Source organism: Bradyrhizobium sp. BWA-3-5 (assembly GCF_032917985.1).
In the GTDB taxonomy this organism is placed as follows: domain Bacteria; phylum Pseudomonadota; class Alphaproteobacteria; order Rhizobiales; family Xanthobacteraceae; genus Bradyrhizobium.
The window spans coordinates 3,835,205-4,063,605 of the sequence record NZ_CP136626.1 but is presented as its reverse complement, the minus strand read 5'-3'; the positions used below and the strand labels follow the sequence as shown (position 1 = coordinate 4,063,605).

210 protein-coding genes, 5 tRNA genes and 7 pseudogenes (2 of these 222 running past the window's edge) are annotated in these 228,401 nt (G+C 63.0%); 119 read left to right on the top strand and 103 right to left on the bottom strand.

The features are described 5' to 3' along the window. The 4 genes in view from RX331_RS19600 to RX331_RS19585 are tightly spaced (at most 24 nt apart) and all read left to right on the top strand, a layout consistent with a single transcriptional unit that may run on beyond the window. Positions 1-147, top strand: partial view of an amino acid ABC transporter substrate-binding protein gene (locus RX331_RS19600; RefSeq protein WP_317251560.1) — the final stretch only. 870 nt of this gene lie to the left of the window's left edge; 147 of the gene's 1,017 nt are visible here — the last part of the coding sequence; its start codon lies off the left edge, out of view; it ends in the stop codon at positions 145-147. Positions 148-171: 24 nt separating this feature from the next. Beyond that, positions 172-1,377: an amino acid ABC transporter permease gene (locus tag RX331_RS19595; protein ID WP_317251559.1), complete on the top strand. Its 1,206-nt coding sequence runs from the start codon at positions 172-174 to the stop codon at positions 1,375-1,377. Then, positions 1,374-2,885: an amino acid ABC transporter permease gene (locus tag RX331_RS19590; protein WP_317251558.1), complete on the top strand. Its 1,512-nt coding sequence runs from the start codon at positions 1,374-1,376 to the stop codon at positions 2,883-2,885. Before RX331_RS19595 ends, RX331_RS19590 begins: the two co-directional genes overlap by 4 nt. A gap of 9 nt (positions 2,886-2,894) precedes the next feature. Next, positions 2,895-3,638 (top strand): amino acid ABC transporter ATP-binding protein, encoded by a 744-nt coding sequence (locus tag RX331_RS19585; RefSeq protein WP_057838241.1) that lies wholly within the window; start codon positions 2,895-2,897, stop codon positions 3,636-3,638. Between the two features lie 103 nt (positions 3,639-3,741). On the opposite strand, the gene RX331_RS19580 is transcribed toward RX331_RS19585, so the two are convergent. From RX331_RS19580 to RX331_RS38840, 4 genes and pseudogenes are all read right to left on the bottom strand, one after another. After that, entirely contained in the window at positions 3,742-4,782 is a 1,041-nt protein-coding gene (locus RX331_RS19580) for a cysteine synthase A (protein ID WP_317251557.1), read from the bottom strand. Between the two features lie 92 nt (positions 4,783-4,874). Then, complete coding sequence (locus RX331_RS19575) at positions 4,875-6,104, bottom strand: cyclopropane-fatty-acyl-phospholipid synthase family protein (RefSeq protein ID WP_317251556.1); 1,230 nt, start codon at positions 6,102-6,104, stop codon at positions 4,875-4,877. A gap of 106 nt (positions 6,105-6,210) precedes the next feature. After that, a pseudogene (locus RX331_RS19570) lies at positions 6,211-6,949 on the bottom strand (DUF1365 domain-containing protein). A gap of 242 nt (positions 6,950-7,191) precedes the next feature. Then, positions 7,192-7,584, bottom strand: a pseudogene (locus RX331_RS38840) (NAD(P)-binding protein); the annotation flags it as partial. Positions 7,585-8,044: 460 nt separating this feature from the next. Between RX331_RS38840 and RX331_RS19560 the strand changes: the two are divergent. The 9 genes from RX331_RS19560 to RX331_RS19520 all read left to right on the top strand — a co-directional run bounded on the left by RX331_RS19560 (position 8,045) and on the right by RX331_RS19520 (position 21,070). Then, complete coding sequence (locus RX331_RS19560; protein ID WP_317251554.1) at positions 8,045-9,484, top strand: efflux transporter outer membrane subunit; 1,440 nt, start codon at positions 8,045-8,047, stop codon at positions 9,482-9,484. Beyond that, complete coding sequence (locus RX331_RS19555) at positions 9,474-10,895, top strand: efflux RND transporter periplasmic adaptor subunit (protein WP_317251553.1); 1,422 nt, start codon at positions 9,474-9,476, stop codon at positions 10,893-10,895. Before RX331_RS19560 ends, RX331_RS19555 begins: the two co-directional genes overlap by 11 nt. A 47-nt stretch (positions 10,896-10,942) precedes the next feature. Then, complete coding sequence (locus RX331_RS19550) at positions 10,943-14,092, top strand: efflux RND transporter permease subunit (protein ID WP_317251552.1); 3,150 nt, start codon at positions 10,943-10,945, stop codon at positions 14,090-14,092. Then, positions 14,093-17,197, top strand: a complete 3,105-nt coding sequence (locus tag RX331_RS19545; RefSeq protein WP_317251551.1) for an efflux RND transporter permease subunit — start codon at positions 14,093-14,095, stop codon at positions 17,195-17,197. It abuts the gene before it with no gap. A 35-nt stretch (positions 17,198-17,232) separates the two neighbouring features. Further along, on the top strand, positions 17,233-17,964 hold the full coding sequence (locus tag RX331_RS19540) for a tRNA-uridine aminocarboxypropyltransferase (protein WP_317251550.1): 732 nt from the start codon (positions 17,233-17,235) through the stop codon (positions 17,962-17,964). Between the two features lie 203 nt (positions 17,965-18,167). Then, the gene (locus RX331_RS19535; protein ID WP_317251549.1) at positions 18,168-18,644 is read left to right on the top strand and encodes a hypothetical protein; all 477 of its coding nucleotides are present in this window, start codon (positions 18,168-18,170) and stop codon (positions 18,642-18,644) included. A 363-nt stretch (positions 18,645-19,007) separates the two neighbouring features. Further along, a complete protein-coding gene (locus tag RX331_RS19530; protein ID WP_317251548.1) occupies positions 19,008-19,868 on the top strand; it encodes a hypothetical protein in 861 nt (286 codons plus the stop codon). A gap of 72 nt (positions 19,869-19,940) precedes the next feature. Continuing rightward, the gene (locus RX331_RS19525) at positions 19,941-20,612 is read left to right on the top strand and encodes a hypothetical protein (protein ID WP_317251547.1); all 672 of its coding nucleotides are present in this window, start codon (positions 19,941-19,943) and stop codon (positions 20,610-20,612) included. Between the two features lie 384 nt (positions 20,613-20,996). Beyond that, a tRNA-Cys gene (locus RX331_RS19520) sits at positions 20,997-21,070 on the top strand. Positions 21,071-21,129: 59 nt separating this feature from the next. Here the strand turns inward: RX331_RS19520 and RX331_RS19515 are convergent. After that, positions 21,130-21,309: a hypothetical protein gene (locus RX331_RS19515; RefSeq protein ID WP_317251546.1), complete on the bottom strand. Its 180-nt coding sequence runs from the start codon at positions 21,307-21,309 to the stop codon at positions 21,130-21,132. Between the two features lie 252 nt (positions 21,310-21,561). Between RX331_RS19515 and RX331_RS19510 the strand changes: the two genes are divergently transcribed. Then, positions 21,562-21,819: a hypothetical protein gene (locus tag RX331_RS19510; protein WP_317251545.1), complete on the top strand. Its 258-nt coding sequence runs from the start codon at positions 21,562-21,564 to the stop codon at positions 21,817-21,819. A gap of 7 nt (positions 21,820-21,826) precedes the next feature. Here the strand turns inward: RX331_RS19510 and RX331_RS19505 are convergent, their stop codons facing one another. Continuing rightward, entirely contained in the window at positions 21,827-22,480 is a 654-nt protein-coding gene (locus RX331_RS19505) for a TetR/AcrR family transcriptional regulator (protein ID WP_317251544.1), read from the bottom strand. 99 nt (positions 22,481-22,579) lie between these two features. On the opposite strand from RX331_RS19505, the gene RX331_RS19500 reads away from it, so the two are divergent. Next, positions 22,580-22,744, top strand: a complete 165-nt coding sequence (locus RX331_RS19500) for a hypothetical protein (RefSeq protein WP_317251543.1) — start codon at positions 22,580-22,582, stop codon at positions 22,742-22,744. A 2-nt stretch (positions 22,745-22,746) separates the two neighbouring features. Further along, a complete protein-coding gene (locus RX331_RS19495; protein WP_317251542.1) occupies positions 22,747-23,232 on the top strand; it encodes a DUF1772 domain-containing protein in 486 nt (161 codons plus the stop codon). 149 nt (positions 23,233-23,381) lie between these two features. Here the strand turns inward: RX331_RS19495 and RX331_RS19490 are convergent. Continuing rightward, positions 23,382-23,456: transfer RNA gene (locus RX331_RS19490), tRNA-Asn, on the bottom strand. Positions 23,457-23,742: 286 nt separating this feature from the next. Here RX331_RS19490 and RX331_RS19485 point away from each other — a divergent pair. The 6 genes from RX331_RS19485 to RX331_RS19460 all read left to right on the top strand — a co-directional run bounded on the left by RX331_RS19485 (position 23,743) and on the right by RX331_RS19460 (position 31,100). After that, positions 23,743-23,946 (top strand): hypothetical protein, encoded by a 204-nt coding sequence (locus tag RX331_RS19485; RefSeq protein WP_317251541.1) that lies wholly within the window; start codon positions 23,743-23,745, stop codon positions 23,944-23,946. A gap of 133 nt (positions 23,947-24,079) precedes the next feature. Further along, the gene (locus tag RX331_RS19480; protein ID WP_317251540.1) at positions 24,080-24,745 is read left to right on the top strand and encodes a protein-L-isoaspartate O-methyltransferase; all 666 of its coding nucleotides are present in this window, start codon (positions 24,080-24,082) and stop codon (positions 24,743-24,745) included. A 249-nt stretch (positions 24,746-24,994) separates the two neighbouring features. Then, complete coding sequence (locus tag RX331_RS19475; RefSeq protein ID WP_317251539.1) at positions 24,995-26,401, top strand: TolC family outer membrane protein; 1,407 nt, start codon at positions 24,995-24,997, stop codon at positions 26,399-26,401. Positions 26,402-26,710: 309 nt separating this feature from the next. Further along, positions 26,711-27,418, top strand: a complete 708-nt coding sequence (locus RX331_RS19470; protein WP_317251538.1) for a DUF2497 domain-containing protein — start codon at positions 26,711-26,713, stop codon at positions 27,416-27,418. A 245-nt stretch (positions 27,419-27,663) separates the two neighbouring features. Next, a complete protein-coding gene (locus tag RX331_RS19465) occupies positions 27,664-30,531 on the top strand; it encodes a valine--tRNA ligase (protein ID WP_317258186.1) in 2,868 nt (955 codons plus the stop codon). Positions 30,532-30,713: 182 nt separating this feature from the next. Then, positions 30,714-31,100 carry a VOC family protein gene (locus tag RX331_RS19460; protein ID WP_317251537.1) on the top strand — a complete coding sequence of 129 codons (387 nt, stop codon included), beginning with the start codon at positions 30,714-30,716 and terminating at the stop codon, positions 31,098-31,100. 765 nt (positions 31,101-31,865) lie between these two features. On the opposite strand, the gene RX331_RS19455 is transcribed toward RX331_RS19460, so the two are convergent. Then, a complete protein-coding gene (locus RX331_RS19455) occupies positions 31,866-32,483 on the bottom strand; it encodes a DNA-3-methyladenine glycosylase (RefSeq protein ID WP_317251536.1) in 618 nt (205 codons plus the stop codon). Between the two features lie 156 nt (positions 32,484-32,639). Between RX331_RS19455 and lipA the strand changes: the two genes are divergently transcribed. Genes lipA through RX331_RS19440 form a run of 3 tightly spaced genes read left to right on the top strand, consistent with a single transcriptional unit; the run spans position 32,640 to position 34,619 of the window. Further along, complete coding sequence (gene lipA, locus RX331_RS19450) at positions 32,640-33,599, top strand: lipoyl synthase (protein WP_317251535.1); 960 nt, start codon at positions 32,640-32,642, stop codon at positions 33,597-33,599. A 16-nt stretch (positions 33,600-33,615) separates the two neighbouring features. After that, entirely contained in the window at positions 33,616-34,152 is a 537-nt protein-coding gene (locus RX331_RS19445; RefSeq protein WP_317251534.1) for a DNA topology modulation protein, read from the top strand. Continuing rightward, the gene (locus RX331_RS19440) at positions 34,152-34,619 is read left to right on the top strand and encodes a type II toxin-antitoxin system RatA family toxin (RefSeq protein WP_317251533.1); all 468 of its coding nucleotides are present in this window, start codon (positions 34,152-34,154) and stop codon (positions 34,617-34,619) included. The genes RX331_RS19445 and RX331_RS19440 overlap by 1 nt, the downstream gene beginning before the upstream one ends. Here the strand turns inward: RX331_RS19440 and RX331_RS19435 are convergent. After that, positions 34,616-35,347 carry a FadR/GntR family transcriptional regulator gene (locus RX331_RS19435; protein WP_317251532.1) on the bottom strand — a complete coding sequence of 244 codons (732 nt, stop codon included), beginning with the start codon at positions 35,345-35,347 and terminating at the stop codon, positions 34,616-34,618. The two genes, RX331_RS19440 and RX331_RS19435, sit on opposite strands and share 4 nt — an antisense overlap. A gap of 226 nt (positions 35,348-35,573) precedes the next feature. On the opposite strand from RX331_RS19435, the gene RX331_RS19430 reads away from it, so the two are divergent. Both RX331_RS19430 and RX331_RS19425 read left to right on the top strand, forming a co-directional pair. Further along, the gene (locus tag RX331_RS19430) at positions 35,574-36,494 is read left to right on the top strand and encodes an NAD(P)-dependent oxidoreductase (protein ID WP_317251531.1); all 921 of its coding nucleotides are present in this window, start codon (positions 35,574-35,576) and stop codon (positions 36,492-36,494) included. Positions 36,495-36,596: 102 nt separating this feature from the next. Then, positions 36,597-38,276: a thiamine pyrophosphate-binding protein gene (locus tag RX331_RS19425; RefSeq protein WP_317251530.1), complete on the top strand. Its 1,680-nt coding sequence runs from the start codon at positions 36,597-36,599 to the stop codon at positions 38,274-38,276. Between the two features lie 3 nt (positions 38,277-38,279). On the opposite strand, the gene RX331_RS19420 is transcribed toward RX331_RS19425, so the two are convergent. Beyond that, on the bottom strand, positions 38,280-38,879 hold the full coding sequence (locus RX331_RS19420; RefSeq protein ID WP_317251529.1) for a CinA family protein: 600 nt from the start codon (positions 38,877-38,879) through the stop codon (positions 38,280-38,282). Position 38,880: 1 nt separating this feature from the next. Continuing rightward, positions 38,881-40,077 (bottom strand): bifunctional 2-C-methyl-D-erythritol 4-phosphate cytidylyltransferase/2-C-methyl-D-erythritol 2,4-cyclodiphosphate synthase, encoded by a 1,197-nt coding sequence (locus RX331_RS19415; RefSeq protein WP_317251528.1) that lies wholly within the window; start codon positions 40,075-40,077, stop codon positions 38,881-38,883. Positions 40,078-40,363: 286 nt separating this feature from the next. Here RX331_RS19415 and dusB point away from each other — a divergent pair, with 286 nt between their 5' ends. Genes dusB through ntrC form a run of 3 tightly spaced genes read left to right on the top strand, consistent with a single transcriptional unit; the run spans position 40,364 to position 43,989 of the window. Next, complete coding sequence (gene dusB, locus RX331_RS19410; protein ID WP_317258185.1) at positions 40,364-41,365, top strand: tRNA dihydrouridine synthase DusB; 1,002 nt, start codon at positions 40,364-40,366, stop codon at positions 41,363-41,365. Next, complete coding sequence (locus tag RX331_RS19405) at positions 41,362-42,537, top strand: nitrogen regulation protein NR(II) (protein ID WP_317251527.1); 1,176 nt, start codon at positions 41,362-41,364, stop codon at positions 42,535-42,537. The genes dusB and RX331_RS19405 overlap by 4 nt, the downstream gene beginning before the upstream one ends. Positions 42,538-42,546: 9 nt before the next feature. Continuing rightward, positions 42,547-43,989, top strand: coding sequence for a nitrogen regulation protein NR(I) (gene ntrC / locus RX331_RS19400; RefSeq protein ID WP_283027732.1), 1,443 nt, complete (start codon positions 42,547-42,549; stop codon positions 43,987-43,989). Positions 43,990-43,992: 3 nt separating this feature from the next. Here ntrC and RX331_RS19395 read toward each other — a convergent pair whose 3' ends face one another. The 6 genes and pseudogenes from RX331_RS19395 to RX331_RS19370 form a co-directional block, all read right to left on the bottom strand. Further along, positions 43,993-45,606 carry a DHA2 family efflux MFS transporter permease subunit gene (locus RX331_RS19395; RefSeq protein WP_410707873.1) on the bottom strand — a complete coding sequence of 538 codons (1,614 nt, stop codon included), beginning with the start codon at positions 45,604-45,606 and terminating at the stop codon, positions 43,993-43,995. Continuing rightward, on the bottom strand, positions 45,603-46,631 hold the full coding sequence (locus RX331_RS19390) for an HlyD family secretion protein (protein WP_317251526.1): 1,029 nt from the start codon (positions 46,629-46,631) through the stop codon (positions 45,603-45,605). Before RX331_RS19390 ends, RX331_RS19395 begins: the two co-directional genes overlap by 4 nt. Before the next feature lie 108 nt (positions 46,632-46,739). Beyond that, on the bottom strand, positions 46,740-47,693 hold the full coding sequence (locus RX331_RS19385) for an MBL fold metallo-hydrolase (RefSeq protein ID WP_317251525.1): 954 nt from the start codon (positions 47,691-47,693) through the stop codon (positions 46,740-46,742). 220 nt (positions 47,694-47,913) lie between these two features. Then, positions 47,914-48,194 (bottom strand): annotated as a pseudogene (locus RX331_RS19380) (MBL fold metallo-hydrolase); the annotation flags it as partial. A gap of 73 nt (positions 48,195-48,267) precedes the next feature. Then, on the bottom strand, positions 48,268-49,485 hold the full coding sequence (locus tag RX331_RS19375; protein ID WP_317251524.1) for an NAD(P)/FAD-dependent oxidoreductase: 1,218 nt from the start codon (positions 49,483-49,485) through the stop codon (positions 48,268-48,270). Positions 49,486-50,011: 526 nt separating this feature from the next. Then, complete coding sequence (locus RX331_RS19370) at positions 50,012-50,956, bottom strand: AraC family transcriptional regulator (RefSeq protein WP_317251523.1); 945 nt, start codon at positions 50,954-50,956, stop codon at positions 50,012-50,014. A 479-nt stretch (positions 50,957-51,435) separates the two neighbouring features. Between RX331_RS19370 and RX331_RS19365 the strand changes: the two genes are divergently transcribed. Continuing rightward, positions 51,436-52,368, top strand: coding sequence for an AraC family transcriptional regulator (locus RX331_RS19365; RefSeq protein ID WP_317251522.1), 933 nt, complete (start codon positions 51,436-51,438; stop codon positions 52,366-52,368). A gap of 24 nt (positions 52,369-52,392) precedes the next feature. Here the strand turns inward: RX331_RS19365 and RX331_RS19360 are convergent, their stop codons facing one another. Next, positions 52,393-53,229, bottom strand: coding sequence for a catalase (locus tag RX331_RS19360; protein WP_317251521.1), 837 nt, complete (start codon positions 53,227-53,229; stop codon positions 52,393-52,395). A 381-nt stretch (positions 53,230-53,610) separates the two neighbouring features. Here RX331_RS19360 and RX331_RS19355 point away from each other — a divergent pair, with 381 nt between their 5' ends. From RX331_RS19355 to hflX, 4 genes are all read left to right on the top strand, one after another. Then, complete coding sequence (locus RX331_RS19355) at positions 53,611-55,947, top strand: PAS domain-containing sensor histidine kinase (protein ID WP_317251520.1); 2,337 nt, start codon at positions 53,611-53,613, stop codon at positions 55,945-55,947. 17 nt (positions 55,948-55,964) lie between these two features. After that, positions 55,965-57,335 carry a sigma-54-dependent transcriptional regulator gene (locus tag RX331_RS19350; RefSeq protein ID WP_283027730.1) on the top strand — a complete coding sequence of 457 codons (1,371 nt, stop codon included), beginning with the start codon at positions 55,965-55,967 and terminating at the stop codon, positions 57,333-57,335. A 305-nt stretch (positions 57,336-57,640) separates the two neighbouring features. After that, a complete protein-coding gene (gene hfq / locus RX331_RS19345; protein ID WP_006020546.1) occupies positions 57,641-57,889 on the top strand; it encodes an RNA chaperone Hfq in 249 nt (82 codons plus the stop codon). Positions 57,890-57,900: 11 nt separating this feature from the next. Next, the gene (hflX, locus tag RX331_RS19340) at positions 57,901-59,277 is read left to right on the top strand and encodes a GTPase HflX (RefSeq protein ID WP_317251519.1); all 1,377 of its coding nucleotides are present in this window, start codon (positions 57,901-57,903) and stop codon (positions 59,275-59,277) included. Between the two features lie 10 nt (positions 59,278-59,287). Here the strand turns inward: hflX and mazG are convergent, their stop codons facing one another. Further along, positions 59,288-60,103 (bottom strand): nucleoside triphosphate pyrophosphohydrolase, encoded by an 816-nt coding sequence (gene mazG, locus RX331_RS19335; protein WP_317251518.1) that lies wholly within the window; start codon positions 60,101-60,103, stop codon positions 59,288-59,290. Between the two features lie 131 nt (positions 60,104-60,234). Between mazG and queC the strand changes: the two genes are divergently transcribed. Together queC and RX331_RS19325 are read left to right on the top strand one after the other, a co-directional pair. After that, entirely contained in the window at positions 60,235-60,945 is a 711-nt protein-coding gene (gene queC / locus RX331_RS19330; RefSeq protein ID WP_317251517.1) for a 7-cyano-7-deazaguanine synthase QueC, read from the top strand. Positions 60,946-61,104: 159 nt separating this feature from the next. Next, entirely contained in the window at positions 61,105-61,599 is a 495-nt protein-coding gene (locus RX331_RS19325) for a hypothetical protein (RefSeq protein WP_317251516.1), read from the top strand. Positions 61,600-61,607: 8 nt separating this feature from the next. On the opposite strand, the gene RX331_RS19320 is transcribed toward RX331_RS19325, so the two are convergent. Genes RX331_RS19320 through nthA form a run of 3 tightly spaced genes read right to left on the bottom strand, consistent with a single transcriptional unit; the run spans position 61,608 to position 63,294 of the window. Further along, positions 61,608-61,970, bottom strand: a complete 363-nt coding sequence (locus tag RX331_RS19320) for a nitrile hydratase accessory protein (RefSeq protein ID WP_317258183.1) — start codon at positions 61,968-61,970, stop codon at positions 61,608-61,610. A 23-nt stretch (positions 61,971-61,993) separates the two neighbouring features. Next, the gene (gene nthB / locus RX331_RS19315) at positions 61,994-62,653 is read right to left on the bottom strand and encodes a nitrile hydratase subunit beta (RefSeq protein WP_317251515.1); all 660 of its coding nucleotides are present in this window, start codon (positions 62,651-62,653) and stop codon (positions 61,994-61,996) included. Continuing rightward, the gene (gene nthA / locus RX331_RS19310) at positions 62,653-63,294 is read right to left on the bottom strand and encodes a nitrile hydratase subunit alpha (protein WP_317251514.1); all 642 of its coding nucleotides are present in this window, start codon (positions 63,292-63,294) and stop codon (positions 62,653-62,655) included. The genes nthB and nthA overlap by 1 nt, the downstream gene beginning before the upstream one ends. Positions 63,295-63,357: 63 nt before the next feature. On the opposite strand from nthA, the gene RX331_RS19305 reads away from it, so the two are divergent. From RX331_RS19305 to RX331_RS19285, 5 genes are all read left to right on the top strand, one after another. Then, positions 63,358-64,119 (top strand): hypothetical protein, encoded by a 762-nt coding sequence (locus tag RX331_RS19305; protein WP_317251513.1) that lies wholly within the window; start codon positions 63,358-63,360, stop codon positions 64,117-64,119. A gap of 72 nt (positions 64,120-64,191) precedes the next feature. Next, positions 64,192-64,998 (top strand): enoyl-CoA hydratase/isomerase family protein, encoded by an 807-nt coding sequence (locus RX331_RS19300; RefSeq protein ID WP_317251512.1) that lies wholly within the window; start codon positions 64,192-64,194, stop codon positions 64,996-64,998. A gap of 333 nt (positions 64,999-65,331) precedes the next feature. Then, positions 65,332-66,351: a TRAP transporter substrate-binding protein gene (locus RX331_RS19295; RefSeq protein WP_317251511.1), complete on the top strand. Its 1,020-nt coding sequence runs from the start codon at positions 65,332-65,334 to the stop codon at positions 66,349-66,351. An 88-nt stretch (positions 66,352-66,439) separates the two neighbouring features. After that, positions 66,440-68,335 carry a TRAP transporter large permease subunit gene (locus RX331_RS19290; RefSeq protein ID WP_317251510.1) on the top strand — a complete coding sequence of 632 codons (1,896 nt, stop codon included), beginning with the start codon at positions 66,440-66,442 and terminating at the stop codon, positions 68,333-68,335. Positions 68,336-68,363: 28 nt separating this feature from the next. After that, on the top strand, positions 68,364-70,013 hold the full coding sequence (locus RX331_RS19285) for an acyl-CoA synthetase (protein WP_317251509.1): 1,650 nt from the start codon (positions 68,364-68,366) through the stop codon (positions 70,011-70,013). A 162-nt stretch (positions 70,014-70,175) separates the two neighbouring features. Here the strand turns inward: RX331_RS19285 and RX331_RS19280 are convergent, their stop codons facing one another. The 4 genes from RX331_RS19280 to metG all read right to left on the bottom strand — a co-directional run bounded on the left by RX331_RS19280 (position 70,176) and on the right by metG (position 74,243). Further along, positions 70,176-70,808 carry an antibiotic biosynthesis monooxygenase family protein gene (locus RX331_RS19280; protein ID WP_317251508.1) on the bottom strand — a complete coding sequence of 211 codons (633 nt, stop codon included), beginning with the start codon at positions 70,806-70,808 and terminating at the stop codon, positions 70,176-70,178. A gap of 197 nt (positions 70,809-71,005) precedes the next feature. Continuing rightward, on the bottom strand, positions 71,006-71,803 hold the full coding sequence (locus RX331_RS19275; protein ID WP_317251507.1) for an MBL fold metallo-hydrolase: 798 nt from the start codon (positions 71,801-71,803) through the stop codon (positions 71,006-71,008). After that, positions 71,800-72,591, bottom strand: coding sequence for a TatD family hydrolase (locus RX331_RS19270; protein WP_317258182.1), 792 nt, complete (start codon positions 72,589-72,591; stop codon positions 71,800-71,802). The genes RX331_RS19275 and RX331_RS19270 overlap by 4 nt, the downstream gene beginning before the upstream one ends. A gap of 14 nt (positions 72,592-72,605) precedes the next feature. After that, positions 72,606-74,243: a methionine--tRNA ligase gene (metG, locus tag RX331_RS19265; RefSeq protein ID WP_410707867.1), complete on the bottom strand. Its 1,638-nt coding sequence runs from the start codon at positions 74,241-74,243 to the stop codon at positions 72,606-72,608. 10 nt (positions 74,244-74,253) lie between these two features. Between metG and RX331_RS19260 the strand changes: the two genes are divergently transcribed. Next, on the top strand, positions 74,254-74,553 hold the full coding sequence (locus RX331_RS19260; RefSeq protein WP_317258372.1) for a hypothetical protein: 300 nt from the start codon (positions 74,254-74,256) through the stop codon (positions 74,551-74,553). Positions 74,554-74,557: 4 nt separating this feature from the next. Here RX331_RS19260 and RX331_RS19255 read toward each other — a convergent pair whose 3' ends face one another. The 3 genes from RX331_RS19255 to RX331_RS19245 are packed head-to-tail and all read right to left on the bottom strand — an operon-like array spanning position 74,558 to position 77,543. Beyond that, positions 74,558-75,598, bottom strand: a complete 1,041-nt coding sequence (locus RX331_RS19255) for a DNA polymerase III subunit delta' (RefSeq protein ID WP_317251506.1) — start codon at positions 75,596-75,598, stop codon at positions 74,558-74,560. Next, a complete protein-coding gene (tmk, locus tag RX331_RS19250) occupies positions 75,595-76,278 on the bottom strand; it encodes a dTMP kinase (protein WP_317251505.1) in 684 nt (227 codons plus the stop codon). Before tmk ends, RX331_RS19255 begins: the two co-directional genes overlap by 4 nt. A gap of 2 nt (positions 76,279-76,280) precedes the next feature. Beyond that, positions 76,281-77,543, bottom strand: a complete 1,263-nt coding sequence (locus RX331_RS19245; RefSeq protein WP_317251504.1) for a D-alanyl-D-alanine carboxypeptidase family protein — start codon at positions 77,541-77,543, stop codon at positions 76,281-76,283. A gap of 164 nt (positions 77,544-77,707) precedes the next feature. Here RX331_RS19245 and RX331_RS19240 point away from each other — a divergent pair. Further along, positions 77,708-78,647 (top strand): annotated as a pseudogene (locus tag RX331_RS19240) (alpha/beta fold hydrolase). On the opposite strand, the gene RX331_RS19235 reads toward RX331_RS19240, so the two are convergent. Beyond that, a complete protein-coding gene (locus tag RX331_RS19235; RefSeq protein ID WP_317251503.1) occupies positions 78,644-79,567 on the bottom strand; it encodes a septal ring lytic transglycosylase RlpA family protein in 924 nt (307 codons plus the stop codon). The pseudogene RX331_RS19240 and the gene RX331_RS19235 overlap by 4 nt on opposite strands. A gap of 942 nt (positions 79,568-80,509) precedes the next feature. On the opposite strand from RX331_RS19235, the gene RX331_RS19230 reads away from it, so the two are divergent. The 9 genes from RX331_RS19230 (at position 80,510) to RX331_RS19190 (ending at position 89,038) form a co-directional block, all read left to right on the top strand. Next, positions 80,510-80,599, top strand: a tRNA-Ser gene (locus tag RX331_RS19230). 412 nt (positions 80,600-81,011) lie between these two features. Further along, positions 81,012-81,260 (top strand): phage integrase central domain-containing protein, encoded by a 249-nt coding sequence (locus tag RX331_RS19225; protein WP_317251502.1) that lies wholly within the window; start codon positions 81,012-81,014, stop codon positions 81,258-81,260. Beyond that, on the top strand, positions 81,257-81,589 hold the full coding sequence (locus RX331_RS19220) for a hypothetical protein (protein WP_317251501.1): 333 nt from the start codon (positions 81,257-81,259) through the stop codon (positions 81,587-81,589). The genes RX331_RS19225 and RX331_RS19220 overlap by 4 nt, the downstream gene beginning before the upstream one ends. Next, a complete protein-coding gene (locus tag RX331_RS19215; RefSeq protein ID WP_317251500.1) occupies positions 81,568-81,957 on the top strand; it encodes a hypothetical protein in 390 nt (129 codons plus the stop codon). The genes RX331_RS19220 and RX331_RS19215 overlap by 22 nt, the downstream gene beginning before the upstream one ends. Before the next feature lie 430 nt (positions 81,958-82,387). Continuing rightward, complete coding sequence (locus tag RX331_RS19210; RefSeq protein WP_317251499.1) at positions 82,388-82,843, top strand: hypothetical protein; 456 nt, start codon at positions 82,388-82,390, stop codon at positions 82,841-82,843. Between the two features lie 21 nt (positions 82,844-82,864). Next, positions 82,865-83,167 (top strand): hypothetical protein, encoded by a 303-nt coding sequence (locus tag RX331_RS19205; protein WP_317251498.1) that lies wholly within the window; start codon positions 82,865-82,867, stop codon positions 83,165-83,167. Between the two features lie 40 nt (positions 83,168-83,207). After that, positions 83,208-83,741: a hypothetical protein gene (locus tag RX331_RS19200; protein ID WP_317251497.1), complete on the top strand. Its 534-nt coding sequence runs from the start codon at positions 83,208-83,210 to the stop codon at positions 83,739-83,741. A 1,061-nt stretch (positions 83,742-84,802) separates the two neighbouring features. Next, on the top strand, positions 84,803-85,642 hold the full coding sequence (locus RX331_RS19195; RefSeq protein WP_317251496.1) for a class I SAM-dependent methyltransferase: 840 nt from the start codon (positions 84,803-84,805) through the stop codon (positions 85,640-85,642). 132 nt (positions 85,643-85,774) lie between these two features. Then, entirely contained in the window at positions 85,775-89,038 is a 3,264-nt protein-coding gene (locus RX331_RS19190) for an AMP-binding protein (RefSeq protein WP_317251495.1), read from the top strand. 669 nt (positions 89,039-89,707) lie between these two features. Here RX331_RS19190 and RX331_RS19185 read toward each other — a convergent pair. Beyond that, on the bottom strand, positions 89,708-93,175 hold the full coding sequence (locus tag RX331_RS19185) for a hypothetical protein (protein ID WP_317251494.1): 3,468 nt from the start codon (positions 93,173-93,175) through the stop codon (positions 89,708-89,710). Between the two features lie 585 nt (positions 93,176-93,760). Beyond that, positions 93,761-94,705 (bottom strand): tripartite tricarboxylate transporter substrate binding protein, encoded by a 945-nt coding sequence (locus tag RX331_RS19180; RefSeq protein WP_317251493.1) that lies wholly within the window; start codon positions 94,703-94,705, stop codon positions 93,761-93,763. 363 nt (positions 94,706-95,068) lie between these two features. On the opposite strand from RX331_RS19180, the gene RX331_RS19175 reads away from it, so the two are divergent. From RX331_RS19175 to RX331_RS19170, 3 genes are all read left to right on the top strand, one after another. After that, positions 95,069-96,829 (top strand): adenylate/guanylate cyclase domain-containing protein, encoded by a 1,761-nt coding sequence (locus RX331_RS19175; protein ID WP_317251492.1) that lies wholly within the window; start codon positions 95,069-95,071, stop codon positions 96,827-96,829. A 606-nt stretch (positions 96,830-97,435) separates the two neighbouring features. After that, complete coding sequence (locus tag RX331_RS38835) at positions 97,436-97,636, top strand: PilZ domain-containing protein (RefSeq protein WP_410707861.1); 201 nt, start codon at positions 97,436-97,438, stop codon at positions 97,634-97,636. Between the two features lie 148 nt (positions 97,637-97,784). Next, the gene (locus RX331_RS19170; protein WP_317251491.1) at positions 97,785-98,078 is read left to right on the top strand and encodes a hypothetical protein; all 294 of its coding nucleotides are present in this window, start codon (positions 97,785-97,787) and stop codon (positions 98,076-98,078) included. A 97-nt stretch (positions 98,079-98,175) separates the two neighbouring features. Here the strand turns inward: RX331_RS19170 and ccoS are convergent, their stop codons facing one another. The 10 genes from ccoS to RX331_RS19120 all read right to left on the bottom strand — a co-directional run bounded on the left by ccoS (position 98,176) and on the right by RX331_RS19120 (position 107,688). Further along, complete coding sequence (gene ccoS / locus RX331_RS19165; RefSeq protein WP_317251490.1) at positions 98,176-98,376, bottom strand: cbb3-type cytochrome oxidase assembly protein CcoS; 201 nt, start codon at positions 98,374-98,376, stop codon at positions 98,176-98,178. After that, positions 98,376-100,568, bottom strand: coding sequence for a heavy metal translocating P-type ATPase (locus tag RX331_RS19160; RefSeq protein ID WP_317251489.1), 2,193 nt, complete (start codon positions 100,566-100,568; stop codon positions 98,376-98,378). Before RX331_RS19160 ends, ccoS begins: the two co-directional genes overlap by 1 nt. 65 nt (positions 100,569-100,633) lie before the next feature. Beyond that, positions 100,634-101,080 (bottom strand): FixH family protein, encoded by a 447-nt coding sequence (locus tag RX331_RS19155; RefSeq protein WP_317258179.1) that lies wholly within the window; start codon positions 101,078-101,080, stop codon positions 100,634-100,636. 83 nt (positions 101,081-101,163) lie between these two features. Beyond that, a complete protein-coding gene (gene ccoG / locus RX331_RS19150; protein ID WP_317251488.1) occupies positions 101,164-102,627 on the bottom strand; it encodes a cytochrome c oxidase accessory protein CcoG in 1,464 nt (487 codons plus the stop codon). A 97-nt stretch (positions 102,628-102,724) separates the two neighbouring features. Next, complete coding sequence (gene ccoP, locus RX331_RS19145) at positions 102,725-103,597, bottom strand: cytochrome-c oxidase, cbb3-type subunit III (protein WP_317251487.1); 873 nt, start codon at positions 103,595-103,597, stop codon at positions 102,725-102,727. A gap of 7 nt (positions 103,598-103,604) precedes the next feature. Further along, complete coding sequence (locus RX331_RS19140) at positions 103,605-103,769, bottom strand: cbb3-type cytochrome c oxidase subunit 3 (protein WP_317251485.1); 165 nt, start codon at positions 103,767-103,769, stop codon at positions 103,605-103,607. A 9-nt stretch (positions 103,770-103,778) separates the two neighbouring features. Beyond that, a complete protein-coding gene (gene ccoO, locus RX331_RS19135) occupies positions 103,779-104,513 on the bottom strand; it encodes a cytochrome-c oxidase, cbb3-type subunit II (RefSeq protein ID WP_317251483.1) in 735 nt (244 codons plus the stop codon). Between the two features lie 12 nt (positions 104,514-104,525). Continuing rightward, a complete protein-coding gene (ccoN, locus tag RX331_RS19130; protein ID WP_317258178.1) occupies positions 104,526-106,148 on the bottom strand; it encodes a cytochrome-c oxidase, cbb3-type subunit I in 1,623 nt (540 codons plus the stop codon). A 589-nt stretch (positions 106,149-106,737) separates the two neighbouring features. Further along, positions 106,738-106,878, bottom strand: coding sequence for a hypothetical protein (locus tag RX331_RS19125; RefSeq protein ID WP_317251482.1), 141 nt, complete (start codon positions 106,876-106,878; stop codon positions 106,738-106,740). Positions 106,879-106,974: 96 nt separating this feature from the next. After that, positions 106,975-107,688 (bottom strand): Crp/Fnr family transcriptional regulator, encoded by a 714-nt coding sequence (locus tag RX331_RS19120; RefSeq protein ID WP_317258177.1) that lies wholly within the window; start codon positions 107,686-107,688, stop codon positions 106,975-106,977. A gap of 194 nt (positions 107,689-107,882) precedes the next feature. On the opposite strand from RX331_RS19120, the gene RX331_RS19115 reads away from it, so the two are divergent. Then, a complete protein-coding gene (locus RX331_RS19115) occupies positions 107,883-108,200 on the top strand; it encodes a c-type cytochrome (RefSeq protein ID WP_410707859.1) in 318 nt (105 codons plus the stop codon). Positions 108,201-108,262: 62 nt separating this feature from the next. On the opposite strand, the gene RX331_RS19110 is transcribed toward RX331_RS19115, so the two are convergent. Genes RX331_RS19110 through RX331_RS19100 form a run of 3 tightly spaced genes read right to left on the bottom strand, consistent with a single transcriptional unit; the run spans position 108,263 to position 111,282 of the window. Next, complete coding sequence (locus RX331_RS19110) at positions 108,263-109,366, bottom strand: ABC-type transport auxiliary lipoprotein family protein (protein WP_317251481.1); 1,104 nt, start codon at positions 109,364-109,366, stop codon at positions 108,263-108,265. A 3-nt stretch (positions 109,367-109,369) separates the two neighbouring features. Then, complete coding sequence (locus tag RX331_RS19105) at positions 109,370-110,143, bottom strand: ABC transporter ATP-binding protein (protein WP_317251480.1); 774 nt, start codon at positions 110,141-110,143, stop codon at positions 109,370-109,372. A 2-nt stretch (positions 110,144-110,145) separates the two neighbouring features. After that, positions 110,146-111,282 carry an MlaE family lipid ABC transporter permease subunit gene (locus tag RX331_RS19100; RefSeq protein WP_317251479.1) on the bottom strand — a complete coding sequence of 379 codons (1,137 nt, stop codon included), beginning with the start codon at positions 111,280-111,282 and terminating at the stop codon, positions 110,146-110,148. Between the two features lie 175 nt (positions 111,283-111,457). Here RX331_RS19100 and RX331_RS19095 point away from each other — a divergent pair, with 175 nt between their 5' ends. The 5 genes from RX331_RS19095 to RX331_RS19075 are packed head-to-tail and all read left to right on the top strand — an operon-like array spanning position 111,458 to position 116,166. After that, a complete protein-coding gene (locus tag RX331_RS19095) occupies positions 111,458-111,733 on the top strand; it encodes a hypothetical protein (RefSeq protein ID WP_317251478.1) in 276 nt (91 codons plus the stop codon). 1 nt (position 111,734) lies between these two features. Next, positions 111,735-112,226 (top strand): phage holin family protein, encoded by a 492-nt coding sequence (locus tag RX331_RS19090; RefSeq protein WP_317251477.1) that lies wholly within the window; start codon positions 111,735-111,737, stop codon positions 112,224-112,226. Positions 112,227-112,274: 48 nt separating this feature from the next. Then, the gene (locus RX331_RS19085; RefSeq protein ID WP_317251476.1) at positions 112,275-112,700 is read left to right on the top strand and encodes a hypothetical protein; all 426 of its coding nucleotides are present in this window, start codon (positions 112,275-112,277) and stop codon (positions 112,698-112,700) included. Positions 112,701-112,703: 3 nt separating this feature from the next. Beyond that, complete coding sequence (locus RX331_RS19080; RefSeq protein WP_317257983.1) at positions 112,704-115,298, top strand: cation-translocating P-type ATPase; 2,595 nt, start codon at positions 112,704-112,706, stop codon at positions 115,296-115,298. 28 nt (positions 115,299-115,326) lie between these two features. Beyond that, positions 115,327-116,166 carry a universal stress protein gene (locus RX331_RS19075; RefSeq protein ID WP_317257982.1) on the top strand — a complete coding sequence of 280 codons (840 nt, stop codon included), beginning with the start codon at positions 115,327-115,329 and terminating at the stop codon, positions 116,164-116,166. 51 nt (positions 116,167-116,217) lie between these two features. On the opposite strand, the gene RX331_RS19070 is transcribed toward RX331_RS19075, so the two are convergent. The 7 genes from RX331_RS19070 to RX331_RS19040 all read right to left on the bottom strand — a co-directional run bounded on the left by RX331_RS19070 (position 116,218) and on the right by RX331_RS19040 (position 125,815). Then, the gene (locus RX331_RS19070; RefSeq protein WP_317257981.1) at positions 116,218-118,911 is read right to left on the bottom strand and encodes a bifunctional acetate--CoA ligase family protein/GNAT family N-acetyltransferase; all 2,694 of its coding nucleotides are present in this window, start codon (positions 118,909-118,911) and stop codon (positions 116,218-116,220) included. A gap of 129 nt (positions 118,912-119,040) precedes the next feature. Next, on the bottom strand, positions 119,041-120,867 hold the full coding sequence (locus RX331_RS19065; protein WP_317257980.1) for a PHA/PHB synthase family protein: 1,827 nt from the start codon (positions 120,865-120,867) through the stop codon (positions 119,041-119,043). Positions 120,868-120,892: 25 nt separating this feature from the next. Then, entirely contained in the window at positions 120,893-121,261 is a 369-nt protein-coding gene (locus tag RX331_RS19060) for a hypothetical protein (RefSeq protein WP_317257979.1), read from the bottom strand. A gap of 157 nt (positions 121,262-121,418) precedes the next feature. Next, positions 121,419-122,252 (bottom strand): universal stress protein, encoded by an 834-nt coding sequence (locus RX331_RS19055; protein ID WP_317257978.1) that lies wholly within the window; start codon positions 122,250-122,252, stop codon positions 121,419-121,421. A 112-nt stretch (positions 122,253-122,364) separates the two neighbouring features. Further along, entirely contained in the window at positions 122,365-123,276 is a 912-nt protein-coding gene (locus RX331_RS19050; protein ID WP_317257977.1) for a CHAD domain-containing protein, read from the bottom strand. A 2-nt stretch (positions 123,277-123,278) separates the two neighbouring features. Then, positions 123,279-124,835, bottom strand: a complete 1,557-nt coding sequence (locus tag RX331_RS19045) for an AAA family ATPase (RefSeq protein WP_317257976.1) — start codon at positions 124,833-124,835, stop codon at positions 123,279-123,281. Next, on the bottom strand, positions 124,832-125,815 hold the full coding sequence (locus tag RX331_RS19040) for a zinc-dependent alcohol dehydrogenase family protein (protein ID WP_317257975.1): 984 nt from the start codon (positions 125,813-125,815) through the stop codon (positions 124,832-124,834). The genes RX331_RS19045 and RX331_RS19040 overlap by 4 nt, the downstream gene beginning before the upstream one ends. Before the next feature lie 172 nt (positions 125,816-125,987). Between RX331_RS19040 and RX331_RS19035 the strand changes: the two genes are divergently transcribed. Continuing rightward, the gene (locus RX331_RS19035) at positions 125,988-126,710 is read left to right on the top strand and encodes a CBS domain-containing protein (protein WP_317257974.1); all 723 of its coding nucleotides are present in this window, start codon (positions 125,988-125,990) and stop codon (positions 126,708-126,710) included. A 12-nt stretch (positions 126,711-126,722) separates the two neighbouring features. On the opposite strand, the gene RX331_RS19030 is transcribed toward RX331_RS19035, so the two are convergent. Both RX331_RS19030 and RX331_RS19025 read right to left on the bottom strand, forming a co-directional pair. Continuing rightward, positions 126,723-127,148: an HPP family protein gene (locus RX331_RS19030; protein WP_317257973.1), complete on the bottom strand. Its 426-nt coding sequence runs from the start codon at positions 127,146-127,148 to the stop codon at positions 126,723-126,725. 25 nt (positions 127,149-127,173) lie between these two features. After that, a complete protein-coding gene (locus RX331_RS19025) occupies positions 127,174-128,001 on the bottom strand; it encodes a universal stress protein (RefSeq protein ID WP_317257972.1) in 828 nt (275 codons plus the stop codon). A 277-nt stretch (positions 128,002-128,278) separates the two neighbouring features. Here RX331_RS19025 and fixL point away from each other — a divergent pair, with 277 nt between their 5' ends. The 5 genes from fixL (at position 128,279) to RX331_RS19000 (ending at position 132,037) form a co-directional block, all read left to right on the top strand. After that, a complete protein-coding gene (gene fixL, locus RX331_RS19020) occupies positions 128,279-129,817 on the top strand; it encodes a sensor protein FixL (protein ID WP_317257971.1) in 1,539 nt (512 codons plus the stop codon). Beyond that, positions 129,804-130,418 (top strand): response regulator FixJ, encoded by a 615-nt coding sequence (gene fixJ / locus RX331_RS19015; protein ID WP_317257970.1) that lies wholly within the window; start codon positions 129,804-129,806, stop codon positions 130,416-130,418. Before fixL ends, fixJ begins: the two co-directional genes overlap by 14 nt. Before the next feature lie 106 nt (positions 130,419-130,524). Beyond that, a complete protein-coding gene (locus RX331_RS19010; protein WP_317257969.1) occupies positions 130,525-130,899 on the top strand; it encodes a response regulator in 375 nt (124 codons plus the stop codon). Between the two features lie 123 nt (positions 130,900-131,022). Then, on the top strand, positions 131,023-131,727 hold the full coding sequence (locus RX331_RS19005; RefSeq protein WP_317257968.1) for a helix-turn-helix domain-containing protein: 705 nt from the start codon (positions 131,023-131,025) through the stop codon (positions 131,725-131,727). Between the two features lie 43 nt (positions 131,728-131,770). Next, positions 131,771-132,037, top strand: a complete 267-nt coding sequence (locus RX331_RS19000; protein WP_317257967.1) for a hypothetical protein — start codon at positions 131,771-131,773, stop codon at positions 132,035-132,037. A 142-nt stretch (positions 132,038-132,179) separates the two neighbouring features. Here the strand turns inward: RX331_RS19000 and RX331_RS18995 are convergent, their stop codons facing one another. Beyond that, positions 132,180-132,341, bottom strand: a complete 162-nt coding sequence (locus RX331_RS18995) for a hypothetical protein (RefSeq protein WP_317257966.1) — start codon at positions 132,339-132,341, stop codon at positions 132,180-132,182. Between the two features lie 283 nt (positions 132,342-132,624). Here RX331_RS18995 and RX331_RS18990 point away from each other — a divergent pair, with 283 nt between their 5' ends. Further along, positions 132,625-133,134, top strand: a complete 510-nt coding sequence (locus RX331_RS18990; protein WP_317257965.1) for a DsbA family protein — start codon at positions 132,625-132,627, stop codon at positions 133,132-133,134. An 80-nt stretch (positions 133,135-133,214) separates the two neighbouring features. Next, on the top strand, positions 133,215-134,180 hold the full coding sequence (locus RX331_RS18985; protein WP_317257964.1) for a tripartite tricarboxylate transporter substrate binding protein: 966 nt from the start codon (positions 133,215-133,217) through the stop codon (positions 134,178-134,180). Positions 134,181-134,183: 3 nt separating this feature from the next. On the opposite strand, the gene RX331_RS18980 is transcribed toward RX331_RS18985, so the two are convergent. Beyond that, positions 134,184-134,585 (bottom strand): PilZ domain-containing protein, encoded by a 402-nt coding sequence (locus tag RX331_RS18980; RefSeq protein WP_317257963.1) that lies wholly within the window; start codon positions 134,583-134,585, stop codon positions 134,184-134,186. A gap of 101 nt (positions 134,586-134,686) precedes the next feature. On the opposite strand from RX331_RS18980, the gene RX331_RS18975 reads away from it, so the two are divergent. Continuing rightward, positions 134,687-135,889 carry an acyl-CoA dehydrogenase family protein gene (locus tag RX331_RS18975; protein WP_317257962.1) on the top strand — a complete coding sequence of 401 codons (1,203 nt, stop codon included), beginning with the start codon at positions 134,687-134,689 and terminating at the stop codon, positions 135,887-135,889. Between the two features lie 382 nt (positions 135,890-136,271). Here RX331_RS18975 and RX331_RS18970 read toward each other — a convergent pair whose 3' ends face one another. After that, entirely contained in the window at positions 136,272-137,066 is a 795-nt protein-coding gene (locus RX331_RS18970) for a Spy/CpxP family protein refolding chaperone (RefSeq protein WP_317257961.1), read from the bottom strand. Between the two features lie 512 nt (positions 137,067-137,578). On the opposite strand from RX331_RS18970, the gene RX331_RS18965 reads away from it, so the two are divergent. From RX331_RS18965 to RX331_RS18935, 7 genes are all read left to right on the top strand, one after another. Then, positions 137,579-138,919, top strand: coding sequence for an ABC transporter substrate-binding protein (locus RX331_RS18965; protein ID WP_317257960.1), 1,341 nt, complete (start codon positions 137,579-137,581; stop codon positions 138,917-138,919). A gap of 141 nt (positions 138,920-139,060) precedes the next feature. After that, positions 139,061-139,999, top strand: coding sequence for a sugar ABC transporter permease (locus RX331_RS18960; RefSeq protein ID WP_317257959.1), 939 nt, complete (start codon positions 139,061-139,063; stop codon positions 139,997-139,999). Next, a complete protein-coding gene (locus tag RX331_RS18955; protein ID WP_317257958.1) occupies positions 139,999-140,910 on the top strand; it encodes a carbohydrate ABC transporter permease in 912 nt (303 codons plus the stop codon). Before RX331_RS18960 ends, RX331_RS18955 begins: the two co-directional genes overlap by 1 nt. 4 nt (positions 140,911-140,914) lie before the next feature. Continuing rightward, a complete protein-coding gene (locus tag RX331_RS18950; RefSeq protein ID WP_317257957.1) occupies positions 140,915-142,015 on the top strand; it encodes a sn-glycerol-3-phosphate ABC transporter ATP-binding protein UgpC in 1,101 nt (366 codons plus the stop codon). 28 nt (positions 142,016-142,043) lie between these two features. Beyond that, a complete protein-coding gene (locus RX331_RS18945; protein ID WP_317257956.1) occupies positions 142,044-143,033 on the top strand; it encodes a hydroxyacid dehydrogenase in 990 nt (329 codons plus the stop codon). Between the two features lie 61 nt (positions 143,034-143,094). After that, the gene (locus RX331_RS18940; protein ID WP_317257955.1) at positions 143,095-144,519 is read left to right on the top strand and encodes an amidase; all 1,425 of its coding nucleotides are present in this window, start codon (positions 143,095-143,097) and stop codon (positions 144,517-144,519) included. Between the two features lie 120 nt (positions 144,520-144,639). Further along, positions 144,640-145,047, top strand: coding sequence for a hypothetical protein (locus tag RX331_RS18935; RefSeq protein WP_317257954.1), 408 nt, complete (start codon positions 144,640-144,642; stop codon positions 145,045-145,047). Between the two features lie 17 nt (positions 145,048-145,064). Here the strand turns inward: RX331_RS18935 and RX331_RS18930 are convergent, their stop codons facing one another. Beyond that, positions 145,065-145,577: a DUF1993 domain-containing protein gene (locus RX331_RS18930; RefSeq protein WP_317257953.1), complete on the bottom strand. Its 513-nt coding sequence runs from the start codon at positions 145,575-145,577 to the stop codon at positions 145,065-145,067. A 111-nt stretch (positions 145,578-145,688) separates the two neighbouring features. On the opposite strand from RX331_RS18930, the gene RX331_RS18925 reads away from it, so the two are divergent. From RX331_RS18925 to RX331_RS18915, 3 genes are all read left to right on the top strand, one after another. Beyond that, a complete protein-coding gene (locus RX331_RS18925; RefSeq protein ID WP_317257952.1) occupies positions 145,689-146,465 on the top strand; it encodes a transporter substrate-binding domain-containing protein in 777 nt (258 codons plus the stop codon). A 187-nt stretch (positions 146,466-146,652) separates the two neighbouring features. After that, positions 146,653-147,501, top strand: a complete 849-nt coding sequence (locus RX331_RS18920) for a DUF2147 domain-containing protein (protein ID WP_317257951.1) — start codon at positions 146,653-146,655, stop codon at positions 147,499-147,501. Between the two features lie 104 nt (positions 147,502-147,605). Beyond that, positions 147,606-147,983, top strand: coding sequence for a hypothetical protein (locus RX331_RS18915; protein ID WP_317257950.1), 378 nt, complete (start codon positions 147,606-147,608; stop codon positions 147,981-147,983). Positions 147,984-147,994: 11 nt separating this feature from the next. On the opposite strand, the gene RX331_RS18910 is transcribed toward RX331_RS18915, so the two are convergent. Together RX331_RS18910 and RX331_RS18905 are read right to left on the bottom strand one after the other, a co-directional pair. Next, on the bottom strand, positions 147,995-148,399 hold the full coding sequence (locus RX331_RS18910) for a cupin domain-containing protein (protein WP_317257949.1): 405 nt from the start codon (positions 148,397-148,399) through the stop codon (positions 147,995-147,997). A 23-nt stretch (positions 148,400-148,422) separates the two neighbouring features. Further along, positions 148,423-149,121, bottom strand: a complete 699-nt coding sequence (locus RX331_RS18905; protein WP_317257948.1) for a ribonuclease activity regulator RraA — start codon at positions 149,119-149,121, stop codon at positions 148,423-148,425. Positions 149,122-149,348: 227 nt separating this feature from the next. Here RX331_RS18905 and pxpB point away from each other — a divergent pair, with 227 nt between their 5' ends. The 3 genes from pxpB to RX331_RS18890 are packed head-to-tail and all read left to right on the top strand — an operon-like array spanning position 149,349 to position 151,932. Next, positions 149,349-150,080, top strand: coding sequence for a 5-oxoprolinase subunit PxpB (gene pxpB, locus RX331_RS18900; protein WP_317257947.1), 732 nt, complete (start codon positions 149,349-149,351; stop codon positions 150,078-150,080). Next, positions 150,077-151,126 (top strand): biotin-dependent carboxyltransferase family protein, encoded by a 1,050-nt coding sequence (locus RX331_RS18895; protein ID WP_317257946.1) that lies wholly within the window; start codon positions 150,077-150,079, stop codon positions 151,124-151,126. The genes pxpB and RX331_RS18895 overlap by 4 nt, the downstream gene beginning before the upstream one ends. Before the next feature lie 29 nt (positions 151,127-151,155). Further along, positions 151,156-151,932: a 5-oxoprolinase subunit PxpA gene (locus tag RX331_RS18890; RefSeq protein ID WP_317257945.1), complete on the top strand. Its 777-nt coding sequence runs from the start codon at positions 151,156-151,158 to the stop codon at positions 151,930-151,932. On the opposite strand, the gene RX331_RS18885 is transcribed toward RX331_RS18890, so the two are convergent. From RX331_RS18885 to RX331_RS18865, 5 genes are all read right to left on the bottom strand, one after another. Continuing rightward, on the bottom strand, positions 151,929-152,081 hold the full coding sequence (locus RX331_RS18885) for a hypothetical protein (protein ID WP_176721835.1): 153 nt from the start codon (positions 152,079-152,081) through the stop codon (positions 151,929-151,931). The two genes, RX331_RS18890 and RX331_RS18885, sit on opposite strands and share 4 nt — an antisense overlap. A gap of 179 nt (positions 152,082-152,260) precedes the next feature. Then, complete coding sequence (locus RX331_RS18880) at positions 152,261-153,847, bottom strand: sulfite reductase subunit alpha (RefSeq protein WP_317257944.1); 1,587 nt, start codon at positions 153,845-153,847, stop codon at positions 152,261-152,263. Continuing rightward, positions 153,844-155,628, bottom strand: a complete 1,785-nt coding sequence (locus tag RX331_RS18875) for a NirA family protein (protein WP_317257943.1) — start codon at positions 155,626-155,628, stop codon at positions 153,844-153,846. Before RX331_RS18875 ends, RX331_RS18880 begins: the two co-directional genes overlap by 4 nt. 347 nt (positions 155,629-155,975) lie before the next feature. Beyond that, positions 155,976-157,142, bottom strand: coding sequence for a CmpA/NrtA family ABC transporter substrate-binding protein (locus RX331_RS18870; RefSeq protein WP_317257942.1), 1,167 nt, complete (start codon positions 157,140-157,142; stop codon positions 155,976-155,978). Continuing rightward, positions 157,139-157,729 carry an ANTAR domain-containing response regulator gene (locus RX331_RS18865; RefSeq protein ID WP_317257941.1) on the bottom strand — a complete coding sequence of 197 codons (591 nt, stop codon included), beginning with the start codon at positions 157,727-157,729 and terminating at the stop codon, positions 157,139-157,141. Before RX331_RS18865 ends, RX331_RS18870 begins: the two co-directional genes overlap by 4 nt. 113 nt (positions 157,730-157,842) lie before the next feature. Here RX331_RS18865 and rimO point away from each other — a divergent pair, with 113 nt between their 5' ends. From rimO to RX331_RS18845, 4 genes are all read left to right on the top strand, one after another. Further along, a complete protein-coding gene (gene rimO, locus RX331_RS18860; protein ID WP_317257940.1) occupies positions 157,843-159,168 on the top strand; it encodes a 30S ribosomal protein S12 methylthiotransferase RimO in 1,326 nt (441 codons plus the stop codon). A 287-nt stretch (positions 159,169-159,455) separates the two neighbouring features. After that, complete coding sequence (locus RX331_RS18855; protein ID WP_317257939.1) at positions 159,456-160,652, top strand: acetylornithine transaminase; 1,197 nt, start codon at positions 159,456-159,458, stop codon at positions 160,650-160,652. A 156-nt stretch (positions 160,653-160,808) separates the two neighbouring features. Next, a tRNA-Arg gene (locus RX331_RS18850) sits at positions 160,809-160,884 on the top strand. 333 nt (positions 160,885-161,217) lie between these two features. Beyond that, a complete protein-coding gene (locus RX331_RS18845; protein WP_317257938.1) occupies positions 161,218-162,717 on the top strand; it encodes a GH1 family beta-glucosidase in 1,500 nt (499 codons plus the stop codon). 130 nt (positions 162,718-162,847) lie between these two features. On the opposite strand, the gene RX331_RS18840 is transcribed toward RX331_RS18845, so the two are convergent. The 3 genes from RX331_RS18840 to pcsA all read right to left on the bottom strand — a co-directional run bounded on the left by RX331_RS18840 (position 162,848) and on the right by pcsA (position 165,319). Further along, positions 162,848-163,822 carry a quinone oxidoreductase gene (locus tag RX331_RS18840; RefSeq protein WP_317257937.1) on the bottom strand — a complete coding sequence of 325 codons (975 nt, stop codon included), beginning with the start codon at positions 163,820-163,822 and terminating at the stop codon, positions 162,848-162,850. Positions 163,823-163,895: 73 nt separating this feature from the next. Next, positions 163,896-164,633, bottom strand: coding sequence for a TerC family protein (locus tag RX331_RS18835; protein WP_317257936.1), 738 nt, complete (start codon positions 164,631-164,633; stop codon positions 163,896-163,898). After that, positions 164,630-165,319, bottom strand: a complete 690-nt coding sequence (gene pcsA / locus RX331_RS18830) for a phosphatidylcholine synthase (protein WP_410708242.1) — start codon at positions 165,317-165,319, stop codon at positions 164,630-164,632. Before pcsA ends, RX331_RS18835 begins: the two co-directional genes overlap by 4 nt. Positions 165,320-165,498: 179 nt before the next feature. On the opposite strand from pcsA, the gene RX331_RS18825 reads away from it, so the two are divergent. Then, positions 165,499-166,689 (top strand): UbiH/UbiF family hydroxylase, encoded by a 1,191-nt coding sequence (locus RX331_RS18825; protein WP_317257934.1) that lies wholly within the window; start codon positions 165,499-165,501, stop codon positions 166,687-166,689. Between the two features lie 56 nt (positions 166,690-166,745). Here RX331_RS18825 and RX331_RS18820 read toward each other — a convergent pair whose 3' ends face one another. Next, positions 166,746-167,699, bottom strand: a complete 954-nt coding sequence (locus tag RX331_RS18820; protein WP_317257933.1) for an AEC family transporter — start codon at positions 167,697-167,699, stop codon at positions 166,746-166,748. 123 nt (positions 167,700-167,822) lie between these two features. Here RX331_RS18820 and hspQ point away from each other — a divergent pair, with 123 nt between their 5' ends. Continuing rightward, the gene (gene hspQ / locus RX331_RS18815; RefSeq protein ID WP_317257932.1) at positions 167,823-168,155 is read left to right on the top strand and encodes a heat shock protein HspQ; all 333 of its coding nucleotides are present in this window, start codon (positions 167,823-167,825) and stop codon (positions 168,153-168,155) included. A 73-nt stretch (positions 168,156-168,228) separates the two neighbouring features. Here the strand turns inward: hspQ and RX331_RS18810 are convergent, their stop codons facing one another. Beyond that, on the bottom strand, positions 168,229-169,005 hold the full coding sequence (locus tag RX331_RS18810; RefSeq protein WP_317257931.1) for an invasion associated locus B family protein: 777 nt from the start codon (positions 169,003-169,005) through the stop codon (positions 168,229-168,231). Between the two features lie 262 nt (positions 169,006-169,267). Between RX331_RS18810 and RX331_RS18805 the strand changes: the two genes are divergently transcribed. The 3 genes from RX331_RS18805 to RX331_RS18795 all read left to right on the top strand — a co-directional run bounded on the left by RX331_RS18805 (position 169,268) and on the right by RX331_RS18795 (position 173,979). Continuing rightward, on the top strand, positions 169,268-171,094 hold the full coding sequence (locus RX331_RS18805; RefSeq protein ID WP_317257930.1) for an extracellular solute-binding protein: 1,827 nt from the start codon (positions 169,268-169,270) through the stop codon (positions 171,092-171,094). Between the two features lie 42 nt (positions 171,095-171,136). After that, positions 171,137-172,642 (top strand): AMP-binding protein, encoded by a 1,506-nt coding sequence (locus RX331_RS18800; protein WP_317257929.1) that lies wholly within the window; start codon positions 171,137-171,139, stop codon positions 172,640-172,642. Positions 172,643-172,734: 92 nt separating this feature from the next. Beyond that, positions 172,735-173,979, top strand: a complete 1,245-nt coding sequence (locus RX331_RS18795) for a GGDEF domain-containing protein (RefSeq protein ID WP_317257928.1) — start codon at positions 172,735-172,737, stop codon at positions 173,977-173,979. A 145-nt stretch (positions 173,980-174,124) separates the two neighbouring features. Here RX331_RS18795 and mfd read toward each other — a convergent pair whose 3' ends face one another. Both mfd and RX331_RS18785 read right to left on the bottom strand, forming a co-directional pair. Then, on the bottom strand, positions 174,125-177,643 hold the full coding sequence (gene mfd / locus RX331_RS18790) for a transcription-repair coupling factor (RefSeq protein WP_317257927.1): 3,519 nt from the start codon (positions 177,641-177,643) through the stop codon (positions 174,125-174,127). Further along, the gene (locus RX331_RS18785) at positions 177,640-177,930 is read right to left on the bottom strand and encodes a succinate dehydrogenase assembly factor 2 (protein WP_317257926.1); all 291 of its coding nucleotides are present in this window, start codon (positions 177,928-177,930) and stop codon (positions 177,640-177,642) included. The genes mfd and RX331_RS18785 overlap by 4 nt, the downstream gene beginning before the upstream one ends. 159 nt (positions 177,931-178,089) lie before the next feature. On the opposite strand from RX331_RS18785, the gene recG reads away from it, so the two are divergent. After that, a complete protein-coding gene (gene recG / locus RX331_RS18780; protein WP_317257925.1) occupies positions 178,090-180,198 on the top strand; it encodes an ATP-dependent DNA helicase RecG in 2,109 nt (702 codons plus the stop codon). On the opposite strand, the gene RX331_RS18775 is transcribed toward recG, so the two are convergent. The 5 genes from RX331_RS18775 to glmU all read right to left on the bottom strand — a co-directional run bounded on the left by RX331_RS18775 (position 180,150) and on the right by glmU (position 186,790). Beyond that, positions 180,150-181,136, bottom strand: coding sequence for a dihydrodipicolinate synthase family protein (locus RX331_RS18775; protein ID WP_317257924.1), 987 nt, complete (start codon positions 181,134-181,136; stop codon positions 180,150-180,152). The genes recG and RX331_RS18775 overlap by 49 nt on opposite strands. A 117-nt stretch (positions 181,137-181,253) precedes the next feature. Next, positions 181,254-182,042 carry a DUF502 domain-containing protein gene (locus RX331_RS18770; protein WP_317257923.1) on the bottom strand — a complete coding sequence of 263 codons (789 nt, stop codon included), beginning with the start codon at positions 182,040-182,042 and terminating at the stop codon, positions 181,254-181,256. A gap of 90 nt (positions 182,043-182,132) precedes the next feature. Further along, positions 182,133-183,959, bottom strand: a complete 1,827-nt coding sequence (gene glmS, locus RX331_RS18765; RefSeq protein WP_317257922.1) for a glutamine--fructose-6-phosphate transaminase (isomerizing) — start codon at positions 183,957-183,959, stop codon at positions 182,133-182,135. 285 nt (positions 183,960-184,244) lie between these two features. Further along, complete coding sequence (locus RX331_RS18760; RefSeq protein ID WP_317257921.1) at positions 184,245-184,802, bottom strand: hypothetical protein; 558 nt, start codon at positions 184,800-184,802, stop codon at positions 184,245-184,247. A 629-nt stretch (positions 184,803-185,431) separates the two neighbouring features. Beyond that, positions 185,432-186,790 carry a bifunctional UDP-N-acetylglucosamine diphosphorylase/glucosamine-1-phosphate N-acetyltransferase GlmU gene (glmU, locus tag RX331_RS18755; RefSeq protein WP_317257920.1) on the bottom strand — a complete coding sequence of 453 codons (1,359 nt, stop codon included), beginning with the start codon at positions 186,788-186,790 and terminating at the stop codon, positions 185,432-185,434. Positions 186,791-186,962: 172 nt separating this feature from the next. On the opposite strand from glmU, the gene RX331_RS18750 reads away from it, so the two are divergent. Then, entirely contained in the window at positions 186,963-188,360 is a 1,398-nt protein-coding gene (locus RX331_RS18750; protein WP_317257919.1) for a hypothetical protein, read from the top strand. A 108-nt stretch (positions 188,361-188,468) separates the two neighbouring features. Further along, positions 188,469-188,849, top strand: coding sequence for a hypothetical protein (locus RX331_RS18745; protein ID WP_317257918.1), 381 nt, complete (start codon positions 188,469-188,471; stop codon positions 188,847-188,849). Here the strand turns inward: RX331_RS18745 and RX331_RS18740 are convergent. Continuing rightward, positions 188,809-190,434 carry a beta-(1-6) glucans synthase gene (locus RX331_RS18740; RefSeq protein ID WP_317257917.1) on the bottom strand — a complete coding sequence of 542 codons (1,626 nt, stop codon included), beginning with the start codon at positions 190,432-190,434 and terminating at the stop codon, positions 188,809-188,811. The genes RX331_RS18745 and RX331_RS18740 overlap by 41 nt on opposite strands. A gap of 253 nt (positions 190,435-190,687) precedes the next feature. Between RX331_RS18740 and RX331_RS18735 the strand changes: the two genes are divergently transcribed. The 3 genes from RX331_RS18735 to RX331_RS18725 all read left to right on the top strand — a co-directional run bounded on the left by RX331_RS18735 (position 190,688) and on the right by RX331_RS18725 (position 194,411). Further along, a complete protein-coding gene (locus RX331_RS18735; protein WP_317257916.1) occupies positions 190,688-191,260 on the top strand; it encodes a beta-1-3, beta-1-6-glucan biosynthesis protein in 573 nt (190 codons plus the stop codon). A 231-nt stretch (positions 191,261-191,491) separates the two neighbouring features. Then, positions 191,492-194,170, top strand: a complete 2,679-nt coding sequence (locus RX331_RS18730; protein ID WP_317257915.1) for a glycosyltransferase — start codon at positions 191,492-191,494, stop codon at positions 194,168-194,170. Positions 194,171-194,335: 165 nt separating this feature from the next. After that, positions 194,336-194,411, top strand: a tRNA-Lys gene (locus tag RX331_RS18725). A gap of 275 nt (positions 194,412-194,686) precedes the next feature. Here the strand turns inward: RX331_RS18725 and RX331_RS18720 are convergent. Together RX331_RS18720 and RX331_RS18715 are read right to left on the bottom strand one after the other, a co-directional pair. Next, on the bottom strand, positions 194,687-194,830 hold the full coding sequence (locus RX331_RS18720; protein WP_317257914.1) for a hypothetical protein: 144 nt from the start codon (positions 194,828-194,830) through the stop codon (positions 194,687-194,689). Between the two features lie 79 nt (positions 194,831-194,909). Further along, positions 194,910-194,999 carry a DUF2934 domain-containing protein gene (locus tag RX331_RS18715; RefSeq protein ID WP_317258175.1) on the bottom strand — a complete coding sequence of 30 codons (90 nt, stop codon included), beginning with the start codon at positions 194,997-194,999 and terminating at the stop codon, positions 194,910-194,912. A 503-nt stretch (positions 195,000-195,502) separates the two neighbouring features. Here RX331_RS18715 and RX331_RS38830 point away from each other — a divergent pair. The 3 genes from RX331_RS38830 to RX331_RS18705 all read left to right on the top strand — a co-directional run bounded on the left by RX331_RS38830 (position 195,503) and on the right by RX331_RS18705 (position 197,856). Further along, positions 195,503-195,658 carry a hypothetical protein gene (locus tag RX331_RS38830; RefSeq protein ID WP_410708290.1) on the top strand — a complete coding sequence of 52 codons (156 nt, stop codon included), beginning with the start codon at positions 195,503-195,505 and terminating at the stop codon, positions 195,656-195,658. A 321-nt stretch (positions 195,659-195,979) separates the two neighbouring features. Next, a complete protein-coding gene (locus RX331_RS18710) occupies positions 195,980-196,309 on the top strand; it encodes a hypothetical protein (protein ID WP_317257913.1) in 330 nt (109 codons plus the stop codon). A gap of 1,178 nt (positions 196,310-197,487) precedes the next feature. Beyond that, complete coding sequence (locus tag RX331_RS18705) at positions 197,488-197,856, top strand: hypothetical protein (protein WP_317257912.1); 369 nt, start codon at positions 197,488-197,490, stop codon at positions 197,854-197,856. Positions 197,857-198,047: 191 nt separating this feature from the next. Here RX331_RS18705 and RX331_RS18700 read toward each other — a convergent pair whose 3' ends face one another. The 5 genes from RX331_RS18700 to RX331_RS18680 all read right to left on the bottom strand — a co-directional run bounded on the left by RX331_RS18700 (position 198,048) and on the right by RX331_RS18680 (position 201,557). Then, entirely contained in the window at positions 198,048-198,347 is a 300-nt protein-coding gene (locus tag RX331_RS18700; RefSeq protein WP_317257911.1) for a hypothetical protein, read from the bottom strand. Then, entirely contained in the window at positions 198,347-198,961 is a 615-nt protein-coding gene (locus RX331_RS18695; protein WP_317257910.1) for an Arm DNA-binding domain-containing protein, read from the bottom strand. The genes RX331_RS18700 and RX331_RS18695 overlap by 1 nt, the downstream gene beginning before the upstream one ends. Positions 198,962-199,472: 511 nt before the next feature. After that, positions 199,473-199,688 carry a hypothetical protein gene (locus tag RX331_RS18690; RefSeq protein WP_317257909.1) on the bottom strand — a complete coding sequence of 72 codons (216 nt, stop codon included), beginning with the start codon at positions 199,686-199,688 and terminating at the stop codon, positions 199,473-199,475. A gap of 680 nt (positions 199,689-200,368) precedes the next feature. Then, positions 200,369-200,572: a hypothetical protein gene (locus RX331_RS18685; RefSeq protein ID WP_317257908.1), complete on the bottom strand. Its 204-nt coding sequence runs from the start codon at positions 200,570-200,572 to the stop codon at positions 200,369-200,371. Between the two features lie 697 nt (positions 200,573-201,269). Next, on the bottom strand, positions 201,270-201,557 hold the full coding sequence (locus RX331_RS18680; protein WP_317257907.1) for a hypothetical protein: 288 nt from the start codon (positions 201,555-201,557) through the stop codon (positions 201,270-201,272). A 2,474-nt stretch (positions 201,558-204,031) separates the two neighbouring features. Here RX331_RS18680 and RX331_RS18675 point away from each other — a divergent pair. The 4 genes from RX331_RS18675 (at position 204,032) to RX331_RS18660 (ending at position 206,114) form a co-directional block, all read left to right on the top strand. Next, a complete protein-coding gene (locus tag RX331_RS18675; protein ID WP_317257906.1) occupies positions 204,032-204,298 on the top strand; it encodes a hypothetical protein in 267 nt (88 codons plus the stop codon). A 366-nt stretch (positions 204,299-204,664) separates the two neighbouring features. Then, positions 204,665-205,009, top strand: a complete 345-nt coding sequence (locus RX331_RS18670; RefSeq protein WP_317257905.1) for a hypothetical protein — start codon at positions 204,665-204,667, stop codon at positions 205,007-205,009. A 201-nt stretch (positions 205,010-205,210) separates the two neighbouring features. Then, positions 205,211-205,336 carry a hypothetical protein gene (locus tag RX331_RS18665; protein WP_317257904.1) on the top strand — a complete coding sequence of 42 codons (126 nt, stop codon included), beginning with the start codon at positions 205,211-205,213 and terminating at the stop codon, positions 205,334-205,336. A 523-nt stretch (positions 205,337-205,859) separates the two neighbouring features. Next, a complete protein-coding gene (locus RX331_RS18660) occupies positions 205,860-206,114 on the top strand; it encodes a hypothetical protein (protein WP_317257903.1) in 255 nt (84 codons plus the stop codon). Positions 206,115-206,659: 545 nt separating this feature from the next. Here the strand turns inward: RX331_RS18660 and RX331_RS18655 are convergent. The 6 genes and pseudogenes from RX331_RS18655 to RX331_RS18640 all read right to left on the bottom strand — a co-directional run bounded on the left by RX331_RS18655 (position 206,660) and on the right by RX331_RS18640 (position 210,354). Next, on the bottom strand, positions 206,660-206,899 hold the full coding sequence (locus RX331_RS18655; RefSeq protein WP_317257902.1) for a hypothetical protein: 240 nt from the start codon (positions 206,897-206,899) through the stop codon (positions 206,660-206,662). Between the two features lie 87 nt (positions 206,900-206,986). Continuing rightward, positions 206,987-207,466 carry a response regulator gene (locus RX331_RS18650; protein ID WP_317257901.1) on the bottom strand — a complete coding sequence of 160 codons (480 nt, stop codon included), beginning with the start codon at positions 207,464-207,466 and terminating at the stop codon, positions 206,987-206,989. Positions 207,467-207,477: 11 nt separating this feature from the next. Next, a pseudogene (locus RX331_RS38825) lies at positions 207,478-207,780 on the bottom strand (ATP-binding protein); the annotation flags it as partial. Between the two features lie 105 nt (positions 207,781-207,885). Beyond that, a pseudogene (locus RX331_RS38820) lies at positions 207,886-208,815 on the bottom strand (PAS domain S-box protein); the annotation flags it as partial. Positions 208,816-208,881: 66 nt separating this feature from the next. After that, positions 208,882-209,739 (bottom strand): annotated as a pseudogene (locus RX331_RS38815) (PAS domain S-box protein); the annotation flags it as partial. A 207-nt stretch (positions 209,740-209,946) separates the two neighbouring features. Then, entirely contained in the window at positions 209,947-210,354 is a 408-nt protein-coding gene (locus tag RX331_RS18640; RefSeq protein ID WP_317257899.1) for a hypothetical protein, read from the bottom strand. A 152-nt stretch (positions 210,355-210,506) separates the two neighbouring features. Between RX331_RS18640 and RX331_RS18635 the strand changes: the two genes are divergently transcribed. From RX331_RS18635 to RX331_RS18620, 4 genes are all read left to right on the top strand, one after another. Then, a complete protein-coding gene (locus tag RX331_RS18635) occupies positions 210,507-210,752 on the top strand; it encodes a hypothetical protein (RefSeq protein ID WP_317257898.1) in 246 nt (81 codons plus the stop codon). Between the two features lie 145 nt (positions 210,753-210,897). Beyond that, complete coding sequence (locus tag RX331_RS18630) at positions 210,898-211,497, top strand: formyltransferase family protein (RefSeq protein WP_317257897.1); 600 nt, start codon at positions 210,898-210,900, stop codon at positions 211,495-211,497. A 202-nt stretch (positions 211,498-211,699) separates the two neighbouring features. After that, complete coding sequence (locus tag RX331_RS18625) at positions 211,700-212,053, top strand: hypothetical protein (RefSeq protein WP_317257896.1); 354 nt, start codon at positions 211,700-211,702, stop codon at positions 212,051-212,053. Then, on the top strand, positions 211,998-212,552 hold the full coding sequence (locus RX331_RS18620) for a hypothetical protein (protein ID WP_410708239.1): 555 nt from the start codon (positions 211,998-212,000) through the stop codon (positions 212,550-212,552). Before RX331_RS18625 ends, RX331_RS18620 begins: the two co-directional genes overlap by 56 nt. Before the next feature lie 64 nt (positions 212,553-212,616). Here the strand turns inward: RX331_RS18620 and RX331_RS18615 are convergent, their stop codons facing one another. Next, entirely contained in the window at positions 212,617-212,820 is a 204-nt protein-coding gene (locus tag RX331_RS18615; protein ID WP_283027599.1) for a hypothetical protein, read from the bottom strand. A 42-nt stretch (positions 212,821-212,862) separates the two neighbouring features. Further along, positions 212,863-213,261, bottom strand: a complete 399-nt coding sequence (locus RX331_RS18610) for a RidA family protein (RefSeq protein WP_317257895.1) — start codon at positions 213,259-213,261, stop codon at positions 212,863-212,865. 246 nt (positions 213,262-213,507) lie between these two features. Between RX331_RS18610 and RX331_RS18605 the strand changes: the two genes are divergently transcribed. Continuing rightward, a complete protein-coding gene (locus RX331_RS18605) occupies positions 213,508-214,383 on the top strand; it encodes a DMT family transporter (protein WP_317257894.1) in 876 nt (291 codons plus the stop codon). A 194-nt stretch (positions 214,384-214,577) separates the two neighbouring features. Further along, a complete protein-coding gene (locus RX331_RS18600) occupies positions 214,578-216,005 on the top strand; it encodes a caspase family protein (protein WP_317257893.1) in 1,428 nt (475 codons plus the stop codon). Between the two features lie 82 nt (positions 216,006-216,087). On the opposite strand, the gene RX331_RS18595 is transcribed toward RX331_RS18600, so the two are convergent. After that, complete coding sequence (locus tag RX331_RS18595; RefSeq protein ID WP_317257892.1) at positions 216,088-216,330, bottom strand: BrnA antitoxin family protein; 243 nt, start codon at positions 216,328-216,330, stop codon at positions 216,088-216,090. A 2-nt stretch (positions 216,331-216,332) separates the two neighbouring features. Next, on the bottom strand, positions 216,333-217,310 hold the full coding sequence (gene cysK / locus RX331_RS18590; RefSeq protein WP_317257891.1) for a cysteine synthase A: 978 nt from the start codon (positions 217,308-217,310) through the stop codon (positions 216,333-216,335). 235 nt (positions 217,311-217,545) lie between these two features. Between cysK and RX331_RS18585 the strand changes: the two genes are divergently transcribed. Beyond that, positions 217,546-217,761 (top strand): hypothetical protein, encoded by a 216-nt coding sequence (locus RX331_RS18585; RefSeq protein ID WP_317257890.1) that lies wholly within the window; start codon positions 217,546-217,548, stop codon positions 217,759-217,761. 338 nt (positions 217,762-218,099) lie between these two features. On the opposite strand, the gene RX331_RS18580 is transcribed toward RX331_RS18585, so the two are convergent. After that, complete coding sequence (locus RX331_RS18580; RefSeq protein ID WP_317257889.1) at positions 218,100-218,333, bottom strand: hypothetical protein; 234 nt, start codon at positions 218,331-218,333, stop codon at positions 218,100-218,102. Between RX331_RS18580 and RX331_RS18575 the strand changes: the two genes are divergently transcribed. After that, positions 218,315-218,548 carry a hypothetical protein gene (locus tag RX331_RS18575; RefSeq protein ID WP_317257888.1) on the top strand — a complete coding sequence of 78 codons (234 nt, stop codon included), beginning with the start codon at positions 218,315-218,317 and terminating at the stop codon, positions 218,546-218,548. The two genes, RX331_RS18580 and RX331_RS18575, sit on opposite strands and share 19 nt — an antisense overlap. Before the next feature lie 22 nt (positions 218,549-218,570). Here RX331_RS18575 and tgt read toward each other — a convergent pair whose 3' ends face one another. Beyond that, a complete protein-coding gene (gene tgt / locus RX331_RS18570; protein WP_317257887.1) occupies positions 218,571-219,707 on the bottom strand; it encodes a tRNA guanosine(34) transglycosylase Tgt in 1,137 nt (378 codons plus the stop codon). A 199-nt stretch (positions 219,708-219,906) separates the two neighbouring features. Between tgt and RX331_RS18565 the strand changes: the two genes are divergently transcribed. The 3 genes from RX331_RS18565 to RX331_RS18555 all read left to right on the top strand — a co-directional run bounded on the left by RX331_RS18565 (position 219,907) and on the right by RX331_RS18555 (position 222,791). Then, positions 219,907-220,650 carry a TetR/AcrR family transcriptional regulator gene (locus RX331_RS18565; protein WP_317257886.1) on the top strand — a complete coding sequence of 248 codons (744 nt, stop codon included), beginning with the start codon at positions 219,907-219,909 and terminating at the stop codon, positions 220,648-220,650. Positions 220,651-220,941: 291 nt separating this feature from the next. Next, the gene (locus tag RX331_RS18560) at positions 220,942-221,520 is read left to right on the top strand and encodes a PepSY domain-containing protein (RefSeq protein ID WP_317257885.1); all 579 of its coding nucleotides are present in this window, start codon (positions 220,942-220,944) and stop codon (positions 221,518-221,520) included. Between the two features lie 245 nt (positions 221,521-221,765). Continuing rightward, the gene (locus RX331_RS18555; RefSeq protein ID WP_317257884.1) at positions 221,766-222,791 is read left to right on the top strand and encodes an aspartate-semialdehyde dehydrogenase; all 1,026 of its coding nucleotides are present in this window, start codon (positions 221,766-221,768) and stop codon (positions 222,789-222,791) included. A gap of 100 nt (positions 222,792-222,891) precedes the next feature. Here the strand turns inward: RX331_RS18555 and RX331_RS18550 are convergent, their stop codons facing one another. From RX331_RS18550 to coaD, 6 genes are all read right to left on the bottom strand, one after another. Next, positions 222,892-224,193: a sorbosone dehydrogenase family protein gene (locus tag RX331_RS18550; protein WP_317257883.1), complete on the bottom strand. Its 1,302-nt coding sequence runs from the start codon at positions 224,191-224,193 to the stop codon at positions 222,892-222,894. Positions 224,194-224,383: 190 nt separating this feature from the next. Beyond that, entirely contained in the window at positions 224,384-225,460 is a 1,077-nt protein-coding gene (gene queA / locus RX331_RS18545; RefSeq protein ID WP_317257882.1) for a tRNA preQ1(34) S-adenosylmethionine ribosyltransferase-isomerase QueA, read from the bottom strand. A gap of 147 nt (positions 225,461-225,607) precedes the next feature. Continuing rightward, positions 225,608-226,072 carry a peptidylprolyl isomerase gene (locus tag RX331_RS18540; RefSeq protein WP_317257881.1) on the bottom strand — a complete coding sequence of 155 codons (465 nt, stop codon included), beginning with the start codon at positions 226,070-226,072 and terminating at the stop codon, positions 225,608-225,610. Then, entirely contained in the window at positions 226,048-226,488 is a 441-nt protein-coding gene (locus RX331_RS18535) for a hypothetical protein (protein WP_317257880.1), read from the bottom strand. The genes RX331_RS18540 and RX331_RS18535 overlap by 25 nt, the downstream gene beginning before the upstream one ends. Positions 226,489-226,492: 4 nt before the next feature. Then, positions 226,493-227,035 carry a peptidylprolyl isomerase gene (locus RX331_RS18530; protein WP_317257879.1) on the bottom strand — a complete coding sequence of 181 codons (543 nt, stop codon included), beginning with the start codon at positions 227,033-227,035 and terminating at the stop codon, positions 226,493-226,495. 59 nt (positions 227,036-227,094) lie between these two features. Further along, entirely contained in the window at positions 227,095-227,592 is a 498-nt protein-coding gene (gene coaD, locus RX331_RS18525; protein WP_317257878.1) for a pantetheine-phosphate adenylyltransferase, read from the bottom strand. A gap of 268 nt (positions 227,593-227,860) precedes the next feature. On the opposite strand from coaD, the gene RX331_RS18520 reads away from it, so the two are divergent. Next, a complete protein-coding gene (locus tag RX331_RS18520) occupies positions 227,861-228,118 on the top strand; it encodes a hypothetical protein (RefSeq protein WP_317257877.1) in 258 nt (85 codons plus the stop codon). A 215-nt stretch (positions 228,119-228,333) separates the two neighbouring features. After that, on the top strand, positions 228,334-228,401 hold the start of the coding sequence (pcaB, locus tag RX331_RS18515; RefSeq protein WP_317257876.1) for a 3-carboxy-cis,cis-muconate cycloisomerase. 1,291 nt of this gene lie beyond the right edge of the window; only the first 68 of its 1,359 coding nucleotides appear in the window; it begins with the start codon at positions 228,334-228,336; its stop codon lies beyond the right edge, outside the window.

The window sequence follows — 228,401 nt, the reverse complement described above, 5'->3', positions numbered from 1 at the left end:
TGGCTGGTGCGGATCGTGAAGGCGACCGGCAATTACGGCGAGTCGTTCGAGCGCAACGTCGGTTCCGGCTCCAAGCTCGGCATTGCCCGGGGCCTCAACAACCTCTGGAGCAAGGGCGGCATCCAGTACGCCCCGCCGATCCGCTAAGCGCCGAAGAGAGGGGCTGCGGCGATGGCCATCGACCCCCGAAAACCACCGTCGCAGCTGCTTCCGAGGCTGCAGAAGGCCCTCGGCGGGCGGGCGGGCTGGAGCGGCTTCGTGCTCCAGCTCCTGTTCGTTGCCGCGCTCGCCTGGATCTCGTATGAGATCGTCGCCAATGCCCGCGCCAATTTGCAGGCACAGCGCATCACCGCGGGCTTCGGCTTCCTTGCCAACAATGCCGGCTTTGACGTCAGCCAGAGCCTGATCTCCTATTCAGGCTCCGACCCCTACACCCGCGTCTTTGTAGTCGGCCTGCTCAACACGCTATTGGTCTCGGTGATCGGCATCTTCTTCGCCACCATCATCGGATTTCTCGTTGCGCTCGGCCGGTTGTCGCCGAACTGGCTGCTGGCGCGGATCTCGGGCGGCTATGTCGAGCTGATCCGCAACCTGCCGGTGCTGTTCCAGATCCTGTTCTGGTACCTGGCGGTGCTCGCCGCGCTGCCCAACCCGCGGCAGAGCGTTTCGATCTTCGACAGCATCTTTCTAAGCAATCGCGGCTTGATCGTACCGAGGCCGGTCGGCGAGCCCGGCTTCGAGCCGTTCGTCGTCGCTTTGCTGGTGGCGATCGTCGCCACGATCGCGCTGTGGCGATATGCGCGCCGCCAGCTCTTCCAAAGCGGCAGGGTGATCAAGGTCTGGCCCTATGCGCTTGGCATGATCATGGGCTTGCCGCTGCTCAGCGTGCTGATCTTCGGCAAGCCGGTCACGTTCGAGGTGCCGGTGCTCCGGGGCTTCAACTTCGCCGGCGGCTCGCGCCTCATTCCCGAATTCGTCGCGCTGACGGTCGCGCTTTCGACCTACACCGCGGCCTTCATCGCCGAGATCGTGCGCGCCGGCATTCTCTCCGTGCACAAGGGCCAGATGGAAGCCGGCTCCTCGCTTGGGCTGCAGCGCGGCTCGGTGCTGCGGCTGATCGTGATCCCGCAGGCGATGCGCGTGATCCTGCCGCCGCTCACCAACCAGTACCTCAACCTGACCAAGAACTCCTCGCTGGCGGTCGCGATCGGCTATCCCGACCTGGTCTCGGTGTTCGCCGGCACGACGCTGAGCCAGACCGGGCAGGCCATTGAAATCATCGGCATCACCATGGGCGTCTATCTCCTGATCTCGCTGGTGACCAGCGCGATCATGAGTTTCTATGGATGGCGCATCAGCCGGAGCATGGGCGGATGAGCGACACGACCGCATCCAATTTCGTCCGCCAGGAGCTGGTGCCGGAGCGGGCGGCGCCGGTGAAGACCACGGGCTTCGTCGGCTTCCTGCGCACCCGCCTGTTCAATTCACCCACCAACATCCTGATCACGATCGTCAGCCTGTTGCTGCTGTGGGTGATCGTCTTTCCGGCCGTGAAATTCGCGTTCATCGACGCGGTCTGGATCGGCAAGGACCGCACTGCGTGCCTGCCGAAAAATCCAAACGACGTGGTCGGCGCCTGCTGGCCCTTCATTCAGGCCAAGTTCTCGCAGTTCATCTACGGCTTCTATCCGGAGCCGGAACGCTGGCGCGTCAATCTCACTTTCGCTCTTGCGGCGATCCTCTTGATTCCGCTGCTGATTCCGCGGCTGCCGGCTAAGGGCCTGAACGCCTTATTGTTCTTCGTGGCGTTGCCGGTCGTTGCGTTCTTTCTGCTGCGCGGCGGCGGGCTCGGCGGCTTCGGCGTGAGCTGGACGGCCGGGCTACTTTCGGGCTTCAACGACAGCATCGGCGAGGGCGGCAGAAAGCTGGTCGTCTCCGGCGAGACGACGGCCGTCATCGGCCCGCTGCTGTGGGTGATCGGCAAGCTGCTGGTCCTGCTCAGTACGCTGGTGAGCTGGATACTTCTGCCGTTGACCTGGCTGCGTGACCAGATCCAGGGCTCCCGCGGTCCGGTCTGGCTCGACCTTGCGGCGACCGCTGTGATCGTGTCGGCGCTGCTGTTCTGGCTGACCGGCAGCATCCGCTCCGTCGCCACCAATCTCGCGGTTTTCGTCGGGATCGCCGGCGTCATCCAGATCATGGGTCTGGACCGAGGTGGTCTCCCCGAGGTCGATACGCGGCTGTGGGGCGGGCTTTTGGTGACGCTGGTGGTGTCGGTCGTCGGCATCGTCGCCTCGATGCCGGTCGGCATCGCGCTGGCGCTGGGCCGCCGTTCGACCATCCCGCTGATCCGGATTTTCTCGATTGCCTTCATCGAGTTCTGGCGCGGCGTTCCCTTGATCACCGTGCTGTTCTTCGCGACCTACATGCTGCCGCTGTTCGTGCCGACCGGCTTCACCATCGACGGGTTGATGCGCGCGTTGATCGGCATCGCGCTATTCGCCGGCGCCTATCAGGCCGAAGTCATCCGCGGCGGCCTGGCGGCGATCCCGCGCGGGCAGGCGGAGGCGGCGAGCGCGCTCGGTCTTTCCTGGGCTAAGACGACGGCGCTCATCGTGATGCCGCAGGCGCTCCGCCACGTCATTCCCGGTCTCGTCAACAGCTTCATCGCGCTGTTCAAGGACACCTCGCTGGTCTCGATCGTCGCGCTGTTCGATTTGCTCGGACAGCTCCGGGCGTCGTTCAGCGACCCGAACTGGGCAACGCCGACGACGCTGTTTACCGGCTTTGCATTCGTCGGCATAATTTACTTCGCCTTCTGCTTTGGCATGTCGCGTTACTCGCTGTTCGTCGAGAACCGGCTGAACGCCCATCGTCGCAACTGAGTACATCACATGACCGCAAATTCGATCGTCGGCATCAACGCGCTCAACAAGTGGTACGGCGACTTTCACGTGCTGCGTGACATCAACCTCGATGTCGCCAAGGGCGAGCGCATCGTGATCTGCGGCCCCTCGGGCTCGGGCAAGTCGACGCTGATCCGCTGCATCAACGCGCTGGAGGAATTCCAGGAAGGCCAGATCGTGGTCGAGGGCATCGAGCTCGGCCCGAACCTGAAACGGGTCGACGAGGTACGCCGCGAGGTCGGCATGGTGTTCCAGAGTTTCAATCTGTTCCCGCATCTGACCGTGCTGGAGAACTGCACGCTGGCGCCGATCTGGGTTCGCAACATCCCCAAGAAGGATGCTGAGGCGACCGCGATGAAATTCCTGGAGCGGGTCAAGATCCCGCATCAGGCCAACAAATATCCGGGCCAGATGTCGGGCGGTCAGCAGCAGCGCGTCGCCATCGCCCGCGCCCTGACCATGAACCCGAAGGTGATGCTGTTCGACGAGCCGACCTCGGCGCTCGATCCCGAAATGGTCAAGGAGGTGCTCGACACCATGGTCGACCTCGCCAAGGAAGGCATGACCATGCTGGTCGTCACCCACGAAATGGGATTTGCCCGCGAAGTCGCCAACCGCGTCGTATTCATGGATGCCGGTCAGGTGATCGAGTCGAACACGCCGCACGAGTTCTTCGCCAATCCCCAGCACGCGCGGACGAAGCTGTTCCTGAGCCAGATTTTGCGGCATTGATGGCGCGATAGGGTGGGCAAAGCACGTGCCCACCAGCAGTGCCGATAGGGAGAAAATGGTGGGCACGGCGCAAGAGCGCTTTGCCCACCCTACGAAATCCGCCTCACACCTTCTCGAACGGCACCTCGATCCGGGGGCGCTTCTCCAGCCATGTCGGCACCGGCAGGTTCTTGGAGCGCATGAACGCCGGATTGAACAGCTTTGATTGATAGCGGCCACCGGAATCGGCGAGGATCGTGACAATGGTCTTGCCGGGCCCGAGCTGTTTGGCGAGCCGGATCGCACCCGCTATGTTGACCCCGGTCGAGCCGCCGAGGCACAGGCCCTCGTGCTCGACCAACTCGTAGATCACGTTCACGGCTTCCTCGTCCGAAATCAGAAAAGCGTCGTCGACCTTTGCGGTCTCGACGACGGGCGTGACGCGGCCGAGCCCGATGCCCTCGGTGATGGAGTCGCCCGGGGTCGATTTGGCCTTGCCGTGCTTGAATAGCTCGTACATGGCAAACCCGTGCGGATCGGCGCATGCGTTGATAATGCCGGGGTGCTTTTCCTTCAGATAGCGGCTGGTGCCGGCGAGCGTTCCGCCGGTGCCGACCGAGCAGATGAAGCCGTCGATCTTGCCGCCGGTCTGCTCCCAGATCTCCGGTCCCGTGGACTCGTAATGCGCCTTCGCATTGTCGAGATTGTTCCACTGGTCGGCAAACAAGACGCCGTTCGGCTCGGTCTTGCGAAGCTGGGCGGCCAGCCGCCGCCCGACATGCTGGTAGTTGTTGGGATTGGCGTAGGGCAGCGCCGGCACCTCGACAAGCTCGGCCCCGCACAGCCGCAGCATGTCTTTCTTTTCCTGGCTCTGTGTTTCTGGAATCAGGATCAAGGTCCGGTAGCCGCGGGCACTGGCGACGACGGCGAGCCCAATGCCGGTATTGCCGGCGGTCGATTCCACCACCAGCCCGCCCGGCTTGAGCTCGCCGCGCTTCTCGGCCTCGAGGATCATCCATTTGCCGGCGCGGTCCTTGACCGACTGGCCGGGATTCATGAATTCGGCTTTGCCAAGAATGGTGCAACCCGTCAGTTCAGATGCACGCTTGAGCTTGATGAGGGGCGTGTTGCCGATCGCTTCGATGACGTCTTTGTTGAAGGCCATATTGTTGAAATTGCCGGTTTGTTTTGCCTAATCCCTGGGCGAACCCTAAAGGACCGGGGCTAGCCGCACAAGTAAGCGTTCGGGCCGGGCGGTCAGGCCGGTTTAGCAAACACCACCTGGCGGACATCGATATTTCCCGACAGGAATCCGGCCTCGCAATAGGCCAGATAGTATTCCCACAGCCGCCGGAAGCGATCGTCGAAGCCCGACGGGATCAGGTTGGGCCAGGCCGCGCGGAAATTGCTTCGCCAGATCGCAAGCGTCTTGGCATAATCTTGCCCAAAGATGCGTTCGCGGATGACGGGAACACCGAAGCGTTCGCCAAGTGCTTTCAGGATCTCGGGCGACGGCAGCATGCCGCCGGGAAATACATAGCGCTGGATGAAATCGACATCGCGGCGATAGGTCTGGAACAGGCTGTCCTGGATGGTGATGGCCTGGATCCCGGCAAGTCCTCCCGGCAGCAGGCGGTCGCGCAACTGTGAAAAGTACTTCGGCCAGAACTGCTCGCCGACCGCCTCGATCATCTCAATCGACGCGATCCGGTCGTAGCGGTCGCGCTCGTCGCGATAGTCTTGCAGCTTGATCTCGACCTTGTCGCTGAGCCCGGCGCTGAAGATGCGCGCCTGTGCGAAATCGCGCTGTTCCTTGCTGATGGTGAGCCCGACGACCTTGGCACCAAACGTCCTGGCGGCGTATTCGGCAAAGCCGCCCCAACCGCAGCCGATTTCCAGCAGCTTCTGACCCGGCCGCAGATCGATGGCTTCGGCGAGGCGCCGATACTTGTTGTGCTGGGCTGCGGTGAGGTCCGCCGTGCCTTCTTCGAACAAGGCCGACGAATAAGTCATGCTGGGATCGAGCCACGCCGAATAGAACGCGTTGCCGATATCATAATGCGCATAGATGTTGCGCCGTGCTTGCCGCCGCGTGTTGCGGTTGAGCCAGTGCCTGACGATCTGCAGCGTCCGCGTCAGCGGTGTACCGATCAGCATCTTCTGCATCCAGTCCTGATTGACGCAGAACAGATAGAGGAACTGGGTCAGGTCGGGCGTGTCCCATTCGCCTCGCAGATAGGCCTCCGCAATGCCGATGTCGCCGCCGCGCAGGAGGCGCGAGGCAAAACCGTAGTCATAGATCTTCATCGCCGCCGCGGGACCCGGTCCGTTGCCGCCGAGCCGGACCGTGCGGCCGTCGGACAGCGTTACGTCGAGCGAGCCATGTTGCAGCTTTGAACCGAAGCCCAGCGCCAGCCGGACCAGGCGGGGCAATTCCGGAAACGTCGTGTCTACGGTTTCCGATGTGACCGAAATCAATTCGGACATGTGCGATCCATCGAACGTCGGTTTTACCCGGACTTCGCACGGCCGATCGGCCCTGCTTCAGTCTTCGGCATGGGCGGACAACGTCGGCGAAGTATAATCGTTGCCATCAGCGGTTCTCAAGGTGGTATCGAGCGCGGCGCGCTAACGCGGCACCCAGCCGGATGCCCTTGAGCCACAACTGCAGCGCCTCCCAGTGGATCGCGGCCATGACCTTCATCGTGACTAGTGGCAGCACAAAAACGCGTGCAACAACTCCTTGGTACTGAGCGCGCGGCGATTGCCATTGAAGGTTGCAGCCAGCAGGGGGCCGCTGCGGTCGGTCTCCAGAATTCGCAGTTGCACGCGGTCGCCCGGCGGCCGTATCCGGAAATGGTAGCCCATCGCCATCTCGACGAAGGGCGAGACCTAGAACAGCTTGTCCTGCCGTTGCCGCAGACCGGCGGCGCTGATCTCACCTAGCGTTACTGGCAACACATAGGAATGGGTCTCGCCGAAGGTGTTGCGCACTTCATAGATTAGCAATGCCAGCTCACCCCCAGCGCGATAACACAAGTAAATCGAGAGCGGATTGAAGAAGTAGCCGAGCAGGCGGAGAAAGCTGAGTAGCAGCACCCGCCCGCCCGCGAGGTCGATGCCGCGATCAGCGGCGCAACGCTGCGCAAGGGCACGTAGAGACGATCCGCAGCGCTCGCCATGGTCTGCCTCGTGAAACTGTAGAGCGCGGCGCGGTTGACGCCGAATAGCATCGACTGCCGGTCTGCTTCTGCCAGCCGGTCGAGGTCGATCAAGAGGCTCATCACGCGATAGCGGAAGCGATGGCCGACCGGCTTCAGCCGGGCATGCATGACGTCGCCGACGTAGAGCGATGCGGCCGCGGAAGGTGCGTCAGACGGCTCCGAGAGGAGCGATGGCGCGCGCATGCTACTCTGCGGCCACCGCGAGTTCGGGCGGCACGTCGCGCCACGGTGCCACCGCACCGAGCGCCTCGGCGACGGCCAAGCCGGATCGCAAGCCGTCCTCGTGAAATCCGTAGCCGGTCCATGCGCCGCAGAACCAAGTATGTCGCCGGCCCTGAATTTCGGGCAGGGGTGAGGATGTCGCGGAGCATCCAGAGATGGGAGGGCGACAACAGATTGCTCGGCTGCGCGAACAGGCCGCATGCGGTCTCGAACCAGTTATTGCCGCCGCCCTTCCATTCGAATCCGAGGGTATCGGCCGTCACCGCAAAGCTCATGCAGCTTTCGGCGGTCTCGACGCCGAGATGGGCGAACAGCGCGGTGAGGTCGGGATAGTTCAGCTCGTTGTAGACGATGAAGCCGATATCGACCGCAAGCCTGCTGCAGTCATAGTCGATGCGCACAGTATGGCTGTGGCCACCGGGCCTGAGCTCGCGGTCGTAGACGGTGACCGGAGAATGTTTCGACAAGGTCCAGGCGGTGGCATTGCCGCTGATTCCCGTCCCGACCACCGCGACCCGCATTTTTCGCCCTCCATTGCACGTGGCGAAATACGGGGGGCTGTTCCCGGAGTTTCAAATCGGCCACAGGTGTCGATTCGACTTGAGCTGGAGGCGGATTCGGGCGTCAGAACAGGAGAAAACTCTAGGAAAACCCGAGAAAAACCCCATGAAATCTTCGTAAGATTTCGGTTGCCCCACGGCGTGCCGACATCGCGCAAACCCTATAAAACAAGAGGAGGCTAGCGCTTTGCCGGCCATTTTGCACATTCAGGCAGATCGTCGCCGATAGCCCGCGCGGGGCTGTCCGCGCCCTCTTCGCAAGGCTATTATCGGGCAGGATTCAGCGGAAGCATCACCCCGTGATCGTAGTGCAGACCAACAGGAGACGCGCTCGTAATGCGCCGGGCCGGGATTTGCCCGGTGGAGAACGGGTGTGAGCCAGAGAACTGCAACTGCGGCAATCGGAGATTGGCCTGCGCTCATGGCCGCCGGCAAGCGGCTGGTTCGATCGCTTGCGGTGCTTGGCTGCGTCGCCAGCTCGGCGGGCTGCATCCTGACCAAGGACCTGCCCGACCCCGCGCTCGATATTCCCGAAGGCTACAAGGCGGCGAGGCTCTCGAAGGCCGCCGCTGCTCCGCCGACGCTCGACTGGTGGCGCGGCTTCAGGTCGCGGGAGCTGACGGGCCTGATGGAGGAGGCGCAGACCGTCAATCTGGATATCGCGGCGGCCACCGCCCGTTTCAAGCAGGCCGATGCACAGGCGCGCATCACGGGTGCGGCATTATTGCCGGCCCTCAACGCCAACGGGTCGGAGACTTATTCGCGAACTTCAGGATCGAGCTCCAGCGGACTCACCAATGGCGGACGCGAGGTCGTCAACTATTCGGCGTCTTTCAGCGCCAGCTACGAGCTGGACTTCTGGGGCAAGAACCGCGACGCCGCGCAGGCCGCCGAAGAGACCGCGAGCGCTAACCGCTTCGACCGCGATGTCGTTGCGCTGACCACGCTGACGACGGTCGCCAACGCCTATTTCCAGGTGCTGGCCGCGCAGGACCGGATTCGCACTGCGCAGCGCAACATTGCCAGCGCCGAACGTATCCTCAACGCCATTCGCGACCGCTTCAAGGCCGGCACCGGCACCGATCTCGACGTCGCCCAGCAGGAAAGCGTGCTCGCCAACCAGCGCGCGCTAGTGCCGCCGCTGCGGCAGACGCTCGACCAGAATCTCAACGCGCTGGCGACGCTGGTGTCGCGGCCGCCGGAATCCGTGCGTGTTACCGGCGGCACGCTGAACCAGATCGCCATACCGCGCGTAACGCCCGGCCTGCCGTCGGAACTGCTGACGCAGCGTCCTGACATCCGTCGCCAGGAAGCCCAACTCGCCTCCGCGACCGCCAATGTCGGCAATGCCCGCGCCCAGTTCTTTCCCAGCATTCAACTGACCGGGCAGGGCGGCTACCAGAGTTCGGCGCTATCCTCGCTGTTTCAGCCGCACGCCGCCTTCTTCAGCATGGTCGGCAGCCTGACCCAGCCGATCTTCGACGGCGGCAGGATCCTCGGCAATTTCGAACTGACCAAGGCGCGGCAGGAGGAGCTGCTTCAGACCTACCGCAAGACGGTGGTGCAGGCCTTTGCCGATGTCGACAACGCCCTGTTCTCGATCCGCCAGACCACGGAGAAGCTGCGGTTGCAGCGCGAGGTGGTGGCTGCGTCGCGGCGGGCGTTCGAATTGTCCGAGCAGCAGCTACGGGCCGGAACCGCCGATATCGTAACTGTGCTAAATACGCAGCTGACATTGTTCCAGGCCGAGGATGCGCTGTCGCAGGCCCAACTGGCGCGGCTGCTCGCGATCGTCAGTCTCTATCAGGCGCTGGGGGGCGGCTGGGAGCCCAGGATGGAAAGGCCGGTCGATGCTCTTTAAGCCGGAAGCAAAGGACGACGCGAAGACGGCGGGCAAGCGCGTCGCGCGCGGCATTGGCCGGCGGATGGTGTCGCTGACGATCATGCTGCTGATCCTGGGCGGGCTCGGCTATCTCGGCTGGAACGCGTTTCAGCAGAAGCAGACCGGCCGCGGCGGTCCCGGCGCGCGCCCCGATCTGCCGGTGCCGGTGCTGGCGGCGATGCCGCGCATTCAGGACGTCCCGGTCTATCTCGATGCAGTCGGCTCGGTCCGCGCGCTCAACACGGTAACCGTGCGCTCGCAGGTTGACGGCAAGCTGATCAAGGTGAATTTCGTCGAGGGCCAGGACGTCAAGCAGGGCGATGTGCTGGCCGAGATCGACCCGGTGATCTACCAGGCGCAGTACGATCAGGCGGTGGCCAAGAAGGCGCAGGATGAAGCCCTGCTGGCCAACCAGAAGCTCGACCTCGCGCGCTATCAGCAGCTTGCCACGTCGAACGCCGGCTCCAAGCAGCAGGCCGATACGCAGCGCGCGGTGGTGGCCCAGCAGGAAGCACTGATTCAGGCTGACCAGGCCGCGATCGACAATGCCAAGGCGATGCTCGGCTACACCAAGATCATCGCGCCGCTGACGGGACGCGCCGGCCTGCGCCAGGTGGATCAGGGCAACATCATTCGCGCGGCCGATGCGACCGGCCTCGTCATACTGACGCAGCTGCAGCCGATCGCGGTGCAGTTCAGCCTGCCGCAGCAGCAGATCGTGCGGGTCAACGCCGCCGCCGCCAAGGGTTCGCTTGCGGTCGACGTGTTCGGCAATGACGGCGTGACCGTGATCGACACCGGCATGCTCAAGGGCATCGACAACCAGGTCGATCCGACCACCGGCACGCTGAGGTTGAAGGCCGAATTTCCCAACGCCAAATTCCAGCTCTGGCCGGGGCAGTTCGTCAATGTACGGCTAAAAGTCGAAACGCTGGAGAAGGCGATTGTCGTGCCGTCCTCCGCCGTGCAGCGCGGTCCCGTCGGCACGTTCAGCTATGTGATCGGCCCGGACAATGTCGCGACCGCCAAGCCGGTCGTAGTGACGCAGCAGAACGAGAACGACGCCGTGATCGCTAGCGGCCTTTCAACCTCCGACCGCGTCGTGACCACGGGCTTTGCCAACTTGTCCGACGGCGCCAAGGTGCTGATCGGGACCGACGACCGCGCGCCGACCCCTGATCTGGCGCCGCGCAAGCGCAGCCGCAGCCCGGATGCGAAAGGCGGTCAAGGCAAGGACGGCCAGGCCCAGCAGAGCAAGGATGGTCAGCCCAAGGACGGGCAGGGCGGCGATCACCGCGGCCGGCGCGAGCGCGGCGAGGGTGACCAGAAGGGACAAACCGGTCCGGCTCCGGCCGAGCCGTCGGGCGGCGCTGCGAAATCGCGGCCATGATCGACGCGCCGCAGGCCTGACAATGAATCGCAAGTGAGGGCGCAGCCATGAGCGTCTCCGAACCGTTCATCCGCCGGCCAATCGCGACCTCGCTGCTCGGGATCGCGCTGATGATCGGCGGTGCGCTCGGTTACTGGGCGCTGCCGGTCTCGGCGCTGCCTCAGGTCGATTTCCCGACCGTGCAGGTGACGACGCAGCTGCCGGGCGCCAGCCCCGACGTGATCGCGTCCCTGATTACAGCGCCGCTGGAGCGCCAACTCGGGCAGATTCCGTCGCTGTCGTCGATGCAGTCGACCTCTTCATTCGGCGTCAGCCAGATCTCGCTGCAGTTCGACCTCAACCGCGACATCGACGGCGCCACCCAGGACGTGCAGGCCGCAATCAACGCCGCCGCCGGTATCCTGCCGAAAAACCTGCCGTATCCGCCGACCTACGCCAAGGTCAATCCGGCGGACGCGCCAGTCCTGACACTGGCCCTGACTTCGGACACGATCTCGCTACGTGCGATGAGCGACATCGCCGATACCATCCTGGGACAGCGGCTCAGCCAGATTTCCGGCGTCGGCCGTGTCGCCATATTGGGTGGCCTGAAGCCGGCGGTGCGGGTGCAGGCCGATCTCGCCCGGCTCGCGGCCTACGGCATTTCGATGGAGGATCTGCGTAACGCCATTGCGGGCGCCAACGTGTCAGGGCCGAAGGGCTCGCTTGACGGCGCGCAACAGGCCTACACCATCGCCGCCAACGACCAGATCGCGGCGGCGGAGGCCTACAAGCCGATCATCATCGCCTATCGCAACGGCTCGCCCGTCACCATCGGCGACGTTGCCATCATCGTCGACGGGCTAGAGAACGACCGGACCGGCGGCTGGTATCAGGGCACGCCGGCCGTGATCATCGACATCCAGCGGCAGCCCGGCGCTAACGTCATCGAGGTCGTCCGGCAGATCCGCGCGGAAATCCCCAAGGTGCAGCGCACGATTCCGGCCGGCGTCAACCTGACCGTGGTCTCCGACCGCACCGTCACCATCCGCGCCTCGGTGCGCGACGTGCAGTTCACGCTAATCCTTTCGGTGGTGCTGGTGACGCTGGTGGTGCTGTTGTTCCTGCGCTCGCTGCGCGCCACTCTGATCGCCGGCGTGGCGCTGCCGCTGTCGCTGATCACGAGCTTCGGCATCATGTATTTTTGCGGCTTCAGTCTCGACAATCTGTCGCTGATGGCGCTGACGATCGGCACCGGCTTCGTGGTCGACGACGCCATTGTGATGATCGAGAACATCGTCCGTCATATGGAGAACGGCGAATCCGTGATGGAGGCGTCATTGAAGGGGGCCAGCGAAATCGGCTTCACCGTTATCTCGCTGACGGTGTCGCTGATCGCGGTCTTCATCCCGCTTCTGTTCATGTCCGGACTCGTGGGGCGCATGTTCCGCGAGTTTGCGCTGACGCTGACGATCGCGGTCGTGACCTCGGCGATCGTGTCGCTGACACTGACGCCGATGATGTGCTCGCGGCTACTCAAGCATGTCGGCGAGGAGATGACGGTTCCGGGGCTGGCCGCCGTCAGCCGCTTCATCGACCGCATGGTCGACTTCTACCACCGCACGCTCTTATGGGTGCTGCAGCGCCAGCGGGCGACGCTCATAGTGACGTTCGCGACCGTCGCTGCGACACTGCTGATGTACATCATCGCGCCAAAGGGCTTCTTGCCGCTGCAGGACACCGCCTCGATCACGGCTGTGACCGAGGCCGGTCCCGACGTTTCCTTTGCCGAGATGCAAAGCCGGCAGGCGGAAGCGGCGGCGGCGATCCAGGCCGATCCTGACGTGGTCGGCGTGGTCTCCGTAATCGGCGCCGGCTCGGTCAATCCGACCACCAATGTCGGGCGCCTGGTGATGACGCTGCGGCCGCGCGGCGAGCGACATGATGATATTTCCGTCGTGGTCGACCGGCTGAAGCAGCGCACGGCAAAGATTCCCGGCATGACCATCTATTTCCAGCCGGTGCAGGACGTGCAGATTTCGACCCAGTCGAGCCGCTCGCAATACCAGTATACGCTGACCGGCACCGACGCGGCACAGGTCTCGCTGTGGGCGCAGAAGCTGGTTGCCGAAATGCGCCGCGATCCCCTGTTCCGCGACGTCTCCTCGGAAGCGCAGGAGGGCGGGCTGCGCGCCGCGCTCAACATCGATCGCCAGCGCGCGGGCCAGCTTGGCGTCAGCCTGCAGGCCGTCAACGACACCCTTAACGACGCTTTCGCCCAGCGGCAGATTTCGACCATCTACGGCCAGGCCAACCAGTACCGCGTGGTGCTGGAGGCGATGCCGATGTACCAGCGCGATCCCTCGATCCTGTCAAAACTTTATCTGCCGGGTGGAGCAAGCGCCACCGCCGGTACACCGAACGCGCAGGTGCCGCTCTCGGCGGTGGCGACGCTGGCGCGCACCACCGCGCCGCTGGCGATCTCGCATCTGGCGCAGTTCCCGGCGGTCTCGCTCAGCTTCAACCTCGCGCCCGGGGAGGCGCTCGGCGATGCCGTGGAGGCGGTCAAGAAGATTGAGACCCGGATCGGCATGCCCGGAAGCATCGTCGGCGTCTATGCGGGCGACGCGGCCGAGTTCGCCAAATCGCTGGCTGGCCAACCATGGCTCATCCTGGCGGCGATCGTCACGATCTATATCGTGCTCGGCGTGCTCTACGAGAGCTACATCCATCCGATCACGATCCTCTCGACGCTGCCGTCAGCGGGTGTCGGCGCCATTCTGGCGCTGATGCTGTTCGGGCAGGATCTGTCGGTGATCGGCTTGATCGGCATCATCCTGTTGATGGGCATCGTCAAGAAGAACGCGATCATGATGATCGACTTCGCGCTGGAGGCGGAGCGGCATCAGGGCATGTCGCCGTCAGAAGCGATCGTGCAGGCGTGCTTGCTGCGCTTTCGCCCGATCATGATGACGACGCTGGCCGCGCTGTTCGGCGCGCTGCCGCTGGCGGTCGAGAGCGGTACCGGCGCCGAGCTGCGTTTCCCGCTCGGCATCTCCATCATCGGCGGCCTGCTGTTGAGCCAGCTCTTGACGCTCTATACGACGCCGGTGATCTACCTGGCGCTCGACCGGATCAATCGCAAAATCGAGAAGGCCGTGCCGGATCCGGGGCCGCCCGGGCCGACGGTCGCGGGAGCTACCGAGGGGATGCAATAGATGGCATCGATCTCGGAGCCCTTCATTCGGAGGCCAGTTGGCACCACCCTGCTGGCGATCGGGCTCTTCCTGGTCGGCATCGTTGCCTACGTCTTTCTGCCGGTCTCCTCCGTGCCCAATGTCGACTTCCCGATGATCCGGGTTTCGGCGACGCGGCCGGGCGCGGACCCTTCGGTGATGGCATCGACCGTCGCCGCGCCGCTGGAGCGACGGCTCGGCCAGATCGCGGGGCTCGACCAGATCACCTCGACCAGTTCGCTCGGCACCACCAGCATTCAGTTACAATTCTCGATCGGCCGCGACATCGACCGCGCGGCGCGCGACGTTCAGGCGGCGATCAATGCCTCGCTGGCCGATCTGCCGAGCGACCTGCCGTCGCTGCCGCGCTTCCGCAAGGCCAATCCGGCCGCCGCGCCGGTCTTCGTGCTGGCGCTGACGTCGAAGACGCTGACGACCAGCGCAATGTACGACGTTGCCGATACCGTGATCGCGCAGCGTATCTCGCAGGTGCCAGGCGTCGGCGAAGTCAACGTCACCGGCGCCGACCAGCCGGCGGTGCGGATCGCGCTCAATCCGGTGGCGCTGTCGAACGCGGGGATTGCGACCGACGATGTGCGGCTTGCGATCATCAACGCCAATCCGCTCGGGCCCGTCGGCATCTTCAACGGCGGGCGCCAGAGCGAAACGATTTCGACCAACAAGCAGATGCGCACCGCGGCCGAATTCCGCGACATCATCGTCAAGAGCGCCTCCGGCAACTTCGTCCGCCTCGCCGACGTCGCCGACATCGAGGATTCCGTCCGCAACAGCCGCTCGATTGCCTGGTTCAACAAGCAGCCGGCGGTCCTGATCCAGATCACTAAGCAGGGCGACGCCAATGTGATCGACACCGTCGACCGGGTGAGGGCGCTGCTTCCCGAGCTGAAGCAGTGGCTGCCCGGCGGGGTGGAAATCTCGACCCTGGTCGACCGCACCGGCACGATCCGCGCCAGCGTGCTCGATATGCAGTATACGCTGCTGGCGACCGCCTTCCTGGTGATGGTGGTCGTCTTCGCCTTCCTGCGGCGCGTGACGCCGACGATTGCGGCCGGCGTCTCGGTGCCGCTGGCGCTGGCCGGCACCTGCGCCGGCATGTGGCTCGCCGGCTTCTCGATCGACAATCTGTCGCTGATGGCGCTCGCGATCTCGGTCGGCTTCGTGGTCGACGACGCCATCGTCATGATCGAGAACATGTACCGCAATCTCGAGCACGGCATGGCGCCCTATCCGGCGGCGCTGGAGGGCGCCAAGCAGATCGGCTTCACCGTGCTCTCGATCAGCCTGTCGCTGATCGCGGCCTTCACGCCGCTGATCTTCATGGACGGCATCGTCGGCCGGCTGCTCCGCGAATTCTCGCTGACGCTGACTTTCGCCATCGTGGTCTCGACCGTGGTGTCGCTGACGATTACCCCGATGATCTGCGCGCACTACATCAAGGAGGCGACGTCGGACCGTGCGACCTGGTTCGACCGGCTGGTCGAGGGCACGCTGTCGCGCATCGTCGCCTTCTACGCCTGGACGCTCCGCGCGGTGCTGGGTTTTCCGTTCCTGACCCTGATCGTGTTCTTTGCCACCATCGCGCTGACCGTGGTGCTCTACGTCAAGACGCCGAAGGGCTATTTCCCGACCGACGATTCCGGGTTCGTGATCGGCGCGACGCGCGCCTCGGCTGACACTTCGTTCCAGGCCATGCTCGGACTGCAGCAGCAATTGGCCGATATCGTCATGGCCGATCCGGCAGTCGCCGGCGTCGGCTCCTCGCTCGGCGGCACGGCCGGGCCGGGCGGCGGCGGTTCCAACCGCGGCACCATGTTCATCAGCCTGAAGCCGCCCGAGGAGCGGGGAGGGATGTCGACGGCGCAGGTGATCGATCGCCTACGGCGCAATCTCTACCGCGTGGCGGGCATTCGCCTGTTCATGTTCGCGGCACAGGACATCCGGACCGGCGGCCGGCAGAGCGATTCCGACTACCAGTACACGCTATCCAGCACTAACCTCGATCTTCTGCAGAAATGGGCGCCGCTGGTCGCCAAGCGCATGGAGACGGTGGAGGGGATCACCGACATCTCTAGCGACCGCGATCCCGGCGGCCTGCAATTGTCGCTGGTGATCGACCGCAAAACCGCATCCAGCCTCGGCGTGCGTGTCCAGGACATCGACAACGCGCTCAACAACGCCTTCGCGCAGCGGCAGATCTCGATCATCTATACCCAGCGCAACCAGTACATGATCGTGCTCGAGATTGATCCGAAGTTCCAGAACGATCCGTCCAACCTCGATCGCATCTATGTGGCCGGCGCCAACGACGCGCAGATACCGCTATCGGCCGTGGTGCGCTACCAGCGCGGGCTGTCGCCGCTTGCGGTCTATCACTCGCAATCCTTCCCCTCGACGACGGTCTCCTTCAACCTTCTGCCCGACGTGCCGCTGGAGGTCGCGACCTCGAACATCCAGCGCGCGGTCGAGGAACTGCACATGCCGGAGGGCATCCGCGGCAGCTTCGACGGCAATGCCGGCGACTTCAACAAGACCAGCGGTCGGCAGCCGCTGTTGATCCTCGGCGCGCTGGTCGCGATGTATATCGTGCTCGGCGTGCTCTATGAGAGTCTGGCCCATCCGATCACGATCATCTCGACATTGCCGTCGGCGGGGTTAGGCGCGCTGCTCGCGCTGCAGGTGACGAACACGCCGCTGACCGTGATCGCCTTCGTCGGCATTATTCTTCTGATCGGCATCGTCAAGAAGAACGGCATCATGATGGTCGATTTCGCGCTCGACGCCGAGCGCAATCGCGGCCTGTCGTCGGCGGACGCGATCTTCGAGGCGTGCCGTGCCCGTTTCCGCCCGATTCTGATGACGACGATGGCGGCGCTGTTTGCCGGCATTCCGCTGGTCATCGCCACCGGCCCCGGCACCGAGCTGCGCCGGCCGCTCGGCATCACCATCATCGGCGGCCTGTTCGTGTCGCAGATCCTGACCCTTTACACGACGCCGGTGATCTATCTTCTGATCGACCGGCTGCGGCAGCGGTCCCGGCCGGCGGCTGTGGTGGCGCCCGCCGAATAGTTGGAATTGCCGGCGACTAAGCGTATAGCGGGCAAATGTCAGAACCATCCCATCCGCGGACCGTAGCCGACGTGGAGGCCATTGCGGACTGCCCGCATTGCGGCAAGCCGCTGCCGCTCTGCATCTGCGACAGTGTCACCCCGATCGAAAGCAGGATCTCGCTGCTGATCCTGGTGCACCCACAGGAGCAGGATAAGGCACTAGGCACGGCACGGCTGACGGCGATGCACTTCAAGAACGCCGTCGTCAAAATCGGCCTGTCCTGGCCGAGCCTCTCCAAGGCGCTGGGACGCAGGGTCGATGATCCTTCGCGCTGGGCGGTGCTCTATCTCGGTTCGGCCAAAGCAAGTGATCTCGATACCGATGCCGAGATCGTCGCGATCGACCGCAAGGGCGAGGTCGAGCCGCACCAGCGCGCCATCCTCGAGGACATTGAAGGGGTCGTTCTGCTCGACGGCACCTGGAGCCAGGCCAAGGCGCTTTGGTGGCGCAACGCATGGATGCTGAAGTGCCAGCGCGTGATCCTCGGCCCGAAGCGCCCGTCGCGCTACGGCCAGTTGCGCCGCGAGCCGCGCCGCGACGGCCTTTCCACCATCGAGGCCGCCGGCCTGCTGCTCGCCGGCCTCGAAAAGCGCCCCAAGATCGCAGAGACGCTCAACGCCAGCTTCGAGCGCATGCTGGCGCGCTATCGGCAGGTGCAGGTGGAAATGCCGGCGCTGGCACCCAAGCCGAAGAAGCGTGATTGGCGCCGGCGCAAGCGCGGCTAAATTAGCATTCTACCCAACAATGTCTTTTGTAAATTGCTATATCTGTGCGTGTGCAGCGGTCCTGCCGCCACCTGTTATGTTCTGAGACACCTGCCTGCGGTTCCAATGTCGGCATTAGTGCATATGGCGCTGTGGACAATGATGACATCACTCTTGACGATGATAAGTTCTCCGATTGTGGCGTAACATTTTGGAGCAGGTAAATGAGTTTAACTGCGGAAGTTCTCACAAATTCTCCATTGCTTGACGCTGATGATATCGAAGGGGAAATCGGAAACCTCATCTACAACGCTCGGCGAGGATCTCTCGGCCGTCTGCCTCAGCGGGACGAGCAGCAGTTCGCAAATGGTCCGATGCCGGATTACGTCGAGCACAAGGAAGGCGTCAATCAGGTCGGCAAACTCTCTGCTGAAGCTGTCGTCCGCGAATATGATGCGGCGGTGAAAGAAATCGAAGCGCTCGGCGCGGAATTGTCGGACGCCGCCAAAAAGTGTGAGGCGATGGTTGCCGGCGTTCATGCCATGGTCGGCGAAATCAGGGAATTGGCGGCAAACTATCGCGAGGAAGGCAAGCGCTACTTCCTGCAGATCGAGGATTGCTCGCTGATGACATCCGAAGTGCGCAGTGTTTGCGAGACCCTGAAAAAGAAGATCGCAGGAGGCGGTGGTCTCGCAGCGTAATATTCCGGCTTGGCCGGTCCTGCTGATAGCTGCGCCTTCTCTGTCGCCGCCATCAGTCGGTTGTTTTAGCGGCGCGCTGGGCGTTCAGGCGAAGCACAATTACGCGTCGACGCCATAGCTTGCCTGGACGCTGAGCGATGTGTCGATCAAATGCGCGTGAGTCCGGGCGTGACGTCTGGGGCGCGCGACGCGCCCTCTATGCATTGTGGCGATATGTCGCCAGCGCCGCCATCCCGAATGGGGAGCCATTTCCAAGCTCGGCGATTATCTGCGGTAAATGCATCTGGAGCCGAGCGACCGGGCGCGGCTCATCTCCGACACCTTCATCGCTCTGCGCTCCCTCAGGGAAAGGATATTGGTGCTTTGCCGCCTTCGATCACCTCGCATCTGCCATTCGGTGGCGCCGAACTCAGCCTCCGGAAGAAATTCCGCCTGTTCTTCACGGTCGGGATCATCGTTCTGCTGCTCGGCGGCGCCAAGGCCATCGTTCACACGCTCGAATTGGAGTTCCTCGACCTGAATGGTCTCGTGACATCGGGCATCGGCGGCGCCATCTTCATCATCGGCTTCCTGCTCTCGAGCATTCTCAAGGACTACAAGGAAGCCGAGCAAATTCCGACGGCTCTACGTACCGCGATCGAAGCCATCGACGGCGATCTGGAGTGTTTCGCGCGCACCAACGAGCGCTTCAACCTGAGGGAGACGCGGCTGATCCTGATCGCCGTCGTCGCAAAGCTGCGCGAAGGTCTCGGCCGAGCCTATCACCACAAGAACATTTCGCCCGTACTCGACGAACTCGGCAAGCTGACGCCGATCCTCGGCAGGCTGGAGGGCCTGGGCATGGCCGCGAATTTTGTCGTGCGCCTGCGCACCAGCCAGGATGCGATCCGACGGGCGCTGCTTCGCATCTACACCATCCAGCGCGTCGAATTCGTCCCGTCCGTGCATGTGCTCGTGCAAACGCTGGTCTTCTCGATCATCCTCCTGCTGCTGCTGCTGAAGACGGAGGGCGATCCGGCCGCAGCGCTGTTGTTCGGATTCATCACCTACATGTTCGTCTATGTCCTTTATTTGATCCGGCTGCTCGAGCAGCCGTTTGCCAAGGGACACGGTTCTGTCGATGACGTCAGCTTCTTCCTGCTCGATGAGCTGGAAGCGCAATTGCGGCGCTCGCTAGAGCCCGCCGCTGAACGGCCGCGGCTTCAGGCAATCGAGCGGAGCTAGCAGCCGCGCCACACGTTGCTCCATTCGCTCTCTCGCACTATGACTGACGCGAACGGAGCGACGGCAATGGAATTGGCTCTGCGCCTGTCGAAACAGGCCTGGATCGACCTCGCCTTTTTCGGCGGTGTCCCGATCGTGCTCGCCATACTGTCGGCCGTTCTCGGCCCCTATGTGGCGGTCATGGGCGGCGCAGGAGCGGCCGTCTACGTGGTCGCGCTCGCCCTGGTGCCCTGGTGGCTGACCGGTCTCGCTACGCATCTGGTGAGCGCCGGGGTCGATCGCCGCAGGCTGCCGCTCTGGTTGATCGCGGCCGTCGGAGCCGTGGCCGCCGGTCCCGTCGTGTCGCTCTATGTCTATGCCGTCAATACGGTCGTTGCAGACGTCTGGCCGGCGCTGGATGTCCTGCGCCCGCCGACATTCAGCGCGGCCCATCTCAAATCCGCCGCGCTGTCCGAGGGGCGGGCGATCGTGCTCTGGATTGCCTTCGTAGTCATTTTCCGGGAGACGCTGGGCTGGACTAGGTTTGCCCCGCTCGCCGAGGAAACAGTTCGCGACGAACGTTTTCAACTCAGCGGCGCCGAATGGACGGCGGAAGACGACGCGCTGCTGCGGGTCCTGATCGGCAGCGGCAAGCCGCCGCGGGCCATTGCGCAGGAAATGAAGCGGACCGTCGGCGGCATCCGCGCCAGGACGGCGAAGCTCGGGCTACGGAACAACCGGAATGGCGGCGCGTCCGCGAGTTGAGCGATCTCTCTAGGTCCTAACCGTTCGTCGACATTGTCAGACTGCATCGCCTGATGGTGAGCAGCCTGTCACCTGCATCGGTAAAGTTGTCGCAAATTCAACGCAGCTGCGCTGTGCGGCGTCGCTACGCTTTGGTCCAATCCATCACCGACGCGAGGCCAGGTCATGTTCGATCGTGCGGCGGATGAATTCGTGCGGAGGACGCGATCAGCGGCAAAGCGCAATCCCGGAGCCGAGTGAGCTAGAACTCTACCAAGTTCAACTTAGGACGACACGAACGGGACACGGAACGAGAGCATTTGGCACATATGCCAGGAGAACTTTCGCTTCCGCAACCGTTACACTTGCGACAAGCGACGGAAATGTCTAAGGCATTCGGCGTGGGGCCACGTGGCGGAGTGGTTACGCAACGGTCTGCAAAACCGTGTACACCAGTTCAATTCTGGTCGTGGCCTCCATCCATATAATCAATGACTTAGACCGATTACACGAGAGCCCGTGGCGGGCCGGCGTCAGGTCAACAGACGGCGTACCAGCCGTCGGGAAACGGGACCAGCGGCCAGGACGCCGTGTTGTCGTTGGCTGCGCGCGGCGACGGATAAGAGCGCTGGGTCTGGACCACGAAATCATCCTCCGGTGCTGGCGCAATGGCCGTCTGAACGGCTTCCAGCAGCAAATCGTACTCAACTTCGCTCATCGCGCTCTCCGGGGTTCCGGAGGCGAGGTTGGCAAATCAGTTTTGTTTCCAGATTAGGCGGATCGTTCGAATTTTAACGATTCGGCGACCGGAGCAAGCCTAGTTAATAAAGCGTTCAAGTTCCCCGCAGAACGGTACGCGCGCGGTTGCGGGACACCGTGTGAGACAGATCACATTTTGCAAAATTTACTTCGCGTATCCGGCTGAATGACGGCCGCCTTGTCAAGCGGCGCCATGCTCGGAGACGCGGCGATGAAGGCTAGGTTGGTGCGACGTGCGGAGCTTTCCTATCGCTTCCGCCGGGCTCTGGCGCTCGGATTTCTGTTTGCTGTGATGGAGGGCGGTTCGGTGCATGCCCAGCAAGGCACCCCCGAACAGCGCAAGGCCTGCACGCCCGACGTCTATCGGCTATGTGCCGGCGAGATCCCGAACGTCCGGGCGATCACCGCTTGCCTGCGCCGGCAGAAGGGCAGCCTGAGCCCGGCCTGCGCCGCGGTATTCGAGCGGTAAGCCTCGCTCAAATCTCCAGCGCCGCCAGATTCCTTGGCAGCATCCGCTTGAACAGGTTCAGGATGCGCGCGGCTTCCTTGGCATCCTGCGTGATGGCGTGGCGGACGGTGGCGGCGATCAGCGTCATGATCAATTGTGAAAACGAGGCGAGGGCGGTTGCCTGCGCATTGGGCGCGATCCGCCGCAGCGCGTCGGCGAGCAACCCGGCGAGATAGGCACCATCCTCTTCGTCGAGCCTCTGCAAGGCGCGGTCGGCCTGCGTCGCCTGCCAGATGTCTCGCATAACGGGCACCTCCGCGAACATCCGGTAGTAGCTGTCGGTGATGCGGCACAGCGCCGGATGCAGATCGCGGATACTCTTCACCGTCGCAAGGTCGCGGCGGACGCAGTCGCGGCCGACCGCGTTGTAGCGCTCCGCCAGCGTGCCGATGATCGCCGTCTTGTCGGGAAAATATTGGTAGAGCGAACCGAACGGCACGCCGCTGCGTTCGACGACGTCGCTCATGCGGAAGGCCTCGCTGCCTTTCTCGGCCATCAGCGCCGCCGCGCATTCCAGAATCTTTTCAAACCGCTCGCGGCTGCGCTGCTGGGCCGGGACCAGTCGCGCCAATGCAGGCGCAGCAGGTTCGGCCAGTCTCGGTCCGATCTTTGCCTTCGCCATGGGCTCCTCACAGAAACGCGACTTGACGTTACTAATACGAGAATTTATCGCGTTTAGCAAATACGAGATATTCTCGTATTGCTCTCGAAAGGAATTCCCATGGCAGAACTTCCGATCCTGATCATCGGCGGCGGGGGCAAGACGGATGCGCGCGTGCCCGCGCTCTTGCAGGCGCGTGGCGTCGAGGCGGCGCGGGACCGTCCCGCGCGGATCTTTGCCGATTACGCCCGCCGATCCGCGGCGACCGGTATCTGGAGGGCATGATCATGCTGCAGATACTGCTCACGGGCTTGCTGTGGTTTGCCGCAATCGGCTGCGGCCTGCTCGCCGGGCTTTACTTCGCCTTCTCGACTTTCATCATGACGGCGCTCGGCCGGATCGGGCAGGCGGCCGGCATGGCGGCGATGAATGCGATCAATGTCGCGATCGTACAGTCGCTGTTCCTGCCGATCTTCCTGGCAACGACGGCGGCAGGCGCCGCGCTCGCGGTGACAGGGCTGTTTCGCTTCGGCGAGCCGGGCGCGATGGCGATGATCGCCGGCGGCGTGCTCTATGGGCTCGGCATGTTCGTCGTCACGATGATCTTCAACGTGCCGCTGAACAACGCGCTTGCTGCGACTGATCCCGTGAGCCATGAGGCCGCCGCGCTATGGGCGCGCTACCTGGCGGATTGGACGGCCTGGAATCACGTGCGGACGATCACGTCCACCGCAGCCTGCGCGCTGTTCATCGCCGCAATCGCCGCGCGCTAGGCTGCGACCGCGCCCATAGAAAAAGCCGGCCGGCTCGGGGGCCCTTGTGCGTTACTTCGGCTGAGGCGACCAGGCCGCGGTCAGCGCACTGCCGCTGCGTTTGCGGCGATAGGCCACGACGCCGACAGCGCCGGCGCAACAAAAGGCGCTGGCTCCCCGGGCTGGATTCGAACCAGCGACCATTCGATTAACAGTCGAATGCTCTACCGCTGAGCTACCGAGGAATAGGCGAACAAGAGGTTCGCGATGCGGGGAGCGTATAACAAAGCCTTTCGGGCTTGCAAAGGACCAAATCGCCGTTTGTGCTACGGCCAGAAGCGGCAGCGGAAAATCCCAGCGTCACAACGATTTGTCGTCGTTTCACCCCTGAGCCGAGGGGATCGACGGGAACCGGATGCGCCCGATTTCGTCATCCACAGGGGCCTCGGCCGCGATGTCGGGCGGGCCGCCAATTCGACTCAATCAGGCCAAAAGGCTCGGTCGTGCCGGGCCTCACGGGGAGCTGATTCGATGCCAGCCATTGTGACCGACCAGATCCGCGCGGTGCCCTCGATCGTTCCGGGCGATGTTCCCGCTGTGAGCGATCATGAGATTGACGCCATGAGCGATGACGAATGCCTGCTTCGGCTCGCGCAAGCCGTTGAAGCGCATGATGCCGAACATCTCGATGAGGTGGCGCGGTTGATGGCGCGGCTCGCTGTCACGATCGAGTAGGCGGCGCGCCGCAGCCGGCGGTTATCAGCGCGGGACGGGGGCGCTTGTTGCGTTTTGTGCCCGCTTGTACCAAAGATGACCCAACTTTCAGCTGTTTCGGCGGCCATGCCGCATGCTTTCGGGGTCTTAGCCTATGTCCGGTTTTGCGACCGCGCGCCAGAATATGGTCGATGGTCAGGTGCGTCCTAGCGACGTGACCGATATCCGCATTCTTGATGCCATGCTGGCGGTGCCGCGCGAGGCCTTCGTCCCCGAAAACAGGCAGGCACTGGCCTACCTGGACCTCGATCTCGACGTCAGCGAAGGGGGGGCGGCCAAGCGCTATCTGATCAAGCCGGCGGTGCTGGCGAAGATGCTGCAGGCGGCCGAGATCAAGGCGAGCGACCGCGTCCTGGTGGTCGGCTGCGCCACCGGCTATGCCGCCGCGATCGTCGCGCGGCTTGCCGCGGAGGTGACGGCGACGGAGAGCGATTCGACGCTGGCGACGAAGGCGCAGGCGATTCTGGCCCAGAACGGCTGTGAAAATGTCGCGGTCCGAACCGCAGCGCCGGCCGACGGCCATTCGGCCAAGGCGCCCTATGATGTCATCGTGCTGAACGGCGCCACCGGCATCGTGCCGGAGCAACTCTACGCCCAGTTGCGCAATGGCGGCCGATTGGTCGGCGTTTTTGCAACATCACGGCCGGCGCGGGCGGGCATCGTGACCGCTTCGCACGGCGATTACGGTCATCGTGCGCTATTCGATGCCGCTGCCCCGCTGCTGCCCGGCATGGAACTCGTTCCGGCCTTCGTTTTCTAGCGTTTCAGCCCCTTCCTCGCCCAATATTTGCCCTCCACTGCCGGCTAAATCCCCTTCGAAATCAGAAGTGTGGCCCGTTTGCCCCACGTGAAGAGTTTCGACGGAGTTCGCTTGCTGGGTGGTTCCGTCCGGCTTACGTGCGGACTAAGGTGAGCCGGGACTCACTTCGAGTGAAGCGACGTTCGGTTAACAATCATGTGCGAGCATGGTCATGGGCCGGCGATCAAAATAACGATTGGATTGCTTGGGATGCGTGGGGTGAAGGCATTTACCGGGGCGGCGGCCTCGGCCCTTCTATTATCTTGTATGGGCCCGATGCCCGCCTTGGCCGATACGATCGAGGCGGCGCTGGTGCGCGCCTATCAAGGCAATCCGCAGCTCAATGCGCAGCGCGCCCAGGTGCGCGTGACCGACGAAGCTGTGCCGCAGGCGTTGTCGGGCTACCGCCCGAAGGTCGCGGTCACGGCGAGCGCGGGCTACCAATATACGGATACGTTGAGCACGCAGGGCGGCACCCCGACCAATCTCGTGAAAACCAACATTCACGGCGCCAATCCGCCGCGGAGCGTCGGTGCGACGGTCACGCAGACGCTGTTCAACGGCCAGCAGACCGCCAACCGCACCAGGGCCGCCGAAGGCCAGGTTTCGGGCGCGCGCGAGGCTCTGCGGGCAATCGAATCGACCGTGCTGCTCAGCGCCGCCACGACCTACATGGACTATCTGCGCGATTCGGCGATCGTCGAGGTGCAGAAGAGCAACGTGCGCGTGCTCGAGCAGACGCTGAAGCAGACGCGCGACCGCTTCAATGTCGGCGAAGTCACCCGCACGGACGTTGCGCAGTCGGAAGCGCAACTCGCCGCCGGCAAGACGCAGCTCCTGACGGCTGAAGCCAATCTGACGACGACGCGCTCGAATTTCCGCCGCATCATCGGCAACGAGCCGGAAAATCTGGCGCCGGGCTCGCCGGTCGACCGTTTCCTGCCCGCGACGCTGCCGGCGGCCGTCGAGCTCGGCCTGATACAGAATCCGAACGTCACCGCGGCGATGTTCGGCATCGACGTCAGCTACCTGCAGGTCAAGGTGGCGGAGGGCGCGCTACTCCCCACCGTCACGCTTCAAGCAGCGGTGCAGCAGTCCTACGAGCAGAGCCTGATCCAGTACCGCTCGTTCGGCGCGTCCGTGACCACGCAGCTCAACGTGCCGATCTATCAGGGCGGCAGCGAATATTCGCTGATCCGCCAGTCCAAGGAAACGGCGGCGCAGCAGCGTCTCGTGCTCGATCAGACCCGCGACCAGACCCGCGCCAACGTCGTCACGGCATGGGGCCAGCTCGTCGCCGGCAAGGCGCAGGTCGCCTCCGCCCAGTCGCAGGTGCAGGCCTCTGAAATCGCCCTGAACGGCGTGCGCGAGGAAGCCAAGGCCGGACAGCGCACCACGCTCGACGTGTTGAACGCGCAGCAGGCGCTGGTCAACGCACGCGTCGCGCTGGTCACCGCGCAGCACGATCGCGTGGTGGCGTCCTATTCCGTGCTCGACAAGGTGGGCCGGCTGTCGCCGCAGGTGCTCAACCTGCCGACCACGATCTACGATCCGAGCGTGCATTATCATCAGGTGCGCGACAGCTGGGCCGGCGTTCGTACGCCCGACGGCCGCTGATATCGTCGCCTTCAGGCGCAACACAGGAGCAATATCGTCGCCCGGCGCCTGAAGCGCCGGGCGCTTTGCTTGCAATCATTTACAGCCATGACGTACCGTTTCCGGGGCGAGCTGGGCGATTCGCGCCGCGTCCTCGTATCCGGGGGGCGCGGGTCGTCTTGAGGGGAATAGGGCTCCCGCACGGTTGCTGCGGGTAGGTCTGATCTGGGGAGAAGTCAGGCTTGTGCGGTGAAAATCCCGGCCTGCATATCCGGAACCGGCAATTCCTTCGTGGCTTTGGTGTAAAATGGTTTCGATGTGGAGTCGGAGATGACGCAACCTGCGAAGGTCCAAGAACCCTCGATGGAGGAGATTTTGGCGTCGATCCGTCGTATCATCGCCGACGACGAGGCGAAGCCAGCGGCTGCCAAGCCGGAAGCCGCCGCCGCGCCGCCCCCAAAGCCCGTGATGAAGGACATTCCGCCGTCGGCAATCGCCCCGCCGCCGAAGCCGGCGGCTGCGCCCAAGCCTGCTCCAGCACCGCCGCCGCCTGCGCCGGCCCCAGCAGCGGCCGTCAGCAACAGCCAGGACGACATCGACGCCATGCTGGCGAGCCTCGATGCGGCGGCGCCGGAGCCCGAGGTCCGGCCGGCGCCGCCGCCCGAGCCCGACGTGTTCGAACTTACCGACGAGATGGCGCTGCCTGATCCGGCACCGCCGCCACCTTCGTCGTTCAGCAAGATCGAACCCGCCGACGACATTGAATTCAGCGAATCCAGAAACCGGCAACCGGCCCACGAACCTTCCTACGACAGCACGCCCCAGCAACCGATCTTGTCGCGTACAACGGTATCCGCCGTGGAATCAGCCTTCAATTCGCTGGCCAATACCGTCCTCAGCAACAATGCGCGGACGCTTGAGGATCTGGTCAAGGAAATGCTGCGGCCGATGCTCAAGTCCTGGCTGGACGACAATTTGCCGGGGCTGGTCGAGCGGATCGTCAAGGCCGAAATCGAGCGGGTCTCGCGCGGGCGCTAGTTCCCGCGTCCCAACGAGACGGCTCCAATGCTGCTTTCGGCCGCTCAACTGGCCGTCATCATGGCTTCCTGCCGTCTTCGAAGTTGACTTGTCAGGTTGACTTGAAGCGCTGCGGCGGCTTTCTAGGGGCCGTCCGGCGCCGATCTCGCTAGAACCTGGCGCTACCACGTTGTTTTGAATGCGTATTCCTTGGGCGCGCCGGCGACGGATTGCTCGAGAACGCCCAACACCCCAACTGCACCGTCATGATCGAGAAAAACTACCAGCCCGCCGATATCGAAAGCCGCATGTCCCTGATCTGGGAGGAGAGCGGCGCGTTCAAGGCCGGCCGTCCCGAGCGCAAAGATGCTGCGCCGTTCACCATCGTGATCCCGCCGCCGAACGTGACGGGCTCGCTGCATATGGGCCACGCGCTCAACAACACGTTGCAGGACGTGCTGTGTCGCTTCGAGCGCATGCGCGGCCGCGACGTGCTGTGGCAGCCGGGTACCGACCATGCGGGCATCGCTACCCAGATGGTGGTCGAGCGGCAGTTGATGGAGCGGCAGGAGCCGGGCCGCCGCGATATCGGCCGCGCCAAATTTCTCGAGCGCGTCTGGCAGTGGAAGGCGGAGAGCGGCGGGGCCATCGTCAATCAGTTGAAGCGCCTCGGCGCTTCCTGCGACTGGTCGCGCGAGCGCTTCACGATGGACGAGGGGCTGTCGCGCGCGGTCGTGAAAGTGTTCGTCGAACTGCACCGCGAGGGGCTGATCTACAAGGACAAGCGGCTGGTGAACTGGGACACCAAGCTGCTCACCGCGATCTCCGATCTCGAAGTGCAACAGGTCGAGGTCAAAGGCAGCCTATGGTATCTGCGCTATCCGATCGAGGGCCAGAATTTCAGCCCCGACGATCCCACGACGTTCGTCGTCGTGGCGACCACGCGGCCCGAGACGATGCTCGGCGATACCGCCGTTGCGATCCATCCGGAGAACGAGCGGATCGGGCATCTGATCGGCCAGCACGTCATCCTGCCGCTGGTTGGCCGCCGCATTCCCATCATCGGTGACGACTACGCCGATCCCGAGAAGGGCTCGGGCGCGGTCAAGATCACGCCGGCGCACGACTTCAACGACTTCGAGGTCGGCAAGCGCCATAACCTGCCGCAGATCAACGTGTTCGATCGCGAGGGCTCGATGGCGCTCGTCGACAATGAAGATTATCTGCGCGGATTGCCGGAAGGCGCGCTGACGTTGGCGCAAGAGCTGCACAATGTCGATCGCTTCGCCGCGCGCAAGAAGATCGTGGCGCGGCTGGAGGATTTTGGGTTTCTGGAGAAGATCGAGCCGAACACGCACATGGTGCCGCACGGCGACCGCTCCAACACGGTGATCGAGCCGTATCTGACCGACCAGTGGTATGTCGATGCGCACACCATGGCGCAGCCGGCGATCGCGGCGGTGCGCTCGGGCGCGACGACCTTCGTGCCGAAGAACTGGGAAAAAACCTACTTCGAGTGGATGGAGAACATCCAGCCCTGGTGCATCTCGCGCCAGCTCTGGTGGGGCCACCAGATCCCGGCCTGGTACGGTCCGGACGGCAAGGTGTTCGTCGCCGAGACCGAGGAGGAAGCCGTTGGCAACGCGCTCGGCTACTACGTCGAGCAGGAGGTCATCAGCGAAGAGCAGGGCCGCGAGATGGCGGGAAACCCCGCCAAGCGCGAGGGCTTCATCACCCGCGACGAGGACGTGCTCGACACCTGGTTCTCGTCCGCGCTCTGGCCGTTCTCGACGCTCGGCTGGCCCGACGAGACGCCGGAAGTGAAGCGTTATTATCCGACCAACGTCCTCGTCACCGGCTGGGACATCATCTTCTTCTGGGTCGCCCGCATGATGATGATGGGCCTGCACTTCATGAAAGATGCGCCATTCTCGACCGTCTACATCCACCGCCTGGTTCGCGACGAGAAGGGCGCCAAGATGTCGAAGTCGAAAGGCAACGTCATCGATCCGCTCGGTGTGATCGACGAATATGGCGCGGACGCGCTGCGCTTTGCGCTGGCGCGTGGCGCGGCCCATAGCCACGACATCAAACTGTCGCCGCAGCTCGTCGAGACCAACCGCAACTTTGCGACCAAACTCTGGAACGCCTGCCGTTTCGCCGAGATGAACGGTTGCACGCAGCCGGCCGGCTTCGATCCGGCGGCGGCCAAGGAGACGCTTAACCGCTGGATCGCGCATGAGACGTCGCGCGCCACGCGCGAAGTCACCGAGGCACTCGAGGGCTATCGCTTCAACGATGCGGCGAACGCGATCTATCGCTTCGTCTGGAACGTCTATTGCGACTGGTATGTCGAGCTCGCCAAACCCGTGCTGATGGGCGAGGAGGGTGCGGCCAAGACCGAGACCCGCGCCATGATCGCCTGGGCGCGCGACGAGATCCTCAAATTGCTGCATCCGTTCATGCCGTTCATCACCGAGGAGCTCTGGGCGGTGACGGCCGCGCGCGAGGGCTTGCTCGTGCTCGCCGAATGGCCGCGCAAGGCGAACGCAGTCACGGCCGAGCAGATCGCGTCGATGGCAACCGCAGGCCCCGGCGATGCCCTGATCGCGCCGGCGATGGCCGCGCTCGATGACCGCGATTTCAGCGATCCCGCCGCCGAAGCCGAAATCGGCTGGGTGGTCGATCTCGTCACCGCCATCCGCTCGGTGCGATCGGAAATGAACATCCCGCCGGCGACATTGATCCCGGTGGTGCTGTCAGGTGCATCGGCGGAGACGCAGGAACGCGCCCAGCGCTGGAACGACATCGTCAAGCGTCTGGCGCGGCTCGCCGCCATCGACTTTTCCGACGGCCTGCCGGAAGGCGCGGTGCAGCTTCTCGTGCGCGGCGAAGTCGTCGCGCTGCCGCTCAAGGGCGTGATTGACCTGGCCGCGGAAAAAACCCGGCTCGACAAGGAAATCGTCAAGGCCGATGCCGACATCAAGCGCGTCGACGCCAAGCTCGGCAACGAAAAATTCGTCGCCAACGCGCCCGAAGAGATCGTCGAGGAAGAAAAGGAAAAGCGCGAGGCCGCGGTCGCGCGCAAGGCCAAGCTGCAGGAAGCATTGGAGCGGCTGAAGATGGCGTCCTGACCAACGCGAGGAGCGCTGAACCATCTCCCTTATTGGCAAGGAGCGAAACGACGACTTGTCCGCCGTAGCTCGTAGAGCGAAGGCGGAAGCAATCCATCTATTCGTTCTGCCGTACGATGGATTTGCTTCGCTCGGCTCGCAATGACGGCTGAGAAATGAATCGTCATCGAGGACCTGACCCGATGCTGGACCACGTCTCGATCACCGTCTCCGACTTCGGTGCCGCCGAACGCTTCTACGACGCGATCATGGCCGCGCTCGGCGTCGTCAAGGTTGGACGCAGCGACCGCTGGCTCGGCTATGGCGAGCGGGCGGACGCGCAGTATCCAGATCGAGTCTATATCGCAATCTACCGTGGCCCGGAGCCGGACGAGGCCGTCAGCCGCCACTGGTGCTTCAAGGCGAAGTCACGCGAGGAGGTCGACGCCTTCTGGCGCGCCGGAATCGCCGCCGGCGGCACCGACGATGGCCCGCCGGGCCTGCGTCACTATCACTCGGCCTATTACGGCGCCTTCCTGCGCGATCCCGACGGCAACAAGGTCGAGGCGGTGTGTCATCGGGCGATGTGAGTTGCCGACCTATCGAAAACGGTAATGGCGTAACCCGCGCGAGCGGCGCCCATCAACCTTCGTCGAGGTCACTTCGCGCGATGCACTTGCATTGATCGCAGCGAAAGATCGAGGCCGCCTTGAAGCGAGCAGTCTCGGGCAAATCAGCCACATGCTGCATTTGGTTGCCACACTGACGGCATACGCAATTGCAGGCCCCAACTATCTCAGGATCAACTACGGCGATCGAAGTCTTCATCTTTCGTACCGACGTGTTTTCATGCTGCCCGTAAGGCAGGCAGCAGTTTAATTCATTCAAGCTAGAAAATGGCACGGCGTTCCGCCCGTAGGAATACGGTGCGGAGACGGCCGCCGTGTCCCGGACATTGCATTCAGCCAGTGGCGTCGGCGCGGACGCCGGCGTTGACGCCTACGATTCGCGCGGTCATCCTCTTGGTGAGTTCACCGGGGAGTGGCAGCCATGGGGCAGAACCTCGTAGCCGGATTGGTCGTGGTAGCTTTGATCGTCATGGGCTTGCTTGCCTACGCCCAGAAACATGAGGGGTGCTTGCGCGGTCGCTCGCTCCAAACCTTCAAGCCCTGCGGATCGGTCAGCGTTGACATGTAGCGCCGCTTGCAGGGCTGCGGCGCTTGGCGCCATTGGTGACTACTCACGTCATTGCGATGAGTGAATAGAACAAACAATCCATCTGTCCTCACATGCGGCGAAATGGATTGCTTCGTTTTGCTCGCAATGACGGCTCCAGCATGAGGTAGCGTGAGTGGTCAAAACGGCTTGCTCCAGAACTTCGACCCCTTCAGCCCGTAGCGCCATGGCAGATCGACCGCCTTGGTAATTCCGATCCGCACGCCGGCAACCGTCTCCGCCCTGCCCATGCGCGCATGCAGCGCGAACGGTGGCTGATCGAGCGGCAGTTCATTGTGCTTGATCGTGATGCCGAGCGCCTCGCAGAGCTTGCCCGGGCCCGAGCACAAAGCGCGGGCTTCCTCAAGGCCGCGGCGGCGGCGCATGGCGGGCAGGCCATGGGTCGGCTCGAGCGCGCGGATCAGGACGGCGCTGGCGGAGCCTTCCGCCTCGCAGACGAAGTTCACGCACCAGTGGATGCCGTAGGAACGGTAGACATAGGCAAAGCCGGGCGGGCCGAACATCACGCGGTTGCGCGGCGTCGGCCCATTGAAGGAATGCGCGGCCGGGTCGGTATGGTGATAGGCCTCGACCTCGGTGATGATGCCGCCAACGCCGTCGACCAGCAGCGTTGCCCCGATCAGGTCGGGCGCGACCTCATGCACGCTGCGGCCGAAAAACGAGCGCTTTAGCGGCTTGCCGAGCCGGGGAGCGGTGGACGCGGCAGGCTTCGCGGCATCCTTGGGGTTTCGAGCCATTTCAGGTGAGAATCGTTCGCGGGACGGATGAAATTCGTCATTATGTTGCACGTTTCCACCGCCTTTCGCGAGACGGATTGCAGGCCCGTGCGCAACCGGGTTGCAGCCCCGACCGACACGGATTAGCTAGGTATTCTCGCCATTTCCGGACTTAATATGGTCGTCCTCGTCGATACCGTCTCCTTGAACCAGGTCCGTCCGCGTCACCCAGAAAAGGTGAACCGGCCCGACGCGCTGTCGCCGCCCAAGCCGGACTGGATAAGGGTGCGGGCGCCGAACACGCGCGGCTATGCGGACACGCGCAAGATCGTCAAGGAGAACGGCCTCGTCACGGTGTGCGAGGAGGCCGGCTGCCCGAATATCGGCGAGTGCTGGGACAAAAAGCACGCCACCTTCATGATCATGGGGGACACCTGCACGCGGGCCTGTGCGTTCTGCAACGTCAAGACCGGCATGCCCGGTGCGCTGGATAGCAACGAGCCCGAATATGTCGCGGAGGCGACCTTCAAGCTCGGACTGACCCACGTGGTCGTGACCTCGGTCGATCGCGACGATCTCGCCGACGGCGGCGCCGAGCATTTTGCCCGAACCATCCGCGCCATCCGCGCGCGCTGTCCGACCACGACCATCGAGATCCTGACGCCGGACTTCCTGCGCAAGGAAGGCGCGCTGGAGGTGGTGGCGGCGGCCAAGCCCGACGTGTTCAACCACAATCTGGAAACCGTGCCGGCGCGTTATCTCACCGTGCGCCCGGGCGCGCGCTACTTCCACTCGATCCGGCTTTTGCAGCGGGTCAAGGAGATCGATCCGACCATCTTTACCAAGTCGGGCATCATGGTTGGCCTCGGCGAGGAGCGCCACGAGGTGTTGCAGGTGATGGACGATCTGCGCTCTGCGGATGTCGATTTCCTGACCATCGGGCAGTATCTGCAGCCGACCCGCAAGCACCATGCGGTGATGCGCTACGTCACGCCCGATGAGTTCGCCGGCTACGAGAAGGTCGCCTACACCAAGGGGTTTTTGATGGTGTCGGCGAGCCCGCTGACCCGCTCGTCGCATCATGCGGGCGAAGATTTCGCCAAGCTGCAGGCAGCGCGCATTGCGCGTGGCCGCTAGCCGTCGGATTGAGCCAATGCAACGCGTTCTCGTCATGGGATCGTCGGGGTCCGGCAAGTCGACGTTTGCCATGCGGTTGTCCGAGATTACAGGCATTCCTTTCGTGTCGCTGGACGCGCTGTTCTGGAAACCCGGCTGGGTGGAATCGGACAGGGCGGAGTTCAGGGAGCGCGTGACCGAGGCGGCACGGCAGCCGCGTTGGATCATGGATGGGAACTTCACCTCGCATCTCGTCCAACTGCGCCGCGACGCCAGCGACACCGTGATCTGGTTCGACTTGCCGCGCAGGACCTGCATGTCCGGTATAGTGAAACGAGTCGCTCGCAGCTATGGCCGCGTTCGCCCGGAGATGGGCGAGGGCTGCCCGGAGAGAATCGACTTCAAATTTCTTCGCTATGTCTGGACATTTCGAGAAAAGCAGAGGCCGAAGCTCCTCGCGTATTTCGAGGGATTGCGTCCCGACCAGACGTTCATCACTTTTACCGACCGCATGCAGGCGGACCACTATCTCCGCGAACTTGCAATGATTCCGAACCGGGCGAGTATGCACTGATGCCGCGCTTTTCAAGCAAGCGGCGGGTTCATCATACGGCGTCGCAAATGTTCGACCTGGTCGCCGATGTCGAGCGCTATCCGGAATTCGTGCCGCTGTGCCAGTCGCTGAAAATCCGTCAGCGGACGTCGAAGGCCGACGGCACCGAAGTCGTCGTTGCCGACATGACGGTATCGTTCAAGCTGGTTCGGGAATCTTTCACCAGCCGCGTGACGCTGGATCGGCCGAACCTGAAAATCATGGTCGAATATCTGCGCGGCCCGTTCAGCAATCTGGAAAACCGCTGGACGTTCGAAGCGAAATCGGAAACCGACTGCGACGTCGGGTTCTTCCTGTCCTACGAGTTCAAGAGCCGGATGCTGGCGATGCTAATGGGAACGATGTTCGACACCGCGTTCCAACGCTTCGCCGCCGCGTTCGAGAAGCGGGCGGATGTGATCTACGGCAAGGCGGGGCGGCCTGGCTAGACGTCGGCAAGATCAGCGCGATCGGCCAAGCGCTGCGCAGCGTTATCATAGTGCTTGCGAGCCTTATCCCGCGCCGCGACGGGATCGCCACGTTTAATCGCCTCGACGAGATCCGCCTGTTCTTCGATCGCGACCGCGGCTAGCTCGGTCGCCTTGGTGTTCTTGACGGCGACGGAACGAAGCTTTTCGGCAATCTGGCCGTCAATCATCACGATGAAGTTGAGCGCGTGCTCGTTGTCCGCCACCTTTGCGATGACATGGATGAGCTGACGTTCGGCCTCAAAATGGCGCTCGGCGCCATGTTCGCGATCTCCAATGGCTTGCCGCATCTCCCCCAGAATGGCTTCCATGCGAGCGATGTCGCGCTTGGAGCGCGCCTGTGCGGCGTCCGCCGCGACCTCGATGACGACGCCGTTGCGCAGGCGCAGCAACTTCAACAACTCCTTGCGCTTCTGGAAACACGCGGGGCTGATGCGAAATGCCGTCCGTTCTTGCGGCGGCGCGATGAACGCGCCGACGCCGACGCGGCTCTGGACGATGCCGTCGTATTTGAGCTGCGAGATGGCCTCTCTCACGACCGTCCGTGCAACGCCGAACTCGGTCGCCAAGGCTTGTTCGGAGGGCAGGCGATCGCCCGGCCGAAGTTCGCCTGCGTGCAGGGCGCTGGTCAGGCTGGCGACAATCTCCTCCGGCAATGAGGGGCCGCGCTCAAGGGATTTGAATTTCACCAGATTGTCCTGCCCAAATGGTGCCGCTAGCGGGGACGCCACGACTGTGATCCCCGCCTGCGCGCAGCCATATCGAAATAAGTCAAGGAATGCAATGAATTAATCGAGTTGTCAGACAGCCTGTGAGCGTGATAGCCGAGAAGAGAAAGGCAGTGAGAGCAAATGCTAGCGCTTTGCGAACGCTAGATGTTCCCAAGGGTACGTCAAACCAAGACAAGGGCCGGAGATGACGAAATTTGAACGCGTTGGCTTTATCGGCCTTGGAGGAATGGGGCGCGGGTTGGTGAAGAACCTCGTCGCAAAGGGCGTGGCAGTCACCGCCTACGACCTTAACCCCGCCGCCGTCGCAGTCGCCAAGTCGCTTGGCGCGAACGCTGCGAAAACCATTCAGGAAATCCGCGACACCTGCCGCATCATCATGACCTGCGTCAATGAAGCGGAGGATGTCGAGGCGCTGATGATCTGCCGCGACGGGCTGCTCGCCGGTCCCGCCCCGGGATTCCTCATCGTCGATCACACCACGGGCAGTCCGCAGATGGTCGCCAAGCTCGATCGCATGGTGCGCGCGGCCGGCGGCCGGTACGCCGAGGCACCGATGACGCGGACCCCAAAGCACGCCGATATCGGCAAGGTCAACGTGCTGTTCGGCGGCGAGCGCGATCTACTTGATGACCTCAGACCCTATTTTGAGCTCTATGCCGAAAATATCTTCCATATCGGCCCGCTCGGCCACGCCATCCGCCTCAAGCTCATTCACAATTACATCGCCTTCGCCAATGTGGCGGCGTGGTGCGAGGGATTTGCGCTCGCAGCCAAGGACGGACTCGATCTTTCCCAGCTGATCCGCATCATCTCGGCGGCCGGCGGCAAGAGCGGCATGCTCGATCTCTATGGCCAAGCGACGCTTGATGGCGACTTCACCCCGCTGATGTCGCTGGCGAATGCCCGCAAGGACGTGCGCTATTACGCGCGCTGGCTGGAGGAGGCGGGCCTGCCTGGATTCATGGCCGAGGCTGTGCACCAGACCTACCGGCAGGCGGCGCTGCTGGGGCATGACGGCGAGTCCTGCACCGCCGTGATCAAGGCCTATGAGGCGGTGACCGGCGTTGAGGCACGGGTAGGTCCGAAAGAGCATCAAGGAATATGACCGGCGGCATATCTGGTTTCCCACGAAACTGGTTGCTGGTGCCGGCGCCATTCTTTAAGCCGGTCCCAAATCCGTAATCCCGCAAGCGGAGGGAACGAGGCGATGGACGCAAAAATTCGGACCGGTGGGCATATTCTCATCGAACAATTGGCCCTGCACGGCGCCGACACCGTGTTCGGCGTTCCCGGTGAAAGCTTCCTGGCGGCTCTTGACGGCATGTATCAGAGCCAGCGCGTGCGGTTCATCAATGCCCGGCAGGAGGGCGGCGCCGCCATGATGGCGGAGGCCTATGGCAAGCTGACGGGAAAGCCCGGCATCGTGTTTGCCACCCGCGGCCCGGGCGCCACCAACGCATCTTCCGGCATCCATGTTGCGTTCCAGGATTCGACGCCGCTGATCCTGCTGCTCGGGCAGGTCGGCCGCGACATGATGGAGCGCGAAGCGTTCCAGGAAATCGACTATCGCCAGATGTTTGGCCCGATGGCGAAATGGGTCGCCCAGATCGATGATGCGCGGCGGATTCCGGAGTTGATCTCGCGCGCTTTCTTCACCGCGACCTCGGGCCGTCCCGGCCCGGTCGTGCTGGCGCTGCCCGAGGATATGCTCACCGACACCGCCGACGTGCCAGATGCGCCGCCTTTTAACCCGCTTCCGATCGCGCCCGACGATGGCGGTTTGCGGCAGTTCCATGCGCTGCTGTCGGCAGCGAAGAAGCCGTTCCTGATCGTCGGTGGCGGCGGCTGGAGTGAGCAGGCCCGCCGAGATCTCGAAGCATTTGCCGCAGCGCATGAAGTGCCGGTCGGCGTCTCGTTCCGCTGTCAGGACTATTTCGACAATCTGCATCCCTGCTACGGCGGTCATGTTGGCATCGGCCTCGATGCCAAGATCGCCGAGCGTATCAGGAGCAGCGACCTGGTGATCGCGCTTGGCGCACGGCTCGGCGAGGCCACCACCTCCGGCTACACGATGTTCGATATTCCGAAGCCGAAGCAACCGCTGGTTCATGTCTATCCCGATCCGGAAGAGATCGGCCGCGTCTATTCGCCGACGCTCGGCGTGGTCGCGAGCAGCGCGGCCTTTGCGGCGGCGATCAAGGGGCTGGCGCCGAAGCATCAATCGCGCGCCGACTACGTCAGGAACGCGCACGCCGACTACCTCGCTTTTGCCGAGCCGACCAAGTCGCCCGGCGATGTGCAGCTATCGCAGGTCGTGCGCGGCTTGAGCGACCGCTTGCCCCACGACACCATCATCTGCAACGGTGCCGGCAATTATGCGGTCTGGGTGCACCGCTTCTGGCGCTATCGGCAGTACCGCACCGAGCTCGCGCCGACGTCGGGCTCCATGGGCTATGGCCTGCCGGCCGCGGTTGCCGCCAAGCTGCAGCATCCGGAACGTATGGTCATCTGCTTTGCCGGCGACGGCTGTTTCCAGATGACCGGGTTGGAGTTCATGACAGCGGTCGAAAATCGGCTGCCTCTGATCGTGATCGTATGCAACAACGGCATGTACGGTACGATCCGGATGCATCAGGAGCGGAGTTATCCGGGCCGCGTTTCCGGGACCGATCTCGCCAACCCTGACTTTGCAGCGCTCGCCCGCGCCTGCGGCGGTTTCGGCGCCCGTGTCGACCGGACGGAAGATTTTGCGCGTGCTTTCGACGAAGCCGTCGCCAGCGGCCTGCCGGCCATCATCGAGCTTACAATCAGCCCGGAAGCATTGACACCGATGGCTTCACTCAGCGAAACGCGCGCCAAGGCGCTGGCCGCGCAGGGCCGGGACTGACTCTTAACTCCGCGTTGGCCGGCGTCGCTTGACGGCGCTGCGCCTCGGCGTCCGCGCCACCCGCGGTCGCAGCCGGCTCATCGTCTGGCGCGGTTTGATCGGCGGCTGCGGTCCGCGCGCCAGCTCCATCAACATCCGCAGCGCTTCCACCACGGAGCGCTGCCGCACCGTGGTGCGGCCGATGGCGCCGAAGCGGAACTCGCGGTGCACGATCTTTCCGTCGCGCGAGGCGACCGCGAAATGGACGAGGCCGACAGGCTTGCCGGGCGTGGCGCCGCCCGGGCCTGCGATGCCCGTAATGGATACCGCAAGATCAACGCCGGCCTTTTCCAGCGCGCCGACCGCCATCGCCGTCGCGGTTTCCTTGCTCACGGCGCCGAAGGTTGTAAGTGTCGAAAGCTTGACGCCAAGCATCGCGCGCTTGGCCTCGTTGGAATAGGTGACGAAGCCGCGATCGATCACGTCGGACGATCCGGGGATGTCGGTGAGCGCGCCGGCGACCAGGCCTCCCGTACAGGATTCCGCCGTCGCGATCGTCAGCTTGCGCATCCGGCACAGATCGAGCAGCGAGCGGGAAAGGGCGCGCGCGTCGCTGCCGCTCATTTTACTCGCCCCAACCTTTATCGTTCCAAGGCAGGCGGATGGTGGCGCTCGCGGTGGCGGCGATGCCTTCCTCGCGGCCGGTGAAGCCGAGCCGTTCGCTGGTCGTCGCCTTTACCGCGACGCGGGAGATATTGACCCCGGTAATGTCCGCAATCCGCGCGCGCATGACATCGCGCAGCGGCCCGATCTTGGGACGCTCGCAGATCATCGTGACTTCGAGATTCGCTATTCGGCCGCCGCGCGCCGTGACGCGATCGACAGCGTATTTCAGGAATTTGTCGGAGGCCGCGCCCTTCCACTGCGGATCGCTCGGCGGAAAGTGCGAGCCGATATCGCCGTCCGCCAGCGCGCCGAGGATGGCGTCGACCAGGGCGTGAAGGCCGACATCGCCGTCGGAATGAGCGAGGAAGCCGCGGGTGTGCGGCACCCGTACGCCGCAGAGCATCAGATGATCGCCATCGCCGAAGGCGTGCACGTCGTAACCGGTACCGGTCCTGATGTCGCCGAGCTGAGCGGCGAGGCGAGCTTCCTCGCGGACGAAATCTTCTGGCGTTGTCAGTTTCATGTTTGCAGGATCGCCTTCAAAGGTCGCTACCGTCAATCCCGCCCACTCCGCGAGTGCCGCATCATCTGTGAAATCATTGCGGCCCTCGCGCGCGGCGCGCCGGTGGGCATCGAGGATGACATCGAAGCGAAACGCCTGCGGCGTTTGCGCGATCCGCAGCTTTGTACGGTCCGGAGTCGCCTCGACGTTGCCGGCATCACAGACCCGCTTGACCGTGTCGGTGACCGGAATGGTCGGAACGGCAGCGCCGGTCCGGCCGACAGCGTCGATCGCGCGCGAAATGACGTCGGGTGTAACGAAAGGACGCGCCGCATCGTGGATCAGAACGATGTCCGGCTTCTCCACCGCCAGCGCCTCGAGCCCGGCATGCACCGATGCCTGGCGCGTAGCGCCACCATTGGTTGGCGGCTGATGGCGCAGCCCCGCGACGGCTTCACCGAAGATCGCGGCATCATCGGGATTGACCACCGGTTGCACGGCGAACACGTCCGGATGCCGGCAGAACGCCTGCATGGCCCGGAAGATCACGGTCTGCCCGCCGATCTCGCGATATTGCTTCGGCCCGCCGGCTCCGGCGCGTAGCCCGCGTCCGGCTGCGACGAGGATGGCTGCGGTGCGCTCAGGTTTGGGCATCTGGACTCAATTGCGGAATGAATTGGGGTTGAGGAGGGGTATCGGCCGCGCCGGCGCACAGCCCTTACCATGACGAATACGGAAAACAGAGTGATTCCCATCACCTGTGGGAAAAGCAGTTTTTGTTGCAGTGCACTTGCACAAATGATAGTTCTGTCTAAAGTGTAGGCAAGAAGCTTGACTGCCCAAGATTTGTGCTCAAAATAGGCGTCGACGGTTGCAATGATGCCGCCGCCCCAACCATGAGAACGCCGTGACCGGCCCGGAAAGTTCGCGCTCTAAGCCGTTGAAAATAGGCGAAATTGCTGTCGCCAACCGGGTTCTCCTGGCGCCGATGTCCGGCGTCACCGATGCCCCTTTCAGGCGCCTGGCTGCCCGCCTCGGCGCCGGACTGGTCGTCTCCGAGATGACCGCCAGCGATGAACTTGTGCACGGCCGGCCGATGTCGGTTCTGCGCTGCGAGAGAGCGGGGATCGGACCGCATGTTGTTCAGCTGGCGGGCTGCGAGGCGCACTGGATGGCGGAGGGCGCCCGCGTTGCGGAAGCCGGCGGAGCCGACATCATCGATATCAACATGGGCTGCCCGGCGCGTCACGTCACCGGCGGGCAGTCCGGCTCGGCGCTGATGCGCGATCTCGATCATGCGCTCAAGCTGATCGAAGCCACGATTGCGGCAGTGAATGTGCCGGTGACGTTGAAGATGCGGCTCGGCTGGGACGATCGCTCGCTCAACGCGCCTGAACTGGCTCGCCGCGCGGAGGCCGCTGGCGTGCAGATGATCACCGTGCACGGCCGCACGCGTTGCCAGTTCTATAAAGGCGAGGCGAATTGGAGGGCCGTGCGCGCGGTGAGCGACGCGGTCTCCGTGCCGCTCGTCGTCAATGGCGATATCACCTCATTCGATAAGGCCGTACAGGCGCTGGAGGCTTCAGGGGCGGACGCCGTGATGATCGGGCGCGGCGCACAGGGCCAGCCCTGGTTGCCGGGACAGATCGGACGACGGCTCGAAACCGGTAAGGCCGAGACCGCGCCGGCGCTCAGCGAACAGCTTGCCCATGTGCGCGCCCTCTACGATGAGGTCTGCAGCCATTACGGGCTGCGCATCGGGCTCAAGCATGCCCGCAAGCATCTCGGCTGGGCGCTGGAGATTGCAGCCCAGTATAGCCGCACACCAGCGGAGACATTGAAGGGGTGGCGGCAGAAGATCCTGACGTCAGAGGACCCGCGCCGCGTGCACCGGTCGCTGCAGGATGCTTTCGACGATTTCGCATGGAGTGCTGCAGCATGAGTTCAGCCGCAGAGCATCGCCGCGCCGTGCCCACTGACAGCGAGGCCATCCTCAACGCGTTGCCCAATCCGGTGTTGCTGGTGGCGCCCGATGGCCGCATCGTCGATGCCAATATCGCCGCCGAATCCTTCTTCGAAATCTCGACGCAGTTTTTGCGCCGTCAGTCCCTGAAAGAGCTGGTGCCGTTCGGCAGTCCGCTGTTGGCGCTGATCGACCAGGTGCGCGCGAGCGGCTCGCCGGTCAACGAATACAAGGTCGATCTCGGCACGCCCCGCATCGGCGGCGACCGCCAGGTCGACCTTCACGTTGCGCCGCTCACCGAACGGCCCGGCCATATCGTCGTGATGCTGCAGGAGCGCACCATCGCCGACAAGATGGACCGGCAGCTCACGCACCGGAGCGCGGCGCGCTCGGTGATCGCGCTTGCCGCGATGCTGGCGCACGAGATCAAGAATCCCTTGTCCGGGATTCGCGGGGCGGCGCAATTGCTGGAGCAGGCGGCTTCCTCCGAAGACCGCATGCTGACTCGGCTGATCTGCGACGAGGCCGACCGCATCGTCACCCTGGTCGACCGCATGGAAGTGTTCGGCGACGACCGCCCGGTGGCGCGCGGGCCGGTCAACATCCATTCCGTGCTCGACCACGTCAAACGGCTGGCGCAGTCGGGCTTTGCCCGCAACATCCGCTTCATCGAGGAATACGATCCGTCCCTGCCGCCGGTGCTGGCCAATCAGGATCAGCTCATTCAGGTGTTCCTCAACCTCGTGAAAAACGCCGCGGAAGCCGTTGCCGATCTCGGCAGCGACGCGGAGATTCAACTCACCACCGCATTCCGCCCCGGCGTCCGCCTGTCGGTGCCGGGCAAGAAATCGCGGGTGTCGCTGCCGCTCGAGTTCTGCGTCAAGGACAACGGCTCCGGCGTGCCGGAGGACCTGCTGCCGAACCTGTTCGATCCCTTCGTGACGACGAAGCAGACCGGGAGCGGCCTCGGCCTCGCGCTGGTCGCCAAGATCGTCGGGGATCACGGTGGCATCATCGAATGTGAATCCCAGCCGCGGAAGACGACGTTCCGCGTGCTGATGCCGATGTTCAATCCAGCCAAACAGTTCGACCAAAGCAACCGCGACGGCGTTCCGGGTACGCTGCCGCCTGCCTCACAGGACGCAAGATGAGGAACAATGATGCCCGCAGGTAGCATACTCGTTGCCGATGACGACACCGCCATCCGCACGGTTTTGAACCAGGCTCTTTCGCGCGCCGGATACGAAGTGCGCCTGACCGGAAACGCCGCGACGCTGTGGCGCTGGGTAAGCCAGGGCGAGGGCGATCTGGTCATCACCGACGTGGTGATGCCCGACGAGAACGCGTTCGATCTCTTGCCGCGCATCAAGAAGATGCGGCCGAACCTTCCCGTCATCGTCATGAGCGCGCAGAACACCTTCATGACGGCGATCCGCGCCTCGGAGCGCGGCGCTTACGAATACCTGCCGAAACCGTTCGACCTTAAGGAACTCATCACCATCGTCGGCCGGGCGCTGGCCGAGCCGAAGGAGCGGGTGACGAGTGCGGCCGACGATTCCGAATTCGACTCGATCCCGCTGGTCGGCCGCTCGCCGGCGATGCAGGAGATCTACCGGGTGCTGGCGCGGCTGATGCAGACCGACCTCACCGTGATGATCTCCGGCGAGTCCGGCACCGGCAAGGAACTGGTCGCCCGTGCGCTGCATGACTACGGCAAGCGCCGCAATGGCCCGTTTGTCGCCGTCAACATGGCGGCGATCCCGCGCGACCTCATCGAATCCGAATTGTTCGGCCATGAGCGCGGCGCGTTCACCGGCGCCAATACCCGCGCTTCCGGCCGATTTGAACAGGCCGAAGGCGGCACGCTGTTTCTCGACGAAATCGGCGACATGCCGATGGAGGCGCAGACGCGGCTGCTACGCGTGCTGCAGCAGGGCGAATACACCACTGTCGGTGGCCGCACCCCGATCAAGACCGACGTCCGGATCGTGGCGGCCAGCAACAAGGATCTGCGCATCCTGATCCAGCAGGGGCTGTTCCGGGAGGACCTGTTCTTCCGCCTCAACGTGGTGCCGCTGCGGCTGCCGCCACTTCGCGAGCGGATCGAGGATCTGCCCGATCTGATCAGGCATTTCTTCTCGCTCGCCGAAAAGGATGGCCTGCCGCCGAAAAAGCTCGACGCGCTGGCGCTGGAGCGGCTCAAGCAGCACCGCTGGCCCGGTAACGTCCGCGAGCTCGAAAACCTCGCACGCCGCCTCGCTGCGCTTTACCCGCAGGACGTCATTACGGCCTCGGTGATCGATGGCGAACTGGCTCCGCCGGCCGTCACCTCGGGCGGCAATGCGCCGATCGGCGTGGAGAATCTCGGGGGCGCGGTCGAAGCCTACCTATCCTCGCACTTCTCCGGCTTCCCGAACGGCGTGCCGCCGCCGGGCCTCTACCACCGCATCCTCAAGGAGATCGAGGTCCCGCTGCTCACCGCGGCGCTGGCGGCGACGCGCGGCAACCAGATTCGCGCCGCCGACCTGCTCGGCCTCAACCGCAATACGCTGCGGAAGAAGATCAGGGACCTCGATATCCAGGTCTACAGGAGCGGCGGCTAGGGATTATAGGGCGGAAATCGGTGCTTCATCCGAGGTCCCCAGACGCATTTTCGCGCGCAAAGTGAACGCGATCTTGATGGTGACCAGCACGGGTGCAGCAACGAGAAAGAGAAGGGCGATCGCGACAAACCCGGTATCGAAGGCAATCACGGTGGACTGGCCAATAACGGTCCGGCCGAGCAAGCCCATCGCAGCCCGGCCAGCGGTCATACCATCCATCCCCCGTGCCACGAGCATGGCGCTGGTTGCTGCCAGCCGTTCGTCGACGGCGGAGACGCCTGAGGCAATGCTGGCGGCAAGCACGGTCGCATTGGCGGTGAGATTATTGTCGATGATGGTCTGCAGCGCGGCTACTCCGATCAAGCCGCCGAGCTGACGGCCCGCATTGAAGAGGCCGATGCCGAAGGCGAGGCTGCGGTCGTCAAGATCGCTGAATGCGATCAGCGTAACCGACAGAAAGAGGAATCCGAGCCCAAAGCCGCGCAGCAGGATTGGCACCATCATGTCGTCGGCGCCGCTCTCGCTGGTCGAGCCGGACAGCATCCACATCGCCATCATGATCATCAGGATGCCGAACGGCACTGTGACGATTGGCGAAGCGCCGCGAACCTGCATAAGGAAGGCGGCCACCAGGAGCGCGCCTGCGAAAAATGCGCCGCTTGGCAACAGAAGCTGTCCGGCATCGGTAGGCGTGAATGCGAGGACGGACACGGCGAAGGATGGGATCAGGAACGCGCTGCCGAATAAGGCAGCGCCGGCGACGAAACAGACGATGAAGGCGAAGGAGAAGTCGCCCGACCGGAACACGCTGAAATCAAGCACACCTCGCGCTTTGGACGCCGCCTGCTGACCGAGAAACGCCAGCAAGGCCGTGACGCCAATCAAGATCAGCCAGACAATGCGGGACTCCTCGAACCAGCGCCACCGGCTGCCCTGATTGAAGACATAGGTGAGGCAGAAGAACGCAACCGATATCAGCGCGAGACCGATCCAATCGAGTGGATAACGCTCGTTCGCAAATTGCACCGCGTCGTCCGCGATCAACAGCAGCCCGATCGCGGCGAGGGCCACCGGAACAACGCCGAAGAATATCCACGCCCATGATTGGCTGTCGATGAGCCACCCCTGGAGAGCCGGGGCGATGGTGGCGGGAGCGACGACAGACCCCATTGCAAATAGGGCTTGCAGGATCGGCTGCCGCGAGCGCGGATAGGCAAGGAAGATGATCGACTGCCCGGCGACGAGCAAGGTGGCGCCGCTGAAGCCCTGTATTGCCCGGAGCGCTATCAGCAAGTCCAGCCGATCGGTGATGGCGGCTATTCCGCACGCTGCGCCCATGAGCAACGTCGAACAGATGACCAGGCGACGGAGATCGAAGCGGGCCATGAGCCAGGCAGCGATCATGAACCCGATAAACTTCGTGGTCGTGTATCCGACATCCAGCCAGGCGAACTCGTCAGGAGTTGCATGGGTGTCGCCGATGATGTCGTTGCGGCCGAGCGACAGCGCGGTGCTCGCGATTGCCTCGGTCAGGATAGCGAGCACAATGCCCGCGACAAGGGCGGCTCCTGCGGCGCGCCCGTCAAGACGTCGTATGGTGTTGGCAATCATGGTCATGTGCCGCTGCCACGATCAATCTCGACGCGGGCCGAGAGGCCGGGCACCACGCGGCCGGGCAATGGATTGCTGCTGAAGCGAATTTTCACTGGCACGCGCTGCACGACACGAATGAAGTTTCCGGTGGCATTGTCAGTAGGGAGCAGGGTGAATGCGGACCCGCTGCCGGGTGCAAAGCTGTCCACAAACCCTTCAATCGTCCGGTGTGGATAGCCGTCCACCGTGATGCGAGCCCGCTGACCGGGTCGGATATGTTCGATCTGGGTTTCCTTGAAATTCGCGACGACCCAGACGTCTTTGACGGGGACGATGTCCAGCAGGGACGTGCCGGGCGCAACCAGTCGGCCGAGACGAACCTGGCGGTTACCCACCACACCGTCGATCGGCGCACGCACCACGGTGTTATCGAGATCGATCTGCGCGAGATCGCGCGCGGCCTCCGCCTGAGCCACGGCAGCGACAGCAGCTTCCTGCTGACTGGCAAGGACGACGATGCGTTGTCGCTGGGCCTCCACCGTTGCGGATGCCGCGGATACTCCTGCCTCGGTTCTCGAGAGCGCAGCATCACTCTCATCGACCTGGGCCTGGCTTACGGTGTTGGTGCGGATCAGCTCTCGACGTCGATCGGATGCCTTGTGGGCCAGATTCATCTCAGCCACGCTTGCAAGTCTTTGGGCCTCGGCCTGCCGTATCAGCGCGTGCTGGAGTTTGGTTTCCGCCTCGACGTTGGTAAGCCGGGCTCGAGCGGCTTCAACATTGGCCACGGCTTGCGCAAGGCGCGCCCGATAGTCCCGGTCATCGATGCGGAACAAGACGTCACCGGCGCGAATGGTCTGGTTGTCTTGAATCTCAACGGCCGTGACGTAGCCCGCAACCTTTGGGGCGAGCGAGGTCATCTCGCCTCTGACGTAGGCGTTGTCGGTGAATGTGCGGGTCGAACGGGCATAGGTCCAGCCCCCAGCCAGCACGACGACTGCGCTGAGGCAAAGTGATAGGCCGACTATCTTCTTGTTGGGACGTGTCACGACAGTCTCCTGCAGCTAAAGCCAGGCATGTTCACCCGCGGTAGAGCATAGGCAACAGTGCCGCCGAGTGGAGCAGGGCGGCGCCTGCGGCCCTGCCCCAACAAGTGGTCAGTAGTCCCACCAGGCCGGTACCCAGCGAAAGCCGTCGCCTGCGACCGCCACCCGGCCGACGGATGGGAACGGCATGTGCGTGGCCACCAGCCATGTGCCGGTTTCCGCCAGCTCCCGGAAGAGCCCGAGCCGGACGCGAGTCGCTTCCTCAGGGTCGTGTTCGAAGCCGTTGTGCCAGTCGGGGTGGTCGAACGAGACCGGGAATATGGCGTCGCCGGCAAACATCAGCCGGTCGCCGCCGGACGCCAGACGCACCACGCTGTGCCCGGGAGTGTGGCCGCCGGTGCGATGGACGACGACTCCGGGCGCAACCGCATACTCCTCCTCGAACGGCTGCAACTGTCTATGGTATTCTTCCAGGAATTGCTTGGATGCCCGTTCAGCCAAGTCCGCGAGCGCCGGTGGCATGGCCGTGCGGGAGAAGTCGGGCGACGCCCAGAACTTGACCTCGGCGGCAGCCACGTGAATCCGCAAGTCCGGGCGCAGTCGCTCCTTCACACGCTCAACGAGCAGTCCGCCAACATGATCAAAGTGCATGTGGGTCAACACCACGTCAGTCACCGACCCCAGATCGATGCCGGCGGCTTCGAGCCGCTGGCCCCATTGGCCTGCCCGCGGAAAGTCGGGGTATTCCATCCCGAGCCCACTATCGATGAGTATGGTCTGGCCCCCACTGCGCACCACGACCTCGTTCAGCGCCCAATCGAACGAGTCCCGCGACAGGAACATGTCGTCCAGCCAGGCCGACCGCATGGCCGGATCGGCGTTGGTAGCCATAGATTCGGATGGCGGCGTTAGCACCCCATCGCTGATCACCAGCACGTCAATCTCACCGACCCGCAGCGCGTAGCGCGACGGAACCAACTCGTCGGGCGCCGCTCTGCCGGAATGCGAGGTGTTGTCGAGGGCCTTGATTGTCTTCTGCCTGATGTTGCGGATCATCTCATTCATTTTGAAATTCCTCTGCTCGATGTTTGCGTCGCTCTGCGGTGCTCATCCCGGATGGGCCGTGCTTCCCGCGTGGAAAGCGCGATCAATGCTGTGAAGTGCTCGGAGATCGGTGACTCCGGGTCGGCTCTGATCCGACCCGCGGTCAGTAGTCCCAGATGGCCGGCACCCAACGAAGGCGTCGCCGTCGACCGCCACATGGCCGACCGATGGGAACGGCAGGTATGGTCTGGCTGCCGCTACGCACCACGACCACGTTCAGCGCCCAATCGAACGCATCCGGCGGCAGGAACACGTCGTCCAGCCAGGCCGCCCGGATGGACGGGTCGACTTGTGGGCCAGCATCGCGGTTGGGAGCGGAAGCACGCCATCGCTGATCACCAGCACGTCAATGTCGCCGATCTGCAGGGCGTAGCGCGACGGAACCAACTCGTTGGGACTCTGTGCGCCGGAGTTCGAGGTGTGTGAAGCGTAATCCAGGCTCATGTATTTCTCCTGTTTCATGGGGAGGCTCTTTGGTCTTGGTTGAGAAGGCCGCGCAGCCAGTGCGGAGCGCGGTCCGTATCGCGCGACGGATCTAGAGAAAGCCAGCCACGTCGGTGACACGCTCCGGATCTGCCGACGCCAGCGCGGCGGCACGCTGGGCCTGGGGCGGATAGATCCAGACGGTGTTGATCTCCTGCTTGGTCTTCTTGGCGACGCCGCCAACCATCGCCACCTTGCGCTCCCAGCCGGTCGTGAACAGCGCGCCGGCTTCGCCGAGGTCCAGACAGGTGACGTAACCCTTCTGGTGGTAGGGTTTGGTCGGAACGCCCAGAAGCTCGGCGGCGGCGTTGTTGCCGGCGAAAGCGCCCATCCGCGTGGCATGCTGGCACGACATCAGCGCGTAATTGCCGACGTCGTCGCAGGCGGCGCGCGCGGCGTCTCCGGTGGCGAAGACGCCGGAGACGCCTGGCACGTGCAAATCGCGGTCGACAAGCAGCCGGCCGAAATTGTCGCGTTCGGCGGGGATCTGTGCCGTCAACGGGGCGGCACGAATCCCCGCGGCCCAGATCACGGTCTCGGCTTCGATGCGCTCGCCGCTCGACAAGGTGACGCCGGACTCGTCGAGCGAGGCGACGCCGGCACCGACGCGTGTCTCCACGCCGACTTTGCGCAGTGCCTCTTCGATGACGGGACGGGGGCCTTCGCCCATATCGGGAGCGATGGCCGGATTGCGCTCGACGATGACGACACGGGGCTTGGCATCCTTGCCGAGGATAGCGCGAAGCCGCGCCGGCATCTCAGTGGCCGCCTCGATGCCGGTGAACCCGCCGCCGGCGACGACGACCGTGTCGCGTCCGTTAACGGCCGGCCGGTCGGCAAGACCGTGCAGATGCTTGTCGAGGGCAATTGCATCATCGAGCGAGTCGACACTGAAGCCGTGCTCGGCAAGGCCCGGAATGTTGGGACGGAACAGGCGGCTTCCGGTGGCAACGACCAGGCGATCGTAGGAAAGCGTCCTCCGCGCACCCTTGGCCGTCGTGATCCGCACAATGCGCGAGCTGGTGTCGACCGTCTCGGCGCTGCCCTGCACATAGGCAACGTCGATGGCCTTCAGCACATCGAGCAACGGTGCGGTGAGGGTCTCTGGTTTCGGCTCGTAGAGCCGTGGCCGGACCACCAGCGTCGGCTCCGGCGCAACCAGCGCGATCTCGAGCTCCTCGGGTGAAACGCCCTGGATGTCGCGCAGGCGGGCGGCAGAAAGGGCGGCGTACATGCCGGCAAAGCCGGCGCCGATAATGACTAGTCGCATCTGATTTCTCCTTGGTTGACTTCCAGACAGGCGCATGCTGCCGCCGCACGTGGTGACGACGTTCTCGCGACAACGGCGCGAAGAGGTGAAACGAGGCCGCCGCTAAGGAGCGGGGCAGGCCGACATCAGCGGCGAAGGCAGGGGGCCGTCGCATGCCGCGCTGCATGCTTGAGAGCCCAGCGCCCGGCTGCGGAAGGCAGTCGATTGAACGGGCCGTGGCCAGTCCCTGTAGAAGGTGCGGCCGCCGTCATTGATCATGATGGAAGTGATGGGGTAGGCGCCTCGGGGGGCGGGCGGAGCCACTTCCGTCTCTTCGCCCGCGGCAGAGGTGAAGCGGACGGCCAGTGAAAGCCCGTACACGAGCGCGGTGGTTACGACTTTCCTGCGCGGTCTGATTGCAAGGGGGACGAAGGCTTTCCAGCTCATCGTTTGTCTCCGTCGATTGTTGGCTGAGCACGGTAACGTTCTAGCGAACGAAAACTGCGGCTGCCCCAGAGCGATTGCCGTAGCTGTAGAGCGATTGCGGCTAGCGCATGCGCCGGCGCCAATCGCTCGGTGTTTCACCCGTCAGCTTTCTAAACGCTGCGGCAAAAGCCGTCTGCGAGGAGTAGCCAAGCGCGGCCGCGATCGACACGATCGAATCGTCGGTGTCGCGCAGCATCTTCATGGCCTGCTCGAGTTGGTGCTGGCGGAGCCAGGCATGCGGCGAAAGCCCCGTACTTTCCTTGAACGCACGGCAGAAATGGAAGCGTGACAAGCCAGCATCGGAAGCGAGCGCCGCGAGCGAGACATCCGCATCGGCATCTGAACGCAGGCGCTCGATGGCACGGCCGAGCACTTTCGGCGACAACCCGCCCATCACCGGCTGGATGGTGGTTGGCGAGCCGGTATGCGCAGCCAGCAAACGCGTGGCCAGGAGGTCCGTCAGCTGCTGTCTGAACAGCGCATCCAGCGCCTCATTGCCATCCAGGACATCCGAGGCGCTCAGGAGCAATCGCGATGTGATGGGGTCGGGATGCGCCGTTCGCTCCAGGAGATTGGTCGATGTGGCGGTGCCAGCTTCATCGGCAACCCGCTTGAGGGTTGTGTGAGGAAGATAGAGCTGAACGACATCGACCGGTTTCGGAATATCCCATCGCGAGCTTGATCCTTCCGGAATGATGATCAAAACCCCGGGACGAAACGTTCCAATGGCGACCGATCTTCCCGACCGCCGCTCCATGCGCTGAACCGAGCCGTTGTAGGCCATGATGACGTGGTGGGTCATGGGCTCGACGACGTCGTGCAATGGGTCATGCTGCCAGTGAGCGATCCCGGCGCCGGACGCGTCCAGAGCCATGCGGAGTGGTTGGGTGTGAAGCACGCGTGCCATCTCCGCCTCGGCAGCACGGGACTCGATTGGCGAAGGCTCCGCGTCCGACGCGGTGTGGGAATTCGCTTGCGAAGAATTGCGCAGGATTGGCTTGCTCATGGCGATTGCTCGCTTGGAGGGGGCTGTTCGCTCGCGCCGCCGACATGACTTGCGGTGCTGACGCGAAGCTGTTGCTTCCCGTCTCGCCGTACTGATGCCGCCAAGCGTCGAGAGCTTCCGGCGCGCGTTCTAGGCGCGGAGAACTACGGGGTCTTTCCCAAAGCGGCGGTGCTTTGCCTGATCTTGCTGCAAGCGCACATCAAGGGTTAGTGACCAAAGCCGCGCAATGATTGAGCAAGGGTCGCCTCTGCCGTCGAATGAGGCAAGAAGCTGCTACCAATGCGTGCATTTGTGTTACAAACTGACAGCAACGTTGCCCTTCCAAAGCAAGCGCCTACGCGTGTCGTGTCACAAAGCCCGATGCATTGCGGACTCGGGCCAAACGCCGTAGACGACCGCGCCGTGAAAGCAGATAATAAGCATGCATTTCGCTGGCGGCGCGACGACCGTCCTTCCAATTTCAGAGTGAGATAACGCATATGGCGCAGGCGGGTGCCTTTGGCGCGAGGCTCGGGCAATTCCTGCACCTGAAGGATGCGCCGCCGTCGCTGGTCACGCGGTCACTGCGCGGCGTCGAGCTTGCGGTCACTGAAACACGGGATGACAACCCGCTACCCGGCCTTTCCGGCTCGCTGGCAGCGGAGGATGCCTTTTTGGTCAGCCTGAAACTTCACGATTATCCGGACTGCGAGCTGTGGGAGCGCGGCAAGTGTCTCATGAAGAGGGATGTCAAAGCGGGCGCAACCTATCTATACGATCTCAAGCGCGATCCGCGCTATGTGATCGACAAGCCGTTTCATTCCCTGTTTTTCCATCTTCCGCGCTCAGCGCTCGACGGCATCGCTGAACAGTCCGGCGCGCCGCGCATCGGTGATCTCGCGTGTGAGCTCGGCGTCGGCCACGACGACACGGTCGTCAATCATATCGGTGGCGCGTTCCTGCAGGGATTGCGGCGGCCGTCCGAGGCCAACCAGCTTTTCATCGATCACATGATGCTCGCGCTCACTGCGCACGTTGCCCAGACCTATGGCGGACTGCGGCGCAATACCGAGCTAGCCCGTGGCGGCCTTGCGCCGTGGCAGGTCAAGCGCGCGTGTGAAAGGCTGGAGGCTGACCTCGGCGGGACACTTTCGTTGCAACAGATCGCGGCAGAGTTCGATCTCTCGGTCAGCCACTTCTCGCGCGCCTTTCGCATCTCCACCGGTCTGCCGCCGCACCAGTGGCTGCTCCGCCAGCGTGTGAAAACTGCCAAGCAGCTTATGACGGTGCGCGGCCTGCCGCTGTCCGAGATTGCGGTGTCGGCAGGGTTCGCGAATCAGAGCCACTTTACGCGGGTATTTACTTCCGTGATCGGCGTCAGCCCGGGAGTGTGGCGTCGCGAAAGGCTCGGCGCACCGCCAAACGAGACGTGATCGGAACCGCGCAGCCCCATCCGCTCAGCGACGCCTTGCCTGTGAGATAGCGTAGGCGGCGCGGCGGGCCGCAAACATCTCGTCAGGCGGATAACTGATGCCTTCGGCCAGAGTTGCGGGATTGAAGAACGTATCGTTTGCTGCGACGCCGGTGATCACGATTGTTCCCAACCGCACCGCTTCGCGTCCGTTCTCGTCGGGCCATCGCATGGTCACGTCCATGACGGGGTCACCGGGATGATCCAGCAGCGCCATCACGCTGAACCTGATATCGCGAGCTGCGATCCGGGATTCGAGATCATCGTGCAGCAGCTCGGCAGACTTTATCCTGAGCTTGACCTCCGTCGTCTGTTCGCCAACCGGCGTGACCTTGAACTTGATGAACCTTGTCTCGCCCTTTGAATTCGTCGCGGGAAATGCGTGCACGCCCCAATAGGTTGTGCAGGCCAAGCTTGCGGGCGGCGGATGCGCGGCGATGTAGCTCGCCTGATGCAGCGTCTCGGGATTGGCGGCTGAAAATGCCTCGATCTTTGCCAGGTCCGGCTGGCCGTCGGGACCGGGAATGCGCGCCCGGATGAAAGCCAACATCTGCTCAAGCGTTCTCGCGAAATGAACCGGGGCGCTCTGCGTCAATATTTCCGATCGCTGGCCATCGCTGCCGAGGCGGAAGCTGAAGCCGCGCAGCAACGTGTCGTTGGTGCGGAGGCTTCCTTCCACCGAGAAGCGCGCCAGCACGCGCGATGGCTTGGTGAAGCTGCAGGATTTCGTGATCTCCTTGGCCCGATCTGACGGGGCATAGGTGCCGCGAACGCATCGCCCCCTAGCAAAGCTGGCACGCGCTTTTGGCGGAAGACCAGCCATCGCCTTCATGGCCGTGACGATGGCTGTGGGGCTGGCAGGGCCGCGCGGGAACTTGGGCAGGATGAGACCTCGGGTTCGAAACGTTGCGGCACGTTTCTGGCGCAGGGCACCCCGAGCGTCTTTCCCGAATCCCCCATACCTTGTCCGATTATGCGACAAAGCTTGCCGATGGCGGCTTCACCGATAGGTCGCCGACCCCCTGCGGATGATGGCCACCGTCGATTCGGCGGTTTTGGTAATTTTATCACTCGCCTGAAAAGAATGTCCGTAAGCTATTGAGAATGCGAGCATCTTACTGATGCCGCATTTCGGCAACATTGTGATATGAATGCATCAGTCCGCGAATAGGCGGCCTGTCCTTTCAGCTCACCGATTTCCGGAATGACCACCGAAGCGACGACCTCGGCACCATCATTAAACACGTCGCTTGCCGAATCCGGAGGAGGAATCCTGCGGAAGTGGGTGGCGCCGTTTGCGGTCGCGATCGCGCTGCTGTCGGCATTTCTGACCTTCATGGTGCTGGCCGGCCTGACGCCGATCGAGCCGACCCGTCACGTTGTCTATTCGTTCCTGCTGATCAATGCGGCGACTGTGCTGCTGCTGGTCGTTATCATCATCCGCGAAGTCTGGCTGGTGATCCAGGCGCGGCGGCGCGGCCGGGCGGCGGCACGGCTGCACGTCCAGATCGTCGGCCTGTTCTCCGTCATCGCCGTGCTTCCAGCGGTCGTGGTTGCCGTTGTCGCCAATGTCACCCTTGATCGCGGCCTCGACCGGCTGTTTTCCGGACCGACGCGCGCCGCGATCGAGAATTCGCTGAACATTGCCCGGGCCTACGTCAATGAGCATGCCTATCTGATCAACAGCGACATCCTGGGGATGGCCAACGAGCTCTCGAATGCGCGGCCGCTTTACGACCAGGACCGGCAGTCATTTTTGGAGTTGCTGACCAACAACGCGGCGTCACGCAATCTGCCGGGCGCGATGCTGATCGACAAGGATCGCAACGTTCTGGTGACGGCCCAAACCGGCATCAAGCAGCAATTTGCGACGCCGCCCCAGGAGTTCCTCAACGACGTCAGCGAAACCAAGCCGGAGATCGGGGTATTCCCGGAGGAAAACTATGTCGCAGCGGTCATTCGCCTGCGCGGCTTTACCGACACGTTCCTTTATGTTGCCCGGCTGCTCGAGCCGCGGGTGGTCAGCCAGCTGAAGCAGACACAGGCCAGCGTTGCCGAATATGCCCAGATCGAAGCTCGCCGGCTTGGCATCCAGGTTACCTTCGCGCTGATGTTTGCGGTGATCGCGCTGACGATCCTCATGGCGTCGGTGCTGATCGGATTGAATTTCGCCAACTGGCTGGTAGCGCCGATCCGCAACCTGATGAGCGCGGCCAACATCGTCTCGACCGGCGATCTGCATGTCCAGGTGCCGGTCCACAAATCCGAGGGCGACCTCGCGCAGCTCGGTGAGACTTTCAACAAGATGACGGCCGAACTGCGCAGCCAGCGCGACGAGCTGGTCAGCGCCTCCGACCTGATCGACAGCCGCCGCCGCTTCATCGAGGCGGTACTGTCCTCGGCCAGCGCCGGCATCATCGGCGTCGATGCGTCGGGCAGCGTCGGCATTCTGAACCGCTCAGCCGAGAAGCTGATCGGCCACGCCGAATCCGAGACGCTCGACCATCCGCTGTCAGACGTGCTGCCCGAGCTCGACGACATGATGAAGACCGCGCGCGAGGGCACGCAGCGTCTGGTGCAGGGCCAGATCACGATCATGCGCGACGGCCATGAGCGAAACCTGTCGGTTCGCGTCAGCGCCGAGCAGACCAGCGGCTCGCGCGACAGCTACATCATCACGCTCGACGACATCACCGAGCTGGTCTCCGCGCAGCGAACCTCGGCGTGGGGCGACGTGGCGCGCCGCATCGCCCATGAAATCAAGAACCCGCTGACGCCGATCCAGCTCTCAGCCGAGCGAATCCGCCGCAAATTCGGCAAGGTCATCACCGAAGACAAGAACATCTTCGAACAATGTACCGAAACCATCGTGCGACAGGTCGACGACATCAGGCGGATGGTCGATGAATTCTCCCGCTTCGCGCGGATGCCAAAGCCGGTCATGGAAGGCGAGGACGTCGCCGATACTGTGCGGCAGGCGGTGTTCCTCATGAAGGTCGGACATCCCGATCTCGATATCGAGGCGGATATCAAGCAGGACCCGATGCGCGCGCAGTTCGACCGCCGGCTGATCTCTCAGGCGCTGACCAACATCATCAAGAACGCGACCGAGGCGATCGAGCAGGTGCCGCCTGAGGAACTCGGCAAGGGGCGCATCGACGTCGTTGCCGCGCGCGAAAACGACGACATCGTGATCGACGTCGTCGACAATGGCATCGGGTTGCCCAAGGTGAGCCGGGCGCGGCTGCTGGAGCCCTATGTGACGACGCGCGCGAAGGGCACTGGGCTCGGGCTTGCGATCGTCGGCCGCGTATTGGAAGACCATGGCGGCCGCATCGAACTCAAGGACGCCTCCGATTTCCGCCCCGGACAGCGCGGCGCCTGGATGCGGCTTCGCTTTGCCGTCTCCGGTCACGCGAAGCAGCCGTCCGCGGAAGCAAGTCGGCAGGGCAGTGAAACAAAAGGGTCGTCGAGCGAAACCAATGCGGCGGCATCAGCGACCAATGATCAAGCAAAAACCGAAGCCGCGACAGGCAACTGACAAGACAGGTGTAACCCATGGCCAGTGACATTCTGATTGTCGATGATGAAGCCGATATTCGCGACCTCGTTGCGGGCATCCTGGAGGACGAAGGCTTCAATACCCGCACCGCCCGCGACAGCGATTCGGCGCTGGCGGAGATTTCCAGCCGCCGGCCGCACCTGGTGTTTCTCGATATCTGGCTGCAAGGCTCCAAGCTCGACGGGCTGCAATTGCTCGAGCAGGTCAAGAAGGAGCATGCCGACGTCCCCGTCGTGATGATCTCCGGGCACGGCAACATCGAGACCGCAGTCGCTGCGATCAAGCGCGGCGCCTACGACTTCATCGAAAAGCCGTTCAAGTCCGACCGGCTGATCCTGGTGGCGACGCGGGCGCTGGAGAACTCGCGGCTCAAGCGCGAAGTGAAGGAGCTCAAGCAACTGGCGCCCACCGCGAGCGTTCTCACCGGACGCTCCGCCTGCATGAACCAGTTGCGCCAAACCATCGACCGCGCAGCGAAAGCCAACAGCCGCATCCTGATCGTCGGCCCGTCCGGCTCGGGCAAGGAGCTGGTGGCGCGCACGCTGCACAATGCATCGAGCCGTGCGGAAGGACCGTTCGTCGTCATCAATGCCGCGGCGATCACGCCGGAGCGGATGGAAGTCGAATTGTTCGGCATCGAGCAGACCAATGGCGAGCACCCGCGCAAGCCGGGGGCGCTGGAAGAGGCCCATGGCGGCACGCTGTTCATCGACGAGATTGCCGACATGCCGCGCGAGACCCAGAACAAGATCCTGCGCGTCCTGGTCGACCAGACCTTCCAGCGTTCGGGCGGCACCGCCAAGATCCATGTCGATGTCCGCATCATCTCCTCGACGGCGCGCAACTTGGAGGAAGAGATCGCCGAAGGGCGCTTCCGCGAGGATCTCTACCATCGGCTGTCGGTGGTGCCGATCCGCGTGCCGCCGCTGTCGGAGCGCCGCGAGGACATTCCCGAACTGATCGACTATTTCATGGACCAGATATCGGCGGCGACCGGCCTGCCGAAGCGGCAGATCGGCCAGGACGCGATGGCGGTGCTGCAATCGCACGTCTGGCCCGGCAACGTCCGCCAGCTCCGCAACAATGTCGAACGGGTCATGATTCTGGCCGGTGGCGGCCCGGAGGCGATCATCACCGCCGACATGCTGCCGCAGGATGTCGGCTCCATGGTACCGGCGATGCCGACCAGCAACAATGGCGAGCACATCATGGGACTGCCGCTGCGCGAGGCGCGGGAAGTGTTCGAACGTGACTACCTGATCGCGCAGATCAGCCGGTTTTCCGGCAACATCTCGCGTACGGCCGAATTCGTCGGCATGGAGCGTTCGGCGCTGCATCGCAAGTTGAAGGCGCTTGGAGTGGGTTGAGGCCCTCAGTGAATCGCTTGTTCTTGAGGTGCCCTCAATCCGCGACTCAAATCGCGTCATTTGCACCGATCCATGCACTTGCTTTGGAATATTTATCTCTTTCCGCAGTTTTAGGGAGAATGGCCACTGGGTTCCGGGCAGGCGGGGCCCGAACCGGCTTGCCTTAAAACCGCGCGTACCTTCTAATCAAACCGCCGAGCCGACCGGAGGGGGATCTCAGGGGAAGCCGGCGAGTCGGGGCAGGCTCCGTGAGAGAGCAACAACCGGCTTAACAACAAGAAACACGAGACGGCGGGACAAAAACAATGGCGGCAGACCGCGCACAAAACCTACAAGACACCTTCCTGAATCACGTTCGAAAAACAAAAACGCCACTGACGATCTTCCTGGTCAACGGAGTAAAGCTGCAAGGAATTGTTACCTGGTTCGACAACTTCTGCTTGCTGCTTCGGCGCGACGGTCATTCGCAGCTCGTCTACAAGCATGCGATTTCGACCATCATGCCGGGAGCTCCGATCCAGTTGTTCGAAGGCGGCGAGGACGCTCCGGCTTGAGAGTGAACTGATTGGAACCCCTCGACCGTAAAGGGAGCGCCGACCGTCCGCGGTCGGCAGAGGGTCAACAAAGCGGGCGGGTGATCGTCATCGGCCCTTATTTGCGAATGCGCCGCGGCGATGCCGATGCGCAGGCGAACGATTCCGTGCGCGATTTCGAAGCCCGGCTCGATGAGGCGGCAGGCCTGGCCAGGGCCATCGACCTCACGATCGCCGATGCCGTGATCGCACCGGTCGGGCAGATCCGGCCGGCGACCTATCTCGGCAAGGGCAAGGTCGAGGAGATCACCGGCCTGATCGCCGGCCACGACATCGAGCTGGTGGTGATGGACTGCGCACTGTCGCCGATCCAGCAGCGCAATCTCGAGAAGGCCTGGAGCACCAAGGTGCTCGACCGCACCGGTCTGATCCTGGAAATCTTCGGCCGCCGCGCCAAGACCAAGGAAGGCGCGCTGCAGGTCGAGCTGGCGCATCTGAATTATCAGCGCAGCCGCCTGGTGCGGTCCTGGACCCATCTGGAGCGCCAGCGCGGTGGCTTCGGCTTCATGGGCGGCCCCGGTGAGACCCAGATCGAAGCCGACCGCCGCCTGATCGGCGACCGCATCACGCGGCTGGAAAACGAACTGAAGAAGGTGCAGGCGACGCGGCGGCTGCATCGCGCCGGCCGGCAGCGTGTGCCGTACCGCGTGGTGGCGCTAGTCGGCTACACCAATGCTGGCAAGTCGACGCTGTTCAACCGCCTGACGCGCGCCGACGTGCAGGCGGTGGACATGCTGTTTGCGACGCTGGATCCGACCTTGCGCGCGCTGAGCTTGCCGCATGGCGGCAAGGCGATGCTGTCGGATACCGTCGGCTTCATTTCCAACCTGCCGACACAGCTTGTCGCCGCGTTCCGCGCCACGCTGGAAGAGGTGCTGGAGGCCGACATCATTCTTCACGTTCGCGACATCTCGCATGAGGACGCCGAGGCGCAGGAGCGTGACGTCGATGCCGTGCTGCGCCAGCTCGGAATCGATCCTGACGCCGGCGGACGCATCCTCGAAGTCTGGAACAAGATCGACCGCTTCGATTCCGACGAGCGCGAGAACCTGCGCAATATCGCGTCCCGCCGTCCGCCGGAGCGGCCGTGTTTCCTGGTCTCCGCCGCGACCGGGGAGGGGATCAACGAGCTACTCTCTGCGATCGAAGAGCGGCTGGCCGCCACGCGCACCACGCTTGATCTGTCAATCGATGCCGCCGACGGTGCCGGGATCAGCTGGCTTCATCGTAACGCCGAAGTGTTAGCCAAGGAGCTTCACGACGGCCGCTTCGATATGACGGTGCGCGTCGACGAGACCAAGCGCGACATCGTGGTCAATCGTTTCGCGGCCGTGCCGCGCGTGGCGTAAACTCGAAGATTCAACGCGCGCCCTTCGCCTCGTTCCACAGCGCGTCCATCTCTTCCAGCGTTGCATCTTCCAGCGAGCGTCCCTTTGCTGCGAGCGCACGCTCGATATAGGCAAAGCGGCGTTCGAATTTGGCGTTGGTGCCGCGCAATGCGGCGTCGGGATCGGCGCCGACATGGCGGGCCAGATTGACCAGCGCGAACAAGAGGTCGCCGGTTTCTTCCACCAGTTCCTTCTTGTCGTTGCGATCGAGCGCGGCCTCGATCTCGTCGGCCTCCTCGCGGATCTTGCTCAGCACCGCGCGGGGATTGTTCCAATCGAAGCCGACCGTCGACGCCTTGCGCTGCAATTCCATGGCCCGTGTGAGCGCCGGCAGCCCTGCCTTGACGCTTGAAAGCAGCGACTGGTGCAAAGTTTCTTCCGGCGGCCGGCGGGCGGCGCGCTCGGCTTTTTCCTCGGCCTTGATACGCTCCCAGGCGCTCTTGACGCCGGCAGGCGCGATAGTGCCGTCCTTGTCGGCGAACACATGCGGATGGCGGCGGATCAGCTTGCGCGTGATCGCTTCGACCACGTCGCCGAAGACAAAGGCGTTCTGCTCTTCCGCCATGCGGGCGTGATAGACGACCTGCAGCAGCAGATCGCCGAGCTCCTCGCGCAGGTCGTCGAGGTCGCCCCGCGTGATGGCATCGGCGACCTCATAGGCCTCCTCGATGGTGTAGGGCGCAATCGTCGCAAAGTCCTGCTCGAGGTCCCATGGGCAACCGGTCACGGGCGTGCGCAGCGCCGCCATGATTTCGATGAGCCGTGAAATGTCGCGGGATGGGGTCATGGGACGTCCGTCGTCGAAGAAGGTCGCCCGCTTTATGCCGCAAGCGGGACGCCGATCCCAGCGGAACGCACTAAAATCAAGGCAATTTCCACGGATTGGCCTCAAGGCCCGGGAATGCTATTGGGCCCTTTATGACCGACCCATCCTCCTCCGAAACCGCGCTGGTGCTGTTCTCCGGTGGGCAGGATTCCACCACCTGCCTGGCCTGGGCACTGCAGCGCTTTGCCAGTGTCGAAATGCTTGGCTTCGCTTACGGCCAGCGTCATGCAATCGAACTCGACTGCCGCGAACGCCTGCTGTCCGGCATCACATCGCTGCGGCCGGATTGGGCGGCAAAAATCGGCGAGAGCCATACGCTGGAGATTCCGACGCTGGCCGAAATTTCCGACACCGCGCTGACGCGCGATGTCGAGATCAGGATGGGCGCGGACGGCCTGCCCAACACGTTCGTCCCCGGCCGCAACCTGGTGTTCCTAACCTTCGCGGCGGCGCTGGCCTATCGGCGCGGCATCCGCCACATCGTCGGCGGCATGTGCGAGACGGACTATTCCGGCTATCCGGATTGCCGCGACGAGACGATCAAGGCACTGCAGTCCGCGCTCAACCTCGGCATGGCGAAGAACTTTGAACTGCATACGCCGCTGATGTGGCTCGACAAGGCAGCCACCTGGCAGCTGGCGCATGACCTCGGCGGGGCAGGGCTGGTCGATCTGATCCGCGAGCACTCCCACACCTGCTATCTTGGCGAGCGCGGCGCACAGCACGACTGGGGCTATGGCTGCGGCGAATGCCCGGCCTGCGCGTTGCGAGCCAAGGGCTGGCGCGAATATGCGGGAAAGTGAGGACGTAGACAATTTTATCGGCTAGTCGCCGGGTTTCTGCTGTTCCAGGCCGGGTTGTGAACCAAATCGATAGGGTTTGAACTAAGTGGTTAAGACGGGGAAAATACGGGTTTCGTATAGATTGGCGGAAAGTCGATCGACGCGAATGTGACAAGGATGATGATAGATCGGCCCGCCCGCGACCAGCTTTCCCGAAACATCAGGCTTCTCGTTTCAGGAAAGATCAGCAGCGACCAGTTCGAGGATAGCATCCCCGAGACCAGCGACGCCGCGATCATGGCGTTCGCCGGTATGACTTGGCTGCTCTACAGCGACACCTGCGGGCATCGGCTGGTCGGACGTTACGCGGAGTCGCGCACGCGCCGGGAAGTGCTGCGCTGGGTCCTGTTCCTCGACAGCGACTTTCAGTATAGCTGGCCAAAGATGTACCTGCCCGGGCTCCAGCCATTGCGGCGGGTTCGGCCGGCGCTATTGCGGTGGCTGAGCTGGCCCAATGCAATATCTCCTGAACATGCCGCCGAGTTTCTCACGGCCGGAGATCGCCTCGCATGGCCGTTCATTTCCCGGTCGGAATTCAAGCACGCCTTGAGGGATCCCAGGCGGCTGGCCGGAAACACAAATCGACGACCATCGGAGGCCGGTGCATCGTCGTGACGACTGCGCTATTCCCCAAAATCCTTCGCCGTCAGCTCGATCGGCGCGCCGTGCGGCGTGCGGTCGGCAGCGTGATCCCAGGCATCGCGGTAGCGATGCAGTAGATCCGACGTCGCAACGCCCTTTGCGGCGACCAGCGTTTCCAGCGTCGCCAGCCAATGCTGATAATAGGTCTCGCCCGTATCAGGGTCGCCGGCGGCCTGCGCGCGCTTGATCTGCGCGCCCAGCGTCTCCGCCCATTCCTTCCAGGTGAACACGCCGGCCTCATGCAGCGCCAGTGCCATCGCGAAAGCGCGCGCTTCCCACGGCTCGCGAAACACTGGGCCGTCCTGGTCGCGGGGCACGCCGGGGACGGCGACCGCCGCCCGCATCGCCTGTTGTGGGGTAAGGTTAGTCACACGCGCTCCAGATAGGATTCCCAGGCGTCGACCGAAACGCTGAGCGTCGGGTCGGTGTCTTTGCCCCACAATTCAGGCCCGTCGAACCGCACGGTGTAGAGCCATTGCGGGTCTTCGCCCTTGCCGAGCGAGTTGGTGTCGGGAAAGACGTGGCAGCCGTGATTGTGCTCGATGGTGCCGAGATGGCCGCGCACATATTGTGGCAGCCGCGTATGCGTTACGGGGTGGATATCCTTCATCCGCACGGTCTCACCGACCGCAAATAGTGCAGGGGCGTTCGGTTCCCGCTCGGTCGGGCCGCCGCGCCGGATCGCCGGCGTAACTTCCTCCGGCGCGATCGGCTTGATGCCAGGCTTGGGAGGGGAGAGCACCTTGCCGGCCTCGATCTCCTTGCGCGTGACCAGCCCGCGCTCGATCATCAACGTTTCGAGCCCGGCCAACCAGATCTGGAAATAGCTCTTGCTGAGGTAATCCTCAGGCGGGCGGTTCTCGCGGGCAAACCGCGACATGTCGATGTTCCAGCCGCCCGGGCGTGCCATTGCAACCGTCAGCGCGAAGGCACGGCGCTCCCAATCGCCATGAAACACCGGTTCGTTCGGCTCGGGTACGACCGGGCCAAAGCCCTTGGCGCCGCCCATGTCATGCGCGCCGTCCATCAGGCGACCTCGCCAGGCTGTTTTGGCAGGCCGGTGCCGATCATGCTGTCGCGGGTGACGAGCTCGGCGAGCTGCTCTTCGCTCCAGCCCTCGGTCCCCTCGGGTCGCATCGGCAGCACGAGGTAGCGGATTTCGGCGGTGGAATCCCAGACCCGAATTTTCGTCGCGTCCGGCAGTGTTACGCCAAAGTCCTTCAGCACGCCGCGCGGATCGGAGACCGCACGGGAGCGATAGGGGGCGGATTTGTACCAGACCGGCGGCAGCCCCAGCACGGGATGCGGGTAGCAGGAGCACAGCGTGCACACCACCATGTTGTGCTGCTCGGGGGTATTCTCCACGACCACCATATGCTCGCCCTGGCGGCCGGAATAGTCGAGCTCGGCGATCGCGGCGGTCGCGTCCTTCATCAGCCGCGCGTGATAGGCCGGATCGCTCCATGCCTTGGCCACGACGCGGATGCCGTTCCGGGGGCCGATTTTCTTCTCATAGAGATCGATCAGCAGGTCGAGCGCGGCGGGATCGACATAGCCCTTCTCGGTCAGGATCGACTCCAGCGCGCGCACGCGCAGCTCGGTCTCCGACAATTCGGAATGGTCGTGGTCGTGATGGTGGCCGTGGTGATCGTGTTCATGGTCGCTCATGGGGGTGAGGATAGGCGTAGAATCCGGGCTATGTCGAGGCGGGGACTCTGCTAGCATTTGCATATGGGGATCAAGGCAGGGCATATCGCGGCATTGGTTGCGGCGGGCATTTTGGCCTGGTTTCCGGCGAGAGAGGCGTGGGCCGCGAATGGCGCCTACGCCGTCGACGCGGCCGACATCGGCGAAGCCGGTTCGTGCAAGATCGAGAGCTGGCTATCGGCGGCGTCCAATACCGATTTTTCGGCGGTCGCCAATCCGTCCTGCGTGGTCAACCCGTTCAAGCCGGTTGAGCTGAGCATGCTTACCAATCGCGCGCGCAGCGAGGGCGAATGGAGCATGACGTTCCAACCCAAGGCGAAGATGAACATCGCGCCGACCGGCGTCGGCAGGCTCGGCTATTCCTTTTACGCCGGCGGCTCATTCGATGCGCTCACCGGCGACAATCTCACCGCCTTTGCCGTGGTGCCGGCGACGTTCCGCCTCAGCGAAAACACGCGCCTCAATTTCAACGGCGGCTGGCTGTGGGATCGCAGCATCGACCGTCATTACCTGCTTTACGGGATCGGGTTCGATTGGAAGTTCACGGACACCCTGCAATGGACCATCGAGGCGTTCGGGCAGGCGGGCCGATCCGATACGCCAAGCGTGGTGCAACCCCGGTTCCAGACCGGCATGCGCTACCGCCCCAACGAGATTTTTTCGGTCGATCTGATCTACGGCCGCAACATCGCGGGCGAGAACGCAAACTGGATCACGCTCGGCACCACGATCCGTTTTCCGGTGCCCGGCGGCAAGCCCGATCACCACCGCACGGGCCACCTTTAGCCGGCGTGCTGCACCCCAATCAACGCCTGGTGCGTTAAGATTTCCGGACATAACGGGCAGGGAGGCACTGCGTTGACCGAACATGTGAAGATCGAAAAAGGCCTGGGGCCGGATGGCCGTGTCGCCGTTGTGCGCTTCGATCGCGGCGACGGCATCAACGCACTATCGCCGGACGCAATGCGCCAGCTCACGGACGCCGCGCGCAGCTTTGAGGACGATAGCGCAACCTCGGTCGTCGTGCTGACCGGCGGCGCCAAATCGTTCAGCGCCGGTTTCGACCTGAAAGACCCGGAAGGCCGTTCCCGCGCGTCCATGGATCTCGGCGCGCTGCGCCGCCACCTCAAGCTCGGACCGCGGCTGACGCGGGCCTGGCAGGATATGGAGCAGGTCACCATCGGCGCCATCGAGGGCTTTTGCGTCGGAGGCGGCGTGGCACTGGCGGTCGCGCTCGACTTCCGTGTCATGGCCCGCGATGCCCATATGCGCGTGCCCGAGATCGGGCTCGGCATGAACATGAGCTGGCAGAGCGTACCGCGTATGCTGCATCTCATGGGACCCGCGCGCACCAAGCAGGCGGTGATCCTGGCTGATCAACGCATCTCGGCCACGGAAGCCTATGAATGGCGTCTGGTGGAAGAGGTGGCCGATCCCGGCAAGGCATTTGACGCCGCGATGGCGCTCGCAGGCAAGGTCGCGGCCCAGCCGCCGCTGTCGGTCGCCATGACCAAGCTGACGGTCAACCGCCTCGCGCACGCGCTCGACGACCTCGCCAGCCATATGGACCTCGACCAGTTCGCGCTGGCGAGCATGACCGAGGATCACAAGGAAGGCGTGGCGGCGTTCCTGGAGCGCCGCAAGCCACGGTTCCGGGGAAGGTAGCTCAAGGTCAGGAGTTCAGGCACGGTCTGCCAAGCACCGCGGGCAAACACCGTCGGCAGCCTCGGCGAGCTGGCGCGCGATTGGGAAATATTCGTTATTCGCATAAGGTATATTATGGAATATTTATATGTACAATTAAATCAGATATTTAGCTGGATCTTCTTGCGCACCAAGGCAGCTTTGCAGCTCTCCAGGCGGTCATGCGAGGCCCAGCAATCCTGATCCGCCAAAGCCTGTGTTGCCGTCGCCTGCGGACGCTGCAATAAGCGCGACATCGCTGACGACTCGCATTGGGTCGTCTCAAGAACAAGAACCCTCAAGGGAGGATCTGGAATGAGTTTTTCACGACGCACGCTTCTCAAGGCTTCCGCTGCGTCAGCGGTTTTGGGCGGCATTGGCGCGCCATTGGTGGCGCGGGCCCAGACTGCCGAATTTACCTACAAGTACGCCAATAACCTGCCTGACGGCCACCCGATGAACGCCCGCGCCAAGGAAATGGCTGCGGCCATCAAGGCCGAGACCAACGGTCGGTTCGACCTGCAGATATTTCCGAACAACCAGCTTGGTTCCGATACGGACATGCTGAGCCAGATCAGGTCCGGCGGCGTCGAGTTTTTCACGCTCTCAGGCCTCATCCTGGCGACGCTGGTGCCGGCGGCGTCCATCAGCGGCATCGGCTTTGCGTTCCCGGACTACGACACGGTCTGGAAGGCCATGGACGGGGGTCTGGGTGCCCATATCCGGGGCGAAATCACCAAGGCAAATCTCGTGGTTATGGAGAAGATCTGGGACAATGGTTTCAGACAGACCACGTCGTCGACCAAGCCGATCAACGGCCCCGAGGACCTCAAGGGCTTCAAGATCCGCGTGCCGGTCTCGCCGCTCTGGACCTCGATGTTCAAGGCGTTCGATGCAGCCCCCGCCTCGATCAATTTCAGCGAAGTCTATTCCGCGCTGCAGACCAAGATCGTCGAAGGACAGGAAAATCCGCTCGCGATCATCTCGACCGCCAAACTGTACGAAGTGCAGAAGTTCTGCTCGCTGACCAACCACATGTGGGACGGATTCTGGTTCCTGGCGAACCGCCGCGCCTGGGAAAAACTGCCTGAGGACGTCAGGACTATCGTCGCCAAGAATATCAACGCGGCGGCGATCAAGGAGCGCGAAGACGTCGCCAAGCTGAACGCCGGGCTGCAGCAGGAGCTCGCCGGCAAGGGCCTGACCTTCAACCAACCCAACGTCACGCCATTCCGCGACAAGCTGCGTTCCGCCGGCTTCTACGCCGAATGGAAAGGTAAATACGGCGACCAGGCCTGGGAGCTGCTCGAAAAGTCCGTCGGCAAGCTGTCGTAATTGCATAGCGTTTTCAAACGCGAAGCGGATTCGGTTCGCGTGAAGACAACGCATCAAACGCGTCAAAGGAAGAGTGCGGGCAGCCATCATGGCTCATGCCGAACTGAGTGAGGGACTTGGCGGCGGGGTGGGGTCCCCTCGCCGCCGCCATCTGTTGGCATCGATCGAACAGGCGCTCGGTATGCTGGTCGAGATACCGGCCGCGCTGCTCGTCGTCGCCGAGATCGTCATTCTGTTTGCCGGCGTCGTGGCGCGCTACGCGCTACATCAGCCGCTGATCTGGTCGGACGAACTCGCGTCGATCCTGTTCCTGTGGCTCGCCATGCTGGGCGCCGCGGTCGCATTCCGCCGCGCCGAGCACATGCGGATGACGGCCATCGTCGCCAATGCCAGGCCTGCGATGCGCGCTTATCTCGATCTGGTGGCCACGGCAGCCGCGCTGGCGTTCCTGATCCTGATCGCGTGGCCGGCTTACGAATACGCCTACGAGGAAAGCTACATCACGACGCCGGCGCTGCAGATCTCGAATATCTGGCGCGCCGCCGCGCTGCCGCTCGGCATCGCCCTGATGGCGCTGTTTGCCTTCCTGCGGCTGGCCCGTTCAGTCAATGTCCGCACCATGGTCGGCGCAATTCTTTCGGTCGCGCTCATCATCGGATTATTCTGGCTGCTCAGGGGCACGCTGAAGCCGCTCGGCAACCTCAATCTGATTATCTTCTTTGTCGGCGTCGCCGGCTTCTGCGTGTTCGCCGGCGTGCCGATCGCGTTCGGCTTCGGGCTCGCGACCTACGGCTATCTGGCGTTGACGACGGGCACGCCGTTGATGGTGCTGGTCGGCCGCATGGACGAGGGAATGAGCCATCTCATCCTGCTGTCCGTGCCCCTCTTCGTCTTCCTCGGTCTGCTGATCGAGATGACCGGCATGGCGCGTGCTATGGTGGCGTTCCTGGCAAGCCTGTTGGGGCATGTGCGCGGAGGTTTGCATTACGTGCTGGTTGGCGCGATGTATCTGGTCTCGGGCATCTCAGGCTCCAAGGCTGCCGATATGGCCGCCGTCGCGCCGGTGCTGTTTCCGGAAATGAAGGCAAGGGGCGCCAAGCCGGGCGATCTGGTCGCCCTGCTCTCGGCTACCGGCGCGCAGACCGAAACCATTCCGCCGAGCCTGGTGCTCATCACGATCGGTTCGGTTACCGGCGTGTCGATTGCCGCGCTGTTCACCGGCGGCCTGTTGCCGGGCCTGGTGCTGGCGATCACACTGTCGGCCTTGGTATGGTGGCGCTACCGGAACGAGGACCTCAGGCACGTCACGCGGGCGAGCGCGACCGAGATCGCCTGGGCGTTTGCGATCGCCCTTCCCGCCATCGCGCTGCCGTTCGTGATCCGCTATGCGGTGGTCGAAGGCATCGCGACCGCGACCGAGGTCTCGACCATTGGTGTCGTCTACGCCTTCATCGTCGGCTACCTGATCTACGGCTTGTTGATCTACCGCAATTTCGACTGGCGGCGGATCATGCCAATGCTGGTCGAGACCGCGTGCCTGTCCGGCGCGATCCTGCTGATCATCGGCTGCGCCACCGGCATGGCCTGGGGCCTGACGCAATCAGGCTTTTCGCGGACGCTGGCGGCCGCCATGACGGGCTTGCCCGGTGGCTCGGCGACCTTTATCGCCGTTTCGATCGTGGCCTTCGTGATCCTCGGCAGCGTGCTCGAGGGCATACCGGCGATCGTGCTGTTCGGGCCGCTATTGTTTCCGATCGCCCGCGCGGTCGGCGTCCATGAGGTCCATTACGCGATGATCGTTATTCTCGCGATGGGTATCGGGCTATTCGCACCGCCCTTCGGAGTGGGCTATTATGCCGCCTGTGCCATCGGACGCGTCGACCCGGCCGAGGGCATCCGGCCGATTTGGGGCTACCTGCTGGCGCTGATGGTCGGCCTGATTATTGTGGCGATCTTCCCGTGGATTTCCATCGGGTTCTTGTAGAGTCGAAATTTTGAATGGGACACAGCCGATGAGCGCAGCCCAGAACCAGTATTCCATCGGATTGGACAAGACGCCGGCGAACTATGTGCCGCTAACGCCGCTGAGCTTTCTCGCCCGCAGCGCCGCCGTCTACCCCGATCACGTCAGCACCGTCTATGAAGGCCGCAGCTTTACTTGGGCGGAGACCTATGAACGCTGCCGGCGTTTTGCGTCATGGCTCGCAGGTCGCGGCATCGGGACCGGCGATACGGTCGCGGCCATGCTGCCCAATATTCCGGCCATGAACGAAGTGCACTTTGCCGTGCCGATGGCCGGCGCCGTCCTGAACGCGCTGAACATCCGGCTCGATGCACCGTCGATTGCCTTCCAACTCGATCATGGGGGCGCCAAGATCATCCTGGTCGATCCTGAATTTGCCGGCGTGATCGCCGAAGCGCTGACACTGATGAAGGGGCCCAAACCGCTCGTTGTCGACGTCGACGATGCGGCGTTTGCTGGCGGCAAGCGGATCGGCGAAATCGAATACGAGGCGGCGGTTGCCGCGGGCGATCCGGCCTTCGTCGCCCGGCTTCCCGGCGACGAATGGGACGCGATTGCGCTGAGCTACACTTCGGGCACCACGGGCAACCCGAAGGGCGTTGTCACCCATCACCGCGGCGCCTATCTCAATGCCGTCAGCAATATCCTGGCCGGCAATCTCGGCCAGCATCCGGTCTATCTTTGGACCCTGCCGATGTTCCACTGCAATGGCTGGTGCTTTCCGTGGACCGTCGCTGCATCGGCCGGCATCAATGTCTGCCTGCGCAAGGTCGATCCGGCCAAGATCTTTGAGCTGATCCCCAAGCACGGCGTCACCCATATGTGCGGCGCGCCGATCGTCTACAACACGCTGATCAACGCGCCCGGCGCTCCCAAGGGCGATAAGGCCCGCCGAGTGGTCGGATTGATCGCCGGCGCCGCGCCGCCGGTCGCCGTGCTCGAAGGCGCCGAAAGCATCGGCATCAAGCTGACGCATGTCTATGGGTTGACCGAAGTCTACGGCCCCGCCTCGGTCTGCGCCGAGCAGCCGGGCTGGGACGAACTGCCCGCCGATCAGCGCGCCCGGATGAAGCGACGGCAAGGCGTGCCCTACCCGCTGGAAGAAGCCGTCACCGTGCTCGACCCCGCGACCATGCAGGAGGTGCCGCGCGATGGCGAAACCATCGGCGAGGTGATGTTCCGCGGCAATATCGTGATGAAGGGCTATCTGAAGAACGAGAAGGCGACGCAGGAAGCCTTCGCCGGTGGCTGGTTTCACACCGGCGATCTCGGCGTGCTGGACGAGCACGGCTACGTCATCATCAAGGACCGCTCCAAGGACATCATCATCTCAGGCGGCGAGAACATCTCTTCCGTCGAGGTCGAGGACATCCTCTACAAGCATCCGGCTGTGCTGTTTGCCGCCGTGGTCGCAAAACCCGATTCCAAATGGGGCGAAGTGCCCTGCGCCTTCGTCGAATTGAAGGAAGGCGCCAAGGCGACGGAGGCCGAGATCATCGCCTTCTGCCGCAGCCACATGTCCGGCTTCAAGGCGCCGAAGGCCGTCGTGTTCGGCCCGATCCCGAAGACCTCCACCGGCAAGATCCAGAAATTCATGCTGCGCAACCAAGTGGAGTCGGCCAAGGCGATATCGGCTTAGTTCGCCTACCGTCGTCATTGCGAGGAGCGCTAGCGACGAAGCAATCCATCTCGTCTTGCGCCGGTCGCCCGATGGATTGCTTCGCGGAGCCTGTCATCGGGCGCGCATTCGCGCGACCTGTTGGCTCGCAATGACACCTGGCAGGCTTTGCCCCTGCGACAGCTAGGTCTGCTCGCTTCCGACCGGAGGATAATACTGCGGCGCTTCGGTTCGCTCGTGCATTCCGTAGTCGCGCATCACTTCGAAAACGCGAAAATACTGGACTGTCGGATCGGCAAACAGGCGTGGCCCGAATTCGACGCCGGCGCGATCGTCCGGCAGGTCGACCAGATGCGCAAAATGCTCCTCGCGATAGACGCTCGCGAAAGTATCGCGGCGCCATCTGGTCTCGACCGGTAGCGTGGCGTGCTTCGATTCAGCGATGAGAATGTAGGTCGGCTTGCGCCTTGCCGGATCGTTGTAGGGCGTGCGCCGCTCGGGACGCCAGACCGGTTGTCCCGGCTTTTGCTCGTGGATGACCTGGGCGACGCGGATGCGGTAGTCCGAAAAGACGCGCGCGCGGCCGATGGTCTGGACATCATGATGCCGTGCATGCGCCCGCCAGGCCGTCAGCGCTCCCTCGTCCTGCCAGATCTGGTGGGACAAAAGCACGTTCTCGCGCGAGAGACTTCTGAAGCGGTCGATGAACAGGCAGCCGCCCATCGCCTCGAGGTCTGGCTTCAGCGAGGCCGCAAGATCGAGATATTGATCGCGACGCCCGGGCTTTGTCTGGACTTCAAAGAACAGGCCAATCATCGACGTTCCTCCGCGGCCTGCGAGCGCCTATGCGATGCGCGACCGCCTCTGCTCTTCCCGTGGTTCTCACGCCCAGCTTGGCTCCCTCTTAGGCTGGTATGAGGTCCCGCGAAAGGCCCTGCCGCGGTGTCATTTAGTCTACAATGTGAGTTGGCGAGGATGACGCATCCAGCCGTGCGATTTCACTCGCTGCGGCTCTAGCTAAGCTCTAGCCGCATCCCGTCATAAGCGGGGATGACGCCTACCGGCAGGCTCTGCCGCAGCACCTCGTAATCGAGATCGGAATGCATGTTGGTGATGACGGCGCGCTTCGGCTTGAAGCGCTCGATCCATGACAGGGCATCATTGACGCTGAAATGGCTGGGATGGCCGGCATAACGCAGCCCGTCGACGATCCAGAGGTCGAGATTTTCTAGCGCCGGCCAGCTCTCCTCGGGGATATCGTGGAGATCGGGCGTATAGGCGGCGTTGCCCACGCGGAATCCCAGCGCCGGAATTTTGCCGTGGTGAACCAGGAAGGCGGACAGCTTAACCGGACCGCCCTTCCCTTCGGTGGTATGGCTCTCGCCGGCTTCGATGGAATGGCGCGTCAGGATCGGCGGATAGTCGCTGCCTTCCGGCGAGACGAAGCAATAGGAGAAGCGCGCCATGATGTCTTTGGCGGTCGATTGGTTGAAGTAGACGGGAATGCGCCGGCGCTGGTGCAGCACGACCGAGCGGAGGTCGTCGATGCCGTGGGTCTGGTCGGCATGCTCGTGCGTCAGGTACACCGCGTCGATATGGTCGACTTCTGCGTCGATCAACTGCTCGCGCAGGTCCGGCGAGGTGTCGATCACGATCCGCGTGGTGCCGTGCGCGCCCGTGCGCTCGACCAGCAGCGAGCAGCGGCGGCGGCGGTTTTTGGGATTGTTGGGATCGCAGGCGCCCCAGCCGAGCGCCGGGCGTGGCACGCCGGCGGAGGAGCCGCAGCCGAGGATCGTCAGCGTCACCGTCATGGGGCGGCCTTCGGCGCAGGGACTTTCGAGAACAGCCGGAAGAAGTTCTCGGTTGTCTGCCGCGATATCTCTTCCAATGACACACCGCGCGTTTCCGCCAGCACTTTTGCGACTTCGACCACGTAGGATGGCTCGTTGCGCTTGCCGCGAAACTTGCCGGGCGCCAGATACGGCGCATCGGTCTCGACCATGATGCGGTCGGCCGGCAGTTCGGCGGCGAGCGCGCGCAAGGCTTCCGACTTCTTGAATGTCAAAATGCCCGTAAACGAGATCGACAGGCCGAGATCGATCGCCTTCATCGCAAGGTCACGCCCGCCGGTGTAGCAATGCAGCACCGCCCGGAAAGGTCCTTTGGCAACTTCGTCCTCGAGAATGCTGCCGCAATCCTCGTCGGCTTCGCGGGTGTGGATCACCAGCGGCAGACCCGTTTCGCGCGCCGCCGCGACATGCGCGCGAAAGCCGCGCTCCTGCGCCTCGCGCGAGCCGTGCTGGTAGAAGTAGTCCAGCCCGGCCTCGCCGAGCGCGACGACCTTCGGATGCTTCGCGAGCTCGATCAGCTCGCCGGCCGAGATGCCGTCTTCCTCGTCGGCATGATGCGGATGGGTGCCGACCGAACAGTAGACATTGGGAAACCGCTCGGCGATCGCGAGCAGACCGTCGAGCCGCCTCACCCGGGTCGAGATGGTGACGATCCGGCCGATGCCGGCGGTCTCGGCGCGCGCGACCAGCGCGTCGAGATCCTCGGCAAAATCCGGAAAGTCGAGATGGCAATGGCTGTCGACGAGCATGGCTGGCAAACGGCTTAATCCGCCTTTGGTTCAACGTAGCGCGGAAATACGCCAACCGGCGCCGGCAGCGTCGTGCCGGCCTTGATCCGCCTGCCGATCGCCGCAAAGTCCCGTTCGTCCTGTGGAATGCCAAGGCTGTCGAGCAGCTTGGCTGACGCATCCGGCATCACCGGCTGGGTCAGGATCGCGACCTGGCGCACGACTTCGGCCGTGACATACAGCACGGTTTTCTGCCTTGCGGGATCGGTCTTGGCCAATGCCCACGGCGCCTCGCCGGCGAAATAGCGATTGGCTTCCGCGACGACGCCCCACACTGTGTTGAGCCATTGGTGGATCTGCTGAGTGGCCATCGCAGTCCGCGACGCCCCCAGCATGGCATCCGCCTCCGCCAGGATCTCCTTGTCATTGCCAGTGAACACGCCGGGCTCCGGCAGCACGCCACCGAGTTGCTTGGCGATCATCGACAGCGAACGCTGCGCCAGGTTGCCGAGATCGTTGGCGAGATCGGCATTGATCCGCGCGACGATGGCTTCGTGGTTGTAGTTGCCGTCCTGCCCGAACGGCACCTCGCGCAGGAAGAAATAGCGCATCTGGTCGACGCCATACTGATCGGCTAGGTTGAAGGGATCGACGACGTTGCCGACCGACTTCGACATCTTCTCGCCCCTGTTGAACAGGAAGCCGTGCGCATAGACCCGCTTCTGCACGGGGATGCCCGCCGACATCAGGAACGCCGGCCAGTACACGGCGTGGAAGCGGATGATGTCCTTGCCGATGATGTGCACATCGGCTGGCCAGTAGCGCCAGTTCGGATCGTTCTCGTCGGGGAAGCCGACGCCCGTGATGTAGTTGGTCAGCGCATCGACCCAGACATACATCACGTGCTCGGGATCGTTGGGCACCTTCACGCCCCAATCGAACGTCGTGCGCGAGATCGACAGGTCTTTCAATCCGCCTTTGACGAAGCTGATGACCTCGTTGCGCCGAGAATCGGGCCCGATGAAATCCGGCTGGCTCTCGTAAAGCTTGAGCAGGCGATCCTGATAGGCCGACAGCTTGAAGAAGTAGCTCTTCTCCTCGACCCACTCGACCGGCGTGCCTTGCGGACCGCGCCGCACATCGTCCTCGCCGAGGACCGTTTCTTCCTCGGCGTAATAGGCCTCGTCGCGCACCGAATACCAGCCGGAATAGGCATCGATATAGATGTCGCCGTTCTGCTGCATCCGATCCCAGACCGCCTGCACCGAGCGATGATGATCAGGCTCGGTGGTGCGGATGAAGCGATCGAACGATACGTTAAGGCGCTGGTCCATCTCCCTGAAGCGGCCCGCATTGCGCTCGGCGAGTTCAGCGACACCCAGTCCCTCGTTCTCGGCGGTCTGCACCATCTTCAGACCGTGCTCGTCGGTGCCGGTGAGAAAAAACACGTCTTTGCCGTTGAGCCGCTGAAACCGCGCCAGCGCATCCGTCGCGATCGCCTCATAGGCGTGGCCGATATGCGGGAGGCCGTTCGGATAGGCGATCGCGGTGGTGATGAAATAGGTGTTGCGCTCGGTCGCAACCGTCGGCGCAGCGGCGGGCGCCGCCTGCCCGTCGGGCTTCACTTCGGGCGCCAAAGCGCGCTTCTTCGCTTTCTTGGCAGGCTTTTCCACGGGGGCCTTATTGGATGCCTTGCTGACTGACGTCTTGGCCGCTTTCTTGGCGACTTTCTTCGCTGCCTTCTTCGGCGCTTTTTTTGCGACCTTGCGAGCAGCCTTATTCGACACCTTGCTGCCCTTCTTCGCGACGCGCTTGCTCTTGGTGGCCTTGACAGCCGGCTTTCTCGCCGCGGTCTTGTTGGCGGCGCGCGCAGGCGGCGACTTGCGAACCTTTTTCGCCTTGCGCTTTTTCGAAGCTTTTTTTCCAGCCTTCGCCACCACGAATTCCTTTATTTCAAAAACTGTCGGGATTGTTGTCGGATGATGCGTTACCGCGTTGCTTCCGCGAGCATTCCGAACACCGAGAAAACCAGCGGTTTTCGCTCCAGATTGTAGGATTCGGTGTCGCGCGCGGCGCGGACGATCTTTTCCCACACCTCCGCCAGCCGTGCAAGGCGGGGCAGATTCGCATTGGCGTCGCCATCGCGCAGCTTTTCGCCGATCCAGCGATCGATGCCGTCGATGAAGGCAGCCAGCGCGACCCGGTCGCTGGTGCCGAGTGCTTCGCCGAGCGCATGCAGCTCGCGCGGATCGACCTGCGGCAGCGTCGCCAGCAGCGCCGCAGTCCGTTGCTGCAGTTTCAGCGCGTCGCCGCCGAGCAGCGTCAGCGCGCGAGACACGCTTCCCTCGGAGGCATCGGCGGCCTCTGCGAGTGCGGCATGCCCGGACGCGATGTCGGCAGCCCGCGCCGCCGCGAGAATGACGTCGTCGGTCGCAAGCGGCCGCAGCAGCAGCTTGCGGCAGCGCGACAGGATGGTCGGCAGAGCCCGCGCCGGCGAATGGCTGACGAGCAGGAACAGCGATCGCTGCGGCGGCTCCTCGAGGATCTTGAGCAATGCATTGGCGGCGTTCGGATTGAGCTCGTCGACCGTGTCGACGATGCAGACGCGCCAGCCGTCCACCGCCGCGGTCGAGCCGAAGAACGAAATCGTCTCACGCGTCTCGTCGACGGTGATCACCGTCCGCATCACGCCACGATCGTTGAGGCCGCGCTCCAGGACCAATAGCCCGCCATGCGCACCCGCGGTGATCTGGCGCATGACCGGATCGTCGGGATCGGTCGCAAGCGTCTCGGCGCCCTGCACGACAGGCGCGTCAGGCCTGGGATTGGCGAGCACGAAACGCGCCATGCGATAGGCCAGCGTGGCTTTGCCGATGCCCTGCGGCCCGCCGATCAGCCAGGCATGCGGAATGCGCCCACTGCGATAGGCGCTCAGGAGTGCCGTCTCCGCCTCGCGATGGCCGAACAGATCGGTCGTTTCGCGGGGATGCCTGACCGCTATCTCCTGCTCGGTCTTGCTTGCGCTCATACGGTCCCCGCCCGGGTCGTCGCGAGCACGTGATCACGCAGCGCGGTCCAGACGCGCGCGGCGACCGTATCCGTATCGGCGTTGGCGTCGATCAGCACGCAACGCTGCGGATCTTCAGCAGCGATCTGCCGGTAGGCGTCGCGCAAATCCTGATGAAATTGCAGATCCTCCGCCTCGAAACGGTCAGGCGCGCTGCTGCCGCGGCGGGCCGCTGCGCGCTGCAGGCCGACTTCGACGGGGATGTCGAGAATGATGGTCAGATCCGGTTTGAGATCGCCGATGGTGACCCGCTGCATGGCGTTGAGCACGCCCGGCGAGACTTGCCCGAGACGGCCCTGATAGGCACGGGTCGAGTCGTAAAAGCGATCGCACAGCACCCACGTTCCCTGGTTGAGCGCCGGCTGGATCACCGTGCGAACGTGATCGTCGCGGGCGGCGGCAAACAGCAGGGTCTCGGCCTCCGGGCCAAGCAGCTTGCCCATTCCAGACAGCACGAGATGGCGCATGATTTCAGCGCCCGGCGAGCCGCCCGGCTCGCGGGTGACGATGGCGCGCAGCCTGGCCGCCGCAAGACGCTCGGCAAGCTTCTTGATCTGCGTGGACTTGCCGGAGCCCTCGCCGCCCTCAAAGGTAATGAACTTTCCGCGTCCGGAAGGCCGCTGCAGCGTTGCCTGGTTCATGCTCAGAGCTTCTCTGCGCTGGCCCGGAACATGCCGATGACGAGCTCGCTGGCCCCGTCGATCGCGCGGCGCATGGTAGAGCCGGTGCCGATCGATTCAGCTGCATAGACCGGCGTATCGCCGGCGATATGGGTACCGCGCCACACCCTGACGACGCCGACCGGCTGGCCGGCTTGCACCGGCGCCCGCACCGGGCCGTTATAGACGATCCGCGCGATCAGCTTCTCGCTGCCGTTCTTCGGCACCATCACCTTGACCGGCACGGGGCTCGCAAGTTTCACGGAGCGGCTTTCTCCTCCGAACACTTTTGCATAGCCGACCGGCTGGTCGGCCGCGAACAGCGTGCGCGTCTCGAAATTGCGAAACCCCCATTCCAGCATCTTCTTGGCCTCAGAAGCGCGATCGTCGGGATCCTCGAGCCCGTTGATCACGACGATCAGCCGCGTGTCGTTCTGCACCGCGGAGCCGACCATGCCGTAACCGCCCTCCTTGGTGTAGCCGGTCTTGAGCCCGTCGGCGCCGCTCAGCGTGTTCAGGAGCGGGTTGCGGTTCTGCTGCCGGATCTTGTTCCAGGTGAACTCCCGCTCCCCGAACAGTTTGTACATGTCGGGATAGGTCAGGATCAGGTGGCGGGCGAGCTTCCCCAGCTCCCGTACCGTCATCTTGTTGGCGGGGTCGGGCAAGCCGTTGGAGTTGCCGAAGGTCGACTTGGTCAGGCCGAGCTCGCGGGCGCGCTTGGTCATGAAATCGGCGGCAAAGATCCGCTCGTTGCCGGCCATGCCTTCGGCAAGCGCGATGCAGGAATCATTGCCGCTCTGGATGATCGCGCCCTTCAAGAGGTCGTCGACCGAGACCTTGCTGTTCAGGATGGCAAACATTGTGGAGCCGCCCGCCGGCGCGCCGCCCTTGCGCCAGGCGTTCTCGCTGATCCGGTACTCATCCGTCAGCTTGACCTTGCCTTCCTTGATGGCGTTGAAGACCACCTCGGCCGTCATCAGCTTCATCATGCTGGACGGCGCGCGTAGTTCGTCGGCGTTCTTCTCGAACAGCACGCTGCCACTGGTGGCTTCCATCAGGATCGCGGTCGGCGCGTCGCCGTCGAAGGCGGCGTCATCCTTCTTCGGTGCGCCCTGAACGCTGTTGTTGGCGGCATAGACGATCCCGCCCCACCCGACCGCAATTGCCATCGCGGCCGCCATCATGCCGCGCCATGGGACGAGGCCCGCGGCGCGGGATTTGCGGGGAACGGAAGTCTCTGCTGCCATCGGCAATGTCCTGAATCCGCGCGTTCTAACAGGTAGAAGTATCGCAAACAACACAGGTTTTGGATGCGCCGCCGTTCCGGCCGGATTGCGGCACCGATCCCGGGAACGTATCGTGGCGATGCTGTGACTTCCCGACAAGATACGAAAAACAGGGCGGAAACGCGATGTCATCCTCACGCACCATTTCGGCTAACGGGCTGGACTTCTTCGTTGTCGAGGAAGGCGCGGGACCGCTGGTGCTGCTCTGCCACGGCTGGCCTGAACTATCCTATTCCTGGCGGCACCAGATCCCGGCGATCGCGGCTGCCGGCTTCCACGTCGTGGCGCCTGACATGCGCGGCTTCGGACGGACCAACCGACATCGGCGCCTACACCCTCTTCCACAATGTCGGCGATATGGTCGCGCTGGTGGCGGCGCTTGGCGAGACGCAGGCGGTTATCGTCGGCCACGATTGGGGCGCGCCGGTCGCCTGGCACGCGGCGATGTTCCGCCCCGATGTCTTCACCAAGGTCGCCGGCCTGAGTGTGCCGCCGCCCTTCCGCGGCCGCGCCCTCCCGCTTGAAACCTTGCGGCAGAACGGGATCACCAATTTTTACTGGCAGTATTTTCAGACGCCGGGCGTGGCCGAGGCCGAGTTCGAGCGCGATGTCGCGGCCACGATGCGTATCGTGCTCGGCGGGCGCGGGCTCGCCGATCCGGCAGCCCATCAATTCGTTCACGAGGGCAAGGGATTTCTTGGCGGCGCCGCCCCGAATCGGCCGCTGCCAGCCTGGCTGACCGAGGCCGACATCGCCTATTTCGCGGCGATCTACCAAAAGTCCGGCTTTCGCGGCGGGCTCAACTGGTATCGCAACATCGACCGCAACTGGGAGCTGACCGCACCATGGCAGGGCGCACAAATCCACCAGCCTGCCCTGTTCATCGCGGGCTCGAAGGACGGCGTCATCACCGGGCTGATCGGCGCCAAGCAGGTCAAGGAGATGGGGCGGGTGCTGCCGAATCTGCGGCAGAAGCTGATCCTGGAGGGCGCCGGCCACTGGATCCAGCAGGAGCGGCCCGACGAGGTCAATGCCGCCCTGATCGCTTTCCTGAACGGAAGTTAGTACAGCCCGCGGCCGCTAAGGACTTCGCTCGGGCCCCGCGGATCGACCGGCCGATAAGTCTGGCCGGAGGCCGCGTAAGTAGCGTCATTCTCATAGGAAACGGCACGAAGGTTTTCCGTGGCTCGGCCGCGTGAGCGGCTGGAAGCCGACATTTCCGAGGTGGCGTTGATCGAGGCGTAGTCCGCCGACGTGTTGCCGAGGCTGTAGGGCCGGCCCTCCGGCAGCGGGACCTCCCCGCGGATGCGGGCCGCGGAGGACGGCATCTCGGGGACGAACGGACGGGCCGAAGCGACCCGGACCGTCGATGGCGATGGGGCCGGCTCGCCGGTCCGCAGCGTCGCCAGGAGCTGGCGGTCGTCGGAACCTTCCAAGGGGGCCCGGCCGACATATTCAACCCGAACCCTGGCGACGCCATTCGCTTTGAATTCAAGGAGTTCCGCCGCCTTGTTCGAGACGTCGATCAGGCGGTTGCCGTGGTAGGGGCCGCGGTCATTTACCCGCACGATCAGCGACTTGCCGTTCCGGACATTGGTGACGCGGGCGTAGCTCGGGATCGGCAGCGTCGGATGGGCCGCCGTCAGCGAGGCCATGTCGAAGACTTCGCCATTGGCGGTCAGCCGGCCATGGAAGTCGTCGCCATACCAGGAGGCCATGCCCTCGGCGCGGTAGTTGGGATCCTCTTCCGGCACGTAGACCCGGCCGGCAACAGTGTAGGGTTTGCCGACCCGGTAGGTTCCCCCACCCTTCGGCACGGGCTCGCCGAATTCCACCACGCGCGGGCTCGAGGACACGCCGTATTTGGGATCGATGCGCCTGGCGAACTTATCCGACGAGGCGCAGTTGGCGAGGACAAGGCACGTTACCACGGCAACAGTCGCACGGACTGCCCGAACGATCGTTTTTGGCCGTCGAATCCCCATCACCCCAATTACCACTTTCAGCGGCCTGCTGCCTACGTTGAAGCTCGCGGCCAAACCCCAAGATGCGGCCCACCCTCCGCATCACGTGATGAAGATATCGCAACCGGAACACGGCGGAAATGGGGTGCGGTGGGCGCGTATGAATGTCTGCACGTGCGTGGTGAATGAATGGTTGCCGCGCGCATCCGTTGATTTACGGGCATATGACTATCGATATCCGGCAGGATTCACTGTGTATTGTGTCGCTTTCAGACATTCTGTTGCAGCAAATCATCACTCACGACCGTTCTACGATTCCGTCCGTGAATCTTTTTGACTGTGCAAGGGTGGAGTCGTTCTGTGCGTGCAGGGGCGCATAAGGACGTGTGCGATGATCGAGACGGTTACAGCGGTGATGGGCCTGGTGAGCGCAGGCATTTTCTTGGCTCATGCATTTGAAGGCTATCGTTACAGGGCCTGAGTGTTGAACGTCTGGCGGTTCTGGGGACCGCCGGCCTTCGGACCCATGGTTCTTGTGACGGCTGTTGGTGATTTCGACCTGAAATTTATAAAGCTTTAATAAATTCGGACGAGCATCCGGTCGGTAGGTGTCTGATGCGCAACCTCGACATTGTCTCCAACGGATTCCTTGCCTTGACGACGGCCAGCTTCGTGCTCCTGTGCTCGAGCCTGCTGGCGGTGGCATTCGGCTGAATAGCGCCCGCTCCGATCGCGGCCCTGGCGCCGCGAAGATGCGGCCTGGGCCGGAATGACAAGCGCCCTCTGAATGGTCGCCCGCTTTCATTGCCATGGGCCTTGTTGGTCCGCGCCGTTTTGTTGTTTCGAGCGTTGAGCAACGAGGCCATCGATCATGTTCATGCCCTCGGCATTTCCCGACGAATCGTACTTTCTTCTCTTGTGTTTTCACCTCCGCATCGGCTAAGCGCTTGATCATCAAGGCAAGGAAGGGTGGCCGAGTGGTTTAAGGCACCGGTCTTGAAAACCGGCGTGCCTGCAAGGGTACCGTGGGTTCGAATCCCACCCCTTCCGCCAGTACAGTGTTCTCCGTTGTTCTCCACTGTTCGGAATACCCTGTAAATTCAGCGCTTTCGTCGGCAAGCTATCTTCCATCGTTCGCCGTCGTTCCTCACAATGAGAGCGCAAACCGTAGCTTGGGCCCGTAGGTTCGGAGGACGGTTTTGACTGGAGGAACACGTCGCTGGACGCCCGAAGCCGTTGGAAGTCGAACGCGAAACGAAGCCGGGCAAGTATGCCGACGGTGACGGTCTCTACCTGATCGTCACAGGACCCGCGGCGAAGAACCGGTCTCATCGCTATTGGAAGGACGGACGGCAAAGAACGTTGGCACGGCCTCGGTTCCTTCAAAGACGTATCCCTCAAAAACGCACGACTTGCCCGCGACGCGGCTCGGCTGCGCGTGAAGGGCGATCGCAGCACAGCCGGCGTGGACATCGTCCAGGAACGCCGCGAGACGCGGCAGGAGGCCAAGGCGGCGGAAGTGCAGCGCGCAGCACCGACATTAGAGGAATGCGCCGAGGCCTATATACGCGCGCAGTGGTCGACCTGGAGCGAGAAGCACCGCAACCAATGGCCCTCCTCACTTAAGCGCTACGCCTACCCCACCATTGGAAAGCTGACGATCGCGGAGATCAAGCCGAGCCACATCACGAATTGCTGGAGCACATCTGGGTGATCGAGCGCGAGACCGCGAACCGGGTGCGCGGCCGAATCGAGACGATCATCGCCAAGAACGCAAACATCGACGATCCCGATTTCCGCAATCCGGCCGAGCTGACAAAGCAGCTTCGCGAAAAGCTTCCGAAGCGGCCCAAGCGCGTCATTCGTCACCATCCTGCCCTGCCCTATGCCGATGCGGCGCAGTTGATGAGCGAACTCCGCATCGCCGAGGGGCGCGCCGCGCTGGCACTGCGCTTTCTGATCTTCACCGTGTGCCGCACAAACGAAATCGTCGGCGCCAAATGGACTGAGATCGACCGGACTTGCTGCAGAATGGCGGTCTAGACCTCGAAACCTTCCTCGCACTGCCGCATGTCGCCGTCACGGTGGCGGATAATGAAAGAACGCCCATAGACACCACGCTCGAAACGCTGGGGCTGCGGCGAAGAATAGCCGTCAGCACCCCCTATTTCAGCTGGGTACCAGCGCTGATCTCCGGTAGGCGAAATCTTGCCGTGGTCGTGGAAGACCTTCTGGACGTGCTTCCGGAAGGAAAGTCCCTTGCACGTTTCCCCATCCCGATTGCCGTCGAGCCGATCATGGCGAAAATGGTCTGGCACGCCAGATCTGACGAAGACCTCGGGCATGCCTGGCTGCGCAACCTGTTCATTGCCGCGTCGCGTGACAGCGACCAGGTGGCCGGCGCGGCCTAAGCGGATATACAGCGCGTGAACTCCTAGTTCAGGTCTGTCGACACGCAGCAATCCGCCCCTCCTGCATGTTGGTGAGGTTGATGCCGGAAGACGCGCCAGCGCGAGGGTGAGAACCCGGCTCGCAGGGGGCCATCTGGACCATCTGTTGCTCGAGCCTTCAAAGCTGGAACACGGCAGCGAAAGATGCCGCGCCGACCGCTGACGCTGACCACGCTGGAAGCATCGTTGCTCGCACCCAACTCGCCATGCTGGAACCTCGAGCGAAGGCTTTAAGTCATATGAATGTTCTATTTTAGGGCCTCGAGATTTACGGATTATTGCTGAGGTCGAGATCGACTAATCGATGACAGACGTATTCAACGAGATGCACTTCTATGATCTGCCTTGGCCAAAGGCAGCGCTCGAGCAGCTCGAGAATGAGATCGTCACCATGAAGGTGACGCTCTCCTACTTCATCGGACCAAACCTAACTGGCCGCGCCGCCACGCGGCCCGACACCTATCGATCTTTTGGCCTGCGTTTCGCAATGAAGAAGCGGACTGAAACCGACGCAGCATTCCGGGCGCGCATCAACGCGGCGCAAGATAAGGACGGGACCGCTGCTGGTCAGGAAGCCGATCGCTGGCTGCTCAGTCCGAAGGCTATGCAGGCGGGATCGCTCCATTGCGATCTATGGCGCGGTCGCGCGATTGAATTGAGTGGACATGATGCAATTGCAGTTTATCCGGTCGGCGGATGGTGGAAGTCGCGGCAGCAGCGCGTGGATGACAGAGGACGCTATGCTCTCGTCATATCAATCGCCGCGCCGGAGCACGCGGTTGATTTGTATGCAGAGATCGAGAACGCTGTGCAGCTCGCGGCCGAGATCGAAATTCCGACCGGCTAAAACCTATTGAGAGGATTCGCAATGTCCGCACCGTCGCCCGAAAATATCATGGAGGCCCTCAACGAGTCTGGCTACCTGATGGAGCAGAAAGTCGCGACGGTCCTCGAAAGGCTGGGCTATCACGTGCAGACGAATTTCCCTTTCGAGGATGTCGACGAGGGCAAATCGCGCGAGATGGACGCACGCACGATCAAAACGATCGCGCGCAACGACGAGCACAAGCTCTCCTGCGTTTTCGAGATCATCGTTGAGTGCAAGAACACCAGCAATCCCTTCGTGTTCGTCGGCAGGCCCAAGACTGTTGCGAACGAACTTCGCGCCTGACGAGTACGTGTTCTTCACACGATGGTATGAAGCTCGCAGGTTGCTGGGCAAGGGGTCAAGCAACGTACAGCTAACGGAGCCGTTCCATCATCTCGGCTTCTCGAAGGTGCACTACGCATACCAGCGCCCAGAAAAGGCCGTGCAATTCTGTCGGATCGACCGCAAGGGAAGTGGATGGCATGCAAATCATGCCGGGCTGTATGATGCGATCTTTTTCCCAATGGCAAAGGCTGTCAACTCGCGAGTGAAAGAGGTACCGAGGCAGCCGCGGGACAACGAATGGCATTATCTGTGGTTCTTCGTCCCGCTCGTGGTGGTGAGCGGCGATATCTTCTGGGTCCATTCGATGCAGGAAACACCAGCGCCAGAGGTTCGCCCGTATGTCACGTTCCGGCTGCAACTGCGCAGCAAGACGCTCAGCGGCACGTTCTCTATCGATTTCGTCCGACAAGACTACCTTGCGGAATTTGAATCCGCATGCCTCGGCTCGATTGCGGAGCGCGCGGCAAGGCTAGTCAACGATGAGCCGGATCTCATCTTAAAGAAGGAAATTGCGTGGGACGAAACGCGCTAGACGGGCCAAGCCGCAGCCAGCTTGTGGCACTGCGACCGTCCCAGGACCTTCCGCGAGCAATCGCATTCAACTTAACTTAGTGATCCGGTTGAGCGGCAGGCGAATGGCAGCGCGTGATCGTTTCGAGCTTCAGATATGCTGCCCGCAATGCGGGACACAAGGGGAAGCGAAGGTCTCAGAAGACGACTACCCATTCATGCGCAGTCCGCGGTTTAGGATCGATGAGCTTCCCGCCGGGTTCGTGGTAGTCAAGCAAGCAGCTCATCGGCAGAACACGGTCCTTATCCACACATCTTGCAAGGTCATTTCTGACCGAACATAATTAGCCCAACTGCTCGCTATGCTGCGAGGCTCGCGCGGAACGTCCATCCTCCCAACCCGCCTGCAAAGTACCTTGGAAACATTCAGCTTCTCTGCGCGGGGACTAATCACAATTCATAACCCCGACGGTCGAAAGCTACGGACCCGCGGCTCATTTACTTAGACACGCGTTGGTGCATGGGCGGAGGCACCCTCCTCCTTTATTTTGAGAAAAGCGCTCGAATTTCATCCAGCCGCCGATCACCACCCGCAAAGCCACCTTGATGGGTTCCTGGCTCGCGCAATGAATATTAGTTGGGGACCGGCCGACCCATAAACTGATGTGGAGATCGAGGCTCCGGTGCAAGCGGCCGCATTAGAGAGCGCTGAGCAGTTGGATTCCGCTAGGGACCCATTGAAATCTGAAACCTTCGAGCTACAGGCGCTTCGCACATATAATTTGCACAGCATAAGGCCGGGATTCATAAGGGCCAACGGACCCGCTGAGTGTCCCGGGATGTAGAACGGAACGAACTGCATCGCCACTTCTCAGAGTCGCCACCGAAGCGGATATCGACCGTCGGGGTGACGACGTCCCGCAAATGGCTCCGAAAGCGATCAGGCTGCGTCCGCAGAAATGTGCTAGGGTGGCAGAGACCGATTGCGTTCAACCATGAGCTTCAGATTGCGCGCATTTATAGAAGGCTGTGAATGGCCGACTTTGCGTAACGGAAGATTGGAATTTGCATTGGAGAGACACAATGCGAGAATTATCGGAGCCAAGCACACAATCCTACTCTAGCTTCAAGGCCTTTGAGCACAAGGCGTGGCAAACCGCGACTGATCAGTACGACGCGGCTTTCAGTCGGCTGACGCAGCAAGCGATTCCATCCATCTTCAAAGCTCTCGACCTCAGGCCAGGCGCTAGCCTTCTCGATGCAGCTTGCGGGCCCGGCAATCTCGCTGCTGCTGCGTCACGGCTCGGGGCAAGGGTAACCGGTGTCGATTTCTCAGAGCGCATGGTCGCGCGCGCTCGTATGTTGCATCCCGACATTGAATTTTGCGAAGGAGACGCGGAAAGCCTGCGGGATTTTCTGGATAAAAGCTTTGATCTCGTCGCCATGAATTTCGGCTTCCACCATTTGGAGCAACCTGAAAGTGCACTAAAGGCGATCCACCGCGTTTTGAAGCCGCGGGGCCGGTTCGCTTTCACGGTGTGGGGCCGGGAGGAGACCGTTGCAGGACTTTCATTGCCAAGAAAGGCCATCGCGCTGTTGGGCGACATGGACGTTTTGCCGCCGGGCCCCGCCCCGTTCCATTTCAGCGAACCGGACAATTGTCGAGAGGCGTTCATCAGGTGCGGCTTCGCCGATCCGCAAACGCGGACGGTCGATCAGACTTGGGAATTCGGTTCGCCGGAGCAATACTTCGAGGCGATTTTGCGAAGCACAGTCCGAACGAGCAACTTGCTCCAAGGACAAACCCCTGAACGGCTGACCGCGATACGCGATCATGTTTGTTCAGCTGCAAGTGCGTACCGCAAGGCCGGCAAGGTATTGCTGCCGATGCCGGCAAACCTCGCTTGGGCCACGAAGCCGTGAAAGAAATTTTCCGTTCGCGTGCGGCCACGACATGATTGAATTGGGCGGAGACGGCGCTGCTGGCGGGTTTTGAGTCAATTTCTTGCAGATATTCTGGAACGCTGACGCAACACTGACGAAAAGGGGGCGGAGTTGTCGAAGATTGTCGAGGAATTGCAACACGTAACCGCGCGCAAAAGCGTCAAAAGACGTCCTTTTTCATGCCTCCGTGACCTTCTCTCCGACTATGGGCGAAACGCGCCCAACCGCCACGCCATTCTGGCCCCCGGACGCCTTCCGATGACCTATGGCGCGCTGTGGACACAGGCGAACAATGTAGTTCGCGAGCTCCGGAGCATCGGTGTCGGCCGAACTCACAGGGTCGCGGTAGTGTTGCCGGACGGACCAGAGGCCGCGGTAGCAATGATCACTGTTGCAGCCAATGCGGTTTGCGTGCCGCTCAATTCGGGTTTCACCTACGACGAGTACCAGCGCTATTTCGGCGAATTGCATCTGGCTGGGCTGCTAACGCGCGGTGACTTAGATTCGGCCAGCCGACGCGTCGCCCTCGCCTTGGGCATACCCATCATCGATATATCGAGGCGACCAAACGCGGGGGCCGGCGCGTTCTGGATTGTCGGTCAAACGCCACAGCGCGTGGTCGACGACGAGTTTGCGTCAAGCGCTGACGATGCATTCATCCTCTTGACCTCGGGCAGTACGTCGCGGCCAAAAGCGGTCCCCCTGACCCACGCGAGCGTCTGTCTGTCAGCCCACAATGTTTGCGCCAACTTGGCACTTGGGTCCCGGGACCGATTGCTCGGCGTGCTCCCTCTCTACCATGGGCATGGCTTGATCTCCGGGCTTGTGGCCGCACTGACGGCCGGCTCCAGCGTGGTCTGTACGCCAGGCTTCGATGCAACAGCGTTCTTCGGCTGGCTGACGGAGTTTCGACCAACCTGGTACACGGCGGTGCCGGCAATCCATCGGGCCGTGTTATCGGCAGCGGAACCTGACAAACAGGGCGCGCGGCGGTCCTCCCTTCGACTGGTCCGTTCGGCTTCTACGTCCCTGGCGCCCGACGTACTCGGCGGACTGGAAGCTCTGTTTGGTGTCCCCGTCATCGACACCTATGGCATGACAGAAGCCGCCACCCAGATTGCCGCAAACCCTTTGCATGGGCGAAAGGTTGGTTCAGTCGGGCAGCCGGCGGGGCCTGAGATCGCGATTCTGGACAGTGAGGGTCGACGATTACCACCCGGCAAGCGCGGAGAGATCGCGCTCCGGGGGCCCACTATAACCAGAGGTTACGACAATGATGCCGCCGCTACCGCGTCCGCATTTCGGGACGGCTGGTTCCGAACCGGCGACCTGGGCTACCTTGACGCGGAGGGGTATCTCTTCATTGTCGGTCGCATCAAGGAAATCATCCATAAGGGAGGACAGAAGGTAGCCCCCGCCGAGGTAGAGGCGGCGTTGCTGAGCCATCCGGATGTGATCGAAGCCGCGGTTTTCCCTGTGCCCCACGGACGACTTGGCGCGGACGTCGGCGCCGCCGTCGTCCTGCGTCAGGATGCGAAGGTGGGCGCAGACAGGCTCCGAGAATTTACCCGAGAAAGCTTGGCCCGCTTTAAGGTCCCTGGCCTCATTCGGATTGTGCCGGAGATATCAAAAGGCGCCGGCGGAAAGATCAATCGCAGTGAACTTGCCGCCGAGTTTTCAAAGACGCAGCCAGCCGCAGAGGAACGCAGCGTCGAGATGGCTTTGCCTCGCTCGGAATTGGAGGCGCAACTGGCCGGGATCTGGTCGGAGATCCTGGACATCGATCAGATCGGCATTGACCAGGACGTCTTCGCGCTCGGCGTTGATTCACTTGCGATGATGCAGATGATTATGCGTGTGGAGGAACATTTTGGTGTCGATTTCTCATTCGAGGATATCTTCGATGCACCAACCATTGCGGCTCTCGCGCTTCGCGTTGAGTCATCAAAAAGACGCTCGACAAACTCATTACTATGCTCGCGCGATCCGCCAACGAAAATCGCACGAGCGAAAGGAGATGGCCCACAGCCGGTGTCCGTCGTGCAGGAACGCATGCTGCGGATCGAGAGGGAACTCCCTGGACTACCCCAATTCAACCTTCGCTTCGCTTATCGGCTGCGGGGGCCGCTCAACGTATCCGCACTCGAGCGTAGCCTTGCCGAGGTCGTGCGTCGGCACGATTCGCTGCGCACGGGATTTGACTGGCTGGACGAACAGCCTGCTGCTCTCATTACCGCGGCCGACGACATCAAATCATCCCTCATCGTGGAAGATCTGACCTCTTTGGCACCTGTCGCAAATTCCCGGGCCAAGGCGCTCCTGCTGAGAAAGGCGGAGCTGGCAGCCGAGCAAGAACGCCTGAAGCTCATCGACACCAAGCATGCACCCTTGTTTCGGGCGCGCCTCTTGCGGCTCAGCGCCGACGACCACGTTTTGATTCTGATCGTGCACGATATCGTCATCGACGGCTGGTCGATGGAAGTCTTTGTTGAGGAGCTGTCGGAATTCTATGCCGGGTTCACAACTGGCAAACAGGCGCAGTTGCCCGAACCAGCGCTTCATTTTTCCGACTTCGCGCGCTGGCAGCGTCTGTGGTCCACCAGCGGTGCAGCAACCCGACAGCTCGGCTACTGGAAGGACCGCCTGCGAAAGGCCTCGCCTGCATTTATAACCAATAATGATGTTGCAGGCGAGCTGGCCGCGCGCGTCGCCCTGGAGCGACTTCACATATCGAACGATTTGGTCGCGCGCCTGAGCGCCTTGGGCCATAGCCGAGGCGCAACCCTGTTCATGACATTACTGACCGGCTTCAAGACGCTGCTGCTGCTCCGAAGCGGACGCACTGACATTTGCGTAGCGACCACGATGGCCAACCGCTCTCAACTGGGGAGGGAGCGTGTGATCGGTCCTTTTGCGAACACCACGCTCATCCGCACCCGATTTGATGCTGATCTGACGTTTCAGGAAGCGCTCACTCGCGTGCGCGATGCCGTCTTGGGGGCTTACGCTAGGCAGGAGCTCCCGTTCGACATCATTGCCGCCCGACTGGCGGAAGAAAATGATCTGGATCCAGCATCACTAGTTCAATTCTACTTCGTGCTCCAAGTTGCGTTTCACCGACAGATCAAGCTGCACGACGTGGCGGTCCGACCGTTCGGTTATCGGGAGGGCAAATCGGTGGTCCTGCCGATTGATCGCACCTGGCTCAGAATGAGCCTCAACAAGACACCGTCGGGGATTACTGGCGTATGCAGATGCAAGAACGACTTGTTCGAGCGGATGGGTGCCCGGCGCTGGATTGTTGATTACAAGACAATCCTGACCAACGCGGTCGGGAATCCTAGGAAATCTCTAGGTCGGTTGACCGACCATTGAACGATGAGCGCGGGCACGCTGCGAGGCTTAGTAATAGTGCCTCGCCAAAGTCCAACAAGGTGCAAGGAATCCCCGCCGTGATCTGGCCGCGCTCTCGATTTGGACGCCGGCAATCAGCTTCAACAGATCGGTCATCACGTCGCAAGCTTGCTGCGTCCGATCCTTGGTCTGCGCCGAATCGAATTTTCGGTACACGCAGGCCAAAATCGGATCTCCGGCGATCGCAAAATCAGTTACGTCAGTTGCCAGCCAGCGAGTCCGTTCTTCACGGACGGCTGGATCCTACTTGATCTTTTTAATCGTTTTCTCGAGCGCGTTGATCTTCTTTTGGAGCTCTTTCTTGCGGCTCTCTAGTTCACGCCTGAGCTTTTTCTTTTGGCTTTCAGTCATTGTCTTCATGTCAATATGATTTGCGACAAATTCACACATTGCTCGCCCCTTTGTTCCGGTGACGCGGAGAGCCTCTCAGATGGAGAGGATAATGTGCAGTGTCTCCAAGACGCACGGCATAATAGAGCCGTATAATTCTCGAATCAACTCGAAGCATCCTCCAGACTTGGAACGCCGGCTCGTCGCAAAAAGCGACGGGGTTACCGCATCCGCGGTGCATCAGCCGGGTCGACGAGACCTCCACCACGGCTGGCTGGGTGCGTCTCAGCTCTTCCCCAGCTAGCGTGACCGTGGCCTTCTGATCCCGACGCCGCTTTTTGCCCCGACGCCACGGAGCGCGAACGTGCTTCCGCCTAGCACGCGCTGATCAGGAGCTTCCTGAATCAGCTGGACACTGCCGGTGCGGGGGCGCGCATCCGCCGTGAATGCGACCAGGATCGGCATGCCCTGCCTCCCCACTGGGACCCCAGTGATGGTGCAGCCTTTGCGCGGTGTCGCGGCGATCAGCGCCTCCTTTAGATCGTAGAGAGCGGCCCTCTTTCCGAGCTGCTTGCTGATGCGCGCCTGTTTCGCGGCAGAGACCCGTTTTGCTTCAAGCCCCGTATAAGTGATCTCGGACAGCGGCACTTCGTTTGGCAACACTAGGCTCAGCGACCAGCCCTTCGGCAGCGGACCAAAGCGGAATATGTCGGTCGCGCCGCGCGGATATAACCGGATCGCGTGCCAATGAGGGGACGACACCGCATCGATGATGTGCAGGTTCTTGAGCCCCACTTGCCGGTTCTGCGTCACCAGCGAATCGAGAGCCAGCGAGCTGACGCCCGGAGAATCCCCGCTGCAAGAGGTGATCACTAGCAGGCACGCGTGCGCGGCCACCCCGGAAATCGGCGGCGTCCAGTCCCATTCCAGCACGGCAGGACGTTCCGGTCGCAGCGAAGCGATAGTCTGCGCCGCGCCAATCGGAGTCCATGCGCTCGCCAGGCCGGAATTCCCCGGAAATGCGGTCCAGAAGTCGGCCGGGAGGTCCGGCAGGCCCGGCGCCGCGTCGGCGTAGAGAATCTTAACGACGACGTCGCTCGCGGGCAAAACTCCTCGATTGTGTATCTGGACGTACACGCGATTAAGATTGCCCCGTTGGGGATTCCGGTGTTCGAGCGCCGTTTCGAAGGTGAGGTAGTCGACGGATGCAACAGGCATCTGGTAGAGGCCACCTATCGGCGAATCGACCTTTACATCGGCGCAATTCCACCAGAAAAGCGGATCGCCGAGAATGACCTGCCGGCACGGATCTTCCCAGGCCGACGGCAAGCCGGACGGCGACGGCGTCAGGCGCCCGGTGTCCATCACATGGTCGCGGATCACGATGCGGACGTCGGCAACGCTCGCGACGTCGAGCTTGCGTTCCCAGAGCCCGCGACCGTGCGTCGCGGCGCGCAGCAGGCGGGTCGGCGCATGCAGTTTCAGGTCGTACACGGGGACGTTCGGCAGGCCGTCGCTGAACAGGCTCCAGTTCGCGCCACCGTCCGTGGTTGTCCACACGCCGACATCGGTGCCGACGTACATCGTGTTCGGCGCCGCCGGATCGACCAGCAACGCGTTGGCCGGTGCGTCGGGCAACCGGTTGGGGAACGTGCCGCTCAGATCTTTCCAGATCCAGCTGCCGCCCGAGCGCGCGCCTGTCCAGACGTGCGCAGTCCCGTAGCCGGCCATCGCCAGCACCAGTACTTCATCTCTTCCGGGCACGAGGAAGATGTCCCAGATCCAGCGGGCTGGAAGCGGAGATGCGCTCACCCTGGCCGCGCTCCACCTCCTTCCTGAGTTCACCGCCTTGTAGACGAGCCCGTTGCTGGTCCCACAGTAGATAAGCGACGAACTGACGTAGTGAATCGCCGACACGCAACCCTTGCCGATCCCGGGAAGCGTGATGCTGGTCGGCCAGGCGTCGGTGCCCTGCGCCGCCGAAAGCCGGAGTTTGTTCGTTCCAAACGCGATGTTGCTCGAATCGGTGTCGTCATAGGTCCACGGCGGATAGAACAGCACGGGTGGGCTCAGGCCGCTGCTGATATCATGGTAGGTGCCGAACTTGCCGGCGGCAATGGAGCGCTCAATACCCCTCCCCCTCGAACTGGTGAGGGAAGGGAGCGCGCTAAAGGTGTGGATTACTTTGTTGGGATTTTCGGGATCGATGCCGGCCTGGCCGCCGTCGAAGTCCGCTGAGTGGTAAAAGACGAGGCTGTTGCGGAACATGTCGGTACCATTATCCTGGGTTCCGCCGATGACTAGCGCATCCGACGAGGGATGCTGGCTGATGAACTCGAACTGGGTAATGACCGGTCCCTCGTTGATACTGTCGTCCCAAGTGCTACCGCCGTCTGCCGACCGGTATATTCCGCCGTCGGTGCCAGCGTAGATCTGCCGGCAATTGGTGGGGTGTGAGGCGAACGCGTGGTTGTCCACATGGATGCGCGTGCCGACGTTAGTCACGGTCCACGCGCCGCCGCTTTGCACGCACTTGTAGAGTTCGAAACCGGAAACATAGAGCACGTTCGGAGTGGAGATGTCGACGGCGATGTTTAGCGTGTAGGAGCCCACGACCGTCAGGGACGACGACGGGATGGCGAACCAAGTGTCGCCGCCGTCGATGCTCCCGTACACGCCTTTTGGGGGGGCCTTGTCGACAGGGGTGTCCGCGATCAACGCGAAAATCGCGTCGTGGTTAGAGGGCGCCACGGCAAGCGCGATGCGCCTGATGCCGCGCGCCGGCAGGCCGGTGGTCAGCTTGGTCCACGTCGGCGTTGTGGCGTTGGCATTGTCCGTCCGGTATATGCCGCTCCCCCAGAACGCGCACCAGGCCCGGTTCGCGTTGATAGGATCATAGGAGACGTCGCTGCACGAGATCACCCTGGCCGAGAGCGTCGGAAGACCGCTCGTGATCGCCTTCCACGTGGCGCCGCCATCCTGCGAGCGCACTAGGCCGTAGGTGGTCGCACCGAACAGCACATCGGGGTTTGTCGGATGCACCGCGATGCGGTAGAACGCGGCGCCGCTGAGATCGGCGCAACCGACGTGTGCCCAGGTGTCTCCGCCGTCACTCGACCGCAGCACGCCGACACCGTGGTAGTCCTCGTTTGCGGCGTCGAGCGGGCGGCTATGGACCAAAAAGAAGATGTTGCCCTCGCCCGTGCCGGCATAGAGCCGGTTGTGGTCCGAGGGCGCCATCGCGAGCGCACCGATCGCGAGCGACACTTCGTTGTCGGACATAGCAAACCAGGTCACCCCTCCGTCGACGGTCTTCCAGACGCCGCCGCGCGCGGCCGCCAGATAGATCGTCAAGGGCTGTGTGGGGTCGACGACGATTCCCGTGATGCGTCCTGTCACGTTGACGCGGGCGCCGCTGGTCAGGGAGCCCTGTCCGTTCGGAATGACCGTCGGGCCGAGCTGCACCCAGTTGTTTGCACCAGGCGAAACGGGCGTAACGATCGTTTCGCCCCGCCGGGCGACGGCGGCCGCTTTTTCACGAACGGCATCGAGGCGAAGTCGGGCGAGGTTCTTATCCTCGCTCCCGAAGCGGCGGTCCTGAATAAGTGCAGCATGGCGTTGGTCGGGGCGATCGGCCTCGGATGTCTCGCGCCGATGACTTCGTTGTTTGACGTTCAGCCGTTTGGACCTGTCCGAAGCCTTAGCCTTGCCGCTTGCCGCCCTAGACTTCTGTGGCGCGCGCTTCACCGACGTTTTCTTAGTCACCATACTGCGCTCCCTTTGCATGCCACCATTGGCGCATGCAGCGCGTCTCACATTGCTGTTATGTTGATACGTCTCCTCTGATGCACCATATCCGATAGTTCACAGCGCGGAGATTGACTCTTTAAGGGCTTCGCTGATCGGACCCGCGGTATCTCACGCGATGCACAATCCACCTAAGGAGAACGACCACGACCAACGCGGCCACTCCGATGTAAAGCAGTTCTAATGTGCCATCACCACCGTCCGGTGACACCCCGAACCAGCGTTCAATGAAATCCACGGGCGTTCCTCCGTGTTGTCCTCGGTGTGACCCGTTTATACCACAGGCTGGCCTCCCAATTGAGGCAATTCGGTCAGGCGCTCCGCCATCGTTTCCGCCCCATGTTCGGGGGCGACTGCTGCCCTGCATTCGCTGAGGCCGCGGCACTCGCCAGCCGCTCACGGACGAATCACTCGAAACAACGGCGAGAACGAGAAGCCATGGTCGAAGTTGCAATGAAGGACGCTTGATCGAGCCACCTACGTCGCCCGGGAGGGCGTGGTGTGAAGCCCGAGGTCGCTCAATGGCGGACCGCCTTTTCCATCTTGTCAGGGTTGAACGCCGAGTACCTTAAGTATTGGCTGCCACCGTGCGTAATCTTTCTCATGCATCGCTCGTGCCTCAGCACCGGATCGCCATACCTGCTCAAATCCGACAGTTCGCAGTCTTTCCCGGCACCGCTCGGATGCTTGCCGGAAAATCTCGGAAAGTCGGGCGACTTCTTCTGATGATGTTTCCGGCGGAGCGAAGATGCCGACCCATCCTTCAGTCTCAATCCCGCTGCCGGTTTGTGCAAGGATGCGAAGCGAGTCCTGGAACGGGAGAAAGTCCGGAAAAGGGACGATCGCAAGCGCCACGTGGCCGCCGGCGACACTGAGGATCGCCGGCGCCGATCCCTGATAGGGCACATGCACCATCGGCAGTCCGTAATCGCTGAAAAACTTTGTACCGATGAGGTGAGGAATGCTCCCAGCGCCTGCGGTGGCAACGGTACGATATTTGTCCTCGTGCGACGCTCCCTTCATGTATTCGGCAAGAGTCGCCGGGGAATCTTTTTTTGTGACGGCAACGTATGAGAAGGTCGCCAACACTCCGATGGGGACGAGTCCGCTCTGAGGAGATGTTTTGAGCGACGATGTGGAGGACATGAATAAGAGCGTCTGGGTCCCCCTTTGCCGTAGTACCCAATCCGCCGCTATCGCTCCTCCCGCACCAGGTCGATTTTCCACGAGCGTCGGGCTTCGCGTGATTTGCTCTACTGATTCAGCAAAGATCCTGGCTGCAGTCGAAGAGGTCCCCCCTGCCGCAAATCCCACCACAAGCGTGATCTGGCCATCATTCGGCAGCGCGGGACTGGAAAGCATCACTAGCGCGGCAAAAACTAGCGGCGCGAGTCTCGGCACGTGGCTGATCCTTTTTCGATGCATGTCAGATGTGATCCTGAAATCGACGGCGCTACACCTTTTAATTGCGAACTTCTGAAAGAAACGCATTCTGGCCGGCTCGGCGCCTTATCGCTCTCCGGTAGGACATACCGACCCTGCCGCCCAACGCACGCGGTTCACCTTCAAAAGCTACAGGTAGAAATGCTCCGCGTATAGCCAGCGCGCACGACGATTTGAGCGGCCGATCGCGCCGCAATGACCTTACCAAGGCGGCGCCTCCCATCAGTGCGTCAGCGGCATTCGGCCGGTATTGCGGACACACGAGGGACGGCCGGTCACTGCGAGGCAACGACAACCAATCGTCGCCCTGAACCTAATGCAGCCGTTCCATGTTCGGCGCTCAATGGACACGCTCTGCTTCTGATAATAGAGTCAGATCCCCAAGGTCGGAGCGGATCGGGGCGAGCTGTCATGGCCGCAGGGCGTGTTGAACGACGACTGAGCGCTATTTTCGTGGCCGATGTGGCTGGCTACAGCCGCCTTATGGGCGCTGATGAGGAGGGTACGCACGCCCGGCTGAACGAACATCTGTCCGCACTCCTCTATCCCGAGATCGAACAACACGGCGGGCGGATCATCAGAAGTGCTGGTGACGGAATGTTGGTGGAGTTTGCAAGCGTGGTCAACGCGATGCGTTGCGCCGTTGCCATACAGCGGGGCATGATAGCCCGAAACGCCGACGTGCCAACTGACAACAGGATCGAATTCCGCATTGGCATCAATGCCGGCGACATTATCATCGAGGATGGCGATATTTTTGGGGATGGGGTCAACGTTGCGGCTCGGCTCGAGGCACTTTGCGAGCCTGGCGGTATCTGTGTGTCGCATCGCGTGCGAGAAGATACGCAGGATAAACTTGAAATCGAATTTGAAGATATAGGCGAGCAACAGCTCAAGAACATTGCACGGCCCGTGCGGGTCTATCAAGTGAGGCTCGACGACGCCCCGGCGCGGCCGGCGCTTGCGCTTCCCGACAAGCCATCGATAGCTGTCCTAGCCTTTGAAAATATGAGTGGCGACCCCGACCAGGAGTACTTTGCGGAAGGCATTTCGGACGACATTATCACCGAATTGTCCCGCTTTTCCGACTTGTTCGTGATCGCCCGCAATTCGAGTTTCCGATACAAGGGCAAGGCGGTTGATTTGCGTCAAGTGGGGCGAGAGCTCGGCGTTCGGTACGCCTTGGAGGGCAGCGTTCGTCGGGGCGGTGATCGGGTCCGCATCAGCGCGCAGTTGACCGATGCTGCAACTGGCGTCCACCGCTGGGCCGAGCGCTATGATCAGGAGTTAAGAGACGTATTTGCTATTCAAGATGACGTCGCGCGAACAATCGCAGCAATTCTTGTCGCGCATGTGAACAGGGCGGAAGCCGAGCGCACCTTGCTCAAGCCGCCTGCAACCTGGCAGGCCTACGATCATTTCATGCGTGCCGCGGCTGCATGGGTCTCGTTCCAGTCGTCGTGGCAGATGCAGGATCTATTGGAAGCGCGGCAGCATCTCGCGGATTCGCTATCCATCGATCCGAAGTATGCTCGTTGCTATACGATGCTGGCCAGCACTCATCGGGTGGCTTGGCTCAATCCCCTGAACGACGAATATTTGAACCCAACTGCCCTTGACCAAGCGATCAAATTGGCACGTACGGCGATTGAGCTCAATCCGAGCCTACCCGAAGCTTATGCGGAATTAGGATACATCATAATCCGCAAGCGCGACTTCGACGCAGCTCTTGCCGCCGCCGAAAGAGCCATTGCGCTAAACCCCACTTTTGCTGACTATCGCCTGGCGCAGGTGTTTTACTCAGTAGGAGAACCGGCCAGGGCAATTGCGATCGCCAAAATGCAAATGCGCCTTGATCCATTCCATCCACATTTTGCGCCGCTGATCGCGGGCGTAGCCCATTATCACCTCAGAGAGTATCACGATGCGCAACACTGGATAAGTGAAGCGATCGGCCGAGCACCCAATCACCAGTATGGCCATGCCTTCTTGGCCGCGACTTACGCTCAGCTGGGACGATTGGAAGATGCCCATGCGGAAGGAACTGAGGTTCTGCGCCTGAATCCGAGATACAGCATTAGCGGCACCCAGAAGCGGGTATCCGTTCTCAAACGCCCAGAAGACATGGAGCACCTGGTTGATGGGCTGCGAAAAGCGGGTCTTCCGGAATAACCAGATCAGGTTCAATACAATACCCTTCCTGACAACAAGAGTTCGTATCGAAGTAAAAAACCGGATGCCGTTTCGGCTTACGCACGCTGTCGCCGAACTGCAGCAAGAGGTGAAAGTCCTCCAATTGCCGCTTGAAACGTTGGGGATTGCGGAAGGCGAGACAGAAGGCCGCCACCTTGCCCAGGTCGTCAGCCGTGTGGAGCCCTATATCCCGGTTCGAAAAAATTGGCCGCGCAAATTTCCTCGGTCACCTCGCCGTAGTCGGGACCGTAGATTGATCACGGCTCCAAGCTAAATTCACTGAGATTTCAACGGAGTTGACAGGATACCCATTCCGCCAGAACCTATTGAAATCATTACTGATTATGAATTTAATGATTCGTGCGCACAATCGGGCGTACAAACTGTTTTGGTTGTACTGGCCGTCTGCGCCGCCCTCTACCTGGCATCCGGCAGACGCTTCGATACTCCTTCCCGCCGGATACCTGAGCCGCCTCGCCCCAACTGACCTCGCATGAGCATCCGTCGCCTTCTAGCCGAATAGGAACAGGTCTCGCGCTGTCTTGTTACTGCCAGATGTTGCTGTGGCAGTTGGGATGAAGAAGTTTGAGATCAGCACGTATCGAGTTTAGCGGGCGCATCATCGCCTGTCTTATTCGTAACCAATCCGCAACGGGAGCGGCACTGGAGGTGGAGGACCCCTGGGGCATCCCGACTCAATTCACCCTCTGGATTGCTGAAGACACAAATTTGGGCTGCGCCATCATATGGCGGGTGAGACGATTAATCGGAGTCAAATTCCGATGAGCGCAACTTCGATAGGAACCGGCGGGCCTAAAACTTTCGTTAGGAACTAACGGTGCTACCCATCTGGCCTCCGACCCTCCAGATGCCCCCAAAGCCCCAGAGGCGGAGGTAGGTTCGCGGCCCCGGGCACGACAACCGGGGCCGCGGCTTGGACCGCCAGCGCAATCAGGAAGACGCCCTCGCCGCCAAGCGCTGGACGTCTTCGAAGATCGACAACGCCATCGCCTCCTCGCAGCCGCCGCCCGAAGCGAGTTCGCCACCGGTTGCGGCGGACGAGCATCGCGCGCCGAATGTCTTTCCAATGAGTGCGGCAATCATCGTGCTGGTGGTTGTGGTGGGGATTTCGATCGCCTTGCTGATTCCGCGGCCTATGCGACCTCAACTCCATCTGCTCCGTCACAGGCCAGCATTCAGGGTCAACAGACCCAGAGCAATGGTTTGACCAAGGACACCAACGATTTCCTGCAGCAGCTTTCGCAGCGGCCTGCTATAGCTCCCAAGGGTCGGTCCCATTCGGTTGTCGATTGCCGCGCATCCACCTACCGAGGCGGCCGTCCGGCGTCCGCTTCCTGTCGACGATACACCGGCTGTTCTACAGCCGGCTCATCATCGGCAATCGCCCGCCACCCTGCCCCTTCCAAATCGTCATACTGGCCGTTCTTGAGCGACCAGAGAAAGCCCGCCAGGCCGAGGGCGCCGAGCGTCAGGGCGAGCGGCACGAGAAACACCAAAACTTCCATCAGCCAAACTCCCTGGCGCCGCGATGGGCGCGTAGTGCGTTTAGGATCACCAGCAGCGAGGAGCCGGACATCGCGGCGGCCGCGACCAGCGGCGTGGCAAGGCCGGCGATAGCGACCGGGACGGCAAGCGCGTTGTAGCCGGCGGCCAGCCAGAGATTCTGCCGCATCAGACGCAGCGCCTTGCGCGCGAAGCCGATCGCGCCGACGACGGGCGCGAGGCGGTCGCCGAGGAAGACCAGATCGGCCGTCGCCTGGCTCAAATGCGTCGCGCTGACCGGCGACATCGAGACATGCGCAGCCGCCAGCGCCGGCGCGTCGTTTATGCCGTCGCCGACCATCAGAACCTTGGCGCCCTGCCGCTTTAATTCTTCGATGCGGGCGATCTTGTCCGCCGGCGTCACGCCCGCGCGCCATTCGTGAATGCCGAGCTGTCCAGCCGCTTGGCGTACGGCAGGCTCACGGTCGCCGGACAGGATCTCGACCTGGATCCCGGTCTTCAGCAACGCCGCAATCGCGCTGGCCGCATCGGCCCGCAGGCGCTGCCGCACGGCGAAGACGTGACGCGCCTCGCCGTGACGGAAAGCGACGACGGAAGCCTCCGGATCCCTGCACAGGATCTCATTGGCAATCTGGTCCGCGCCGCAGAATGACGGCCGGCCCAGCCGTACCTCGAGCCCGTCGATGGTGCCGCGCACGCCCTGGCCCGCCACCTCCTCGATCCCGGCGAGCGGCGTCTTTGCGCCCGATGCCCGCGCCACCGCGGCCGCGACCGGGTGATGGCTGGCAAGCGCGAGCCGTCCGGCCAGCTCGAAGACATCATGCGGAATTTCGACGGGATTGGCAACGTCGAGTTCGGGAAGCGTCAGCGTGCCCGTCTTGTCGAACACGACGTGATCGACACCCGCCAGGCGTTCGATCGCATCGCCGGAATTGAGCAGCACGCCGGTGCGGAACATGGCGCCCGAGACCACCGTCTGCACCGCCGGGATCGCCAGCCCGAGCGCGCAGGGACAGGTGATGATGAGAACCGAGATCGCGGTGACGATGGCATCATGCCAGGTGGCGCCGAACGCGGCCCAGCCCAGCATGGTCAAAAGCGCCGCCGCATGCACGACGGGCGCATAGAGCCGCGACGCACGATCGGCGAGCTGCACGTAACGGGAGCGCGCCTGCACGGCGTTGTCAAGCAGCCGGCTGATCTCCGCAAGCAGCGTGCCTTCGGACGCCGCCGACACCCGCACCCGCAAGGCGCCGGACAGGTTGAGCGTGCCGGCATAGACGGCGGTGCCCGGCGCCGCCTTGGCGGGCATGGTCTCGCCGGTGATCAGGCTCTGGTCGATCTTGGATTGCCCCTCGATCACGACGCCGTCGACCGAAGAACGCTCGCCCGGACGTAGCAGCACGATATCGCCAGCATGCACGGCGGCGATCGGCACCACGCTGATCTCGTCAGTACCGACGAATTTCGTAGCGGTTTCTCCCTTCAGCGCGGCCAGGTTTCCAGCCACCGCCCGTGTCTTGCGGCGCATGCTCTGGTCGAGATAGCGGCCGGCCAAGAGGAAGGAGAGCAGCATCACGGCGGCATCGAAATAGGCGTGATCTGCGTGATGAATCGTCTCCATCACCGACATCGCCAGCGCCAGCACGATGCCGATCGAGATCGGGACATCCATGTTGGTGCGGCGGGCCCGCAACGCGCTCCACGCCGACCGAAAGAACGGCTGTCCCGAATAGGCCGCCGCTGGCAGCGCGATCAGCGCCGACAGCCAGTGGAAGAAATCGCGCTGCTCCGGGATCATGTCGGTGACATTGCCGGACCACACCGGGATCGACAGCATCATGATGTTCATGGCGGCAAAGGCGGCGACGCCAAGACAGCGCAGCAGGAAGCTCGCTTGCGCCGTCTCAACCGCTTCGGCGCGCACCGGCTCGAACGGATAGGCCTTGTAGCCGAGCTCAGCCAGGCGGTCGATGAACCGGGCAGGATCGAGCGCGCCCTCCCTCCATTCCAGCGCCACGCGGCGGTGGGTCAGGTTGACGCGCGCCAGCGTCACGTCCGGAAGCGCGGAGAGGCCGCGCTCGATCTTCGACATGCAGCCGGCGCAACTAACGCCCTCCACCGCCAGATCGATATGGGCCAGCCCTGATCCGAGGTGCCGCACGTAATGTGAAAAGTCTCGCGTCGCCTGCATGATCAAGTCTCTTTTTCTAAGCACGATCTTTTCGGAAAACCGGTTTCCACTTTCCGGATCATGCCCTAGTTCAACAACACGCGGTTCTTGGACAGAAACAGCCGCTGGCCGCCTGCCGCGCCTTCGACCACGAGGTCCCATTGGCCCGGCGCGATGGCTTCTGCATTGCCGCGGTAGATGCCGATCCCCACTTCGGCGAGTGAGACTGCGTGGTCGGCGCGGCGGTCGGTCGGCCGTTCGAACCGGCCCTGGAATTTCAGGCCGGACATGGGTCGGCCCAGATTGTCGCGCGCCTCGACCTGCAGCGTCGCGCCGCCCTCCCCGCTGCGTTCGACATGGGCCTCGACCTTCCAGTTACGCGCGCTCTGGGCCTGCGCCGTGGCGATCTCTTTTTGATAGGCAAGGCTGGCGCTGTAGGCGCTGTCCACCTCGGTGCCGGGCAAGGTCTGGATCGCAAGCCGCATCATGATGACATTGACGCCGATCACCACGCCGAAAAACGCCACCATCATGAAGAACACCATGCGCCCGGTGATGGGTCGTGACGGCTGCGCCTGATTCATGTGGATACTCCCAGGGGAATTCATAAGGGAATTCATGGCGACACGAAATGATCGGTGGCGGTGGCAACTTCGCCGAGTCCGATGTCGGTGACGCGGAAGTTCATCGGAATGGATTTCGCGGGATTGTTCTCCGCGGGGGCCGTGACCAGAATCCGCAGCTCGGTCGTCGTGTCGCGCGCCAGGATGATCACCGGCCGGTCCTGCGTCACCGAATCGGCCCCGACGACATGCAGCGTCGCATTGACCGGGCCGTCGACATCGATCGCAATGGCGCGGTCGAAGCCGCGCTTGTTCAATAGGCGCACGGTATAAGCGTTGCGGATCGATCCATCGGAGAGCTTTACCGCGACCGGATTACGGTCGTGCAGCACGTTGACATCGAGCAGCGTGCGCGTCAGCATAGCATAGAGCATGATGGCGCCGACGGCGGCGATCAACGCAGCATAGGTGATGGTGCGGGGTCGCACGATGCGGTAGATCGGCGGCTTGCCTTCCTGGCGACGATGAATGTTGATGTCATTATCGTAGCCGATCAGCCGGGTCGGCCGGCCGATCTTGGTCATGACCGTGTCGCAGGCGTCGATGCAGAGCCCGCACTGGATGCAGTCGAGCTGCGAACCGTTGCGGATGTCGATGCCGGTCGGACAGACCGCCACACACTGGTAGCAGTCGATGCAATCGCCAACCGACTGGCCGAGCGCGCGCAGCTCGTTCGCCTTCTTCAGCGACGTGCGCGATTCGCCGCGATCATATTTGTAGGTGACGTTGAGCGCCCATTCATCCGTGAGCGCCGCCTGGATGCGTGGCCACGGGCACATATAGACGCAGACCTGCTCGCGCATCCAGCCGGCGAAGATGTAGGTGGTTGCTGTCAGGATGCCAATCCAGATATAGGCGATGGCCGGCGCCTGGAAGGTGACGAGCTGCTTCACCAGGGTCGGCGCGTCGTTGAAATAGAGCACCCAGGCGCCGCCGGTCCACCAGGCGATCATCAGCCAGATCGAATGCTTGAGCAGGATCTCGGCGAAGCGCTCGAGCTTCATGGTGCCCTTGGCCGCGTCCTTGCGCATGCGCTCGCGCCGGTCGCCCTCGATCAGCCGCTCGACGGCGTAGAACAAGTCGGTCCAGACCGTTTGCGGGCAGAGATAACCGCACCAGATGCGGCCGCCGACGGCGTTCATCAGGAACAGCGTCAGCGCGGCCACGATCAATAGGCCGGTGAAGTAATAGACCTCCTGCGGCCACAGCTCGATGAAGAAGAAATAGAAGCGGCTGTTCGGCAGATCGACCAGCACCGCCTGGTCCGGCGCGCCCAAGCCGCGGTTCCAGCGCACGAACGGCAGCAGGTAATAGACGCCGAGGCAGAACGCCATCAGCCCCCATTTGGTCCGGCGGAAGGTTCCGGAGACGCTTTGCGGATAGACCTTCTTGCGCGCCGCATAAAGAGGCGCGTTGTCGTCAAGTTCAAGCTCGGTCGGGTTCACGGTCTTGTTCATCGCTGGGTCGATCTCGTAAGGCGTTCACTGTAGACCCAGCCCCGCAACCGCGTTTGATCCACCTCAAGGAAGGCGGTGCCGCAGCATCGCCCGGCGGCTAATTGCCTCCGCCGAGCGAGTGCACATAGACCGTCAGCGCCTTGATCGTGGACGGGTCGAGCCGCCCCACCCAGGCCGGCATGACGCCGGCGCGGCCGTTGCTGATGGTCTCGATCAGCGTTGCCTCATCCGACCCGTAGAGCCAGATCTTGTCGGTCAGGTTCGGGGCACCGAGCTCCTGGTTTCCCTTGCCATTGTCGCCATGGCACGAGGTGCAATTGTCGGCAAAGATTTTGGCCCCGGCGGCGGCGTTATAGCCGGCGGCCGTCGGCAGGCCCGAAAGCGACCGGACGTAATTGGCGACGGTGACGATCTCGTCCTTTTTGAGGATGCCGTCCTTGCCGAAGGCCAGCATGGCGCCCTCATGCGCTTTCGCATGGCCCGAGCGGGCGCCGAACTGGATCGTCTGCATGATCTGGTCGAGGCTGCCGCCCCATAGCCATTCGTCGTCGTTCAGGTTGGGATAGCCTTTGGCCCCTGCCCCGCCGCTACCGTGGCACGGCGCGCAGTTGTCGCCGAACACCGTCTTGCCGCGGGCGCGGGCCAGCGCCAGCAGGGCTGGATTTTTCTCGATCTCCTCCAGCGAGGCGTTGCCGAGCGCAACCATTTTGTCGCCGCGGATCTTCTCCAGATTGGCAAGCTCCGTAGCAACCTCGGCGCGGGTCGAGTAGTTCCAGATGCCGGTCGTATGGCTCCAGAGCAGCGGCCAGGCCGGATACACAATCCAGTAGCCGACCGCCCAGACGATGGTCAGATAGAAGGTGATCAGCCACCAGCGCGGCAGCGGCGTGTTGAGCTCCTTGATGCCATCCCACTGATGACCGGTGGTGGTTGTTCCGGAGACGTGATCGAGATCGCCGTGTTCGGTCATGGCTATATCACTCCTCGCGCAAGGGCATTTTGGCCGCTTCGTCGAAGACAGCCTTGTTGCGCGGCCAAAGGGCGTAGGTCAGAATTGCGATGAAGATGCCGACGAAGATCGGCGTCCAGAACGTCGTGACGAGGTCCGACGCAATGTTGTGGGCCGTGAGAATTGCTTTCATCGTTCTGCCTCAGCGAAGATTGGCTTTTTCGTTGTAAAGCTTGAAGTCGACCAGCGTGCCGAGCATCTGCAGGTACGCCACCAGCGCATCCATTTCGGTCGGCGCGCCGCTCTTGCCGTCGAAATTGCGGGCAACCGCCTTCGGATAGCGCTTGGTGAACGCATCCACGCCCGGGTTATCGGGATCGGCCTGCGCCTTGAGATCGGCGGCGGCGTTGGCGATCTGCTCGTCGGTATAGGGCACGCCGACGGCGCGGTTGGTGCGCAAGTGGCTGGCGACGCTGGCCTCATCGACTTCCGTCTGCGACAGGAAGGAATAACCGGGCATCACCGACTGCGGCACGATCGCGCGTGGATTATTCAGATGCGTGACGTGCCATTCGTCGGAATATTTGCCGCCGACCCGCGCCAGATCGGGCCCGGTGCGTTTCGACCCCCACTGGAACGGATGGTCGTACATGCTCTCGGCCGCGAGCGAGTAATGACCGTAACGCTCGATCTCGTCGCGCAGCGGCCGGACCATCTGCGAGTGACAGAGATAGCATCCTTCGCGCACATAGACGTTCCGCCCGGCGAGCTCGAGCGGCGTGTACGGCCTGACGCCGTCGACCTTTTCGATCGTGCTCTTGAGATAGAACAGCGGGGTGATTTCAACGAGGCCGCCGATCGCGACCACCGCGAGGATGCCCGCGACGAGGACGATCGAGTTCTTTTCGAAGATTTGATGTCGTGACCAGAATGACATGTCTATCGCTCCTCATTCCGCCGGCTGAAGAGCGACGGGCGACTGCACTTCCGATTCGCCGACCCGCACCGTCATCCAGAGATTATAGGCCATGATCAACGACCCGATCAGGAACAGCGCTCCGCCGGCGGCGCGGATGATGTAGAAGGGATGCATCGCTTCCACGGTCTCGATGAAGGAATATTCGAGGAAGCCGAGCGAGGTGTAAGCGCGCCACATCAGGCCCTGCAGGATTCCCGACACCCACATCGCCGAGATGTAGAGCACGATGCCGATGGTGGCGGTCCAGAAGTGCCAGTTGACGAGCTTCAGGCTGTAGAGGCCCTTGCGATCCCACAGCCAGGGAACGAGGCAATACAGCGCGCCGAATGAAACGAAGCCGACCCAGCCCAGCGCACCCGAATGCACGTGGCCGATCGTCCAGTCGGTGTAGTGGCTGAGCGAATTGACAACCTTGATCGACATCATCGGCCCTTCGAAGGTTGACATGCCGTAGAATGCGACCGACACCACGAGCATGCGCAGCACGGGATCAGTGCGGAGCTTGTCCCAGGCACCCGACAGCGTCATCAGGCCGTTGATCATGCCCCCCCAGGACGGCATCCACAGCATGATAGAGAACGTCATGCCGAGCGTCTGCGCCCAGTCCGGCAATGCCGTGTAGTGCAAATGGTGCGGGCCGGCCCAGATGTAGAGGAAGATCAGCGACCAGAAATGGATGATCGATAGCCGATAGGAATAAACCGGTCGCTCGGCGCGCTTCGGGATGAAGTAATACATGATGGCAAGGAAGCCGGCGGTCAGGAAGAAGCCGACCGCGTTATGGCCGTACCACCACTGGAACATCGCGTCCTGCACACCGCCCCAGGCAATGTAGGATTTCGAGCCGAACACCGAGACCGGTAGCGCGGGATTGTTGCCGAGATGCAGCACCGCAATGGTGATGATGAAGGCGAAATAGAACCAGTTGGCGACGAAGATATGCGGCTCTTTCCGCTTGACGACGGTCATCAGGAAGACCAGCAGATAGACCACCCAGACGATCGTCAGCCAGAGGTCCGCGTACCATTCGGGTTCTGCATATTCCTTGGACTGGGTGACACCGAGCAGATAGCCGGTGCCCGCGACCAGGATGAAGAAGTTATAGCCGACGACGACGAACCAGGGCGCCAGATCGCCCGCCAGCCGCGTGCGGCAGGTCTTCTGCACGACATAGAACGAGCTTGCGATCAGAACGTTGCCGCCGAAGGCGAAGATTACGGCCGACGTGTGCAGCGGCCGCAGGCGGCCAAAGCTGGTCCATGGCAGATCGAGGTTGAGCGACGGCCATGCGAGCTGCGAAGCGATCAACAGCCCGACTGCAAATCCCGCGATGCCCCAGAATACCGACATCACGGCCGAAAACTTGATCGGACCCATATTGTAGTTGGGCCGGCCGTTGATCTCCTGCGGCGGCAGGGCTGCCGGACGCGCGAAATACCGGTTGCCGATGGCGATCACCGCCGCGAGGCTGGCGGCGGCCGAGAGCGCCGCATGGAAGGCATAAGCCGGATCAAGCGCCTTCGCCACGGCGAGCAGGCACAGGAACGCGGACAGCGAAAAGACCAGCACCAGACCGGCTTCGCCGTGTGTCATCGATTTTGCGGTTGGAGATTGGATCATCGGTGTGAGTCTCTTCTGCGAATACCAGCTTCACTGATCACAGCTTCGCGATACGGGAATTGATCGAAGTCAATTTCCTTCCGCTTTGCTCAGGTCAGTGCGAATGGGAGTTGGAACCGAACGAATTCAGCAACAGCATGGGCCGATCGGCAGGCAGGGCTCAGCAGCCTTGCCATGTTCTCGGTCGTCATCGAGCTCTGTCACGGCACTCACGCCATCGCGCCTGGCCGATGGCCCGTAAAATTCCGGATGCGAACGATCGCGCGCTTTGGTGCATGCTTTCCTATCGGTCGGATACGCGAGCCTGGCCGTGATCGCCTGCATTCGGCGACCAACAGCGGCAACCAACCTTCCGGCATTTGCGGGCATGATCGTCACAACGATACCTCACGAGACCACGCGAACGAAAAGCGTAGTCCGGCGTCCGATGTGTTGACATGAATCAAGTGAGATAGGGATCATTGTAGATCCGCCGAGCAGATCTCTGCTTGTCGAGCGTCCACAGCGATTGACGACCGATCTGCTCTGGCCGCTGGGGCAGGCGACCGTCGCCGCGGCGCGATCAGAATGCGCGGCGCTTGGCCGTGGAAGAATCGGCCAGCTGCTTCGGCCGTGTCTGCAAGTCGCCCCAGTACAGCACGGCAGCAAAGATCGCGAACATTGCGACGATGCAGATGGTCACGAGTAACGAGTCGATAGGCATACGGCTGACCTCCTCCAATGACGGAGAAAACATGCCTGCGAGCCGGAACCGGGGCTTTGACCTGCATCAAATGCGACGTCGGCTCCCACCGGTGTTCTAGGCCGCGGCCATGGCGGCGGCGCGGTCCGCGTCCAACAGACGGACACCGCCCGTGACGATGATGAGCATCTTCTCGCGCTCGAATCGGGTGAGCGTGCGGCTTACGGTTTCGATCGTCAGCCCGAGGTAATCAGCGATGTCCTGCCGGCTCATCGGCAGCGCGATGGTTTGCCTGACGTCGCCGATCTGGGCCAGGCGTTCGCGCCATCCGACCAGGAAGGAGGCCACCTTCTCTTCCGCCGTGCGCCGCCCCAGCAGCAACATCTGCTCCTGGGCCAACATGAGTTCGCGCGCCGAGAACTCATTGATCCGAAGCAGAAAATGCGGCCGCTGTTCAATGAAATGCGAGAATGCTTCTTTGGGAAGGCGGCACGCCGTCACGGCATCGATCGCATCCGCCGAGAACGTGTAACGATCAGACGGCGCGGTGCCGAGAAAGTCACCCGGCAGTGCAAAGCCGATCACCTGACGCCGCCCATCCGGCAACAATTTATACAGCCGCGCGACGCCTGAGGTCAGACTGTGGACCGAATGCGCGAGCTCGCCCGCCATGAACAGCGCTTCGTTGGGCGCAAGATGAAGATGGCGGGCGATTCGCTCGAACTGGGCAAGATCGGTCTGGTCGAGTACGCCGCAGATGCTGAGTGAGCGGACGGTACAAGCCGAGCAGCGGCCGAAACTTGCCCGATTTGGAGAAATGGTTCGTATCATTACCGCTGCCCGTTCGAGCGCCGGATGGACGCCATGTCGCGCGCGACTACGGCGGGTGCCCGACGACCAGTAGATATAATTCATTGAGCGAATCCACCGCTGGCCGGTTGATCCAGATCAAGTTGATCGGCGGTAAAACCACCACAGTGGGCTCTGGGCTGGAATACGCGCTTTTCCTCGGAGCTGAAGCTGCAATGATCGGACGAATTCTGATTCCGCTGGCGTTTACGTTCATCTCTCTGACGCCGGCCATGGCGGCTTCGCCGCAGGAGCAGCGCGGCAGGACCTTTGCCTTGAACAATTGCGCGAAGTGCCATTCGATCGACAAGGTTACGCCGAGCCCGCTCAAGATCGCGCCGCCGTTCCGCACGCTGCACAAGCGCTATCCGATCGAAACGCTGGGAGAGGCGCTGGCCGAGGGAATTTCGACCGGCCATCCGACCATGCCGGAGTTCCGGCTCGAGCCGGACCAGATCGGCGATCTGCTGGCCTATCTCAAGACGCTCGAATAAGCGGATGGGCCAAGGGCGCGGCTATCCCCTCGCCCTTCGATCGATACGCGAGCTCTGACAATCTAGGAAGCCTGCACCGTCCAGGCGATCATGCTCTTTGCGATTCTGCCGAACGCATCGCCAAATGCGGCGACGGCATCGGTCGGCGCGATGGTCGTGAATTTCTGGCGCTCTTCGAACAGTCGTGAAGCGATGACCTTGCCGTTTTTGTCGACAATCCTGGCCGACAGCGCGATTTCGGCCGCCGGAGCGGGTTCGGTGGTGATCCGGAATCGCCTGACGTCGATCAGCAACTGGAATTCGGCCTGCCCGACATCGGCCGCGCGCAGTGGCGCGTGCGCGATGTCGTAGTTCTCAAAACTTTCGACCAGCCGCGCCTGAATCAGTTTCGGCAGCGCATCGGCCCACATCGCCTCGGCAAAGCCTGGATGTTCCTGCGCCGGCGAGAACAGGAAGCGCTGCGTCTCCAGCATCGCGATGGCCGTCGGTTCCGGAATGGCCCATTGCACGTTGATCACCTTGCCTACCGGACCCGCATCTTGCAGCGCGCGGAGATCGTAGGTGATCTTCGGCGGCGGGCTCGTGGCGCCTGTCATGCGTTCGAGGCCGGCAACGATGCCGTCGAGCTTACCGGTATTGCGCGCCAGGCCTTCCGAAAACACCTTGAAATTCGTGATCGTATCCTTGAGCGCGCCGGAATTCTCGGACAGCACCGTATCCACCTTGCGAAGGGCGTCACGCGCTGCCTGTGTCATACCCTGCCCTGCACCCGGCTCGGCGATGAGCGTCGGCACCTGCCCGCTCTGCGCCACCTGTGTGCCGCCTTCGAGTGCGATCACCGGCACGCCGGTCAGGCCCTGGAACTCCAGGCCGACCTTGGTGTCGGCGCGCACCGGCGTGGTCGACGCAACCGAGATGGTCGCATTCACCCCACGCGGGTTGCCGGGGGTAAGGCCAAGCTCCGTGACCTCGCCGACCCGAATGCCGTTGAACAGCACGGCAGCGCCGACGAGCAGTCCGGGCACCGAGCCCTCGAACTGCACGCGATAGCTGGCGCGCGGGCCAAGCCCGCCGGTATTCTGCAGCCAGTAGACAAAGCCGAACACGGCCATGATGGCTGCGAGGACAAAGGCGCCGACAATGACGAAGGGAGCGCGGGTTTCCATTGGCTAGCTCGCTTTGGGTTGCAGCATTTGGGAGCGCTTGCCGTGAAAGTAGGCCCGCACCCAGGGATGCTGGGATCGAAGCAGTTCATGCATGGGACCAAGGGCGACGATCTTGCCGTCGGTCAGCGCCGCGACGCGGTCGCAGACGGTATTGAGGCTGGCGAGATCGTGGGTGACCATGAACACGGTCAAACCCAGCGTCTTCTGCAATGTCTTGATCAGCGCATCGAAGTCGCCGGCGGCAATCGGATCAAGTCCCGAGGTCGGCTCGTCCAGGAATACGATCGCGGGATCGAGTGCCAACGCGCGCGCCAGCGCCACACGCTTGGTCATGCCGCCTGACAGTTCGACAGGAAACTTGTCACCATCCTCCGCCGTCAGCCCGACCATTTCGAGCTTGGCGGTAGCGATCTCGTCCATCAGGGTTTCCGACAGGTCGAGATTTTCGCGCAATGGAAACTGGATGTTCTGGCGCACGGTCAGCGACGAGAACAACGCCCCCTGCTGAAACAGGATGCCCCATCGCCCGGCCGCGCCCCGCGTGGTGCGGTTGTGATTGATCGCCAAACCCATGACCTCGATCTCGCCGCCCTGCCGCGGGACCAGGCCGATGATGGTCCGCATCAACACCGATTTGCCGCCGCCGGAAGCGCCGACGAGGCCAAGGATTTCGCCGCGGCGCACATCCAGCGCGAGGTGGTCGATCACGGTGTGACGGCGGAAGCCGACAACGAGATCGTGCACTCTGATAGCAAAGGGATCTGCCGCTTCCTGCATCGCTACATCCCGATCGACGCAAAGAACACCGCGAATAGCCCATCGAGCACGATCACCAGGAAGATCGACTTGACCACCGACGTCGTGGTCTGCTTGCCGAGCGACTCCGCACTGCCCTTGACGCGCAGGCCTTCGCTGCAGGCGACGATGCCGATTACCAGCGCCATGAATGGCGCCTTGATGATGCCGACCTCGAAATGGGTGACTGAGACAGCCTCATGCAGCCGCGCCAGGAAGATCGCCGGTCCCATGCCGCCGTAAAACCAGGCGACGAGCCCGCCGCCGTAGAGCGCCGCCATCGAGCCGATAAAACTCAGGATCGGCAGCGCACAGACCAGGGCCAGAATCCGCGGCAGCATCAAGACCTCGATCGGGTCCAGCCCCATGGTCGAAAGTGCGTCGATCTCCTCGCGCATCTTCATCGAGCCGAGCTCGGCGGTGTAGGCACTGCCCGACCGCCCCGCAACCATGATGGCGACGATCAGGACGCCAAGCTCGCGCAGCACCAGGATGCCGACCATGTCGACGACGTAAGAGTCGGCACCGAATTTGCGGAAATGAAAAATACCCTGCTGCGCGATAATGGCGCCGATCAGGAAGGTGATCAGCACGATGATCGGTATCGCCTGCCAGCCGACGCGGTAAAGCTGATAGGTCAGCGACGTGACCCGCAGCGATCCTGGCCGCCGCAGCACGCCGAGAATGGCAAAGCAGAGCGCGCCCAGCATCTGCAGGAACGCGGCGATGTCCTCGCCGGCGCCGATCGTGGCGCGGCCGATATCGTCGAGCTTGGCGATAACAGGATTTCCTGCTCGCGGCCGCGCAGGCGTTCGGCGATTGACCTGGCGGATCTCGTCGATCAGGCCGGCATAATTCTCCGCAATGCCCACGGTATCGGCACGGTGACCGGCAGAGGTAGCCCGCCGCGACAGCTTCTCCAATAGCCACGCGCCGATCGTGTCGAGCTCGCGTACTCCGGTCATGTCGAGCTTGACGGCGGCAGCTTGGTCAAGCTGTGGCGCAACGTCACTGGAAAGTTGCTCCAGCGTTGCCGCATTCGCCGCCGTCCAGGCGCCGGTTGGACGCAATTCGAGCACATCGCCCGATGGCGTCGCCGTTAGCAGAGGTGCGGTCGCCAAGATGGTTATTCCCTCAACTGTGCAGTGCCCCCTTCCTAGGCCGCTGACCTGGAGCCCATGTTGACCTGCCTCAAGGCATCGGGTGCGTGTTCAACAAAGCGGCGGTTGACTCAAATCAAGTAACGCTACGGCCGCCTCGCCTAGGGTTTCCTCACCGGAAAACTGAGCGGACACGATGATCGGATCGGGCGATTTGGGTGATGAACTGCAGGCGCTGAAAAGCGAGACGTGGCGGCTCCTGCATGTATCCGCCGATGACATGCTCGGCGCCGCGAAGAGCGAATCCGAAGCGCTGATTGGCCAGATCAAGGTCGCCCTGGGCGAACTCGGCGAAATCTTGAGCCAGGAAGAGGAGCATGTCGAGAAGCTGGTTGCCGAGCGGCCGATTGCCGCGCTGGCATCTGCCTTCGCGCTCGGCGTCACGATCGGCTACATGTTGAGGAGACATTGATGTGAACAGCGAGAACGTCGTCAAGCATCTACGCGCGCTTTGGCGCACCGACCGCATCATCGCCGAAATCCGGATGCGGCACATGCTGGTCGGGCTCGGCATGCGGGCATTTGCCGCACTGATCGCGGCCTTTGGCCTGCTGATGCTGGAGCTGTCGGCCTATTTTGCGCTGGTGCAGGTCTGGAGCGCGATCTCCGCGGCGGCGATTCTCGGCGTCGTCAATTTCGTGATTGCAGCCGTCCTGTTCGTGATCGGCGGACGACCGCCTGCGGGCCGCGAGCTCGAGCTGGCCACCGAGATCCATGGCTCTTCGGTCGAAGCGCTGCAGAACGAAGCCCGCGCGCTGCAGTCGCAGTTCACCGGCATGGTGCATCATCCCCTCAACAGCGCGCTGCCGCTGGTGCTGGTGCCGCTGATCACGATGATCATCAAGAGCCTGAAGAAATCCAGAGCACACGCGTCAGAGGCAAAGGCCGCAGCCGAGCCGCAATGATCGCGACGGCCCTCGCCTCACTTCCGAACAGCCAAGGAGCTACATCAGATGTCCAAGACCAGAACCAAGACCCAGCCGCAGCCGATCCTGAACAGCTCGCTGCCGCGGCAATTCAGGCAGTTTCGCCTCGCGCTGGCCCGCGAGCCCAGCCATCCCGAGGGCGATGCCGATGTGGCCTATATCATCGTCGCGCCGCTCGATTCCGAAGATCGCATCGATGCAAGATTGTGGCGTGAACATCGGGATGCGTGCCGGGTCGTGCGCCAGCGGCCGGATGAGCAGGACAAGCATGGGCACCTTCTTCACCGCCCCGGCGGCGGCTGGGCCTTCCACTATGACGACCGCGAAATCAGCGTGCCGGACGAAGTCGGCTATCACTTCGCGGACGAGCGTTTTGTCGTCGGCGAGTATGTTTCGCTCAACGAAGGCAGCAAGATGCACACCTATCGGGTGACGGCGGTTTCGTATCTTTGAGTAATGACCCCGTTTTCCGGCCTTACTGAAGCCGATGCGGCGGCCCGGCAAAGGGCCGAGGGGCACAACGAACTCCCGCAAGCGGATCGGCGAACGCCGTTTCGGATCGCGATCGAGGTGCTGCGCGAGCCGATGCTGGCGCTGCTGCTGGTCGGCGGCATCGTCTATCTGGCGCTTGGCGATCTGAAGGAGGCGATCATCCTGGTCGCCTTCGCGACCATGTCGATCGTGATCACGGTGGTGCAGGAGACGCGAACCGAGCGGGTGCTCGAAGCGCTGCGCGACCTGACGAGCCCTCGCGCACTCGTCATTCGGGATGGCGAACGCAAGCGGATCGCCGGCCGGGACGTCGTTCGCGGCGACCTCATCGTTCTCTCCGAGGGCGATCGGGTGCCCGCCGACGCCGTTCTTTTGCGCTGTGACGATTTGCAGGCCGACGAGTCGATGCTGACAGGCGAATCCGTGCCGGTGCGCAAGGTCGCCTGGGACGACCGTGCGACATCCGGACCACTGCATCCGGGAGGCGACGACCTGCCGCAGGTCTTCTCCGGCTCGCTGGTGGTGCGAGGCTCGGGGCTGGCGGAAGTCACCGCCATCGGCGTGCAAAGCGAGATCGGCAAGATCGGTCAGTCGCTGGCGAGCCTCGAAACCGAACCGCCCCGGCTGCAGGCGCAGACGCGGCGGGTGGTGCGTCTGTTTGCCGTTCTCGGCGGCGGCGTCAGCCTGCTCGCGGTCCTGCTCTATGGCTTCATGCGCGGCGGCTGGCTGGACGGCGTGCTGGCCGGCATTGCGCTCGGCATGTCGATGCTGCCGGAAGAGTTTCCGGTCGTCCTTACCGTCTTCATGGCCATGGGCGCCTGGCGCATTTCGCTGGCGCGCGTCCTGACGCGGCGCGCGGCGGCCATCGAGACGCTCGGCTCTGCGACCGTGCTGTGCACCGACAAGACCGGCACGCTCACCGAAAACCGGATGACCGTTGTCGAGCTCAGGCTGAAGGACGGCACCGTCTTTCATCCGTCCGACCGACCGGAAATGCCGGCGCGGTTTCGTGATTTGAGTGAGTTCGGCCTGCTGGCGAGCGCGCCCGAACCGTTCGACCCGATGGAACGGGCATTTCATGCGCTGGCACGTGAACGGCTGAGCGAGCAATCCTATCGGCATCCAAACTGGAAGCTGGTGCACGCCTACGGCCTTCGGCCCGACCTCCTCGCCGTAACCCAGCTCTGGCAAGCGGGTGCCGACCAGCCGGAATACGTCGTCGCCACCAAGGGCGCTCCCGAAGCGATCGCAGGCCTCTGCCGGTTGAAGGCGGCGGAGCGCGCCGCCCTCACGCAATCGATCGACGCGATGGCTTCCGCCGGCCTGCGCGTGCTCGGCGTGGCACGCGCCACTTACGCCGGACCGCATTGGCCGGCCTCGCCGCGCGAGATCGAATTCGAATTCCTGGGTCTCATCGGCCTTGCCGATCCGCTGCACGCCAGCGTCGTTGACGCGGTTCGCGAATGCCGGTCCGCCGGCATCAAGGTCGTCATGATCACCGGCGATTACCCGGCAAGCGCCAACGCGATTGCACAGCAGGCCGGGCTGGAGAGCGGCGAACTCGTGACCGGCGAACAGCTCGAGAAGCTGAGCGAAGCGGAGTTGGCCGGCCGGGTCGAAACCGCAGGTGTGTTCGCACGCATCTCGCCGAACCAGAAACTGCGCATCGTCAACGCCTACAAGGGCAATGGCGAGGTCGTCGCGATGACCGGCGATGGCGTCAACGATGCCCCCTCGCTCAAAGCGGCCCATATCGGTATCGCGATGGGCGGGCGAGGCACGGACGTGGCGCGCGAGGCTTCCGCGATCGTGCTGCTCGACGATGATTTCGGCTCCATCGTCAAGGCGATCCGTCTCGGACGGCGCATCTACGACAATTTGCGCAAGGCGATGAGCTTCATCTTTGCCGTTCATGTGCCGATAGCGGGATTGGCGCTGCTGCCGCTGGTGTTCGGACTGCCCATCTTGTTCGGGCCGATCCACATCGCTTTTCTCGAAATGGTCATCGATCCCGTCTGCTCGCTGGTGTTCGAGGCCGAGACCGAGGAAGACGATGTCATGCGGCGTCCGCCGCGTGCGCCCGATGAGCCGCTGTTCTCGCGTGCGCTGGTGCTTTGGAGCCTGCTGCAGGGGCTGCTGGCGTTTGCGGCGGTCGCAGCCATTTTCATCATGGCGCTGCGATGGGGCATGCCGGTCCCCGAAGTGCGGGCGCTGGCGTTCTTCTCGCTGGTCGTCGTGATCGTCAGCCTGATTCTGGTCAACCGCTCCTTCAGCGCCTCGCTGCTCACGGCGCTGCGGCGGCCAAACCGCACCCTCGCCGTGGTTCTGATCGTCGTTGCGGTCATCCTGGCCCTCACCTTGCTCTGGCCGTTCGCGAACCATCTCTTCGCCTTCGGCCCGCTTCACGCCGACGATCTGGCCCTGACGCTCGGCGCCGGCGGCATCGCACTGCTCGTGCTGGAGATGATCAAACCGTTAATGCACCCGCGGCTGCACGCCGCAGCCCGGCAAACCCGGCCGCTTGCGATGGATCAAACGCCGAAGCCTACGGAGCTCTAGGTTACCGCTCGAAAGAAGGAGAGCCCCCATGGCGTTCAAGGACATTCTGCTGACATTGACGAGTTATCCCGATCCCACCCCTGCCTCGGTCGCCGAGGACGCCGTTGCGATCGCGGCCACTTTCGGGGCGCACCTATCGGCCGTGGCCTGCGAGGTGCATGTGGAAGTGCCCGGACACTTCCTCTCCGGCGCCACCGCCAACATCCCCGGGATCATTGCCGGCGAAACCGAAAAGAGCCGGAGCAACGCCAGGGCCATGCTCGCCGCCTTCGATGCCACCGCCGAGAAGTCGGGCATCATGCATGAAACCTATCTCGAAAAATGCCCGACCTATGCCGTGCCGGATCTGCTGGTGGATCACGCAAGGCTGCGCGACCTCACCATCGTCCCGGTGCCGGAGAGCTACGACCAATGGTATGCGGAAGCGGTGATCTTCGGATCGGGACGGCCGACCCTCGTGCTGCCCGAAACGCCGCGCGCACGTCCGTTCGAATTGGGGACCGTCGCTGTCGCTTGGGATTTCAGCCGCGCCGCGGCCCGTGCGGTTTCCGACGGCATGCCGCTGCTGGAAAAGGCCAGGAAGGTGCGGATCGTCACCGTTGCCAACGAGAAGAAGCTGGACAGCAAGCATTCTGCGGAAACGCTGGCCAGGAATCTCGCGCGCCACGGCATCGACGTGGTGCTCGACAAGGTCGACGCTGCCGGCCGCCGGATCGGCGAGGTGCTCGAAGCCTACACCGTCTCGCACAAGGTCGATGTCCTCGTGATGGGCGCCTATGGCCATGCGCGGTGGCGCGAGTTCATCCTCGGTGGCGCCACCAAGAGCCTGCTGTCAAAGCCGCCGCTTCCGATCCTGTTTTCGCACTGACGGTCAACACCACGGCCACCTCGACGGCCGCGCGGAACACTTCAGCCATAGCTAAAGCGTCAGCCTGACGTTGCAGATGTCGTGCTCTTGCGGGTCCGACTTCACCTCGAAGCCGAGACTCCGGCACATCGACAGCATCACGGTGTTATCGACCAGAACGTCGCCCGAAATGGCCTTCAGCCCCTCGGACTTCGCATATTCGATGATCATCTGCATTAGCGCCCAGCCGAGCCCCCTGCCCTTGAGATCGGACCGCAGCAGGATCGCATACTCGCCGCTCTCGTAAATCGAATCCGAATGGATCCGGACCACGCCGACGAGATCATTGGTCGCCTCGTCGAAGGCGACGAAAGCCATGGCCCGCGCATAGTCGAGCTGGGTCAGGCGGGCGATGAACCCATGGGAAAATTCCTTCATCGGGGCAAAGAACCGCAGCCGCAGGTCGTGCATCGTGACGTGCTTTAACATCTGGTGGATTAGCGGCTCGTCCTCGGGCCGGATCGGACGGACGAACACGCGCCAGCCATCCTTGACCTCGATGTGGCGTTGCCATTGCGAGGGATACGGCCGCACGGCGAAATTCGCCGGGCCCGAACCGCGGAATTTGCGCTCCACCCGCCCGATCACGACCCGGGCATCGACGGCGAGCACGCCCGCCTCGTCGGCGAGCAGCGGGTTGATGTCGAGCCCGCGTATTTCGGGAATATCCGCCGCCATCTGCGCCAGCTTCACCAGAACCATCGCGACCGCATCCTGCTTGACCGCCGGCACGTCGCGATAAGCGCGCAGCAGCCGCGACACGCGGGTGCGCTCGATAAGGCTGCGCGCCAGTTGTAGGTCAAGCGGCGGCAATGCCAGTGCCTTGTCGTTGATGATCTCGACCGCCGTCCCACCGCGGCCGAATACAATGACGGTTCCGAAAATCGGGTCATCGGCAAGGCCGAGAATGAGCTCGCGTGCCTTGGCCCGCACCACCATCGCCTGCACCATCACGCCCGAAATCCGCGCCTCCGGCCGCAATGACCGGGCGCGCGCGAGAATCTCGGCGGTCGCCTTGCGCACGGCGTCAGCGCTGGTGAGGTTCAGCACCACACCACCGACGTCGGATTTGTGTGTGATGTCGCGCGACATGATCTTGAGCACGACGGTCGAGCCTTGCGCGAATATCGCGTTCGCATGCGCGGCCGCCTCGTCGGCATCGGCCGCGGCGAAGGTCGGCACGACCGCGATGTCGTAGGCGTCGAACAGCCGTTTGATCTCGATCGGATCGAGCCAGGCGCGGCCATCGGCAAGCGCATCAGCAACGACCTGCCGCGCGGCATCGATGTCGGGCGCAAACTCACTCGGCATGGCGGGCGGAACCTGCGCCAGCGCTTCCACCAGCTCGCGATGCCGCACCAGATGCATAAAGCCGCGTACTGCGTCGTCTTCGGTCGGGTAGTTCGGAATGCCCGCGCCGCTCAAGAGATCGCCGATCGAAGGCTCGGCGCCGACCCAGACCGCGAGAACCGGTTTTGGCGACGTGCGGCGTCCAGCGCGGTATTGCTGGACCACTTGCTTCACAGCCACGGCGATCTCGTCGGCGCGGGCGATGGCCGTCTGCACGTTCATCACCAGCACGGCGTCGTTTTCGGGATCGGCCAGCAGCGCTTCGAGCGCTGCGGCATAGCGCGCCGCATCGGCATCGCCAACGATATCGATTGGATTCGATTTCGACCATGTCGGCGGCAATGCGGCATCGAGCCTCTCGCGGACCGCCGGCGAGATCGCGGCGGGAATGCCGCCGAGCTCGACCAGGCGATCGACGGCCAGCACGCCAATCCCGCCGCCATTGGTCAGGATCGCGAGCCGCTTTCCAGGTGGCGATTTGAGCCGCCCGAGCGTCTCGGCGCAGTCGAACAATTCGCGCAGGTCCGGCACGCGCAGGATGCCGGCGCGTTGAAACGCCGCGTCGTAAACCGCATCGGCGCCAGCCAGCGCGCCAGTATGGGTTGCAGCCGCCCGCGCGCCCTGCGCCACGCGGCCGGACTTGACCACCACGACGGGCTTGATCCTGGCGGCGGCGCGTGCCGCCGACATGAACTTGCGGGCGTCCTTGATCGCCTCGATGTAGAGCAGGATGGCGTGGGTCTTTTCATCCAGCGCGAAATAATCAAGCAGATCGGCGATATCGACATCGAGCTGGTCACCGATCGACACGATGCCGGAAAACCCGACGGCCCGCTGGGCTGCCCAATCCACCATTCCGGCGGCGATGGCACCCGACTGCGAGATCAGCGCCAGATGTCCGGCCGCCGGCATATGGGCGGAAAAGCTCGCATTAAGGCTGACGCCCGGCATCATGATGCCGAGGCAATTCGGGCCGATCAGCCGCATGCCGTATTTATGCGCCGCCCGCTCCGCAGCCTCGGCTAGCGAGCCCGGTCCGTGGCCGAGCCCCGCGCTGACAATCACCGCTCCTGCCGTCCCGCGCCGCCCCGCTTCATCGATCAGGTCAGGGATGGTTCGGGCCGGTGCCGTGAGCACAACAAGTTCCGGCGCAAACGCCAGCTTGGCAATGCTGCGGACGGCCGCGACGCCGTCGATCTCGTGATAGCGCGGGTTGACGAGGCCGAACTCGCCCTTGAACTGGGCCTTGCGAATATTGTTGAGGATGGCGCGGCCGACCGAGCCATGGCGAGGACTGGCCCCGACCAGCGCGACGGAATGCGGCGAAAGCAGCTTGTTCAGGCGATAGGTGGACATCGTTCTCTGATATCAGGCGGTTGCGGACGTTCTGTGACTTGACGCAGATGTTCAACGCAATGCAACCCCGGCGCGACAGGTTAACCCGGAACGGTCGCTGCGTGAATCGTGTATGGCCGGCGGGCGGAACTAATGGCGAAGGTAGTCGCCGGGCGCGTCGGGCAAGTATTGTGGCGCTTCGACGCCCATGCGGGGCGGCCCCGACGGTTCACCGGATCGTGCAGAAAGCCACTTCGTCCATTCGGGCCACCACGATCCCTCGACCTGCGGTACGGTATTCAACCATTCGTCAGGACCGACATAGGTGGCGTCTGCCGTCTTGGTCTTGACGCGGTAGGTGTGCCCCACCTCGCCCGGGGGCGCGACAATTCCGGCATTATGGCCGCCACTGGTCAGCAGAAACGTCACATCGGCATCGACCTGGTAATGAATCTTGTAGACGGACTTCCACGGCGCAACGTGGTCGCGGACGGTGCCGACCACGAACATCGGCGTGTGAATATCCGACAGCGAGATTGGCTTGCCGTCCACAACGTATCGTCCCCCTGCGAGGTCGTTGTTGAGGAACAGCTCGCGCAAATATTCCGAATGCATCCGGTACGGCAGCCGGGTCGCATCCGCATTCCACGCCATCAGATCGCTTGGCGGTGCCCGCTCGCCCATCAGATAGTCGCGGGTAAGCCGCGACCAGATCAGGTCGTTGGAGCGCAACAGCTGGAATGCGCCTGCCATCTGCGTGGTATCGAGCACGCCGCGTTCCCACATCATGTCTTCCAGAAAGGCGACCTGACTTTCGTTGATGAACAGGGTCAATTCGCCCGCTTCAGTGAAATCGGTTTGTGCGGCAAGCAGGCTGATCGATTTCAGCCGATTGTCGCCATCGCGCGCCATGGTGGCGGCCGCGATCGACAGCAGCGTACCGCCGAGGCAATAACCCAGCGCGTGCACCTGCCGGTCCGGAACGATATTGCCGATCGTATCGAGCGCGGCTTCGACGCCGAGCTTCCGGTAATCATCAAACGCGATCTCGCGGTCGGCGGCATCGGGATTGCGCCAGGAGATCATGAAGACGGTGAAGCCCTCACCCGTGAGATATTTCACCAGCGAGTTCTGCGGCGACAGATCGAGAATGTAGTATTTCATGATCCATGCCGGCACGATCAGGACCGGCTCCGGGTGCACCTTCTCGGTGGTCGGACAATACTGGATCAGCTCGATCAGCTCGTTGCGGAACACGACCTTGCCGCAGGCGGTGGCGACGGTCTCGCCGACGACGAAATTGCCCGTCGTGACGGGACCGAGCTCCGCCGACGCCAGGCGGACCCAGTCGTCGCAGAAATTACGCCAGCCGAGCGCGAAATTATTGCCGCCGCTCTCGAACGCTCGCCGCAGCACTTCCGGATTGGTCGCGGCGAAATTGGAAGGCGACATCACGTCCAGCATCTGCCGGACTGAGAACTCGACGATCGCCTCGTTCTGCTTCGAGACGCCACGCACGCCGGTGGTCGCATTGTGCCACCATTGCTCGCCGAGCAGAAACGCCTGCGCCATCAGATTGAACGGCGGCTGCTCCCATTCCGACCGCCCGAAGCGCTTGTCCTGCGGCTGCGGCCTGATCAATGACCACGGCCCCTGCCCCGGCAAGAAGAACCGCTGCGTGGCGTCGAGGAAGCGCTTGGTTTCGATCAAGGCCTCGTGTCCGATCTCCATTTGCCGCTGCGGCGACGACGCCAGATGCAATAGCCAGTCGGAGTAGGCCAGCAACAGCGCGGCCGGCGAAATGCCGGCGCTGAGGCGGGCCAGCATCGCGTGCACGGCGCGATCGGCCTGATACCTATCGATTCCGTCCGCCCCTTCGGTCGGCGTTGACGGCTGCGGCTCGGCCGGACCAGTCGATTTGCCGCCTTCGCCTTCAGATAGACGCCGGCGAAGCGGCAAAACGACAGCTTCCGCCATCGACGGGTGCGATTTCCCGTGCATGCTAGTTCAGGGACCGGCCATTGATCAGGTTCGACGTGGCCGCGATCATCCGCTCGCCATGCTTGAACAGCCGTTCGGAGTCGCGGCGGCAGAAATCGAGCTGATGCTGGCCGCATTCCTGGCACATCGTCTTGATGTCTCTTACGGAATGCGCTGCCGCCATCTTGGCGAGGAATTCCGTGAACAGATGCATTTCGGTCCGCGTTCGCTCCAGCATCTGGTCGCCGAAGAATATCATCTCCTCGAACATCATCCTCTGCGCGCCGAGCATGAATTCGAGCGCGCCCTGGTTCAGCTTGGTGGCTTCGGCTTCCGCATTTGCGGTTTCCGGAAAGGAACTGGAAGCGGCCCGCGCAGACAGCTCTGACATGACAATCTCCGATTTCTGAGTTCCGCCGAAACGATATTGACCGGTGTCGGTCCAGACATTGAGGTGCATCAAACTGGCGTCATTGCGACATCAGCCAAGACCAAGGCGGCGCCGGACAAATCCAGCGGGGCGAAAGGTCACGTCCCCGCTTCCCTGATCAATGCGACATCAGCACCGGCACGGTCATGCAGTCGAACATGCTACGGGTGACGCCACCCAGAATTCGTTCCTGCAGCCGCGAATGACCGTATCCACCCATCACCAGCAGGCCTATGTTGTTCTCGGCCGCGATCGACAGGATGGCACCCTGAACGTCGCTATGGTCCGTGATCAATTGTTGCGTCCTGGCGGCGACACCGCGTCGGCCAAGATGTGCGACGATCTGATCCGACGAGGCTTCCCCCGCCTGTTCATTGATTGCAATCACTGTGACGACCTTCGCTCCCATCAGGAACGGCATGGCATCCCGAACAGCCCGAGCGGCGAGGCGGCTGCCATCCCAGGCGATGCCGACATGGTGGGCATCGAGCGGCCCCTTATGGATGTAAGGAACCATCAGCATCGGCCCCCCGGAGTTGAACAGGATCTGCTGCGGAATTTCATTGTCATAGCTGGGTCTGGAGGATTCCGGCTGCAGCACGATCGTCATGTCGTAAAGCCGCGCCAGCGCATTGATGGTCTGTCCGGCTTCGGCAGGGATCGCCACCAGCGTCCGGGTGCCATAGGCGATCTTCGCCAGCCTGGCTTCGGTCTCGAACACCGCGATGGCGGCGTCCGCCCTCTCCTGAGCGCGTTCCTGTTCGGCACCCATCACGGCGGCAACGGCGGCGCCGCCACCATCCACGATCATCCCGGCGGCGGTCATCGATTCATAGCCGATGGATATCGCATCGAGATGCGAGCGGCGCGCGATGGTCAGCGCGACAGCGACATCGATCACCGGCCGGACCGGGCGCTCGGAGGGAATATGAACCAGAATGTTTCTGAACATCGCCATTCTCCCACGTTTTGCCAGGAATTGCGTCTCCTTCGCTGGCTGGTTGCGACACGATAATGGTTGGCGGCCAGCCGTGTTTGACGCACATCAATCCCGGGACATGGGCCTACGCGAATGGCGAGGCGGCTCTGGCGTCCTTGAGGTCGCGGTAGGCTGCGATGGCCGCGTTAAGCAGCTTTTCTGTCCGATGACGATAACCCGGGGGATGCTTCCGGGCAGCTTTGCCGCTTCCGGACAGCGATTTGTCGGCATGGTCGGCAAATCGTTTGAGATCGCGGAGGTCACCCAAGGTGCGCTGCAGCTGTTTTGCCGGCCGGTGAAGTTGCTGCAGTTTGTCCCGCCCCCGGAGCGCATCCGTTTCCCTCAGCGCTTCCAGCATATAGCGCAAGCGCTTGGCCTTGATCCGCAGCCGATGGCGGGGCGAGGCTCCCAAAGTCTTCAAGTGCCGTCCCTTGCGGATCAACCGCTTGTGCCAGCAGTCCAGCTCGCTCGTACAATAGCCTCGCAGGGTTTGCCTGTTCTTGCGCTGCGTGTAGCGTTCCAGCCAGGCTCCCCGCCTGATCCAGCCGTCCATCGCTGCTACCAGGCGCTGCGTCCGGCCCGAGCGCAGGCAGCGCACCAGACGGCGGTGATCGCGCATTTGCCGCTGCGCGAGTCGTTGGCCGATCATGTGCTGCGCCCAGGCGCGGTATCGCTTGCGCCGCGAATATTCCACGACGACATCGCTGTCGCGGGCGGCGCCGAGCGGCCCATTCAGCCAGGCGATTTCCTTCTTGAGGCGCAGCCATTCCGCATCGACCACGAACGGCGCGAAGAATGCGACGGCGGCACGCAGTCGCGTGATCGCGATCCGGATCTGGTGCACGGCCTCGGCATCCCCCGCGCATGCGCTGCCGTGGTGCGCCTCGATGGCCGCGACGCAGCCCAGCGCCATTGCCTGAAATGCCGTTGCACAGTCGAGATCCTCGGCCTTGGCGGCCTCGCGGCGGCGCGGCGTTTTGGCCGGATCGGCTCGCATCTTTAGCACTCACCGGGCAGGAAAACCTGGGCCCCCGCCAGCGTCTGTTCCGGCGTTCCCGAGGCGTCGATCATATGCCAGTTCACCGCACCGATGGCTGCGGCTTCCTGTTTCAGGACGACATTTCGTGTCGCGTCGGACGCATCGTCCCTGCGACCTTCGATGCGTGCCAGCCGCGTCGCAAGATCGGCCGTCAAAAACAGGCCGCGAAAGCCTACCCCCTGCTCGGCGGCCAGATCGGCGATTTCCGTCCGCTCGGCCTGCTCCATATAGACGGCGTCAACCACGATCGAGCAGCCCAGAGCCAGGACGCGCCGCGCCATGCTCAAGAGTTCATCATATACCCGCTTCGAAGTATCGGGCCGATAGGCGGATTCTGGCAGGGCGGTCGTTTCATTCATTCCGAAGAGATGCTTGCGAACGACGTCCGAGCGGACAATGAGCGCCCCGGGCGGTGGCTCGACAAGGCCCGCAAGTTCCCGCGCCAGCACCGATTTCCCGGTACCCGACAACCCGCCGATCGCGACCAGCAGTGGCGGCCTGGGCCTGACGAGGCGTCCTGCCAGATCAAAGTAGCGTTTTGCTTGCTGCCAGGCGTCTTCGCGATCTGCCGCGCTTTCGCTCTTGACGAACAGCACATGCGCCCGAATGGCTGCCCGGATCGACAGGAACAACGGCAGCAGGCGCAAGCCGTCGAGATCCTCTTCACCCACCCCCGCAAGGTAGCGGTTGAATACGGCATTTGCCGCCGCGGCCTGCCCGAAGTGAACCAGATCCATCAACGTGAACGCAAGATCGTAAAGGACATCCGTAGTGGCGATCACGGGATCGAATTCGATGGCGTCGAACAATAGCGGCCGGCCATCCACCAAAGCAACATTGGCGATATGCAGGTCACCATGGCAACGGCGCACGAAGCCTTGCCCGGCACGCTGCCTGAGCAGCGGTTGCAACCTCGTCACCCAATCGCGGCTCGCGGCATCGAGTTGATCGACGGCGCCTTTGTCGAGCCCGCGTACGGCGCGAAACTTGGCGGTATTGCGTTCGATGATGGGCAGGATTGACGCCAGCCAGCTTTCACCGTCCCCGCGCGGTGCATTGGCGTGCGAGCGCAGGATCGCATCGGCAAGGGCCGTTGCAAGGGACCGCTCGATCGTCTTCGACGAGGCAACCTCGTCGAGCGTCTCGTCGAACCGCGTCATTTCGACCGCCCATTCGACAGGCGGGCCGAACCCGTCGATTTCGAAGGCGCCGTCGGGCTCGCGCGTAATGGCGACGACCCGGCGGTAGAGTTCGGGGGCGTTGCCGGCGTTGACTTTCAGCTCTTCCTCGCAGGCCCGCTTGCGCTTCTCCAGCGTCGAATAGTCGAGGAATGGCAAGCGCACGGCGCGCTTGATCTTCAATGCTCGTTCGGCGCCGAGGAAGACCATGGAGGCGTGCGTATCGATCCGCTTGCCGCCCTTCGCCGGCCCGAAGCGCGAATTGTCGAGGAAGTCCAGCACCTGCCGCTGCAGGTCAGCGTCGGAGATGGCAATGCCGGTAGGCGATCGTTGGGTCACGGCTGCAGCACCGCCGCACCAGTGATCTCTCCGGTGCGCAATTTTGCAAGGACTTCGTTGGCTTCGCGCAACGGGAATACGCTGGTGTGCGTCCTGATGTCCGCTTGCGCGGCGACCTCAAAAAATTCGATCCCGTCGCTACGCGTGAGGTTGGCAACCGATAGCAGTCGGCGTTCTTGCCAGAGAAGATGGTAAGGGAACGAGGGAATGTCCGACATGTGAATGCCGGCGCAGACCACGCGCCCGCCTTTGCACACGGCGCGTAAGGCCAGCGGCACCAGCGCGCCGACCGGCGCAAAAATGATCGCGGCATCGAGCGGTGCCGGAGGCGGATCCTCGGACGAGCCCGCCCATTCCGCGCCCAGCGATTTCGCAAGACCTTGTGCCTTGAGGTCGCCCGCACGGGTGAACGCGTATACCGAACGGCCCTGCCAGCGCGCGACCTGCGCGATGATGTGGCCGGCCGCACCGAATCCGAAGATGCCGAGCCGTTTTCCTTCGCCCGCCATGACAAGCGAGCGCCAGCCGATCAGCCCGGCGCAGAGCAAGGGCGCGATGGCGACGTCGTCGCCGGCTTCGCCAAGCGGAAAGCAGTAGCGGGCGTCTGCGACGATATGCGTGGCAAATCCGCCGTCACGTGTGTAACCCGTGAAGCGCGGCCGGTCGCAGAGGTTTTCCCGGCTATTGCGGCAATACGGGCATTCGCCGCAGGTGTAGCCGAGCCAGGGAACGCCGACCCTCTCACCGATTGCGAGCGACGTTACGCCGGGGCCGAGGGCCCTCACCCGTCCGACTACCTCATGGCCGGGAACAATGGGATAGGCGATGCCGGGCAATTCACCATCGAGGACATGCAGATCGGTCCGGCACACACCGCAGGCTGCGACCTCGACACACACGTCCCCCGGACCAGGCAGCGGGTCCTCCCGGGATTCAAGGCGCAGCGGCAATCCGGGCGCCGTCAGGACCATGGCGTGCATTTCGTCCGATCCCCTCACGCAAGCGTGCGCAGCCTATCCGGAGCGAGCCGATCGCGTTTGATCCGCATCAATCGCACCCAAGCTGGCTTTTTCTAGCATGGCTGCATCAACCGCGCTGCGCGAGCCGCGGCGCTCAGCCATCTCTGGATGGCATGGAACAGGAGACCATCACATGCGCGCCCACCAGATCATGACCCGCTCCGTCATCACGATCGCACCCGACGCCACCATTCTCGAGGCCGCCAATACCATGCTGCAGCATCATGTCAGCGGGCTTCCCGTTCTCGATAGCGCCGGCAAGCTCGTTGGAATCGTCTCCGAGGGCGATTTCATCCGCCGCAGGGAAATCGCCACCCAGCGCAAACGCGGCCGCTGGCTCAAGGTCCTGCTTGGCGACTCCGCCGTCGATTACGTTCACGAGCACGGCCGCAGGGTCTGCGACGTCATGACCTGCGATCCGATTACCGTCACCGAAGACGCGACCCTCGAAGAGATCGTTGATGCGATGGACACCAACGGCGTGAAGCGCCTACCGGTGATGCGCGGCGAGCAACTCGTCGGCCTTGTGTCCCGTGCCAACCTGATGCACGCGGTCGCAAGCCTGGCGCGCGAAATCCCGGACCCGACGGCCGACGACGACCATATTCGCAGCCGCGTCGTCGCCGCGATCGACAAGAACGATTGGAGCCCGTTCGGGCTTAGCGTCATTGTCCGGGACGGTATCGTCCATCTCAGTGGTGTAATCACCGACGAACGCTCGCGGCAGGCAACAATCGTGGCCGCGCAGAACGTCGCCGGTGTGAACAAGGTTCACGATCACCTGTGCTGGGTCGACACCATGTCCGGGATGTTTTTGAAATCGCCCGAGGACATCGAAATGGCGAAGGCGGGCTAGGCCCGCTGCGCGCTATCTGCGCGCGCTCTCGGTCAGCGCGCGCATGATGTCGCCGCGAGATATGATGCCCACTAGCCGCTGTTCGGCATCCAACACCGGCAGGCTCTTCATCCGGTGATCCACCATCAGCTGGAGAACGCGGGTCAATTTCGTGGCCGGGTCGACATAGATGAACTCCGGCGTCATCACATCAACCACCATTCGCGACAACAGGTCGTCGTAGGCCGGCACCATCCGGCCGGGATTGAAGGCAAAACATTTGAGGAAATCGAAGTTGCTCACGACGCCGACGACGTCATCGCCTTCCCGCACGGGATAGCAGTTGAAATCATCAGCCTCGAACATCCTGTGCAACTCGCGCATGGTCGTGTCGCGGGCAACGGTTTTCACCTCGCGCGTCATGTACTGCCCTGCGGTCGCTTCGAGAAATTTATGCACGGCGGGCCCTCGTCATCTTGGATGCTCAACGAGACAGAAACGCGCAACGTCGCGATTCAGTTGCCAGGTGGCGCGTGACCCCGCTGAGCACCCATTCCCGGAATCGCGAGTGACCGTAGGCGCCCGCGATCACCGCGCCGGCTCCGATATTGGATGCGATCTTCTCGATCTGCCCGCTCACATCGCCGTCTTTTTCGGGAACGACGGTGTTCGCCGCGATGCCGTGGCCGCGCAACCATGTTGCGACGTCGGCGACATGCGACAGCGCGTTCGCACGGCGGCCATCCTGCTCGGGAACCTCCGTCACCGTGACTTCCTTTGCCGCGGCAAGAAGCGGCAGCGCATCGAACACGGCCCGGCGCGCCTCCCGCACATCCTTCCACGCGATCAGAACGCTTCTCAGATCGAGCCATTCGGTCGTGGGTGGCACCACCAAAAGCGGCCTCCCCGCCTGCATCAACAGATCACCGGGATCAGGGGCCGCGCAGGGATCGACCAGGGTCTCGGAACGGGCGCCGACCACGATAAGATCGGCGGCCCTTGCCTGCTGCAGCATGTATGGGACCGGCAAAGCGCGAGCCGTCCGCCATTCCACCTCGCTCGCGCGCTTCTCAGTGGCCGCGCGAAACTCCGATTCAAGCTCCGACAGGCGCGTCTCGATGGCGATGGTCTCCTGGTCGAGCAGCTTTTGCGCAAAGTCGCCATCGGCGAAATACATTGGTGGCCTCAAGTCCGAGGCGGCGACCCCGATGATTCGGGCGCCGAACCGCTCGGCAATATCGCCGGCCACCCTGAGGCAGGCATCGTTCGGCCGGTCCAGCGCCAAGCCGACCATGACGGTCTTGTAGTCCATTGACTGCTCCACTCGAGGGTGAAATGCCGCATGGGCTGTGCCCACGCGATTCATCCTAGATGGCAGGCGCGGTTTGAAGCTGACCTAGATCAAGAATCTTTGTCGGCTCTTTTCGAACATCTGCATATCCGGCGCGGCCGATTTCGGCATCGGCAGCCATTGAAAACGTCGTGCGTTATCAAATGGATATGCGCATTTCGCGATTTTGGTTCTCGGCCATTTCACACGTCCGAGCGAATGCGCTATCTGGTAGGTAAGCGCAGCCTAGAAGCGAAGCATGATCGACGCCGACCGACTCTTCCATGATAAGGGGTTACTCGACCAGCACGCGCGGAGCGGTGCCGAGGGCTCCGGCGTGGGAGCCTGGGACCTTGAATTGTCGACCCGGAAACTGAGCTGGTCCGCGGCCACCCGCGAGCTGTTTGGCCTCCGGCCGGATACGCCGGTCAATTACGAGCTGTTTCTCTCCCTGCTCGATGCGCAGGATCGCGATCGCACCGCGCAAGCCGTGCAACAATCGATCGACACCGGCTGCAATTTCGACATCCAGTACCGGGTCAACCGAAATTCCGGAGACGGTCGTTGGGTTCGCGCACTGGGCACGACCATCAATGGGGCTGACGGCACTCCTGCCCGGCTGAGCGGCATCATGCTCGACATCAACCGCGAGAAGCGCCTCGAGGAGGTGGTCACGACCCGCGAGCGGCACTTTCGCTCGATTCTGGATACGATTCCCGATGCGATGATCGTGATCGACGCCCATGGGATCATGCAGTTCTTCTCGATCGCTGCTGCCCGTCAATTCGGCTACAACGAATCGGAGGCGATCGGAAAGAACATCAGTGTGCTGATGCCGGAGCCCGATCGCAGCCGTCATGACGCCTATATCGCGCGATACCTCAAGACTGGCGAGCGGCGTATCATCGGCATCGGACGTATCGTCACCGGCATGCGCAAGGACGGTACCACGTTCCCGATGCATCTCACGATCGGCGAAATGCATTCGGGCGGCAAGCCGTTTTTTACGGGATTCGTTCGTGATCTCACCGAACAGCAACAGACCCAGGCCCGCCTGCAGGAACTGCAATCCGAACTGGTCCACGTATCCCGTCTCAGCGCGATGGGGGAAATGGCATCCGCGCTCGCCCACGAACTCAACCAGCCGCTGTCGGCGATCAGCAATTACATGAAAGGTTCGCGGCGCCTGCTGGCCGGCAGTACGGACGCCAACGCCGCCAAGATCGGAGCAGCGCTCGATCGCGCCGCGGAGCAGGCGATTCGCGCCGGCGACATCATCAGGCGACTGCGCGACTTCGTCGCCCGCGACGCCTCCGAGCAGCGCGTCGAAAGCCTTTCGAAGATGATCGAAGAGGCCGGCGCGCTGGGGCTCACCGGCGCCCGCGAACAGGGCGTGTTCCTGCGCTTCAATCTCGACCCGAGCTGCGACCTCGTGCTGGCCGACAGGGTTCAGATTCAGCAGGTTCTCGTCAACCTGTTCCGCAATGCGCTGGAAGCGATGGCATCCTCGACGCACCGTGAACTGATCGCCTCCAACACCAGGGCCGCAGACGATATGATCGAAGTCTCCGTTTCTGACACCGGGTCCGGCTTCGCGGGCGATGCGCTGGCGCACCTGTTCCAACCGTTTTTCACGACCAAGGAGACCGGCATGGGCGTCGGCCTTTCCATCAGCCGCACCATCATCGAAACCCATGGCGGCCGGATGTGGGCGGAAACAAATAGATCCGGCGGCGCGACTTTTCATTTCACGCTGCCTGCCGCGCACGGCAAGGATATGACCGATGCCGAGCGCTAAGGTCTATGTCATCGACGACGATCCGGCGATGCGAGACTCGCTGGATTTCCTGCTCGGCTCCGCGGGCTTCAACGTTCGTTTGTTCGATTCGGCGCAGACTTTCCTGGACGAGGTAGCCGGTCTGGAAGCCGGCTGCGTAGTGACGGACGTGCGCATGCCGGGTATCGACGGCATGGAACTGCTGCGCCGGCTGAGCTCAGGCCCACGCAAGCTTCCTGTCATCGTGATGACCGGTCATGGCGACGTCCCCCTCGCCGTCGAGGCGATGAAGCTGGGTGCGCTCGACTTTCTCGAAAAACCATTCGAGGACGACCGGCTAATCAACATGGTGGAAACAGCGCTGGCGGAGAGTGAAAGCGGGTCGAAAAGCGAAGCCTTGCTGGCCGATATGGCCGCGCGCGTCGCCAGCCTTACCCAGCGTGAACGCCAGGTCATGCAGGGGCTGGTGACCGGGCAATCGAACAAGGCCATCGCTCGCGAATACGATATCAGTCCGCGCACTGTGGAGGTCTATCGTGCAAACGTGATGACCAAGATGCAGGCCGGTAACCTTTCCGAGTTGGTGCGGTTTGCAATCCGGGCGGGCATTGTCGAGGATTGAGCCAAGTCAATTCGTGCGTCGACAAAATGTCTATCTTGTCGGCATGACCGAGCCCCGAAACAGCGTCGCCAGCGAAGCCAAGATTAGCGCTGCGCCCAGAAAATCGATGATCTACGTCGTCGATGATGACTACGACGTCCGGACGTCGCTGCGCTTTCTGCTGGAGACCGAGGGGTTCGACGTCCGTACGTTCCGTAGCGGGGTCGCCCTGCTTGGCTCTGCCACCCGCAGTCGCGCCGATTGCCTCGTCATCGACTACAAGATGGCGGAACTCGACGGTTTGGAACTGGCTCTTCGGCTTCGCCGGCTCGACGTCTCTACCCCGATTATCTTGATTACGGGCTATCCAGACGAAAACATCGCGGCCAAGGCGACCTCGGCTGGCGTGCGGCAGGTCCTCCTGAAGCCCAATCTCGAGGGTAATCTGGTCGATTGCGTCCGGAAAGCGATCGACACGGTAGGTGCGGCAGGCCGGGCCTGAAAACGCCGGTCGCAGCCACCTCCGTAAAACCCCGTAAGGGCCTCCCCTTAGGATATCGACCCAAATATCGGGCGGCGAAGTTCCAAGTTACACCCATGCCATCCTGCATCGAGGAGATGGCAAATGCTCACCCAGACGATCACCGCACCGGCAGTTTCGGCAGGCAAGATTTTCACCGCGCCGCGCGTCCAGACTCCTCCGGCCCTCGACCAGTTCAGCGTCATCGCGACCTGTGCGGGTGTGATTGCCAGCGAGTTCACCTACCGCAAGGACGAGGAAATCTACGGCGAGGGCGAGCCTTGCGAGTACGTCTATCAGGTCGTCCGGGGTTCGGTTCGCACCTACAAGCTTCTCAGCGACGGCCGGCGCCAGATCGGCGCGTTCCACCTGCCCGGCGATGTGTTCGGCCTGGATGCCGGCTCGACCCATCGCCTGACCGCCGAAGCGATCGCCGATACCACCGTTCGTCTGGTCAAGCGCCGGAACCTCGAAGCCGCAGCGGGTTCGAATGTCCAGGTCGCTCATAACCTCTGGACCATGACCGCAAGCGATCTACGGCACGCCGAAGATCATATGCTGCTACTGGGCCGCAAGACCGCGATGGAAAAGGTTGCGACCTTCCTGCTGGAAATGGATCGTCGGCTCTCCAAGACCGGTATGATGGCCCTGCCGATGTGCCGCCGCGACATTGGCGACTATCTCGGCCTGACGCTGGAAACCGTCTCGCGCGCACTGTCGCAACTCAGCGACCAGGGCATCCTGGTGTTTTCGAGCGCCCGCCAAATCGTGCTGCGTAACCGCCAGCGTCTGGCAGACATGGACGCATGAGAGTAAGCTGTAGGCGGGATGCTGGAAGAAGCGGGAGTGCAAGATGAACAGCTATCGCGTCTCCTTCTATAAGGATCTATGCAATTCCGACGGCCACAGGTTTAAATGCCTGCAGCGCCAGATCGAGGTCCAGTCGGACGGACCTTCTCAGGCGCTGATGTTGGCCGAGCGGCTGGTCGACAACGAACGCCTCAACGCCGACTGCGTAGAGGTCATGCACCTACCCGGCCATCACGAATTCGAACAGCTGGCGGGCCAGCGGTCGGTTGCCCACAAATCTCCCATGGAAGCGCGCCGAGCAACAGATTGAGCGCGTCGTGGCTCCAAGTGGCTTGAGGACGCGAGCGAGTTCAAAACGCATTTCTCTCCCGTGTTTGATCCACGTCAATGCGCGCGCCGCCGAGTGGGACCAGGATTGAACCACATGATGGCCGACGACGATGTCGACATCATCATTCGGCGATCTCGCCGTTTTCTCCTAAGACTGCCCCGCTCTCGTCGATCGTAGGGTCGCGTTGCGGGGCATTTTTATGGATCAAGGGCATCTGCGGCGGCCCGCTCTGGCGAACAGCGATGCCATGCTCGTTCGCCAGCGCAGCCAGTCCGTCGCGCAACCTTTGCGCACCCTGTCGCCCATGAATGGATCGCGATCAATTCGCGGTCAACTGCGATCCGGTCGAGATGGCCCTTCGCTCGCAAAACCAGTAGAATGATCAACAGGCCGCAGCTACTGCTTGCGCGCCTTTTCCCCAATACGTTTCGGAGTAGCCGTTGAACGTTCGTTGTCGCATTGCCTTCGCTGCCCTCCTTGCCTTTGCATCGCCGGCCGTCCAGGCCACCGCCCTCGCACAAAGCGCAATTGCCGCAGCGGTTGCAAAACCGGTTTCGCTGCCGGACATGGCCATCGGATCCGAGAACGCGCCGATCACCATCACCGAATATTCATCGATGAGCTGCCCGCACTGCGCAGCCTTCGGCCAGAACGTATTTCCGATGCTGCGTTCAAAATATATCGATACCGGCAAGGTGCGTTTTGTGTTTCGCGAATTTCCGCTCGACATCAAGGCCGCCGCGGCTTCGATACTGGCACGCTGCATTGGCAAGGGCGATTCCGAAAAGTATCTCGCCGCCGTCGAGATGCTGTTCAAGCTGCAGGACCAGCTGATGACGCAGACCAAGGCGACGCTGCTCTACGTCGGTAGGCAGCACGGCATGAGCGAAGAGGACGTCAAGACCTGCGAGGAAGACAAGGCGCAGTTCGACAAGCTGAATGCCGACCAGCAATACGCCGTCCGGGAAGTAAAAATCGCGGCAACGCCGACCTTCTTTGTCAACGGCATGCGGCTTCAGGGCTCGATGTCGTTCGAGGAATTGGAAGAACGGATCAAGCCGCTGCTGGCGAAATAGCGTTCCCGCGCCGCCGGCCCCTTGCCGGGCGTCGCGGTCTCGTCGATGATGTCTGCAACAAACATATCGGGGAGAACGCCATGGCCGCGGCTTTACGGGCAGCATTGGCAGCGGCATGGCTGCTAGCCGGCGCCGCGGCAGCGGCGGAGAATTATCCAAGCAGGCCGGTGCGCGTCGTGGTCGGCTTTCCAGCCGGCGGACCAACCGACGCCATCGCTCGCATCGTGGCGCAGAAGCTGACCGACAATCTCGGCCAGCAATTTTACGTCGAAAACATCGGCGGCGCCGGCGGCAACACCGCAGCCGGCCAGGTCGCCCGCGTGACGCCGGACGGCTACACCATCATGGCCATCAGCACCGGCTTCGTCGTCAATCCCAGCCTCTACGCCAAGGTGCCGTATGATGCGGTCAAGGATTTCGCGCCGGTGACGCTGGTTGCGGTCTCGCCGAACGTCGTGGTGGTCAATCCACAGGTCGCGGCCAAGACGCTGCCGGAGCTGGTGCAGCTTGTCAGAGACAACCCCGGCAAATACAGCTTCGCCGGGCCCGGGGTTGGATCGACGCCGCATCTCGGCGGCGAACTGTTCCGGCTCGCCTTCAAGCTCGATCTGGTGCACGTGCCCTTCACGGGTGCCGGCCCGGCCATCCAGGCAACGGTCGGCGGACACACGCCGATCGCCTTCACCGCGCTGCCGCCTGCCCTGTCGGCGGTGCAGAGCGGACAACTGCGCGCGCTCGGCGTGGCGTCAACCGAACGTGCGGCTGGAATGCCTGACGTGCCGACCTTCGCCGAACAAGGCGTGAAGGATCAGGAAGCCGACACGCTCACAGGCATTGTCGCGCCCGCGGGGACGCCGAAAGAGATCGTCGATCTGCTTTATCGCGAGATCGCCAAGATCGTTGCCCAACCGGACGTCAAGGAGCGCCTGACGACGCTCGGCTTCAAGGCGGTTGCGAATACGCCGGAGGAGTTCGGCGCGCGGATCAGGCTGGAAATGGACAAGTGGGGCAAGGTGGTGCGCGACGCAAAGCTGCGGATCGAATAGCGTTCAACGCCTGCCGTCCGCCGGCGGCGGTTCCGCAGTCGCCCCAGCGTCGATAAAGGTCAGACCCACGCGGTTCTGCTGGATCCAGGTGACCCGGCACCGATGCACGATCGATGAATCCTTCGCCATCACCAGGCGAAAAAGCTGCGGGACGAAGGCCGGGTTGTCGACATCGATCGCCGCGCCCTCGCGCGAGATGTTCCGTACCACGCAGGGAATGACGGAGCCACCCGACGAAACATAGGCAGGCTCGTTGATCTCCGTTCGCGGATGCTTTCGTTTTTCTTCCATTTTGTCGCGTCCCCGGATCGATCCCAGCCTGATCGCAAAGCTATCGCAAAATGTTAAACAAGTCGGCGCTGTCGCCGCGCTCCATTGTGCAGGGCGGCACAAAACCCCGATCATGTACGCAGACGCGCTTCGCCTCGCCATGCTCTTGCCGATAGCGGCAATGGCACGATAGCCTCCCAATAATCAGCGCACGGAACGGCAGTGGATCGGCAGGCATGGCCCTGAATACGACAATTGCAAACTCCGCCGATCTTGCCGGCGATCCGGCCATCATTGCCCGGGCCGAAGCCATATGCGCCGACGTCGCGGCTGCCTCAGACGACATCGAGAGCGCGCGCCGGCTGCCGCCCGCACTGCTCGACAAACTGCACGACGCCCAATTGTTCCGCCTGTTGCTACCCCGCTCGACCAACGGAATCGAAACCGACCCTGTCACATTTTTCCACGTCATCGAAACCATTGCGAAAGCGGATGCTTCCACGGCCTGGTGCCTGAGCCAGGCCGGCGGCTGCGCGATGTCGGCGGCCTATCTCGACCTGCCGGTGGCGCAGGCGATTTTCGGCGATCCGCGGGCGGTGCTGGCATGGGGGCCCGGTCCCAAGGTGCGCGCGGTGGAATGCGAGGGCGGCTACCGGGTCACCGGGGTGTGGTCCTTTGCATCCGGCGGCCGGCACGCGACCTGGCTCGGCGCGCACTGCCCGATCTATGCCGCGGACGGTTCACCCAAATGCGACGCCAATGGCATGCCGCTCGAACGTACGATGCTGGTACGCGCCGAAGACGTCGAATGGACCGACATCTGGAACACCGTTGGCCTGCGAGGCACTGCCAGCGACCAGTTCGCGCTCAAGGATTTCTTCGTGCGCGCGGACCACTCGATCATCCGGGAATTCGACCGCGAATGCCGCGAGCGCGGCCCGCTGTACCGGATGAGCAATCATACCTGCTACCAGGTCGGCTTTGCCGGCGTCGCCTGCGGCATCGCCCGCACCGCGCTCGACAATTTCGTCGAGACCATGCGCAACAAGGTGCCGCGCGGCGCCAGGGTGTCCTTGCGGGACAATGCGGTGGTTCAGAGCAACCTCGCCCAGGCCGAAGTCAATCTGCGCGCCGCGCGCGGTTACGTGCTGCAGTCGATGGCCGACACCTGGAAAGATCTCCAGGCGGGCGCGACGATTACCGTGGCGCAACGCATGAACATCCGCATGGCCTCGACCAACGCCATTCACAAGGCGCGCGAGGCGGTTGATTTCGCCTACAATGCCGCCGGCGCGACGGCGATCTTCGAGGATCATCCGCTGGAGCGCCGCTTCCGCGATATCCATACCGTGACCCAGCAGTTGCAGGGCCAGCTCAGGCACTTCGAAACCGTCGGCGCCTGGATGATGGGGGTCGAGACCGACCTCAGCTTTGTCTAGCGTCACCGAGCGGAAGTATGAAGATACCGGCCGATGCAATCATATCGCCTTTGCCGCGACGGATGTCGATGGCGTGCGCGACAGCAGCTGGAAGGGATCCGACTTTGCGCGAGAGCCCCGTGCCGCGCACTGGCGGTACGAGCACCCGATCCGGCCGGCTTAACGACGGCCTGCCTGATGTTGCGGGGCAACACTGGCGGTGAAAGAGCGAAGTTCCCGACAACGCCGCGAGTGCGCCACGACTAAGGCGCCAGTCCGTCAGGGTTCCTCCATCATTGCAGTGAGATTGGAGAGGCCGCGCCGCTGCGGCAGAGTAGCCGGGTGCCGCGCCTTTCAACCTACCCCAGGGCATGCGTGCCCGGCTATTCGCTCGGCCCGCCGGCTAATCCAGCCCGCGCTCGTGGCTCAGCTTGACCATTTCCTGAATGAAAAATTCCTTCTGCTTGTCGCTGAGGCTGGCGAACAGCGGTTCGGCTGCGTCAGCCACGTTGCGCTGATCGACGGCACGGTCGTTGAGGAATTGGGCTTCGTTGCGCATCTGCTCGATGATGTCATCAGGCGGATCGCGCTTGGCGCGGGCGACCCTCAGGTTGAGGCGCTCGGCCCCGTTATGGCCGAGATAGTGCATCGCACTATTGAAGCCGGCCCAATGCTTTTCCTGCTCGGGCGTGAGGTTCAACTCCTTCTTGATCCGCTCGATATTGGCGTCACTGGTGGCGACGATCTGCTCGGCTGTCAGTTGCGGCGCGGCGGGCTGTGTGAGCACGGCCGGCTGCTGCGGTTGCTGCCTGGCAGCGGTCTTCGTCGCCTTGCTGCCCTTCGCCGGTTTCGCGCCATCGCCCTGCTTTGCGACCTCGCCTTGCTTGAGCGCTTCGCCCTGCTTGGAAGGTTCACCCTGCTTGGCATCCTTGGCCGCAGGCGCCTGCCCGCCCTTGTTGTTGCCTCCGGTGAAAACGCCGGTAACGCCGGTGACCACACCGACGACGCCGCCGATCGCGCCGCCCAGCACGCCTCCGACGGGACCGGCCGCCTTGTTGCCTTCTCGCGCCCCCTGCTGCACGCCCTCTACCAGCCCCTGCGCATTGACGGCCGGTGGCGACCTGACGGCCAGCAGGGCGATCGCGCCAAGCGCAACAAGCAATCGCGACGGCATCGCAATGTGCTGAGAACGATCCATTATTTGGTCTCCATCATCGATCGGTAAATTCGGCATGCGGTCGCCGGCGGCGCGTCGAGAATCCCGCCGAGAATCTTGCCGAGAATCCCTTGGCTCAAGCTATCGTTTCCGCCCCAAACTCGTCCACACTTGCACCTGCCGGTTCCACGGCATGAACCGCCGCTCGATATGGGAAGGTTACCCGCGCACCCCGCCTCGCTGCGGCGCAAGCGCACACCCCTTAGGCAATAGCGAAGACAAAGTTTAGGCAATAGCGAAGGCAAAGTGTGCGGCGCAATATTGCCGCGCAAATTATCGACGATCCATAGCGACACGCCATCGTCACTCCCGCTGCCGGGAATTTCCACGCAACGTTAGTTCAATGACAGCGACGATGTGTTTTCTCGACAGAGGCAAACAATTCTGGTCTGATCCAATTACAAAATCTCCGCTGGCTCCGCCTCGACGCGGCTCCCTCCGGACGGAGAAAAAGAACAAAAAGCAAAATATGCTCATCAAAGAGGAAACGCCCCATGTCACGCAGGATGCTTTCTCGCCGACAGTTTGTTGCCGCAACCGCGCTAACATCCGCTGCCCTTATAACCGCGCCTTATGTGCGCGGCGCCCGTGCCGCCGGCAAGCTCTCGATCGGGTTCTGGGACCACTGGGTTCCCGGCGCCAACAAGGCCTCTACCGATATCGTCAATGAGTGGGCCGAGAAGGAAAAGGTCGAGGTCACGATCGACTACATCCCGAGCCAGGGTAACAAGAACCTGTTGACCATAGCCGCTGAAGCGCAAGCGAAGTCCGGCCATGACATCTTTGCGATGCCAACATGGTGGGCCCATGCCAATGCCGAACAGTTGGAAAATGTCAGCGATATCATGAAGCCGATCATCGCCGAGAACGGCGAGGTCAACGGCACGGCAAAGTATCTCGGCACGGTCGGCGAGAAATGGCTCGGCGTTCCCGCTTGTGTCGGCAGCCAAATCAAGGGGCCCTGCTCCCGCATCGATTTGATGAAGAAACATGCCGGCATCGATGTGCAGGCGATGTATCCAGCCGGCTCCGAGCCAAAGGCCGACAACTGGACGCTCGAAACATTCCTGAAAGCGGCCGAGGCCTGTCACAAGGGCGGCGTGCCGTTCGGCATCGGGCTCGGTGAGACCACTGACAACGTCGATACCGCCGGCGCGATTTTCCTGTCCTTCGGCGCGCAACTGGTGGACGCCAAGGGCAATTTAACCGTCAAGACGGATGCCGTTCGCCAGGCCCTTGAGTTCTACAAGAAGCTGATCGCTTTCCTGCCGCCGGACGTGGCCGCTTGGGACGACGCATCCAACAACAAATGGCTGGTCTCCGGCAAAGGCGCCATGATCATGAATCCGCCAAGCGCCTGGGCGGTCGCCAAGCGCGATGCACCGCAGGTCGCCGAGCAGTGCTGGACCCACGGCTTCCCGGCCGGTCCAAAAGGCCGCTTCGCACCCTACCTGCCCTATTTCTGGAGCATCTGGAATTTCTCCAAGAATAAGGAGGCCGCGAAGAGCCTCTTGGTGCAGCTCTCCAAGCCAGCCGCCATCGAGAAGATGGTGAACGCGAGCGGCGGCTATGACTTGCCGGCCTATGAGAAGCTGACCACCCTGAAGGTATGGCAGGAGGAAGGGCCGCCGAAAGGCACGCTCTACCACTATCCAAATCCCTACAAGCACCAGACCCTTTCCATCGCGGCCTCGCCCGCTCCGCCCAAGATCGCACAGCAGATCTATGCCCAGGCGACGCTGACCAAGATGTGCCTGCGCTATTACCAGGGCGAACCGATGGAAAAGACGCTCGCCTGGGCCGAAGGCGAGTGCGAAGGCTTCATGCGAAGCTAGCATGCAAGCATATCGCCGCGACGGCCGTAGCGTATCGGTTGTCGCGGCGAATCCGTCTTACGCAAGGGCAAGGGAGCGCCGCTGCCATGCGGCTCCTCCGGGCCCCCTGGATCTACAATTATCGCCTGAGAAAGGTGCATCATGGCTGATGTGGCATTGCGGCCCGAAAGCGCGGGCGTAACGCAGCCGGCACGAAAGCGGTCCAGCCTGCACAAGGCGTTGAAGCGAAAATCGACCGCAGCGTTTCTGATGACGCTTCCGCTGATCCTGCTTATTGCGATTCTGGTGATCTATCCCGCATTCTACTCATTGCATCTCTCCACCCTTAACAAATCGATGCAGCGGTTCATCGGGCTTGGCAATTTCGAGTTCCTGTTCAAGCGCGACACGTTTTGGCTGGTGGTCAAGCAGTCCTGCATCTTTGCGATCTCGGCTGTGATCTTCAAGGCGCTGATCGGCTTCATCGTGGCGCATTTCGTTCACAACATCCCTGCGAAAGGACAGCGCAAATGGCGCGGCATGCTGCTGGTACCGTGGGTGATTCCGCCTGCCATGAGCACGTTGGCCTGGTTGTGGCTGTTCGATCCCTCGTATAGCGCCTTCAACTATACGCTGTCGTTTTTGGGAATAGGACCGATCCCCTGGACAGGTGACGCTGCCTGGGCGCGCTTCTCGGTCATTCTGGTCAACATCTGGGTCGGCGCCCCGTTCTTCATGATCATGTACCTTGCGTCGCTCAAATCGGTGCCCGACCAGCTCTATGAAGCCGCCGCGATCGACGGCGCCAATTGGTGGCAGCGGATCTGGTACGTCACCCTGCCGATGATGCGTAACATCATCGCTATCACGACGCTGTTCTCGCTGATCGTCACCTTCGCCAACTTCGACATCGTGCGGATCCTGACCGCCGGCGGGCCGCTCGATCGTACCCACATCTTCGCTACCTGGGCCTTCCGCGTCGGCATCGAGGGCAGCGATATTCCGCTGGGCGCGAGCGTCTCCCTCTTCATGGTGCCGATCCTGGCGATCGCGGCGATCTTCATCCTGAGGGACGTCAACAAGCGCGGAAATGAATCCTGATGAGTACGGTCACGATCGACAAGGCGGCGCCGACCCGCAAGGTAAAGTACGGCAGCATGAGCCGCGACCGCACCTGGGCATTGCGATGGTCGTATTTCTTTCTCACGCTGTTCGCGATTTTCTCGCTGCTGCCGCCCCTCTACATGCTGATCACCTCGCTGAAAAGCAGTGCGGAGATATCGGCCGCGACCAACCCCTGGTGGGTCTTCCATCCAACCCTTGAGAACTACACCGGGCTGTTGACGTCGAACCAGTTTCTGCGGTTCTTCTGGAATTCTGCCATGGTGTCGATCTTCGTGGTCACCATCACCATGCTGATCAGCGTGCCCGCAGCGTTCGCGCTGGCGCGGATGCGCTTCTGGGGTTCGGCCACGCTCGCGACCGGCGTGTTCCTGACTTACCTGATCCCGGACAGCCTGCTGTTCATTCCGCTGTTCAAGGTGTTCGCGCTGTTCGGCGACTGGACCGGTATCCAGCTCATCAACCGCTGGTACGTCCTGCTCTTCATCTATCCGACCCTGACGGTGCCGTTCTGCACCTGGATCATGATCGGCTACTTCGCCTCGATTCCCAAGGAGCTTGACGAGGCGGCCATCATCGACGGCGCTTCCTGGTTTCAGACACTGACGCGTATCTTCATTCCGGTGGCATTACCGGGGATCATCGCCGCGACCATCTTCGCCTTTACCGTCTCCTGGGCGCAGTTTCTCTATCCGCTGGTGTTCACGACCTCGACCGACCAGCTCGTGCTCCCGGTCGGAATCATTACAAGTCTGATCAAGGGCGACGTCTTCAATTGGGGACAGATCATGACCGGCGCCCTGCTCGGCGCGGCACCGCCCCTCATCATCTATGCCTTCCTGATGGATTATTACATTGCCGGCCTGACCGCCGGTGCGACAAAGGGCTGATCTCATGGCTGACGTGACGTTGCGTAAGGTCGTTAAACGCTATGACGAGGTCGAGGCGGTGCGCGGTATCGACCTCGATATCGCCGACCATGAGTTTGTCGTGCTGGTGGGGCCCTCGGGCTGCGGCAAGTCCACCACGCTGCGGATGATCGCCGGACTGGAGGATATCTCCGACGGCGACATCATGATCGGCGGCGACGTCGTCAACGACGTGCCGCCGAAGGACCGCGACATCGCGATGGTGTTTCAGAACTACGCGCTCTACCCGCACATGACGGTCGCCGAAAACATGTCGTTCGGGCTGCGGCTGAAGCGCTACCCGAAGGCCGAGATCAAGAGCCGGGTCGACGAGGCCGCGCGCATGCTCGACATCTCAGAGCTCATCGACCGCAAGCCGAAGCAATTGTCCGGCGGCCAGCGCCAGCGCGTCGCGATGGGCCGCGCCATCGTGCGTAACCCAAAGGTGTTTCTGTTCGACGAGCCGCTGTCCAACCTCGACGCCAAGCTCCGCGTGCAGATGCGGATCGAGATCAAGAAGGTGCATCAGAAGGTTCGCACCACCACGGTCTATGTGACCCACGACCAGGTCGAGGCGATGACGCTGGCCGACCGCGTCGTGGTGATGAACCACGGCCGGATCGAGCAGATCGGCACGCCGAACGAACTCTATCACAAGCCGGCGACCAAATTCGTCGCCAGCTTCATCGGCTCCCCGGCGATGAACTTCATTCCCTGCCGCCTGGAGGATCTTGCCGGCAAGCTGCATGTCCGCCTGACCGATCGCATCGCCTTCCCACTGCCGCCGGCCCGCGCTGCCCGTTATCAGGGCGTTCTGCGTACAGAAAAATTGCTGCTGGGGCTGCGGCCCGAGCACATCACCGAGGCCAGACCGCACGCTGAGCCGGGCGTGGAGCCATTCGACGCGGTGCTCGACGTCACCGAGCCGATGGGAATGGAGACCTTGATCTATTTCACGCTGGAAGGCTCCCAGGTCTGCGGCCGGGTCAATCCCAATGCCGGCGCGCAGGATGGCGCCCCGCTGCGATTGGCTGTGGACCTCAACAATATGCACCTGCTAAACGAGGTGACCGGCGTCGTCCTTTGACGACGCACAGGAGATCCAAGGGCAGGAAATGGCGACCAACAAGAAGAAAATCTTTATCACGGAATCGATGTCACAGCAGGGAAGAGCGCTTCTTCACGCGCGCGACGACATCGAGCTCGTCGAATTTCCCAACATGATTTCGCAGGACGATTTCAACGTCAAGCTGAAGGCGCATGCGCCGGTCCATGGCGTCGCCCTCGGCGGCACCCGCTTCGGCGAGCCTGAGCTCGAATCTTCTGGGGATATGCAGGTGGTGACGCGGATCGGCGTCGGCTTTGACGCCGTCGACGTGCCTGCGCTGAGCCGCCGCAAGATCCCGCTGATGGTGGCGGGCACCGCCAATTCGCCTTCGGTCGCCGAGCACGCGCTGTTCATGATGCTGACGCTCGCCAAGCGTGCGACCGAAATGCATTCGCTGGTCAGGGACAACAAATGGGCCGATCGGCTCGGCATGCTGCCCTACGACCTCTTCGGCAAGACGGTTCTCATCGTCGGCTTCGGCCGCATCGGCACCCGCACCGCCAAGCGATGTCTCGCGATGGAAATGAACGTCCTGGTATTTGACCCCTACAAGTCCGCCGCTGACATCAAGGCCGCCGGTTGCGAACCGGTCAGCGACCTCGACGCGACACTGCCGCGCGCCGACTTCGTCACCATCCATTGCCCGAAAAATCCGGAGACCGTCGGCATGTTCAATGCTGACAGGCTCAACCGGATGAAGCCGACCGCCTATCTGATCAATACGGCACGCGGCGGCATCGTCGACGAGGCCGCTCTGCACACGGCGCTGACATCAGGCACGCTCGCCGGCGCCGGCCTCGACGTTTTCGCGCAGGAGCCGCCGCCAGCCGGCCAGGCGCTGCTGGCCCTGCCGAACGTCATCACGGCGCCGCATGTCGCCGGCGTCACCGTGGAAGCCGTCGACCGGATGAGTGAACAGACCGCCCGCAATATCCTGAGTGTTCTGGATGGCGACCCGCTGCGCCAGAACGTGATCAACCAGGATGTGCTCGGCTAGGTCCATCCAATGACACTGGGCGCGGCCGGTCCGCCGACCGGCCGGCAAGCGAGGTGTGCGCATGGCCTTCAAGGAATACGGTAACTACGACGCGGTGGGACTCGCGGAGCTCGTTCGCAACAAGCAGGTCACGGCCAAGGAATTGCTCGACGAGGCCATTGCCCGCACGGCAAAGGTCGACCCGCAGATCAACGCCGTCGTCGTCAAGCACTATGACTATGCCGAGCGCCAGGTCGCCCGCGGCCTGCCCGACGGCCCTTTCACAGGGGTGCCGTTTCTCCTCAAGGACCTTGATCTCTTGGAGGGCACGCGCACGACGTCGGGAGCCACGGTGCTGAAGGACTATGTCGCCGACCACACCGGGACGCTGGCGCAACGCTTCCTCGATACCGGCGTCTCCATTTTCGGCAAAAGCTCCAGTCCCGAATTCGGCCTGATGCCGACGACGGAGTCTCGCCTGTTCGGGCCAACCCGCAACCCCTGGAATCTCGAGCATTCTTCCGGCGGGTCGTCGGGCGGTGCGGCAGCCGCGGTCGCAGCCCGCATTCTTCCGGTCGCACATGCCAGCGATGGCGGCGGCTCGATCCGGATTCCCGCCTCCGCCTCCGGCGTGTTCGGCCTGAAGCCGACGCGGGCCCGCAATCCGCTCGGCCCCGATCGGGGCGAAGGCTGGGGCGGATTTTCCTGCGGCCATGTCGTGAGCATCAGCGTGCGCGACAGCGCAGTCATGATGGACGCGGTCCATGGCCCCGAAGCGTCGAGCCCATATGTCGCACCGCCGCCGGAGCGGCCGTATTCGCAGGAGGTTGGCCGCAACCCCGGCCGGCTCCGCATCTCCTTCACCGACAAGTCGCCTTATGGCGACGCCATTGATCCGGAAATCGCGGCCGCCGTGCGTGAGACCGCAAGCCTGCTGGCGGGGCTTGGCCACCGCATCGAGGAACGTGCGCCGAAGCTTCCCGCCGATCCGGCCGCGACCATCACCACGATCGTCGGCGGCAACACCGCGCTCACGGTGCGGCTGCTGGAGCAGCGCTTCGGCCGGGAAATGACCGACAAGGATATCGAGATCCTGACGCTGGCGCATGCGCACAACGCCAAAAAAGCGACCGCGACCGACTATGTCGCCGCCCAGCTTGCCGCCTTCCAGATCTCGCGCGCGCTGGCGACCTTCTTTGAAGACTGCGACGTCTTCCTGTGTCCGACATTGTGCGCGCCGCCGCTGCGGATCGGCGAGCTCAACACCATGTCGAGCGATCTGTCGCATATCGCCCCCATCCTGCGCCGCTATATGCCGGGGACCTCGATGTTCAACATGTCCGGGCAGCCAGCAATGTCGGTGCCGCTCGCGTGGAACCAGGCCGGATTGCCGCTCGGCATGATGTTCTCGGCCAGGTTCGGCGATGAGGCGACCCTGTTCCGGCTGGCCGGCCAGCTTGAGCAGGCCCGGCCGTGGAGGAACAAAATACCTCCAGTCTGCGCCTAGCCGCGCCCCAAAAAAGCCACGGATTGACAAAGCCCGGCTTTGTTCGGAAGCAAGGTAGGGGCCCGGGGGCGACAATGACGCTGATTCTGCCCCACGGGCTCGATCCGGAGGCTACCCGTGATGCAAAGCGACCCTACCGACCACGCGCTGGCGACCATCGCCAGCATTCTTGATCCGCAGGAAGCCCGTCGCGTATCCGAAAAAACAGCGGCCGCCGAGCCAAAGCCCGCCATGCCACCTCCCATCCCGGCGGCGTGTCCGCCGCTCGAAGCCCACGGCTACACCAAATTCGGCCCCGGCCCGATGGCGGCGATCCGTTTCAAATGGACCGTCCGCCTCGACAATGGCGACTACTATGTGGACGAGACCATCGGCGAGAATTCCACGCCGATCGTCTCCGGCCCGATGTCACGCGAAGCCGCGATCCAGATGGTGGACGACCGCGAAGGCGAGGCCCGCCGTCGCTTCGAGCAGCTACGAAGCGAGATGGCCGGACTTGCCGCCGCCAGGAAAAGCAGCGAAGCGTAACGGGCTGGCGTGGGTCGCTATCTCGGCGGCCCCAAAAAGTCCTTCTTGGCCAGATCGACGCCGGCATGGCGCAGGATGTCGTACGCCGTCGTGACGTGAAAGAAGAACTGCGGGACGCTGAACGTGAGCAGCAGCGACTTGCCGGTGAATTTCCGCTGGCTCCCGTTCTTGAACGTGAAGACGACTTCCTTGTCGGCTGCGGCGTCGATCTCGCCGCGCGGCAAGGCCTGCACGAAATCGATCGCCGCCGATATTCGCGCCTTGAGCTCGGGGATGTCAGGCTCGGTGTCTGAAAACGTGTGAGGTGCCCGCCCCGCCAGCAACGCGCCGGCGACGATGGCATGCCGGTTCGCCTCTCCCACCTGCTGCTTCAAATTGTACATGGTGGGCGCCAGTCGCATGTTCAGCAGCACGGCGGGATCGATGTTTCGGGCCTCGGCATGCGCCGCGGCTTTGTCGAGAAGAACGGACAGATTTCCGAGATACGGCACGAACACACCGACGGAAGCCTCGTGAAGCGAGATGGTCACGTTTCGATTTCTCCGGCTGGCGATTCTTCGGCTGGCATGGCGTGGTGATCTGGTCTAAATCCGCCATCGCTGTTGAGCGATGTCATCAATTTCGCGCGTGGAGAAGACGTGATGTTTCGTGTGTTGGCCAGTCTTGCAATTGCCGTGCTGTGGACCGTCTCCGTCCACGCGCAGCAGCCCGCTTCCCGCCTCGACGACATCATCAAGCGCAGCACACTGCGCGTCGGCATGACCGGCGATTATCGTCCCTTCACCTATTACGACAAAGACAACTCGAAATTCCAGGGCTTCGACGTCGACATGGCCGAAGCGCTTGGCAAGGCGCTCGGCGTCAAGGTCGAGTTCGTCAAGACGGCGTGGCCACAACTGATGAAGGATTTTGAAGCCGACAATTTCGACATTGCGATGGGCGGCGTATCGATCACGCTCGACCGGCAGAAAAAGGGATTGTTCTCGGCACCGATCATGCGCGAGGGCAAGACGCCGATCGCCCGCTGCGCGGACCAGGGCAAGTATGAAACCATCGCCGATATCGACAAATCAGGCACGCGCGTCATCGTCAATCCGGGCGGCACCAATGAGCGCTTCGCCAAGGCGAACATCAAGAACGCCGAGATCAAGGTCTGGAACGATAACGTCACGATCTTCGACGAGATCGCCAAAGGCAATGCCGACCTGATGATGACGGACGCTTCCGAGACGCGCTACCAGCAGAAGCAGCACGCCGGTGTGCTCTGCGCGGTGCATCCGGAGAAGCCGTTCGACTTTTCCGAGAAAGCGTACTGGCTACAGCGTGACGTGGCGCTGAAGGCGTTTGTGGACCAGTGGCTTCACATCGCGACCCAGGATGGCAGCTTCAGGAAAATCTATGCGACCTGGTTCGATTGATCGCGGAAACGCCCGTTTTTGCTGGAAAATTGACCGTCCATGGGGTGCTATTTATTCTCCCCAGCCGAATTTGAACCGAAGCCGCTAGTACACGACTCATGATTTGAAAGTGATCTGGATCACGCTGGCTGAAGCTATTGCTGACTAGTAGCTTCCGGAGATGGGTTTCCTGCTCAGGAGGTCGTTAATGAAGAAGTGCCTCGCTACCGCCGCGCTTTTGCTGGCGAGCGCCGTCACCGCCGCGCAGGCGCAGTACTCGTTTGAGTATAACGGCCGTACCATCACGATCGATCCCGATCGCGGCACGGTTTCCATTCCCGGCGTCTACGACAATACCAAGAAGAAGCGCGTGCGCGGCGAGGAAGGCAATCTCGATCGTCCGTCCCGGAAAGCGCCGCAGCAGGCGAAGACCGCCCCAGCCGCCCCGCAGGCTGCCCCCGAAGCAACGGTTCCAGCCGCGCCGGCGCCGGCTGAGCAGGCGGCCGCACCAGCGGCGGCGCCAGCACCTGCCGCGCCCACTCCAAGCGAGCCTGCCGCTGCAACAACCGCGCCGTCAACATCGACTGCCGCCGTGGCACCCGCCGATACTGCCGCAGCGCCTGCGCCCGCCCCTCCTGCAGCTCCTCAACCCCCACAGGCTGCTGCTCCGGCCGCGCCGCCGGCTCCCGTCGCCGCGCCGGCACCGCCACCGCAACAAAAGCAGGCGGCCGCACCCCCTGCTCCGGCGCCCGCGGCGGCGAACTCGCCGGTCGGCGTGTGGCTGACGGAGGAGAAGGAAGGCAAGGTGCGGATCGAGCAATGCGGTCCCAATCTCTGCGGCTATTCCATCGACAAGAAGTCGAACCAGAATGGCGAGCAGGTCCTGATCAACATGAAGCCCAGCAAGGACAAGTGGAGCGGCCGGATTCTCGATCCGAACAGTGGCAGCAGCTATGATTCCACGATCGCGATGAAGGGCACCGACACCCTGCGCGTTCAGGGCTGCGCGTTCGGCGGCATGTTCTGCGGCGGCCAGACCTGGACCCGCGTCAACTGACCGGCAGGCGCCCCTCGCATCGATCAAAAGCCCCGCCACTGCGCGGGGCTTTTTCATGGTGATGGCAATCACAGTATTCGCGCAACGACTGTGAGAGGCTGAGCGTGTCCAAACCAAAGGGGCACGCCATGATCAAGTCTCGGAAATCCGCAGTCACTGCTTCGCTGCTTGTTGCGCTGGGTTTTGCGACGCCGTCCGTCGCGGCGACCTTCGATGGTGGCTGGAATGTCCAGATCACCTCCTCGAACGCCGCCTGCCCGAGCAACGCGTCGGTCTCGATCGGCATCAGCAACGGTCAGGTCGCCTCGAACACGCCGACCGTCACGGCCTCCGGTCAAGTGGCCGAAGCCGGCGCGATCCGCGTCACCCTGGCAAGCGGCATGAAGCGTGCGGTCGGCTCCGGCGTTCTCAACGGCACGTCAGGCTCGGGCACGTGGCGCGCGGCCCTGTGCTCCGGCACCTGGACCGCGCAGCGGATGTAACTGGCTGGAAGTCAGCCGACCTTCGCGGAGTACTCCGCGTCGGTCACATGCTCCATCCACGTGACGTAGCTGCCGTCGAGCGCTTCCTGCATGGCGATGTGGGTCATGCTGTTGGTTGGCGAAGCACCGTGCCAGTGCTTCTCACCCGGCGGTATCCAGACGACGTCGCCGGGCCGGATTTCCCTGATCGGTCCGCCCTTGGCCTGCACCCGGCCAACGCCCGAGATGACGTACAGCGTCTGCCCGAGCGGATGCGTATGCCAGGCTGTGCGCGCGCCCGGCTCGAACGAGACGCGGGTCGAAGCCAGTCGTGCCGGTGCCTCGGTCTGAATGATCGGATCCTGCAACACCGTGCCGGTGAAATAGTCCGACGGTGCCCGCCGCGTCGGGCGGGAGCCAGCGAGATGGATTTCCATGGGACTTCCTCTGCTCGTTGTTGTTACTTCTTCGAAGCGGCGTAGCGCGCCTTGGTTTCGGCGTTCATGGGATAGAGGCCCGGCAGTGCCGCGCCGTTGTTCACCTCGTTGACGATCCAGGCTTCCATCCGCTCCTGCTCCGGCCCTTCGGCCAGCACATGGTCGAGCAGCGCCTGCGGGATCAGCACCGCACCGTCCTGGTCGGCGACGACGATGTCGTTCGGAAACACCGCAACGCCGCCGCAGCCGATCGGCTCGCCCCAGCCGACGAAGGTCAGCCCGGCGACCGAGGGCGGCGCCGAGAAGCCGTCGCACCAGACCGGGAGGTTGGTGCCGAGCACGCCTTCGACGTCGCGCACCACGCCATCGGTGATCAGTGCGGCGACCCCGCGCTTGACCATGCGCGCGCAGAGAATGTCGCCGAAGATGCCGGCATCGGTGACGCCCATGGCATCGACCACGGCGATGCAGCCGGCCGGCATGGCCTCGATCGCCGTGCGGGTCGAAATCGGCGACGACCACGACTCGGGCGTGGCCAGATCCTCGCGGGCGGGCACGAAGCGCAGCGTAAAGGCCGGGCCGACCAGCCGCTTCTGGCCGGGCCGCAGTGGCTTGGTGCCACGCATCCAGACGTTTCGCAGGCCCTTCTTCAGCAGAACGGTGGTGATGGTGGCGGTCGACACGCCGGACAGGGTTGCGATGGCTTCGGGGGTCAGGGACATCTGGTCTAAAGGCTCCGGAGAGAGGGATGAAAGGTAGCGCATCTTGCGAGGCGCAGGCATCGCGTCAAGGGCCCGCGACGGGCTTCCTGATCACAACATCTTATCGACGGCATGCACATTAATTTATTGAACTTACTTGCTGATTTCGCGCGAAGCGAATTCCACTTCAGCCTGAAACACGCTACAGCTTGAGACTAGCATAGCAGCTGCGAGACAGTTCAGAGGCCATGGCCGCCACGCTCCCCCCGCCCCGCCTTTTGCCGAGTGGCGACAGCGCCATCACGGTGGAATTCAGCCGGAATATCGACGATGCCGCCAATCGTCGGGTGCTGGCGCTCGACCGTGAGCTGGCAGCGGAGCCGATCGCGGGGATCATCGAGACTGTGCCAACCTACCGCTCGCTGCTGGTCCATTACGATCCCGTGCTGATCGGTTTCGAAAAGCTTGGCGCGAAAATTCTGGCGCTGGCGGAGCGGCCGATGCCGGCAACGACCAGGACGCGGCGATGGCGCATTCCGGTGGTCTATGGCGGCGAGCACGGCATCGACCTGGAGGATGTCGCCAAGTCCCTCAACACCACGCCCGACGACATCGTGGCGCGGCATGTCGCCGGCGACTACCGGGTCGCCATGATCGGCTTCACGCCCGGCTGGTCCTATCTGAGCGGGCTCGCTGACAGCCTGCACATGCCGCGGCGGCAGAATCCGCGTTTGCTGACGCCGGCCGGCACGATCTCGATCGGTGGGGTACAGACCGGCGTGCAGTGCCTCGCCGGCCCGAGCGGCTGGCACCTTCTGGGACGCACGGCGGTCCGCACCTACCAGCTCCACCGCGACCCGATCTTCCTGCTCGAGCCGGGCGACAACGTCACCTTTACGCCCGTCGATGCCAAGACGTTCGCCGAGCAGGACCGCGCCGCTGCATCAGGCGAATTCATTGCCGAGCAGATCGCCTCATGAGCAAGCTCGTCATCGCATTGATCGGCCCGGCAAGTTCGGTCCAGGACGGCGGACGTCCCGGCGCGCAGCGCTATGGCCTGGTGCCGAGCGGCGCGATGGACCGGCTGGCGCTGGCATCAGCGAATACGCTGGTCGGCAATGAACCGTTCACGGCGGCCGTCGAAATCGGTCCGTTCGGTGCCAAATTCACCGCGCGCGGCGGCGCAGTGCGCGTTGCGCTGGCGGGCGCGCCGCGCACTGCCGATATCGCCGGCCGCACGGTGGCGCCGAATACATCGGCGACGCTTGCCGATGGCGAGACGCTGACGTTGGGCTTTGCCCGCGGCGGCTCTTTCAGCTATCTCGCAATCGAAGGCGGCATCATCGGCGAGCCGATGTTCGGCAGCCTTGCGGTCAACGCACGCGCCGGGCTCGGCAGCCCCTATCCCCGCCCGCTGCAGGCCGGTGACGAGTTGCAGACCAAGGCCGCGAGCGGCGCGCCGGAGCGGCGGATCGAGCTGCCTGCGGCAACCGATGCGCCAATCCGGGTGGTCTGGGGTCCGCAGGACGATGAATTCGCCGACGAGACCAAAAAGCTGTTCCTCGACAGCGAATGGAAGATCTCGGCGACCAGCGACCGCATGGGCTACCGGCTCGAAGGTCCGATTCTCAAGCACCTCCATGGCCACAACATCGTATCCGACGGCACCGTCAACGGCAGCCTGCAGGTGCCCGGCATGGGCCAGCCGATCGTGCTGATGCCGGATCGCGGCACCAGCGGCGGCTATCCGAAGATTGCGACGGTGATATCAGCCGATCTCGGACGGCTGGCCCAGATTCCGGCCGGGCGTGGCTTTCGCTTTCGGGCCGTCAGCATGGCCGAAGCGCAGGCCGAGGCGCGAAAATTTGCCGAATTGCTGCGCGCCCTGCCCGACCGGCTGCGCGCCATCGAAAGCGTTGATCTCAATATCGAGGCGCTGCACGATGCCAATGTCGCGGGCCACGCCGTCAACGCCATCGACGCCGGAACCTGGCACGCGGTCACCGACGTTGCGGGACCGGATTGAAATCCACTCACGAGAAGCGGACCAACAATATGACCAGCATCGACCTCAATTGCGATCTCGGCGAAGGATTTGGCGCGTGGGAAATGGGCAATGACGCCGCGATGATCGAGCTGGCGACCTCGGTGAACGTCGCCTGCGGCTTCCATGCCGGCGATCCCGACATCATGCGCCGCACCGTCGAGCTTGCCAAGGCGCGCGGTGTCAGCGTTGGTGCGCATCCCGGTTATCGCGACTTGCACGGCTTTGGCCGGCGGCCGATGCCAGGGTTGAAATCGTCTGAGATCGAGAACCTCATCGCCTACCAGATCGGCGCGCTGCAGGCGATTGCGACCGCCGCCGGCTACAAGGTCACCCACGTCAAGGCGCACGGCGCGATCTCCAATGTCGCCTGCGAGGACGACATGACAGCAAGGGCGATCGCCAACGGCATCAAGGCGGTCGATCCCAACCTGATCTTCGTGGTGCTCGCCAACTCCAAGCTGGTAGCGGCGGGCGAAGCCGCCAATCTGCCGATGGTGCACGAGGTGTTCGCCGACCGCGCCTATGAGGACAATGGCATGCTGGTGTCGCGCAAGAAGCCGGGTGCGGTGCTGCATGATGCCAAGCAGATCGCCGACCGCGTGGTGCGGATGGTGCAGGACGGCGCGGTCGTCTCGGTGACCGGCAAGGTGATCAAGATGCGCACCGACACCGTCTGCATTCACGGCGACACGCCGGGCGCGGTCGAGATCGGCCGCGGGGTCAGGCAAGCGTTGAAGGATGCGGGAATTACCGTCGCGCCGTTCAAGACGGCAATTTCATCCTAGAACGGGTGAACCGAGAGCGTGCCGAACACAATCGCGGCAATGAGCGCAAACGCGCTGTAGAGCGCGGCGGTATGAAAGCCGGTGCCGGAACGGCGGGACACCGAACGTGCGTAAAGGTGCAGGCGGGCTTCCGCCGATAGTTCGCGCATGATCGATCTCCAACGCGGCATGGGCTGCTTATGGAATATCGATCAGGCCGGGATGCAAGATGTCGGCAAAAATAGTGACGCGGGCGCTCCAACTCGCTGCTATCAGAGGGGAAAATTCCCTTTCGCCCGCTCAGGGCGAGAATTTTATTCGGGCCGATTTGAGCTAGCGGGAACCCGAATTAGTAAACATCCTGCTGGAACCGGCCGCTCTTCTTGAGTTCGGCCACGAAACTGACCGCCTCGTCGGTCGATCGGGCGCCGAACTGGGCCACGATATCGACCAGCGCGCGCTCGACATCCTTGGCCATCCGCTTGGCGTCGCCGCAGATGTAGACATGCGCGCCTTCGGCAAGCCAGGTCCACAATTCGCGGCCGACCTCGCGCATCCGGTCCTGCACGTAGAACTTCTTGTCGCCGTCGCGCGACCACGCCAGCGACAGCCGCGTCAGGAGGCCCGATGTCTTCATCGCGTTGAGTTCGTCGGCGTAGAAGAAATCGCAATCGCTGCGCTGATGGCCGAAGAACAGCCAGTTCTTGCCGGGCGCGCCGGTTGCGCGGCGGTCGTGCAGGAAGGCGCGGAACGGCGCGATGCCGGTGCCGGGACCAACCATGATGATCGGCGTCTTCGGGTCCTGCGGCAGCGCAAAACCGTGCGCCTTCTGCACATAGGCCTTCAGCTCATCGCCGGGATTAATGCGCTCGGCGAGGAAGGTCGAGGCCAGCCCCAAGCGCCGGCGCTTGTTGATCACGTAGCGCACGCAGTCGACCGTCAGCGACAATCTTCCGGGCGTCGCATTATGTGACGATGAGATCGAATAGAGCCGCGGCTGCAGCGGCTCCAGCGCCTCGACGAAGGCCTCGGGGTGCGGGCGCACGCCGGAAAATTTTTGCAACACCGCCATCACATCGAGCGTCGCGGCGTCGCCATCGGGATCCTCGCCCTGCGCCAGCGCGCGCGCCTTCTCGCGCCTTGCGCCGCCGGTCAGGTACGAGATCAGTTCGAACAGCTGATCCGGCGCCGGCGACAGCGAGACGTCGTCGATCAAGACCTCGCGCAGCGTCTTGCCGTTGACTTTGGTAGTGTGGGAGGCGCCGAGCAGTGCGATGATCTGGTCCACGAGCCCGACATCATTGCGCGCAAAGATGCCGAAGGAATCGCCGACGACATAGTCGAGGCCGGCCGCGGACAGATCGAACTCGATGTGCCAGGTCTCCTTCTCCGAGCCTTGTTTGTTCAACAGGCGCCGTGACAGGAAGGTGGCGGCAACCGGATTATCGCGCGACCGTCCGGGCTCCGTGACGGCGGCAGGCGCGGCAGCGGCCGCTGGCGCAGATGACGGTACCTTGTCGAGCTCCTCATACAGCGACTTCAGCATCCGCGCGGTTTCCTTGCCGCCGGGGACGCAGAGGTTGAGCCGCGCTTCGCTCTTGCTGGCAATCGCCTCGGAATAGTTGTGGCAGTCATAACCGCACTGGCCGCAGTCCTGCTGCGCCATCGCTGCCATCATCCGCCGCCGCAGCGGCCGGCCCTCTGCGAGCTTCATGCGCTCGGCCATCGGCATGGTCTGGTCGTGCCACGGCGCTTCGCCGTCATCGCCATCGCCGACCGCGCCCTGCATGACAGCGGCGCCCTGCTCGGCCGATAACGGCGTGGCATCGGAAAGCAACCCGGCAAAGAATCCATTCAGCCAGGAGCGCTGCGCCTCCGAGAATGGCGCGTTCGATGGAATGATTTCGATCTTCGGTGGCGGCGTGATCTGGTTCATGCGGACACCTCAGCATCGGCAAGCCTGCGCAAGGTCGCGCCGTCATGGCGGCGCGCAAATGTCAGGAATGATTCTTCGGGCGAGACGCGATGCTTGAGATAGGCCTTCAGCAACCTCTCCACCGTCTGAGGCGCATCTTTCGCCTTGAGGTCACGAAAAACCTCCTGCCCGACATCGGCGTCGGGACCAAAGCCGCCACGGGCAAACAAATGATAGCCCTCGACGGTGTCATTGTCCTCGCCGACGGGCACGCGCGCGGCGATCAGGCCGATATCGCTGATGTAGTGCTGGGCGCAGGAGTGATGGCAGCCGGTGACGTGGATGTTGATCGGCGTGTCGATATCAACGCGCGGCTCGCACCAGTCGCCGATCTCGGCGGCGTGGCGCTTGGTGTTGGAAGCGGCAAACCGGCAGCCGGCATTGCCGGTGCAGGCGATCAGGCCGGCGCGGATGTGGGAGGCGTCGACCGCCAGCCCGATCTTCCTGATCGCAGCGATGGCGAGCTCGAGGTTCTCGTCGCGCACACCCGGAATCAAGAGGTTCTGCCAGACGGTCAGGCGGAGATCGCCGTCGCCGAGATCCTGCGCGATCTTGGCGAGGCCGCGCATCTGCTCGCAGGTGACTCTTCCGAGCGGCAATGACACGCCGATCCAGTTCAGCCCGTCCTGCTTCTGTTTGTGCACGCCGATATGCGCCATGCGATCCGCAGGCGGCCGCGGGGCAAATGCTTCCGCCGGCACGCGCGCGAAAGGTTTGCCGAGCCGCTCCTCGACCAGCGCGAGGAATTTCTCGTGCCCCATGCCGTCGAGCACATATTTCAGCCGGGCCTTGTTGCGGTTGGTGCGGTCGCCGAGATCGATGAAGATGCGCACAATGGCGTCGGCCACTTTGGTGGTGTCGGCCGGCTTCACGATGATGTCGGTATACTTCGCAAAGTCCTTGTGGCCGGTGATGCCGCCGAGCCCGAGGCGAAACCAGATGCCGGCATCAGTGCCAAAGCCGTCTTTCACCTCGACCGCCGTGAAGGCAATATCATTCGTGTCTTCCAGCGCGGCGATCTTGCCGGCGCCGTCGAAGGCGACGTTGAACTTGCGCGGCAGCCCGTAGAGCGAGCGGTCGTTGAGAATGTGGTAGTGCCACTCGCGGGCGTATTCGCGCGTGTCGAGCAGTTCCTGGGGATCGATACCGGCGGTCGGCGTGCCCGTGACGTTTCGGATGTTGTCGGCGCCCGTGCCACGCGAGCAGAGGCCGAGATCCTGGATGCCCTCGATCAGCGCCACCGCATGCTTGGGCGGGATTTCCCGCACCTGCAGATTGGCGCGCGTGGTGACGTGGCAGAACGGCCCGCACAGTTGCTCGATGAGATCGGCGAGCCCCGAAAACTGCCAGTGCTTCAGGATTCCGTTCGGGATCCTCAAGCGGCACATGTAGGAGTCCTGCGCCGGCGCGACATAGAACAGGCCGTAATAGCGCCAGCGGAAATTGTCCGCCGCACTAGGCGGTGCATTGTCGAGCGCCTGCTGCTTCAGCCGCGGATAGGCGTCGAACGGATGCTCCTCGCGCTTGAACTTCTCGGGATCCGCGAGCTTCTTGCCGGATGCGATGACCTTGTCCTGCGCCTTGATATGCGCGGCATCCGGCCCGGTCGGCTCAGAGCTTGCCTTGCCCGCATTGCCACCGAGGCCGCGCCCGACCCGGCTGATCTGCAGCCCTGCGGTGAAGCCTTCGAGGTAGCGTTTCTGCTCGTCGGTAAAGTCGACGGAGAGCGTTTCCATTTTCATGCGCGACGAAACTCCTGCGGCCACGTCAGGTGGTGTCAACGGGCGTAATAGACCGCGCGGAATCGGCTCGGCGGAGATGCCGGCGGCGATATTTCCAGCGGTCCGATCAGCTTCGTTGCTGCGGAAATCCATCTTGGACGTCGGTCGGCAGGCTTCAGCGACGACCGACCGCACTGCAACATTCAAGTTGCGTGCCAGTGGGCGTCAATAAAAATTTGCTTATTTTTCAGTGCGTTCCGGGAAGGCACTCAAAATGATGAAGCGCGCTTCACTGCTGCTCCGCAGGCACAGGCGCCCAACAATTAGGCGCTTTCCATTTTTGCCTAATATTGCCTCAGACCGAGGCCTCACGGCTTCCAATGGCCGATCTTGAAGGCCGCCAGATGGCCGGCGATATCGTCCGGGTCAAACGCGGGTCCGACGAACGCTCCGATGGCGCCAGACGCGTCAGATTCAGCCGCTGAACGTCCCATGGCCGCGTCATAAAGATCGGGCCTGAACACGCCGATGGCGGTCTGCAGCGCCTCAGGCCGCATTCCTGTCTGCCCCCAGCGCACCATCTGGGCGTAAAGCCAGGCGGCCTGCGCAGGATCGGGACGGCCCGCCCCCTCGCGCCCGACCAGCAGATAGCGGCTGCTTTCGCGCCTTGCGCCGCCAGGCGAAACCTTGAGCCGGCCATCGAGGGTTCGCTGGATCAACTCCGGATCGACGCCGATCCGCTCGGGCCGGGCCAAAATGCCGGCGGCATCCGCGCGATTTTCGGGCTGTTCGATAAAATCGGCCGCCATCGCGCAGGCCCGCGTCAGCGCCGCCAGCACCTGCGGATTCTTCTCCGACCAGCTCTGTCGCACGGCAAGCACCTTCTCCGCCGCGCGGACCAGAATATCAGATGAGAAATGCAGGATGTGGCCGATGCCGAGATCGACCGCGATCGAATTCCAGGGCGCGCCGACGCAGAAGGCGTCGACCTGGCCGTTGGCCAGGCTGTCCACCATGTAGGGCGGCGGCAGCACCACGAGCCGGACATCCTCATCGGGATCGACCCCGCCCGCCGCCATCCAGAACCGGAGCTGGTAATTGTGGGTCGAGAACGGGAACGTCATGCCGAAGGTCAGCGGTTCCGCCCCGCTCTTGCGCCGCTTCGCCACGACGCGGGCGAGCGCCAGCGCCGTCGCCATCGGATCGAGCGCATCGCCATCGATCTCGGCAATGATGGCCGCATGCAGCGGCGGCGACACCGTAATCGCATTGCCGTTGAGGCCGAGATTGAACGGCGCCACGATCGGCACCTTGACGTGGCCGAGGCCGAGACTGGAGGCAATTGCCACCGGCGCCAACAGATGCGCGGCATCGAACATGCCGATATTGAGCTTGTCGCGGACGTTGGACCACGACACCTCCCGCACCAGCGTGACATCCAGCCCTTCGGCGGCGGCAAAGCCCTTGTCGACGGCGATGATCAGCGCGGAGGCGTCGACCAGCGGAATGAAGCCGATATGCAGCGGTGTGGTCATTTCAGGAGCTCCGACGCCGTCAGGATCGACTGCGCGATCTCGCCAATCTTCTTTTTCTCGCGCATCGCGGTGGAGCGCATCAGCACATAGGCCTCTTCTTCGGTGAGGCCCTTCACCTTCATCAAAATTCCCTTGGCGCGGTCGATCACCTTGCGCTCCTCCAGCGCGGACTTGGTGCGGTCGAGCTCATCCTGCAGCTTGGCGAAGGCGTTGAAGCGGGAAATGCAGAGGTCGAGGATCGGCTTGATCCGCTCCTTCTTCAGGCCGTCGACGATATAGGCGGAGACGCCGGCCTCGACCGAGGCCTGGATCGAGGCCGCATCGCTCTGATCGACGAACATGGCGATCGGCCGCCGCACCGCGCGACTGACCTGGAACATCTGTTCCAGAACGTCACGGCTGGGGTTTTCCAGGTCGATCAGGATGACGTCGGGATCGAGGGCATAAATCCGCGCCAAAAGGCTCTGCATCTCGCTGATATGCACGACGCCGGTAAAGCCCGCCTCCCGCAGCCCCTCCTCCAGGATTGCGGCCCGAATCGGGCTTTCGTCGACAATCACGATTTTCGGCGACGACTCAGCGCTCATCGATCAACTCTTAACCCGGCAGGGCATCCATAGCACGGAAGAAGCGCCCGCAAAGCCTTGTAATTGTGAGCAATTGGGACTAGGTCGTGCCCATCAATCAGGCAGATTTAGATATGCAACAGGCCGCCGCGCCCAAGATCAGCTTTGTTTCGCTTGGGTGCCCCAAGGCATTGGTGGATTCCGAGCGCATCATCACGCGGCTGCGCGCGGAAGGCTATGAGCTCGCCCGCAAGCATGACGGCGCCGACATCGTCATCGTCAACACCTGCGGCTTCCTCGACAGTGCCAAGCAGGAATCGCTCGGCGCCATCGGCGAGGCCATGGCCGAGAACGGCAAGGTGATCGTCACCGGCTGCATGGGCGCGGAACCCGAGCAGATCGAGACGGCCTATCCGGGCGTGCTCTCGATCACGGGCCCGCAGCAATATGAGAGCGTGCTGGAGGCCGTGCACCGGGCGTTGCCACCGGTCCATAACCCGCATCTCGATCTGGTGCCGCCGCAGGGCGTCAAGCTGACGCCGCGTCACTACGCGTACTTGAAGATTTCCGAAGGCTGCAACAACCGCTGCAGCTTCTGCATCATTCCAAAGCTGCGTGGCGATCTGGTGTCACGGCCGGCGGGCGACGTGCTGCGCGAAGCGGAACGGCTCGTTAAGGCCGGCGTCAAGGAATTGCTCGTGATCTCGCAGGACACGTCAGCCTATGGCGTCGACCTGAAATACGCCGAAAGCCCATGGCAGGACCGACAGGTCCGCGCAAAATTCTTCGATCTCGCCAAGGAACTCAGCGAGCTTGGCGCCTGGGTACGGCTTCAATACGTCTACCCGTACCCGCATGTCGACGAAGTCATCGGCCTGATGACCGAGGGCAAGGTCCTGCCCTATCTCGATATCCCCTTCCAGCACGCGAGCCCGGAAGTTTTGAAGGCGATGAAGCGTCCCGCCGCGCAGGAAAAGACGCTGGCGCGGATCAAGAAGTGGCGCGAAGAATGTCCTGACCTGACGCTTCGCTCGACCTTCATCGTCGGCTTTCCCGGCGAGACGGATTCGGATTTCGCCTATCTGCTCGACTGGCTCGAAGACGCCGAGATCGACCGGCTCGGCTGTTTCAAATACGAGCCGGTGGCCGGCGCCGCCTCCAACGCGATCGGTAATGCCGTGCCCGACGAGGTCAAGCAGGAGCGCTGGAATGCGCTGATGGCACGGCAGCAGAAAATCTCCGCCCGCCGCCTCAAGCGCAAGGTCGGCACGCGGCAGCAAATCATCATCGACGAAGTCGGCCCGACGGTTGCCAAGGGTCGTTCAAAGGCCGACGCGCCGCAGATCGACGGCGCGGTCTATCTGTCGAGCCGCCGGCCGCTGAAGGTCGGCGAGATCGTCACCGCCAAGATCGAGCGTTCCGATCAGTACGATCTGCACGGCAGCGTCGCAGGGTTCTGATCCCCTCATGAAGTCGCGCGCGACGCCGGCGGCAGCGCTCCGGCGAGCTTCCGCTTGACATGATCTACGGTTCGGCTGTATGGCCCATCGCCATGAAGCTGAACCGGACCAACCGCCGCGCCTGCCTGCGTCGTCGCTCCCGCGACGATGATGGGGCGCGCCATGTCCGACGACAACGCTGATTAGCTAGTTTTCAGCCACGTTTTCGAGAAGGCCGCACCCTCAAAAGTGCGGCCTTCTTGCGTTTCGGCCTGCCCCCCTTCCGCAAAACCCCAGAGGAGATCGACATGACCCATGCTGCCCATCCGTTCGACGCGCTGATGAACATCACGGCACGCCCGCAGGCCGTGTTCGTCCGCGGCGAAGGCGCCTATCTCTGGGACGACGCCGGCAAGCGCTATCTCGATTTCATGCAGGGCTGGGCCGTCAACTGCCTCGGCCATTCACCGCCTGTTGTCGCCGAAGCCCTCGCGGCGCAGGCCAAGCTGCTGCTGACGCCAAGCCCTGCGTTCTACAACGGCCCCTGCCTGAAGCTGGCGCAGGCGCTGGTCGAAAAGAGCTGCTTCGATCAGGTTTTCTTCGCCAACTCCGGCGCGGAAGCCAACGAAGGCGCCATCAAGCTCGCGCGAAAATACGGCGCCAAGCACAAGAACGGCGCGTTCGAGATCATCACCTTCGAGGGCGGCTTTCACGGCCGCACGCTGGCAACCATGTCGGCCTCGGGCAAGAAGGCGTTCGAGCCGCTGTTCGAGCCGAAAGTATCGGGCTTCCGGAAAGCGAAACTCAACGACCTCGATTCCGTGAAGGCGTTGATCTCGGACAACACGGTTGCGGTGATGCTGGAGCCGATCCAGGGCGAGGCCGGCGTGTGGCCGGCGACCGATCAATTCCTGAAGGAGCTACGTACGCTCACCAGCGAGCATGGCCTCCTTCTGATCGTCGACGAAATCCAGACCGGCATGGGCCGGACCGGCAAGCTGTTTCACTACGAGCATGCCGGCATCGCGCCCGACATCATGACGCTCGGCAAGGGCATCGGCGGCGGCGTGCCGCTCGCCGCCCTGCTCGCAACCAAGGAAGCCTCGTGCTTCGAGCATGGCGACCAGGGCGGCACGTTCAACGGCAATCCATTGATGTGCGCCGCGGGGCTGGCGGTGCTTGAGGAAGTGTCGAAGCCGGAGTTTTTGAAAGCGGCCGGCGATGCCGGCCTGTTTCTTGAGAGCGAGTTGCAGAAACTCTCGGCACGGCACGGCCTTGGCGAAGTGCGGGGTCGCGGCTTGTTGCTGGCACTCGATCTCAAGCTGCCGATCGGCGGAGCGATCGTGGCCGAAGCGCTGGCAGACGGCGTCCTCATCAACTCGCCCCAGCCCGACGCCCTGCGGTTCATGCCCGCGCTCAACGTCACGCGCGAGGAGATCTCGCTGATGATCGATTGCCTTGACGCGGTTTTGGTCAAGGCGGGTGCGGCAAGACGGGTGGCTTAGCCTCTCCTGTCATTCCGGGGCGATGCGCAGCATCGAACCATGGGGCGCTCCGCGCCCCTGAGAATCTCGAGATTCCGGGTCTGGTGCTAGCTAGCGCACCATCCCGGAATGACGGCGACAACCTCTGGCCGCAAAAATCGCAACCGATGACGGCATGGTTCCGTAGCTCAATGGACAGAGCATCGCGTTGCGGACGCGAAGGTTCGAGGTTCGAGTCCTCGCGGGACCACCACTTTGCTGGGTTAACCAGAGCGCGGACTAGTTAGCACGCAACCAGACGCGGATTGATGTGGGCTTGAGGAAGGCCAGGTAGTTGGCCGCCATGGCGTATCGTTTCGCGACACGCCGACATTGCTTCTTGTTGAACAACCGTTTGAATTTACTTCTGCTCTCGGCGCAACAAGGGACCTGACGGGGCCTGCTGCCGGATCGGGCCCGTCGCGAATGACCCCGAAGCGGGCTTCGCCCACAGGTCAATTGAGTTGTATACTTGGGAGGCGAGTACGACAGCTTGCAGCCGACAATACTGCAATGGATCATCTCTCATTCTGCCAGGGAGGATCGAATGCCAACTAACCTCTCACGTCGGGACATTGGAAAGCTCGCAGGTGCTGCCGCTTTGACCGTCACCGCCAATGGACCGGCTTCCGCTCAACAGAGGAAGAACCAAGCGCGGTCGGCAGCCGGTCTCCCGCAGTTTCCCAGAGGCTTCTACTGGGGTGTGGCGACGGCTGCTTATCAGATCGAAGGCTCACCTGATGCCGACGGCAAAGGGAAATCGATCTGGGACGTCTACGCGCACATACCCGGCAAGACGGCGAACGGCGACACCGGCGACGTGGCAATCGACCACTACCGCAGATACAAGGAGGACGTGAAGGTGATGAAGGACCTCGGCGCAAACGCCTATCGGTTCTCCATCTCCTGGCCTCGGGTGGTGCCAACAGGCGACGGTCAACTGAACCAGGCTGGCTTGGACTTCTACAAGCGGCTCGTGGACGAGCTTCTCGCCGCCGGTATCCAGCCCTTTGCTACGCTTTATCACTGGGATCTTCCGCAAGCGTTGCAGGAGAAAGGCGGCTGGCAGTCGCGCGATACAGCCAAGGCGTTCGGCGACTACGCAGCGCACGTGGCGCGGGGGCTTGGCGACCGGTGCAAGCACTTCTTCACGCTCAATGAGTTCCAGAACTTCGTTGATATGGGCCATCGCGGAGTGGAGCTGATGGTTCAGGGCAAGCCGGTCAAAATCGAGCTTGCTCCCGGTTTGAAGCTCGAACAAGGGCCGCTGAACCAAGTCGCCCACCACGCTGTGCTCGCGCACGGGCTGGGCGTTCAGGCGATACGTGCATCAGGTCAGCGCGGCATGAAGATAGGTCCCGCCGAGGTTCTTTTCTGCGCCGTTCCGGTCATCGACACGCCCGAACATGTCAGAGCGGCCGAAGCTGCCACGAGGGTGCTGAACGCCCGCTTCCTGGATGTGATGCAAACCGGGAAATATAGCGATGACTACCTGAGGACGGCAGGCAGAGATGCACCCAGCTTCACCGACGAAGATATGCGGGCCATTGCGTCGCCGCTGGATTTCATCGGCGTCAACATCTACATCCCGAAAATGTACGTCGAAGCGTCAGAAGATGCCCCCGGCTACAAGCAAGTGCCCCTGAATGTGTCGCATCCGAAGATGTTCTCGCCTTGGCACTCATTGTCCCCCGAAGTCATGTATTGGGGACCGCGCCTGCTCAACTCACTCTGGCGGCCCAGAGAGATTTACATCACCGAGAATGGCTGCGCGGCGAGCGACCAGAAGACCGCGGGCGGAAAGGTGTACGATGCGGACCGGGTGATGTATCTGCGCAACGTGATGGCCCAACTACAACGTGCCACTGCCGAGGGTGTGCCTGTGAAAGGCAACTTTGTGTGGAGTGCGTTCGACAATCTCGAATGGACCGGAGGGTTCGGCACTCGCTTCGGATTGGTCTACGTGGATTTCCAGACGCAACAGCGAACACCCAAACTAAGCGCTTCCTGGTTCAGGGAAGCCGCGAGACGGAACGCGGTAGTTTAAGTGCGGAATGTCAGCTCCTGGTGCATAGCGGACTCAGGCAAGCCACTCGATCGAGGTGGATTGCTTCGCGGAGCCTGTCATCGGGCGCGCATTCGCGCGACCCGTTGGCTCGCAATGACGGCGGAGAGAGTTACGGCCGCAGAATCGCGGCCCCGGTCGTCGCCCGGCTCTCCAGCTCGGTATGCGCCTTGGCCGCGTCCTTCAGCGCATAGGCGTGGTTGATCGGCACGTGGAGCTTGCCGTTGATGACGGCGGCAAACAGCGTGTCGGCGCCTTCGAGCAATTCCTTGCGGGTCGAGACGTAGTCGTTGAGCTTCGGCCGCGTCGCAAACAGCGAGCCGTGGTTGTTGAGCTCGGCCAGCGGGAACGGCGGCACCGGGCCGGAGGCGTTGCCGAAGCTCACAAACAGGCCGCGTGGCCGCAGGCACGACAGCGACCCCGGGAAGGTGGTCTTGCCGACGCCGTCATAGACGACGTCGCAGAGCTCGTTGCGGCTGATCTGCTTCACCCGGGCCACGAAGTCTTCCTCGTTGTAGAGGATGACGTGGTCGCAGCCGTTGGACAGCGCCAGGTCGGCCTTGGCCTTGGAACCGACGGTGCCGATCACATGCGCGCCGAGCGCCTTCGCCCACTGGCAGGCGAGCAGGCCGATGCCGCCGGCGGCTGCGTGGATCAGCACGCGATGGCCGGGCTCGACCTTGAAGGTCTTGTGCAGGAGATACCAGACGGTCAGCCCCTTGAGCATCAGCACCGCGCCCTGCTCGTAGGTGATGTGGTCGGGCAGCTTGACCAGCTTGTCGGCCGGGATCACTCGCTCGCTGGCGTAGCCGCCGAGCGTGAAATAATAGGCGACGCGATCGCCGGGATGGAAATTGGTGACGCCCGGGCCGACCGCCACCACCTCGCCGGCGGCCTCGTTGCCGGCGATGAACGGCAGTCCCGGCGCCTTGTAGAGGCCGGTGCGGAAATAGACGTCGATGAAGTTCAGGCCGACGGCGTGCTGACGGATGCGGACGTCGCCCGATCCGGGCGCCGGCACCTCCACGTCTTCGTACACCAGGGCTTCCGGCCCTCCCACCTTGTGCACGCGCACGGCCTTGGTCATGACGGTCTCTCCCTAGGGTATCGGCTCAAGCGCCCATCTTGAGCGCGCAACGAAGGCCATCGCCGCCGCGTTGTCAACTCGCCGGAGGTTTGACGGCCTTCCGGCGGTTGCGCCTGGCGAGCACGTTGAACAGTTCGACGGCGGCCGCGAACAGCATGGCAAAGTAGATATAGCCGCGCGGGATGTGGAATTTGAATCCGTCCGCCACCAGCGCTACGCCGATCAGCACCAGGAACGCCAATGCCAGCATCTTGGTCGTGGGATGGTTGGCCACGAAGCGGGCCACCGGGCCCGACGAGACGTACATGACGGCGCAGGCGATCACGACGGCCGCGACCATGATTTCGAGATCCCGCGCCATGCCGATCGCCGTGATGATGGAGTCCAGCGAGAACACCATGTCGACCACGATGATCTGCATGATCACCCAGAAGAACGCGCTGGCGCTCGGCTGGGCATCGGACTCACCTTCGCGCGCCTCCACCTCGCTATGAATCTCATGCGTCGCTTTTGCGATCAGGAAGGCGCCGCCGGCGATCAGGATGATGTCGCGCCAGGACAGTTCGACGCTTTTGACGATGACGATGGGCTCCGTGAGGCCGATCAGCCACACCAAGAGACTGAGCAGGAGGATGCGGAACACCAGCGCGAGCAGGAGGCCGATCTGGCGCGCGCGCTTGGCCTGCGCGGGCGGGATGCGCGACACGATCACCGAAATGAAGATGACGTTGTCGATGCCGAGCACGATTTCCAGCGCCGTCAACGTGAGCAGCGCCAACCAGGCTTCCGGGCTCGTCAGTAATTCCATCATGCCCTGAACGACTTTATCTGCCGGATGACGGCATCGCTTACAATAACGTAGGCGCCAATGGCGCAAAGCCCGACGACGATGGGAGCGCCGACGTCGAAATCATAGATGAGCGTGTAGATCGCAAGCGCCGCCCCGATGGCCATCAGCCATAGCGTCAGCCAGCGCAGTCGCACCACGCGAACCGGATGCAGAACGTGAAACGGGGCGAAGGTGAGCGCGATCAGGATGGCTATTCCGAGCGTGGACGGGATTGGCGGCAGATGCAGCAAGAACAAATAGAACGCCGCGGCGTTCCATAGCGCCGGAAAGCCGCGGAAGTGATTGTCCGATGCCTTCATGCGCCGGTCAGCGAAATAGAGCGCGCCCGATACCACGATGCCAATACCGAGCAGCGGCGCCGCCACCGGCATCAACAGTCGGCTCGTTGCAATGGCATAGGCCGGAACGAACACATAGGTCACGAAATCGACAACGAGGTCGAGCACCTCGCCTGACCAGTTCGGCTGCAACCGCTCGACCTGCAGCTTCCGCGCCAGCGGGCCGTCGATTGCATCGACGATCAGGGCAACGCCAAGCCAGGCGAACATGTTGGCCCACTGCTCGCGCACCGCTTCCATCATCGCAAGCAGCGCGATGCCCGCGCCCATCGCCGTGAAGATGTGTACGGCGAATGCGGCGGTCCGCATTCGCCCGGTCGCCGGGACGGAATCTGGCTCTGTTGTCTGGTCCATTGCTTGGGCAGTGCTATCAGGAATCGCTCCGATTTGCATATCGGCGCTTGCGGCGTTCCGCCGCGCGATTGGGCGGAAACATTTCGGCCAGTTGATGGCTTGAAAATGCCGGCCCGAACGTCAATTGTCCCGATATGAACAATGCATCGCAAGTTTATGACGCCGCCGTGATCGGCGGCGGGCCGGCCGGGTTGACCGCCGCCATTGCGCTAGCTGCAACAGGCGCGAAAACCGCCCTGCTGGCACGCCGCGTTCCCTATGCCGATAACCGCACCACGGCGCTGCTCGGCGCTTCCACCGATCTGCTCGAACGCCTGGACGTCTGGCCCCGCTGCCGGGACAAGGCTGCCGCCTTGCGGACCATGCGCCTTGTCGACGATACCGGCCGGCTGATCCGCGCCCCGGAAGTCCGCTTCTCCTCGGAGGAGATCGGCCTCGAGCAGTTCGGCTACAATATCGACAACCGCTCGCTGATGGTGGCCCTTGAAGAACGCGCCGCAGCGCTTTCGAACCTCATCCGATTTGATGATGAAGCTATTGCGATCGACCCGCAGGATGAACTTGTGACGATCAATACCGGCAAGGGCGAGCCGCTTGCCGCGCGGCTGGTGATCGGCGCCGACGGACGGCAATCGCCCTCGCGCAAGGCAGCCAGAATTGGGATCAGCCGCCGCGACCTGCATCAATCGGCGCTGACCTTCAACGTCAGCCATTCGCGGTCCCATAACGGCATCTCAACCGAGTTTCACACCGCGCAGGGCCCGTGCGTCTTCGTCCCCCTGCCCGGCAACCGCTGCAGCGTGGTGTGGGTTGCAACGACCCGCGAAGCCGAGCGGCTGATGTCGCTCAGCGACGACGAATTGTCGGAAGCCGCAGAGAAACAGTCGCATTCCATTCTCGGCCGTATCCAGGTCGAGGCCGGGCGCAACCTGTTTCCGCTGACGATCGAACGTCCCGACCAATTCGCCAGCCACCGCGTCGCACTCGTCGGCGAGTCCGCCCATGTGGTGCCGCCGATCGGCGCGCAGGGCCTCAACATGGGGCTGCGCGATGCCGCCGATATCGCCGACATCGCGGGCGAAGCACTCTCGCGCGGCGAAGATCCGGGATCATCGGCGGTGCTGGCGCGCTATCAGTCCGCCCGCCGCGCCGATGTCGCCAGCCGGTTGATCGCAATCGACGTCGCCAACCGCTCGCTGCTCAGCGATTTTCTGCCGCTGCAATCGCTGCGTGCGGTGGGCATGCACCTGCTCGGCTCGTTCGGCCCACTGCGGCGGCTGGCCATGCGCGAGGGGCTGGCGCCGACCTGGAAGCGGGTGAGCTAGCTCCAGGCTACTGTGCATGGGGTTGTTTTCGCGATTTTGTGTTTCGGCGCCCCGCTCTACGGAAACGCCAGCCGCCCGCTCTGGATGAACCACATCACGCTGGTCAGCGTGACCACGGAGGCAAACGTCCCGATCAGGACCGCCACCGATGCCGGTTCGATCCAGGTGTTGTTCTGCCGGGCCATCACGAAGACATTGAGCGCCGGCGGCAGCGCGGCCATCAGCATTGCGGTTGCCGCCCAGGGCTGCGCGAACGGGCCGAACAGCAGCATCAGTCCGAACACGATGATCGGATGGATCAAAAGCTTGATCGCGATTACCCCGGGCACTTCCCAGGGCACGCGATCGAACGGCCGCAGCGCCACGGTGACTCCCAGTACGAACAGCGCGGTCGGCGCAGCGGCGTTCTGCAGAAACAGCAGCGTCCGGTCGAGCACGGTCGGCAACGGAATGTGGAACGCGGCGACGAGCGCACCGAGAACGGCGGACATGATCAGCGGATTGAGCGCGATCTGCCGCGCGGCGACGCCGACCGCATGCAGGAACGAGCGATGCTCGCGGTCGGTCAGCGCCATCAACAGCGGCACGATGGTGAACAGGAAGATGCTGTCGCAGCAGAAGATCAGCGCGGTCGGCGCCGCCGCCTTGGCGCCGAGCACCGCCAGCGCGAGGCCCGGTCCCATATAGCCGATATTGCCATAGGCGCCGGCAAGGCCCGCGATGGTCGCCTTGCGCAGCGACAGTTCGCCGATGATGCGGCCCACCACCATCGCCAGCACGAAGGCGCTCATGGTCGCCAGCGTGGTCGCGATCAGGAACGGCGGATTGTTCAGTTCGGAAAACGGCGTTTCCGACATGATGCGAAACAGCAGTGCCGGCAGCGAGACGTAGAGCAGGAAGAAATTCATCCAGGCAAGGCCCGCTTCCGGGAGCCCTTTTGTCTTGCCGCAGGCGAAACCGATGAAGATCAGGCCGAAATAGGGAAGCGCAAGGTTGAGGATATCGGCCATCGCGAAAACGTCTTTTCGTCAGTGATTTCGGGGGCATGGCGGCAGAAGCAGCCACCTTGCGTAAAGGTTAATTCGTCCTATTGCCCCTAGCATCGGCCACAATCATGGTCTATTCGACAGGACATGATCAAAGCGCGCACCGCCAAATTCCAGATCGGCCAGATCGTCCGCCACCGGGTGTTCTCATTCCGCGGCGTGATTTTCGATATCGATCCCGAATTCAACAACACAGAGGAATGGTGGTTGTCGATCCCCGAGGAGGTTCGTCCTCACAAGGATCAGCCGTTCTATCATCTGCTCGCGGAAAATTCGGAGACCGAATACGTCGCCTATGTCTCCGAACAAAACCTGCTGCCGGACGATTCCGGTGAGCCGATCCGGCATTCGCAGGTCGCGGAGATCTTCATCAAGGACAAGTCCGGCGGCTATCGCCCGCGCAATGCGTCGCTGAATTAGTCGTCTATATCCGCAACGAAAAAGGCGCCCACCGGGGCGCCTTTTGTGTTTTGGCGAATGGCCGCCGGCGCGCTTACTTCGCCGCCGGATTGGCGCCGCCCGCGCCTTCGAGTTTCTTGCGCTGCTCTTCGGCCCGCTTCTGCAGCTCCTCCTGCAGCTTCTTCTGGTTTTCTTCGAACTGCTTCGGATCGGTCGGCGGGCCGTCATAGGCCTTGGCGAATTCGCCGGCGAGCGGCAGCGGCAGCGTCAGCGGCGCGCCGTTGGAATTGATCGCCTGAACAACGAGGTTCTGGCCCTTCTTCAGGTTCGCGATCAGCTCGGGCGTGGCCTCGTAGTCGGACATGCAGCCGTTCTGGAAGCAGATGACGTAGGGGCTCTGCTGCGGCGGGTTGCTGTCGACGATGATGCGGGTGCCGTGCACGAGCTGCATGCCGAGCGGAAGCGTCACGCGCAGCAGCTTCTTCGGCTCGCCTTCCGGCTCGATGATGACGGCAGCGATGACGGGCTGGCCTGATTCGATGCGACCATCCTTGCCGGTGAAGCAGACCTGCTTGGCGCCGGCTTCCTGGCCCTTGAGGCAGAACTTGGTCCAGGGCGCGTAGATCAGCTGGACCTGCTGCTCCTGCGGTTGCGGAGCGCCGGCGGCAGGCGCGCCAGCGGCCGGGGCCTGCTGGGGCGTGGGCGCCGGACCCTTGGGAGCTGCCTTCGGCGCCGCTTTCGGAGCGGCCGGCGCTGGCTGCTGGGCCTGTGCACCGGAAGCGATCAACATTGCCGAGAGCGCCGAAGCCGCCAACAGGGACAAGATCTGCCCACGCGGCTGGCCCGACCCGGCCAAGATACGGAAATTCATTGCGGAAAACCCTTTCTGAACCGGAGCGCCCGAAACCGCTACAGACGCCGACACCTCTACCCGCGCTGAGGCGGCTATCTCGTTGGCAATTGAGGCGGATACGTGACAGGCGTTTCCGCCATCATCAACTGCCCGCCTTCAATACAGCGGCGGTCGAAAAGATCAATGGCGACAGGCTCCTTTGGTGTTCCTCGCAAGCCGGGGCCGGCCCTATGGTAAAGCTTTCCTCGTGCGAATTTTCGAATCAAATCCCGATCTCTCTATGCCCCGTTCCGGGCGTATCCCCCTGCGTGTACTGAGGTGGGCCGCCCTCGCGCTGGGTGTAGCCCTGTTTGCTGCGGTTGGTTCGGCGAAGGCGGCCGAAAGTCACGCGCTGGCGATGCATGGCGAGCCGGCCGTTCCCGCCGGTTTCTCGCACATGCCTTACGTCAATCCCGATGCGCCGAAGGGCGGGCGGCTGGTCTGGGGCGTCCTTGGAACTTTCGACAGTCTCAATCCCCTGATTGTCCGCGGCCTCGCCGTTCAGCAGATCAGGGGCTTTGTGGTCGAGAGCCTGATGACGCGCGGGAATGACGAGGCCTTCACGCTCTATGGCCTCTTGGCCCGGAGCGTCGAGACCGACGATGCGCGCAGCTACGTCACTTTCCGTCTCGACCCCAGGGCACGCTTCGCCGACGGCAAGCCGGTGACGGCCGAGGACGTCCTGTTTTCCTGGGCGCTGCTGCGCGACAAGGGCCGCCCCAACCACCGCCAGTATTATTCCAAAGTCGCAAAAGCCGAGGCGACCGACCCGCTCACCGTGCGATTCGATTTCGGCGGGGCGAACGATCGCGAATTACCGCTGATCCTCGGTCTGATGCCGGTCCTGCCGCAGCACGCAGTCGATCCCGCGACATTCGAGGAAACCACGATGACCGGACCGGTCGGTTCCGGCCCCTACCGCGTCACCGCGGTCAAACCCGGGGCCACCGTCACGCTTACCCGCAATCCCGACTACTGGGGCCGCGATCTGCCGGTTAATCGGGGCCTCTGGAACTTCGACGAGATCAGGCTCGATTACTTTCGCGAGGCCAACAGCCAGTTCGAGGCGTTCAAGCGCGGCCTTTATGATTTTCGCGTCGAATACGAGCCGCTGCGCTGGCATGACGGCTACGATTTTCCGGCCGCCAAGAGCGGCGAATTGATCCGCGACACCATCAAGACCGGAATGCCGCAGCCGTCGGAATTTCTGGTGTTCAACACCCGCCGCCCGATGTTTTCGGACATCCGCGTGCGGCAGGCGTTGACGCTGCTGTTCGATTTCGAGTGGATCAACCGCAACTATTTCTTCGGCCTGTATGCCCGGTCAGCCGGCTTCTTTGCAGGATCCGAACTATCAGCCTATGGCCGGCCCGCCGACGAGCGCGAGCGCGAGTTGCTAAAGCCATTCGCCGAACGCATCCGGCCGGACATTCTCGACGGCAGCTACCGCCTGCCCGTCACCGATGGTTCAGGCCGTGATCGCACGACGTTACGCCAGGCGCTGAGCCTGTTGTCGGAAGCCGGCTACGACCTCGACGGGGCCGTGCTGCGGCAGCGTTCGACCAAGACGCCGCTGACCTTCGAAATCCTGGTAACGGCGCGCGACCAGGAGCGGATTGCGCTCGCCTATCAGCGCGACCTCAAGCGCGCCGGGATCGAGGCCAGCGTGCGCGCCGTCGATCCCGTGCAGTTCGACCAGCGGCGGCTCGGCTACGAGTTCGACATGCTGCAGAACCGCTGGGATCAGTCGCTGTCCCCCGGCAATGAGCAGTCCTTCTACTGGGGCAGCCAGGCCGCCGACATCACGGGCACGCGGAACTACATGGGCGCCAAAGAACCCGCCATCGACGCCATGATCGCCGCCCTGCTCCAGGCACGCGAACGTCCCGCCTTCGTCTCCGCCGTGCGGGCGCTCGACCGCGCCCTGATGTCAGGTTTCTACGCGATCCCTGTGTTTAACGTGCAGGAGCAATGGATTGCGCGGTGGAATCGGATAGAAATTCCTGCAGCGACCGCGTTATCGGGTTACCTTCCAGAGACCTGGTGGCACAAGCCGCAAGCGAAGTGACCTCACCACGTGGTGCAACCCTCATAGAGCCGACGTAACGCCGTGACCCAGCCCACCGCTTCGCCAACCCTCGATACGCTGTTCAAACGCAACCTGGCGCGCCAGCCGGACGCGATGGCGCTGATCGATCCGCCCAACAAGATGCGCGTGACCGGCCAGCCGCCGAAGCGCCTGACCTTCGCGCAGGCCGACCGCATGATCTCGTCGCTCGCGGCGCATTTCGTCGAATCGGGCTTGCCGTCCAATTCGGTGATCGCCGTCCAGCTGCCGAACACCATCGAATTCGCGATCACGGTGCTTGCCGCCTTCCGCGCCGGCCTTGTCGTCGCCGTGCTGCCGCTGCTCTGGCGGCAGTCGGAACTGACCATGGCGCTCAACCGCACCGCGGCGCGGGCGATCGTGACCACCGGCAAGGTCGACGGCGTGAGTTATTCGGATCTCGCCATGAACGCCGCCGCCGAGGCGTTCTCGATCCGTCACGTCTGCGGCTTCGGCAGCGACCTGCCCGAAGGCATGGCCTCGCTCGACAATGCGATCTTCCGGGAATCCCCGACCGCGCGCGCCGTGATCCAGGACGGCCGCAAGCCGGCGCTGATTTCCTTTGACGTCACCGCGGACGGCTTCCGGCCGGTGCCGCGCGCCCATCTCGGCCTGATTGCCGGCGGCCTTGCCATCTCGCTCGAAAGCGATGTGCCGCAGGGCGCGACCGTACTGTCGGCCTTCTCGCCGATGTCGTTTGCCGGCCTCGCCTCCTCGCTGGCGCTTTGGCTGCTGTCGGGCGGAACGCTGGTGCTGCACCATCCGTTCGACGACGAGGTGCTCGAACAGCAGGTCAGCGAACAGCGTTGCGACACGCTGATTGCGCCGGCGGGGCTGGCGCTGCGGCTGGACGAAATGGACCTTGCCGCGCGGATGCCGAGCCTGCGCCATGTCATCGGCCTGTGGCGCACGCCGGAGCAGGTCGGCTCCAGCGCGGGCTGGGGGACGAAAAACGCGACGCTGACGGACGTCTATCTGTTTGGCGAGGCCGGCCTGTTCGGCGCACGCCGGATCGCGGAAGACGGCTCGCCGGCCCCGATTAAGCCCGGCCCCCACGGCGCACCACGCGATTTGCCGGGGGCGTCGATCGCGGGCGAAGTCCTGCTGACAACGCGGGGAACGCTGGGATTGCGCGGGCCGATGGTGCCGGTCGCGGCCTATGCGCCGCCTCCGCCGCCGAGCGACTCCATGATCGCGGCGCCGCCGCGCGACTATGTCGATACGGATTATGCGGCGCGGCTCGACCGCGTGACCGGCGCGATCAACATCACCGCGCCGCCATCCGGCGTGATGGCCGTCGGCGGCTACCGCTTCCTCGCCCAGGACCTGCAGGAATGGGCGCGCCGGCTCGGCCAGGGGGCGCTCTTGACCGCGCTGCCCGACCGCCTGAGCGGCCACCGCCTCGCCGGCCGTGCGCTCGACAACGCCCGCGCTCGCGATGCGCTGACAGAGCTAGGCCTTAACCCCTTGATGGTGGAAGCCTTTCGCGATCGGAGCAGCGCTGCCTGAGCACCTTTTGATGGTCCTCCGTTGACGGCGCATTAAGCGCCGCAAATTAGGATCGGGCGGTCGCAAGTCCGCGCCTGATCCGAGTTTCCAAGATGTCCCAGCAAGGCCCGATCCTCGTCGTGTCGACCGCGAGACGGCCGCCTTTTGCCGCCGCGCTCGATGCCGCGAAGCTGTTTCCGGTGATCGAAACCGAATGGACGGATTCCGCGCGGGCCGTCGAACAGGTGCAGCCCGCTGCCGTGCTAGCCGCCCCCTCTGCCACCAACGAAGCCGAACTGGCTGAGCTGGCAGCGCGGGTCGCAGCGCGCCAGCCTTATCTGCCCCTGGTCGCAGTCGACCCGCCGGCCGCCATTCCGGACAATGTCATTCCGTTCTTTCAGAGCCAGGACGCGCAAGCCCAACAAGGCGGGATCGACCGCCTGGTGGGCCGCCTGCGCGCCGCGCTGCGCATACGGTCGTTGCATGCGACTGTGATGCGCCGCCTCGTCCCGGCGGCACCGATGACGCTGTCGCAGATCGACCCGGCGCGCGACGCCACCTTGCTGCTGGTGGGCCGCGGCGGCGCCTATCCCGCGCTTTCGGTTGCGCTTGGCGAGCGCATCGGCGTGGTCGGCGCGCTCTCGATCGAAGCAGCGGCCAAACATCTCAACGCCCGCGACATCGACGGCATTGTACTCGGCGAAGGCTTCAGCCTTCGCGTGATCGATGCCTTCCTGACCGTGCTGACGGAGGACGCCCGCTTCCGCAACCTTCCGGTCGTGGTGACGGTGGGTGACCTTGCGCCAACCTACGATCTGCCGAACCTCGAAATGATCTCCGGCGACGCCTCCAACGTGGTGGCAACGGCGCTGCCGCTGGTCCGCCAGCACGCCTTCGAGGCGCATCTCGCCCGTACATTGAAGGCCATCGACGCCAATGGCCTGATCGACGCACGGACCGGACTGCTCACGGTGGAGGCCTTCGAGCGCGACTTCGCCAGCGCCGTCTACCAGACCCAGCAACGCGGCGGCGGATTGTCAGTCGCCCGCTTTGCGTTCGATCCCGACCATCCCCGCGCGCAATTCGACGGGGCGCGGATCATCAGCCGCCTGATGCGGCGGATGGATTTTGGCGCCGCCCAGGAAGACGGCTCCGTGGTCGTGGTGTTCACTGAGGCCGACCTGAAGACGGCCCATACCATCGCGCGGCGCCTATCGAGCGTGATGCGCCATACCAGCCACGGCAGGCGCGATACGCCCTCGGACCCAACGGTATCGGTCGCAACGCTGCTGCCGAACGATTCCGCAAAATCGCTGCGGTCGCGGCTGCAGGAGGATGGACGCCGGGTGGCGTCGTAGCCCTATCTCTGGCGGCACCGTTCCCCGGACGCTGCGCAGCGCGTCAGCGGTGACTGCTGATCCGGGGTCCATCCGCAGCCGAAAGTGAGTCCCGGCTCTGCGGCGCAGCGCTTCGCGCCGCACCGCGTCCGGGACACAAGACCAACTACGCCGCCTTCTTGCTTTCCGCGAGGTTGGCGAGCTGGCGCATGATCTCGGTCGTGCCCATCAGCCGCTCCTCCGGCGTCTTCCAGGTCTGCAGGAACACCACCTTCATGTCGGGCCGTACCTTGGCGGCCTGGCCGTGCTGGCGGATGAAGGCGACGAGGCGGTCCGGCTGGGCGAAGCTGTTGTCGCGGAAGGTGATCACCGCGCCCTTCGGCCCGGCGTCGATCTTCTCGACATTGGCCCTGCGGCAATAGGCCTTGATCGCCGCGACCTTGAAGAGATAGCGGACCTCGTCCGGCAGCACGCCGAAGCGGTCGCGCATCTCGGCGGCGAAATTGTCGATCTCCTCGTCGGTTTCGAGATCGGCGAGCCGGCGATACAGCGACAGCCGCACCGCGAGGTCGTTGACGTAATCCTCGGGGATCAGGACTGGCATGCCGATGGTGATCTGCGGCGACCAGCGATCGGCGGCGGGCTCGACCACGCCGGCCTTGAGGTTGAGGATCGCCTCCTCCAGCATCGATTGATAGAGCTCGAAGCCGACTTCCTTGATGTGCCCAGACTGCTCCTCGCCGAGCAGATTGCCGGCGCCGCGGATATCGAGGTCGTGCGAGGCGAGCTGGAAGCCGGCGCCGAGCGTTTCCAGCGACTGCAGCACTTTCAGCCGCCGCTCGGCCTGCGCGGTGATCTTCTGCTGCGCCGGCAGCGTGAACAGCGCATAGGCCCGCAGCTTCGAGCGGCCCACCCGTCCGCGCAGCTGATAGAGCTGAGCCAGGCCAAACATATCAGCGCGGTGCACGATCAACGTATTCGCGTTCGGAATGTCGAGACCGGACTCGACGATCGTGGTCGAGAGCAGGACGTCGTATTTGCCGTCGTAGAACGCCGACATGATGTCCTCGATCACGGTCGGCGGCATCTGGCCGTGCGCAACCGCGACCTTCATCTCCGGCACGTTCTTGTCGAGGAAGTCCTTGACGCTGGCGAGGTCCTCGATGCGCGGCACGACATAAAACGCCTGCCCGCCGCGGTAGCGCTCGCGCAGCAGCGCCTCGCGGATCATCAGGGGATCGTGCGGCGCCACGAAGGTGCGTACTGCCAGCCGGTCGACCGGGGGCGAGGCGATGATCGAGAGATCGCGCACGCCGGTCAAAGCCAGTTGAAGGGTGCGCGGAATTGGCGTTGCGCTCAGCGTCAGCACATGGACCTGCGCCCGCAGCTGCTTGAGCCGCTCTTTGTGGCTGACGCCAAAGTGCTGCTCCTCGTCGACGATCAACAGGCCAAGGTCCTTGAACTTGATCGACTTGCCGAGCAGCGCATGGGTGCCGACGACGATATCGACGGAGCCCTCGGTCAGTCCCTTCTTGACCTGGGTCAGCTCCTTGGCCGGGATCAGGCGCGAGGCCTGCGCGACATTGACCGGGAAGCCGCGGAAGCGCTCGGCGAAATTCCGGCTGTGCTGGCGCGCCAGCAACGTGGTCGGCACCACGACAGCGACCTGCCTGCCTTCGAGGGCGACGGCGAACGCCGCACGCAGCGCCACCTCGGTCTTGCCGAAGCCGACGTCGCCGCAGATCAGCCGGTCCATCGGACGGCCGCTTTCGAGATCCTTCAGCGTCGAGGTGATGGCTCCGAGCTGGTCCTCGGTCTCCTCATAGGGGAAGCGGGCGCAGAACTCGTCATAGACATGCGGCTGCACCGGCATTTTCGGCGCTTCGTGCAGATGCCGCTCGGCGGCGATCTTGATCAGTTCACCGGCAATCTCGCGGATGCGGTTCTTCAGCTTGGCCTTGCGGGCCTGCCAGCCGCTGCCGCCGAGACGGTCGAGCTCGACAGTCGTGCCCTCGGAGCCGTAGCGCGACAGCAACTCGATGTTCTCGACGGGTAGAAACAGTTTCGTGTCGGCGGCGTAATGCAGTTCGAGACAGTCATGCGGCGCGCCGCCGACCTCGATCGTCTGCAAGCCGACAAAGCGGCCGATACCGTGCTCGACATGCACGACGAGATCGCCGGTCGCAAGGCTCGTCACTTCCGAGATGAAGTTTTCGAGCTTGCGGCTCGCCTTGCGCGGCCGCACCAGGCGGTCGCCGAGAATGTCCTGCTCGGTGATAACGGCGAATTCGTCGGTTTCGAAACCGCTCTCCATGCCGACGACCGCCAGCATCGCCTCGTTGCGCGGCGTCGCCTGCACCGTGCGCCAAGTGTTGACGCTGGTGACGTTGGCAAGCTTGTGGTCCCTGAGCATGCTCGCCATGCGGTCGCGCGAGCCCTCGCTCCACAGCGTAACCACCACCTTCTTGCGCTGCGCCTGCAGCGCCAGCACATGCGCCACCACGGCCTCGAACACGTTGACGGATGTGTCAGCGCGCTCCGGCGTGAAGTTGCGGCCCTGCCTTGCCCCGGCGTCGAAGACGTCGGCCGCGCCATCGGGCACCGCGAACGGCGTCATTCGCGCCACGGCGGCTTCGCTCAGGCGCGTCGTCCACTCCGTTTCCGCCAGATAGAGACGATCCGGCGGCAGCGGCTTGTAGATCGCACCCGACCCCGGATGTTCCAGTGCCTCGCGCCTCGCCTCGTAGTAGTCCGCGATCTGCTTGAAGCGTTCGCGCGCGGCGTCTTCGCTCTGCGGCTCGATCGCAATAGGGGCGCCGTCGAGATAGTCGAACAGCGTATCCATCCGCTCCTGGAACAACGGCAGCCAGTGCTCCATGCCGGGATGGCGGCGGCCCTCGCTGACGGCCTCATAGAGCGGATCGTCGCGCTGCGGGGCGCCGAAGGTCGCGACATAGCCCATGCGGAAACGGCGAATGGTTTCGCTGACAAGCTGGAATTCCGAGATCGGCACCAGATCGAGCGCGCGCATGTCGAGCAGCGTGCGCTGGGTTTCCGCATCGAAGGTGCGGATCGATTCCAGGCTATCGCCGAAAAAGTCGAAGCGTACCGGCTGCTCCAGCCCGGCCGGAAACAGGTCGAGGATGCCGCCGCGCACGGCATATTCGCCGGGCTCGCGCACCGTGGAGGAGCGGTTGTAGCCATTGTGCTCCAGCCAGGCGACGATCGAGTCCATCGGCACGACATGGCCGGGCGCCACCGACAGCGCCTGCGCCGCCACCACCTCGCGCGCCGGCACGCGCTGCACGATCGCGTTCACGGTCGTCAACACGATCAGCGGCTTGTCGCTGCCCTGCAGGCGCGACAGCCGCGCCAGCGTGGTCAGGCGCTGCGCCAGGATGCCGCCATGCGGCGACACCCGGTCATAGGGCTGGCAATCCCAGGCCGGAAACTGCATCACCGGCAGATCGGGCGCGAAGAACTCCAGCGCCCGCGCGAGCTGTTGCATCCGCGGGCCATCGCGGCAGACCACAGCAAGGCTCACGGCCGGCGGTTTCGGCTTCGCCGCCACCGCGCGCGCAAGGTCCGAAATAACGAGGCCTTCGGCGCCCTCTGCGACATTGGCGAAAGTCAGCGCGCGACCGGGGGCCAACAGCGCCGCAGGTGATTTGACTGGCGCCTTCATGCGTCGTGGTCCACGGCGCGGAACGCCTTGATGCGCTCGAACAACCGGCCGGTGTATTCCGGCGGCAGCGGCTGGTCGCCGATCAGCGCGGCATAGAGATCGGGATCGGGCACCTCGATCAGGCGTTCGAGCTCGGCTAGCTCATCGTCGCGCATCGCCGCGATCTCGGCATCCGCAAAGCGGCCGAGGATGAGGTCCATCTCGCGGGTGCCACGGTGCCAGCAACGGAACAAAAGCCGCTTGCGGCGGTCGTCTAGGCCGCCGCTCGATCGTGTCGTACCCGTCATTGTCCCATTCCGTTCGAAACGCCAAAAGCCCGGACGTGCCGGGCGGGGTTGATATAGCGGTCTGGATCGGCAATGTCAGCCCTCGCTAAGCGGTGAATTATCACCCATGCCGTCATTGCCGGGCTTGACCCGGCAATCCATCATCTTGAAGAGGGATGGATGCGCCCCACCCTGCTCAATCCCCTGTTTGCACCGGTCACCAGCCTTCCCGGCGTCGGGCCGAAGCAGGATAAGCTGCTGCGCTATCTGCTCTCGCGCGATGATACGCCGCGGCTCGTCGATCTGCTGCTGCATTTGCCGGCGAGCGTGATCGACCGCCGCGCGCGGCCGAAGATCCGCGAGGCAACGCAGGGAACCGTGGTGACGCTGGAGGTCACAATCGACCGCCACCGGCCGCCCCCGCCGCGCAATTCCCGCGCACCCTACCTCGTCTATGCCTCTGACGACACCGGCGATGTCGTGCTTACGTTCTTTCGCGCCAAGCCAGGCTACGTCGAGAAATTGCTGCCGGTCGGCGAGAGGCGCTTCGTCTCGGGCACGCTGCAAATGTATGACGGCATGCCGCAGATCGTGCATCCCGACCGCGTCGTGGACGAGGCGGCGTTTTCGAAACTGTCCGGCATCGATCCGGTCTATCCGCTGACCGAAGGCCTCGCGCTCGGCTCGCTCCGCCGCGCGATCGCGCAGTCGCTGCAGAAGCTGCCGGACCTGCCCGAATGGATCAGTCCGGAAGTGATGCGACGCTGCAGCTTTCCGCCGATCCGGGAAGCCTTGAACCGCGTGCATGTGCCGGTCGAACTCACGGACATTCTGCCCGATGGCCCGTTCTGGTCGCGCCTGGCGTTCGATGAATTGCTGGCCGGTCAGCTGGCGCTGGCGCTCGTGCGCGCGCAACTGCGCCGCCCGGCCGGCGACCGCAACGCCGGCGACGGCCATCTCCGCCACAAGATCATCGACGCGCTGCCTTACGCGCTGACGTCCTCGCAGCGCGAAGCGGTCGCCGCCATCACCGAGGACCTTCGCCAGCCGGTGCGGATGCTGCGGCTGCTGCAGGGCGATGTCGGCTCCGGCAAGACGGTGGTGGCGCTGCTCGCCGCCGCTGCCGTCACCGAGGTAGGCAAGCAGGCCGCGCTGATGGCGCCGACCGAAATCCTCGCGCGCCAGCATATCAAGACCATCGCCCCGCTGGCCGAACGTGCCGGCCTTCGCGTCGCGATCCTGACCGGACGCGAGAAGGGCAAGGAGCGCCGCGAGATTCTGGCCCAGCTCGGGGCCGGCGAGATCGATTTTCTGGTCGGCACCCACGCCCTGATCCAGGACGACGTGATCTTCAAGTCGCTGGCGTTGGCCGTAGTCGACGAACAGCATCGCTTCGGCGTGCGCGAGCGGCTGGCGCTGACCAACAAGGGCGACGCGGTCGATGTGCTGGTGCTGAGCGCGACGCCGATCCCGCGGACGCTGGTGCTGACCTACTTCGGCGACATGGATGTCTCGGAGCTGCGCGAGAAGCCGGCCGGCCGCCAGCCGATCGAGACCCGCGCGGTTCCCGCCAGCCGGCTCGATGAAGTGGTCGATGCAGTCGGCCGCGCGCTCAAGGCCGGCAAGCTGGTGTACTGGATCTGTCCGCTGGTGGAGGAATCGGAGGCCGAGGGCACCGAGCATCTCACCAACGCGACGGAGCGGTTCGACAAGCTGCAGCAGCGTTTTGGCAACAAGGTCGGCCTCGTCCACGGCCAGATGAAGGGCACGGACAAGGACCGCGTGATGGCGCAGTTCGCCACGCACGAGATCGGTCTATTGGTGGCGACCACGGTGGTCGAGGTCGGCGTCGACGTTCCGGCGGCGACCATCATGGTGATCGAGAACGCCGAGCGTTTTGGGCTCGCGCAGCTTCACCAGCTCCGCGGCCGGATCGGGCGCGGATCGGAGGCCTCGACCTGCTTGCTGCTCTACAAGGAGCCGCTCGGCGAGATGTCGAAGGCGCGGCTCAAGGTGATCCGCGAGACCACCGACGGCTTTCGGATCGCCGAGGAGGACCTCAAGCTCCGTGGCGAAGGCGACGTGCTCGGCATCCGCCAGAGCGGCTTGCCCGGCTACCGCATCGCCCGCTCCGACGTCCACGCGCAGCTGATCACGCAGGCGCGCGACGAGGCGCTGCGGATCATGAAGGACAACCCAAAACTCAAGGGCGAGCGCAGTGAGGCGCTGCGCTGCCTGCTTTACCTGTATGAGCGCGATGAGGCCGTGCCGCTGATCGGCGCGGGATAGACCCTCGCTTCAAGCTTGGCAATGCGGCGACGGTAGTGCTCGGTGCCCGCGACGATCTTGTCGAGCAGCGCGTCCAGTGCCCAGAATTTCTCGTGGATGTCGAAAGTGACGGCGCGGCTGTCGGTGCAAGCGAAAGTGCCGAGACGCTGGTGGTAGAATTTTGCCAGTTTCGGATAGCCCATCGGCTCGGCCATCGCCGACAGCGCAAGATGGACCGAGAGCTCGTCCGCCAGATCAGGATGGCTGGCGTGCTCGGTCATCAGCCACTTGTAGAGATCGGGGTGGAAGTTCGTGAACACGCCGGTGAAGCCGCGCGATCCCGACTTCATCGCATCGAAGGCAATCGCCGCATTGGCATTGACGATCGCGAGGGGCGTTCCCTTCGTCAGCGCCACCCGACGTTTAACCGTTTCGAGGTCGCAGGAGACGTCCTTGAGGATGACGAAGCGGCCGCTCGTGGCGCAGAATTTCAGCTCGTCGTCGGTGAGCAGACGGCGATACGGCGCCGGGCATTCGTAGAGACCGAGTGGGATTTCTCTTGGCAGCCGGTCGAGCAGCCAGGTCAGATCGTCGATGAACTTAGCTCCGCCTTCCCGCTTGGCATCGAGCCGGTTGGTGACCAGCACCATGCCGTCGACGCCGGTCGCGGCAATCGCAGTCAATTCGGCGAGCTGATCGTCAAGGCTTTCGCTGATGTGACCGGAGGCGATGACGGGCACCCGGCCTGCGGCGGCTCGTCTGACGAAGGCGGCCAGCGCGACACGCTCGTCAAGACTGAGGAACTGCATCTCGCTGGACTGGCAGACCGCAAATAACGCGTCCGAGCCGTTGTCGATGTACCATTCCACGAGACGGCCGAGGCCGGGATAGTCGATCGCGCCGCTCGCGGTGAACGGCGTGATCATCACGGGAATGATGCCTTCGATTTTTTTGGTCATTGATCGGCCTGTTCATCCGTCATTGCGAGCGCAGCGAAGCAATCCATGCCACGGCATAACGGAGAGGTGGATTGCTTCGCTACGCTCGCAATGACGATGGAGGAACGTTGCACGCCCCTATTCCACCTTCACCTTTGCGGGAGCCGGCTTCAGCCCGGCGGCGGTATTGGCGACGCGCGCGGCGTTCGCCATGCCGGCGAGTGCGGCGTTGCGCTTCTGCGGGTCGGAGCCGGGCTGCACCACGCCGGCGGACATGATCAGCGTCGCGGCGTCCTCGGTGGTCATGTCGACTTCGATGATCTTGCTTCTGGGCACGTAGAAGAAGAAACCCGTGGTCGGGTTCGGCGCGCAGGGCAGGAACACCGAGATATGCTCCTCCTCGCCGGGTAATTGGCTGGCGACATTGGCGCTCGGCGCCTGCGAGATCAGCACGATCGACCACATGCCGGGCGAAGGGAATTCGACCAGACCGACGCGTCGGAAGCTCGACCCCTTGCCCGAGAACAGCGTCTCGAACACCTGCTTGAGGCCGCGATAGATCGCGCGCACGACCGGCATGCGGCCGAGCAACCGCTCGCCGAGGTCGACCAGCGTCCGCCCGATCAAATTGGCGGTGAGGAAGCCGAGCAGCGTCAGCGCGACCACGGCGACGATCAGCCCAGAGCCCGGCAGGCCGAACGGCAGGTAGGTTTCGGGCCGGTAGACCGTCGGCACGAACGGACGGACGATGCTGTCCACCCAGTTCACGAACCACCAGGTCAGGTAGAGGGTGATCGCGACCGGCCCTGCGACAATCAGTCCGGTCAGAAAATAGTTCCGGAAACGGGCCATCAGCCCGGGCGGGTGCCCCTCCTCCGGCAAGGGGGCGTCCGGAGGCGCATTCGGGGGCAGTTCTTCGCGGTTCATCGTGGTTCCAGGTCGGAGCAGCGGCTTGTCTGAGCTAAGCCATCCTAGCAGCTTTTTGAAGAGCCGGCGTGACAGCCAATTGCCACTTGACTATTCGACCGTTACCGATTTCGCGAGATTTCGCGGCTGGTCGACGTCGGTGCCCATCACCACGGCGGTATGATAGGCCAGCAGCTGCACCGGGACGGCATAGACCATCGGGCTGAACGTCGCCGCCATGTCCGGCAGCACGATGGTGACCAGGCTGTCGACGGTGGCTTCCGCCGCGCCCTTGGCGTCGGTCATCAGGATGATGTTGCCGCCGCGCGCCGCGACTTCCTGCATGTTGGAAACGGTCTTCTCGAACACGCGATCGTGGGGCGCGATCACCACGACGGGCATGTTCTCGTCGATCAGCGCGATCGGTCCATGCTTGAGCTCGCCGGCGGCATAGCCCTCGGCGTGAATGTAGGAGATTTCCTTCAGTTTCAGCGCGCCCTCCAGCGCCAGCGGATAGCTGGTGCCGCGGCCGAGATAGAGCACGTCCTTGGATTTCGACAGCTCGCGCGCCAGCTTCTCGATTTGCGGCTCGATGGTCAGCGCCGCCGTCATCAGGCGCGGGATCTCGACGAGACCATGCACGAGCTTGGCCTCGTCCTCATCAGACAATTCGCCGCGCGCCTTGCCGGCCGCGACTGCGAGCGAGGCCAGCACCATCAACTGGCACGTGAAGGCCTTGGTCGAGGCGACGCCGATCTCGGGACCGGCGAGTGTCTGCAGCACGGTTTCGCTTTCGCGCGCGATCGTCGAGGTCGGCACGTTCACGACAGAAAGGGTGTGAGCGCCCTCGGCCTTGGCGTAGCGCAGCGCGGCCAGCGTGTCGGCGGTCTCGCCCGACTGCGAAATGAAGATCGCAAGATCGCCCTTGCGGAGCGGCGCCTCGCGGTAGCGGAATTCGGAGGCGATATCGATTTCGACCGGCAGGCGCGCCAGCCGCTCGAACCAGTATTTGGCGACGTAGCCGGCAAGGTTCGCAGTGCCGCAGGCCGTGATCGAAATGCGCTGGATGTCCTTGAAGTCGAACGGCAGCTTGATCGGCAGCGTCACCCGCTCGCTCGCCATGTCGACATAGCGCGCCAGCGTATGCCCGACCACTTCGGGCTGCTCGTGGATCTCCTTGGCCATGAAGTGGCGGTAGTTCGCCTTGTCGACCAGCGAGGTCGCGGCGCTGTGCTTGACCGCCTCGCGCTGCACGATCGCGTTGTTCTTGTCGTAGATCGTGGCGCCCTTGCGCGTCAGCACCACCCAGTCGCCGTCCTCGAGATAGCTGATCGTATCGGTGAACGGCCCGAGCGCGATCGCGTCCGACCCCAGAAACATCTCGCCGTCGCCATGGCCGACTGCGAGCGGCGGGCCGTTGCGGGCGCCGATCAGCAGATCGTCATTGCCGGCGAAGATGAAACCGAGCGCGAACGCGCCGCGCAGCTCCGATAGCGCCGCCCTCACCGCCTCGACCGGCTTGACGCCCTTCTGCAGAAAACTGTCGACGAGGTGGAGCACGATCTCGGTATCGGTTTCGGTCTTGAAGACCGCGCCCTGCTTCTCTAGCGCCTCGCGCAGCTCGCGGAAATTCTCGATGATGCCGTTGTGAACCACGGCGACGCGTTCGGTCGCATGCGGATGGGCGTTGTTCTCGGTCGGCTTGCCGTGGGTGGCCCAGCGGGTGTGGCCGATGCCGGTGTGCCCCTGCAGCGGCTCGGCGTCGAGCCGCTTCTCGAGGTTCTTCAGCTTGCCCTCGGCGCGGCGGCGTTCCAGATGATCGCCTTCGAGCGTGGCAACGCCTGCGGAATCATAGCCGCGATATTCAAGCCGCTTGAGTGAGTCTACCAACAGCTCCGCGACCGGAGCTTTCCCAAGAATGCCGACAATGCCGCACATGCGGTTCAATTTCCCCAAATCGACGATAGCGCGTCGTAACCCGCTAGTCTCTTAACGGTAATGACAGGCCGACCGGTACTCAATAATTGTTGCGTATTGAGACAGTCTCAAGCAGAAAGCTTAACAGGCGGCCCCGTTCCTTCGAGACCCCCGCTCCGCGGGCTTCCCGGGATGAGGGAAGCTGGGCCTTTCCCCGTCATTGCGAGCGCAGCGAAGCAATCCATCAATCCCCGGGCGATGAGGTGGATTGCTTCGCTGCGCTCGCAATGATGGCGGCTTCCTGCGCTAACCCTGGCCGCCGATCGCCAGCAATCGTGACGGAACATACTCGACATCGATGCTGACGCCGTCGCCGTTCAGCGGGTTCGCCGTGTAGACCGCCGATACCGACAGTTCCAGCGGGCTCGCGATCGACAGGATGGCGATAGTGAGCGGGGCCTCGCCGCTCGGGGCCGGCAGCATGTCGGCGATGCGGCAGCAATCGTCCATCGTCGCCGCCAGCGGCGGAAGGATGATGGTCTCGAGCTGGCGCTTGGGAAGCGCAGCAGGATTCGTGACGTCGGGCTCACGCGCCAGCACGACGCCGTGGATCAACGGTTGAACGAATTTCAGAACCGGCGTCTGCACCAGATTGAAATTCTGGATGTTGACCTCCGTCGCATAGAGGCCAGGCCGGGTCCCTGCGACACAGCAACAGTCCCCTCCGGTCTGCCTGCCGCACACGACCTTGACGCTGTAGGTGAAGAGGCCCCGCTCGCCCGCGGCCGCATGCATCTCGCGAAGGTTATCGAGCAGCGGATGGTTTTGGCGGTCAGCGCTCGCGTGGGTTTGGTTCGTAGCCATCTCGACCTCCAAAGGATTTGAGAGATGAGGGCTGCGAGCTTAGGAGGCTGTTCAACCACAGGTGTATGAGTTGGGTTACATTCCGGCGGGGGCTGCATCACGAAATCGGCACTGTGCAGAGAGTCGTCGATCCATGAAAGCATGGCGCACGTTGACTGCATCGTCTATGACCCCGCTATCGGGTGACGGTTATCAACTCCGTTCCAAACAAAATGCAATTGCGTCGTCGTCCACATGACGCGGCGAGCTGCGCGGATAAGCCCACAAGCCCGGATTCCTTTCGGTCATCCGGGCTACGCCTCCTCCGTAATCCGAACGTCTTGAGCGATAATGGTTGTCATCCGAGAGCGACGCTACGACATGCTCAAATTGGCAGGGTCGGTTGATGAGTGAACGATTTTCTTTCAAGGCGCAACTTGAGCCCGAACTCCTTGTTCACAGCGTCCTGAAGGCGATTGAGGACGCTCCAGGCATCTGCGCTGTCAGTCGTCGTCCTGTGAACCATTCCAGCAATTAAAGTATCTGGGGCCGCGCTGTCACCGCAATTCAACATTGCCGTTGAGATTTTCCTAGTCATGCAGAACTAGATTGCTTCTTCGCTATGGCTCCTCGCAATAACGCCGCGGTTATCACCCCTTCTTCCCCTCCTTCCCCCGCAGCTTCATCTCGCGATACCTTGCCGCGCCGCCCTCGCGGTTGCTCTGCGGGCTGCGCTCCACCGCCATCGCATCATCAGGCACGTCCTTGGTGATGACCGAGCCCGAGCCGATATAGGCGCCGTTGCCGATCTTGACCGGTGCGACCAGCGAGGTGTTGGTACCGACGAACGCGCCCTCGCCGATCAGCGTCTTGTGCTTGAAGAAGCCGTCATAGTTGCAGGTGATGGTGCCGGCGCCGAGATTGGCCTTGGCGCCGACATGGGCGTCGCCGACATAGGAGAGATGGTTGATCTTGGCGCCTGCCTCGATCGTCGCCGCCTTGGTCTCGACGAAATTGCCGATCTTCGCGCCGTCGCCAAGCGAGGTGCCCGGTCGCATGCGGGCATAGGGGCCGACGAGCGCGTTTTTGCCGATCGAACTCTGCACGATGTGCGAGAACGAATGGATCACCGCGCCATCGGCAATCGTGACGCCGGGGCCGATCACCACGAACGGCTCGATGGTGACGTCGCTGCCGAATGTGGTGTCGGCGGCAAGATAAACCGTCTCGGGCGCTACCAGCGTCACGCCGGCGTCGAGCGCCGCCTTTCGCAGCCGCGCCTGCATCACGGCTTCGGCCTCGGCCAACTGCGCCTTGTTGTTGATGCCGCGCACTTCATCCTCGCTGGTTTCGATCACGACGGCCTCCAATCCCATTTCCCTGACAATCTCGACGGCATCGACCAGATAATATTCACTCTTGCTGTTGGCATTGCCGATGCGGTCCAAGACTTCAAGCGCGCGGGCACCCGCGAAGGCCATCACGCCGGCGTTGCACAGCGTGACCTTGCGCTCTTCTTCCGTGGCGTCAGCATGCTCGCGGATCGCGACCAGATGGCCGTTCTCGAGCAGCAGCCGGCCATAACCGGTCGGATCGGCGGCGCGGAAGCCGAGAACGGCAAGCGCCGCGCCCTTGGCCAGCGGCGCGCGCAGTCGTTCAAACGTCTCCGCCGAGATCAAGGGGGTGTCGCCGAACGCCACCACTAAGTCCTCGGCGCCACGCGCGATCGCTTCGCGGGCGGCAAGCACGGCATGGGCGGTGCCGAGCCGTTCGGCCTGGACGAAGGTGGCGACATCGGACCGCACGCGCCTCGCCTCCTCGGCGACCGCCTTATGGTCCGGCCCGATCACGACCGCCAGTGCCGAGCCCGGTCCGTGCGGGGCGGCGTTCAGCACGTTTGCCAGCAGCGACCGGCCGGCGACCTCGTGCAGCACTTTCGGCCTGGACGACCGCATGCGCGTGCCCTCGCCGGCCGCAAGAACGACAGTCAGGCTGGATCGAGCAGTCATTGTGGTCCTTGTCTGGTCCAGTGCGAACGGGGGGTGCCGGCCGTCTTAATTGTTTTCCCGTGGAGATCAAACCGAATCACTGCCCCGAAAAGGTCCGGATTCAAGTGGCGGTCGCTTTTCCTGTTAATCTTTGGCCTGTGATTCGGCAGGCCTTGAGGAGGGCCAGGGGCGCTTGGCCAAGAAAACTGACCATCTCGCGGACCTCGAGGCGGACGACGCCAGCGGGGTGCTTGGCGGTTTGCTGGCCGAGGACAACGAGCTCGACCGCCGCACGCTGTGGCGGCTTGCGTCCTGGGGCGTCGGCGCGACCTGCGCGGTGATCCTGGCCGTGATGGCCAACCAGTCCTCGCTCGGAGTGCGGCGCGAACAGGTCGCCGCCGCCGACCTGATGCGGCAGGCGCAGCAGATCCAGACGGTGGCCAAGGAAACCCACAACGAGGCGCGGCGGCTGGCGGCGGCGATCGAGACGCTCAATACCGACCGCGACCGGCTGTACGCCCGCGTCACCGGCCTGGAACATGGGCTGGAATCCGTCACCGGCGCCATCGCCAGGCAGAGTTCCGCGGCCGGCTCGCCGCCGACGGCCCGCGCGGAACCGCAGGCCGCGCAAAGCCCGCATCCGCCGATCGCGCCGGTTGCAACCGCCCCAGCCGCCGACAAATCTGCCGGCGCCGAGCCGGCGACGGTCTCGGCCGTCACAAAGGATGCCGCGAAGACGGTTACGAACAAGGCGGAAGCCGCAAGGCCTGAAACCGCCAAGTCGGACGCATCGGACGCTGCAAAGTCGGACGCTGCAAAGCCGGATGTTGCAAAGCCCGACGCTCCCGGCAAGACGGACATGGTCAAGTCAGACATGGCCAAACCGGACGCCATGAAGTCGGATACTGCCAAGTCGGATACCGGAAAGCCCGGCCCGGCCACGGCGGAGCCGTCAAAACCATCGCCCGCTACGCCGCTGATCGCTTCCCGTTCGATGTTGGCCCCGCCCGATCCGGCGGCCGGCAAGCTGGTCGAGCCAGGCAAGACGCCGGGCGCGGTCATCGCGGGCCCAATCCCCGATGTCGTGGCGCCCGCTTCGGCGTCGGGCGATGCGGAGTTGGACGACGCGCCGAAGATCGTGCTGCAGCGGACCGAATTCGGCGTCGATCTCGGCACCGCCAATTCGGTGAACGGGCTGCGCGCGTTGTGGCGCGGGCTGCTCAAATCAAGATCGAACGCGGCGCTGGCGGCGCTGCGCCCGATCATCGTGATCAAGGAAGCGACCAACGGGCTCGGCATGCAGCTTCGCCTAGTTGCCGGTCCGCTGCACGACGCCGGCGCTGCCGCCAAGATCTGCGCCGTCATGGCCGAGAACAACCGTGCCTGCGAGACCACGATTTTTGACGGCCAGCGGCTGTCGGTGGATGATCCGCCGGTCGCGGCCAAGCCGCCGCCACGGCGACGCGTCACCGCCAAGCGGGCGGCTGCCGCAGTGGCTGCTATCGAGGAGGTTGCAAAAAAACCGGAAGCGCCGCCGCCTGCACCGCAACCGACCTTGTCCTCCATCTTCAACAAGAAGAACCAGCAATAAGCCTTTGCTACCATCACGTTACGCGGCATTTCTGACCTGCATTATCGCAGCGAAGGAGCGCCTGTTGTTGCAGTTGTCCTTGCCGTCAATCCCGACCATATTGCGCGCATGAAAAAATCCCCGTTCCGGCTTACGCCCTATCAAGTCCAATTCCTGCTGGTGGTCGGCTTTGTCACCGTCGGCTACGCCCTCTATCTGCGCTATCTCGCGGTCGAGCTCTCGACCGTGGCGCTGGCCTGCGATGCCGGGCTGCAGAGCATGCTCTGCAAGGCGCGGTCGCTCGCCACCTACCTGTTCAAGAATTCGGTATTCGGCATCACCGCGCTGGTCATCGCGACGCTTCACGTGATGCGCCCGTCGATCGTGCTGCTCACCGGCGGGCTGATCGCGGCCGGCTTCGGGATCGTGCTCTATAATATCGTGCTGTCGGGACTTGCGATCGGGCTGCTTATTCTGGGATTTGCACGGCCCGCGCCCGCCACAGCGTGAGCGCCAGCAGCAAATAGATCGCGCAGGTCCACATCGACTGCCAGTTCTGGCCGCCCTCGTTGAAGCCCATGAACAGCGCGCACGCGGCCAAGAGGCCGGCGAAGGAGGCTTCGGCGATCGGCCGCGTGCCCTCTTTCGGCCGGTTCAGCAGCATCAGCGCCGCGAACGGCACCACCGCCATCGTCAGCGAGGCGAACGGAAAGTCGCGGTAGCGCGGATCGAACGCGAAGCCGAGCGCGGTTGCCGCCGCGATCAGCGTGGTGACAACAAGCACGAGGCCGAGCAGCGCCGGCAGCACGTATTTGGCCCTGATATCGCGAGGGCCGATCAGTTCGAGGAAGGTCGGCAGCGGCCGTCCCGACATCGCCGCGTTGGCGCACAGCATCGGCGAGGCGATCGCGGCCACGAGCAGCGCGCCCCATTGCAGCCAGCCGCCGAAGCCGTAGCTCTCGAACCACATCTTGTCGGCAGCGACCCCGAACAGCATGCCGGCTGTTGTCGCGGAGGTGCCGACTGCGATCCAGGCGGCTACCCCCGGCTTCCACGGCCGCCGCCGCAGCGTCAGCCAGCCCGAAAGGAACACGAACACGCTGAGCGCCATGCCGCAGCCCATCTGGACCTTCCAGAACGGATAATTGCTGATCGGCTCGCCCGGCGGATATTTCACCGCCCGCTGCGCATCGTCGATCATGCCCCAATAGCCGCCGACGGTGCCTTCGAGCTGCCGCTTCCACGGCTGGTCATAGGCCTCGATCAGGTTGACGCGGAATTTCTCGCGCTTGGCGAGGTCCAGGATTTCGGAGACGACGCGCGCCTGGTTGGTGCGCGAGGGCAGCGCGCCGTCCCGCATCCTTCCTGCGCTCGGCCAGCCGGTCTCGCCGATCAGGATTTCCTTGTTCGGAAACGCCACCGCCATCCGCTTGCGGATGTCGTCGACATGGCCGGCGGCGAATTTCGCGCGCACCGGGATGTCCTCCCAGTACGGCAGGATGTGGATGGTGACGAAGTCGACGGCGTCATAGATCTCGCGGTTGCGCAGCCAGAATTCCCAGACATCGGCATAGGTGACCGGCACGGTCACGCGCGACTTCACCGAGCGGATATGGGCCGCGAGATCCGCCGTCGTCATCTCGCCGCGCAGCAGCACCTCGTTGCCGACGACAAGCGCGGTGATGACGCCGGGATGCTCCTTGGTCAGCTCGATCGCGACCGCGACCTGGGCGAGGTTCTTGGTCCGGTTGCTGGAGAGCCAGATGCCCTGGATCACCTTGAGCCCGACCTTGGCCGCCAGCGCCGGGACCTGGTCGAGCCCGTTGTCGATCGAATAGGTCCGCACGCAGTCGGTGATCTTGGCGAGCTGCGCCAGATCCTGCGCGATCTGCTCCGGTGGGATCTGCGTGCTCGGGATCAGCGGCGTCTGGCCGTTGCGGAACGGCGCGTAGGACACACATTGCAGCTTGGCCGCCGGGTCGATCGGCGCGCGCACAAGCGTGATCGGCGTGGCGAGCCACCACCACAGGGCCGCGATCATAGCGAGAGATGACAGGAGAAGCGCCAGCGGCGTACGAAGAGAAATCGGTTCCATCCTCCGGGCAGGGCCCGTCGATTACCCGTTCACCGGCGTTCTGCCAAGATGCACGATGCTCCAATTGCGCCGCGCGGCCTGCGGCAGTTTAACCGCCGCTGCGATAAAGTTGTGACTTTGCTGGACAAAATCTGAAATACCCGTCATGTGAATCGCTGATGTCTCCGCCGCAATGGAGACCAATTTGGGCGGCAACAAGCCAAACCACCACTGCCCGCCGCTGGCGCGGCCGGAAACTTTGATCGGGGTATGTATGCGTCGACGGATGCTTGATCCAAGAGTTGCGATTTTGACGCGCTTTGCCGCTGCCGGCCTGGCGCTCCTGATCGGATCGGCTGGCGCGCTGGCCCAGAGCGGCACCCCCGCCCCCCAGGATCAAGGCAAGGCGCCGGCCGGCAATGCCGCCGACGCGAACAAGGACAACCAGCGCAAGGCCGACGAATTCGTCGAAGCCCAGCAGGCCATCAACGGCCCAGCCGGCAACCCCGAATGCGTCTGGCTCGGCCGCCGCGTGGTGAGCCTGATGTGGCGGGACGACCTCGATACAGCATTCCGGCATCTCGACCTTTATGACCGGTTCGGCTGCCCCGGCGGTCACGTCCAGGCCGCCTTCCGCTGCCTGACCCGCTTTGGCGGCCAGATCGACCCGAAAGTGGCGGAAACCCTGTCCAGCCGCATCCATGCCTGCTGGATCAATCCGGGGGCCCTGCCGCAGACCGCCGCGGCAAGCCCGGCACCGGCGGCACCCGCCGGCAACGCAACGCCGGCGCCGGCCGCTTCGCCCTCGCCCGCCCCCAGCGCCGCGCCCGCGCCGCCGGCGAAATAGCCTCCCGCGAAATCGATCGCCGGGCATTCAGGATACGTTCACAGGAACGATCCTATCTGTCCGGCGCTTGGATCGGCCGCGCCCTCAACTCGCCGTCCTTAAAAAAGTCATGGCGTCGTACCAGTTGTGAAAACGCAGGGCAGGACTATCCTTATGATGCCGCCGTGCCGGTCGAACCTAGGGGACAGGTTCGCTTCCCAAAAATCGCAGCCCCGTATGGTTTAGCCTCCGATGCGTGCCGTCGTAGCCGTTCTGCTGTTTGTCACCGCAGCTCACGCCGGGCTGTGGGGCCTGTTACAGGACAAGCAGCCCGCTCCCGATTTCCGCGGCATCCTGCCGAGCGTATCCTATGCGCCGTTCGAAGGCAGCGCCCATCCCGACGTCGACAATCTTCCGCAGGTCGAGAAGATCCGCGCGGACCTGAAGAAGCTGTCGACGATGACGCGCGCGATTCGTCTCTACTCATCCACGGGTGGCGTCGAGCTGGTGCCGCCGATCGCCGCCGAGTTCGGCCTCAAGGTCACCGTCGGCGCCTGGATCGACAAGAATTCCGACCGCAATGAACGCGAAATCGACGCGGCGATCACGCTCGCCAAGCGCAACAGCAACGTCAACGGCATCGTGGTCGGCAACGAAACCATCTACCGCGGCGAGCAGAAGGTCGAAGACCTGATCGAGCTGATCAAGCGGGTGAAAAAGTCGGTCAACGTTCCCGTCACGACAGGCGAAATCTGGAACATCTGGCGCGACAATCCGGAACTCGCCTCGTCCGTCGATTTCATCGCCGCCCACGTGCTGCCTTACTGGGAAAACTTCACCGACAAGCAGGCGGTCGATCAGGCGGTCTATCTCTACGGGCTGCTCCGCGAAAAATTCCCGGGCAAGCGCATCGTCATCGCCGAATTCGGCTGGCCCAGCGCCGGCTACAATTTGCGGAACGCCGAGCCCGGTCCGTTCGAGCAGGCCTCGGTGCTGCGCAACTTCGTCACCCGCGCCGAAGCCATCGGCATGGAATACAACATCGTCGAGGCGATCGATCAGCCCTGGAAGTTCTTCGAAGGTGGTGTCGGCCCTTACTGGGGCATTCTCAATGCCGACCGCGAAGCGAAATTCGCCTGGACCGGGCCGATCGTGAACGAGAATTACTGGAAGCTGGCCGCGATCGCGCTTCTTGTCGGCATCCTGATGTCGCTGCCGATCCTGCGGATCGAGCAGCCGACCGTTTTGCAGGCCTTGATGCTGTCAGCGGCCGCCAATGGCGTCGGCGCCTGGGCCGCCACCGTGTTCGCCTACTGGATGGGGCATTATTTCGTGCTCGGCTCGGCCTTTGCGCTGACGCTCGGCCTGATCTTGCTGGTTCCGCTGGTCCTGATCGCGATGGCGCGGATCGACGAGATCGCGGCGGTCGCGTTCGGCCGCGGCCCGCGCCGGCTGATCGCCAAGAGTGCGCCGCTGGCGCCCGCCACCATCGGCGAGAACATCGCCTTCCCGAAGGTCTCGATCCACATCCCCGCGTACTTCGAGCCGGTTGAGATGCTGAAGCAGACGCTCGATGCGGTCTCAAGGCTCGACTATCCGAATTTCGAGTGCGTCTGCATCATCAACAACACGCCCGATCCGGAATTTTGGCGGCCGATCCAGGATCACTGCCGCGCGCTCGGCGAACGCTTCAAGTTCATCAACGCCGAGAAGGTGAAGGGCTTCAAGGCCGGCGCGCTGCGCATCGCCATGGACCGCACCGCCGCCGACGCCGAGATCATCGGCATCATCGACGCCGACTATGTGGTGCATCCGGACTGGCTGAAGGACCTCGTCCCGGCCTTCGCCGATCCGCGCGTCGGCTTGGTGCAGGCACCGCAGGAGCATCGCGACGGCGACGTGTCGCTGATGCACTACATCATGAATGGGGAATATGCCGGGTTCTTCGACATCGGCATGGTCCAGCGCAACGAGCACAACGCCATCATCGTGCACGGCACCATGTGCCTGATCCGCCGCGCCGCGATGGACATGGCCGGCGGCTGGTCGAGCGATACCATTTGCGAGGACACCGATCTCGGCCTGACCATCCAGCAGCAGGGCTGGCTGACGCACTACACCAATGTGCGCTATGGCGAGGGCCTCCTGCCCGACACCTATGAAGCCTTCAAGAAGCAGCGCCACCGCTGGGCCTATGGCGGCCTGCAGATCGTCAAGAAGCACTGGCGGCGGTTCCTGCCCGGCGCGAGCCGGCTGACCCCGGACCAGCGCCGCGAATTCTCGCTGGGCTGGCTGAACTGGCTGGGTGCCGAAAGCCTCGGCGTGGTGGTGGCGATCCTCAACATCATCTGGGTGCCGATCGTGGCGTTCGCCGACATCGCGGTACCGGACAAGATCCTGACGCTGCCGATCATCGCCTCTTTTGTCGTCTCGCTGGCGCACTTCCTGTCGCTGTACCGTCTGCGCGTGAACATCAAGGCCGGCCAGATGCTCGGCGCCATGATCGCGGCAATGAGCGTGCAGTGGACCGTCTCGCGCGCCGTGGCGCAGGGCCTCATCACCGAGCATATCGCCTTCGCCCGCACCTCCAAGGGCGGCCTGTCGCGGATGTCGATCGAATTCCAGGCGTTCTGGGAAGCCGTTATCGGCGTGCTGCTCTTGATCGGCGCCGCCGTGCTGGTCGTCACCAACGGCTTCAAGCAAGTGCGCGAAATCTACATCTTCGCCGGCGTGCTGGTGCTGCAGAGCCTGCCGTTCCTTTCGGCGGTCGCGATCGCGCTGTTGGAAAATTCCCGCGCCAATTCGTTCGCCTGGTGGCGCAACAGCGCGGTGCGGACCGCGGAACTGATCGGGCTGCGCCCGGTCAGCCTGCCGAGCGTCACCAGCCAGTCCCAACCGGTCGCCTCGGAAATCCGCCGCGAGGCTAATTAGGCCCCTGGAGGGCAATTAACCGCAGTGGATGGCGGCCGGCGGACGGTTGAAGAAGCGGACTTAAGCGTTAGCTATCCAAAGGGAATTGTCTTTGGGCAAACTACCAATTTGCCACGCCGGCGCTATTGACCCGCATGGGCTCGCCCCCTACACAGCGCGGCAAGTGAGCGCGTAGCTCAGGCGGTAGAGCACGTGACTTTTAATCATGGGGTCGAGGGTTCGAGTCCCTCCGCGCTCACCATTGATAACATTAATATTTTGCTATTCTCGTGCTTCCAATGAATCGTTGAAATGTCGGTCGGGTAACGTGTTGGGTAACAGTTCGTGATCGACGTAAGCGCTTCTCCGATGGAGAAGTCGTGATGGAAATCGCGCTTTTGATCCTCGCGCTTGGAGTTACGCTGTACGTCGCGCTCCGCCTTCGCCGGATGCATGACTAGGAAGCCCGGCCCCTGTGCAGGGCGGTAGGAGCTTCGGATCTGGAACGGGACCCACGAGAAAGCATTTATTGGTCTCTCAGTCTCTGTTGGGAGCCAGCAGATGCAAGGGTACCGTGCGTTCATCATGGGGCCAGACGGTCATATCCAGGATCGCGTTGATCTGCGGTGCAACGATGAGCTTGAGGCTATCGAGCTCGCCAAGCAGCTCGTTGACGGCCACGACGTGGAGCTATGGCAATTGGATCGACGCATCGGCACGTACAGGCACACGCCCGAGCGGCCAATACTGAGGCAGTAGATTACTGCCGATTGCGCTCGCTTATTTCGGACTCGGCCTGAAGCCAAAAATCCAAGTCGCGGCCTGCAGGGCATCCGTTCTGTTCCCAAATCTCCCGGGCGCGTGCACTGATCGCCTGTCTTGTGCGTCTCGCTTCCAGGCGACCTGCAGCCTCTGCCTTAGCTCCTCGATCCAGGCCCTCAACCGCTCCACGGTCGTCTGGTCATTGATACGCGAAGCAATCCGGGTCGCGTGGTCGATCTGGCGCTCTAGTTCCCGGGGATCTTCAATCTGATCCATGGACCATCTCCATCAGAATAAGACGGTTCAGGTCACAGTTTGTTCACATGGGATGATGGAAACGTTCTAGGTTGCCCGACGAACGACGCTTCCGGACGACATGCGCCAAGCCTTGCCAACTGCGAGGCGCCCCGAAATGGCCTATTCAAGCTCGATCTGATTCTTGAGCACAATTGGGCGCCACCCACCGCGCTTTCGTTCACTAGCGAACAGACGATGCGCGCTAGCTGCGATAGCGGAAACAAGTGATGCCGGTTGGAATGAAGAAACTTGAAATCAGCACGTATTGAGTTTAGCGGGCGCACCATCGCCTGTATGGTTCGTAACCAGTCCGAGACGGGGGCGGCACTGGAGGTCGAGAGCCCCTGTGCTATCCCGGCTCAATTCACGCTTTGGATTACTGAAGATAAAAAATACGGCTGCGCCGTCATATGGCGCGCGATAAATTCAATCGGAGTTAAGTTCCGATAGGGTTACCCCCACCTGAAGCCACGCCTTTGAGACAGCGTTGCCGTAAGACTACGGCCCACACGGCAGGTTTAGCAATTCCAAAACAGATGCTTCCTATCCTCCCTTTTTCTCTGGGGTGGGGGCCCCGATATGGAGCTGTTTCGAGCCGAGAAGATTGCCACTGTCCGTGACCAATCAAACCATGACTGCCGCCGGTGCGGGCGAAGGCTCACGCTTGTCAAAACGTTCGTTGAGGCTGAAAGTGGAGACGTCACTCATATATTCGAATGCCTCTGGTGCGGAGATCGCACGTGGAGCTCCTGAATAGATTCGGTGGGCCTAATGGCGCACGAAGAGAAAATTACCTTCGGAGAGATGCGAGCCTCCGGCGTCTTCCGCGTCGATGTCTTCTGCAGCGACTATCGCTGCAGCCACTCCACTCGCCTGCCCGCTGATGGCTGGCCGGATCAAGTGAGGCTGTCTGATATCGAGCCGCAGTTTGTCTGCCAGGCGTGCGGCAAGCGCGGCGCCGAGTCCGGCCGGACTTCCAACAGGCCAAATGAGGCGCGGTTAGCCGACAACGCGTTTAGGCAGGCGGATCACCTACGCCATGGTGGTGATCCCTGGTATTGGCAAATCGTCTGGCAGGTGCCGAGGACTGCTGCCAACTAGAGTACGGCCCCAGCGGGGGGCGTGGGGGGCTGGGGCCGTAAGTGAGATGCGTCTCCTGTGCCGAGAACAAACTAGCTTCGGCACATTCCCTTGATAGCCAAATGAAAGGCTCCCCGTACTTGCGCTTCAGGCTATCCAATCGGATCTTTCGGGGTGCTCCATGGTGGCCAGCAGCGTGAACCGGCGGGCCCTCGGTTTCGCCGATGGAGTAACGTTAATTTTGTGTTTCGATTGTCGTTAAAATTCTATCGATTATTCTCATCGTAGTCGAAGCGGGGCGCATACCCGAACGATCAGAGGCTGGTCCGAAGAGGGCGATCTTCGCGGCCTCGCCGAAATTCACGCAATGGATCGGTCACGAACCGGCAGTTGCGACAAGAGCCGTCCGGTGACAGCCCGGGCGGCTCCTGCTATTGTTACCCACCAACGGAAACGCGCGGCTAGAGCAAGGTTGCGCCACCAATCTCATCGATTGCCAGCGTGCTGGCTGGGTAGCGGCCCGCTTCGGTAGCGCGATAAAACTGCCGGAAACGCGGGATTTGTCGCGGCGGAAAATCCTGGCAACAGTTGCCGTCGGCTTCCATAAAAAGCCCTGCGTGAGACCGGGCTTTAGGAAAGCCGGCTTGATGTGTCGTGAGCAGCTTTCCCTTGTGCGGCTATCGGACCGATAGGGCCACGAGGGCACACGCGAAGGCTACCACCAGGATGCCCGCTGCCGTGACCGTGACTAGGTCAATGGACCACGGGTGTCCTTTGCCACCGATCAAGTCGAAATGTCTGGAGCGTCTTTCGTCCCTGTAAGTCTGAAGGCGCATGACACGCACCCCTTATGTGCGCGTTGGACGACCCTTCAATCGGCGACAGCCCATACAGTTCCTAGAAATGCGAAATGGACCGCGGCTGGACGCTCGGTCGGCGGTGGCTGTGTCCTCGCGTGCTTGGAGCCAAAGGGCCGAGAGGAGACGCTCCGGAGTTGGAATGCGAGCCTCCCCGCAAGGAATACGGCCGACAGATGCCCCCAGGGCACGGCGACGATCTGACCAAAGGGCCAGCCGGCGTGACCGGCGGATCCCTCTCCTGCTACTCCGCCAAAACCAGTCCTAAGCGCCAAAAGTCCTTGAACCGGTCCGGCGATAGTTCAGTCTAATCAACTGGTACCCAGCCAAGGGAGGCGACAGATGCAGACCATTCATCCTATTCACGCTGGCGACCGTGGCCCGGCAGTGGCCAACCTGCATAATGCCCTTTTGTTTATCTTCTTCCACGAGTCGGGCGTTTCCCACGCCACCCGCAAAGCACTTCGGGACCGGCTTGCACCCGATGTGCTCAATGAGACGTATGGGGACGCGACCACGGAGCTTGTTGGTCTCTGGCAAAACCAGTTGAAGAATTGGCCCAATTACTTTCACCCCCTGCCACGCGAGCTCGCAGAGAGAGTGAGAAATACCTTCTCGCCAACGACCGGGACCGGCAGAGGCAATGGCGACGTCGACCAAGTAACGGCCGATGCTCTGAACTGGTTTATAAGGACGCTCGGCGGCCATTAACTGGTCCAGCCAACCTGTTCGACGCTGCTTTAAAGGGCCTGCCGGCGTGACCGGTGGGTACGTCGAGCCCTGCCCTTCCGGATCTTCGTCGCGATCCCAGCATCGCGCATCACGCGGCGTTAGAGCGTTGTCGTCCATGAAAAAGACCCGGCAGTGAGGCCGGGCCCGTTCTTGCCAGTTGCAGTCAGACGTCAGGCACGTTTCGCCAGTGATCCAAACCTCCTTTGGGTGATCCATCCTAACCAGCCCGATGCCGACGCGGCCCTCAGCCTGCCTGTCGGAGCCGGCGCCGGAAGATCGTGCGCCGGTAGTTGCAGCCTGCCGTCATCGCCCGCAATATCCGAGATAACGTTGAGGAAGCCGTGGTTCTCGGCGAGAGTTGCCCGCGGAATGCGGATCGAGAAGACCGCGTGGGTCTCGTTGATGGCGATCAGTCCAAGGTCAATCGATAATAGGCCTTCCGAGCATTCATCTGTACTGTATTGCACCATCAGAGCCTCCCTTCCTGCCAGAGTTGCGGGAGGGCCTCGGCGATGTTCTCAAGCAAGCCGAGTTGCCAGTCATCCCGCCACGGCTCGCGGCTGGACACTGCGTGCTCGATCAATATCAGCAAGCCCTCTCTGGTCGTGGGGAGCACTTCGAGAAGCGCCCACGCCGCGGCGGCCTCCGCATCCCAGGCCAGCCCAACCTCTCGTTCTGCTTCGATCCATCGCGGATCGTCCGTCTCGACGATTTCCTCGCGGCTTACGTCGGAGCGACGTCTTTCCGCCGGCAGCTCGTTTTCGAGCTTGACGTAGCGATCGACCCACGAGAGCATTTTGGCAGTGGTTGCCTTGTGCGCCTCAATGGCCGCGAGGATTGGATCAGGGGCTTGCACAGCGCCTGCAGCGTTTTCCGGCGCGTCCCCCTTGCCGCTTCCAATGTAGACGGGCCCGATGGTGAGCTTCTTGGGTTTGCCCGCGAAGCGGTAACGGAATGCCCAGGATTTCGCGCCGCCGGTCTGAACCACCAAGTACAGACCCTGGCAGCCCGGGTCGGGGATCTCGAGACGTTTGACGCCCGGCTTGGCGCTCTTGACGGCAACAGGAGTAAGGGGCTTTGCCATGTCAGGAGCGGTCCGGGGTAACACGGGGTAACGGATTACAATTTGCGACCGGCGCGAGCGCTCCTCCGATGGAGAAGTCGTCATGGAATTGCGCTGCTAATCCTCGCGCCTGCCGCTACGCTGTACGTCGCGTTCGCCTACGTTCCGAACGACACGCGCCGGGCCCGTGCCATAGCCGGTCACCCCCGGGAATGGCCAATTCAGGCTGCGGCAGATACTTGGCAAACCTGGCCCATGCCCCGCGAACAGAAGATCACCTTCGGAGAGATGCGGGACTCCGGCGTCTTCCGCATCGACATCTTACTACCGCTGCAGCCCACTCGACCAACTTGGCCGCCGATCGCTGGCCAGGTGTTCGCCAATGTGGATGCCACGGAAGTGGTTCGAGGAGAACGATCCCGGGCGTCGCCTTCGAGTATGAGGTTCTGAAATGAAAAAGGCCGCCAACTGCGGCGGCCTTACTCACCTAGCCATCCAGCGCAGTCGTGCGCTGGAGCAGCTTATCCCTCTATTACTTCTTCATTCCGGACTCGCGTTGACTTTTCTCATATAGCGCGCGGTCGGCGGCACTGACCTGGCCCAACATGGGCGGAGCTGCGCCAACCGTGTTCGTGGTCGTGGCGGCGGCGGCGGCAGGCGCCTTCGGCTTCGCCATTTTCTTGGCTGCCAAAGCGCCAGAAGTGGAGACAGCGAAGATCGCCAGACCGACAAGAATTATTTTCTTCATGCTCAGCTCTCCCTTAACTTGGAAAAAGGACGCGTCGGCAGTCGAGCACAAAGCTCGCATTACGGCAAGCTGGAGTGCCACGCCTTAGGCATTACACGTTCGCATTGCGAAAGGCCCCCCTCTGTCATTCGCATCAGTTCGCCAAGCTTTCGCGCAGCACGGCGCATTTGGCGACGAGCCGATGCGGCATCCATCGTTTGCGGGGATTGGATTTCTCGCCTACCGCAGGAGCTATCGGGCAACCGAACCTACTGCCGCTTGATCGACTCCTAACCCATCAGACACTGGTGTTGGCTCCGCTACAGCGTCCAGCCGTTGGCGTGCCGGTGGCAAAAGCAGCGGGTTTTCATCCAGCAGCAGAGGCGGTGCAGGTGGAGACGCAACGTCGAATGGAGGTATCGGGGCTGATGGCCAATGTGGAGGCAATGGTGGCTACGCAAAAGCTCAGGCTTTTGGCCTCGCGAGCGGAGCAGTTGCACACAGCGAAGCCGTCCTGCTCGGCGTTGATGGCCGATCGGATTTCAATGGTCTGCACAGCCGCAAGTACAATGACAAAGTGCAGTTCTACGCCTTCGACGTGCTCATGATGGAGGGCGAGAATTTACGGCAGCTCCCATTGGACCTTCGTAAGAACAATCTCGCCAGGTTGCGCGCGCGGCGCCAATACCTACACCTTTGCGCTACCCCGGCTCGATGCCGCTGATCGGCAACTCGTCGGGGCTTTTCCGCCCGTCCCAAAGCACGAAGGCGTGTACTTTATTGGCGGATATGCGCTCGACTACGCCGCGTCGAACAGTCCAGTCAAACTTGCCTGGACGCTTGTTGTTATTGAACGCCGCTGCGACGCGCGCGGTGAGTTTTACGCGATCTCCTCGCTTAATCATCCTCGACCTCTGAACTCAACCAAACTCAAACTTGCAAACAGCAACAACTGAGAATGCATCGAGCCATCAATCACAACGCTCGGCCCTTCCCATGTCAGTGATGGTGCGCTCTTCGCCGTAAAATCGGGCGAGTTTCTGTCGCTCAAATCAAATTTTCCTGCCTCACCATCGGACTGTGAGTTCCGCAACCAATCGCAAAAAATGCGCCCAGAACGACGCGCAAAATATCGCGCTTCCGATGAGGCGCGGTAAGGCTACACCGCTACGGAACGAGGGCACTCGATCTTGGAAACCTGCATGAACCCCGACTCGAGGCGGCGCTGATGTCCGGCCAGACTACTCCGGGCAACAAGGAAGCCTGCAAGCGTCAGCCAGCGAAAATAGAAAAGCAGTTTGAGGATCGGTTGGCCGCAATAAACGAGGCCCAGTGCGCCTGGGAGTCCGGGTCACACCGCAACGACCGTTTCCGCGCCTCATGAGGTTCACTAGCCCGCAAGGTGCACCGGCGCATACTGAGTGATGCTCATCACGGTGGTTCCTGGAGGCTGGGTATAGATCACCGACAAGGACGGATTGGTCCGGCCTGGCAAATAGGGGACTATCGGCCATGACTCCACACTTAGACGACCATTCCGATCCAAACTTCGGCAAAGACTACGACCATAATATGCGTCGCGCGCGGCTGGCCGGTTATGTGCTACTTGCGGGTCTTTTTCTTGAGGTTGTGAGCGACATAATCTGGTTCCATGGCGTCCAGAGCTTGGTTTCGATCATATGCATCGCAATGATCGCCGGAGGTGTCTCCGGAGAGATATTCTTTGAGAATAAAGCCCGGCGCGTCAACAAGGGCATCGCCACCATCCCAGTGCGCACCGTCGGCAGGGTTCAGCAGCCGCAGCAAGACTGCAGCTGGCAGCGAGCAGCGTGAACAGGATGGAAAAGAGGCGTTCACTTCGGCGTCGGACTGGCCGAACTCCCTCGCCATCACAATGCGCGTCCTTCCGACCCCGGCTCAGATACAGCGCAATAACAACCGCTGTTGACTCGACAATTCTTCTTCTCGCGTGCTCAACCATTTTGGTGGTCATGGTTGTTTGGAAGGCTGCCTCGAATCTATGAATGCCTGGCGCTCTCTCTACGCAAGCCGGCGCAGAGGAACGATCATTTCGCCACCTCGCAAACGTGGCCTCCGGCCCTTCATCGCAGCCTGGAGGCGGACTGGCGGCCCCGGTGTCGAGAGCAGTCGAGGCCGCAGCTTCGGCATGTGGCCGTGACCAATGGACAACGACTACCGGTCGGGGCGCGGCTCGGCTTGTTCAGGAACAATCGCCGGTGACCCGCATTTACCCCGGCCTTCAGCTTTCTGCCCCCAAAGCCTGCTGAAGGCACGCTGTGGCCCCGGTCTCTCCCCGAGCCGGGGCCGCAACTTAATCAGCCGGGAGCTTCGCAAGATGACCCTACGCCCAGTGTGCCTCGGCCTTTGCCTCGCCGTGTGTGCCCTTGGTGAGCCAGCTTCGGCGGCAGGCGGATGCGGTGTTGGGTGTAGCGTCGCGCCGCGAGGCGGGTGTGTTCGCGATGGATGGCAGCAGGCTCTCCCCGTCCGGAACGTGTGTCCGGCAACCTCCCGGCCAGCCCCACCTTGCGGCCCATATCATCGCTGGGATCGGCGATCGCAGATGTGCGTACCGCAATAATCCGGCACCCGTATCGACCGAATTCCCGCGGCAAGGGAAACGGCTCTGGCGCGGGGCTGGGGGCTAATGCGCCAGAGCCGTCCCTCAAGACGCGCTCTTTCGAGCGCCGAATCACTATGCCGGGCTAAGAAGGCAAATCCGTGTGAGGGCGGCCCGACGCACGACGCTTCCGGACGACACGCGCCGGGCCAGTGCCACCGCCGGTCACCTCCGGAATGGCTAGTTCAGGCTGCGGCCGATTCTTGGCAGAATTGGGCGCATGCCGCGCCAGGAGAAAAACACCAGGATGCGGGAGTCCGGGGCCTTCGGCGTCATCGTCTATTGCAGCGACTATAACTTTAGCTCTCCAACACCCTGCCCGCCGATCGCTGACGGATCGTGTAGGATTTCGAGCACCCGAACCGCACGTCGTGTGTAAAGCCCGCGCGAAGCGGCGGGCCGACGTGCGGCCAGTCTATCCGACGACGTCATCATGATTGTTGCCGGCGGAAACACACGGCCGCAGCTAAGGTATTCATGGTCGCCGGATGCCGACGAGAGGCTGATAATTGATGTACTGGACAATTCCACTTTAGTGTTAGCTAGAATGCTGACCGGCGCTGGGTACCGAGATAGCTTGCGCCGTCGCTATACGATGGAATGAGAAAATTGGGCACTCGGCGCCATGGTGGATAGAATCAGGCGAGCATTCGAGGCATTGGAGCCTCCAATTTGCCCGTCATGTCACATCGACATGAAATGGACGCGGTCCACCTTGGAGGCGCGGGACATGATCAGCCATTTGTTCCATTGCCCGAACTGTGGACGAGTCGATAAAACGACCTCGAAAATTGAGGTGGTAGTGGTCCCGCCAGACAAGCTCTCCGCACCGATGAACCTGGCTGCCTGATTGTCCTGCTCGACGCGCTTCGGGCTTCTGCCAACCTGGTGCTTCCCTTCACCGCGCGGGGATCAATAGCGCTCATTGCACCGGCAGCTTAACGATCCCGCGCAGATCTCTGCAGCCACCGGGCCAGTTCCAGCATTAACCTGCGCGCGGCGCATCAAGCTTAATTGCCAAGCTTAACCATCGAGTCTCGTTGCGGCCGATCCAAAGAGGTCTAGCGTGGCTGCAAGCCGCGCAGATTGGCCTACCCCCCACGTACGTCCTGCGCGAGCCAGGGGCCGCCTCAAGTTGCCCTCGAGGCGGCCCCGCCCTTCCCTGAAAGCCTATCCCTGCCCTGGTTTAGCCGCGAACGGCACATCCCGAGCCTCACCACTCGGTCAGTCTATACCGAACGGTATATTCATGCTGCGTGTGGTTCTTGGCAGACTTGGCCCATGGCATACGAGCAGACAATCACTCTTGGGGACATGCGACGGTCCGGCTCTCGCCGGCTGCATGTGTTCTGCGGCGACTACACGTGCGATCATTCGGTCGTGCTGGACACAGGTTGCTGGCCTGCGAGCCTGCGGCTGTCCGATCTGGAAAGCCTATACGTCTGCACGATCTGCGGCCATCGAGGTGCCGACGTGAGGAGCGACTCCGGCAAGGCGCGGCGGCCTATTCCCCAGACAATGCGCGGCTGATAACGCGGACAGATCCGCCATCGATAGCGCCAGCCGCACCGTCAACTCCGCGTAAGCTGCAGCTCGGCCTGGTTCCTTGCTTTAGCAGCCCTGGCCATACGCCACGCGCCGAGGCCGCTGCCCGGGTTCCTGAGTCAGAAGGCGGACGGACGAAACGCCGCGAAAAGCCTTCACTCCCCTTTGTTGGGAGCGAGCGATGGCATCCTTGGGCTTACCGCATTGGCTGATGATCGGCGGGGTCGTCCTTGTGCTCTTAGGCTTTGCCGGCCTTGCGTGGAGCCGGCATGCGCAGGTCGAAGCGGATTCCGTTTCCCTGCCCAGTGATATCGACAGCAAGGAGCTTCCTGCCGCTGAAGATACGGAGGGCGTGAAAGCCGAGGGTGACGGCATCCAGGCGAATACAACCAGAAGGGCCAGGGGCGTCCGCGAGAAATCAGGAACAGAACTGGGGCATCGCGCTTGATGTTTGTCCGGGATCAAACCGGGCAGACTACGAGTAAAACGCCATGGGCATCGAATCTTCCCTGTTTCTCCTGGCGGCAATGTTTGTCATCGGATTTGCCGCCGGATATTTGTCACGCGCTATGATCTCTGCAAGGCATCGTCGCCAACACGAACGCAATCGCGGCTACCGTTGGCAGAATAGCGCGTGTGCGACCTCTTGATCGTGATCGGCCAGCAATCGGCGCCGCACGCCCTGCCGGCTCCCCCGCATGAATACGGATCCCGCCGCGTCTGGGCGGTTTTTCAGCCTAGATTGGCAAACCTCTTGCTCTTGCACCACAGCAATACGCAAACCGTCCAACCTTGTGCCATCGCGGAGTGACAGATGACCCGGCAGTACCATCTTGAGACAGGCATTGAGCGACCGACCGCCGCCGAGGCCAAAAAGCGTGCCATCGAGGAACGCAAGCGGCTCGCCATGATCGATGCGCTTCAGCGCAACCGGCAGCAGACCGAAGCCGTGGTGCGGGACTTGAAGAATGCCGCTAGCCTGCTCGATCAGAGCATTGAAGCCGAACTGCAGGGCAGCCCCACGCGCGACCCCGGTCACGTCGCGTTTCCCATGACGGCACGCGCCCTGATGACGCGACGGGATAATCTGCGGGCAACCATCGACGCGCTGTGCGACGAGCTCGCCAAGCACAGCCGGAGCCAATGGGTTTTCGCGTAGACCAAGCACCGGGTGGATCGGTTCTCCAGATGGTTGGCTCCAACCTGCCCGGTGAGTTCTCGGCTCTTTCTTCAGCCTGCTTTGCTCCAAAGTCGTGAGCTGGACAGACGATCGCGCCCGAACGGACGTAGGCTAAGCGACGACTGTCCCGCAGCAACTTCGCACAGCTCGATCCGTTAAGGCCCAAGGCACCGCAACCGGATGTCGAACAGCGAGCTCGATACGGTGCGCCGCAAGTGGATGATCGCTAACTACCTGGTCGCCATCGGCGTTGCGACGGCCGGCTGGATCTGTCTGCTGGCCTGGATCGTCCTGCAGTTCATTTGATCTGGCGACATCAGCCCTGTTGCTCGGGGGCACGGCAAATTCATCCCGATAAAGGCCGCGCTGCGGAAAGCTCGCGTGCCGCCCGGATGCAAATAGTCCGGCGGTCATTGGCGACCGCCGGACGCACGCAAATACAGTTTGGCGTGGAAAGCCGTATTAGTCCGGGAAAAAGATGCAACGTCTGTTCAGAAGTGAACGTACCGGAAAGATTTGTTGAAGCTCGTTCTGCGCTCACCGGCGAACCAGTCCCTTGGTCCATCTTCCCAGCGGGCGCGAGATCGCGCTGGGTCTTCCATCGCAATACAAGTCTTTCGGCTCGACGGGCGAAGACACCGCGACCGGTAGGGTTGACTGGTTAGGTTAAGTTGCGAGTTCGGTTGCCGCGCCTCACGCGTTTGCCTAGTGATCAAGCACCGGCGTTCCCCAAGCGTCCGGCCCACACCAGCAAGGCCGTCTGGCGGTCGCCATCGCCGGGCGGCCTTGTCCTCTTAAAGGAAGAGCAGCGTGCCCAGTGTGGCGGAAGGTGAACTATCAGATCGCCGTCGTGATCGCGATGGCCGGCTGGCTGTTTCTCATGATCTGGATTGCAAGACAGCTCATTGAGCGGCTGCAACAAATACGCCGCGAACAACAGAGGCGGTCCCCACATTGCCAGCAGGCTGTAAATCACGAGTTCGATAACGTCCATGTCATCCCCGATGACATGCCGCATCCCAAGCTGCGCTCAGATTCGCATGAGACCAAAGCAAAACCGTTGTGCGCCGCACTCTCACCGTAAAACGCAGGCCCGATGGCCAGGCTGAAATTTCGGTGAGAGGATCATAAATATCCGGAACGATGCTGGTGCATACGCGATCCAAACGATATGTCAGGCGCCAGCGCGGTCGGCAGCGGGCGGCTGATCGTCGCATGCAAGCCAAGCCCTCCTGCCCGGTCCGAGCGGAAAAATCGCCTCGCCGTCCAGGTTGCCGCCGGCATGAAAAAGCGCTGGCCTAACGTCCTGCCGTTTTCGATCTAGCTTCTGCCGCGCCATCGCCGCATTCGCGACTGGCCTCAACTGATAACGGAAACAAAGTGCCCCGTCCCTCGTTGTCAGAAAAACAGGGACGTCAACATGCAACTCATCTTCGATTTCATCTGGAACCAGTCACGCGGCAGATTCCTCGCTGCCATCGGTACGCGGGAGGTGGAGCAATGATCGAACTGTCAGCCATTCTCGCGCTCGTCAGCGTCGGCATCTTCGCTGCGCACGCGCTGGACGCCTATCGCACCGATGCCTGATTTTGCCGGCGAGAACTTCGCCTGAAGCGACGCCCGCGGGAGTCAGCCCGACTGGATCTCCTCAGGCTTAGATTTGTTCTCGCCGGACTTTGCCCAATCGAAATCTAGGTAGCTTGGATCGGTTGCCTGCGCACGCGACTTGAGCGGCACGCCCAACTGATGGGCCTTGAATGCCACGCCGCCCACGGTTCGATCCATTTTTTCAGCAATCGCTTGAACGGAATATTTTTGGGCAAGATTCTTGAGTTCGTCGATATCCTCGGCACTCCAGCGCTTGGCCATCTGTATCCCTCGTCCTGCTCGGGGGCCAAATTCGGGAAGAGTCGGAAAGTTCCAGACCGGCGTTCCAAACCGGCAAAGGCCGGTGCGCTACGGCCGCTTCAACTGCGCAACGGCCTCGGCAACCACGGTGACGAGCGAGGCCATCGTATACGGCTTCGGCAGCCAGCCGAGCGGCGCATAGGGCTCGGCGCGTCCGCGCGTATGGGCGTCGTCATGCGCGGTGGCAAAGATGCAGCGAATGGCGAAGCCCTCGTACAATTCCCGCGCGGCATCGATGCCGTCGCGGCTGCTGGCGAGGCGGATGTCCATCACGGCGAGCCAGGGCTGCGTTTCGCGGGCCAGTTCAACAGCCTCCTCGGCTGTGGTGGCCGGACCGACAACCTCAAAGCCGGCCGCGGTCAGCGCGACTTCGGTTTGCATGGCGATCAGGAAATCATCCTCGACGATCAGGACGCGCAGCGGCAACTGCCTGTCCTCCGTCCGCCGGATCTCTTCGACGGGCGGCGGCGGGCTGCGATCATGTTCGGACGGAGACGCAAACTGCTCCGCGTTCTGCTGCGGCATCATCGGTCACAGCTCTAGATTTTCGCGGCGGGGAAATCGAGGCACGCCCGCGAGGGATTTTTCGTCACATGAAACGTTCCGTGCAATTGACGTGCAAGGCCAAGCACGAGCTGGAGCCCGGACGCTTTCTTGCGTACCTCCTCGAGGTCGAATCCGTCCCCGTCATCCTCGACGCAGAGCGTGAGCCGTTCATCCCGGCTGGTGAGGCTGACCCGGACACCTTGCCTCGCATGATCCTTGACGCCGTGCTTCACCGCATTGGTCAACAGTTCGTTCAATATCAGCGCGAGCGGCATCGCCACATCGTTGGAAAGCACGCCGCGCGCGGCGCCGCACTCGATGCGTACGCCCGCCGGCAGCAACTGGCGGATGGTTTCGCAGACCGCCGGCAGGAATTCTGCCGTCGCGAAGCGGCTCGCATCGCTTCGGCCGTACAGCACGCGCTGGGCCGCCGCCATCGCCGCGATCCGCGCACTGGATTCGTTCAGGACCTTTCGCGCCTCCTCGCTGCGCGCGGTCCTTGCCGCCGCAAACAGCAGCGACTGCAGCATCTGCATGTTGTTCTTGGTGCGATGATTGAGCTCATCGAGGAGCAGCCGCTGCTGGGTTTCCGCCTGCCGTCTTTCGCTGATGTCGACCAGCATGTTGATGGCGCCGGTGATCTTGCCGGATGAATCCCGCAGCGGCGTCGGGAATGGAATGAACGGCACCCGCGTGCCGTCTGGGCGCTCGGCGACCGCCTCGGCGCCGCGCACGGCGCGTCCTTCTTTTAAGGCGATCGCCATCGGGCACTGGTCGTGCGGAAGCGGGGTGCCGTCCGGCAGGAACAGCCTCCACGTCACACACCATTCGTCGCTGCCGAGCACCGGCGTCCGGCCCGAGAATTCGACCGCCGCTTGGTTGAAATAGGTGATCTTCCCCTCTGCATCGGTGGTGTAGATCGCAGCTGGTATGGCCGCGAGCAATTCGGAAAGGCGTTGCTCGCTCTCCCGCAGCTTGCGTTCGGCTTCCGTGCGATCGGTGATGTCGCGGGCGATCTTCGATGCGCCGACGACGCTTCCGCTGCCGTTGCGTACCGGCGACACGGTCAGCGAAATGTCCAAAAGGCTGCCGTCCTTACGCCGGCGAACCGTCTCGTAATGGTGGATGCGCTCCCCGCTTCGTATGCGCGCGAGAATGCCGGGCTCCTCGTCTTCGCGCCCCGGCGGAAACAGAATGGTCACGGGCTTGCCGATCACCTCGTCGGCACGGTAGCCGAACAGCCGCTCGGCGCCGGAATTCCAGGTGCGGATGATGCCGTTCAGATCCTTGCTGACGATCGCATCGTCGGAGGACTCCACGATCGAGGCTAGCAGTTGCGCGCGCTCCTCGGCGATGCACCGCGCCTGTTCCGTCTGCAGCCTGGCGATACCGAAGCCGAGTTGCCGCGCCAGCGTCAGCGCGGCGTCGAGCTCCCGCTCATCGAAGCAATGCGGCCGGTCATAATAGGCCATGAACTTGCCGGCGAGCCGGCCATTGATCACGATCGGAATGAACGCAACGGCCGCGATGCGTTCTTGCGCGATCGTTTGCTTCAACGCCTCGGAAACATCTGATTTCCTGACGTCCTCCAAATAGACCGGCTGCGGATTGCCTTCCTCCCTGCTCCACGGCGAATGACCTTCGACCGCCTGCCGGTAGCCGTCCGACAGGCCGCGCCAGCCGACGAAACGCATCACGTCGCTGTCGTCGAACAAGAGGATGGAGGCGCGCTCGCAGGCGAGCGCCGCCAGGATGGCGTCAAGGGCGGCCGCGTAAACGTCCGGCATCGACGTCGCGTATTGCAGCCTTTCGGAAAAGTGGAACAGCGCCGCCTGCTCCTCGCTGCGTCGCGCCAGCGCCTGTTCGGTTTGCTTGCGGGTGCTGATGTCGTGCTGAACGCGCACCGCGTAAAGGAAATTGCCCGATGCATCGCGGACGCTGGAGGATATTACTTCCGCCCAGACGCACGACCCATCCTTGCGGACGAGACGCTTTTCGATGGTGTAGCGATCGATCTCGCCGGCGATCTGACGCCTGAACTGCGCAAGATCCTGCGCGACGTCGAGGGGCGAGGTTTCATTGAATATGGAGCGGCCGAGCAGATCGGCTGCCTTATACCCCAGGAGCTCGCAGACTTTCTGGTTGACGCGCAGCATCCGCCCGGCCTGATCGATCTCGACGATCCCGACCCCGACATGTTCGTAGGTGACGGCGAGCCTGTCTTCATGCGCGCCCAGCCATTCTTCATGGGGCATGCGGGCAAGCTCTGAGGTGTCAGACAGGCCCTTTTGGAGTGTCTTGGCCGTCCGCTGCTGGAGGTTCATTCCTGTCATCCCTGCCGCAAGGGCAATTTGCAATACGCGGCATCAGCACATGCAGGGACCAGCACGCATGAGTGTTGCGCTTTAACTTCGGATAAGTCCGCCGGGAGAAAATCGTTCCTGTCGCGATCGCGCCGGCCGCTAGCAGCCACGGCAGATGCCAGTGAATGTGCTCATTTGGGGGCGGCCCCGCTGTCGAACCGGCGGCTTGCGCGGATAGGCTTGGCGCGCGCTGTAGATCCGCTGCGACGCGCCGGGCGGCGTCACCGGGCGGGCGCGCGGGGACGGCGTATCAACCGTACGGTTGGACAATACCGGCGGCAGCGGCGGAGGCCGAGGATTGGGCTGCAGCGGCGGAATCCTTGCGGCATTACCAATCCCGCTCGGGTCGGAAAGCGCGCTCGGATTGGCCGGGCCGAACGGCACGCCCGAGATCGGCGAATTACCCGCGCCGGCCGAGCCAGCCGGCGGGGTCAGCTGCGCGAATGCCCTTGCGGGGACGATCAGCGCAAGCGCGACGATGAGAACAAGCGCCGGATAGCGGGTCATCGAACTCTCCAGGGAGCACCAACCATCATGTAGGATGCGCGTTCCCTGCTCTCCAGCGCGGCCTTTTGCGCTCTCCTCTTTGTTACGGAGTAGGCGGCGCAGCGAGAATCAGACCTAATCATGGCGCGATCACGTTTGAGATCCCGACCGGCATGAACCAGCCTGAGGTCCTCGAAGCCGATATCCGCGCCCTGCAGCAATGGCTGCGCGATGCCTGGCAGCAGCTTGGCGACCCCGCCCTCACCACTTTCTCCCGGCGCGAGTTGCGCAACCAGATGAAGCAATGCAGCGCCGACCTGCGGGCGTGCCTGCAAATGGCGGCCGAGCAACGGCCCGAACCCTCCGGGCCGCCGATCCCGCCCTATTCAAAGCCCGCGCTCCGTATCCTTTCGTGGTGACCAGACCTCGCCGGCGAACCCGCGCCGTCAGGGGCTAGCCGGCCGCCCCGCCCTGTTGATAACCCAAAAGCCCCCGGGCCAGCATCGAAACAGCCGGCCGGGGTGTGCTAGGGCATGTCGGCCTGGCTAACGACGGACGGAACATATGCGGATTACCCTGGTCGGTTCCCGCCATTTTGGCGTGACAACATTCAACACCCTGCGCCAACACGGGGTCGATATCGTGCGCGTCGTCGTTCACGATGGCGAGGACCGGCTTGCCGCCGCCGCGCGGGCCGCCGGGATCGATCTCGTCGTGCAGGCCGATCCGAAACGCGTGGCCGCCTCCGAAATCGCTGACAATACCGACCTGATCGTGACCGCGCACAGCCATGCCCGCGTCACCCGTGAGGCGCTGGCTGCATCCAGGCTCGGCGGCATCGGCTATCACCCCTCGCTCCTGCCCCGGCATCGCGGCATCGCCGCGGTCGAATGGACGATCAAGGAGGGCGATCCCATTGCCGGCGGCACCGTCTACCATCTCGCCGATCGGATGGATGCGGGCGCCATCGCCGCCCAGGAATGGGTGTTCGTCAAGAAGGGCGAGACGGCCCGCGAGCTCTGGGAGCGCGCGCTAGCGCCGCTGGGCCAGAAATTGCTGACGGACGTCATCTTCCACGCCAAGACCCACAACAATCTCCCGGCCACTCCGCAGGAGGAGGAATTCGCCACCCAGGCGCCGAGCCTGTCCGACGCCAAACACTGACCTTACCAAAATACCGCAACGCCCCTCGAATCGGGGTCAAATTGGGGGGAATCTGCGGATTTTTTGTTCCCGGCCGGGAACCGGATTCACCTTGATGTGTTTGAAGTCGCAGGAACTTTCCTCAGTGCTGCGTCGCACCTAAGTTTGAACACATTGTGACAAGATAAGGCGCTCCATCACACACATTTCGGGGACCTGACCCATGCGCTCCAACCGCATCCGCAACCTGTTGTTTGTTTCGTTCCTTGCTTCCGCCGCGGCCCTTGCCACCGCTCCCGCCTCCGCGCAGAGCCCCTATGACGGTCTGTGGCAAGTTACCGTCGTCACAAAAACGGGCAGTTGCGATGCGCAGACTACGGCGTCCGTGAATGTCTCCGATGGCAAGATTTCCGGCGGCCCGGTTTCCGGCACCGTCGGCAGCGGGGGACTTGTGCGAGTCTCGATCAATGGTGCATATGCGAACGGTCAACTCAGTGGCAACTCCGGATCGGGGAAATGGAATGGGGCTTCAGCTGGTGTCGCGTGCAGCGGTCGATGGGAAGCGTCCCGTCAGTAAGGCAAGCCAGATTTCGCAATCTTTCGCCAAAGCGCGGCGGCTGACCTTTGCAGCCGTCGCGCTTTTTTGGGCCGCGTCGGTGGCCTCACCGGGTCATGCGCAATCCAGCACTTTCGCCGGCATGGCCGGCACCTGGTCCGGCGGCGGCACCGTGACGCTCGACGATGGCTCGAGCGAACGCATTCGTTGCCGCGCCGTCTACAGGGTGACCGGGGCCAGCATGCAGATGTCCCTGACCTGCGCCAGCGACGCCTATAAATTCAACCTGGCGGCGGATGTCGTCGCAGCCGGCGGCGAAGTCACCGGCCGTTGGAGCGAATCCAGCCGCAATATCGGCGGCGATATTCAGGGCCGCGGCGCCGGCGGCAACTTCCAGGTCGTCGCCCAGGCCGCCGGATTTGCCGCCAACATCTCGCTGAAGACAACCGGCAACAAGCAGCACATCGCGCTGCGCGCCGACAGCCAATTCCGCGCCGCGAATATCTCGCTGTCGAAATAACTCCCCCTCAACGGTCATCGCCCGCGCGAACGCGGGCGATGCTTGATCGAGAGCTTGATCGCGCTCAGCTCGTCTTCGGCTTCTCGAGCTTCGCCGCGGTCTCCTTGATCGTTTTGGCGATCAGGAGCGCCTGCTCCTTATTGAACGCAAAATCCTGCACACCCTTATGCGTGGTCAGCGACAGCACCATGATGTGCGGCTGCTGTTCGGGCCAGCCGGTCGCGAAGGCGGTCACGAAGTCGGCGGTGGTCGGGCGGGAGATGGTCATGTTCGGATTTTTCCTAGCACTGGCGGTTCTTCGCGGGCGCCTTCAGGCGGCAGGCACGAAGGCCGTGACTTCGATTTCGACTTTCGCCCGGTAGTCGACCAGCCCCTCGATATAGAGCAGCGTCGAGGGCGGGAAATTGCGCCCCAGCGTCTCTTTCCAGGCCGCGCCGATACCGGGGCCGGCGGCCTCGTATTCGCTGCGGCTGGTCAGATACCAGGTCAGGCGCACGATGTGTTCCGGTCCCGCTCCGGCTTCGCCGAGCAGCTTGACGATCCGCTTCAGCGCGGTACCGACCTGCGCGGCCATGTCGGGGGCATACTCGCCCCTCTCGTCGCCGCCGGTCTGGCCGGCCAGCACAATCCATTTGCCCGAAGCGCCGAACTCGACGCCGTGCGAGAAGCCGCGGGGTTTCGACCATTCGGCCGGTTGCAAGATGCGCATGCGTAATGTCCTCCCTGATTCTCCGGTCATTCCGGGATGATCCGAAGGACCAGACCCGGAATCTCGAGATTCCGGATCGTCACTGCGCGCCGTCCGGAATGACCAACTCCGTTCGCTTATCATTGAACCGCCGCTCGCTCCCACAGCAAATCTGCAAGGCCGCGCATCGCTGTCCCAGCACATTTGTCCGTTGCAAATTGTGGCGTGCTCACCGATACCGGCTTGCCTCACCCTCTCGCCTCACCCATGGACCGTACGCCCTCCAAACCCCTCGCCGCGCTGTGGATGGCCGGCTGGCTCACCTTGATGCTGGTGATCGCGATCGCCGGACGCGAGGCCGCGCGCGAGATCAATGTGTTCCAGCTCATGGAGATGCGCTCGATCATCGGCTTTCTGATGCTGTATCCGCTGATCCGCGCCAATGGCGGATTGGCAGCGATGCGGACGACGCGCCTGCCGCAGCATGTGGGCCGCAACATCATCCATTATGGAGCGCAGCTCGGCTGGTTTTTTGCGCTGACGCTGATCCCGATCGGCCAGGTGGTGGCCATCGAATTCACCATGCCGATCTGGACCGCGCTTCTCGCCGCGACGTTTCTCGGCGAGCGCATGACGATCTGGAAGATCACGGCGATCGCGCTCGGTCTCATCGGCGTCGTCGTGATCGTTCGTCCCGCCACCAGCGAGGTCGATCCGGGGCAGTTGATCGCGCTCGCAGCCGCCGTCGGATTCGGCATTTCGGTCGCGATGGTGAAATCGCTGACGCGCACCGACCAGCCGGTCGCGATCATGTTCTGGATGCTCGTGGTGCAGTCCGCCGCCGGCTTGTTTCCCGCGCTCTACGTCTGGCAGTGGCCCGCCGCCCATCTCTGGTTCTGGGTGGTCGTGATCGCCTTTTGTGGCACGTTCTCGCACTACTGCATGGCGCGCGCGATGCTGCACGCGGACGCGACTGTGGTGATCCCGATGGATTTTCTGCGGGTTCCCTTGAGCGCCGCCGCCGGCTGGCTGATCTACTCGGAGCGGCTCGACCTGCTCACCGTGATCGGCGCCGCGCTGATCCTCACCGGCAATCTGTTGAACCTGAAGCCAAATGTTTCGCCGGCAGGCGTTCAAAAATGACGCTTGGAATCGGCAGGACCGGATTTTATTTCCCGCGCTGTGATCTAGATCACGTAAGGATGCGTGTCGAGAAGGTAACGGATGGCTCCGGATTTGGTTTTTCGCCCGCTTTTTTGTGGTGCGAAGCAGGCGGTTTTTTGTAAGGTCCCGCCCGCGTTACTGCCAAATCCTTTCGATTCTGCAGGGGGATTCCTATGCGTTTTAAAACCCTCATTTTGTCCGCCGTTTGCATGATTTTGAGCGCGGGGGCCGCCAGCGCCGAGAAGCGCGTGGCATTCGTCGTCGGCAACGGCACCTACAAGAACGTCGCGCCGCTGCCGAACCCGACCGTCGACGCCAAGGCGATGGCCTCGGCACTGCGCAATGTCGGCTTCGACGTGGTCGAGGGTTCCAATCTCACGCGCGACAAGATGACGGAACGGCTGCTCGACTTCGGCAAGAAGGCGCAAGGCGCCGACGTCGCGTTGTTCTTCTATGCCGGCCACGGCATCGCGATCTCGGGCACCAACTATCTGCTGCCGATCGACGCCGACATCAAATCCGAAATGGACGTGAAACTCGGCGCGGCCATCAATATCGACCTCACGCTCGAGCAAACCATGGGCGATGCCAAGGTCAAGCTCGTGTTCCTCGATGCCTGCCGCGACAATCCGTTCGCCGCCAAGATCAAGTCGAACTCGGCGACCCGCAGCGTCAACGTGCAGACGGGTCTGGCCGAAATGAAGTCCGGCGAAGGCACCCTCATCGCATTCGCGACCGGCCCTGGTCAGACCGCGCTCGACGGCCAGGAAGGCGGCAACAGCCCGTTCACGCGCGCCCTGCTCGCCAACCTCACCCAGCCCGGTGTCGAGATCCAGCAGGCCATGACCAAGGTCCGTGCCCAGGTCAATGAGGAAACCAACAAGGGCCAGCTGCCCTGGGGCCACACCAATCTGATCGGCGCGGTCTATCTCAACGGGGCGCCCGCGCCGGGCGCAGTGGCGGCAGCAGCGCCGGCCGCGGGCGGCAAGGGCTCGGACGTCGAACTGGAGTTTTGGCGCTCGATCAAGGATTCCACCAAGCCGGAAGAGTATAACGCCTACCTCACCAACTATCCCAACGGCCAGTTCCGCTCGCTGGCGCTGTCGCGGATCGCCTCGCTCGAAAGCGGCGCGAAGGAAAAGGACGCGACCCGCAACCTCAGCACCGGCATCGACCCCGCGACGTTCAAGGACGAAGCGAACCAGACCACCGAGGATCAGATCGGCCTCGACAAGGGCCAGCGCCGCGACGTGCAGCGCCGCCTGACCGGCCTCGGCTTCGATACCAAGGCCACCGGCCAGTTCGATGCGTCGACGCGGGCCGTGATCACGCGCTGGCAGGCCGCGCGCGGCTATCCGAAGAGCGGCTATCTCAACAAACTGCAGCACAAGGCGCTGTTGACTGAGATCGTCGCCGTCGCGCCGGCGGTTTCCGAGGAGGAAAAGCCGAAGCCGCGCCGCGCCGCCCCCAGCACCGTCCAAGCCCAACCGCAGCCGCAGCAGCCCCCGCCGCAGCGCCAATATAGCGCTCCCGCTCCCGGTCCCGACCCCGCTGGCGCCGGTCGGTTTATCGGCGGCGTCGTCGGCGGCATGCTGCGCTGACTGAACAGATTAAGCAAAAAGGCCCGGGGCGATCCCGGGCCTTTTAATTTCCACCTTGCCGGTCGATTTCGATCGCAGCGTGCTATTTGCCGGCCGCCTTCCGCAGCGCCTCGTTGATGCGATCCTGCCAGCCCGGACCGCCCTCCTGGAACCATTCCAGCACATCCTGATCGATGCGCAGGGTAACCTGCTCGCGGACGCCGGGAACGACGACGGTCTTCGGCGGCGCCTGCGCCACTTTGGCGGTGGCCCGTTTGAAGGCGGCCTCGGCCTCGGTGCGTGCGTCGTTCAGGGTGCGCGGCCGGCGGGGGGGCTGGTCTGCCATCACTAGATTCCTTCAAACAGGGCGGTCGACAAATAGCGCTCGGAGAATGACGGCACGATTGCGAGGATGGTCTTGCCGGCAGCTTCGGGACGCTTGCCGATTGCCAGCGCCGCCGCAATCGCAGCGCCCGAGGAAATGCCGCCGGGGATGCCTTCCATCCGCGCCAGCGCACGCGAGGTTTCGATCGCCGTCGGGCCGTTGACCCTGACGATCTCGTCGATCACGGAACGATCCAGAATGTCCGGAATGAAACCGGCGCCGATGCCCTGGATCTTGTGCGGCGTGTGCTGTCCGCCTGATAGTACCGGGCTTTCCTCCGGCTCGACGGCGACGATCCGCAAGGAGGGCTTGCGCGGCTTCAACACTTGCCCGACGCCGGTGATGGTGCCGCCGGTGCCGACACCCGCGACGAATAAATCGATGTTGCCGCCGGTGTCGTTCCAAATCTCCTCAGCCGTTGTGCGGCGGTGGACTTCGGGATTGGCGAGGTTCTTGAACTGCTGCGGCATGACCGCGTTCGGCGTCGTCCGCACCAGTTCCTCGGCGGTTGCGATCGAACCCTTCATGCCCTGGGCGGCCGGCGTCAGGATGATCTCGGCGCCGAGGAAGGCCAGCATCTTGCGCCGCTCGATCGACATCGACTCCGGCATCACCAGCTTCAGCCGGTAGCCGCGCGAAGCCGCAACGAACGCCAGCGCGATGCCAGTGTTGCCCGAGGTCGGCTCGATCAGCACGGTGTCGGCGTTGATCACGCCGGCCTTCTCCATCGCGATCACCATCGCCGCGCCGATACGATCCTTCACGCTCGCAGCAGGATTGAAGTATTCGAGCTTGGCAAGAATGGTTGCGCTAACACCATGCGCATCCGGCAACTTGCGCAGGCGGACGATCGGCGTGTCGCCGATTGCGTCGACAATGGAGTCGAAAACCCGGCCGCGCCCCGGACGCTGCACTGCACTCGTGGCTGACGACGCATCCATCTCACACTCCTGTCAACGTTGATGTCCGGGAAACTAGCGTTGTCCTACTTAGGAGGCGGTCGCACGGCCGCGCAAGGTGCGAATTGCGGGCACGAAGAATTCGCTGCAATGCAAAACAACAATGTCGCTAAATATCGTGAAACCAACGCATTTGTGTTGCGACATCGTCAAAGATTTCTGTTTATACTTTGGTCGTGACCTGAGCCCTTAAGTTCAGATCGCGAAGGAGATCACGATGGCAGCATTTGCTGAAGTCCGGTCGACTGTAGCGTTTAGGCCCGATCCGCGTGGATCTGATTTGCCGACGTGCCCTGTGTGTGCCGACACCATGGTGGCAGCGGAAGCTTCCGCCTATCTCCATGACAACGTGATCAGCTATCTCTGGACCTGCGACACCTGCGGTTACGGATTCGTGACCAAGCATTCGGTCAAGAAGTTCGCCTGTAACTGACGTGCGAACTCTATCGCGAGCAATGTCACGCGCGCCCGTCCGGCGCGTTTGTTTTGATAGTTACGTAAAATGCTAACCATTCCGCTTCAAGTGCGTCGTCACTGATCATCTGCATTTCACGTCGACGGTCGCGATAACCCTTCCCTACCGAAGAGCATCGCGCCATCTCTGGCACGACATGACAGCAGTGCGAGGCTCCGGCGGGATCTTGGCCGATGGGCGAGTTGAAACCACATCTTTCCCTCTGGAAGCAAAGGCTGGGCGCCGTACCGGATGAGGTATGGCTCAGGACCGACCTGCAGACCCTCGTTCTAGCCGACAACGATTTGACCGAGATTTCAGAACGTGTCGGGGATCTCCGCCAGCTTCGGATGCTCGACCTCGGCCCATAACAGGCTGTCTGAGCTGCCAGCCGGTCTCGGCCTGGCCGTGACGACCTCGGGGAATAGTTTGAACGTGTTCTCACTGATGTTGAGGTCATGAGGGATCTCATTGAGCTTCGTGTCACTGACAATCGCCTGACCGAACTTCCATCGTCGATCTCGGAGCTGGCATGCCTGCGCGAGCTGCATTGCGCAACAATCGGCTGGCGACGCTGCCGGATTCGATCCGTCTAATGCGCGAGTTGCGTCAGATCGACCTTCGCGGTGATCCCGTCACCACCCTGCCCGAGAGCCTGATCACGCTGCCGCGTCTCGAGAAGCTTGACCTTCGCTGGATCAGTACCTTGGACCCGCCGCGATGGTTTTCGGAGCTAGAGGCGACGGGATGCGTCATCTATCTCTGAATTCGCATCCTTGACGCCGAGGTCACTCGCGCGGCGCCATGTCGCCCTTCGCCCATCCGGCGCGGATACGTTCGCGGAAGTCGGCAAAAGAGCCCCGTGCGATCGCGTCGCGCATGCCGCGCATCAGGTGCTGATAATAAGCCACATTGATTTCCGACAGCAGCATCGCACCGAGCGTTTCACCAGATCTCACGAGGTGATGCAAATAGGCGCGGGAGATGTTGCGCGCCGAGGGCCAATCGCTTTCTTCATCCAGCGGCCGCGGATCGTCGGCGTGGCGCGCGTTGCGCAAATTGATCTGGCCGAAGCGGGTGAACGCCATGCCGTGCCGGCCGTTGCGGGTCGGCATCACGCAATCGAACATGTCGATGCCGCGCGCCACCGCCTCCAGCAAATCTTCCGGTGTGCCAACGCCCATCAGGTAGCGCGGACGATTCGTCGGCAAGAGCGGCGCGCTTTCCTCGATCATCGCCAGCATCACCGCCTGCGGCTCGCCAACCGCGAGTCCGCCGATCGCATAACCGTGGAAGCCGAGGTCGACCAGCTCGCGCGCACTGACGTGGCGCAGTTCGGGGATGTCGCCGCCCTGCACGATGCCAAACAGCATATAGCCTTCAGGGGCACTCTCGAACGCCCGCTTGCTGCGCTCGGCCCAGCGCAGCGACAGCCGCATTGCGCGCTCGATGTCGTCGCGCCCCGCCGGCAGCCGCACGCACTCGTCCATCTGCATGGCGATGTCGGAGCCGAGCAGCCGCTGCACCTCGATCGAGCGCTCCGGCGACAATTCGACCTTGGCGCCGTCGATATGCGAGCGAAAGGTCACGGCCTTCTCGCTCACCTTGCGCAGGTCGGAGAGCGACATCACCTGGAAGCCGCCGGAGTCGGTCAGCATCGGCCCGTTCCACCCCGTGAAGGCCTGCAAGCCCCCCAGCGCCGCGATCCGCTCGGCGCCCGGCCGCAGCATCAGATGATAGGTGTTGCCGAGCACGATATCGGCGCCGGCATCGCGCACCTCGCGCCAGTGCATGCCCTTCATGGCGCCGGCGGTGCCGACCGGCATGAAGGCTGGCGTGCGCACCACGCCATGCGGCGTGGTGAGGCGGCCGGTCCGGGCAGTTCCGTCGGTCCCGAGCAATTCGAAATGATTGGGAAGATTCATGGCGGTGCTTATTACGTGCCGGGAACGGCCGATCAACCGCCCAAATGCGCGCTCCCCATGTCCTTCCCGGACGCCCCCGGAGTCGACCTGGCCAAACCGTTGACGACATGGCCATTTCGGCCAGATTCGCCATGACGCCCCTCCTGCCGCGCGTTATAGAGCAATGACTACCATCATGACCGCGCAGGAATCATTGGGCATGGGATTGACTGCGACCAAGGCCAGGCCGGCGAAACGGGACATCCCGAAGTCGCGCGGCGGGCGGCCGACAAAAAGCGCCGCCATCGAACGCGACCAGCGCCTGATCGAGGTCGCCACCCGTCTTTTCCTGGATCGGGGCTATGATGCAACCTCGCTCGATGCGGTTGCCGAGGCAGCCCGCGTCAGCAAGCCCACCGTCTATGCGCGCTACGGCGACAAGCGCGGGCTGTTTGCGGAGGTCTTGAGGCGCGAAATCGACCGCTGGCTGGCGCCGCTTGCGGAGGCGGCGGAAGTGCAGCTCTCGCGTCGCTCGGACATTTCGGTGGAGCAGCGCCTGGTTGAGGTCGGCCGCGAGATGCTGATGTTCACCTGTGGGCCCGATGCCGTCGCCTTCAGCCGCATGATGACGTCGCAGGCCATCAACTTCCCTGATATCGCCAAGCTCGGCAAGGAAGAGGGCTGGCTGAAGGCGGTATCGACGACCGCGCGCTTCTTCGATCATCTGGTCGCGCAGGGCGCAATGGATGTCGAGGATACCGGCATCGCAGCCGAGGTCTTTCTCGACGTGGTGGTCGGTCATGCCCACCGCATGGCGACGTTCGGAACGCCGCTCGAGATGAAGTCCGCCGAAAAGCGCATGCGCTCGGCGATCCGGCTGTTCCTGGCCGGTGCGCTCGGGCCGCCGAGCCGCATTCAGTCCACCAATCCCAAGGGAACGGTCCGGCGGCGCCCTTCCCGCTGACAATTCTGTGAGAACACGTTCACGGATAGCCAGCCTCATTGCCTAAAACAAAACGATACGGTATGGTTTTGTTACAAGCGATGTGCGGGTTCCCGCTTTAACGGGTCCCGGCGGGCGCCCGCGCCGCTTCATCGCCGCAGAAGGTACAGTTCCGTTTGCGGCGCTCCGCGGCCGGCCCGATGTCCCCCAAAGGGTCGGCCGCGCGTTGTAGGGGATGGTCCGGCGGTTCCGCCGGCTGAGACAGGCTCATGGATGGAGACGGCGAGCATGCATAGGCCGGGCTGGAGACAGTTGCTCGCGGTCGTCTTGGTGGCGTTCACCCTCCCTGCCCCGGTCTATGCCATTGCCTCGCCAACCGACGAGCCGGCCGTGCTCCGCAACGAGGCCGAGGATGGCGCGGCGTCCGATCAGAAGGCGATCAGCCGCGAACTCGAACTCTTCCGCGCCACGGGGGTCTCGCTCAGCCAGGCCATGGCGATTGCCGAAGCCCTGCATGCGGGAGCGATGACCGCCGATGTCAGTTTCGACGGCGGGGCTGAGGCCCCGGTCTACCGGGTAAAGATCCTGCACAATGACCGCATCTGGCATTACGCCGTCGACGCCGCGACCGGCCAGGTCGTCGGCGGCGAGGCCGCGCTGCCGCTGAGGGAGCTCGACGCCGAGGACCGCAGCAATCTCGCCGCGCTGAAAGCGATCCGCTATCAACTGCCGGACGCCGTTCGCGTCGCCGAGTACGCGGCATCCGGCAAGGCCATCAGCGGCGGCCTGATCCGCCAGCGCAACCGGCTGAATTTCGCGATCGTCGTGATGAGCGGCGGCGACCTGAAAGAGGTGATCCTCCAGCCTCCCAGCACCGCAAGGCGGCGATGACGGGCTCATCCGCCCCCGCTGCAGCCCGGATGGGCGCCAAAACCCGTTGACGGCGGCGCCAAGCTGCCGCATAAGTCCGCGCCATGACGATCTCGAGCAAAACCACAGCGAAAACCAAAGCACCCTCCGGGGGCTCGGGAGCCGCGCGCGCGTAGTCGTACGATCGCAACATCCGACCGAAGCCCCGCCTGAAAAGGACCGGGGCTTTTTTATTGCCTGCAAACCATCGAATAGAGGACCGACCCGTGAGCTACGAACCCGTTGTTGCCATCGCCGGCGTGACCGGCGCTGTCGGCGCCGAATTCATCGCAACCATGAACCGGCGCAATTTTCCCGTCCGCAAGCTCAAGGCGCTGGCCAGCGCCCGCTCGGCCGGCAGGACCGTCGAATTCCGTGGGCAGAAGATCGTCATCGAAGAGCTGACCGAGAAGTCGTTCGAAGGCGTCGACATCGCGCTGTTCTCGGCCGGCGGCGGCATCTCCCGCAAGTTTGCGCCGGCTGCAGTGAAGGCCGGCGCAGTCGTGGTCGACAATTCCTCGGCCTTCCGCATGGACCCGAACGTGCCGCTGGTGATTCCCGAGATCAACGCGGACCGCATCAGGGATCACAAGGGCATCATCGCCAACCCGAACTGCTCGGCGATCACGGCGCTGGTGCCGCTATGGCCGATCCACCGCCAGAACCGCATCAAGCGCATGATCGTCTCGACCTATCAGGCGGCGAGCGGCGCTGGCGCTGCGGCGATGGAGGAGCTGGTGGAATCGACCCGCGCCTATCTCGACGGACGGCCGTTCACGCCCAAGGTGATCCCGCTACCCTACGCCTTCAACGTCTTCAGCCACAACACGGCGATCGATCCCGAGACCGGCTACAACGACGAAGAGACCAAGGTGATCAAGGAGACCCGCAAGATCTTCGAGGACGACGGAATCGCAATCGGCGTCACCTGCGTGCGCGTGCCGGTGCTGCGCGCCCATTGCGAGGCAATCACCTTCGAATGCGAGAAGCCGATCACCGAGGACGAGGTGCGCACCATCCTGTCGAAGGCGCCGGGCGTCAGGATCGTCGACGACCGTGCGAAGAACTACTTCCCGATGCCGATCGATGCGTCAGGCCAGGACGACGTTTTGGTCGGCCGCATCAGAAAGGATCTCAGCGACGCCTCGGGCCACTCGATCTCGATGTTCGTCTCAGCTGACCAGCTTCTGAAGGGCGCGGCGCTGAACGCGATCCAGATCGCGGAGCTGTTGCCGCAGCGCGCGATGGCGTGAGGATGTTGTAGGGTGGAGCGAAGCGTGCCCACCATTCACATTAACGATGCGGAACGATGGTGGGCACGGCGCTTTCGCGCCTTTGCCCACCCTATCGCACTTACGCTCCCGTCACGCGCCAGATGCAATTGCCGACGTCATCTGCGACCAATAGTGAACCATCCGGCCCGAGCGTGACGCCTACCGGCCGCCCGTAGGAGACCTTCTCGTCGGGCGCGAGGAAGCCCGTCAAAATATCCCGCGCGGGGCCGGAGGGACGGCCGTTCTCGAACGGCACAAACACCACGGCATAGCCGCTCAGCGTGCTGCGATTCCAGGAGCCATGCTGGCCGATCACCATGCCGTCGGGAAAGCTTGGCAGCGTGCCTGCTGGCATCCAGCACAGGCCGAGCGAGGCGGTGTGGCCGCCGAGCGCGTAATCCGGTTGGATGGCTTTCGCGACCATCGCCGGGTCCTGCGGCACGCGGTCGTCCACCGTCTGGCCCCAGTAGCAATAGGGCCAGCCATAGAAGCCGCCGTCGCGCACCGAGGTCAGATAGTCCGGCGGCGTCTCGTCGCCGAGGCCATCGCGCTCGTTGACGACGGTCCAGAGCACGCCAGTGTTGGGCTCAAAGGCGAGCCCTACCGCGTTGCGCAGGCCGCTGGCGAAGATACGGCTGGTGCCGCCTGCCAGATCAAGCTCATAGACCGCGGCGCGGCCTTCCTCGACCTCCATCCCCATCTCCGCGATGTTGCTGAGCGAGCCGACGCCGGCATAGAGCTTCGTGCCATCAGGGCTCGGCAACAGGCTCCGCGTCCAGTGTCCGCCAGGCTTGAAGGTGACGAGCTTGCGTCCCTCGGCGGTGATGCGGTCGCTACCTGCAACATAGGGAAAGGCGACCACGCCATCGGTGTTGCCGACGTAGAACGTGTCGCCGACCAGCGCCATGCCGAACGGCTGGCTCAGCCCTTCCATGAAGATCCCCCGCCCCTCGGCGACGCCATCGCCGTCGCGGTCGCGGAGCAGCGTGATGCGGTCGGCGCTGACGCCGAGCGCCGCGGCGCGCCGCATCGTCGCCTGCATCGCGTAGTGGAATACGCTTCTCGGTTTGCCCGCGATCTGCGTCGCCTCGGCGATCAGGACGTCGCCATTGGGCATGACGTTGATCCAGCGCGGATGATCCAGATCTCTGGCAAACGCGTTGACCTTGAGTCCGGGCGCTGCGGTCGGCTTCTGCCCCTCGCTCCAGCCCTGTGCCGTCGGCATCTTGAGCGTCGGGATAGCGCCTTGCGGCTTGGCCGTGGGAATTGCGGGGGTAGAGCCCCAGGCCGCCTTCGGCTGAGCGCCTTGCAGCCGCCGCCAAAGCAGCGCGCCGGCGCCGACCAGCGCGACCAAGCGCGCGAAAATACCGGAAAAACTCATGCAGGTCCCCTGTTGATCACGCGGCGCGGTGTGCCGAGAGACGGTAGTACTACGATCTTTTCGGAACCGGCCGAATCGAAGACATACAATCTTGGCGCTTGATTGTCAGAGCGCTTCCTCCCTGACCTTTAGCCCGCCCGTTGGCGGGCTCCTTTTTCTGCAACGGCCGTTGCCTGGCGCCGTCGCCGCCTCACGCCCGCGCGCGAAACAACAGGCAGGCATCGCCATAGGAATAGAAGCGGTAGCCGGCGGCGATGGCATGCGCATAGGCCTGCTTCATCGTGTCGAGGCCGGAGAAGGCCGACACCAGCATGAACAGCGTCGAGCGCGGCAGATGGAAGTTGGTCAGGAGAATATCGACCGCGCGAAACCGGTAGCCCGGCGTGATAAAGATTGAGGTCTCGCCCTCGAACGGCGCGATGGTGCCGTCTTCGCGCGCGGCGCTTTCGAGCAGCCGCAGCGATGTGGTGCCGACTGCGACGATGCGTCCGCCCCTGGCGCGCGCGGCGTTCAGCGCCGCCGCTGTATCCGATGAGATCGAACCCCACTCGGCATGCATCTTGTGTTCGGAGGTCTCTTCGACCTTGACCGGCAGGAAGGTCCCGGCCCCGACATGCAGGGTCAGCCGGTGCAGGGCGACGCCCCGCGCGCGCAGCGCCGCTTCCAGCGCCGGCGTGAAATGCAGTCCGGCCGTCGGCGCAGCAACCGCGCCTTCATTCGCCGCGAACATGGTCTGGTAGTCGGCGGCGTCGCGATCGTCAGGCGTGCGCTTGCTGGCGATATAGGGCGGCAGCGGCGGCGTGCCGAGATCGGCGATGGCTTGGTCCAGCGTTGGGCCATGAAATGAGAACGACAGCGTGATCTCGCCCTCTTCGCCCTTGGCCTCGACCTCGGCGTCGAGATGGCCGAGCAGGCAGACCTTGCCCTCATTGCCGAAACGGACGACGTCGCCGGGCGCGAGCTTCTTGGCGGGCTTGACCAGCGCACGCCAGCGCGAGCCATCCAGCCGCTTGATCAGGGTGGCCTCGATCTTCGGCTCGGTCTCGCGGCCGATCCGGCGGCCCCTGAGCTGGGCTGATATCACCTTGGTGTCGTTGACGACCAGCTGATCGCCCGGCTCGAGCCAATGCGGCAGCTCGGCGACGGTGCGATCGCGCAACACGCCGTCGCCCTGCACCACCAGCATGCGCGCGGCATCGCGCGGGCTCGCCGGCCGCAGCGCGATGCTGGTTGTGGGGAGGTCGAAGTCGAAGAGATCGGTGCGCATGGGCTCAAGCCGTCACCGCCCGCCTTGTGCGCAATTGCGCACTGGGGCGGGCGATCCAGTACTCACAGACGTCGCTATAACGAAAGCCGGTGAGTACTGGATGCCCCGCTATCGCGGAGCATGACATTTTAGGTTGTTTCTCGCAGCTCAAGCCGCGTCCAGCGCCATCCGCGCCTTGACGATCTTGTCCGGGTTCTGCACCGGCTCGCCGCGCTTGATCTTGTCGACGTTCTCCATGCCCGAGGTGACCTTGCCCCAGACCGTGTACTGGCCGTTGAGGAAGGCGGCATCATCAAAGCAGATGAAGAACTGGCTATCGCCGGAATCCGGGTTCGCTGCGCGCGCCATCGACACGGTGCCGCGGACGTGCGGTTCCTTGTTGAACTCGGCCTTCAGCTTGTTGCCCGAACCACCGGTGCCGGTGCCGTGCGGGCAGCCGGTCTGCGCCATAAAGCCTTCGATCACGCGGTGGAACACGATGCCGTCGTAAAACCCGTCGCGCACCAGCTTCTTGATCTGGGCGACGTGACCGGGCGCGAGGTCGGGACGCATCTCGATGGTGACGGGGCCCTGGGTGGTCTCAAGGATCAAAGTATTTTCTGTATCAGCCATGCTCTTTTCTCTTCCGGTTTGGGTGGACGTTTACGGGCTCTGAAAGTGACCGCCAAAGGCCGGCCGGCAATCGCACCGCCGAGTCCCTCGGTAAATGGCAACGGCGTACAGCGTTGCAATGTTTCCATCACCGCAATTCGGTACGCGATCCGGTCATTGTCGCCGGCGCCTGCGGTTTCATAGGTAATCCTGGGTTGACCGAGAATGGCCCCTTCGCGGTTGAAACTGACGACGACGGTAATATCGAGCGGGCTGGCGTTCGAGCCTGGCGGCGGTCGCCAGCACGAATGCAATTTGGCGAACACATCCTTGAGCGTGTCGAGCTGCTGCGGCTGCGCCGAAGCAGAGACATCAGACACAAGCCACAGCAGCGCGGTCGCAAACCAGAACGAAGGCTTCCGCAGCGCCGGCCTCATCGCCTCACTTGATGTCGGATGCGACCTGCACCTTCACCATCTTGTCGGGATCGACGACCGGCTCGCCGCGCTTGATCTTGTCGACGACATCCATGCCCGACACCACCTCGCCGATCACGGTGTACTTGCCGTTCAGCGAGGAGCCTTCGGCGAACATGATGAAGAACTGCGAATTGGCCGAGTTGGGATCGCTGGTGCGCGCCATGCCGACGATCCCGCGCTTGTAGGGCACGTTCGAGAACTCGGCCGGCAGGTTCGGATATTTCGAGCCGCCGGTGCCGTTGAAATTCTTGCCGTCGCCGGTCTGCGCCATGAAACCTTCGATCACGCGGTGGAACGGCACGTTGTTGTAATAGCCGTCGCGCGCGAGCTGCTTGATGCGCTCGGCATGCTGGGGCGCGAGATCGTTGCGCAGCTTGATCACGATGCGGCCCTTGGTGGTGTCGATCACGATCGCATTCGCCTTATCGAGACCGGCGGGCAGTTGCTGGGCGATGGCGGGCGCCGCGAGGAACAGCGTGGCGAGAACGGCGAGAATTCGGATCATGAAAGCTCCGCTGATGTGAAAACAGGAAAGCGTCGGGCCGCGCAGGTGCAAGGAGCGCGTCAGCCGGCAAATTTCTTCTTCAGGCTGGCCGCAACCGATGGCGGCACGAAGGCGGAGAAATCCCCGCCCATGCTTGCGATCTGGCGCACCAGCGTCGCGGTAATCGGCCGGACCGCGGGCGATGCCGGGACGAACACGGTATGCACCTCCGGCGCCATGGCCTCGTTCATGCCGGCGAGCTGCATTTCGTAGTCCATATCGGTTCCGTCGCGCAGGCCCCGAATCATGATGGTCGCGCCGACCTGCCGCGCCGCGGTGACGGTCAGATTGTCATAGGTGGTGCATTCGAAGGCGCAGCCGGCCTGTTGCGCGATCGGCTCGCAGGTGGCCCGGACCATTTCGAGCCGCTCCTTGGTCGAAAACAGCGGCTTCTTCCCGGAATGGATACCAATGGCAACAATCAGCCGGTCGCACAGCGGAACGGCGTGCCGGACCACATCCAGATGGCCGTTGGTGATGGGGTCGAAGGAACCGGGGTAGAGCGCGATACGGGACATAGACCCCCGTCTACCCCGCCCGGGGCGGCCCGGCAAGCCACGCCGGTTCCCGCTGGGCCAGCGGCCCAATTTGGGCTCGGCCACTGGACCAATTCCCAAAACCCTTCCCCCACCAAGGAATGTTTCGTGCCACCGGGGCCGACGAAACAAAACTCGGCTGCGACGAAACCATTTTCGGCGGCGGCGAAGACAGCGCGAAACTTGCGCTGGCTACAAGTCCATCCAACGAAACGACGGGGCCGCCAAGGCCCAGGGACAGGGGACCGTCATGATCAAGGCTTTTACCGCAGTCGCCGCTGCCGCATTCATCGCCGCCGCGCTGACCGTACTGCCCGGCTTCGCCCCCCAGGTCGAAGCCAGCGTGCCGCAGGCGCTAGCCAAGGGTGACCGTCTGGACATCCGCACCGTCGGCAAGGATTGCTCGCAGCAGGCTTGGCCGAATTTCGAGGCTTCGTGCCTACGTACCGCCGGCTCCAAGTCGGTGGTGAAGGAAGCCCGCCTGGTGACCGCCGACCGTACGCCGTAACGGCAAGGATTTTCGTTCCAACTCCTCCAAGGAACGCTCTCGTGGCGAGCAGGGATGCCCCCCTGCTCGCCACTGGCGTTTTAAGGGCAGCGGCGCGTCCATCTCAGGCGCATGATTTGGCCTGCCGGTCGCGCCGGGCGATGAGCCTCCTGCACCCCGCGCTTGACAGATGTCTCCGCGTCAATCCTATGGCGCAGAAGCCAACAGGGAGTGAAATGACGGCTGTGGCCAGCACCATGTTCGACAGCGCCCTCTATCGCGACGTTTTTTCCACCCCTTCGAT

Coding starts and splice junctions, on each gene's coding strand:
- RX331_RS19175 (WP_317251492.1), top strand. CDS start 95,069: ATGGCCGCAGGGCGTGTTGAACGACGACTGAGCGCTATTTTCGTGGCC.
- hspQ (WP_317257932.1), top strand. CDS start 167,823: ATGATCAAAGCGCGCACCGCCAAATTCCAGATCGGCCAGATCGTCCGC.
- hfq (WP_006020546.1), top strand. CDS start 57,641: ATGGCGGCAGACCGCGCACAAAACCTACAAGACACCTTCCTGAATCAC.
- RX331_RS18840 (WP_317257937.1), bottom strand. CDS start 163,822: ATGACCAAGGCCGTGCGCGTGCACAAGGTGGGAGGGCCGGAAGCCCTG.
- RX331_RS19445 (WP_317251534.1), top strand. CDS start 33,616: ATGCAACGCGTTCTCGTCATGGGATCGTCGGGGTCCGGCAAGTCGACG.
- RX331_RS19430 (WP_317251531.1), top strand. CDS start 35,574: ATGACGAAATTTGAACGCGTTGGCTTTATCGGCCTTGGAGGAATGGGG.
- RX331_RS19480 (WP_317251540.1), top strand. CDS start 24,080: ATGTCCGGTTTTGCGACCGCGCGCCAGAATATGGTCGATGGTCAGGTG.
- RX331_RS19275 (WP_317251507.1), bottom strand. CDS start 71,803: ATGACGGTGACGCTGACGATCCTCGGCTGCGGCTCCTCCGCCGGCGTG.
- RX331_RS18705 (WP_317257912.1), top strand. CDS start 197,488: ATGCAGACCATTCATCCTATTCACGCTGGCGACCGTGGCCCGGCAGTG.
- nthB (WP_317251515.1), bottom strand. CDS start 62,653: ATGGACGGCGCGCATGACATGGGCGGCGCCAAGGGCTTTGGCCCGGTC.
- RX331_RS18785 (WP_317257926.1), bottom strand. CDS start 177,930: ATGACGGGTACGACACGATCGAGCGGCGGCCTAGACGACCGCCGCAAG.
- RX331_RS19160 (WP_317251489.1), bottom strand. CDS start 100,568: ATGCAGGCGACGCGAGACTTTTCACATTACGTGCGGCACCTCGGATCA.
- RX331_RS19305 (WP_317251513.1), top strand. CDS start 63,358: ATGGGGATCAAGGCAGGGCATATCGCGGCATTGGTTGCGGCGGGCATT.
- RX331_RS19540 (WP_317251550.1), top strand. CDS start 17,233: ATGTCAGAACCATCCCATCCGCGGACCGTAGCCGACGTGGAGGCCATT.
- tgt (WP_317257887.1), bottom strand. CDS start 219,707: ATGAATCTTCCCAATCATTTCGAATTGCTCGGGACCGACGGAACTGCC.
- RX331_RS19000 (WP_317257967.1), top strand. CDS start 131,771: ATGAACAGCTATCGCGTCTCCTTCTATAAGGATCTATGCAATTCCGAC.
- RX331_RS19110 (WP_317251481.1), bottom strand. CDS start 109,366: ATGGAAACCCGCGCTCCCTTCGTCATTGTCGGCGCCTTTGTCCTCGCA.
- RX331_RS19325 (WP_317251516.1), top strand. CDS start 61,105: ATGATAGATCGGCCCGCCCGCGACCAGCTTTCCCGAAACATCAGGCTT.
- RX331_RS19290 (WP_317251510.1), top strand. CDS start 66,440: ATGGCTCATGCCGAACTGAGTGAGGGACTTGGCGGCGGGGTGGGGTCC.
- RX331_RS19025 (WP_317257972.1), bottom strand. CDS start 128,001: ATGGACTACAAGACCGTCATGGTCGGCTTGGCGCTGGACCGGCCGAAC.
- RX331_RS19010 (WP_317257969.1), top strand. CDS start 130,525: ATGATCTACGTCGTCGATGATGACTACGACGTCCGGACGTCGCTGCGC.
- RX331_RS19320 (WP_317258183.1), bottom strand. CDS start 61,970: ATGCGGGCGGCGGTCGCCGTCCCCGGCGTGCCCCGCGACCAGGACGGC.
- RX331_RS18910 (WP_317257949.1), bottom strand. CDS start 148,399: ATGGAAATCCATCTCGCTGGCTCCCGCCCGACGCGGCGGGCACCGTCG.
- RX331_RS19185 (WP_317251494.1), bottom strand. CDS start 93,175: ATGGTGACTAAGAAAACGTCGGTGAAGCGCGCGCCACAGAAGTCTAGG.
- RX331_RS18565 (WP_317257886.1), top strand. CDS start 219,907: ATGGGATTGACTGCGACCAAGGCCAGGCCGGCGAAACGGGACATCCCG.
- RX331_RS18805 (WP_317257930.1), top strand. CDS start 169,268: ATGCCCCGTTCCGGGCGTATCCCCCTGCGTGTACTGAGGTGGGCCGCC.
- fixL (WP_317257971.1), top strand. CDS start 128,279: ATGATCGACGCCGACCGACTCTTCCATGATAAGGGGTTACTCGACCAG.
- RX331_RS18600 (WP_317257893.1), top strand. CDS start 214,578: ATGCGTTTTAAAACCCTCATTTTGTCCGCCGTTTGCATGATTTTGAGC.
- RX331_RS19545 (WP_317251551.1), top strand. CDS start 14,093: ATGGCATCGATCTCGGAGCCCTTCATTCGGAGGCCAGTTGGCACCACC.
- RX331_RS19245 (WP_317251504.1), bottom strand. CDS start 77,543: ATGGCAGCAGAGACTTCCGTTCCCCGCAAATCCCGCGCCGCGGGCCTC.
- RX331_RS38830 (WP_410708290.1), top strand. CDS start 195,503: ATGGTTCGTAACCAGTCCGAGACGGGGGCGGCACTGGAGGTCGAGAGC.
- RX331_RS19075 (WP_317257982.1), top strand. CDS start 115,327: ATGGCGTTCAAGGACATTCTGCTGACATTGACGAGTTATCCCGATCCC.
- RX331_RS18680 (WP_317257907.1), bottom strand. CDS start 201,557: ATGGCGAGGGAGTTCGGCCAGTCCGACGCCGAAGTGAACGCCTCTTTT.
- RX331_RS18550 (WP_317257883.1), bottom strand. CDS start 224,193: ATGAGTTTTTCCGGTATTTTCGCGCGCTTGGTCGCGCTGGTCGGCGCC.
- RX331_RS19465 (WP_317258186.1), top strand. CDS start 27,664: ATGATCGAGAAAAACTACCAGCCCGCCGATATCGAAAGCCGCATGTCC.
- RX331_RS18730 (WP_317257915.1), top strand. CDS start 191,492: ATGCGTGCCGTCGTAGCCGTTCTGCTGTTTGTCACCGCAGCTCACGCC.
- RX331_RS19475 (WP_317251539.1), top strand. CDS start 24,995: ATGCGTGGGGTGAAGGCATTTACCGGGGCGGCGGCCTCGGCCCTTCTA.
- RX331_RS18980 (WP_317257963.1), bottom strand. CDS start 134,585: ATGATCGGGGTTTTGTGCCGCCCTGCACAATGGAGCGCGGCGACAGCG.
- RX331_RS18960 (WP_317257959.1), top strand. CDS start 139,061: ATGGCTGATGTGGCATTGCGGCCCGAAAGCGCGGGCGTAACGCAGCCG.
- RX331_RS19005 (WP_317257968.1), top strand. CDS start 131,023: ATGCTCACCCAGACGATCACCGCACCGGCAGTTTCGGCAGGCAAGATT.
- RX331_RS18630 (WP_317257897.1), top strand. CDS start 210,898: ATGCGGATTACCCTGGTCGGTTCCCGCCATTTTGGCGTGACAACATTC.
- RX331_RS18520 (WP_317257877.1), top strand. CDS start 227,861: ATGATCAAGGCTTTTACCGCAGTCGCCGCTGCCGCATTCATCGCCGCC.
- RX331_RS18770 (WP_317257923.1), bottom strand. CDS start 182,042: ATGAACCGCGAAGAACTGCCCCCGAATGCGCCTCCGGACGCCCCCTTG.
- RX331_RS19500 (WP_317251543.1), top strand. CDS start 22,580: ATGGCAGAACTTCCGATCCTGATCATCGGCGGCGGGGGCAAGACGGAT.
- RX331_RS19155 (WP_317258179.1), bottom strand. CDS start 101,080: ATGATGGTGGCGTTTTTCGGCGTGGTGATCGGCGTCAATGTCATCATG.
- RX331_RS19035 (WP_317257974.1), top strand. CDS start 125,988: ATGCGCGCCCACCAGATCATGACCCGCTCCGTCATCACGATCGCACCC.
- RX331_RS18970 (WP_317257961.1), bottom strand. CDS start 137,066: ATGGATCGTTCTCAGCACATTGCGATGCCGTCGCGATTGCTTGTTGCG.
- RX331_RS19180 (WP_317251493.1), bottom strand. CDS start 94,705: ATGCGTTTCTTTCAGAAGTTCGCAATTAAAAGGTGTAGCGCCGTCGAT.
- RX331_RS19085 (WP_317251476.1), top strand. CDS start 112,275: ATGTCCAAGACCAGAACCAAGACCCAGCCGCAGCCGATCCTGAACAGC.
- RX331_RS18845 (WP_317257938.1), top strand. CDS start 161,218: ATGCCAACTAACCTCTCACGTCGGGACATTGGAAAGCTCGCAGGTGCT.
- ccoO (WP_317251483.1), bottom strand. CDS start 104,513: ATGTCATTCTGGTCACGACATCAAATCTTCGAAAAGAACTCGATCGTC.
- RX331_RS19580 (WP_317251557.1), bottom strand. CDS start 4,782: ATGGCCTTCAACAAAGACGTCATCGAAGCGATCGGCAACACGCCCCTC.
- RX331_RS18775 (WP_317257924.1), bottom strand. CDS start 181,136: ATGACCAAAAAAATCGAAGGCATCATTCCCGTGATGATCACGCCGTTC.
- RX331_RS18795 (WP_317257928.1), top strand. CDS start 172,735: ATGTCCCAGCAAGGCCCGATCCTCGTCGTGTCGACCGCGAGACGGCCG.
- lipA (WP_317251535.1), top strand. CDS start 32,640: ATGGTCGTCCTCGTCGATACCGTCTCCTTGAACCAGGTCCGTCCGCGT.
- RX331_RS18985 (WP_317257964.1), top strand. CDS start 133,215: ATGGCCGCGGCTTTACGGGCAGCATTGGCAGCGGCATGGCTGCTAGCC.
- RX331_RS19255 (WP_317251506.1), bottom strand. CDS start 75,598: ATGAGCGCAAGCAAGACCGAGCAGGAGATAGCGGTCAGGCATCCCCGC.
- RX331_RS19575 (WP_317251556.1), bottom strand. CDS start 6,104: ATGTCCGAATTGATTTCGGTCACATCGGAAACCGTAGACACGACGTTT.
- RX331_RS19080 (WP_317257983.1), top strand. CDS start 112,704: ATGACCCCGTTTTCCGGCCTTACTGAAGCCGATGCGGCGGCCCGGCAA.
- RX331_RS19375 (WP_317251524.1), bottom strand. CDS start 49,485: ATGCGACTAGTCATTATCGGCGCCGGCTTTGCCGGCATGTACGCCGCC.
- RX331_RS18825 (WP_317257934.1), top strand. CDS start 165,499: ATGAACAATGCATCGCAAGTTTATGACGCCGCCGTGATCGGCGGCGGG.
- RX331_RS18530 (WP_317257879.1), bottom strand. CDS start 227,035: ATGATCCGAATTCTCGCCGTTCTCGCCACGCTGTTCCTCGCGGCGCCC.
- mfd (WP_317257927.1), bottom strand. CDS start 177,643: ATGAAGGCGCCAGTCAAATCACCTGCGGCGCTGTTGGCCCCCGGTCGC.
- ccoS (WP_317251490.1), bottom strand. CDS start 98,376: ATGGAAGTTTTGGTGTTTCTCGTGCCGCTCGCCCTGACGCTCGGCGCC.
- RX331_RS19590 (WP_317251558.1), top strand. CDS start 1,374: ATGAGCGACACGACCGCATCCAATTTCGTCCGCCAGGAGCTGGTGCCG.
- RX331_RS19270 (WP_317258182.1), bottom strand. CDS start 72,591: ATGCTCGTCGACAGCCATTGCCATCTCGACTTTCCGGATTTTGCCGAG.
- RX331_RS19460 (WP_317251537.1), top strand. CDS start 30,714: ATGCTGGACCACGTCTCGATCACCGTCTCCGACTTCGGTGCCGCCGAA.
- cysK (WP_317257891.1), bottom strand. CDS start 217,310: ATGGATGCGTCGTCAGCCACGAGTGCAGTGCAGCGTCCGGGGCGCGGC.
- RX331_RS18580 (WP_317257889.1), bottom strand. CDS start 218,333: ATGCAGCTCGCGCAGGCATGCCAGCTCCGAGATCGACGATGGAAGTTC.
- RX331_RS18620 (WP_410708239.1), top strand. CDS start 211,998: ATGGGGCTTCAGCTGGTGTCGCGTGCAGCGGTCGATGGGAAGCGTCCC.
- RX331_RS18925 (WP_317257952.1), top strand. CDS start 145,689: ATGTTTCGTGTGTTGGCCAGTCTTGCAATTGCCGTGCTGTGGACCGTC.
- RX331_RS18605 (WP_317257894.1), top strand. CDS start 213,508: ATGGACCGTACGCCCTCCAAACCCCTCGCCGCGCTGTGGATGGCCGGC.
- RX331_RS19125 (WP_317251482.1), bottom strand. CDS start 106,878: ATGCCTATCGACTCGTTACTCGTGACCATCTGCATCGTCGCAATGTTC.
- RX331_RS19505 (WP_317251544.1), bottom strand. CDS start 22,480: ATGGCGAAGGCAAAGATCGGACCGAGACTGGCCGAACCTGCTGCGCCT.
- RX331_RS18700 (WP_317257911.1), bottom strand. CDS start 198,347: ATGGTGCAATACAGTACAGATGAATGCTCGGAAGGCCTATTATCGATT.
- RX331_RS19440 (WP_317251533.1), top strand. CDS start 34,152: ATGCCGCGCTTTTCAAGCAAGCGGCGGGTTCATCATACGGCGTCGCAA.
- RX331_RS18880 (WP_317257944.1), bottom strand. CDS start 153,847: ATGAACCAGATCACGCCGCCACCGAAGATCGAAATCATTCCATCGAAC.
- RX331_RS18870 (WP_317257942.1), bottom strand. CDS start 157,142: ATGACCACACCGCTGCATATCGGCTTCATTCCGCTGGTCGACGCCTCC.
- RX331_RS18735 (WP_317257916.1), top strand. CDS start 190,688: ATGCGTCGACGGATGCTTGATCCAAGAGTTGCGATTTTGACGCGCTTT.
- RX331_RS19360 (WP_317251521.1), bottom strand. CDS start 53,229: ATGGCTGGTCTTCCGCCAAAAGCGCGTGCCAGCTTTGCTAGGGGGCGA.
- ccoG (WP_317251488.1), bottom strand. CDS start 102,627: ATGAACAAGACCGTGAACCCGACCGAGCTTGAACTTGACGACAACGCG.
- RX331_RS18890 (WP_317257945.1), top strand. CDS start 151,156: ATGACCAGCATCGACCTCAATTGCGATCTCGGCGAAGGATTTGGCGCG.
- RX331_RS18885 (WP_176721835.1), bottom strand. CDS start 152,081: ATGCGCGAACTATCGGCGGAAGCCCGCCTGCACCTTTACGCACGTTCG.
- RX331_RS18625 (WP_317257896.1), top strand. CDS start 211,700: ATGCGCTCCAACCGCATCCGCAACCTGTTGTTTGTTTCGTTCCTTGCT.
- RX331_RS18710 (WP_317257913.1), top strand. CDS start 195,980: ATGGCGCACGAAGAGAAAATTACCTTCGGAGAGATGCGAGCCTCCGGC.
- RX331_RS18810 (WP_317257931.1), bottom strand. CDS start 169,005: ATGAATTTCCGTATCTTGGCCGGGTCGGGCCAGCCGCGTGGGCAGATC.
- RX331_RS19595 (WP_317251559.1), top strand. CDS start 172: ATGGCCATCGACCCCCGAAAACCACCGTCGCAGCTGCTTCCGAGGCTG.
- RX331_RS19060 (WP_317257979.1), bottom strand. CDS start 121,261: ATGTCAGAGCTGTCTGCGCGGGCCGCTTCCAGTTCCTTTCCGGAAACC.
- nthA (WP_317251514.1), bottom strand. CDS start 63,294: ATGAGCGACCATGAACACGATCACCACGGCCACCATCACGACCACGAC.
- RX331_RS19585 (WP_057838241.1), top strand. CDS start 2,895: ATGACCGCAAATTCGATCGTCGGCATCAACGCGCTCAACAAGTGGTAC.
- RX331_RS18690 (WP_317257909.1), bottom strand. CDS start 199,688: ATGAAGAAAATAATTCTTGTCGGTCTGGCGATCTTCGCTGTCTCCACT.
- RX331_RS18865 (WP_317257941.1), bottom strand. CDS start 157,729: ATGAGCGCTGAGTCGTCGCCGAAAATCGTGATTGTCGACGAAAGCCCG.
- RX331_RS18745 (WP_317257918.1), top strand. CDS start 188,469: ATGAAAAAATCCCCGTTCCGGCTTACGCCCTATCAAGTCCAATTCCTG.
- RX331_RS19405 (WP_317251527.1), top strand. CDS start 41,362: ATGAGTTCAGCCGCAGAGCATCGCCGCGCCGTGCCCACTGACAGCGAG.
- RX331_RS18955 (WP_317257958.1), top strand. CDS start 139,999: ATGAGTACGGTCACGATCGACAAGGCGGCGCCGACCCGCAAGGTAAAG.
- RX331_RS18905 (WP_317257948.1), bottom strand. CDS start 149,121: ATGTCCCTGACCCCCGAAGCCATCGCAACCCTGTCCGGCGTGTCGACC.
- RX331_RS18895 (WP_317257946.1), top strand. CDS start 150,077: ATGAGCAAGCTCGTCATCGCATTGATCGGCCCGGCAAGTTCGGTCCAG.
- RX331_RS18655 (WP_317257902.1), bottom strand. CDS start 206,899: ATGGCCAAGCGCTGGAGTGCCGAGGATATCGACGAACTCAAGAATCTT.
- RX331_RS18670 (WP_317257905.1), top strand. CDS start 204,665: ATGACCCGGCAGTACCATCTTGAGACAGGCATTGAGCGACCGACCGCC.
- RX331_RS19455 (WP_317251536.1), bottom strand. CDS start 32,483: ATGGCTCGAAACCCCAAGGATGCCGCGAAGCCTGCCGCGTCCACCGCT.
- RX331_RS18685 (WP_317257908.1), bottom strand. CDS start 200,572: ATGATTAAGCGAGGAGATCGCGTAAAACTCACCGCGCGCGTCGCAGCG.
- ntrC (WP_283027732.1), top strand. CDS start 42,547: ATGCCCGCAGGTAGCATACTCGTTGCCGATGACGACACCGCCATCCGC.
- RX331_RS19515 (WP_317251546.1), bottom strand. CDS start 21,309: ATGAGCGAAGTTGAGTACGATTTGCTGCTGGAAGCCGTTCAGACGGCC.
- RX331_RS19205 (WP_317251498.1), top strand. CDS start 82,865: ATGTCCGCACCGTCGCCCGAAAATATCATGGAGGCCCTCAACGAGTCT.
- RX331_RS18975 (WP_317257962.1), top strand. CDS start 134,687: ATGGCCCTGAATACGACAATTGCAAACTCCGCCGATCTTGCCGGCGAT.
- RX331_RS18855 (WP_317257939.1), top strand. CDS start 159,456: ATGACCCATGCTGCCCATCCGTTCGACGCGCTGATGAACATCACGGCA.
- RX331_RS19120 (WP_317258177.1), bottom strand. CDS start 107,688: ATGATACGAACCATTTCTCCAAATCGGGCAAGTTTCGGCCGCTGCTCG.
- tmk (WP_317251505.1), bottom strand. CDS start 76,278: ATGAACCAGGCAACGCTGCAGCGGCCTTCCGGACGCGGAAAGTTCATT.
- RX331_RS18760 (WP_317257921.1), bottom strand. CDS start 184,802: ATGGCTACGAACCAAACCCACGCGAGCGCTGACCGCCAAAACCATCCG.
- rimO (WP_317257940.1), top strand. CDS start 157,843: ATGCAACAGGCCGCCGCGCCCAAGATCAGCTTTGTTTCGCTTGGGTGC.
- RX331_RS19055 (WP_317257978.1), bottom strand. CDS start 122,252: ATGTTCAGAAACATTCTGGTTCATATTCCCTCCGAGCGCCCGGTCCGG.
- RX331_RS18935 (WP_317257954.1), top strand. CDS start 144,640: ATGCAAAGCGACCCTACCGACCACGCGCTGGCGACCATCGCCAGCATT.
- RX331_RS19415 (WP_317251528.1), bottom strand. CDS start 40,077: ATGCCCAAACCTGAGCGCACCGCAGCCATCCTCGTCGCAGCCGGACGC.
- RX331_RS19370 (WP_317251523.1), bottom strand. CDS start 50,956: ATGAGCAAGCCAATCCTGCGCAATTCTTCGCAAGCGAATTCCCACACC.
- RX331_RS18650 (WP_317257901.1), bottom strand. CDS start 207,466: ATGATGCCGCAGCAGAACGCGGAGCAGTTTGCGTCTCCGTCCGAACAT.
- ccoN (WP_317258178.1), bottom strand. CDS start 106,148: ATGACACACGGCGAAGCCGGTCTGGTGCTGGTCTTTTCGCTGTCCGCG.
- RX331_RS19560 (WP_317251554.1), top strand. CDS start 8,045: ATGGCCGCCGGCAAGCGGCTGGTTCGATCGCTTGCGGTGCTTGGCTGC.
- RX331_RS19550 (WP_317251552.1), top strand. CDS start 10,943: ATGAGCGTCTCCGAACCGTTCATCCGCCGGCCAATCGCGACCTCGCTG.
- fixJ (WP_317257970.1), top strand. CDS start 129,804: ATGCCGAGCGCTAAGGTCTATGTCATCGACGACGATCCGGCGATGCGA.
- RX331_RS18635 (WP_317257898.1), top strand. CDS start 210,507: ATGAACCAGCCTGAGGTCCTCGAAGCCGATATCCGCGCCCTGCAGCAA.
- RX331_RS19425 (WP_317251530.1), top strand. CDS start 36,597: ATGGACGCAAAAATTCGGACCGGTGGGCATATTCTCATCGAACAATTG.
- RX331_RS18610 (WP_317257895.1), bottom strand. CDS start 213,261: ATGCGCATCTTGCAACCGGCCGAATGGTCGAAACCCCGCGGCTTCTCG.
- RX331_RS19105 (WP_317251480.1), bottom strand. CDS start 110,143: ATGCAGGAAGCGGCAGATCCCTTTGCTATCAGAGTGCACGATCTCGTT.
- RX331_RS18990 (WP_317257965.1), top strand. CDS start 132,625: ATGGCCATCGGATCCGAGAACGCGCCGATCACCATCACCGAATATTCA.
- RX331_RS19280 (WP_317251508.1), bottom strand. CDS start 70,808: ATGATTGGCCTGTTCTTTGAAGTCCAGACAAAGCCCGGGCGTCGCGAT.
- RX331_RS19195 (WP_317251496.1), top strand. CDS start 84,803: ATGCGAGAATTATCGGAGCCAAGCACACAATCCTACTCTAGCTTCAAG.
- RX331_RS19350 (WP_283027730.1), top strand. CDS start 55,965: ATGGCCAGTGACATTCTGATTGTCGATGATGAAGCCGATATTCGCGAC.
- RX331_RS18820 (WP_317257933.1), bottom strand. CDS start 167,699: ATGGCCGATATCCTCAACCTTGCGCTTCCCTATTTCGGCCTGATCTTC.
- queC (WP_317251517.1), top strand. CDS start 60,235: ATGACCGACCCATCCTCCTCCGAAACCGCGCTGGTGCTGTTCTCCGGT.
- coaD (WP_317257878.1), bottom strand. CDS start 227,592: ATGTCCCGTATCGCGCTCTACCCCGGTTCCTTCGACCCCATCACCAAC.
- glmS (WP_317257922.1), bottom strand. CDS start 183,959: ATGTGCGGCATTGTCGGCATTCTTGGGAAAGCTCCGGTCGCGGAGCTG.
- RX331_RS18835 (WP_317257936.1), bottom strand. CDS start 164,633: ATGATGGAATTACTGACGAGCCCGGAAGCCTGGTTGGCGCTGCTCACG.
- RX331_RS19070 (WP_317257981.1), bottom strand. CDS start 118,911: ATGTCCACCTATCGCCTGAACAAGCTGCTTTCGCCGCATTCCGTCGCG.
- RX331_RS19050 (WP_317257977.1), bottom strand. CDS start 123,276: ATGCGAGCCGATCCGGCCAAAACGCCGCGCCGCCGCGAGGCCGCCAAG.
- RX331_RS18615 (WP_283027599.1), bottom strand. CDS start 212,820: ATGACCATCTCCCGCCCGACCACCGCCGACTTCGTGACCGCCTTCGCG.
- RX331_RS19040 (WP_317257975.1), bottom strand. CDS start 125,815: ATGCACGCCATGGTCCTGACGGCGCCCGGATTGCCGCTGCGCCTTGAA.
- RX331_RS19365 (WP_317251522.1), top strand. CDS start 51,436: ATGGCGCAGGCGGGTGCCTTTGGCGCGAGGCTCGGGCAATTCCTGCAC.
- RX331_RS19470 (WP_317251538.1), top strand. CDS start 26,711: ATGACGCAACCTGCGAAGGTCCAAGAACCCTCGATGGAGGAGATTTTG.
- RX331_RS18585 (WP_317257890.1), top strand. CDS start 217,546: ATGGCAGCATTTGCTGAAGTCCGGTCGACTGTAGCGTTTAGGCCCGAT.
- RX331_RS18945 (WP_317257956.1), top strand. CDS start 142,044: ATGGCGACCAACAAGAAGAAAATCTTTATCACGGAATCGATGTCACAG.
- RX331_RS18640 (WP_317257899.1), bottom strand. CDS start 210,354: ATGACCCGCTATCCGGCGCTTGTTCTCATCGTCGCGCTTGCGCTGATC.
- RX331_RS19140 (WP_317251485.1), bottom strand. CDS start 103,769: ATGAAAGCAATTCTCACGGCCCACAACATTGCGTCGGACCTCGTCACG.
- RX331_RS19235 (WP_317251503.1), bottom strand. CDS start 79,567: ATGGGGATTCGACGGCCAAAAACGATCGTTCGGGCAGTCCGTGCGACT.
- ccoP (WP_317251487.1), bottom strand. CDS start 103,597: ATGACCGAACACGGCGATCTCGATCACGTCTCCGGAACAACCACCACC.
- RX331_RS18695 (WP_317257910.1), bottom strand. CDS start 198,961: ATGGCAAAGCCCCTTACTCCTGTTGCCGTCAAGAGCGCCAAGCCGGGC.
- RX331_RS19510 (WP_317251545.1), top strand. CDS start 21,562: ATGAAGGCTAGGTTGGTGCGACGTGCGGAGCTTTCCTATCGCTTCCGC.
- RX331_RS18740 (WP_317257917.1), bottom strand. CDS start 190,434: ATGGAACCGATTTCTCTTCGTACGCCGCTGGCGCTTCTCCTGTCATCT.
- RX331_RS18535 (WP_317257880.1), bottom strand. CDS start 226,488: ATGAGGCCGGCGCTGCGGAAGCCTTCGTTCTGGTTTGCGACCGCGCTG.
- RX331_RS19395 (WP_410707873.1), bottom strand. CDS start 45,606: ATGACCATGATTGCCAACACCATACGACGTCTTGACGGGCGCGCCGCA.
- RX331_RS18875 (WP_317257943.1), bottom strand. CDS start 155,628: ATGAAAATGGAAACGCTCTCCGTCGACTTTACCGACGAGCAGAAACGC.
- RX331_RS19355 (WP_317251520.1), top strand. CDS start 53,611: ATGACCACCGAAGCGACGACCTCGGCACCATCATTAAACACGTCGCTT.
- RX331_RS19295 (WP_317251511.1), top strand. CDS start 65,332: ATGAGTTTTTCACGACGCACGCTTCTCAAGGCTTCCGCTGCGTCAGCG.
- RX331_RS19420 (WP_317251529.1), bottom strand. CDS start 38,879: ATGAGCGGCAGCGACGCGCGCGCCCTTTCCCGCTCGCTGCTCGATCTG.
- RX331_RS19065 (WP_317257980.1), bottom strand. CDS start 120,867: ATGGCGGAAGCTGTCGTTTTGCCGCTTCGCCGGCGTCTATCTGAAGGC.
- pxpB (WP_317257947.1), top strand. CDS start 149,349: ATGGCCGCCACGCTCCCCCCGCCCCGCCTTTTGCCGAGTGGCGACAGC.
- RX331_RS18920 (WP_317257951.1), top strand. CDS start 146,653: ATGAAGAAGTGCCTCGCTACCGCCGCGCTTTTGCTGGCGAGCGCCGTC.
- RX331_RS19385 (WP_317251525.1), bottom strand. CDS start 47,693: ATGAATGAGATGATCCGCAACATCAGGCAGAAGACAATCAAGGCCCTC.
- RX331_RS18665 (WP_317257904.1), top strand. CDS start 205,211: ATGTCGAACAGCGAGCTCGATACGGTGCGCCGCAAGTGGATGATCGCT.
- RX331_RS18540 (WP_317257881.1), bottom strand. CDS start 226,072: ATGGCTGATACAGAAAATACTTTGATCCTTGAGACCACCCAGGGCCCC.
- glmU (WP_317257920.1), bottom strand. CDS start 186,790: ATGACTGCTCGATCCAGCCTGACTGTCGTTCTTGCGGCCGGCGAGGGC.
- RX331_RS19535 (WP_317251549.1), top strand. CDS start 18,168: ATGAGTTTAACTGCGGAAGTTCTCACAAATTCTCCATTGCTTGACGCT.
- RX331_RS18950 (WP_317257957.1), top strand. CDS start 140,915: ATGGCTGACGTGACGTTGCGTAAGGTCGTTAAACGCTATGACGAGGTC.
- queA (WP_317257882.1), bottom strand. CDS start 225,460: ATGCGCACCGATCTCTTCGACTTCGACCTCCCCACAACCAGCATCGCG.
- RX331_RS18595 (WP_317257892.1), bottom strand. CDS start 216,330: ATGGCAGACCAGCCCCCCCGCCGGCCGCGCACCCTGAACGACGCACGC.
- pcsA (WP_410708242.1), bottom strand. CDS start 165,319: ATGCGGACCGCCGCATTCGCCGTACACATCTTCACGGCGATGGGCGCG.
- RX331_RS19285 (WP_317251509.1), top strand. CDS start 68,364: ATGAGCGCAGCCCAGAACCAGTATTCCATCGGATTGGACAAGACGCCG.
- RX331_RS18675 (WP_317257906.1), top strand. CDS start 204,032: ATGGCATCCTTGGGCTTACCGCATTGGCTGATGATCGGCGGGGTCGTC.
- RX331_RS19495 (WP_317251542.1), top strand. CDS start 22,747: ATGCTGCAGATACTGCTCACGGGCTTGCTGTGGTTTGCCGCAATCGGC.
- RX331_RS19555 (WP_317251553.1), top strand. CDS start 9,474: ATGCTCTTTAAGCCGGAAGCAAAGGACGACGCGAAGACGGCGGGCAAG.
- mazG (WP_317251518.1), bottom strand. CDS start 60,103: ATGACCCCATCCCGCGACATTTCACGGCTCATCGAAATCATGGCGGCG.
- RX331_RS19210 (WP_317251499.1), top strand. CDS start 82,388: ATGAAGGTGACGCTCTCCTACTTCATCGGACCAAACCTAACTGGCCGC.
- RX331_RS19485 (WP_317251541.1), top strand. CDS start 23,743: ATGCCAGCCATTGTGACCGACCAGATCCGCGCGGTGCCCTCGATCGTT.
- RX331_RS19095 (WP_317251478.1), top strand. CDS start 111,458: ATGATCGGATCGGGCGATTTGGGTGATGAACTGCAGGCGCTGAAAAGC.
- RX331_RS19115 (WP_410707859.1), top strand. CDS start 107,883: ATGATCGGACGAATTCTGATTCCGCTGGCGTTTACGTTCATCTCTCTG.
- RX331_RS18940 (WP_317257955.1), top strand. CDS start 143,095: ATGGCCTTCAAGGAATACGGTAACTACGACGCGGTGGGACTCGCGGAG.
- RX331_RS18965 (WP_317257960.1), top strand. CDS start 137,579: ATGTCACGCAGGATGCTTTCTCGCCGACAGTTTGTTGCCGCAACCGCG.
- RX331_RS18575 (WP_317257888.1), top strand. CDS start 218,315: ATGCCTGCGCGAGCTGCATTGCGCAACAATCGGCTGGCGACGCTGCCG.
- recG (WP_317257925.1), top strand. CDS start 178,090: ATGCGCCCCACCCTGCTCAATCCCCTGTTTGCACCGGTCACCAGCCTT.